Raw genomic sequence first — 201,765 nt, 5'->3', positions numbered from 1 at the left:
TCTTGATCCGCTGCCACTGGTTGGCGATGTGGTAATGCGGGAACGTGCGGGACGGGTCGCTCGGGTGGCGCAGCAGGTAGCCGTCGACGGTGCCGTGCTTGGCGGCGTACCACTCGATGGTCTGCCTCACCCGCGCGGGCAGGGGAACGTCCCGGTACTCGCCCACCTTGCGGTGCTTGAGACGCTCGTACTGGCAGGTGGTCCGGTTGACCTGCTCGGTGATGCGGTAGACGTCGTCGGCGACGATGTTGTTGAGGTTGACCGCGAACGCCTCACCGTTGCGCATGCCGCACCCGCTCATCAGATCGGCGACCAGCAGGAAACTGTCGTCACCGGCGGTGCGTATCTGACCCAGCTGCTCCGGTGACGGGATCACCACCCGCTTGGGGTCGTACTGCGGCGGCTTCACCCCGGCCACCGGGTTGTCGTCGAACAGCCCGAGCCGGTTCGCGTCCAGCAGGATCGCCTTCAGCTTGTCGAAGGCGTTCACCTGAGCGGCCAGGCCGATGCCATTACGCTCCATGGTCTGCAGGAAGCCCTCAACCACCTTGTGGTCGAAGGAGTTCATCCGCCGGCTGCCCAGCAGCGGCAGCAGATGGATGTTCAGCAGCGACTCCAGGTGCACCACCGACGCCGGCCCCAGATCCCGCTGGCCGGCCTTCCACTCGCCGGCGTACTCCTCGAACCGCATCGCCCCGTACCGGGCGATCCGCTCCGCCTTCGCCTGGCCCCGCGGCGCCGCCTTCTTCGCCTTGTAGATCTCCGTCAAACGCTCGATGGCCGCATCCTGGGTCGCGAACCCGGACTCCTCCAACTGCCGCCCCGCCGCCGACCGGTACCGGACCTTGTAAGGATGGGGGCACTTCGACCACCGCGACCGCGGATGCTCACACTCCTTGAAAAACGACCCCATCCCACGAACCAGGACAGCGGAACCCATGGTTGCTGACTCCTCCACGACCGATGCTGGCAGCTTGCTGACCCTCACCGGCTTGGAACAGCGCTGACCTGCGCTGATGCGCGCAGGATCCGCTATGTTCTGGAACTGGATCGGACGGACCCAGGAGGAGATCGTCCAGGCCGGTCAGGACTGGATGGAAGGGGTGCGGTTCGGGGAGGTGAAGGGGTACGACGGTGCTCCACTGCCTGCCCCCGAGCTGCCGGCGGTGGCGTTGAAGCCGCGGGGAAGGGTGCGTTGACCTGCGGCTGTGGCAGGACGTTCGCTGACCTGATGCTGACTTTGCTGACGCCTAGTCAGCTATGGCGAGGCTGCTCTTTTCGCAGCTCCGTAGCGTGTGGTGGTGTTTGCAGGCTCGGTCGAGGGCGGACCAACGCTGACTCGCGCCCCGGTCTGGCCTCGTCGGGACCGGGTGCGAGACTTTCGTCGTACGGCGCACGTCGTTGACCACGAGGCAGGTCGGGACGTGTGACCGAGGACCATCGTCGTAAAGAAGAGCAGTGGGCTCATAATCCGTCGGCCGTGGGTTCGAGTCCCACCCGCCCCACTGTGCAGATCTTTGATGGGTCACGTCGGTGAGGCCGGCCTCGCCGTAGCGTTCGACAAGTGAGAGCTCGGCGTTCAGCGGGTCGTGATTCCCCACCAGGATGCAGATGGGTAGATCCGCCGGGATGCCCCTGGGCTGGGCAAGTACAGCCGAGGCGATGGTGATGTCGGCCATGCCCTGGGCGTCGAGGCTGAAGCCGCACATGGGGCCATCCGCTTCGCGATCTGGGACCGGGTGACCGGCCGGCCCGCAGCAACCTGAGCAACAGACCGGAGTCGGACTGGACCATTCCTCGACACACCGTCAGGCCGTACACACCAACAACGTGACAACGCCCGATGGGTTGATCGGACGACCATTTTTGCGGGCAATGAAATGCTCTTGTGGTGCTACCTTGCGGCGGTGCAGACTCACGCAACACCAGTGTCGCTACTGTCCGCCCTGAGGCCCCGCAACCAGGACAGGCTTTACGACTTCTACCGGGACCTTCGAAACGCTGACGACCTCTACTGGGATCGTCACTTGGACGCCTGGGTCGCGACCAGTTATGCGGTGGTCAGCAGCACGGCAAGTGATCCGCGCTTCTCCTCGGTGCGCTATCCGGACATCGAGGCGGTCTCCGAGGAACTACGGCCACTGGCCCGGGTCCTGAGTCGGCAGATGCTCTACAGCGACGCTCCTGGCCACGCCCGGCTACGCTCCCTGCTCAGCAGAGCCTTCACCCCCCGGGCCGTGGCGACGCTACGCGACCGGATCTCCGACGCAGTCGACCAGATCATCACCCCCGCAGCGCCGACCGGCCGGTTGGACATCGTCGCTGACCTGGCTCGCCCACTGCCCCTGGCTGTCATCTGCGACCTCCTGGGGGTGCCGGAACAGGACCGACCCGCTCTGTCCTCCTGGTCCGATCCGATCGCCGCAGCCATCGGTAGTTCCCGGCTGGACGTCGACGACAGCCGAGCCGCCTCGCAGAGCATGCAACAGATGCTCGCCTACCTCCGGGAACTCCTCACCCGCAAGGACGGCCCGCCCGCGCCCCACACCCTGCGCGCGCTGCTGGCCACCGGAACCGAGAACGCCGACCAGGACTTCGACGAACTCCTCGCCAACTGCGCCCTGCTCCTGATCGCCGGCCATGAGACCACCACCCACTTCATCGGCAACTCCGCCCTCGCCCTCCTGCGTCACCCGCAGGCCGCCGACCAACTGCGCAGCCGGGCGGACCTGATCCCCGTCGCAGTCGAGGAACTCCTGCGCTACGACAGCCCGGTGCAGCTGATGCTGCGCCGTGCGCGGCGCGACCTCGACCTCGCAGGCCGCTCCATCACCGCCGGACAGGCGGTGCTTCTGGTGTGTGGTGCCGCCAACCGGGATCCGGTGGCCTTCCCCGACCCTGACCGGCTGGACTTCCAGCGTCCTGGTGGGCGACACGTCGCCTTCGGCTACGGGCCGCACTTCTGCCTCGGCGCAGCGCTGGCCCGGCTGGAGGGCGCCGTCGTTCTGGAGGCACTGCTGACCCGCCTGCCCGACTGGAGGCTCGACGGCGCCTCGCCGCGCTGGCAGCGCAGCCTCAACTTCCGGGGTCTGACCAGCCTGGACATCACCTTCACCCCGTCCTCGGACAATCACGACACCAGTACGCAAGCCCTGGCGACCTGAGCTCGAGAGAGAGGGTTCGAGGCTCCGAAACGGAACCTGGCGGGCAGTTCGGGGAAGGTCGCCTCCACGTGGCTGTGCCGGTCGGGGTACTTGGTGATCTTCGGGTACGGGCCCTCGCGGCCAAGGCCCCGGCAGTAGGCCGTCGTCGGCCGACCGGTGTGCGGCGGGTCTTCGGAGTAACCGTTCTCGTTGTGAGCCCAGTGCGGATCGCGCAACAGATTCACCACGGGCGCCTTCGCCTGAGGCTGTTGGTGCCGGAGCCGGTCGTCGGCCGACGACGCCGGTGGAAGGCGCGCATCTCCACCGACACGGCCGTGGCGACCTCGTCGCGCGGGATCACGGCACGGCCGCCGGCCGAGGACGGGCAGGAAAGCAGAACCCACGGGAGGGGCACCTCAACGAGCGGGCGAGGCATCGGCTGGTGAAGCGCTTCGACGCTCTCTGCCACCGCCCAAGATGTGATGTCAATGCCTGGCAGGAAAGACGTTCCATTGCCTGCATCCCCTTGTTTCGCCAGAAATTCCTCATTAACTTGCGTCATTGAGTGAAGCGCTTCGACGATCCTCCGAGGGAGCTGCTGCCATGAGTCACCAGATGAGCCGTTGTCGCCATCCGCGGGCTCCACGGTGAGCCGCACCCCCGGATGGTCCGCCGATCACTGCACCACGAAGGAGCGCCCCGGCTCTCTGACGCTGCGAGCATGCGGCGCCCCCTTGGACGAGCCCGACGTCGTCTTCGTCGGTCGGCGCCACCGGTATCGGGCGTGCCGGGCGCGCACGTTGATCGAACCGGCGCAGGGATGCGGCACCGAGGTGCGAATGGTCTCGCGCGTCGGTTCGGTGCGCGCCGTCTTGGCCACACAGCCGGCGCCCTCGGCGTCGAACTGCCGGACGGAACCTTCACCTCGCTCGCGACTCTCGACGGCCGCTGTCTGCCGACCGAGGTGGCCGGCGTTTTCCTCGGCCGTGTGATCGGACTGCATGCCGCCCAGGACGTCCACCACTGCGACTGGTACGGCTACGAGCCGCTGACCTCGTGAGGCATCAGCCGTTTCCTCACCTTCCGACAAAGCTGCACGGCGACGCCGCTTCCGGGCCCGTGGCACGGACAGGACCAAGCTTCTCCCGGGACCCGGACGGGGCGACACCCTCTCCCGGTGACGACGTTCGACACTCCGCGACAGGCGAACGCGACGGGAACCAGCAACTCATCAGTCCGTGACCGGCTCGACCTCCAACACCCACTACTTCCCCGTCCCGGATCCCGGATCCCGGTGGCCGGGACCCCTACGTCTCTCGAGGGATTCGCATGACTGATCTGCCTCCGCGCGTCCTGTTCGGCGCCGCCTACTACCACGAGTACCAGCCGTACGAGCGGCTCAAGACCGACCTCGATCTCATGGCGGAGGCGAAGTTCACCGTCATCCGCGTCGGCGAGTCGGTCTGGTCCACCTGGGAACCGGAGAACGGCCGGTTCGAACTCGACTGGCTGCAACCCGTCCTCGACGGCGCCCACGAGCGCGGCATCTCCGTCGTCCTCGGCACCCCCACCTACGCGGTGCCTCCGTGGCTGGCCCGGCAGTACCCGGAGATCGCCGCCGAGGACGCCACCGGGCGGCGCGCCGCGTGGGGTGGCCGGCAGGAGGTCGACATCACGCACCCGGCCTTCCGTTTCCACGCGGAGCGGGTGATCCGCGCGATCACGGCCCGTTACGCCGACCATCCCGCGGTCATCGGCTTCCAGGTCGACAACGAGCCGGGCCCGCGGCTGCCGCACAACCACGGTGTCTTCCAGCGGTTCGTGGACGACCTGCGGCAGCGGTACGGCGATGTGGAGACCCTCAACCGCGAGTGGGGGCTGGTGTACTGGTCGCACCGACTGTCCACCTGGGCCGACCTGTGGAAGCCGGAGGGCAACGCACAGCCGCAGTACGACCTGGCCTGGCGGGCGTTCCAGGCCCGGCAGACCACCGAGTTCATCGCCTGGCAGGCCGGCATCGTGCGTGAGTACGCGAGGCCGGGCCAGTTCGTCACCACGTGCCTGGCCTACTGGTCTCCCGGCCTGGAGGACGACGAACTCACCGACAGCCTGGACGTCACCGCGGGCAACCCGTACTACGACATGCAGGACAGCCTCACCATGCCGGAGCCGCCGCACGAGAAGCTGCCGGGGCAATGGATGGCGTACGGGGCATGGGCGCTGCACCAGAGCGCCGACCGGATCTACTCCTCGCGCCAGGAGCCGTTCCTGATCACGGAGACCAACGCCCAGGCCATCGGCGGCACTTCGGACAACCGGCCCGCCTTCGACGGGCAGTGGCGGCAGGCCGCGTGGGCGCTGGTCGCGCGCGGGGCCCGCATGATCGAGTACTGGCACTGGCACACGCTGCACTTCGGCACCGAGACGTACTGGGGCGGCATCCTCCCGCACAGTGGGCGGCCGGGCCGCGCCTACGGTGAACTCGCCCGCTTGGGAGCGGAGTTCGAGCGGGCAGGAGACCTGGTCGCCGGGATCACACCGGACGCCGACATCGCGATGGTGTACTCGGCGCCGAGCAAGTGGCTGATGAACAAGTACCCGCCGCTCGCGGGTCCCGACGGCGGTCCGGACGGGGGTGCGTACGAGGGCATCTTCGACCCGTTCTACCGGGGCGCGTTCGAGGCGGGGCGCCAGGTACGGATCCTGCACGCCCGTCAGTTGCACGACCCGCGCGGCGAACGCCCGGGGCTGGCAGCGGAGTCGGCGGCCGAGCTGCACCCCGTGCTCATCGCTCCCGCGCTGTACGTGGCGGACGACGGGACGCTCGACTGGCTCGGCGCATACGCGGAGGCGGGCGGCCACCTCGTCCTCGGTCCCCGCACCGGCTACGGTGACCATGAGGCGCGGGCACGCCACGAGGTGACACCGGCGCGACTGGTGCGGGCCGCGGGCGTCCGGTACGACGAGTTCAGCAACCTGCACGCCGACCTGCCGCTGCGCACCGCACCGGACAGCCCGCTCCAGCTGCCCGCCGACGCGGTGGCCACCCGTTGGGTGGAGGGCCTGGCCGTCGACGACGCCGACGTCCTGGCCGAGTACGACCACCCGCACTTCGGGCGCTGGCCCGCCGTCACCACCCGCCGCCACGGCGCGGGCCGCGTCACGTGCGTGGGCACCGTGCCCGGCCGCGATCTGGCCCGCGCGCTCGCCGCGTGGCTCGCGCCCACCCCGTCGAGCGGCTGGCAGGGCCTGCCGGACTCGGTCACCGTCGCCACCGGCACCGCCCCCGACGGCCGGCGCGTCCATGTCGTCCACAACTGGAGCTGGCAGCCGGCCACCACCCAGGCCCCGGTGGACCTGACCGACGCCTTGGACGGCAGCGTGGTCCGGGCCGGTACGCCCGTGCGGCTCGGTGCCTGGGACGTCCGCGTCCTCGCCGCCGCACCGGGGCCTGCCGCGCGGGACCGGTGACATCCGACACCGCGAGTGACAGCTGAAGCCGAGTCCGGCACCGAAGCCTTCCGGTGCCGGACTCCTGTGTGGCGAATCCCGTGCACTTGGGGTCGACGCGGACCTCAGACGGAGAAGGAGACGCGCGCGAGCCGCAGCGGGCCGCGCAGTCCGAGACGGACGTCGTGCACACCGGCCGCCACGACGGCGGGGGCGCTCACCGTGGCGTAGTCGTAGGGCCCGGCGGTACCCGGGGAAAGCGTGAGCACTGCCAGCACCGGACCGTCACCCACCGAGAGTTCGACCGTGCCCTCGCCCGCGGCTTCCATCGTGATCCCGGCAGCCCCCTTTCCGAAGTCACAGTCACGGAACACCAGCTCGCCCCTGCGGTCGGCCACAGGGGCGACGGAGTCCCCCGATGTCTTCGCGCGGTCCACGATCTCCGTGTCGCTCTGGTCGTCGAAGTCCACCGCATCCAGGCCGCCCATCATGACCGGCCGGGGGACGGACGGCTCGCCGTCGAGTTCGATGCTCTGGGCCAGGCGGATGTCCTCACTGGACGCTCCGACGAGAAGCTCGTAGAGGCCCGGTGCCACCCGCTGACGTCCCTGCGCCACGTCCCAGAACGCGAAGGCCGACATCGGCACCTGGAAGGCGATCTCCGTGACCTCGCCGGGTGCGAGCGTCACACGCTGGTGCGCGGCCAGTTCCCTGCGGGGCCGTGGCACCGACGGCTCCATGGCCCGGGTGTAGAGCTGGGCGACCTCGTCCGCGGTGACGTCACCGGTGTTGCCGACCGTGAAGGACACGTGCAGTGTCCCGTCCTCGACGCGAGCCGTGAGGCCTTCGTAGGAGAAGGACGCGTACGACAGGCCGTGGCCGAACGGGAACAGCGGGGTGCCCTCGAAGTAGAGGTATGTCTGGCGTCCGCCGATCACGTCGTAGTCGAGGAGGTCGGGCAGGTCGGCGTCGTCGGCGTACCAGGTCTGCGGGAGGCGGCCGGCGGGGGAGACGTCGCCGGCCAGGATCCGGGCGAGGGCGGTGCCGGCTGCCTGGCCGCCGTGGGACGTCCACAGCATCGCCGGCACCTCCGCGTGATCGACCGCGTACGGGTACGCCGAGACCAGTGCCAGCACGGTGTTCGGGTTGGCCGCGTGGGCGGCGCGTAGCAGGCGCTCCTGGTGGGCGGGGAGGGCGAGTGTCGTACGGTCCTCGGTCTCGCGGCCGTTGATGTGCGGGTCGTTGCCCGCGACCACCAGGACCACGTCCGCCTGCGAGGCAACCCTGTTCACTGCGTCCTCGGCGCTTTCGACGACGACGACCTCGAAGATCTCCCCGTTCCCGTCGGCAACCTTGAGGCCGTCGGTGGCGACTGAGACGTGGCGACCCGTGCCGAGATGCCGGAGGAGGTGCCCGTCCTTGTGCGGTTCCAGGCGGAACGTCTCCTGGACGACCCAGCCTCCGGGCTGGTCGGCGGAGGCGCGGACACAGCCGTCCTCGGCGACGGAGAGGTAACGGCCGTCGGGGGCGCGCAGGGTCAGCACGCCCTCACCCCAGTCGACGAGCGCGAACTCGGTGCCGGTCGGGTCGGTGGTCAGCGGGGGCAGATCCGTACGGCCGGCGAGCAGGGCCGGGTCGAGGGCACCTTCGGCGCCGCGGACCTCGTCGTCGGCGTCCGCTTCGGGGACGTGCAGGAAGGCTCCGGCCGAGGTCTTCAGCAGGATCCGGTCCACGCCCTCCGCGAACTGCACGTGCTCGGCGCCGAACCGCTCGTACAGGCCCTCCAGCGGGGTGGAGCGGTGGATGAGTGTGCCGCTGTACCAGTCGAGCTTGCACTCGTCGGCGAGCAGGCCGACCACGGCCAGCCGGGTGTCGGGCGCGAGCGGCAGCAGCCCGCCGCTGTTCTTGAGTAGCACGACCGACTGCTCGGCCGCCTCCTGGGCGAGGGCGCGGTGTTCGGGGGTGTCGAAGGCGCCGGGCTCTTCGTGGCCGTCGAACTCGCCGAGGCGGAAGCGGACCGACAGTTGGCGGCGGACCGCGGTGTCGATGTCGGCCTCGGTCAGCAGGCCCTGCTCGAGGGCGCCGCGGACCCGTGCGGTGATCTTCGAGCTGTCGGTGCCGTGGTCGGTGAAGCTGTCGACGCCGGCGAGGATCGCGGCGGCCGTGGCTTCCTCGTGGGTGTCGAAGTAGTGCTCGGAGTCGACCAGGTTGGAGGGCGCGCCCGCGTCGGAGCAGACCAGCAGGTCCTCGTCGGTCCAGGCGCGCAGGTGCTCGCGCAGATACGGGGAGACGTGGTTGGGGCGGCCGTTGACCAGGTTGTACGCCGGCATCACCCCGGCCGTCGCACCGGCCTCGACCGTCTCGCGGAAGGCGCGCAGGTCGTACTCGTGCAGGACGCGCGGGCGCACCGAGGAGGACGTGACGTCGCGGCCCGTCTCGTTGTTGTGGGCCAGCCAGTGCTTGAGGACGGGGGCGGTGCGCCAGTACGTCGGGTGCTCGCCGCGCAGACCTTGGGTGTAGGCGGTGGCGATGGTCGAGGTGAGCTTCGGGTCCTCGGAGTAGCCCTCCTCGCCCCGGCCCCACAGGGGGTGGCGCAGGAGGTTGACGGTGGGGGACCAGACGTTCAGGCCCACGCGGTCGTCGCGGGCGCGCATCGCCCGGACCTCCTTGGACACCGCCTCGCCGACCCGTCGTACGAGGTCCGTGTTCCAGGTGGCGCCGAGGCCGACCGCCTGGGGGAAGACGGTGGCCGGACCCATCCAGGCCACGCCGTGCAGCGCTTCCTGGCCGGTGCGGAACTCGGCGATGCCGAGCCGCTCGACGGCCGGGGCGAACTGGTGCAGGAATCCGATCTTTTCGTCGAGGGTGAGCCGCGACAGCAGGTCGTCGATGCGCTTCGCGAACGGCAGTCGCTGATCGCGGAAAGGCGGTGGTGTGTGCGGCGTGTGTGCAGACACGTGGGATCCCCTTGAGATGGAGCGGAGCGTGCTTTCGAAGCGCTTCGATGCTCGTGAAATGCAGGGGCGAGTGTCAAGGGATCGGCGCGGGCGCATCAAGCAGGGCATATGGAGAACGCCCTCAGGCGCCTCACGGGAATCTTGGAAGCGACCCTTGTGTGTCCATGGGCGCTCACTTAACCTCACTGCAACATCGAAGCGCTTCGACTGCGAATCGCGTCGCAGTGATTGGATGTTCGTTTCAGCTCAGCTCAGCTCAACCAGTTCCAGTCACGACACCGCAGCCGACGGCCCACCGCCGGGTGTCCAGGTGAGCCATGAAGGGTTGACGCAATGACGCCGAATGCCGCCTCCGCCGCCTCCGGACCGAGCCGGAGAAGCTTCCTCGCCTCCTCAGCGATTGCCACCGCAGCGGTGGCCGGGGGAATGCCGCTGCTCACCGCCTGCGGCGGTTCGGAGAGCGGGTCGCGAGAGGGAACCACGTCGGGCAAGGCCGCGGACAAGCTGCTCCCGACCTACGTCGCCAGCAAGATGGCCGATCCGGACATTCCCTCGAAGAACGGTGCGGCGGCCGGCTACACCAGCAAGGTCGACCTCGCGGCCCTCACCACCTCGGTACCGGACAAGCTCGGCACCGGAGCCCCCGTCAAGATCATGTCCCCGTTCTGGGGCACCCCGCCGAAGCCTGGCTGCGCCTACTACAAGGCGGTCGACGAGGCAGCGGGAACCAAGGTCACCTGGCAGAACCAGAACGGCATGACCTACGGCCAGAAGCTCGGCGCCGTCCTCGCCTCCACCTCCCTGCCCGACATGGTGGTCGTGCCCAGCTGGGAACTGAACAACAGCAAGATCGGGAGCGCGGTCGCCGCGAAGTGCATGGACCTCGGCCCCTACCTGGCGGGCGACAAGGTCAAGAAGTACCCGAACCTGGCCGCGATACCGTCCGACGCCTGGCGCATGGGCATCTTCGGCGGCGCGCTGCGCGGCATTCCGATGCCCACCGCCCCCGCGAGCTTCATCGTGCCCTACTACCGCAAGGACATCTTCGAGAAGAAGGGGTACTCCGTACCCAAGTCGGCCGACGAGTTCCTCAGCTGGGCCAAGGACGCCACCAGCGCCAGGGCCAAGGTGTACGCCTGCGGTGACATCTCCTGGATCGCGGGCAACATCTTCGGCGTCGCGCCCAACTGGAACATCGATGACGACGGCAAGCTGCGGTACAGCATCGAGCGTCCCGAGTACCTCGAATCCCTGGCGTGGGTCCGCAAGCTGTTCGACGCCGGCGTGGTCCACCCCGATGACAGGGCGCGCACCGGCGACGCGGGCCAGCGGTTCACCGCCGGACAGATCCTGGTCACCACCAGCGACATGTCCTTCTGGTACGTCAAGGCCGCCGAACAGGCCCAGGCCAACCCGGAGTTCCAGATCGACGGCATGGACTTCTTCGGCGCCGACGGCGGCAACCCGACGACGTACGCGTCCGCGCCCGCCAACATCTGGTCGATGATCCGCAAGGGCGCCTCCAAGGAAACGGTCGAGAACGCCCTGGCCGCCGCGAACTTCGCGGCAGCGCCTTACGGCACCAAGGAGCGGATGCTCGTCGACTACGGCGTCGAGGGCAGCCACTACACGGTCAAGGACGGCGCCCCGGTCAAGACCGACCAGGGCAACGGCGAGGTGATCAACGCCTGGTCGATGCTGGCGGCCCCGGCGCCCTACCTCGCGCACCCCGACCTCCCCGATGTCGCCCGCGCGCAGGTCGAGTGGCAGCAGCGGATGGGTGCCTTCATGAAGAAGACCTCCATCTACGGCATGACCATCATCGAGCCGGCCCGCTACGCCAACCTCTCCAGCCAGCTCGAGCAGCTGCAGATCGACTATGTGCGCGGCAACAAGAAGATGTCCGACGTCCAGGCCTTCATCGCCAACTGGAAGTCCTCCGGCGGTGACAAGCTGCGGGACTGGTACAAGGAGCTCATCGACAAGAACGGCAGTGGCAACTGATGTCGCTCACCACCGGGAGCAGGCCGGACGGGACCCGTCCCCCCGCGGCCGTCGAGGAGCCGGCGGCCGCTGTCGCCGCCGCGGAGGCGACGAAGGGGCGGGCGCCGCGCGGGACGGGCAAGGCCGGAAAGGTCCCGTTCCGGGTCCGGTGGCACCGCGACCGCGCGCTCATCCTGATGACGCTGCCCCTCATCGCGCTGCTGCTGGTCTTCCACTACGTCCCGCTGCTCGGCAACGTCATCGCCTTCCAGGAGTACGACCCGTACATCGCAGGCAACGGGATCACGGCGATCTTCCACAGCCCGTGGGTGGGCCTGGACCAAGTCGTGCGCATGGTCGAGGACCCGCTGTTCTGGGATGCCACGCAGAACACCCTCCTCCTGTTCGTGATCCAGCTCGCGCTGTTCTTCCCCGTGCCCATCGCCCTCGCGCTGCTCATCAACAGCGTGATCCGGCCCCGGGTGCGGGCCGTGGCGCAGGCGATCATGTACCTGCCGCACTTCTTCTCCTGGGTACTCGTGATCACCGTCTTCCAGCAGATCTTCGGCGGCGCGGGCATCATCGCCCAGACCCTGGAGAACCACGGCGTGAGCGGCTTCGACCTGATGACCGACGCGGACCTGTTCAAGTGGCTGGTCACCGCGGAGGCCGTCTGGAAGGACGCCGGCTGGGGGATCATCGTCTTCCTCGCGGCGCTGGCCGCGGTCAGCACCGATCTGTACGAGGCCGCCGCAATGGACGGCGCGGGGCGCTGGCGGCGCATGTGGCACGTGACGCTGCCCGCACTGCGCCCGGTGATCGCGCTCCTGCTGGTCCTGCGGGTGGGTGACGCGCTGAGCGTCGGCTTCGAGCAGTTCCTGCTCCAGCGGGACGCGGTCGGCGCGGGAGCCGCCGAGGTCCTCGACACCTACGTGTGGAACATGGGAATCCAGAACGGCGACTTCAGTTACGCGGCTGCGGTCGGCCTCGTCAAGGGGATCATCGGTGTCGCTCTCGTCCTGGGCGCGAACAAGTTCGCGCACCTGCTGGGCGAGCAGGGGGTGTACAAGAAGTGAGTCTCAACACCACGCTCATCCGCAGCCTCAAGGCGCCGCCCCGGCCGGTGTGGGAGGAGCCGCCCAGCAAGGCCGGACTCACCGCGAAGGGCGGCCTGCTGCTCCTGTGCTGCCTCGGCGTACTCGGTCCGCTGTGGATCGTCGTCGTCACCAGCCTCTCCCCGAAACCGGTGATCGACCAGGTCGGCGGCCTGGTCGTGATCCCCCGCGGCATCACCTTCATCAACTACACGGAACTGCTGAGCGGCGGACAGGTCAGCCGGGCGATCATGGTCTCGGTCGGGGTCACCTTCTTCGGCACCCTGTTCTCCATGGCGGTCTCGGTCCTCGGCGCCTACGGCCTGTCCCGGCCGGGGAGCCTCGGGCACCGGTACTTCCTGATGACCATCATGGCCACCATGTTCTTCGGGGCCGGCCTCATCCCGACGTACCTCCTGGTGCAGGCGCTCGGCCTCACCGACACCTATCTGTCGCTGATCCTTCCGAGCGCGGTCAGTGTCTTCAACGTCCTCGTCCTGCGGGCCTTCTTCATGGGGATCTCCCCCGAACTCACCGAGTCCGCCCGCATCGACGGGGCCAGTGAGCTGCGGATCCTGCTGACCATCATCATGCCGCTGTCGCGGGCGGTGATCGCGGTCATCTCCCTGTTCTACGCGGTCGGTTACTGGAGCGCCTGGTTCAACGCCTCCATCTATCTCTCCGACCAGGAGATGCTGCCGCTGCAGAACGTGCTCATCCAGCTGGTCCAGAAGGGCACCGAAGCGCCGACCGGTCTTCAGCAGGCGGTCCACACCGGCGAACTCTCCAGCCTGGGGCTGCAGATGGCCGTCATGGTCCTCGCGCTGATCCCCGTCGCGGTTGCGTCGCCCTTCGTCCAGCGGCACTTCAAGAAGGGCATGCTGACCGGAGCGATCAAGGGCTGAATGGCGCCCACTCAATGGGGTGCTTTCCCCGTCCGGCGGCTGCGGGTCGTTTGTGGCTAGTCGCGCAGTTCCCCGCGCCCCTTAGGTTCTCCACTCCCCACTCTTGCAAAGACGAGGTATGTCCATGCGTACGTCCCGCCTGAGCAGACGAGCCGTTCTCGCCGGGACCGCGGCCGCCGCCGCGCTCACCACCGCCCCCCTCCTCCCCGGGCGGGCAGAGGCCGCCGAGTCGGTCGCCACCGCCTACCGCTGGCGCAACGCCGTCATGGGCGGCACCGGGTTCATCACCGGGGTGCTGTTCCACCCGTCGGTGCGAGGGCTCGCCTACGCCCGGACCGACATCGGGGGCGCCTACCGCTGGGACGACCGGACCGACCGCTGGATCCCGCTGACCGACCACCTCGGCTGGGACGACTGGAACCTCCTCGGCGTCGAGGCCATGGCCGTCGACCCCGCCCACCCGAACCGGGTGTACCTGGCCCTCGGCACGTACACCCAGCCCTGGGCCGGCAACGGGGCCGTGCTGCGCTCCGAGGACCGGGGTGCCACCTGGAAGCGCACCGACCTCACCGTGAAGTTCGGCGGCAACGAGGACGGGCGTGGCTGCGGTGAACGGCTGCTGGTCGACCCCCGCGACTGCGACACCCTGTGGCTCGGCACCCGGCACGACGGGGTGCTCAAGTCGACCGACCGGGGCGCCACTTGGAAGCCCGTGAGCTTCCCGGCCACACCGAGCGCCACCGGCCAGGGCATCACCCTCCTCGTCGCGGCGGGCCGCAGCGTCTACGCCGGCTGGGGTGACTCCGACGGCACCGCCGACCACCCCAACCTGTACCGTACCTCCGACGGAAAGACCTGGGAGCCCGTCCCCGGGCAGCCCACCGGCACCGCCGCCAAGGTGCCCATCCGCGCCGCGTACGACCGCCTCACCCGCGAGCTGTACGTGACGTACGCCAACGCCCCCGGCCCCAACGGGCAGTCGGACGGCAGCGTGCACAAACTGCGTACGGCGAACGGGAAGTGGACCGAGGTCACCCCGGTGAAGCCCGGTGGGGCGTCGAGCGATGGCGGGACCGATTCCTTCGGCTACGGCGGTGTCGCCGTCGACGCCCGCAGGCCCGGGACGCTCGTCGTGTCCACCAACAACCGCTGGGCCGAGATCGACACCGTCTTCCGTTCCACCGACGGCGGCCGCACCTGGAAGTCCCTGAAGGACGAGGCAGTCCTCGATGTCGCCGAGACTCCCTACCTCAACTGGGGCAAGGACGAGCCCAAGTTCGGCTGGTGGATCCAGGCCGTCGGCCTCGACCCGTTCGACTCCGAGCACGTCGTCTACGGCACCGGTGCGACCCTGTACGGCACGCGCGACCTCAAGCATTGGGCTCCGCAGATCCGCGGGCTGGAGGAGGCGTCCGTCGTGGCGCTCGTGTCGCCTCCGACGGGAGAGGCCCACCTGATCAGCGGGTCGCGGGACATCGGCGTGCTGTACCACGAGCGGCTGACCGCCTCCCCGTCGCGCGGCATGGCCACGAACCCCGTGTTCGGGTCCGCCATCGCACTCGCCCAGGCCGCGGCCAAGCCCTCGTACGTCGTGCGCACCGGCTCCGGGGACAACGGCAACAGCGCCTGGTCGAAGGACGGCGGAAAGACCTGGACGCCCTTCGCGTCGCAGCCGGCCGTCGCCAAGGACGCGCCCGGACCGATCGTCACCAACGCCGACGGCAGTGTGCTGCTGTGGTCCCTCGCGCACTGGGACGGCACCGTATACCCGGCACACCGCTCGGCGGACAACGGCGCCACCTGGTCCGAGGTCACCTCCCTCCCGAAGGGCGCCGTCCTGGTTGCGGATCCCGTGGACCCGACCTGCTGCTACGCCTACGACACGACCGCCGGCACGCTCTACGCCAGCACCGACAGCGGCCTGACCTTCACCGCCCGGGCCACCGGCCTGAGCTCGGGCGACGCCGGGTTCCAGCTGGCCGCGGCCCCAGGGCGCTCCGGTGACCTGTGGCTCAGCGCCAAGGCGAACGGGCTCTACCGCTCCACCGACGGCGGCGCGACCTTCACCAAGGTCGGCAGCTGCCGGTCCTCGCACACCCTGGGCTTCGGCAAGGCCGCCAAGGGCGCCGCCTACCCGGCGATCTACATGGCCGGCGGGATCGAAGACTTCAACGCCATCTACCGCTCCGACGACGAGGCCAGGACCTGGACGCGGATCAACGACGACCGGCACCGGTGGGGCTGGACCGGAGCGGCCATAACCGGCGATCCGCGCGTCTACGGCCGCGTCTACCTCGCCACCAACGGGCGTGGCGTGCAGTACGGGGAGCCCGTCTGATGCCCGATCTGAGTGAAATCAGGACTTCTTCCGGTGACGCGGAGCCGATCGACCTCGTCGCCGGGGAGGACCACGTCCTCAGCATGGGGGCGTGGTAGCAACCCCCACATTTCCCCCCACCCGTGGAAGGGACACCATGGTCAAAAGCAAGATACGCAAGATCACCATGGCGGTGCTCGCGCCGGCGATGGCTCTCGGTGCCACCGTCGGTCTCGCCTCCGCCCCCGCTTCGGCAGCAGTCTGGAACTCCTGCGACCGATGGGGCAGCACCAGCCTGGACGGCTACAAGCTCTACAACAACGTCTGGGGCTCCGGCTTCGGCAGCCAGTGCCTCTGGGCCAACTCCGGCACCGGCTGGGGTGTCTGGGCCGACCACCCCAACACCGGCGGCATCAAGTCCTACCCCAACTCGACGAAGACGATCAACAAGACGATCGACTCCCTCGGCTGGCTCACCAGTAACTACAACGTCAGCGTCCCGTCGTCCGGCGCGTACAACACGTCGTACGACATCTGGGACACCGACCACCAGTACGAGATCATGCTCTGGGTCAACTACAACGGAGCCGTCGGCCCGATCGGCGGCTACGAGGGCAACGTCAACCTCGGCGGCCACAACTGGAACGTCTACAAGGGCACCAACGGGTCGAACCAGGTGTTCTCGTTCCTGCGGACGTCCGACTCCAACTCCGGCACCGTGGACGTCAAGCCGATCCTCCAGTGGATCGCCTACACCAAGGGCTGGATGCCCGGCAACGAGACCATCGGCGACGTGCAGTTCGGCTATGAGATCACTTCGTCGTCCGGCGGACTCAACTTCAACACCAACAACCTGACCATCAGCGGCGGCTGACCCGACATCAGGGCCGAGGTCGGTCCGCGTCCTTCCTCAGGCGCGGTCGACCTCGGCCCGCAGCGCGTTGCGTTTCGCGAATCGCGGGCGGCCCCGGATCAGTAGCCGTAGATCATCTTGTAGGCGACCTCCGGGAGGAACTGTCCGGCCGTGGAGCCTGTTCCCACGCCGCAGTTGCCGTCGGACTCGCCCGGGACCTTGATCCACAAGAGCATCTCGGCGCCTCCGCCCAGCTGGGTGGGGGTTCCGATACGGCGGCCCGAAGGGTTGCACCACTGGCCGTTGGAGCCGTTGCCGTTGCGACTGGTGTCCACGACGAACGGCTTGGTGTAGCCGTAACGGGTGCCGAGTTCCCTGTTGACGGCGTTGCCGTACGCGGTGTTCTCGGCCGTGGTCAGGTAGTTGGAGATGTTGAGCGAGAAACCGTGGGCCTGCCGGAGGCCCGCTTCGTGAAGGCGACGGGCCATAGTCGCCGCGCTCGCCCAGGCCGGGTTGCCGGCGTCGAGGTAGACCCAGGTGTTGGGAGCCTGACGGTTGAACTCGGCGAGCGCTCCGGTCAGCATGCTCTCTCGTTCGTCGATCTGGGCCTGGGTCATGCAGCCGTAGTCCCCGAGGGAGTCCGGTTCGAGGACGACGACGGCCGGGCGGCCCGCGATCCCGCCCGCGAACTGGGCGATCCAGTTCGCGTAGGCGGACGGCGAAGACGCTCCGCCCGCGGAGTGCCCGCCGCAGTAGTCGCGGTTGTAGATGTTGTAGGCGACGAGGAGGGGCAGCTTGTCCCGGGCGTCCGCGGCGCCCACGTACGCGCCGGTGGCCGTGCCGATGGTGCCGCTCCAGGAGCCGAACCAGCGGGCCGTCGGTGTGTTGGCGATGGAGGCGTTGATCGCGGGTGTCCGGCCGTCACCGGGGTTGGCGGCGACCCATCGCTTCGAGCTGGAGTCGGGGTCCACGTAGAACCCGTTGGTCATGGTCGTCGGATCGGCCGCATGGGCGGACGGAGCGGTGGCGAGCGCCAGCGGCAGTGAGGAGAGCGCTGCCACCAGGGCAAGGAGTCTGCGGCGCATGACGGGTACCTCGGCTTTCTGACATCTGACAGGGGGTGTCCGAAGGTCGGCGGTGAGCATGGGGAGCGCTCCCACCGGAGGCGCTCCCCACGGCGCGGTCGGTCAGCAGGTCGAGTTGGTCTGGGTCAGGAGGCCGAGCCGCCACGGGAGGAGGTTGTAGTCGCCGCCCGCGTTGGGGTTCATGCCCTGGTAGACGTACTGGAGCCGACAGGAGGGGATGGTGAGTGTCTGGTCGTAGCCGGCCCGGATCATCTCGCCGTGGCTGATGTCCCTGGTCCAGGACCCGGAGGGGAAGGTGACGTTGTTGGCCCGTGCGAACGGGTTGCTCTCGGACGCGGCCAGGGGTGTCCAGGAGCCGGCGAGGCTGCTCGTGGTCCAGGAGCGGAAGTAGCGCCGGCCGTCCGAGCCGATGGCCTCGACGAGGAGCAGGTACTGGTTGCTGCCCTGCACCTTGTACACGTTGCTCGCTTCGAACAGGGCGTACTTGGAGTCTTGCGCCGCGATGACCGTGTTGGTGAAGCCGTTCGGGAACTGGCCGACGGTCGTCTGGGAGCGGTACAGGTGCCCGTTGTCGTCGGAGGAGAACAGGTAGCAGTTGGCGCTGTCGCAGATCACCCACATGTCGACCCAGTGGCCGTTGCCGATGTTCTGCTTGATGATGTCCGGCATCGACGAGTAGAAGTGGCGGGGCGCGCTCCAGCCGTTCGGGTTGCTGATGTCGGGGTTGGTGGAGTACGACGCGTTGCCGGTCTGGTAGACCAGGTACCACAGGCGCTGCGGCGCGTAGTAGAAGACCTGCGGCGCGGCCCGGTACCCGCGTCCGATGGCGCTGCGGTCCAGATAGTGGTGCGTGGCCGAGCCGGCCTGGGACCAGTCGCTGAAGTTCAGGTACGCCAGGTTGTATCCGGAGGAGCTGGCGACGCTGGCGAACACGTGGTACTTGCCGTTGTAGTGGACGACCGTCGGGTCCTTGATCCCGGCGATGTTGTGGGTCGAGTCCGGCTTCGGAGAGATCAGCGGGCCGCTGGAGCTCCACGAGTAACGGCTGGGCAGAGCAGCGGCGTTGACTGCGTTGCGCGGGGCGGCAGGCTTGCCGCCGGGGGCGGCGGGCGTGCTACGGGCGGCGGCGGGCGTGCCGCCCAGCGTTGTCAGCACCGCGTTGTACGCAGACTTCTTGTTGCCGCCCCGGTCGAACAACAGCGGGTTCTCCGAGGCCCGCCAGGAGTCGCTGTCCCGGATGCCCCACACCGTGATGCCGGTGCAGCGCGCCACGTTCATGCAGGCCCGCACGGTGTTGGCGTACGCCGTCGGCGACGCCTGCGCGATGTCCAGTTCGGTGATCTGGACGTCCACGCCGAGGGCGGCGAAGCTCGACAGCGTGGTCTGGAAACTGGCGGGCGGGCCGCCAGTGCCGAAGTGGGCCTGCAGGCCGACGCAGTCGATGGGCACGCCGCGCGCCTTGAAGTCGCGGACCATGCGGTAGACGCCCTGGGTCTTGGCGTCGCTCCAGTTCTCGATGTTGTAGTCGTTGTAGCAGAGCTTGGCCGCAGGGTCGGCGGATCGCGCGGTGCGGAACGCCTGCTCGATGAAGCCATTGCCCAGCACGTCCCGGAAGACGGAGCTGCGCAGCTGACCGCTGCCGCCGTCCGCGAAGGCCTCGTTGACCACGTCCCAGGAGTGGATCCGGCCCTTGTAGCGGTTCATCACGGTGGTGATGTGGTTGTTCATCACGCTGCGCAGCGTGTTCGCGTCCCTGATGGAGCTGACCCAGCCGGGCAGTTGGGAGTGCCACACCAGCGTGTGGCCACGCAGGCGCTGACCGCGGGCCTGAGCGCGGTTCGCGATCTGGTCGGCGGGGCCGAAGGTGAACTGCCCGCGGGATCGCTCGGTCGCGTCCCACTTCATCTCGTTCTCGGGTGTGACCGAGTTGAACTCCCGGTCCAGGATCCCGGTGTACGTGCCGTCGCCGAGCCTTCCGGCGGCCACTGCGGTTCCGAAGTACCGTCCGGACTGGGCGGCTTGGGCGCCCAGCGTGGAGGCTTTGACGTCGTCGGGTGTGCCGGGTGCGCCGTTCGCGGTCCCGGGCGTCACCAGGGCGGCCGCGGCCAGGAGGGCTAACACCGAGGCTCGGCGGCGGCCCAGTCGTTTCAGCGGGTTCATGGTTCTCCTCGTACGGTTGGGTGGGGGGTTGGGTGTGCGATCCTCCGATCGTTCAGGGCGTGAACAGCTCGAACCGCGTGACGCGGACCGCGCCGCCGAGTGCCTGCGTGGCGTGGTTGAAGAGGGCGAATCGATAGCCCATGAAGAACCGCCAGTCGTTGCCCAAGGAGAAGGCGGGCCCGAGGCGGGTGAACCTGCTGCCGTCGGTGCTGTAGGAGAAGGTGCCGGGGCGTGCCGCACCGGGGCGGATGTCCGCGCCCGCGCGCAGCCAGATGCGGCCGCCCGAGACAGGCGCGCTCGCGACCTCGGTGCCGGTACCGGTGGTGTTCCAACTGCCGTCCATGGTCAGCGCGTTGACCATCACCACCCGCGTCGTGCCGCCGTCGCGTTTGAGGCCGACCCAGGCGGAGGAGTCACGCAGCAGCGCGAGTCCGGCCCGGTCGCCGTCCCGCATCGCGGAGTGGTCGAGCTGCACGGTGGCGGTGGAGGTGGGGCCCTGGATGCGGTGGGTGAGGGTGTTGCGGGCCCAGTAGAGGTCGTTGGTGACGGTCGCGGTCCGCAGGGTCAGGCCGTTGTCGACCGACCACTTGGTGTTGTCCGGGTTGTGGTTCCACTCCCACTTCGGTTTGAGGGTCGTTCCGTCGAAGGTGTCGACACCGGTCATGGGGGTGACCTGGCGGGGTGGGGTGGGCACGGCCGGGCTGGGATACGCGGTGCCCCAGGCGCCGTTGACGAGTTGCACGACGGGCCAGCCGTCCGAGGTCCAGGTGACGGGTGCCAGGGCGGGCATCCGGCCGCCGGGATACGCGTCGACGAAGGCCATGTAGTACCAGGCGCCGCTCTGCGTCCGCACCAGCCCGCCCTGGTGCGGGACGCCACCGCCGGGGATCGGCCCGCGCAGGTCGAGAAGGACCTGCCGCATCGTGTACGGACCGAAGGGGCCGCTCGACGACTTGAGGATGTACTGGCCGTTGGCCGGGCGGGTCAGGAAGATGTAGTACTGCCCGTTGATCTTGTAGAAGCGGGCGCCCTCGAGGGTGCCGACACTCGAGGGTGTCGTGAACACCTGCTGCGTGCGGACCTGGCTGCGGCCGTCGGGCGAGAGCTGGGCCACGCTGATGGTGGTGTTCCCGTACGCCACGTACAGGGTGTCGTCGCTGTCGACGAGCAGCCCCGCGTCGTAGTACGGCGTGCTGATCGTCGTCAGCCTGCTCCACGGCCCCTCGACGGCGGTGGCGGTGTAGACGTACGTCCGGGCGAAGTCGATCTGGCCCAGCCAGTAGAACGTCCTGTTGCTCGGACGGTAGGCCAGCGACGACGCCCAGATCCCTCTGACATAGCCACGGGCACCGTTCAGGTCGTACTTGGCGCCGAAGTCGAGCACGGGCACCGAGTGACCGGCGATCTCCCACTTCACCAGGTCGTACGAGCGCAGGACGGGCGCGCCGGGCGAGTAGTGCATCGTCGAGGCCGAGGCGTAGTAGGTGTCGCCGACGCGGATGACGTCGATGTCCGCGAAGTCCTGCCAGATCACCGGGTTCGTGTACGCCGCGGCGGCTGCGCGGGCCGGCCCCCGGGCTGCGGCCGGAGGGAGGACCGCGCCGGTGGCGAGGCCGGTGGCGGTCGTCAGCGCGCGGCGACGGGAAAGGTGTTGATGTGGCCATGACATATGCATGGGTGGCGTGCTCCTTGCGGCTCGGCCGTTGTGGTGGCGCAACCCGGAGGTGCTCTTCCGGGTTCGAGTGGAGCGGCTCTGGCGTGTTCGGAATCTCGAATAAAAGTCGAACTGTCGAGCAACCTGGATGATAGAGGGACGGTGGACGTCGTCAAGGGCTTCCGCATGATTCGTTGGATGTCTCGAAACATTCGAACCTACTGGGTGTCAATCATCGCAGGTCAGCCAATCGACCAAGCCCAGGTGTGCCGCGTCCCCGGTCCTTGGCGTGCAAAGCATGGCAGGTTTGCCGGATGTGTTGACATGACCGCTCGCCTCTCTAGTATCCGTGAGGCTCTCGGTTTCCGAATGACACCCGAAATTTCGGACCCCTGTGATCCCCCTGCAAAAGGAGCCCTAGGTGCCCAGACGATCAGCCGGACGATTGCTCCGTCTCCTCGCGACCGCTGTGCTGACGGTCACCGCGTCCGTGACGGCTTCCTCTCAACCCACCGCCTCGGCCGCGCCGGGCAGCCCGGCGCTGACCCCACCGCTCGGCTGGAACAGCTGGAACAGCTTCGGGTGCGGGATCACCGAGGCGCAGGTCCGCCAGGCCGCCGACGCGATGGTGTCCTCCGGAATGCGGGACGCCGGCTACCGGTACGTCGTGGTCGACGACTGCTGGTTCGACCCACAGCGTGACGGGGCGGGCAACCTGCGGGCCAATCCGGCCAAGTTCCCGAGCGGGATGAAGGCACTCGGGGACTACATCCACGGCAAGGGCCTGAAGTTCGGCATCTACCAGGCGCCGGGCGAGCGCACCTGCGCGCAGGCCACGGGTGGCTACCCGGGGTCCACGGGCAGCAGGGGGCACGAGGCCCAGGACGCCGCCACATTCGCCTCCTGGGGCGTCGACTACCTCAAGTACGACTGGTGTTCCCCCAGCGGCACTCGTGACGAGCAGGTCGCGCGGTTCACGCTCATGCGTGACGCGCTGCGCGCCACCGGGCGGCCCATCGTCTACAGCATCAACCCCAACAGCCTGCACGCCATCACCGGCGCCACGTACAACTGGGGCGAGGTCGCCGACCTGTGGCGGACGACCGAGGACCTGCTCGACATCTGGCAGAACGGCAACACCAACAGCTATCCGATGGGCGTCGGCAACGTCCTGGACGTCACCGCGCCGCTGGCGGCGCAGTCCGGCCCGGGCCACTGGAACGACCCCGACATGCTGGTCGTCGGCCGCCCCGGCCTGTCACTGACCGAGTCCCGCTCCCACTTCGCCCTGTGGGCGCTGCTGGGCGCCCCGCTCATGGCCGGCAACGACATCCGCACCATGTCCGCCGACGTGAGCGCGATCCTGCGCAACCCGCGTCTGCTGGCGGTGAACCAGGACTCGCTGGGAGCGGGCGGGCGCAGGGTGCGCGACGACGGCGGCACCGAGGTGTTCGCCAAGCCCCTGTCCGACGGCTCGGTCGCGGTGGGCCTGTTCAACCGGGGAGGCGGTACGGCGACGATCACCACCACGGCCGCGCAAGTCGGCCTGTCCGGCGGGCCGTTCACCCTCACCGACCTGTGGACCGCCGGCACGTCCAGCACGTCCGGGCAGATCTCGGCGAGCGTCCCCGCGCACGGCGTGGCCGTGTTCCGGGTGACCGGGGGCAGCCCGCAGACCGCCACCACCTCGCGGCTGCGCGGCACCGCATCCGGCCGCTGCCTGGACGTGGACAACACCTCCACCGCGGCCGGGGCAACGGTACTGCTCTGGGACTGCCACACGGCCGCCAACCAACTGTGGACCACATGGGCGGGCGGCGAGATCCGCGTCTTCGGTGACAAGTGCCTGGACGCCTTCGACCAGGGCACCACCAACGGCACCCGGGTCGTCACCTGGCCGTGCAACGGCCAGAACAACCAGAAATGGACCGTCGGCTCCGACGGATCGATCCGCAACGTCCATGCCGGGCTGTGCCTCGACGTCAACGGGGCCGGCACCGCGGGCGGGACCCCGCTGGTTCTGTGGACCTGCAACGGCCAGGCCAACCAGAAGTGGACCCGCACGTGAATAACCGCGGCTTGAGAAGAGGAGTTTCACGATGACGAGCCTCAGAACCCGCCCGAGCCGGCGCAGGGCAGTCTGACGCACCGGGTCACCACCTACTCGGGGTGCTCGGCCGGGCATCCGGTCGCCTGGGCCGCGTTCGACGAAGGACACATAGCCGCTCCGCAGGACGGGGCCGCCGGTGACAGCGGCTCCAGGACCTGGGTGCCACAAGAGGTCTGGAAGTTCTTCACGCAGTTCCAGACCTCCAACCCGTCAGCGCCTGGAACACCGGCCTGACGTCGGACATCACCATCACCAACACAGGCACCACAACGCCACCATCGCTCCAGGCGCTTCGGTCGACATCGGCTTCCAAGCAGCCCACACCGGCAATTCCGCCCCGCCGACGTCCCACACCCTCAACGGCACTGCCTGCGCTGTGACAGGGAGGTGTCGCCGTCGTTGGAGCCGTTGTCCCCCGATCGCACCTGCCAGGCGCGTCCACCGACGGTGGCACCGCGTGGCTTCCTCTGCCGGCTGCGAGAATGGTGGCGGCAGCAGGCGAGGGGATGGGGAAAGGCGACCGTGCCGGACAACCGAGCGGGAAGACCTTCGACGGAGGACCACGGTGAGCGCGGCGGGGGACCCGCATCGGTGACGATCGCGTACATCGCCGAGTCCGCGGGCGTCTCCGTGCCCACTGTGTCGAAGGTGCTCAACGGCCGGTCGGGGGTGTCGGACGAGACCCGGGCCCGGGTCGAGGAACTGATCCACCAGCACGGTTACCGCAAGCCCCCGAAGAGCCGCAGCAACCTCGTGGAGCTCGTGTTCCGCGAGCTGGAGAGCATGTGGGCCGTGGAGATCATCCGCGGTGTCGAGCGCGTGGCCCGCAGGAACCGGATCGGTGTGCTGGTGTCGACTGACTGCGAAGGGCATCCCGTTCGTCGTCTTCGACCCGATCGACGAGCTGCCCGACGACGTGCCGTTCGTGGGTGCCACGAACTGGAGGGGCGGTCAGGCGGCGACCCGGCATCTGGTCGGCCTGGGACACCGGCGCATCGCCATGATCAGCGGGCCTGACCACCCCTTCTGCCTCGCACGGCTGTCCGGCTACTCGTCCGCTCTCGCGGAAGCCGGACTGCCGATGGAACCCGACCTGGTGGTGAAGACCCAGCTCACGCGCGAGCATGGGTGCGCCGCGGCACGGGAGCTGCTCTCCCGTCCCGATCGCCCCACCGCGGTGTTCACCGCGAACGACATGCAGGCGCTCGGTGTCTACCAGGCCGCACGCGAGTTGGGCCTGCGCATCCCGCACGATCTCAGCGTGGTGGGCTTCGACGACGTACCGGTCGTGGCCTGGATGGATCCGCCCTTGACCATCGTCCATCAGCCGTTGGCCGAGATGGCGGCAGCCACCACCGAGCTGGCTCTGACGCTCGGCCGCGGCGAGGAAGTGCCGCAGGTGGGACTGGAGATCGCGACCACCCTCACCGTCCGGGAGAGCACGGCTCCGCCGAAGGAGGAGTGAGGGGCCTGTGGACACGCGTGCCCTGGTTGCCGGGGAGGGCAACCAGGGCGAGGGGCCGGTCAGTCGGTCAGGAGGATGTGCCGGTGACCGAGCTGCCGGACTTGGTGACGTGGTACGTGACGGTGGTGCCGCTGTAGAAGTGGAAGACCAACGTCGCCGATTCCCCGTCGCGGAGCGCGTTGAGGAACTCGGGGGTCAGGATGATCGTGCTGTTCGGGTAGTCCGGCGAGAAGGCCTTGTTGAACTCCTGGTACGGAGTCCAGCCGGTCTGGCCGGCATTGGTGCCGTCGGCGTACGTGGCGTGCATGGTCGCCAGGTCGTTGCCCCGGTACTGGGTGGGAATGGTGAACGAGTCGGTGGTGCCGGTGGCGTCCGACAGCACCGGAACGTCGTTGGTGACGATGTCGATGTTCCAGGGCAGGCCGCTGGTGAACCGGGCCTGGACGGTCGAGTTGACGCCGTACTCGCGGTTGCCGACCAGGCGGGTCAGTGCCCTGGCGGTGAAGGTCAGCTGGTTGCCGGAAACGGTGTAGTCCCGTCCCGGGACCAGCTTGGTGCTGCCCTGCCACACCCCGCAGAACTTGGTGCCGTTGAGGTTCAGGGTGAGCGACTTGGCGGTGATCGGGCTGGACTTCGGCACGAAGACCTTGTCGAAGGACGCCGTGCCCGAGCGGGTGGTCCAGCTCGACTTGATCCAGTTCATCAGGGCCGGGTCACGCCATTGCAGGGTCTCGCGGTTCAGGTACGAGAACGGGTCCCACAGGGCGGTGGTGAGGCCGTACTTGCGCGCCGTGTATCCCACATGCTCGAAGTACTTCAGCGCCTCGCCCCGCTCGACGCGGGAGGGGTGGAAGTGGTTGGGCCACTCGAGCAGGCCGTACTCGCCGATGTAGAGCGGGATGCCCTTGGCGACGAAGGTGTTGTGCATGTTGGCGAAGGTGTCGTCCAGGTGCTTCTGCGCGGTGGCGTCGTAGTGGGTGCCGCCCGCGACGTTCACGCTGAACGGGTACCAGCTGTAGAAGTGCACCTGCGCCACGAGCTGATCGTCGTTCAGCGCGGTGATCGTCTTGTACAGGTCGTCCATGAAGGGCTGGTCGGGGCTGCCGGCCGGCGTGGTCAAGCTCAGCAGGCGGTTCGCGTTCGCGCCGCCCGAGGCGCGGACCACGGAGTGGAACGAGGTCTGCAGCTCCCTCAGGTACTGGAACTTCTGCGCGTCCGTGGCACCGGCGAAGCTCGGCTCGTTGATGCCTTCGAAGACCAGGGTGCGCGGCGCGTCACGGAAGGTCGTGGAGATCTGGGACCAGGTGGAGTTGAACCGGGCCATCACGTTGTCGTGGTCGCTCGTGATCTTCTCGACCCACTGCCACGAGTCGTGGTGGACGTTGAGCACGACGTACAGTCCGCTGTCCAGCGCCCAGTCGACGAGCTGTTTGACGCGGGCCATGTAGGTGGCGTCGATGGTGTACGGCGCGGTGGCGGACTGGTGGGCGCTCCACGTCACCGGGATGCGGACGCTGCGGTAACCCTCCGCGGCGACTTTCTCGAACGTCGCCTTGGTGGTTTGCCCGTTGCCCCAGGAGTCCTCGTCGGGAATGGCGTCCAGGGTGTTGCCCAGGTTCCAGCTGGGCTGCATCGCGGCGACGGCGTCCATGGCGCGGGCCGGAACTCTGACGGTGGACCGTGTCGGCTCCGCCGCGTTGTCGGTCGCGGCGGTCGAGGTGCCGCCGGCCAGTCCCAGCATGACGGCGAGCACCAGGAGTAGGGAGGCCAGGCGGCCGGGGCCGCGGCTGCGGTGGTGTGCGGGGTGCCGTATGTCCCTCATATGTCGTCCCATTCGGTCGGTCGTGCCGTTCGGTTTCGGTCGTGCCGTTCGGTCGGTTCAGCCTTCGACGGGCTTGTAGTCGAACCAGTCGAAGTGGACGGTGCCTGCGGTGGCGTACATGCCGATGACCCGGCCGGTGAAGCCGCCGGCGACCTCGGTCGACAGATAGCGGCCGTCGAGGGTCGCGAACTCGGTGAACGTGCCGTCGGGTTGTTCGATGCCGAGGGAGACGACGTCGGGTCCGGTGCACGGCCCGTGCGGAGGCGGTGGGTCCGTGATGGTGATGGCGAGGACCAGCGGCCCGGCCGGTACGGAGCGTTCGGCCACGACCGTGCGCAGGGAGCCGACGCGCGCGATCACCCGTACGTCCGTCCCGGACGCCTCGATCGCGTAGTAGTGCCGCTCGTCCAGCCGGACGGCGAGGCCGCCGCGCCCCTCGGACGGGTCGACCAGGGTGCGTGCGCGGCAGGTGAGGTCCTGCTGGCGCCGGCCGGTGAACACCACATCGGGCTCGTCCAGGGAGCCGCCCCGCGCGCGGAGCGACAGCCATCCGGGGCGCTCCTTGGTGGTGCAGAGCTCGGCAGGACGGTCCCGCACGGAGAGCCAGGTCGGCCCGAGTTCGCTGAGCTCGAAGTCGTCGCGCCGTTCCTCGGCGGGAGCGGGGGAGAGCGGCCAGGGGAGCGCGGACAGGTCCAAGGTGACCTCGCCGACGACCGGCCAGCCGTCCTCCCAGGTCACCGGCGCCAGGAAGGTCTCCCGGCCGAGCACGTGCCAGCCGGGGGTGCCGCCGCGCGGTCGTACACCGAGGAAGACCATCCACCAGGAGCCGTCGGGCGCCTGGACCAGGTCCGCGTGGCCGGTGTTCTGCACGGGGTGGTCGGTGCCGCGCTGGGTGAGGATCGGGTTGGCGGGGCACGCCTCGAACGGGCCCTGGGGCGTGCGGCCGCGGGCGATCGACACGCCGTGGCCGCGCTCGGTGCCGCCCTCGGCGATGAGCAGGTACCAGTAGTCGCCGATCCGGTACAGGTGCGGCGCCTCCGGGGCCTTGGCGCCGGGCCCGCCCGACCAGAGCTTGCGTGGGGTCCCGTACGTCTCGCCGGTGGACGGGTCGAGGCGGACCTGCGACACCCCCGCGACCGTGCACCAGCAGGTGCCGTCCTCGTCCCAGGCCAGGTCGGGATCGATCCCGGGCACGCCCGGTGCCGGGATCGGATCCGACCATGGTCCGGCCGGGTCGGTGGCCGTGACGATCAGGTTGCCGCCGCCCTCACTGCAGTTGGTGACGATCAACCAGAAGCGGCCGTCGTGATGGCGCAGGGTGGGGGCGTAGATGCCGGCTGAGGACGGCATGGAGGCCGGCAGACGCAACTGCTCGGGCCGGTCCAGTACGTTGCCGATCTGCCGCCAGTGCACCAGGTCCCGGCTGTGGAAGAGGGGTACGCCGGGGAAGTACTCGAAGCTGGAGCAGGCGAGGTAGTAGTCGTCGCCGACACGGCAGATGCTCGGGTCGGGGTGGAGCCCGGGGAGCACGGGGTTGGTGGCGCGGGCGGGCTGGTTCTGAGCGGGCACCCTTGGTCGTCCTTTCGTCGAGTGAGCAGCAGGGCGGAGCTCAGCGAGCGTCCGGCTCCGTGCGGGTGATGCGCAGCAGCGCCGCGGACGGCGCGGTGGGCAGGGTCACGGTGAGGTCGGCCGTGTCCGGGTTCCAGACGGCAACGGCCTGACGTGCGGCGGGATACAGCACCTCGACGCGGGCTGCGCTGTCCGCCCGCTCAGGCAGCCGGAGGGTGGTGGTGGCCTCACCGCCCGGGCGGCGCCAGACGGTGAGGTAGGTGATGGCGGGAGTGCGCAGGGCGAGAGCGATCCAGGGGTCGTCCCAGCCGGGGAGGCCGAGTGGCCAGGACGGCACGGCTTGCGGCAGGTCGGCGCGGATGGCCTTGTACGCCGCTACCGCCTCGTGCACCAAGGCGCGGGCCTCCGGCTCGAGTTCGGGAATGCGGCCGGAGAGATGGATCCGGCCGAGGAGCGCGTTAACCATGGTGAAGGCCACCTCGTCGAGGGAGTCCTCCGGCTGGGGGTACGCCCAGACGGCGCCCTGCTCGGGGGTGGCGGCGGTCGGCGCGGAGGCCGCGATGGGCGCGTAGAGCTGGAGGTTCTGCTGGTCGCTCGTGGACTGCAGCTGCATTCGGGACAGCAGTGCGTGGTCCCAGCGCATGCCGCCCGAGGAGCAGTTCTCCACCACCAGGTGCGGGTAGCGGTCCAGGATGCCGTCGAGCCAGTCGAGGTGCGCCCGGTTGTGGCCGAGCAGGCCGGCCCCCGGGGTCTCGCCGGGGTGGGCGCTGGTGCCGGAGCCGGGGTCGATGTTGTGGTCGAGCTTGAGGTAGCCGACGCCCCACTCGCCGACCAGGCGGTCCACGACCTGGTCCAGGTGGGCGCGGGCGGCCGGGTGGCGCAGGTCCAGGTGGTGCCGGCCGGCCTCCGTGACGCGGACGCCGTCGCGGCGGAAGAACGCCTCGTCGGGCAGGGACTCGGCCATGGGGCTGCGTACGCCGATCACCTCCGGCTCCAGCCACAGGCCGGGAACCATGCCGCGCTCCCGGATGCGGTCCAGCACCTCGTGGATCCCCTTCTCCCCGGGGAAACGTGAGGCGGCCGGTTCCCAGGCGCCGACGGTGGTCCACCAGCCGCCGTTGTCGCCGTCGTACCAGCCGGCGTCGATCACGAAGTACTCGGCGCCCGCGTCGGCCGCCGCGTCGATGTGCGGCAGCAGCTTCTCGGTCGTGGGGTCGCCCATCAGGCAGTTCATGTAGTCGTTGAAGATGACGGGCAGGCGCTGGTGGTCGGTGTGCGGGCGGCGCTGGGCGCGGCGGTAGCGGGTCAGCGCGGCGAACGCGGCGTCGGGGCCGCCGTCGGCGCTGAAGGACAGGGCGGCGGGTACGGTGCGGAAGTCGGCGCCGGGTTCAAGGGAGTGCCGCCAGCCGTGGTGGGTGTCGGTGGGGCCGAACAGCGCCGCGTAGGCCGCCTTGTCGTGCTCTTCGCATTCCCAGCGCCAGCCCCCGCCGTTGTGCTCGATCTGCCACACCCAGGTGCGACCGGTGATCCGGTCCGTCAGGCCGCCCATGGGGAGGCGTCCGCAGCTGGACCAGGTGCCCTGTCCATTGAGGGCGAAGCCGGCTCTACCGTGCCCGTTGCTCACCCGTCCGCCGTGGGCCGGTGTGGTCCGGCGCATCGGCTGTCGCTGCCAGCGGCATTCGGCGAGCCAGTCGTTCTCCGCCCACAGCAGGTCCGCGGCGTCGACGGCCGCCGGATCCCGGGGGGTCAGGCAGCCCACCGCGAGCGAGCTCACCGACTCCAGGTGCAGCGTGGTCTGCCCTTCGTTGCGCAGGGTCACCTCGCTGCGGAGCACGGGGATGCCGTCCGGTGAACGGTAGGTCACCTCCGCGGCCAGCCCGGTGTCCGGATCGTGGAGGTGCACGGTCAGTGTGTGCCAGTCGCCGTCGCGGGTCGCGCTGTGGGTCCGATGGCGCAGACGCCCGCCGAGATCGGTGCCCACGAGGCGGTTGCCCGACCAGCCGCGGCCGTGACCCGTGGCCGTCACCTCCACCAGGGGAAGGGATTCACCGGGGAGTCTCTGCGCTTCGCCCGGCAGTCCGAGGTGGGTGAGGCGCGGCCTGCCGTCGTCATCGAGGGCGATCTCGAGGTGAAGGGCCTCGTGCCCCCAGTGGACGGTCCCTTGTTCCTTGGCCATGGCGGCCCTTTCGAGGTCAGTGCCCGCGCAGAACGGCGCAGCCGCCGGGCGGCAGTTCGTGCGTGAGGGCATCGGTGAGCAGATCATGGGCGGGGTCCGGCAGGGGCACGGCCTCGGGGTTGTGGTTGAGCAGGACCTGCCAGTGGCGGCCGTCGGGTGCGTGCCGGGTGACGGCTTCGACACCGGCCGGCAGGACCGGCACGTCCGGTTCGACGTCGGCCTCCTTCAGCAGGCGGCCGACCAGGGCGCCGTAGGCGGCGTCGTCCAGGCGGGTGGAGAGATACCAGCCCTGTCCGGTGCCGAAGCGGTGCCGGGTGAGGGCGGGGCTGCCCGTGAGCATGCCGTGGGTGTAGGTGGCGAGCGTCTCCGCGCCCTCGGTGCGCAGGGACTCGCTCCAGACCGTGCCGTGCGACCCGTCCGACAGGGTGATCCGCTCATCCTGTCGCAGCGGCCGGTACTCCTCGACGCGGATGCCCAGAGCCTCGCGCAGGGGAGCGGCCGGGTAGCCGCCGAGGCGGGCGTGGAGGCGTTCGTCGGTGTAGCCGCTCGCGTGCTGGAGGAGGAGCGTTCCGCCGGCGGCGGCGTAACGGCGCAGGTTCTCGGCCGCCCGGTCGGAGAGGAGGAACAGGGCCGGTGCGACGACGAGTGGGTAGCGGCCCAACTCGTGTTCGGGGTGGGCGAAGTCGACCGTGACGCCGGCGTCCCACAGCGTGCGGTGCGCCCGGGCGAGTGCCGTGTGGTAGTCGAGCTCCGGGGAGGGCAGGCCGTCGACGCCGAGGGCCCACCAGGCGTCCGGGTCGTGCAGTACGGCCACCGAGGCGGACACCGTCGATCCCGCCAGCTCGCCGAGGCGGGCGACCGCCTCCCCGGTCTGCGTGACCTCGCGGAAGATCCGGCTGTCGGGTCCTGCGTGCGGCACCATCGCCGAGTGCCATGTCTCGGCGCCGGCCCGGGACTGCCGCCACTGGAAGAAGAGGGCGCCTTCGGAGCCCCGCGCGATGTGGCCGAGGGTGTGGCGCAGGATGTCACCGGGGTCCTTGGCGAGAACCCGATCGCCGTCGTAGACGGTGTTGGTGCCCTGCTCCATCAGCAGCCAGGGACGGCCGCCGCCCAGGGAGCGGGCGCGGTCTGCGTGGAAGGCGACGTCGGCGGCGGCGGCCAGGCCGGGTGCGCTGGGGTACTGGTCGCAGGTGACCACGTCGAGTTCCCGGGCGAAGGCCCACAGGTCCACGTTCTGGTAGGCGGGAAGCATCAGGTTGGTCGTCACCGGCCGGTCGCTGTGCGCGCGGATCGCGTCGCGCTGCTCGCAGTAGGCGGCGATGATCTCGTCGGACCAGAAGCGGTGGAAGTCCAGTGCCTGGCCGGGGTTCTTGTGCCACTGCGTCGCGCGCGGCGGCAGCACCTGCTCCCAGGAGGTGTAGCGCTGGCTCCAGAAGGCCGTTCCCCAGGCCTCGTTGAGGGCGTCCAGTGAGCCGTGGCGGGCACGCAGCCACACCCGGAAGGCCGCGGCCGCGTGGTCGCACCAGCACAGCGTGGCGTACTCGTTGTGCACGTGCCACAGCGCGAGGGCGGGGTGGTCGCCGTATCGCTCAGCGAGCGCGGAGGCGATCCGGCGGGCCGCGCTGCGGTAGGCGGGGGCGGCGAGGCAGTACGTGTCGCGGCTGCCGTGGACGAGGCGGGTGCCGTCGGGCCGGACCGCCAGCGCGTCGGGGTGGGCCAGGGTGAACCAGGGCGGCGGGGAGGCGGTCGGCGTGGCGAGGTCGACGGCCACGCCGTTCGCGTGGAGGCGTTCGATGTGGGCATCGAGCCAGGAGAAGTCGTAGCGCCCCTGTTCGGGTTCGAGCAGGGCCCAGGAAAAGACGCCGAGAGTGGCCAGGTTGACCCTGGCCCGGCGCATGAGTTCGTCGTCCTCCTTCCAGACCGGCTCGTCCCACTGCTCGGGGTTGTAGTCGCCACCGAAGGCGAGGCCGCCCAGGCGGTCGGTGATGCTGCGTGCCGTCATGACGATTCCTCGGGTACGGAGAGTCGGGTGCACACGGTGCTCGTGCTCTGATGCATCGTCAGAATTGGTGTGAGCCGTGCCTGTTCGTCCCTCGGCCGCTCGTCGAACTGTGCGACCCGGCCAAACCTCTTCGGTTCAGCTCGTGCGTCATGGAGGCGGTCCTTCCCTGTGAGATTGAAATGAGATTGTCGAAGCGCTTCACCTGCGACGGGAAGTTAACGGACTTATTTCGCGCGAAACAAGAGTCCCGGCGCAAAGAAAGTTTGCTTCTCCTGGTCATTGACAGCCTGTCAGGGGCAGTGCCTGCGTCGATGCGCTTCGACGATTCACCTCTTCTCGGTGAGTTCGACCGCGAAACTGCCATGGCCGGCCGGTGGGCGAGGCTCAGGCCATGTGTCGGCGGTCTCTGCGCTCGCGGACCGACCCCAGGTCGTGCTTCGTCAGTGGGTTCGCACCACGTCGAGTGCCGTGAGGGCCACGTGAAGTTCGGTGCGTTGTTCGCCGGACTCGAGGTCACGGGCGAGGAGGCGCTCGATGGTGCGCAGGCGTTGGTACATGGTTTCGCGGGAGAGGCCGCCCCGGCGGGCCGCGGTGGTCTTGTTGCCGGCCGCGTCGAGGTAGTGCCGCAGGGTCGTCAGCAGATCGGTGCCGTGCTGGGTGTCGTGCTCGATGAGCCGACCGAGCTGCCGTTCGGTGTACTCCTGGATCCGGGTGTCCTCGCGGAGGGCGTGCAGCAGCCGACGGAGACCGATGTCGGACAGCTCGTGGAAGGAGCGGTCCGGGGGGAGGGGCTGGCCGAGCGGGGTGGCCTCGGTGATGTGGGCCGCCTCGCGGAAGGAGCGGGCGGTGTCGAAGAGGTCCGTGACCTCGGAGCCGACACTCACGACTGCCTGGGGGGCCATGCCCAGCGCGGTGCCGGCCAGGCGTTCGACGACGGGACGCCAGAGTTGGGGGGCGCGCAGAGCGAGCAGGATGCCGAGGCGGCCGGGGGCCAGTTCGCCGACGAGGGCCGGGATGCCTGCCGTGCGCAGCTCCTGCAGCAGGCGGGTCTCGGGCTCGGCTTCCCCCTGCCCGGTACGGAGATCCACGAGGACCCCGACGAAGGTGCCGCCCTGGGCGGGCAGGCCCAGCGCGGCGCAGCGGGTGCGGGCGTCCGCCGGGGAGTGGTGGCGCTGTTCGACCAGGTCGCGCAGGGCGTTGCGGTGTGCGGTGTGTTCCCACGGTGTGGGGTGGATGAGACGGGCGACGGTCAGGGTCATCGCCGTTCGCTCCAGGACGGTGATGTCCTCGGGCCCGAAGGCGGGCTCCTCCATGCGGGACGGGAGCATGGCCACACGGCCCCAGCGTTCGCCCTGGTACTCGACCGGTGTGGTGAGCCAGTTCTCCGGGCCGCGTGTCGCCGTGTTGTCGCCGGGCCCGGTCGCCCTGGACCGCTGTTCCCAGTCGGCGAGTGCCTTCTCCACCGTGGTGCCGGAGGGTTCGCAGATCAGTGCCTGGTGTACCAGGTTCTCCAACACGACCGTGCGCCCGCTCATCTCCGCCGCCGCTCGCACCACGTCCTCCGGCCCGGCGCCCCGCAGCGTCAAGGCGGTGAACGCCTCGTGGATGTGCTGCGTGCGGCGCATCGCCTCCGCCTGGTTGCCGAGCAGGAGTGCGTGCACGACCTGGGTGACCTCAAGGAAGTTGACGTCCTTGGCCAGGGTGACGAGGGGGAGGCCGCGCAGACGGCAGGCGTCGACGAGCGCGTCCGGCGGTCGGTGATAGCGCCGTACGAGTTCGATGACCAGCGCCGCCGCCCCGATGTCGGCGAGTTCGTCGACGTACCGGCGCACGCCCACCGTGTCCTCCGGCAGCGGCATACCGGTGGTGAGGACCAGTTCGCCGCCCTTGAGGAAGGACGCGGGGTCGGTCAGTTCGGTGATGTGGACCCACCTGACCGGCCGGTCCAGCTGGGGCACGCCGGTGACCACCTGGGGCTGTCCGGCGGCCAGGACGGGAAGGGCCAGGACGTCGGCCACGGTGAGCGGACGGGTGGGCCCTTGGCCGGCCGGGTGGTTGTCGTTCACGGTGTCTCCCTGGGGGTCCCCTGCTCGAGCTGAGCCGAGAGCTCGGGGGAGTGCCCGGCCACTCTGGCAAGCGTCGCTGACCTGCGCAAGAGCGATCCGTGAGTGATCCGTTGGGGGGTCGGCACCCGGCATGGCTCCCTCGGGGGCTGACACAACGTCCGGATATCGCGTCCCGGCCGGACAGATCGCGCGTTGGCGCGGCCCTGGTCCGCCGAGATGCTCGGGAGACCGCAGCAGACCGAACCGAGGCCGGGAGACGAACATGACCGCACTGTCGCCGCACCTTCGCCAGGCCACGCCCGTGGTGGCGGCCCGGGGCGAGGGTGTCCACCTCTATGACCAGGACGGTCGCCGCTATCTGGACTTCACCGCAGGCATCGGCGTCACCAGCACCGGGCACTGCCACCCCAAGGTCGTGGCGGCGGCGCAGGAACAGGTGGGCACGCTGATCCACGGCCAGTACACGACCGTCATGCACCAGCCGCTGCGTCGGCTGGTCGACAAGCTCGGCGAGGTGCTGCCGACCGGCCTGGACAGTCTGTTCTTCACCAACTCCGGCAGCGAGGCGGTGGAGGCCGCGCTGCGGCTGGCCCGCCAGGCCACCGGCCGCCCCAACATCGTCGTCTGCCACGGCGGCTTCCACGGCCGTACGGTGGCCGCCGCCGCCATGACGACCTCCGGCACGCGCTTCCGCTCCGGCTTCTCCCCGTTGATGAGCGGTGTCGTCGTCACCCCCTTCCCGTCGGCCTACCGGTACGGCTGGGACGAGGAGACCGCGACCCGCTTCGCCCTGCAGGAGCTGGACTACACGCTTCAGACGATCTCCTCGCCCGCCGACACGGCCGCGATCATCGTCGAGCCCGTGCTCGGCGAGGGCGGGTATGTGCCCGCGACCCGGGCCTTCCTGGAGGGGCTGCGAGAGCGGGCGGACCGCCACGGCTTCCTGCTCATCCTCGACGAGGTGCAGACGGGCGTCGGCCGCACCGGCCGCTTCTGGGGTCACGACCACTTCGGAGTCACGCCCGACATCCTCGTCACCGCCAAGGGGCTGGCCAGCGGCTTCCCGCTGTCCGGCATCGCCGCCTCCGAGGAGCTGATGACCAAGGCGTGGCCCGGCTCGCAGGGCGGCACGTACGGCGCCAACGCCGTCGCCTGCGCCGCGGCCTGCGCGACTCTGGACGTCGTACGCGACGAGAAGCTGGTCGAGAACGCCGAGGCGATGGGCGAGCGGCTGCGCCAGGGCCTGGAGGCGGTGGCCGATCGGACGCCGGGCATCGGCGACGTCCGCGGCCTCGGGCTCATGCTGGCCACCGAGTTCGTCACCGAGGACGGCAGCCCCGACCCCGAGACCGCCGCCCGCGTGCAGCGTGCGGCGGTGGACCAGGGGCTGCTCCTGCTGCTGTGCGGCGCCTGGAACCAGGTCGTACGCATGATCCCGGCGCTCGTCATCGACGAGACGGCGGTGGACGAGGGCCTCCAGGCGTGGGCGACCGCGGTCGAGGTCGGCACATCGGGAGCGGCAGGGCGATGACGGACACCACCACGGCCCTGGAGCCGCTGGTCGCGCGGCTCGCCGAGACCGCTCCCGGCCTGCGGGTGGAGACCGGCCCTGGCTCCACCGGCCTCTACGCCTACGACGCCTCCAACTACCGGGTCCCGCCGAGGGCCGTGGTCTTTCCCCGCAGCGCCGACGACGTGGTCGCGGTGCTGCGTGCCTGTCGCGAGACAGGTGTCCCGGTCACGGCACGCGGCGGCGGCACCAGCCTGTCCGGCAACGCGGTCGGGCCGGGTGTCGTCCTGGACTTCTCCCGGTACATGAACCGGATCCTGGACATCGATCCGATCACGCGCACCGCCCGCGTCGAGGCAGGAGTGATCCTCGACGCGCTGCGCAGCGCGACCGCCCCGCACGGGCTCACCTTCGGACCAGACCCCTCCTCGCACAGCCGCTGCACCCTCGGCGGCATGATCGGCAACGACGCGTGCGGCAACCGGTCGGTGCGGCACGGGCGTACCAGCAGCCACATCGAGGCGCTGGAGATCGTGACGGCCGACGGCGTGCGGGCCGTCGCCGACCGCACCGGCCTGCGCGCGGCCGACCCGAACGACACGGACGCCGGCCGGCGTGTCGCCCGCCTCGAAGCGGATGTACGCCGCCTGATCGACGCCAACCTGGCGCCGATCCGCACCGAGCAGGGCCGTATCGCGCGCCAGGTCTCCGGGTACCAACTGCACCACCTGCTGCCCGAGCACGGCTTCGACATGGCACGTGCCCTGGTCGGCACCGAGGGCTCCTGTGCGGTCGTCACCGCAGCGACGGTCCGGCTGGTGGCGACCGCACAGGCTTCCACCCTGCTGGCCCTCGGCTACGACGACGTGGTCGACGCGGCCGAGGACGTGCCGGAGATCCTGCGCTGGAATCCCACCGCCGTGGAGGGCATGGACGAGGCGATCGTCGCCACCATGCGTGCCCGGCGTGGTCCCGACTCCGTGACCGGACTGCCCGACGGGCGGGCCTGGCTGTACGTCGAGCTCGACGGTGACGACCAGGACGCGGTCGACGCCCGCGCCGCCGAACTGCTGGACGTGCTCAAGACCCGGGGCCGCATGACCGGCGGGCGCGTCGTGGAGAGCGTGGCCGAACGGCGTGCGCTGTGGCGGGTCCGTGAGGACGGTGCCGGGCTCGCCGCCCGCCTGGTGGACGGCGGGGAGTCATGGCCCGGCTGGGAGGACGCGGCGGTCGCGCCCGAGAACCTGGCCACCTACCTGCGCGACTTCCGCAAGCTGCTGGTCGACCACGGCCTGACCGGCGTGCTCTACGGGCACTTCGGCGCGGGCTGCGTCCATGTGCGCATCGACTTCGACCCGGCGACCGAGGCCGGGCGGGCGGTGATGCGCCGTTTCCTCACCGAGGCCGCCGCCCTGGTCGTCGGCCACGGCGGCACCCTGTCGGGTGAACACGGCGACGGGCGGGCCCGCAGCGAGCTGCTGGAGGTCATGTACAGCCGCGGGCTGATCCGCGCGTTCGCCGCCTTCAAGGAGATCTTCGACCCCGAGGGACTGCTCAACCCGGGCGTCATCGTGGCCCCGGCCCGGCTCGACGCCGATCTGGCGCTGCACACGCCCGCTGACGTGCTGCCCGTCGAGACCCTCTTCTCCTTCCCGCACGACGAGGACGGCTTCGCGGGCGCGGTACGCCGCTGCGTCGGTGTCGGCCGCTGCCGTAGCGACGCGGGCGGCGTGATGTGTCCCAGCTACCGGGCCACGGGCGAGGAGAACGACTCCACGCGGGGCCGGTCCCGCCTGCTCCAGGAGATGGTGCGGGGCGAGCTGGTGGAGGACGGCTGGCGCTCGACGGAGGTGCGTGACGCGCTCGACCTGTGCCTGTCCTGCAAGGCCTGTTCCAGCGACTGCCCGGTCGGCGTGGACATGGCCACGTACAAGGCGGAGTTCTTGCACCACCACTACAAGGGCAGGCTCCGGCCCCGCTCCCACTACTCCCTCGGCTGGCTGCCCCTGACCTCCGCACTCGCCGGATACGTCGCCCGCCCGGTCAACGCGCTGCTGCGCGGACCGGTCGGCAGGCTGCTCGCCCGCCTCGGAGGGGTGACCACGAAGCGCCGGATCCCGGCCTTCGCCTCCCGGCTCGCGCTGCGCCGGGCCCTGCGCTCGGCGAGGACCGGTGAACCGGCGAAAGCCCTGCTCTTCGTCGACAGCTTCACCCGCGCCTTCCGCCCCGAGGTGGCGGGAGCGGCGAGCCGCGTACTCGCCGACGCCGGCCTCCCGTGTACGGCACAGGACGGCCTGTGCTGCGGCCTGACCTGGGTCAGCACCGGCCAGCTGTCCATCGCCCGCCGCGTGATGGCCCGTACCGTCGCCCGGCTGGACGACGGCGACGACCGGCCCATCATCGTGGCCGAACCCAGCTGCGCCGCGGCCCTCAAGCGTGACGTGCCCGAACTGCTCGGCACCGACGCCGCCCAGCGCGTCGCGGCTCGCGTCCACACCTTCACCGGTGCCCTGAGCGACCTCGCCGCGCCCGGCTGGACGCCTCCCGCACTGCCGGACAACGTCGTCCTGCAGACCCACTGCCACGAGTACGCCACCTTCAAGGGCCGCCACCCACGCGACCTGCTCAGCCGCCTCGGCGTGACGAAGGTCGACGAGGCCGAGGGCTGCTGCGGACTCGCCGGCAACTTCGGCTTCGAGGCACAGCACTACGACACCTCGATGGCCGTAGCCGAACTGGCGCTGAAGCCACGCCTCGACGGCATCGACCAGGACACGCCGACGGTTGTCGTGGCCGACGGCTTCAGCTGCGCCACCCAGATCGACCACCTCGCCGGTGACCGAGGCATCCGCGCCCTGCACCTCGCGGAACTGCTCGACCCCGCGGCCGATCAACCAGGAGGAACCTCATGAGCGACACACCCACGCAGTTGTTCATCGGCGGTGCCTGGGTGGATGCCGCGGACGGCGCCACCATGCCCGTCGACGACCCTGCGACCGGCGAGATCCTCTGCCATGTCGCCGACGCCGGCGCCAAGGACGCGAAGCTCGCCGAGGAAGCGGCCGTGCAGGCGCAGGAGGGGTGGGCCCGTACGGCACCCCGAGTGCGCAGCGAGATCCTGCGCCGCGCCTACGAGATCATCGTCGAGCGCACCGACGAGCTCGCCCATCTGATGACGGCCGAGATGGGCAAGCCGCTGGTCGAGGCCAGGGGAGAGGGGGCGTACGCGGCCGAGTTCTTCCGCTGGTTCTCTGAGGAGGCCGTCCGCATCGACGGCGGCTTCGGCACCCTGCCCGACGGCCGCAACCGGATGCTGCTCTCCCGCCGCCCGGTCGGCCCGTGCCTGCTGATCACCCCGTGGAACTTCCCGCTGGCCATGGGCACCCGCAAGATCGGCCCGGCCGTCGCGGCCGGTTGCACGATGGTGCTCAAGCCGGCCCCGCAGACCCCTCTGTCCAGCCTGGCTCTCGCCGCGATCCTCAAGGAGGCCGGGCTGCCGGACGGCGTGCTCAACGTCGTCACCACCTCCCGTGCGGGGGAGGTGTGCGAACCGCTCCTGCGTGGCGGGCGGATTCGCAAGCTGTCCTTCACCGGCTCCACGGCCGTCGGACAACTGCTCCTCGCCCAGAGCGCGGAGGCGGTCGTACGAACCTCGATGGAGCTGGGCGGCAACGCGCCGTTCATCGTCTTCGAGGACGCCGACCTGGACAAGGCCGTGGACGGCGCGATGATCGCCAAGATGCGCAACATGGGCGAGGCGTGCACGGCCGCCAACCGCTTCTTCGTGCACCGGTCGGTGGCGGAGGAGTTCGGCCGGCGCCTGGCCGAGCGCATGGGCGCGCTCGTCGTGGGCCCCGGTACGCGTGACGGCGTCGACGTCGGCCCGCTGATCGACAGGACAGGGCGTGGCAAGGTGGAGGTGCTGGTCGCCGATGCGGTGGAGCGCGGTGCCCGAGTCCTCGTCGGTGGCCGGACGCCGGAGGGTCCGGGCTGCTTCTACCCGCCGACCGTGCTCACGGACGTGTCCCCCGAGAGCCGCCTCATGGACACCGAGATCTTCGGTCCCGTCGCCGCGATCCTCACCTTCGACGACGAGGACGAGGTGATCCGGCGAGCCAACGACACCCCCTGGGGCCTGGTCGGCTACGTCTTCACCCAGGGCCTGGACCGCGCCCTGCGCGTCAGCGAGCGCCTTGAGGTCGGCATGGTCGGCCTCAACACCGGCCTCGTCTCCAACCCGGCCGCGCCCTTCGGCGGCGTCAAGCAGTCCGGGCTCGGCCGCGAGGGCGGCAGGGTCGGAATCGACGAGTTCCTGGAGTACCAGTACCTCGCCGTGCCCGTGCGGTGAGCTCCGCCGCCGTGTCGGTCACCGACTTCCCCAGCTCGGGGAGCCGGCCTGGCTCGAAGAGGGGGTCGGGCAGGGAGACGGCCACGGAGGGCGGCGGCATGCCGTGACCTTCTGGCCCGGTCGGCCACGGCGCGCTGCGCACGGCCGGGGGCGCCCTCGTGACGGCGGTCAGCGCCGTCACCGGGCTGCTGCTGGGCATGGCTCCGAGGGCGAGCGCGGGCCCGACAGGGTCCTGTCCACCCTGCCCGCCGTCCTCGCGAGCCTGCTGATCCGAGGGCGTGACCGGACCGTCCGCGTGGGCGCCGTCTGCGTGGTCGCATCGAGGGCCTACGCCGCCCAGACCGCAGCTCTGCGCGAACAGGAACGCGCGAGCGGGCACATTGCCGCGTCCGTCGCGCTCGGCGCGGGACGGCTGCGCCTGCCGCGCCGCCACCTGCTGCCCACGGTGCTCCCAGCCCTCCTGCGCAGCGCCCTGCTCCGGCTGTCCACTACCGTCCTGGTCCCGGCCTCCCTGGGCCGGGGCGAACAGTCGCCCACCCCGGGGTGGGGCCGCCTCCTCTCAAAGAACCGGCCGTACGCCGAACCGGCCCCCGGGACCATCATCGGCCCGGCCGCCGCGCTGATGGTGCTGTCCGTGCTGGGGATGAAGGGCGGCGTACTCGCCCTTCAGGCGGGGTGCGTCTCGTCGATCACGTATCCGCGTCGCTTGTCCACCACGTTGCGCAGCGGCCGGCCCTCGATGTGCCGGGTGAGGTTGTCGAGGAACACCTCGACGAGCGCCTCCCGCTCGCTGGTGGTCTCGCCCGCCGTGTGCGGGGAGATCATCACGCCGGGCATGTCCCACAGGGGTGATTCGGCAGGCAGCGGTTCCTGGGCGAACACGTCCAGGGCTGCCCCGGCGAGCCGTCCGGCGGCGAGATGGTCGACCAGCGCCTCCTCGTCGACGAGTCCGCCCCGGCCGACGTTGATCAGCCGGGCCCCCGGCTTCATCGCGGCCAGCACGGGGGCGTCGACCATGCCCCGGGTGCCCTGGGTGAGGGGGGCGGCCAGGACGACGTAGTCCGCCTCCGCCAGGGCTGCATGCAGGGTGGCGGAGTCGTGGACCGTCCCGAAGTCCGGGTGGTCCGTGCGGGCCCTGCGCCCCGCGCCGCAGACCCGCATGCCGACGGCCCGAAGCAGCCGGGCGGTGGCCCGGCCGATCGGCCCCGTGCCCCAGACCAGCACGGTGCGTCCGGTGACGCTGTCACTGGGGCGCGGACGCCACTCGCGGCGCTGCTGGTGCTCCCAGGTGCCGGGGAAGTCCTTGGCGAGGGCGAGGATCAGGCCGAGGACGTACTCGGCGGTCGGCTGGTCGTAGACGCCGCGGGCGTTGGTGAGAACGACGCCCGGATCGTCCACCAGGGCCGGGAAGAGGAACGAGTCCACTCCCGCGGAGGACGCGTGGACCCACCGGGGTGCCTTCTCGGGGTTGTCGGGCCAGGCTTCGCGGATGGCCGGGGTGATGGTCACCCAGGCCAGGAGGGCGTCGGCACCGGGGAGGAGGTAAGGGAGTTCCTCCTCGGTGGCGTAGACGGTGTCCGCGAGCCGCTCGATGAGTCCTGTGGCGGGGGGCCGGTTGCCCCGGTAGAGGACGACGAGACGGTCGGCCATGTCAGGCTCCGGTAGGGACGGCGATGTACTTGTATTCGAGAAACTCGTCGATGCCGACGCGTCCGCCTTCGCGGCCCAGGCCGGACTGCTTGACGCCGCCGAAGGGGGCGGCGGGGTTGGAGACCAGTCCGGTGTTGAGGCCGATCATGCCGCTTTCGAGGCGTTCGGCGACGCGCAGGGCGCGGTCGAGGTTCTGGGTGAACAGGTAGGCGGCCAGGCCGAATTCGGTGTCGTTGGCGGCGGCGATGGCCTCGTCCTCGGTGTCGAAGGTACGGATCGCGGCGACCGGGCCGAAGATCTCCGTGTCGATGATCGCGGAGTCGGGGGCGATGCCGGTGAGGACGGTGGGCGGGTAGAAGCAGCCCGGCCCCTCGGGGAGTTCACCGCCGGTCAGGACGGTGGCGCCGCGCTTGACGGCGTCCCGCACCAGGTCGTGGGCCTTGCTGCGGCCGGCGGCGTCGATGAGGGGTCCGACGTCGGTGCCGGGTTCGGTGCCGTCGCCGACCTTCAGGGCGGCCATACGGGCGGCGAGGCGGGTGGCGAACTCCTCGGCGATGGAGGTGTGGACGTAGATGCGGTTGGCGGCGCAGCAGGATTCGCCCATGTTGCGCATCTTGGCGACCATGGTGCCTTCGATGGCCACGTCGAGGTCGGCGTCGTCGAAGACGATGAGGGGGGCGTTGCCGCCCAGTTCCATGGAGGTGCGGATGACGGTGTCGGCGCACTGGGCCAGCAGGATCCGGCCGACCTGGGTGGAGCCGGTGAAGGAGAGCTTGCGGATCTGCCCGCCGCGCAGCAGGGGTTCGACGACACCGGCGGCGTCGGTGGTGGTGACGATGTTCAGCACACCGGCCGGCAGACCCGCTTCGGTGAGGATCTCCGCCAGGGCGAGGCTGGCCAGGGGGGTCTGGGGTGCGGGTTTGAGAACGATGGTGCAGCCGGCGGCGATGGCGGGGCCGATCTTGCGGGTGCCCATGGCCAGAGGGAAGTTCCAGGGGGTGATGAGCAGACAGGGGCCGACGGGCTGACGGGTGACCAGCAGGCGGTTCCTGCCGTCGGGGGCGGTGGTCAGCCCGCCGTCGATACGGACGGCTTCCTCGGAGAACCAGCGGAAGAACTCCGCCGCGTAGGCGACTTCGGCACGCGCCTCGGCCAGGGGCTTGCCCATCTCCAGGGTCATCAGCAGCGCGAGGTCCTCGGTGCGCGCGATGATGATGTCGTAGGCGCGGCGCAGGATCTCGCTGCGCACCCGGGGCGCGGTGGCGGCCCAGGCGGCCTGCGCGGCGACCGCCGCCTCGACGGCACGCCGGCCGTCGGCGGGTGAGGCGTCGGCGACCTGGCACAGTTCCTCGCCGGTGGCCGGGTTGTCGACGGACAGGGTCCGGCCGGACTCGGCGTCCTGCCAACCACCGCCGATGAACAGCTGCTTGGGAACATCACGGACGACAGTCATCGTGGGTATCTCCTTGTAGGTGCAGAAGGGCTGCCGACCGGTCAGCGGATGCGGTCCAGCGTCTTGTAGAAGGCGCCCGCGAAGGGCAGGAACCAGGCAGTGCCGTTGTAGAGGGGGATGCGGGGCGGGGCGATGTCGCGGACGGGGCTGGCCTCGGGGTGGCCGTCCATCACCTCGGCCATGACCTGCCCCATGTGCGTGGCCATCTGCACGCCGTGGCCCGCGTATCCCATGGAGTAGTACACGCCGTCATCGGCCTGTCCGGCGTGCACGATGCGGTCCATGGCGAAGCCGACGGAGCCGCCCCACACGTACTCGACCTTCGTCCGGGCGAGTTGGGGGAAGATCTCGCACATCTCACGGAACAGAACGGCCCCGCTCTTCTTGTCCGAGGTGGGGTCCGACGGCGCGAAACGGGCACGGCCGCCGAACAGCAGCCGGTTGTCCGGGGTGAGCCGGAAGTAGTGGCAGACCTTGTTGGAGTCGACGAGGAGGCGGCCCTTCGGGATGATGTCCCGGGCGAGCTCCTCACCGAGCGGCTCGGTCACGATGATGAAGCTGCCCACGCAGACCTGCTGGCGGCGCAGCCACGGGAAGTTCTTGTCGGTGTAGGCGTCGGTGGCCATCATGACCTGCCCGGCGCGGATCACACCGCGCTCGGTGCTGACCTCGAATCGGCCGGCGGCGGTACGCCGCACGCCGATGGCCGCGTTGCGCTCGTGGATCTCGACACCGGTGCGCTCGCACGCCTCGGCCATGCCGCGCACGAAGCGGCCGACGTGCAGTGCGGCGCTGAACGGGTCGAGCAGGCCGCCGTGGTAGGCGTCGGATCCGATCTCGGAACGCAGCTCGGACTTGCCGATCAGTGTGGTCTCGTGTCCGAAGTACTTGGCCAAGTCGCGCTGTTGGGCCTTCTTGTTCTCGAAGTGCGCGGGGCGGGAGGCGACGCCCAGGCGTCCGACGCGACGGAACTGGCAGTCGATGGACTCCTCGTTCACGAGCCGCTCGACGGTGTCCACGGCCTCGCCGTAGGAGTTGTAGATCTCGCGGGCCCGTTCGAGTCCGTACCGGCGGATGGCCTGGCTCACGCCGATCGTGAAGCCCAGGTTCGCCATGCCTCCGTTGCGCGCTGAGGCACCGGAACCGATCTGGCCCTTCTCGACAAGGGTGACACGGGCGCCCTTGCGGGCGGCGTGGAGGGCGGTGGACAGACCCGTCAGGCCGGCGCCGATGACCACCAGGTCGGTGTCCTCGGTCAGCGGCTTGCCGGACCGGTCGGGAAACACCCCAGCGGTTTCTATCCAGTAGGGAATCGTCTTCATCTCGGGTCCTCTGCGGGGAGTTTCGAAGTGGGGCGCGGTCGGGCACCACCAGGGGCCCGGCCGACGGCGCTGTCAGCGGTAGCGCGTCCCGTGCCGGCGCAAGGCTCAGGTGAGGCGTTCGACGGGGAGGACGCCGCCTTGCTGGTTGCGGTGGCCGCCGAGTTTGCGGACGAGGGCGACCAGGGCGAGGGCGAGGATGGCCAGGGCGATGAGGACCGCGCTGACCGCGGTGACGGTCGGGTCGACGTCGAACTGCAGGGCGTTGAAGACCAGGACCGGCAGGGTGCGGGTGTCGGGTGTCGACATGAACTGGGCGATGAAGAACTCGTCGAAGCTGGTGATGAAGGAGAACACCGCTGCGGCGATGAGGCCGGGTGTGGCCAGGGGGAAGGTGATGCGCCGGGCGATGGTCATCCGGCTGGCGCCCATGCTGGCGGCGGCGTCTTCGAGCCGTTCGTCGATGCCCTTCAGGGTGGAGATCATGATGAGGATGGCGATGGGTGCGGCGAGCACCGTGTGGCCGAGGGCGATGGCCAGGGGACTGCCGAGCATGCCGACGGGTTCGAAGAACAGGAACAGGCCGAGTGCGACGACCACCTGGGGGATGAGCATGGGGGCCAGGACCAGTCCGTAGACCGCCGCGTGCAGCGGCAGCCGGCCGCGGGCCAGGGCGGTGGCGGCGGTCACGCCCAGAATCAGGGAGAACACGGTCGTCAGGGCGGCGATGAGGCTGGACAGGGCGATGGAGGTGGCCCAGTTGCCGTCGGGTGCGGCCATCTGCTCGTACCAGCGGGTGCTGTACTCCTTGGGCGGGAAGGTGCCGATGCCGTCCGCGCCGAAGGAGGTGACCAGGATGATCACGATGGGCATGGCCAGGAAGAGCAGGATGGCGGTGGCGCTCAGGGCACGGCCGATGCGTCCGGCGCGGGTGGGAGGCAGTTCCATCATGAGCTGCTCCTTCGTGCGGCTGTCTTCTTGCGGCGGAGCTTGGCCAGGCCGAGAACGCCCAGGCCGGCGAAGGTGAGCAGGAGCAGGATGACGCCGAAGGCGGCGGCACCGTTCCACTGGTCCTGCTGCATCACCTGCTGGTCGATCAGGGCCGCGACGACGGTCTGTTTGCCGCCGCCCATCAGGGCGGGGGTGATGTAGTAGCCCAGGCAGAGGATGAAGCTGAGCAGTCCCGCGGTGCCGATCCCGGGCGCCACCAGCGGCAGGTAGATCCTGCGGAAGATGGTGAACCGGCTCGCGCCGAAGCCTGCCGCTGCGGCCAGGAGCCGGCCGTCGACGCCCCGCATCACGCCCTGCAGGACGAGGACGGTGTAGGGCAGCATCACCGAGGTGGTCCCGATGACGACACCGGTCTCGTTGTAGAGCAGGGAATACGGTGCGCCGGGTGCGTGCAGCGAGGTGGCCAGCGTGTTGAGGATGCCGTGTTCACCGAGCATGATGATCCAGCCGTAGGTGCGCACCAGGGCACTGATGAAGTGCGGCACGACCACGATCAGCATGGCCAGCGCGGCGAAGACGGGCCGCATCCGGGCGATGGCGTGCGCCAGGACGAAACCCACCAGGAGACTCAGCAGCGCGGTCTCTGCGGAGATCCGCAGGGTGGACAGCAGCACGGACAGGTTCACGCCGCTGAGGGCGTCGGCGTACCAGTGCAGGGTGAAGCCGCCACTGTCGCCCTCCAGGCTGAGGGACAGCACCCCGATGATCGGGTAGACGAACAACACCAGTAGGAACACCGTGACGGGGACGGCGTTGACCAGGGCAATCCGGGAGCGGTGCCCGCGCTTCTCGGACGTTTTCACACGCACCTTGGCAGGTGCGAGAGCGGTGCCGGCCACGGCTCACCCCCCGTCCGTGGCGTCGAAGACGCTGACGTCGTCCTGGTCGGCGGTCACGCAGACGCGTTCGCCCGGACGTGGCGGGGCCAGGGCGGTCTCGATCCGCAGCGGCGGCGTCCCCGGAGCGGCACCGTCCAGGCGGACGGTGATCCGGGTGAGCGAGCCGACGTAGACGGCCGTCTCGACCGTGCCGGTACAGCAGCCCTCCTCGGCACTGACCAGGCGCAGCTTGCCCGGCCGTACCGCGGCGCGCACGCTCTGTCCGGGCACGCAGGCGTGGGCACGGGCCGTGAGGACGCCGCCGGTGTCCAGCCGCACGCGGGTGCAGTCGTCTCCCCGGCCGTCCTCGACCTTGCCGGTGAGGAAGTTGGCGGCGCCGAGGAAGTCGGCGACGAAGGGGGTGCGGGGGCGTTCGAACAGGCCGCGGGGGGTGTCGAACTGCTCGATACTGCCGTCCTTCATGATGGCGATCCGGTCCGACAGGACCAGCGCTTCCTCCTGGTCGTGCGTGACGTAGACGACGGTCAGGCCGAGTTCGCGCTGGATGGACTTGATCTCGGTCTGCATCTGGTCGCGCAGCTTCTTGTCCAGCGCGCCCAGCGGTTCGTCCATCAGCACGATCGGCGGGCGGTAGACCAGGACCCGGCACAGGGCGACGCGCTGCTGCTGGCCGCCGGAGAGCTCACGGGGCTTGCGCCCGGCGAACTTCGACAGGCCCGCCGCCTCCAGCGTCTCCCCGACCCGGCGGCGGATCTCCGCTTTGTCCACCCCCCGCAGTTGCAGCGGGAAGGCGACGTTCTCGGCGACCGTCATGTGGGGGAAGAGCAGGTACTGCTGGAAGACGAAACCGAAGTCACGCTTGCCCGGATTGAGCCGGGTGATGTCATGGCCGTCCACTGCGATGGAGCCGGAGTCGGGCTCGGTGAACCCGGCCAGCATCATCAGCGTGGTCGTCTTGCCGGAGCCCGACGAGCCGAGGAAGGTGACGAACTCACCGGCCGCGATCTCCATGTCCACGCCGTCGACCACCGTCGTCCCGCCGTAGGACTTGCGCAGCCCCGTCACCGACAGCGACTTGCCCGTCGGTGAGGAGGAGCGAGGGGCCAGGGCAGCGGCGAGGTCGTCGGCGGACAGCTTTCCGGCGGTCAGACTCTGGGTCCGCTCAGGCATCGGCCCACTCCTGCCAGCGCTTGATGACGGCGTCACGGTTCTCGTCCCACCAGGCGGCATCGGCATCGAACCCGGTCTTGAGGTTCTGCGGCGAGGTCGGCAGCGTGGCCAGGACATCGTCCGAGAGCTGCTTGGTTGCCGCCGGGACGACCGGGCCGCCGGTGGGGCTGAGCTTGGCGAAGGCCGCCTGCACCTCGGGCCGCAGCGAGAAGTCGATCAGCTTGTAGGCCGCGTCCGTGTTGTCCGCGCCCTTCGGGATGCCCCAGCCGTTGGTCATCCTGCGGGCACCGTTCCACTGGTAGGCGACCGGCTGCCCCTGCTTGATCAGCTCGTCCGCGCGGCCGCCCCACAGGCTGGTCGCGACGACCTCCTTGCGGCCGAGCAGGACGGCCGGCAGGGCGCCGGTGTTCCAGAACTTCTTCACATCACCGCGGATCCGCGACATCGACGCGAAGGCGCGGTCCACATCGAGCGGGTACAGCTTGTCCAGCGGCACCCCGTCGGCCAGCAGCGCGAACTCCAGCTCCGGCAGGTCCGCCTCCGCGCTCTGCAGCGAGCGCGGACCGGCGAAGGCGTCCGTGTTCCAGAAGTCGGCCCAGCTCTTCGGGACACGCTTGAGACTGTCCGTGCGGTAGGCCATCACGCTCGCCCACACGTTCTTGCCGACCGCGTGCTCCGGCAGGTTGTGCTCCGCGATCCCGGCGCCCTTGACACTCTTCAGCCGGTCGTGGTCCACCGGCTCCAGACACTCCAGCCGCGCCATCTTCTGGAAGTTCAGCAGTGTGTTGTCCATCAGGTCCACCTGCGGACGGCCCTGCTTGACCTGGGCGATGATTTGCGCCGACTGGTAGTTGACCGTCGTGACCGTGATGCCGGTCTCCTTGGCGAACGGCTCGTAGATCGCCTTCGTCAAGGCGTCGTTGTAGGCGCCACCGCTGTTGCTGACGACGAGCCTCTTCTTACCGCCGCCCGACGAGCCGCGGCTTTCGCCGGTGCCCATGAGGGTGCCGCAGCCGGTCACCGCGGTGGCGGCGGCCAGAGCGCCTGCGGTGCGGAGTACGGTTCTGCGTCCTATCCGGTTGGCTTCCATCGGGCGCCTCCTGGTGATGGGTGTGGATTCGGGGGAGCGGAAATCGCTGGGGTGGGGGGTGGGGGGTCCTTCGGGGCTGTCCGTGCGGGACGAGGGGCGTCGCGAGTCAGATGCCGAGCATGGTGTTGAGGTCGTCCAGGGACTTCACGGTCACGTAGTCGTAGCCGTGGGTGACCGGGTCGCAGCCACGGTCCAGGAGGATGAGGTTGCGGAAGCCCATGTCGTGCATCGGCATCAGGTCGTAGCGGGTGTGCGAGGAGACGTGTACGAAGTCCTCGGGGGACGCGTCGAGCTGGTCGAGCATGTACTCGAACGCGGCGTAGCGGGGCTTGTAGTAGCCGGCCTGCTCCGCGGTGAAGACCGCGTGGAAGTCCGCGCCGAGCCGGGGCACGCTCTCCTCCAGGAAGGCGTCCTCGGCGTTGGAGAAGATCACCAGCTTGTAGTGCTCGGCCATCTTCTTCAGCGGCTCCACCACGCCCGGGTGGGGGCCCCAGCTGCGCACGCCGTCGGCGAACCGCTTGCCCGCGTCCGGGGCCGCCTTCACACCCCACTTGCGGCAGACCCGCTCGAAGGAGTCCTGCAGCACCTGCTCGTAGGGGTAGTACTCGCCGCGGACCTGGTCGTAGCGGTAGCCGCGGAACTCCCGGACGAACTGGTCCCACTGCTCGGCAGGGATCTGGTCGCCGACGAGCTCACGCGTGATGGGGGTCATCGGCCACTCGATCAACGTGCCGTAGCAGTCGAACGAGACGTACTTCGGGCGGAACTGAAACGAGGGAATGGGCATGGGGATGCTCCTGTCTTTGCCTCGGGGAACTGGTTATTGCCGCTGCGTGGGCTTTCTGGGCATGCCCATGACAGAGCTGTCGGGGTTGGAGGTCGATGGGGGGCAATGCCATCGGCATCGCCGGGGATCAGGCGGCGCCGACTCCTGCCGGAGCGAGGAAGTCGATGGGGTGATCAGTGGTGCCGTCGAGCGCCAGGTCGGCGGCGATCTCTCCCATCGCGGGCGAGATCTTGAAGCCGCTGCCGGAGAATCCGGCCATGACGATGATGTCGTCCTCGCCGGGGAGATGACCGACGAGCGGGTTTCCGGACTCCGTGTAGCCCTCCATGTAGGCCGACATCCTGATGGGGTCGGGGTTCAGGTCGGGCATCAGCTCGGCGATGAGCTCGCGGAAGGTGCCGAGTTCCTCGGGGCGGACCGTACGGTCGAGCCGTTCGGGCTCGGGCACCGGCAGATGGCGTGCGAAGGAGAGACCGAGCTTGACGGAGATGCCGTCGGGCGACGGGAGCCCGAAGCAGTCGTGGGGTGTGGCGCGCACGAAGGGAGGAGCTCCGCCCGCGAACCAGTCGTGACGGGTGGGCAGGTGCCAGGAGCAGATCACCCGGCGGACGGCGACGGTCCGTGGGAGGTCCGGGAGCAGTGTGTTGATCCAGGGGCCCACGGTCACCACGGCGGCATCAACGTGGTCAGTGCCCTGGTCGGTGACGATCTGCACGCCGCCTCCCGCCGCGGGCACGACCTCCCGCACCGGGGTGTAGCGGTGCAGCAGGGCGCCCAACTGCTCGGCGCGGGTGGCTGCGGCCTGGACCGACGCCTCGGGCCTGATGACGGCGCCCTCGCGGTCGAGGACGGCGGTGTGCCCGTCCGGGAGACGATGCTGCGGGTAGCGGCGGGCGAATTCCTCCCGGTCCAGTACCTCGTGATCCAGACGATGGGTGGTGCTGGAGGAGAGCAGCTGGCGCATGGCCGGTGATACCGACTCTCCCATCACGAGGCAGCCACTGCGGCGTCGCAGCGACCGGCCCGTCTCCGCCTGGAGCTGCTCCCACAGCCCGTCCGCGAGCCGCAGCAGCGGAACGTACCCGGGTTCGCCGAGGTGGGCGGCTCGGAAGATGCGGCTCTCGCCCCCGGCCGCGCCGCGGTCGTGACCCGGCGCGTACCGGTCGTAGCCGATGACCTCGGCTCCGCGGGCGGCCAGCCGCCACATTGCCTGGCTGCCCATGCTGCCGGCACCGATCACGGCGACGCGCTTCGGGATGCGCATGAGGTCGCTCCTTTCGATGGTGTGGCCTGGGTGGCAGTCGGGCCCCAGCGCGGTGCGGACACTGTGCGGACCCTTCCAGTTCGGGTCCCGCTGGGGATGGCGTTCACTTTCGTCCCGGGGGAACCTGCAGGTCAACCCACACTGTGTTCCACCTCGGGGCCTTCTTGAGACGGTCTGTCACTGCGGACGCCCGGGCCGCACGAAATGCCGGGCACCCTCTTGTCACGGTGAGTGGCCGGTGCGAGGGTGAGCCCGATCCCCTCGGATGAAAGCACCCCCTATGCCGCCCAGACGTCCTGCAGCCGGGCAGTTCCCCACCATCACGGAGGTACTGAGCCTGCCCGTGCTCGCCGAAGGGATGCCGCGCGTGCTGGCCGGTGAGTCACAGCTGGACAGGGCGGTGCGCTGGGTGCATGTCACCGAGCTGCTCAACCCCGCCGATTTCCTGGAGGGCGGCGAGCTGGTGCTGACGACCGGCATGCCGCATCCCGAGGATGCCTCCGAGCTGCGTGGCTACGTCGACCAGCTCGCCGACGTCGGCGCGGCCGGTCTGATCGTGGAGCTCGGTTACCGGTACCGGAAGGTGCCCGACGAGCTGGTGGCGGCGTGCCGTGCCCGTGAAGTGCCGCTGGTCGAGCTGGCCCGTGGCGTCCGGTTCATCGACGTCACGCAGACGGTGCACGCGCTCATCCTTGACGCCCAGGGGGCCCTGCTGCGTCGCGGGAGGGACATCCAGGACATCTTCACCGCCCTGACGCTGCGGGGCGCGGACCCCGAGGAACTGGTGCACACCACCGCGGAGCTCACCGGAGCTCCCGTGGTGCTGGAGGACCTCACCCACCGGGTCCTGATGTGCGAACTGCTCGGCCGGCCGTACGAGCCGGTGGTGTCGGCCTGGTCGCGACGTTCGCGGGCCGCCCCGACGCCGGAGAGGATCACGCCGAGCGGCCCGGAGGGGTGGCTGATCGCGCCGGTGCAGGACCACCATGGGCTGTGGGGGCGGCTGGTCCTGCTGGAAGGCCGGCTGAACGCCGAGCCCGACCCGGAACACGTCCTGGTGCTGGAGCGTGCGGCGGTCGCGCTGACCATGGCGCGCCTGGCCGGGCCGGCCTGGTGGGAGCGCCGGGCCCACCGCTCCGTACTGCGGGACCTGTACGAACGGCGCTTCCGTTCTCCCGCGGACGCGCGCGCCCGCGCCGAGGCACTGGGGCTCCCGGCCTTCGGGCACCGGCTCTTCGCCGTGGTCATCCGCCACACGCACACCGGCACCGAAGGTGAGCACCTCGACGAACGGATCGCGAAGGCGCTGGCGCAGACCGGCGTCCGCGCCCTGGTCGGCGAGACAGCCCCGGGCCGGATCGGCGTACTTCTGGCACTGGCTCAGGCGAGCGCCTGGCAGCCGGTCGCCGAGCGGATCGGCCGTCTGACCCGGGAGGAGCTGGGACCGGAGGCCGTCGTCGCCGTCGGCCCCGGGGTGACCGACCTCTCCGGGATCGCCCGGTCGTGGCAGGAGGCCGAGCAGACGGCCGAGGCCATCACACCGGCCTCCCCGGAGCGGTGGTTCTACGTCCCCGCCGACGTCCGGCTGCCGGAGTTGCTGGGCGTCCTGCGGGAGGACACCCGTCTTCAGAGGTACGCGGAACGGCAACTGACCCGCCTCATCGAGCACGACGACCGCAACAGCGGCGATCTGCTCCCGGCACTGCGCGCCTATCTGGCGGCGGCCGGGAACAAGTCGGTCGCGGCCAAACGCGCCGGCATGTCCCGGCAGGCGTACTACCAGCGCCTCCACACCATCGAACGGCTCCTCGGCTGCGACCTGGAATCAGGCCTGCAGCGCACGTCCCTGCACGTCGCGGTGCTGGTCCTGGACGCGCGAGAAGCAACTGTTCCCGGCGCATGACCGGCACGCCGGTCGTCATGCGGACGCGATCACGCCGGGCCCGAGCGCGCGTACGCATCCGGCGTACGCTCCTCCCCTGGCATGGCGCGACGAGGACCCGGGACGTGGGTGGGTGCCGAGCGGTTCAGGCTTGCGTCGGCAGACTTTCCGGAAGGCTCGCGGCCTGCTCCGCTGGGGAGAGGGCTCAGAGGAGCTCGATCAGCTTGTCGGTGAACTCGGCGGTGGTCGCGGTTCCGCCCAGGTCACGGGTGCGGATATCGGTCTTGGCCAGGACCGAGGCGATCGCGTCCGTGATGTCCCTGGCCGCGGCGGGATGGCCGAGGTGGTCGAGCATCATGGCCGCGGACCAGATCGCGCCCAGCGGGTTGGCGATGCCCTGGCCCGCGATGTCGGGCGCCGAGCCGTGCACCGGCTCGAACAGCGAGGGGAAGTCCCGCTCGGGGTTGAGGTTGGCCGCCGGGGCGATGCCGATGGACCCGGCGACCGCGGCCGCGAGGTCGCTGAGGATGTCGCCGAAGAGGTTGGAGGCGACGACGACGTCGAAGCGGGCCGGTTCGAGGACGAACTTGGCCGCGAGCGCGTCGATGTGCTCCTGGTCCCAGGCGACCTGCGGGAACGAGGCGGCCCGCTCGGTGACGAGCTGGTCCCAGAACGGCATGGTGTGCACGATGCCGTTCGACTTGGTCGCGGAGGTCAGACGGCCGCCTCGCCGGGAGGCGAGCGTGAAGGCGTAGTCCAGCACGCGTGTGACGCCGGCCCGGGTGAACACGGCCTCCTGCACGGCGATCTCGTCCGGGAAGCCGCGGTTGAGTCGGCCGCCGACCTCGCTGTACTCGCCTTCCATGTTCTCGCGCACGACGACGAAATCGACCTCGCCCGGCCGTGCGCCGCGCACCGGACTCTCGATGCCTTCGAAGACACGGATGGGCCGGAGGTTGACGTACTGGCGGAAGCTGCGCCGGATCGGTATCAGCAGCCCCCACAGCGAGACATGGTCGGGCACCCCCGGGTATCCCACCGCGCCCAGCAGGATCGCGTCCTTGTCGCGCAGCTGGTCGATCCCGTCGGCGGGCATCATGGCGCCCTCCCGCAGGTACCGCTCGCACGACCAGTCGTCGTACGACGTGTAGGACAGGCTGAAGCCGTGGCGGCGGCCGAGAACATCGAGCACCTGCTGTGCTGGGGGCAGTACCTCGGCGCCGATGCCGTCGCCGGGGATCAGGGCAATGCGGTGGTTCGTCGTCATGCCGTCGATTGCAGCAAGGCGGTCCGTGGGGCGTCCAAGACGCAAAGCGGATCTCCCTTATAAGCGGTGCCTATCAGCTGTCGGCGGCCGAGGTTGCGCTCGTGACGAACGCGGCGGCTGCGGGCGACAGGCTGCCGCGGCGGCTGACGAGGGCGATGTCCAAGGTGGTCTCCGGCTCGATGTCCAGGACGCGGGCGCCCAGTCGCCGGGCGACGTCCCGCCAGGAATCCGTGACCACCGCGAGCCCGACCCCGGCCAGTACCAGGGGCATGAGCGACACACGGTGCTCGGTCTCGGCGGCGACGGTGAACTCGATGCCCTGTTCCCGCAGCGCGTCGACGTAGGCGCGCATCCCGGTACCCGGCTGCCCGACGATGAGTCGCTGTCCCGCAAGCTCCCGGCACTCCACCGCCGTCCGATCAGCGAACGGGCCGTCGGTCGGCACCACCAGCACAAAACGCTGCCGCCCCAGCGCATGTGAGGCGACCTCCTTGTCGGAGACCGGGCCGGCGGACGCCAGGAGCCCCAACTCCACGGCACCCGTGCGCACCATGTCGATCACCTCACGCGACGTGAACGCCGCTTTGATGGCCACACAGACGCCGGGATACCGATGGCTGAAGGCACTCACCAAGGTCGTCAGCGGCTCCACCGCCTGCGACGGCATGGATGCCACATCCAGGCGCCCCTCACGCAGCTCATGCACCGCCGCGACACTCGCCCGCGCCGTCTCCAGACTCCGCACGGCCTCCCGGGCAGGGTCGATCAGGGCCCTTCCGGCCTCCGTCAGGACTGCCCTACGCCCGATGCGATGGAACAGCTCGGAGCCGAGATCACGCTCCAGTGCCCGCACGGCCTGCGACAGCGACGGCTGCGACACGTACAGAGCCGAGGCCGCACGGTTGAACCCCCCACGATCGACAATCGCAAGGAAGTACTCCAGCTGCCGAATGTCCATACGCGCTCTCTGCCCCTCAAGAAATCAACCGACGACTCCATTGGTCCCGACCACGGTTGCTTGAAGGATCGCCTCGACGAGGTGCGGACCACCGATGCACTGGCCGCAATCGTCACCGAAGCGCGGTCCCAACTGACCGAGGCACTCCGGTGTGCGGAGTCGGCCCACCGGGGGCGGAACTTCTCGGCCACGTCGTCTCTGCGGTGCAGGCCGGGGATGCGGCCCTGCGTGCCGCTTACCTGCCTCCTGGATCCCGCAGCCCTCCGGCCGACGGACGAGGGAGGGCGGATGGCCGTCGCCGTGCCGGCACACGGTTGAAGCAGCGCGGCGCTGCGGTGGCGTACGAGGTGTACGCCGCCGCAGCCGCTCGCACGTCCCGAGGATCAGACGGCCGTGAACGTCCACAGCAGGTTGGAGCTGCTGCCGTATGTCCACTGCTTGGTGACGGAGCCCGAGTCGACGTTCCCGCCGCCGTCGAGGACCAGGCCGGTGGTGCGGTTGGCGATCGTGTAGCGGTCGCCGCCCCGGTGGGTGATCTTCCACTGCTGGTTGCTGCCGCCGTTCCAGGGTGCCTGTCGGGCCGGAGAGCCGTCGGCGGTGGCGCCCCAGCTGTCGGCGACCATGCCGTTCGTGCGGTTGACCAGCCGGTAGTAGCCGCCGGCGACCGCCTCCGCCTGCCACTGCAGGTTGGAACTGCCGTCCCAGGTCCACTGCTTGAGGTTGGCCCCGGAGGCCACGTTGCCGCCGCTGTCCAGGGCGAGTCCGTTGGTGGCGTTGGTGATCCGGAAGTGCGTAGCCGGGTTGAACTGGACCCTCAGCGAGGTGATCCGGTCGTTGTTGCCGGTGACCCGCAGGTCGGGGTTCTCGGCGGCGAACGTCCAGGAGGTGCCGGTGAAGTTGTCGCCGGAGTAGCCGATCACCTGGTAACCGGGGGCCGGCCGGACGGAGGAGAGCGTGCCCACGCCCAGCCCGGCCGCGGTCAGGTCGGCCGCGGTGTAGTCGCCGACGGTGAACACACCGGCGTTGCCGGTGTAGTTGACGTCCCCGAAGGCGACGGCGCCGGCGAGCGGCCGCAGGCCCGGGATCGTGCCGGAGAAAGCGAGCTTCAGGACGTAGGCGCCCGCACTGTACGGCGCCGAGGAGGGCAGGGAGACCGTGAGGCCGGAGGAGTTCTGGGTCGGCGTGGGCAGGTCGATGTAGGTGCCGGCGGTGGTGCCGAGGAGCTTCACCGAGGTCAGCGAGGAGAGATTGATCCGGTCCGAGCTGAGGGTCTTGATCGTCAGTGAGCTGCCGGGCCAGCCGAGGACGGTGGCGTACAGGACGTTGTCGGCCTTGTTGCGGGTGAAGCGGATGTCCTGCGCGGTGCCGGCGTGCGGGGTGGTGAACGAACCGCCGCCCATCTTCGTCGGGCCCTCGCCGTACGCCGTCCAGGCGCGGGTCGAGTACACCGACTCACCGAAGCGCTTCAGATGGTCTCCGATGCCGAGCAGGATGTCCTTCTGCGCCTGGGGGATGGTTCCGTCGGCCATCGGCGCGATGTTCAGCAGCACGTTGCCGTTCTTGCTGACCCGGTCGATGAACGAGTGCAGCATCTGCTGGATGGTGTAGTAGCCGATGCCCTGGGTGTAGCACCAGCTGCTGCTGGAGATGCTGTCGTCGGTCAGCCAGTAGGGGGAGGTGAGGTCACCCGGACCGCCGCGCTCGTAGTCGAAGACCTCGCCCTTGCCGTTCATGCCGTCCTTGTACGTGGCGACGACCTCACGGCCCCAGCTGCCCGCCTGGTTGTAGTAGTACGCCAGGAAGTTCAGGCGCTGTTGCTCGTCGACGGCGTCCAGCTTGAAGTCCTGCCACAGGATGTCGGGCCGGGAGCGGTCGATGACCTCCTTGAGCTTGTCGAACCAGAGCTGGTTCGCCGCGGTCGAGTCCAGCTGTCCGTAGAGCTTCTTGAGGCTGTTGTCCGTCTGGGCGGGGACGTGCTCGTAGAAGCCGTTGTAGTTGTACGCGTGGTGCATGGCCACCAGCAGCTTCAGGCCCTTCGCGCGGATGGCCGTGGAGAAGAGCCCCAGCAGGTCCAGGCCCGGGCCCTTCTTCACCGAGTTCCACTCGTTGACCTGGCTGTCCCACATGGAGAAACCGTCATGGTGCTCGGCGACCGGGCCCGCGAACCTGGCGCCGGCGTCGACGAACAGCTGCACCCACTCGTCGGGGTCGAACTTCCCGCCGGCCGACTTCAGCTTCGGCGCGAACTTCACGAAGTTGCCCGCCAGGTCCTGCGCCCCGTTGATGAAGTTGTGGTACGGCCATGCCGACGGCCGGCCGTAGGTCGCAATGTGGTGCTGGTTGGCGTTGCTGCCCGCCTGGTACATGCTCCGCGGGTACCACTCGTTGTCGTAGGCGGGGACGCTGAAGGCGCCCCAGTGGAAGTAGATCCCGAACTTCGCGTCCTGGAACCACTCCGGGGCCGGCGGGTGCTGGTCGACCGAGTTCCAGTCGGGCGTATACGTGCTGGGCGCCGCCTGGGCGCCGTCGGCGCCGAACACACCTCCCGCAACGGCCGCCGCGGCCACGCAGGTGGCACCGGCCAGGAAGTGGCGTCTGTGGATCGAACTCGACATGGAAACATCCCTGGTGCAGAGGGGGCAGGGGGAATGCAGGGCGCCGCTTGTTACGCATGAAGGTCCGTCATGCCTCCTTGGGATGTCAACTGGTGTGCAGGGATGAAAGGCCCCGTACGGCTGAGTAGTTGGCACCATTTGAAGCATTTTTGATGCGATGTGCGACTAGCCAAACATGGCATGTCTGCCAGGACCGCATGGCCGATTCGGATCGGTCAAGGGCGAACACGGCGGCCGTCCGGGCCCTCCGCTCCCTCCGCCGCCCCATATCCCGCCGCAAGGGCCGTATCGCCCCTGCTCTCACAGGAGTTGCGGCCATGCCATCCGCACTGTCCGCTTCCCCGTCCTCTGCCCGCATCACCGCCCTGGACGTCCTGGACGTGCGTTTCCCGATGTCCGAGCACCTGGACGGGTCGGACGCGATGAACCCCGAACCCGACTACTCCGCCGCCTACGTCGCCCTGCGCACCGACGCCGGCGACGGACTCGAGGGCCACGCTCTGGCCTTCACCACCGGGCCCCGGCAACGATGTCCAGGCCGCCGCCATCGCGGCCCTCGCCCCGCACGTGGTGGGGCTCTCGGTCGACGACGCCTGCGCCGTCCGCACCGTGGAGCGGCTCACGAACATCCGAGTGGACCACCACGTGGTCGTCGACTTCCACGGCTTCAAGGAGATGGTCGACGCCCTCACCCCCGAGGAAGCCCTTGAGATCCCGCGCCGCGCTGAGCCCGGCCGCGAACAGCGCATCGGCCACCTGCTCGACCAGGGCTACCCCGCCTGCACCACCACCCCCGGCTGGCTCGGCTACTCCGACGAGAAGCCGGCCCGCCTGGCCCGCGAGGCGTCGCCGAGGGCTTCACCCGGATCAAGCTGAAGGTCGGCGCCTCCCTGGAGGACGACGTACGGCGCATGCGTCCCGCCCGCGAGGCGGTCGGCGACGGCATCCGCATCCCGGTGGACATCGTGCAGATCGACTCCGCGCGGGTCGGCGGCGTCCACGAGAACATCGCGATCCTGCTGCTCGCCGCGAAGTAGGGCGCTTGGACCGGCTGGACATCGTCTACCTGCACGATCCGGACGATCACCGGCGGCAGGCGGCCGAGGAGGCCATGCCCACGCTCGCGGCGTTGCGGGACCAGGGCGTGATCGGCGCCGGCATGAACCAGTCGGCGATGCTCGCCCGCTTCCTGCGCGAGACCGCCGCCGACGTGGTGATGCTGGCCGGGCGTCACACGCTCCTGGACCAGTCGGCGCTGGACGATGTCCTGCCCGCCGCGCGGGACCTGGACAAGAGCGTGGTGGCGGTGAGTGTCTTCGACTCGGGACTGCTCTCCCGTGACCGACCCACCGAGGGAATGAAGTACGACCACCGGGACGCCCAGCCGGCTCTGGTCGGCCGGGCCCGGGCGATCGCCGAGGTCTGTGCGGCGCACGGGACCGCTCTGCCTGCCGCCGCGATCGCCTTCCCGTACACGCATCCCAGTATCATCAACGTCACCCTCGGCATGCGGACTCCGGAACAGGTCGGACGAAACGTGGAACTCCATGAGCAGCGAGTCCCGGACGGTCTCTGGGACGATCTCCGCGCTCAGGGGCTGATCAGGTCGGACGTGCTCGCGGGGCACGGTGGGGGGAGGGGTGAGCGGTGTCTCTGACGGACAAGGCCATCGAGCAGATGCGTGAGCTGATCCGGACCGGTGCCCTGCCGCCGGGGTCGAAGCTCCCACCGGAGCCGGACCTGGCCGCTCAGCTGGGACTGTCCCGCAACCTCGCCCGGGAAGCGGTCAAGGCGCTGGCCGTTGCGCGGGTCCTGGAGGTTCGGCGGGGCGACGGCACGTACGTGACCAGCCTCCAGCCGAGCCTGCTGCTGGAGGGGCTCGGCGGCGCGGTGGAACTGCTGCAGGGCGACTCGGTCGCCCTGCAGGACCTCATGGAGGTACGGCGGCTCCTGGAACCGGTCGCCACGGCGCTGGCCGCGACCCGGATCTCCGACGCCCAACTGGCCGAGGTGAAGCGTCACTTGGACGCCATGCGCGAGGCCCGCGACGACGTCGAACAGCTCAACGCCCACGACGCCGCCTTCCACCGCGCCGTCGTCTCGGCCACGGGCAACGAGAGCCTCCTCACCCTCCTGGAAGGGATCTCCGGCCGCACCCTGCGCGCCCGCATCTGGCGCGGTCTGGTCGACGACAAGGCCGCGGGCCGCACTCTCGCCGAGCACGAGGCGATCTTCAACGCGCTGTCCACCCGTGACGCCGCCCTCAGCCAGGCCGCCGCACTGCTGCACGTGAGCAACACCGAGCAGTGGCTGAGGGGACACCTCCGCTCCGGCGAACCCCTCTCCTTCGAGACGACAGCGCGGAAGTGACGGGCGGGCGCTGCCCGCCACAGTGCCCTGCAATTCGGCGGTACATGGGATGAATATGTAGCTTGGGTACCTTTACCTGCGGTAATGGAAACATCGACGTGAATCGATGGCGAGGATCAAGGACGTCACCTTCGGGAACGTGGTCGTCAATGGCCGAGTCATCCGCGACAGCGGGGCAAGCCGGGCTGGTACCTGGCCTCGGACGGTGTCCCCATGTATGCCAACGATCACGTCCACAGCCTCAGGGCGGGCGCCGCAGCCAGCGGCGTCTGCCACCGATGTTCTCCCGGTACCCGAGCCCGGAAAGGGGTCGGGTACCGGGGAGCGTGGGTCATCCGGCGGTCAGAGTGGTCCACTTCTGGTTGGAGCTGCCCTGGCAGTCCCACAGGTGGAGCTGCGTGCCGTCGGTCGTGGAGAAGCCCGGAATGTCGAGGCAGCGGCCGGAGGCGGGGTTGCGGTAGCCGCCGTTGTAGGGCTGCCAGACTTGGTTGGCGCCGCCGTTGCAGGCCCAGATCTGCACCTTGGTGCCGTTGGCGGTGCCCCCTCCCGCGGCGTCGAGGCACTTGCCCATGGAGCGCAGGGTGCCGTCGGTGTAGGCGGACCAGAGCTGGTTGGCGCTGTCGCCGCAGCTCCAGATCTGAACGGCGGTCCCGTCGGCGGTGCCGGCGCCATTGACGTCCAGGCACTTGCCGCCCAGGTCGGACCGCACGCGTGCGGCGGCGGGGGCGGGGTTCCTCAGCCACCCGGCGCTGTCCACGGACCGGACGCCGCGGTGGAAGGCGTCGGCCATCTTCTGGTAGCCCGCGTCGTTGGGATGCAGGGTGTCGGCCAGGTCGGCCGTGGTCAGGCTGCTCATGTCCACGTACGCGACGTGCTTGCCCGCGGCCTGTGCCTCGCTCACGATTTGGGGGATGGCCCGGTTGTACGCGGCCCGGTACTGCTCCTCCGAGCCGCTGGTGGACACGACCAGGGAGGCCACGAGGACGGTCGCGTCGGGGACGTCGACGGTGATCTGGTTGACCAGCGACTTCAGCCGGGCGGTGGCGGTGGAGACCTGGTAGCTCTCGTTGAGGTCGTTGGTGCCGACCATCAGGGTCACGACGTTGGGCCGGTAGCGGGTCAGCGGAGCGTCGGCGAGTGCGGCGATCTGGTGGATTTTGTATCCGGAGTGGCCTTCGTTGTCGGGGTCGGACATCGAACCGCCCCGCAACGTGCCGACGAAGTCCAGCGGATGACCGTCCGCCGCAAGCTGGTTCCACAACGGACCCCGGTAGCCGTTGCCCGTACTGCTTCCCACACCCCAGGTTATCGAGTCGCCCAACGGCATAACCCGCAAGGGCGTGTTGGAGGCGGCGGAGGCAGGGGTCACACCTGCCACCGTCACCCCGAGCACGGCAGTGGCAAGCGTGACCAGGGGGAGAATCCAGGACCTTCTCATGCAGGCGTCCTCTTCGGTGAGTGAGTGCTGAATGCGGAGCTGATCGCCGTTCGTGTCAGCAGCCGGCCGTCAACGTGGCAAGGGCCACGCCGGTCGCGAAGACGACCGGAGTGAGCGCGACCAGCGTCCAGTTGACGGCGGGTGCGGCACTGGTGAAGAGATCGAGGCGTGTGCAGACCAGCCCCGTGATCACCGCGAGGAGGAGCGCGGCGCCAGCTCGGCGGTGAGTAGTACAGACCCACACTCACAGGGGAAGGCACCCCGGAGGTGAACCGCATGTCGCCGCACGATCCAAGAACATGGGATGTATTAGTGGGTACGGAAGAGGATGCTGTCCATAGACGGAACGCGAATCCCATAAATTGGCGGGAGTTGAGGATTGCTCCCTGGTGGCCTGGCGCTCGTCATAGGATGTATTTACCTTGGGTAACTATTGACGAGGGCATGCCGCATGCCTACTGTCCTGCCGCGGAACCGAACAGATTCCAACAGTCGGAAGCCCTTCGCGCTTCTGGCCGCCGGGGTGCCAGTCCAGGCCGCCCCCGGTCACCGTGACCAACGGGACGCAGTTCACCGACACCAAGGGGGCCGTCGCGCATGTGGCGGTCGCCAACATCGAGCGGCCGAAGGGCAGCGACTACAACCAGGTCCGTTCCACGTTCGCCGTCTCCGACACCGTCGACGGCGACGCCGACCTGCACGGCTACGAGCTCACCGCCGACAACACCGGTTCCCACTTCAGCGCGGCTGGCCCTGCCTCGGGGGTACGCCCCGGCGGACGGGCGGCCGCACCCGGTAAAGGAGAGACAGATGAAGGGCATGCTCAGGGCATGCAGGGTCCCATGGTGGGGACGCGGGAGACGTACGGGAGTGCTCGCCGCGGTGACCGCCTTGATGGCGGCGCTCCTGACCGGACTTGGTGCCGCTGGGACGGCGCAGGCGGCCACCGTGGATACGAGCGCGTCGTACGTGCTGGTCAACCGTGGCAGCGGCAAGGCGCTCGACGTGTCGGGAGGGAGCGCTGCCGACGGGGCGGTCCTGTCGCAGTGGGCCCGTCATGACGGGGCCAACCAGCGTTTCCAGTTCGTCGACTCGGGCGGCGGCTACTACCGGCTGAAGGCGCAGCACTCCGGCAAGGTCCTGGACGTCCTCAATTACTCCACGGCCGACCACGCGGACATCGTGCAGTGGGGTGATGCCAACAGCGCCAACCAGCAGTTCCGGCTGGCGGACTCGTCGGGCGGTTATGTCCGGTTGATCAGCCGTAGCAGCGGCAAGGCCGTCGAGGTCCAGAACGCCTCGACCGCGGACGGTGCCAAGGTCGTGCAGTTCACCGACTGGGGCGGGGCCAACCAGCAGTGGCAACTGGTCCGCGCGTCGGGAGCGCTGGCGCAGGTGCACACCGCGGGGCGGGTCAAGGACGCCGGAAACACGGTGCAGTACAGCTGGCCCGGCGTGTACTTCGAGGGCACCGTCAGGGGCACCGGCGTGGGAATCGTGCTCAACGACTCAGCCGCCGACTACGACGTCCAGATCGACGGAGCCACCGTCGCCACGCTCGTGACGCCCGGCAACACCACCCACTGGATCAACGGCCTGCAGGACCGCACGCACACTGTCCGGCTCGTCAAGCGCAACGACACCCCGGGGGACACCAGCACATTCGGAGGCTTCGTCGCCGCGCCCGGCGGTGCCGTACTGAGCAAACCGGCCGCCCGCAGCCGTCAGATCGAGTTCATCGGTGACTCCCTCACGGTGGGCTACGGCAACCTCTCGACATCCCGCACCTGCACCTGGGACCAGGTCAAGCGGAACACCAACTCCGATGTGAGCTACGGCGCCCTCACCGCCCGGCAACTGAACGCCGACTACCAGATCAACGGCTACTCGGGCCTTGGCATGGTGCGCAACTACAACGGAGGCCGGCCGGACGTGACGTACCGGACCTTCTACGACCGTGCCCTGCTGAACGTGTCCGGCGACGTCTGGCAGAACCCGGGCACTTGGCGCCCCCAGCTCGTGGTGGTCAACCTCGGCACCAACGACTTCTCGACCGCCATCAACCCCGGTGAACCGTGGACGCCCGACAGCCTCGCGGCCGGCTACCGCAGTGCCTACGGCGACTTCCTCCAGAAGCTGCGCACGCGCTACGGGGCCGGGACGACCATCGTGGCAGTCGGCGCCGGCCAGTACGCCGGCCATGTCCAGCAGGTGGTCAAGGCCCGCAACGACGCCGGCGACAGCGGGGTCCGCTACTGGTTCCTCGACGACTCGGGCCTGGACTTCCTCGGCTGCGACTGGCACTACTCGGCCCATGACGACCGACTCATCGCCGACCGGCTCACCTCGTTCATCGGCGGTCTGCCGACAGGCTGGTGACGGCATCGACCAACCCACGCTGCGAAGGCCGGAGAACCGATCCGTACAACGGTGGCGGGCCACACGAACGATCTCGGGTGGCCCACCACCGTCTGCTCCCAGAACCTGGGGGAGCGCCTGCCAGGGCCCGCGACGCCGGCAGGACCGAACGGCCGGCCCTAGGGGAGCGCCTGCGCGCACCAGATCGTCTTGCCGCTGGTGGTGTGCCGGGTGCCCCACCCCTCGGTGAGCTGGGCGACGAGCAACAGGCCCCGGCCGCCCTCGTCGAAGGCGCGGGCCCGGCGTAGGTGCGGAGCGGTGTTGCTTGTGTCGGAGACCTCGCAGATCAGGGAGGTATCGCGAATCAGCCGCAGCCTGATCGGCGGCTCGCCGTACCTGATGGCGTTGGTGACCAGCTCGCTGACGACCAGTTCGGTGACGAATGACGCCTCCTCCAGGCCCCAGGCGTCCACCTGGTCGACGGCGAACTTCCTGGCGCGCGGCACCTGCGCGGGGTCGGGCTCGACGTCCCAGTCGGCGACGTGGTGGGGATCCAGCGTGTGAGTGCGAGCGAGCAGCAGGGCGGCGTCGTCGTCGGTGTGGCGTTCGGGGAGCATGGCGTCCACCACCGTGTCGCACAGGGCCTCCAGTGAGGTGGCCGAGTGGTTCAGGACCCGCTGCAGTTCGGCGATCCCCTGGTCGACGTCGCGTTCGCGGCTTTGCACCAGTCCGTCGGTGTAGAGGGCGAGCAGGCTGCCCTCGGGCAGCTCGAGCTCGGTGGCCTCGAAAGGCAGCCCACCGATGCCGAGCGGCGGTCCCGGCTGTGCGGATACCGGTGTCCTGACGCCGTCCGGGGAGATGATCAGCGGCAGTGGATGGCCGGCGCTCGCCAGTGTGAAGCGCCGCGAGACCGGATCGTAGACGGTGTAGAGGCAGGTGGCCCCGGACTCGCCGGTCGGCTGGAATTGGCCGGCGGGCTGGAGGTCGCTGGCGAGGTGGAGGACCAGGTCGTCCAGGTGGGTCAGCAGCTCGTCCGGTGGCAGGTCGACGTCGGCGAGGGTGCGGACCGCCGTGCGCAGCCGGCCCATGCTGGCCGAGGCGTGCAGGCCGTGGCCGACGACATCGCCTACGACCAGGGCGACCCGGGCGCCGGACAGCGGAACGACGTCGAACCAGTCACCGCCCACTTCCGCGCCGGTCCCGCCGGGCAGGTAGCGGGATGCCACCTCGACCGCCTCCTGGTTCGGCGGCCCCTGCGGCAGCAGGCTGCGTTGCAGGGTCAGCGCGGTCGTGCGCTCGCGCGAGTACCGGCGGGCGTTGTCGATGGCGACGGCTGCCTTGGCGGTCAGCTCTTCGGCGAGGATCAGGTCGTCGGCGGTGAAGGCCTCGGGCCGGTCGCGGCGGGAGAAGGCGACGACGCCGAGCAGCGCGCCGCGCGCCCGGAGCGGGACGGTGATCCGGCCGGTCAGCCCGTCCGCGGCGATGGACCCGTCGATCAACGGGTTGCCCGGTGGCCAGTGGGCCGGGTCGGCGGCGAGCCCGGGCCCGAAGGCCCATTCGCCGCCCTCGCCGGGATCAGCGGCGAGCTCGACCGTGGACCTGCCGGTGGCCATGCAGCGGGCGGCGACTGAATCGGGAGCGTGGCTGACCGGCATTGTGGGCCCGGGAGCCGGGTCGGTGTCCTCCCTCGCGCTGTGCTGGGCGGCACGGCTGAGCGTGATGGGCTCGCCGGAGGTGAAGGCTGGCGCGGAGGGCGGTTCCTCGCCGCGCAGGACCTCGTCGAAGAGATCCACGCTGACGACGTCGGCGAATCCCGGCACCGGGGTCCTGGCCAGTTCCTGGGCGGTGCCGATCACGTCGAGCGTCCGGCCGATGCCGCCGCTGGCCTGGTTGAGGATGAGCAGGCGTTGCCGGGCCCAGTACTCGGCGCTCATGTCGAATCCCCAGTTGGCGACCGCGCGGACCCTGCCCTCGGCATCTCGGACGGGCCAGATGCTGGTGGCCCAGGCGTTGGCGTAGTTGCTGCCGAGCGGGCGGAAGACGGTGATGAGACGCGCGGGCTTGCCCGTCCTCGCCACTTCGGAGAGCTGGTCGGTGTAGGGCTTGTCGTCCCTTTCGGGAAACATCTCGCGGTCGAATTCGGGAAACAGCTCGCGGTACTTTTTACCGAGCACTTGCTCCTCGGAGTGCGCTATCACCCGTCCCGAGGAAGCGTTGATCCACAGGAACCGCAGCTCAGGGTCGTAGACGCCCAGAGCGAAGGGGCATTGCTCGAAGGCCCGGTCGGCGATCACCGGGCGGCTTCCCCAGCGCTGGACGGTCACCGCGTGGCCCAGTGCCCGCCCGTCGGGGCCGAGCAGCGGGTGAGCCGCCACCACGGCGTCCACCGTGGAACCGTCCCGGTGGCGCAGGGGGATGAACCCCGTCGGGTCGGGGCCGACGCCGTAGCCCTCGGGGAAGCCGGGTGGCGGGGGATCGACCAGCAGGTCGGTCACGGGGCGGCCGACGGTGTCCTCCGCCGTCCAGCCCAGCAGCAACCGGCACCCCTCGCTCCAGCCGCTCACCATGCCGTCCGGGTCCACCACGGCAACGGCAGTGGGGGCGTCCTGCTTGCCGGCCATCTCCACGCGCCACGCCTCCGTCCGGACAGCCATGCCCGTCAGGGCTGGTTTCCAGCGGCTGCTTCCAGCCTAGATCGGCCCCCGCTCGACGGCGCTCCGGCCGGTGCGTTCGGAGTGCCAGGTGCCGGAGGGACTGCCCCATCCCGCGAACCAGGGAGGGGTGCGGTTCGGGGAGGTGAAGGGGTACGACGGTGATCCACTGCCTGCTCCGGAATTGCCGGCCGTGCCGTTGAAGGCGCGGGGGAGGGTGCGCTGACCTGCGGGGACGCCTGAGTGCTGGTGGCTGCTGAGCGGGAAGCGGTCGGGGGCCTCCTCGGAGCCTTCGTGCCGGGTAAAGTCGTCGGGATGCCAGCACCGGCCGCAGGAAACGCCGCACCCGTGGGTAGGGCCCGCACACTCGCTCAGGTGTACCGACGCTTCGGCGAGGTCGACGCAGCCGAAACATCGCCGCTGTACGAGCGCGTAGCTGTCGCCCTGAGCGAGTCCGACGAGGCACTGCGCGCCATCGAGACGGCGCCGGCACGCAAGCGCCATCCCACGGTGATCCTCGCCGCGCTGCACGACCTCGCCCTCGCCGGACGCGCCCCGGAGCTTGCCGCGGCCTATGCCGCTGCCGACGGCGATGCTGCCGCCGATGCGGCGATCGACACCCTGCTGCGCATGACCGACTCGGTCGTGGCCATCGCCGTGCGCCGACGTATGCGGACCAATGAGACCGGACGCTGCGCCGTGCTGTATCCGGCCATCGCCGAGGCGGCGCGCCGGGTGGGCGCGGATGCGGTCGGGCTGATCGACGTGGGCTGTTCGGCCGGCCTCAATCTCAATGTCGATCGCGTCGGCATCAAGTACAGCAACGGACAATCGCTGGGCGACCCGTCATCTCCCGTGCAGCTGTCGTCTTCGATCGTGGGAGACCGGCCCGTCCCGACGCGGGCGATGCCCGAGGTCGTCGCCCGGATCGGCGTCGACCTCGATCCGATCGACGTGACCGACGCCGATGACGCCCGATGGTTGCGCGCCTGCCTGTGGCCGGATCAGCCGGATCAGCCTGAGCGGACCGCGAGACTCGAAGCGGAGATGGCGTTGGCGGCGACGGCCCCCGCGCTGCTGATGCAAGGTGACGCCGTCGAGGTGCTGCCCGACGCATTCGCCCGTGTGCCCGCGGACGCCCTGCCTGTCGTCACCACGACATGGGCGCTGTCGGACCTCCCGCTCGAGAGCCGCCTGCGCTTCCTGCACCGCCTCGACGAAGCGGCGGCCGGCCGGGCGGTGGCGTGGGTGTCGGTGGAGGGTGTCGGAGTCGCGCCGACGATACCGACCCTCGGCGATCGCCGCGCCTCGGGCCACAGCATCATCGGTCTGGCGGTGTTCGACGGGCCGGCTCTGCGCGCCGAGGCCGTGGGCCGCTGCTGGTCGCGGGGTCGTTTGCTGGCGTGGCTGGCAAACTCCACAACGCCGTGATCAGGAGCGAGTGGACCCTCGGCGGCGACGGCACGACCTTCTCGTACGACCCGCTGGTGCCCGCGAACAGCGAGGCCACGAGGCCACCCTGCGACTTCCGGCCGTCTGGGCCGACTCCGTGCGCGAGGGGCGGACCCCGCCGGCCCGGGTGGACGGTGTGCGCTTCGTCGGTATGCGGACGGCAGCGGCGGCGTACCGGCTGCCGTCCGGTTCGTACCGACTGACGAGCAGGCTTCGCTGACCCACCCTCACTGACCGGTGCCGTACTTCTCCAGGGCGTTCGTCGTCAGCCGAGTGCTGGCGCCGGCCGTGGCAAGACCGTCACGATCTACGCGACCGACCTCCCGCGCTTCGCCACGGCGGCCAAAGGGGGCGGCCCACCCAGTGAAAGGACTCGATGAGGGTGTCGAGCATGACCGACCGCGCCGGCATCCCCGAGGGTGTCGTACCTGACTCTGCTCCCGCTGATCGCCATCGCCGTCCGGGTCACCTCTCACTCCTCTCGCATCGTGGCCCAGCGCACCGCTCCCGCCGATCCGCAACGGGCGCAATCCGCCCCGGCCTCGGCACACCGCTGAGCGAGGACCACCGCGCGCCGGTCGACGCGCTGCGACGTCACTGACGGCGTTCGGCCGGCCCGCTCCTGCCCCGGGCACCCGTCTGGAGCCCGTCACCGTGCGGCCCCTGAGCGCGTCGCTGATGCTGGTCCTCCACGCCGCAGAGGACGGGACGTGAGCGGAAGCGATGCGCGATGTCGATCAGTAGATGGTGCCGCGGCGTTCTGGTGGCCGTGCTCGCCGTGACCACCGGCTGCGGCGCCTCGGGCGGACGCAGCGAGGGCGCATCCGCTGCCGCCACCGGATTCACGGACGCGTTGCGACAGGGGGACGGCAGGCAGGCGTGCGCCCTACTGGCTCCCCGCACGCTCGAGGAGTTGGAGAAGTCCGAGCAGACGTCATGCGATGAGGCGGTGACTCAGGAACAGGTGCCCGCCGGGGACGTGGTACGGGAAGTGGATGTGTACGGCGATCAGGCCCGGGTGGTCCTCGGCGACGACACGCTGTTCCTGGCCCACTTCTCGTCCGGCTGGAAGGTGACCGCCGCCGGATGCGTGCCCCGTCCGGAGCAGCCGTACGACTGCCAGGTCAAAGGCGGGTGAGGGAACGGTGCGGACCATGTTCACCCTGTGCCTGCTCATCGTGATCGGCGGCTTGGCCTACTTCACGACGGTGGGGCTGACGCACCGATGAGGACGGGAGAGGACGACCGGAGGTGACAACACCATGCGTCGCTTCCTGCGCGAGAACAGCCTGAGCCTGGCTTTCGGCATCGGCTTCCTGCTGACCTTGTTCGGGCAGATGATCGCGGGCCACGCCGACTTCAACAACCGGCTCGTCAGCGACGGTATGGAGCCCATCGGCATCGGCTCCTACCTGACCTCGTCGGACTTCGCCGTCGATGTGACGGAGAACTGGCAGTCCGAGTACCTGCAGTTCTTCCTCTACGTCTTCGTCACCGTCTGGCTCCTCCAGCGCGGCTCACCGGAGTCCAAGGAATTGGACAAGGCGGGCCCCGAGTCCGACAAGGACCAGCTCGTGGGTGAGCACGCCCCTGCCGACGCTCCGGGCTGGGCACGTGCCGGTGGCTGGCGGCGGGCGGTGTACTCGCGATCCCTCGGTCTGGTGATGGGGGCGGTGTTCCTGCTGTCCTGGCTCGCCCAGTCCGTCACCGGTACGGCCGCCTACAACGAACAGCAACTGCGCGGCCTCCAGGCCCCCATCAGCTGGGCCCAGTACCTCACCTCAGCCGACTTCTGGAACCGCACCCTGCAGAACTGGCAGTCCGAACTGCTGGCGGTGGCCTCGATGGTCGTCCTGTCGATCTACCTGCGCCAGCGAGGCTCCCCGGAGTCCAAACCTGTCGGCGCCGCGCACACAGCGACCGGCGTGGAGGGATGACGAGCCGCAGCGCAGCCCGCTCCCGTGCGGCACAGTGGCAGTATGTGCGGCCGCTATGCCTCCACCCGCAGTCCCGAGGACCTCGCCCAGCTGTTCCAGGTGTCCGAGTGGCATCCGGAGGAAACCCTCGCGCCGAGCTGGAACGTGGCCCCGACCGACGAGGTGTGGGCCGTCCTGGAACGCACGCCGCGCGGCGCTGCCGAGGACGAGGCGGCCCGGCGTCGGCTGCGGCCCCTGCGCTGGGGCCTGGTCCCCTCGTGGGCGAAGGACGCGAAGATCGGCGCACGGTTGATCAACGCGCGGGTGGAGACCGTGCACGAGAAGCCCGCCTTCCGCCAGGCGTTCGTCAAGCGCCGCTGCCTGCTGCCGGCCGACGGCTTCTACGAATGGGACGAGGTCACGGACAGGAAGTCGGGCAAGGTCCGCAAGCAGCCCTACTTCATCCACCCGGAGGACGGGCAGGTGATGGCCCTGGCGGGCCTGTACGAGTACTGGCGCGATCCGGAGATCAAGGATGCCGACGACCCTGCCGCCTGGCTGCTGACCTGCACCATCATCACCACCGAGGCCACCGACGCCGCAGGCCGCATCCACCCCCGTATGCCGCTCGCGCTCACCCCCGACCACTACGACGCCTGGCTCGACCCCCATCATCAGGCCACCGACGACCTGCGCACCCTGCTCACCCCACCGGCAGGCGGCCATCTGGACGCCCGACCCGTCTCTCCCGCCGTGAACAGCGTCCGCAACAACGGCCCCCAACTCCTGGACGAGGTCCCCGCCCCCTGACCGGAGCCTGCGGCCGGAGTAGGTGAGTTCTCGGTAAGGGTTGCCCCAGCGGACGCCCGAGAGACGCTTTTGACATCCATTTTCATCTACCGTGAGGCCGAAGCCGGGACGGATCGAGCTCGGCGGATCAATTCGCCGCGCCTCGGAGGTATCCATGCCCGCGTCCACGTCCCGACTTCTCGCTGCCCCACTCATCACGGGCACTTGCCTGATCCTCCTTGCCGGCTGCGGCAGTTCGTCGGCCTCCGGAGACTCCGCCGACTCCGGAAGTGGCACCGCCGCGCAGAGCCCCGCCGCGGCCTCCGCCGTCCCGGTGGTGGCCTCGACGGACGTCTACGGCGACATGGTCAAGCAGATAGGCGGCCGGAAGGTGGAGGTCACCTCGATCATCAGCGACCCCGACCAGGACCCGCACTCCTACGAAGCCAACACGCAGAACCAGTTGGCGCTGTCCAAGGCGAAGGTCGTCGTCGAGAACGGCGGCGGTTACGACGACTTCATCGACCGCATGCTGAAGACGAGCGGCGACCCGTCGGCCGAGGTGATCAACGCGGTCAAGGTCTCCGGCAAGAGCGCCCCGGCGGGCGGGGAGCTCAACGAGCACGTCTGGTACGACTTCCCCACGGTCGCCGCACTCGCCGACCGCATCGCCGCCGCCCTGTCCAAGGCCGACCCTGACGACGCCGCCACCTTCACCAAGAGGGCCGAGGACTTCAAAGGGAAGCTGAAGCCCCTGGAGCAGAAGGAAGCCAAGATCAAGGCCGACCACGGCGGCGAGGCGGTGGCCATCACCGAGCCCGTGCCGCTGTACATGATCGAGGCGAGCGGGCTGACGAACGCGACGCCCGAGGCCTTCAGCGAAGCCATTGAGGAAGGCGACGACGTCTCCCCGAGGACCCTGCAGGACACGTTGGCGCTGTTCACCGACAAGAAGGTCGAGGCGCTCGTCTACAACGAGCAGACCTCCGGCCCGCAGACCGAGAAGGCCGAGCAGACGGCCAAGGCGGCCGGGATTCCCGTCGTCCCCGTGACCGAGACCCTGCCCAAGGGCGAGGACTACCTCGGCTGGATGACCGCCAACGTCGACGCGCTCGCGAGCGCGCTGGCCAAGTGAGGCGCCCCGGCGTGTCCGACCCCCGTACGGACGCAGCGGTGATCAGCCTGCGCGCAGCCGCCCTCTCCTACGGCGAGCGCGTGCTGTGGCGGGACCTCGATCTCGACGTACGGCCGGGCGAGTTCCTGGCCGTGCTCGGCCCCAACGGATCGGGCAAGACCAGCTTCGTGCGCGCACTGCTGGGCGGGCGGCAGCTGTCCGCCGGCACGCTGACGGTCCTGGGCCGTCCGCCCCGAAGCGGCAGCCGGCACATCGGTTACGTCCCGCAGCAGGGAACGCTCTCCGCGCATGCGCTGCTGCGCGCCCGGGACCTGGTCCGCTTCGGCATCGACGGGCACGGCTACGGACCCCGGCTGCGCACCGGCGCCGTACGCCGCCGCGTGGACGAGATCCTCGCCTCGGTCGGGGCCACCGCATACGCGGACGTCCCCATCGGCCTGCTCTCCGGCGGCGAGCGGCAGCGCGTGCGCATCGGACAGGCCCTGGCCACCGACCCGCGGATCCTGCTGTGCGACGAGCCGTTGCTCTCCCTCGACCTGCACCATCAGCGGGCCGTGACGGAGCTGGTGGACGCACGGCGCCGTTCCCACGGCACGGCGGTGGTCTTCGTGACCCACGAGATCAACCCCGTACTGGGGCTGGTGGACCGCGTGCTGTACCTCGCCCGCGGCGGCTTCAGGGTCGGCACACCCGACGAGGTGCTGACCTCCGAGGCGCTGTCGCAGCTGTACGGCACACCGGTCGACGTCATCCGCATCCGGGACCGGATCGCGGTCGTGGGCGCGCCCGACGAGGTGGCGCAGCCACCGCATCACCCCGAACCGCCGCACGGAGTACGGCCATGACCCTCGCCGACGGGATCTGGCAGCAGATCTTCGACTTCGACAACTACGGCGAACTGCTCGCCCTGGTCCGCAACTCCCTGATCGCCGGCGTCGCACTCGGCTTGGTCGGCGGCCTGGTGGGGGTCTTCGTGATCATGCGGGACCTGCCGTTCGCGGTGCACGGGATCAGCGAGTTGTCGTTCGCCGGTGCCTCGGCCGCGCTGCTGCTGGACGTGAACATCGTGGCCGGCTCGATCACCGGTTCCCTGATCGCCGCCGGAGCCATCGGCCTGCTCGGTTCGCGCGCCCGGGACCGCAACTCGGTGATCGGCATCATCATGCCGTTCGGCCTCGGCCTCGGCGTGCTCTTCCTCGCCCTCTACAAGGGTCGGGCGGCGAACAAGTTCGGCCTGCTCACTGGCCAGATCGTCGCCGTCGACACCCCGCAGATGTCCTGGCTGCTCGGCACCTCCGCCTTGGTGCTCGTGGCGCTGGCGGTCATGTGGCGGCCGCTCGCCTTCGCCAGCGCCGACCCGGAGGTGGCCGAGGCGCGGGGCGTACCGGTACGGGGGCTGTCGTTCGCCTTCATGATCGTGCTGGGCCTCGCGGTCGCCCTGTCCGTGCAGATCGTCGGAGCCCTGCTGGTCCTCACCCTCGTCGTCACGCCCGCGGCCGCCGCGGCCCGGATCACGGCCTCACCGGTGCTTCTGCCGACGCTCAGCGTGGTGTTCGCGGTGACCTCCATCGAGGGCGGGATCCTGCTGGCCCTCGGCAGCAGCGTCCCCATCAGCCCGTACGTCACCACGATTTCCTTCACGATCTACCTCGTGTGCCGACTGGTGGGGAGGTACCGGGCACGGCGGTGGGGAGCCGCGCGAGCCACTCCAGCCTGAAGACATGAATGGGTATTCATCTGTTCCTGTATTGTGCCGTGCATGACTTCCACGCTCACCTCGCCGTCGGCCGACCGCTCCGTGTCCGCGCGGTCCGGCGACGTGCCCCGGCGGCGTACGCGGCTCCTCGCACTGCCGGAGGTTCGCTGGGCCGCCGCGGCCACCGTGCTGTTCCTGCTCGCGCTGCCCCTGCAACTCGCCGGAGCACCCGCCTGGACCTGGGGCCCGTTGTACGCGCTGTCGTACGCCACCGGTGGCTGGGAGCCCGGCTGGGAGGGGCTCAAGGCGCTCAAGGACAAGACCCTCGACGTCGATCTGCTGATGGTCGTCGCCGCGCTCGGCGCCGCCTCGATCGGGCAGGTGATGGACGGCGCCCTGCTGATCGTCATCTTCGCGACCTCGGGTGCCCTGGAGGCGCTCGCCACCGCCCGCACCGCCGACTCGGTACGCGGACTGCTCGACCTCGCCCCCGCCACCGCCACCCGCATCGGCCCCGACGGCACCGAACAGACCCTCCCCGTCGAGGAGTTGGCGGTCGGCGACACCGTCCTCGTACGGCCCGGCGAGCGCGTCGGAGCCGACGGACGGGTGTTGGACGGCGCCAGTGAGGTGGACCAGGCGACCATCACCGGCGAACCGCTCCCCGCGGCGAAGGAACCGGGCGACGAAGTGTTCGCCGGCACCCTCAACGGCACCGGCGCCCTGCGCGTCCGGGTCGAACGCGACGCCTCCGACTCCGTGATCGCCCGGATCGTGCGGATGGTGCAGGAGGCGTCCGAGACCAAGGCACCCACTCAGCTGTTCATCGAGAAGGTCGAACAGCGCTATTCGCTGGGCATGGTGGCCGCGACCCTCGCCGTGTTCGCCGTCCCGCTCGCCTTCGGCGAGGCGTTCTCCGAAGCCCTGCTGCGCGCCATGACCTTCATGATCGTGGCCTCGCCCTGCGCGGTGGTCCTGGCCACCATGCCGCCCCTGCTGTCGGCCATCGCCAACGCCGGCCGACACGGTGTCCTGGTCAAGTCGGCGGTGGCGATGGAACGCCTCGGCCAGGTCGACGCCGTCGCGCTGGACAAGACCGGCACCCTCACCGAGGGCACGCCGCGCGTCACCGACGTACGGCCGCTGCCCGGAAGCGGCCTGGACGAGGACGAGTTGCTGACGCTCGCGGCGGGCGCCGAGCACCCCAGCGAACACCCGCTGGCCCGGGCCGTGGTGGCCGCGGCACACGAGCGTCGCCTCGCCCTGCCCGCCACACAGGACTTCGCCTCCGCGCCCGGGGTCGGGGTGAAGGCCCTCGTCAACGGCCGTACGGTCGAAGTCGGCTCCCCGGCCCGCCTGCTAGACCACGCCGACGGTGACGCGAGCCCGGTCGCCGCGCTCGCCGAGGAACTCGAGCAGCGCGGCCGTACCGCCGTCCTCGTGGTCGTCGGCGGCGCGCCCGCCGGAGTGCTCGGCATCGCGGACCGGCTGCGCCCGGACGCAGCCGCCACCGTCACCGCCCTCACCGCACTCACCGGAACCGCCCCGATCCTGCTCACCGGCGACAACCCCCGGGCCGCCGCACATCTGGCCGCCGAGGCCGGCATCGAGGACGTGCGTGCCGGACTGCTGCCGCAGGACAAGACGGGCGCGGTCAAGGAGTTGGAGGGCGCGGGCCGCAAGGTGATGGTGGTCGGGGACGGTGTCAACGACGCACCCGCCCTGGCCGCCGCCCACATCGGCGTCGCCATGGGCCGGGCGGGCTCCGACCTCGCCCTGGAGACCGCCGACGCGGTGATCGTCCGCGACGAACTCGCCGCCGTCCCCACCACCGTCGCCCTCTCCCGCCGGGCCCGGAAGCTGGTCGTGCAGAACCTCGTCATTGCCGGGGTGTTCATCGCCGGCCTCGTCACCTGGGACCTGGTCGGCACCCTTCCGCTGCCGCTCGGCGTCGCGGGCCATGAGGGCTCCACGGTCCTCGTCGGCCTGAACGGACTGCGCCTGCTGCGCGACGCGGCCTGGCAGCGGGCGGCGACCGACGCGACCGACTGAGGGAGCGGAGTCGGGAGGGGGCCGTCAGTGCTTTCCCGGCGCCGGGCCGCTGCTGCGGCGGACCACGAGGTCGACCGGGACCAGTGAATCGACCCGGGGCGGCTCGGCGGGGCCGTCGAGCCGGTCCAGCAGCAGGCGCAGTGAACGCGTGCCGATCTCGGCGAAGTCCGTGCGTACGGTGGTCAGCGGGGGCAGGAAGTGCGCGGCCTCGGGGATGTCGTCGTAGCCCACGACGCTGACGTCGCCCGGGACCGAGCGGCCGGATTCGTGCAGGGCGTGCAGCAGGCCGAGGGCCATCTGGTCGTTGGAGGCGAACACGGCCGTGACGTCCGGGCGCCGGGCCAGCTGCCGGCCCAGCTCATAGCCGGAGTCGGCGCTCCAGTCGCCGATCAGCGGGGCCGGGACCTCGGCGCCGGCCGCCTCCAGGCAGGCCTGCCAGCTGCCCGTCCGGTGGTCGGCGGAGGTCCAGCCGGTCGGGCCCGCGATGTGCCACACGGTGCGGTGGCCCAGCCCCAGCAGATGTTCGACGGCCTTGCGGGCCCCGGCCCGAGAGTCGCCGGTGACCTGCTGGGTGTCGACGTCGAGGCCGTTCTCCAGCACGACCAGCGGGGTGTCGAGGCGGGTGTCCGCCAGGGCCTTGCCCACCCACAGCTGCGGGGCGATGGCGATCACCCCGTCCGCGCCCTCCGCCGACAGCCGGTTCACCGCCTCGACCACGGTGTCCGGCTCGGCCGTGTCCAGTGCGATCGAACTCAGCAGGTAACCGGCCTCCTGGGCCGCGGTGTTGATCGCGGTGAGGATGGAGGCGGGACCGTAGCGGGCGGCGTCGAAGGAGATCACGCCGAGCATCCGGGTCTTGCCGCTGGCCAGCGATCTGGCACTGCGGCTCGGCCGGTAGCCCAGAGTCCGCATGGCCGCCAGAACCGTCTCGCGGGTCTCGGGCCGCACCGACGGATGGTCGTTGAGCACGCGCGAGACGGTCTGCTTGGAGACACCGGCCAGCCGGGCCACGTCGTCCATCACGGGACGCGAGCCCGCGAAGTTCCGTCTGCTGCGCCCTCTCGGAGCGGAGCCGTCGGCGGAGCTGCGGGTCATGATGGCTGTTTCCTCGACGTCGGCACGGCGGTGGTGTCCCGCCCCGGCAGACCCCAGCATAGGCAGGCCGGCGGGGCGGGATCCGGATGGGCGCCGCCTCAGCCCCGTGGTCGGACCGCCCAGGTACGGCTGCTGATCCACTCGGCACCTGTCACGGCAGCCGTCCGCGCCGCGTCCCCCGCGTCCTGCGGCACGTACACCCTGGCGTCGGCGTGCAGCGGCAGCACCCGCACCCGCAGCACCGCTCCCGCCGGGAGCCGTCCGATGTCCCAGACCCGCCCCGAGAAGAACTGGTCGGCGACCAACGCGTCCCCCACATACGCCCGCCCCACGTCCCCGCTCCACCGCAGCCGCAGGACGGTGCCGTCGGGGAGATCCTCCGGTACGTCGATGCGGTACTCGGCGGCCACCGTGTCGAAGTACTTGTCGGCAGGCGCGCTCGCCCGGTCCAGCACGCCGGTCGAGGGCTCGGGTGCCGGACCGGCAGCCCGGATCAGGGAAACCGGCGCCGGCACCGCAAGGGCCTCACCGCCGCCGACCCCGGTCCGGTAGCGGGTGAACACCCCGTCCGCCTCGCCGACCACCGTCTCACCGTCCACCACCAGCGGATGCTCCGGCGCGGGCAGCACGGCGAACGACGTCCGTGCGGCAGTGCCGTGCACCCGCACCTCGTCGTGGTCGAAGACGACCCCGTCCGCGCACAGCACCAGCCGCTCGGCGCCCCACGCCTCACCCCGGTAGACGGTACGAGCCGTCGCCGCGTCCAGCACCAGCAGACCGACCCGTCCGCCGTCCACCGCCTCCACCTCGACCAGCGCGTCCGTACCGGGCCGCAGACCGGTCACCAGGATCCGGCCGTCGACCTCGGCGATGTCCCCGGTGGGCGCGCTGACGGACGTCACCGTGCCCGAGTCCAGGGCGAGTTCGGGCGCGATGCCGTCGGTGGCGGCCAGCACCAGGACCGGACGGCCGTCCGGACCGACCGTGCACACCGGTTGCGCGGTCGCCCACTCCAGCCGCACACCGGCGACGTCGAGCCGCAGCGGCCAGCAGAAGTAGGCCCCCGCGGGCACGTTCACGGGCGAGCTGGGCAGTGTCAACGTCCCTGCATGGCCCGGGAATTCGACCGTGAAGGAGGTGTCCGGGCGGTCGGGCAGGGGTTCGTGCGGCTGGTGGTTGTTGACGAACAGCAAGCCCGAAGCGCCGTCCGTGCGGACCGCCCAGCGCAAGGTGTCCCGGTCGTGCTGGCCCTCAGGCCGATCCTCGGGCAGCACGGACTCCATGGGGGCGAGGAGATGGCCGAAGTCCGCCAACAGCAGGTGCTGGAGGCGCAGTTCGTCGTACGAGGGCCGGTACTGGCCGTACTCGCCGAGCGGTGCCTGGAAGTCGTACGTCAGGACGGGCAGGTCGTTGGGGTAGGCGGTGGCGTGGGACTCCTGGAGTGGGGACAGTTCCCCGGCCGGATTCGTGCCGCCGTGGAACATGTAGTAGCCCTGCCACACCGAGCCGCAGCCGATCTTGGTGAGCCCGAGCGCGCCGATGTCGGCGGCGTCGAGCCGCGGCCGCCGGTGGTACGCCACCGCCATGCCGCCGCCCAACTCGCAGGTGGCCCAGGGGAATCGGTCCGCGAGGGCGTCCGGGGTGCCGCCCCGGACGGTGGTCGGCCGCAGATCGGCGCCGATGCCCTCGTCGTCGCGCTGGTGGGTGAAGAAGAAGTGCTTGCGGCAGGTGTCGGGCCAGCCGCCGTCCGCCTCGGTCCAGAAAGCCTCGGGGTAGCCGCCGTACAGCGGGAGCAGTTCGTCGCCCGGGAGCTGGACACCGCCCCAGGCGGTCGACGTCCACATCGGCGCGCTCAGGCCGGCCTCCTGGGCGAGGCGCTTCAGCGTGCTCAGGTGGCCGGGCTGGTCGTAGAGCTCGTTCTCGATCTGGATCGCGATGATCGGGCCGCCGTTGCCGCGGTCGAGGCCGCGCAGCTGCTCGGCGATGGCCGTGAACCAGCCGCGCACCGGCTCCAGATACGCCGGGTCGTCGGTGCGGGGCGTGCAGTCGCGGGCCAGCAGCCAGTCGGGCAGGCCGCCGCCCCGGACCTCCGCGTGGGACCAGGGGCCGACGCGGGGGATGAAGTCCAGGCCATGGCGGGCGCACAGCTCGGCGAAGCGGCGCAGGTCGCGGTTGCCGTCGAAACGGACGCGGCCCTCGATCTCCTCGTGGTGGATCCAGATGAGGTAGGAAGCGACGGCGGTCACTCCGCCCGCCTTCATCTTCAGCAGTTCCTCCTCCCACTCCCCGGCCGGGTAGCGGGAGTAGTGGAACTCGCCGGAGACCGGGAACCAGGGGCGGCCCGAGCGGGTGAGCCAGCGGCTGGTCACCTCGATCGGGTCGGGCACGCCGGGCGCGTCGGCGAACGGGAGGTGACCCGTCAGCGGGGGAGCGGCGGGTGCGGGGATGCGCAGGTGGTGTGGGCGGGTCACCAGGTGTTCTCCGGTCCGAGGTCGGCGGCGTCGGTGAGCTGGGCGCGGGTGGCGGTGGTGGCGTGCAGTTCCAGGACGACGAGGTCGTTGGTGCCCGGGTGCAGGACCGGCGCGGGGACGTACAGGGTGTGCTGCGGGCCGCGGTTCCAGTAGCGGCCGAGGTGGAAACCGTTGATCCAGGCCTGGCCCTTGGTCCAGCCGTGCAGGGCGAGGAAGGTGTCCGCCGGGGTGTCGACGTCGAAGGTGCCGTGGTGGAAGGCGGGTTCGGCGGCCGTGGTCGCGTCCGACGGGGCGAACGGCACCGCGTCCAGGTTGTCCAGCGGCAGGGGGTGGCAGTCCCAGCCGCGCAGGGGGGTGCCGTCGAAGGCGACGGGGCCGAGGAGGCCCTTGGGGGCGCCGATGCGGGGGCCGTAGTTGACGCCGCCCATGTTCTCGACGAGGACCTCCAGCGTGGCGCCGGGGCGCGGCACGCGTACGGGGAGGGTCTCGTCGTGGCGTTCGCGTTCGAGGACCCCGACGGGGGCGCCGTCGACGAAGACCTGGGCGCGGTCGCCGACACCGCCCGCGAAGTGCAGCAGGCCGTCGCCCGCAGCCTCGAACGTGGTGCGGTACAGGGCGTAACCGGTCTGCAGGCCCAGGTCGTTCATCGTGGCCGGATCGTCGGCGCGGACCGGCTCGGCGAGGGCGGCTGCGTGCGCAAGGAGCGGGGCGCGGCGGTTCAACTCGACGGTGGTGGGCGGGAGTTTGGGAGCGGGCGTGGGAGCGGGCTCGTCGGGGACCGGTGCGTGGCGGGCGATGACCTCTCGGAAGGCGTGGTACTTGGGGCCGGGGTCGCCGCACTCGGTGAGGGCCGCGTCGTAGTCGTAGGACGTGATGGTGGGCTCGTAGGCGTACTTGTGGTTGGCGCCGTTGGTGAAGCCGAAGTTGGTGCCGCCGTGGAACATGTAGATGTTGACCGAGGCGCCCGCGGACAGCAGGCGGTCCAGGTCGGCGGCGGCGTCGGCGGCGTCCCGCACATGGTGGGGCCCGCCCCAGTGGTCGAACCAGCCGATCCAGAACTCCGCGCACATCAAGGGGCCCTCGGGCTGATGCCTGCGCAGCTCCGCCAGGTTCTGCTCGACCCGGCTGCCGAAGGTGGCCGTGGCCAGTACGCCGGGGAGGCTTCCGGCGGCCTGGTGCTCGGGGTTGGCCTGGTCGCAGGTGAAGAGCAGCTCCTCGACGCCCCGGGAGCGGAAGGCCTGTTCCAGGTGCTTGAGGTAGGCGGAGTCGTCGCCGTAGGCCCCGTACTCGTTCTCCACCTGTACGGCGATCACCGGGCCGCCCGCCGCGGCCATGTACGGCAGCAGCGGGGGCAGCAGGGCGTCGAGGTAGCGGTCGATCGCCCCGGTGAAGCGCGGGTCGCTGGTGCGCAGCCGGATGTCGTGGTCCGCGATCAGCCACGCGGGCAGACCGCCGTCGTCCCACTCCGCGCAGATGAACGGACCCGGGCGCAGCAGGACGTGCAGGCCCTCGTCGCGGGCGAGGCTGAGATAGCGGGGCAGGTCGAGGAAGCCGTCGAGGACGAGGGGTCCGTCCGGATCGGGCTGGTGGAGGTTCCACGGTATGTACGTCTCCACCGAGTTGAGCCCCATGAGGCGGGCCTTGCGCAGGCGGTCGGCCCACAGGTCGGGGTGGATCCGGAAGTAGTGCATCGCGCCGGAGATGATCCGGAACGGCTCGCCGTGCAGCAGGAAACCATTGGGGGACGTCGTCAGAGCGGACATACGGAAGCTTCCCTTCACCATGAAGTGCGTAGCTGGAGTGCGCAGCGGATTCAGCGAGTTCGGGTACTGCGGATCAGCCAGAGCGTGGCGGCCAGGCACAGTGCCGAGACGCCGGACAGCAGGAGCGGGACCGCGCGGATCCCGGACCACTCGATGGCCTTGCCCAGCGCCGGGCCCGCCACCACGCCGCCGACCATGGAGGCGGCGATGACCACCGCTCCCGCTCTGCGGGCCCGCGGGGCCGCCCGGTTGAGCCACGGCAGGCCGGTCGGGAAGATCGGCGCGATGAACAGGCCGACGCCGGCGTACGCGTAGGGGGCCAGCGCCGGGATCGTGGCGAGCAGCAGGCACACCGTCATGCCCGCGCACGAGACCGTGATGATGGCCTGGGCCGAGAAGCGCAGCGCGATCGGGGCGACCAGGAAGCGGCCGACCGTCATCATCAGCCAGTACACGGACGTGGCTGTCGCGGCGAATCCGGCGCCGTACCCGACGGTCTCCAGATGGGTCGGCTCCCAGCCGCCGACACCGGCCTCGATGCCGACGTGCAGCACGTACAGGGCGACGAACACGGCGAGCACGGAGCCGAGGCTGCGGGCCAGGACCTGGCCGCCGTACGACTCGCCGGACGCCTCGGGCGGCTGCGGCGCCCGGTTGCGTACGCCGCGCAGGCAGAGCAGCAGCGGCAGGTTGGCCAGCGCGAAGCCCAGGAAGACGGCCGGGTAGTGTGCGGCGCCGACCACGCCGATCAGGGCCGGGCTGAGGATCGCGCCGATGCCGAAGTGGGCGTGGAGGATGTTGAGCATGGCGGTCGAGCGGTGGCCGAAGCCGACGGCGAACAGCTGATTGAGGCCGTAGTCGATACCGCCGAAGCCGAGCCCGGCCAGCAGGGCCATGGCCAGGGCGGTCGGCCAGTTCGACGCCAGCGCCAAGCCGGCCGCGCCGACGGCCATCAGCAGATACGAGGCGCCCAGGATCCGCCGATTGCCGATCCGGCCGTAGAGCCGGTCGAAGAGCAGCACGCCGGCCACCCCACCGACGAAGTGCGCGCTCAGCCCGAGGCCGGCCGCCGACGGGGACAGGCCGAACTCCTCGCGGAAAGCGGGAATCGCGGGGCCGTACAGGGCCTGGAGAGCACCCATGAGCACGAAGCCCACGCAGGAGGCGACTACGGCGACGGGGCTGAAGACGCGGGGGTGCTGGGGTGCCGACGTCACTGTCATGGAGCTGGATGTTACCGGTAACATCTTGGCGCTCGTCAAGATCCGTGCCGCACTCTTCGGCAGTGGGTTTCCGGCGGGCGTATCTGGACTGCCAGTACAGGCTCTGGACGTGTAGTCTAGAAACGGCTCGGTGGACAGAAGGCCGAGCCGAGGGCGGACAGGGAGTGTGCGATGGCGGCCGAGCCGGCCCTGGAATCCGAGCGGGACGCGATCGTCGCCGCGCTGACGCCCGTCGTCGACGGGCTCGCGGCCACGTTCGGGCCGGTGTGCGAGGTGGTCCTGCATGACTACCGGCGGCCGGAGAAGTCCGTGGTCGCCGTGGCCGGTTCGGTGACGGGGCGGGCCGTGGGCGGGGCGATGAGCGAGATCGGCATGCGGATCGTCGCGCGCGGCGACGGGGCGGGCGACGAGCTCAACTACGTCACCAGGACCCGGGGCGGCAAGCTGGTCAAGGCGTCCACCATGGTGCTGCGAGACTCCACGGGCACCGTGTTCGGCGCCCTCTGCGTCAACCTGGACGTCACCGCCGTCAGTGACGCCCACGCCCTGCTCGGTGCCCTCGCCGGCATCGGCGGCGGTGGTGGCGGTGTCGGTGGCGCCTCGGCCGACGTGCCCGTCACCGCCTTCGGCAACGACATCGACTCCGTCGTCGACGCCATCCTCGACGCCCACCAGCTCCGGCAGAACGGCAGTTGGGCCGCTCTCGACCGCGCCCAGCGGCTGGAGCTGTTCCGTGGCCTGGACGAGCGAGGCGTCTTCGCCGTGCGGCGGGCGATCGAACAGGTCGCGGCCCGGCTCGGCATCTCCCGTGCCTCCGCCTACAGCTATCTGTCGCAGGCGCGCGCCGATGCCCAGGCGATGACGGAGCAGGCGGCGGGCCGAGCGACGAGCCGAGCGACAGGCCGCACCGCGACCGACATGACACCCCCTGGAGGAGACGCGTGACGACCACCACCCCGCCGGTCACCCTGGACGACGTCCGCGATGCCGCCGCGCGGCTCAAGGGCATCGCGCACCGCACGCCGGTGCTGCGCTCGCGGACGCTCGACGAACTCGTCGGTGCCGAGGTCTTCCTCAAGTGCGAGAACTTCCAGCGCGTCGGCGCCTTCAAGTTCCGCGGCGCGTACAACGCGGCCTCGCGGCTGACGCCGGAGCAGCTCACCCGCGGCATCGCCGCCTACTCGTCCGGGAACCACGCCCAGGCCGTCGCCCTGGCCGCCCGGGAACTCGGCACCACCGCGGTGATCGTCATGCCGGAGGACGCCCCGCCGTCGAAGCGGGCGGCGACCGTCGGCTACGGCGCCGAGATCGTCACGTACGACCGCTACACCGGCGACCGTGTCGCGATCAGCGAGGCGCTGGCAGCCGAGCGCGGCCTCGCCCTCATCCCGCCCTATGAGCACCCGCATGTCATCGCAGGTCAGGGCACCGCCGCCCTCGAACTGCTCGAAGAGGTGGGGGAGTTGGACGCACTGGTCACGCCGGTCGGCGGCGGCGGACTGATCGCCGGCAGCGCCACGGTGGCCAAGGCCCTGCACCCGGAGATCCGGATGATCGGAGTGGAGCCGGAGGCCGGCGACGACACCAAGCGATCCCTGGAAGCGGGGCGGCGCATCAGCATCCCGGTGCCGCACACCATCGCCGACGGACAGGCCCTGCACACACCCGGGGAGCTGACCTTCTCCGTGAACCGGCTGCTGGTCGACGAGATCGCGCTGGTCGGCGACGACGAGATCCGGGACGCGATGCGCTTCGCGTTCGAACGCTTGAAGATCGTCGTCGAGCCGAGCGGCGCCACCCCCCTGGCTGCCCTGCTCACCGGCCGGGCGGGTGCGCTGCCGCGCCGGGTCGGCGTGATCATCTCCGGCGGCAACATCGACGCCGAGCGCTTTGCCGAGCTCTGTGGGAAGCAGGCCTGAGCGGGCGTTCCCCGAATGGCGGCCCCGGATCGACGAGCGGACGATGGAGTGGTAGGGGGTCGGCCGCCGACGGCGGTGTCCAGGGTCGCCGGGGAGACCGGCCCAGGCCGCGGTGAACCGCGGCCGGAAGGGAGTGCGTCATGGTGTTGGAAGTGAAGCCCCTCGAAAAGCCGGACGAGCGGCGTGATTTCCCCCGCGGCCACCTCGAAGCCGTCCACATGACGGACCTCGATTTCGCCGTGGCGACCTTCGAGCCCGGCTGGCGCTGGACCGAGTCCGTGGCCCCGATCGCGGGCACCGAGACCTGTCAGATGCACCACAACTGCTACATGGTCCAAGGGCGTATGCACATCCGGATGGACGACGGCGGCGAACAAGAGGTCGGCCCCGGCGATGTCTTCGTCTGCTCGCCCGGACACGACGCCTGGGTCGTGGGCGACGAGCAGGTCGTGGTCTACGACTTCCAGGGACAGACGGCGAGGGAGTACGCGAAGTCGAAGTAGCGGCGGCACGCGTGGCACCGCGCGGCCCGCGCCGGCACCTCACACGGTGACGACGACCTTCGCGCGCGCGTGCTCCACCTCCACGTACCGGATCGCCTCGGCCGCCTCGCTCAGCGGATACGTCCGCTCGACGACCGGGGCGATCTTCCCGGACTCGGCGAGTTCGCACAGCGCGGCGAGGTTCGCCCTGCTCTGGTGGGCCGGGAGTTCGAGCAGCCGCTGGCGGGCGAAGGGCGCCGCCAACCGCCTCCTGAAGAAGAGCCCCATCGGTCCGACGGCGCTGCCGCCCTCGTACACGCCGCCGCCGGACAGTACGAGCGTGCCGGTGGGAGTGACCGCGCGCCGGAACTCGGCCAGCGAGTGGTTGCCCACCAGGTCCAGCACGACGTCGTACTGCCGGGCGCCCCGGGTGAAGTCCTCGCGTGTGTAGTCGATGACGTGATCCGCGCCGAGTGAGCGGACCAGGTCCACGTTCCTCGTGCTGCACACCGCGGTCACCTCCGCGCCGTAAGCCTTGGCGAGCTGCACGGCGAACGTGCCCACACCGCCCGAGGCGCCGTTGACCAGGACCGTCTGGCCCCGCTGTACCCGGCCCACATCCCGCAGTCCGATCAGGGCGGTGTTCCCCGCCAGGGGTATCGCGGCCGCCTGCTCGAAGGTCAGGTTGGCCGGCTTCGGGCCCACCATGCTGTCCTTGGCGCACACGAACTCCGCGAACGCGCCATCGGCCTCGCCGAACACCTCGTCGCCGGGCTTGAGCCCCATGACCCCGCTGTCCACCGCTTCCACCCGGCCGGCGAAGTCCCGGCCCCGGACCCTGGCCTTCGGCCTGGTGATCCCGAAGACCAGTCGGGCGATCTTCGGGTCGCCGTGCATCAGGTGCCAGTCGTAGGCGTTGACCGAGGCCGCGTGCACCCGCACCAGCACCTCGTCGGCCGTCGGCACCGGAGTGTCGAAGTCCTTGAACTCCAGCGTGTCCGCCGAGCCGTACCGGTCCTGAACCACTGCCTTCATGGGGTCCCCCTCTGTTTGTGGCGAGCGTACGGAACGCCCACGGAACCGGATATCGGGGATGAACCCTGATTTTCTCCGGAGCCGCCCCCGGCCTTGCCCGGAGAAAACCGATCGGTTTATCCTGGCTTCGGTGATGCGGAAACCGATCGGTTTCTCGTGTCTGTGTCGAAATACCTGTGCCTGTGTCGAAACACCCGGGAGAAACCCATGACCACCATCGAAGGCTCCGTCGCCCTGGTCACCGGCGGCAGCCGCGGCATCGGCCGTGCCCTGGTCGCCGCACTGTACGAGCGGGGCGCGAAGAAGGTGTACGCCACCGCCCGCGACCCGCGCACCGTCACGCACCCCGACGCCGTGCCGCTCGCGCTCGAGGTGACCGACCCCGCGTCCGTCGCCGCGGCCGCCGAGCGGGCGCAGGACGTCACCCTGCTGATCAACAACGCGGGAGCCTCGGTGAACGCGAACTTCCTGAACTCGCCCGTCGCGGACGTGCGGCGCGAATTCGAGACCAACTTCTACGGACCGCTCCTGGTCACCAGGGCCTTCGTCCCCGTGATCGAGCGCAACGGCGGCGGCCACATCCTCAATGTCCACTCCGTGCTGTCGTGGATCGGCCTCGCCGGCTCCTACAGCGCGTCCAAGGCCGCCTTCTGGTCACAGACCAACTCGCTGCGCCTCGACCTGAAGCCGCGCGGCATCGACGTCACCGGCCTGCACGTCGGGTACGTCGACACCGACCTGACCGCCGGCATCGACGCGCCCAAGTCCACGGCCGAGAGCGTGGCGGCACAAGCCCTCGACGGGATCGCCTCGGGCGCCTTCGAGGTGCTGGCCGATGACATCTCGCGGCAGGTCAAGGCGGGGCTGGCGGCCGATCCGGTCACCCTGTACCCGCAGCTCGCCGCCGTCTGATCAGCTCCTGATCGGCGCCTGATCACACCGGCAGCAGGCGCGCCACCAGCGCGCTGAGCTGCCGGGCGGTGCGGCACTCGTGCATCTCGACCAGCTCGGCGTAGGCGGGCGCGGCGGAGTCGCCCGTGCCCCAGCGGTCGCGCTGCTCGGGGTTCAACCAGTAGACGCGGCGCGCCTGTCCGGCGATCTGCCGTACGGCCGACAGGTTCGGGTCGCTCATGTTGGTGCGGGCGTCGCCGAGGACGAACACGGTCGTGCGCGGGCCGACCGCGTCGCCGTACCGCTCGGCGAACTCGCCCAGCGCCATGCCGTAGTCGCTGCTGCCGTGGTAGCCCGTGAGCGTGGCCTCCGTCTCGATGCGGGCACTGAGCCCCTCCGGGTCGGCGGTGCCGCGTTCGAGCAGCCCGGTCACCTCGTCGATCCGGTTGACGAAGGCGAACACGCGCACCTTGCTGAACTGGTCGTGCAGGGCCTGCACCAGCAGCATCGTGAAGTCCGAGAAGCCGGACACCGAGCCCGACACATCGCACAGCAGCACCAGTTCGGGGCGGACTGGACGCCGTCGGCGCAGCACCGGCTTCATGGGCACCCCGCCCGTCGACAGCGACCCGCGCAGGGTCCGCCGTAGATCGATCGAGCCCCGGGAGGCGCGGCGGCGACGTGCCGCGAGCCGGGTCGCGAGCTTGCGGGCGAGCGGTTGAACAGCCCTGCGCAGCTCGGCGAGTTGCGCCTTCCCCGCGAACAGGAAGTCGACCCGGTCGGCGGTCGGGGTCACCGCCCGCCGGGCGATCTCGTCGCGGCCGCGCCGCTCGGCGACCCGGCGTCGCGCCTCCGCCGACACCAGCGCCCGGAACGCCTCGATGCGCCGGCGGATCTCGTCCTCCAGCAGCCGGTCGGCGAACCCCGAACTGCCGCCCTGCGCCCGGACGTTGTCACGGACACGGGCGAGCAGCGTCTGTGGACGCAGTCGTTCGAGTGCCTGGTACGACGACCAGCCGTCCGACTCCGGCGAGGAACCGTAGCCACCGAAACCGTCGACCGCCTCGACGGCCAACCGGCCCATCATCACCTGGTCGTTGGCGGTGAGCGCGGCCGCCAGCCGTTCGCGCAGGTCGTCCCGTCCCGCGGCCTTCTGCTCCGGCCCGCCGACACCGCGCGGGAAGTACAGGTCGAAGACCGGGTCGAACACCTGCCGCTGGCCGGTGCCGTGCAACAGCGTCGCCGCCAGCCCCTCGCGCAGCAGCTCCCGGTCCGCGAGGCCGAGTGCCTCCACCGCCTGCGCCGCGTCCACCGTCTCGCCGGTACCGATCCGCACGCCGTGCGCGCGCAGCGCCCCGACGAGGGACGTCAGCCGCTCCGCGACACCGGCGGGCGTGGTCACAGGGCGTCCAGGGTGTCCAGGTCCAGCTTGGCGGACGCCTTGAGCACGTCGTCCTGGTGCTTGAGGAGGACGCCGAGGGTGGCCTGCACGACCGTCTCGTCCAGCGTGTCGGCGCCGAGCGCGAGCAGCGTGCGCGCCCAGTCGATGGTCTCGGCGACCGACGGCACCTTGCGCAGATCCATCGCCCGCAGCGCGCCCACGACCCGGACGACCGACCGGGCCAGCGCCTCGTCGAGCCCCGGCACCTTCAGCCGTACGATCCGGCGCTCCAACTCCTCTTCGGGGAAGCCGATGTGCAGGAAGAGACAGCGGCGGCGCAGCGCCTCGGACAGCTCACGGCTCGCGTTGGAGGTGAGGACGACGAACGGGCGGCGCGTCGCGGTGATGGTGCCCAGCTCGGGGACGGTCACCTGGAAGTCGCTGAGCACCTCCAGCAGCAGGCCCTCCACCTCGACGTCCGCCTTGTCGGTCTCGTCGATCAGCAGCACCTTGGGGTCGTCGCCCCGGATGGCCGTCAGCAGCGGGCGCGTGAGCAGGAACTCCTCGCTGAAGATGTCCGTGCGGGCCTCGTCCCACGTCTCGTCGCGGCCCGCGCTGATGCGCAGCAGCTGCTTGGCGTGGTTCCACTCGTACAGCGCCCGGGACTCGTCGACCCCCTCATAGCACTGCAGACGTACCAGCCGAGCCCCGGCGACCTCGGCGACGGCCTTGGCCAGCTCCGTCTTGCCGACCCCGGCGGGGCCCTCCACCAGGAGCGGCTTGCCGAGGCGGTCGGCGAGGAAGACGGTCGTGGCGACCGCGGGCGAGGCGAGATAACCGGTCTCGGCCAGACGTGCGGAGACGTCGTCGACGGATGTGAACAACGGGGCCTCCAGCTCGGCGGCGACAGTCGGGATACGTATCTAAGCGCTTGTTCACCCGATGATGCCACGGGGGTTCCGTGCATCGGAAGGTGGTATACCGATCGGTTTCCTCGCGTCCGGTGCCGAGGTAATCTCGCCCGTATGGCCACTGCAGACAAGGCGTCCACCAGGGATCGGCTCCTCGACGCGGCGGCCGAGCCGTTCTACCGCGACGGCGTCTCCGCCGAGCCCGCCTACCAGGGCTGCCCCTGTCTCGCCGCGCTGGTCGAGCTGAAGGACCCCGAGTATCCGGCGAGTGTGGTCGCGCGGGCGGCGAAGGAGCGGCTTGAGGGCTTCTTCCATGCGCAGGCCGAGCAGGGCGGGGCGCGGGATCCCGAACTGCTCGCCCGCCAGCTGATGCTGGTCTTCGACGGGGCAGCGCCCGGGCGGGCGCGAAGGTCGAGACGCTGGACGGGCTGGCCACCGCGACCGTGATCGCGCTGCTGGACGCGGCCGGCGTGCAGTGAGCGGCCGGCGTGAAGTGAAGGGAGGGCGGCCGCCGAAGCAGCCGCCCCTCGTCGCAGAGGTCCTTCTCGTGACGTCACCGTTCTCATGACGCCACGGCCACCGCCCCGACCGCCGGAGTGCGCAGCATCCGACGGGCCGTGACCAGGCTCGTCCCCAGCGTCACCGCCGCCGCGATCGCGGCCACCGCGGCCCCGATGCCGTAGGCCTCGCCCGGCAGCACCCCGTCGGTGCGGACCAAGGTGAACGGGACGATCCCGGCCAGCGCGGCCACCATGCCGAAGAGGACTCCGGTGACGGTCAGGATCAACGTCTCGGCGCCGACCGTCCCGAGCACCTGTCCCGGGGTCGCCCCCGCCAGGCGCTGCTGCCCGAACTCCCGGGCGCGGTAACTCGTCGCGGCGTACAGCGAGTTGACCAGCATCACACAGACGAACACCACGATGATGCCGACGACCGTGAAGTTGAGCGTCTCGAGGTTCTTGGCGTCGATCGACTTCGTCAGGCCCGAGGCCTCAACCGCGTCGCTCTCCACCGCCTGCATGGTGAGCGTGGCCGTGGCCACCGCAGTGAACAGGATCAGCGACATCAGGATCCCGGCCAGCTGACCGGCCCGCTCCCGCAGATTCCGTACGGCCAGCCAGCCGCTCGCCCCGCTCAGCGGCAGCCGGTCCAGCACGCCCTCCAGCAGCCGAGGTGCCATCAGCGCGAACCCCACCGACAGCAGGATCGCCCCATAGGCCGGCGGCGCCATCAGGGCCGCGTCCGTCGCCGAGAACACGAAGGTGGCGGAGACCGATGCCGCACCGCTGAGCAGCGCCGCGTACGCGAGGAACTTCCGTGCCCCGCCCCGCCGTTCGTGCCCGCGCGTCGCCCGCCGTACGGCGAGAAAGGCGGCGCCCGCCGACGCGAGCAGCGTGATGTCGATGCCCGTCATCAGGGCGATCGGGCCGAAGGAGTGGTCGACGGACTCGGCGACCTGACCGCTGTCCTGGAACACCTCCAGCAGCGCCTGCCCGCCCAGCATCGCCGGGCCTATCGCCAGCGCGGCGCCCACCAGGGCCACGACCACCGCCTCGCCGACCACCATTCGCTTGAGCTGCGCCGGAGTCGCCCCCGAGCAGCGCAACAGCTCCAACTCGGCGGCGCGCTGACGGACGTTGACCGTCAGGGTGGAGGCGACGGCGAAGAACACCAGCAGGGTGCCGTAGCCGCCGACGACGCCCGCCGCGGTGGACAGGGTCTCCGCGCTGGTCGGGTCGACGCCGTCCCGCGCCGCCGTGTCGTGCATCGAGTTGAACGTCATGATGATCGCCGCGCCCAGGAACGAGGACAGCAACGTCGCGAGGAACCGTCCGGGGCGGTGCCGTATCGACCGCATGGCCAGCAGGAACATCGCTCACACCCCCGTCGCCACGTGGTCGCCGAGGTGCGCGAGGCGTTCGGCCACCGCGTCCGCCGTCGGGGCGTCCAACCGGCCCGCCAGCTGGCCGTCCGCAAGGAACAGCACCGAGTCGGCGTAAGAGGCGGCGACTGGGTCATGGGTCACCATCACCACGGTCCGGCCGTGTAGCCGCACCGCCTGCTGCAGCAGCCGCAGCACGTCGCGCGCGCTGCGCGTGTCCAGGGCGCCGGTCGGCTCGTCCGCGAAGATCACCCGAGGCTCGGTCACCAGGGCACGGGCGATCGCCACGCGCTGCCGCTGACCGCCGGACAGCTGGCCGGGGCGGTGCCCGAGCCGGTCGCCGAGGCCGACGGACGTCAGCACCTCCTTGGCCCGCCTGCGGTCCACGCGCTGCCCGGCGAGCTTGAGCGGCAACACCGTGTTCTGCGCCACGGTCAGCGTCTGAAGCAGGTTGTACTGCTGGAAGACGAACCCGATCCGGCCGCGCCGGAACTTCGTCAGCTCCGCCTCGCCGCCCCCGGTCAGCTCGGTGCCGTCCACCCGCACGATCCCGCTGTCCGGCCGGTCGAGCCCCGCCGCGCAGTGCAGCAGCGTGGTCTTGCCGGACCCCGACGGCCCCATCACCGCGGTGAAGGTGCCCCGCCCCAGACCGAGGGTGACCCCGTCCAGAGCCGTCACGGCACTGTCGTGCGCACCGTAGGTCTTGGTGACCTTGACCAGCCGGAGCGCTTCGGCGGCGGGTCCCTTGTCGTGCGTGCGTCGCGAGCCTGCGCGAAACATCGTCATCACTCTCCGTCCGGCACTCCCTGTGCCCTGCCGAAGAAGCTACGGAGCGGGCGGCGCGACCACATTGGGCGCAGAACCCGTATTGCCGGGTGTACTCAGCGACACCCCGGACGTGGGGTCAGCCGCGTTCATGGCGTGCGCGTCGCGACAGAGGCCCGGTGGAGGTCGGGCGGAAGTCATGGCTCCGTGACGTCGGTGACCGGACTGGTGCCGTGCGGAGGCTTCCGGCCGGGATCCGGCACCGGTACAGCTTTCTCATGACGGACAACGGGGGACTGTCATGAGCGGGGGACTGTCATGACGGACAACGAGCGACGCCGCCACCCGTGGTGGCGGGGACTGCGGGAGTCGGTCCAGGGGGCCGACACCGAGTTGCGGCCCGAAGGGCTCAGGGAGGTCGTGCCGGCCGGATTCGACGGTACCTATGTGCAGTTCGGCGATCTGTATCCCGATCAGCAACTGCAACTGCAGCTTCTCTACGGCGCCTCGCAGCGCGCCTTCGAGCGCAGGACGCGCGTCTCGGCGCGGGTCACCGTGGTGCGGGTGCTCCACAACGCGCTGAGCGACCCGCGGCTCGCCGACGCCAAGCCCAACGAGCACCTGACCCAGTATCTCGACCAGGAGATCGCCGACTTGAGGGGCCGGCTGGCGCAGGACAGTGCGACCGCCGTCAGCCGGGGCCTCAACATCGGCCTGGCCGTCGGCTCGGTCGCGAGCCTCGCCCTGCTCGCCGGACCGCTGCTCTGGGGCGTCGACCTGCTCGGCGCCCTCGGCGTGACGCTGAACTGCACCAACCGCTGGAGCCTGCTCGGCGCGTTCGTGTGCGGCGGCGTCGGGGCGTTCGGGGCCGTGCTCAGTGTGCTGGTGCGGCTGCGGGGCAGCGTGGACCAGCTGGCGCGCCGACTGACCGACGGGAGTGCGGACATCGTCGTCCCCGGCCAGATGGCCCGCAGCATGCGCCACGAGGGCGTCTACCGCGTGTTTGTCGGCTGGATCCTCGCCCTCGCCGTCTACTTCCTGCTCAGCGGCGGCATCGTGCCGGTCTTCGAATCGCCCGCCACCGCGGCCGACATCTGCCCGGCCGCGGGGAGCCCGGGATCGGCCGCCAAGGGCACCGAGTTCTGGGGCTTCTGGTGCGCCATCGGCTTCGTGGCGGGCTTCAACGAGCGGTGGGCCTTCGGCATCCTGAGCCGCGACTCGACCAGGCGATCGGGGAAGAGCGGCTGATCCCGCTCAGGGCAAAGGGGTGCGGGGGAGATGCGGTGCTCACCACGGCAGCCGGCGCCGCACCCCTCGACGATGGTGCCGTGCGAGGTCGGCGCGGACGCCCCCCCCGAGGTTCGGCCGGCCCATGGCGCCCTCCGTGCACGGCCGCCGCCAGTCGGCGTACCGCATCCTGGCGGCGACCACACCCGGCCCCCGGACCACCCGGGGCCACCTAGTCCATGCGGGCCAGTTGGCCCATTCGGTCCGCCGGCCTACTCGGCCACCGGTCCGCCGGCCTACTCGGCCGCCGGCCCGCCGGCCCGCCGGCCCGCCGGCCCGCCGGCCCGCCGGCCTACCGGGCCTACCCGGCCCACCGGCCCACCGCGCCCACCGCGCCCACCCGGCCACCGGCCCACCGGGCCTACCTGGCCTCCGGGCCTACCTGGCCTCCGGGCCTATCCCGCCTTCGGGCCTACCCGGCCCGCCCGGGCCCACCGGGCTCCCAGCACATCGTCCTGCGGCCGCCCCCAGACCCACCGGGCGGAACACACGGATGGCCGCCTCGCACCTGTCGCCGTACGGCGACCCTGCGTCCCCCCCCACGACCGACCCGGACAGGGTCCGTGAGGAACGGATCCCCTTCGTCGACCGGCGGCCGTCGTGTGGCCCAGCCGGTGCGGGGAACTCGGCCGCCATGGACGATCACGGCCGCAGCCACACGTCGTACTGGATCGAGACGGCGCCGCCCGGCGACCTCGCACCCCCACCGGACGGTGACCTCACGGTCGAGGTCGCCGTGGTGGGTGCGGGCATCGCCGGGCTCAGCACGGCCTGGGAGCTGGCTCGGCGCGGCCACGGCGTCGCCCTGCTGGAGGCGGACCGGGTCGCGGCCGGCGTCACCGGGCACACGACGGCCAAGCTGAGCGCCCAGCACACCTTGATCTACGACCGGCTCCGCCGCACCCGCGGCAAGGAGGGGGCGCGTCTGTTCGCGGCCTCGCAGATGGACGCGATCCGGCACGCCGCCGAGACCGCGGACGCGCTCGGCGTCGACTGCGACTGGGAGGGCAGGGCGGCGTACACCTACGTCGAGGACGGCGACCGCACCGACGAACTGCGGGCCGAGGCCACCGCGGCCCGGGAGGCGGGTCTGCCCGCCGAGTACGTGACCGACACGGACCTGCCGTTCCCGGTCGCGGGCGCGGTCCGGGTCGAGGAGCAGGCGCAGTTCCACCCCCGTAAATACCTGCTGGCGCTGGCCGAGGACCTGCGCCGCCGGGGTGGCCGGGTGTACGAGCACACGCGTGTGGTCGGTCTCTCGGAGGGCGAGCGGTGTGTGCTCACGACCGAGGAGGGTGTGAAGGTGACCGCGCGCTCCGTCGTGGTCGCCACCCACTATCCGATCTTCGACCGGGCCCTGCTGTTCACCCGGCTCTCGCCCCGACGCGAGCTCGTGGTCACCGCTCCCCTCGAGACGGCCGCCGCTCCGATCGGCATGTACATCACCCCCGAGCAGAACACCCGCTCCGTGCGCACGGCACCTTACGGGGACGGCAAGCGCCTGCTCATCGTCACCGGAGAGCACTTCACCCCGGGCACCGGCGACGATGTCGAGGCGCGGTTCGACACCCTGTCCGCGTGGGCGGTGGAGCGCTTCGGAGACCTCGACTTCACGCACCGGTGGGCCACGCAGGACAACGACCCCACCGACTCCGTTCCCCTCGTCGGCCCGCTGCACCCCGGGAGCCGGCACACCTACGTGGCCACCGGCTTCGGCGGCTGGGGACTCGCGAGCGGCATCATGGCCGGCCGCCTGCTGTGCGATCTGATCACCGGCCGCGAGAACACGTGGAGCGACCTCTACGACCCGCGCCGCGTGACGTCCGTCCTGCGCGAGGGGAAGGACTTCCTCAAACACCAGGCCGACGTGGCACGCCACTTCGTCGGCGACCGGCTCCAGCACCTGCCGGGCCCCTCGGCCATGTCGGTGGACGAGATCGCCCCCGGCGACGGCGCCGTCGTCCACGTGTCCGGGAAACGCTGCGCCGTCCACCGCGACGAGGACGGGAAGGTGCACGCCGTCTCCGCGAAGTGCACGCACCTGGGCTGCCTCGTGGCGTTCAACCGCGCCGAACGGGCCTGGGAATGCCCGTGCCACGGCTCCCGCTTCGATCCGGACGGCCATGTGGTGCAGGGCCCGGCGGTGCGCCCCCTGGAGCAGCGGGACCTCTGAGACGACGGCCTCAGCCGACCAGGACGACCTCCAGCGTGCGCGGACCGTGCACCCCTTCGACCCGGTCCAGCTCGATGTCGCTGGTCGCCGACGGGCCGGAGATCCACGTCAACGGGCGGGCCGGATCGAGGCGTTCGAGGGCCTGCGGGACGGAGGAGACGACCTGTTCGGGGACCCGTACGACACAGATGTGGTGGTCGGGGACGAGGGTGATCCGGCGACGGCCCTGGTCGGCCGAGCCGTCCAGGACGATGGTGCCGGTCTCGGCGACGGCCACCGCGCAGGCCGTGACCACACTGTCGATCCGGTCCAGTTCGTGCGGGGTGCTCTCGGCCCGGTCCGGGATCCGCTCGGCGTCGGTCGCCGAGAGCCACTCGGGCTCCAGCCCCGGCGGCACGAGCACCGTCTTCGCACCTCGCGCGGCGAGCATCCCGGCGATCGTCGCCGCGAGATCGGCGGCCGTGCAGCGGTGCACGATCGCCCGGTAGTCCGCCAGGTTCTCGGCCAGCAGATCGACCGTCTCCGCGACACTGCGCTCCCCGTGCTCGCGCAGATAGTCACGCGGAACGGCCTGCTCGTACTGGGGGTCCCTCCCAGGCCCTTCAGGCACTGGGGGAGTGTCGTCCTGTCGTACGTCCGCCAGCGCGCGCCGCACCCGGCCCAGGATCCGTTCCCTGCTGCTCACTTGGCGCCGTCCTTTCCACCGTTCGTCCGCTGCCACCAGTCCCGGAAGGGCTCCGCGGGCACCGCCGGCAGATCCCGGCTGTCGCTCCACGCCTTGCCCGGGCCCGGCAGCGACCGCGGATGCAGGCGGCGGGTGCGCGAGGCGAGGCGCTGACCGGCGCGTAGGGCACCCGGGTGGCTGAACGCCCAGCGCGCCGCCCGCATCGCGGCCCGCTCGGCGGCATGCCCCTTCGCGGGCTTCAGCACCACCTTGTTGCCCTGTGCGGTGACCTGGCCGCCCTCCACGACCCGTTCCCGCAGATGCACCAGCACCTCGGGGATGTCGATGGCGACCGGGCACACGTCGTAGCAGGCGCCGCACAGCGTCGACGCATACGGCAGCGAGGCATCGATCTCGCTTGTCACGCCCCTCAGTTGAGGGCTGAGGATGGCGCCGATCGGGCCCGGGTAGACCGAGCCGTAAGCATGCCCGCCGGCCCGCTCGTACACCGGGCAGACGTTGAGGCACGCCGAGCAGCGGATGCACCGCAGGGCCTGGCGGCCGACCTCGTCGGCGAGGGTGTCGGTGCGGCCGTTGTCGAGCAGGACGAGGTGGAAGTTCCGCGGTCCGTCAGCCGTCTCGGAGTCCGTCGTACCCGTCCATGTCGACGTGTACGGGTTCATGCGCTCGGCGGTGGAGGAGCGGGGGAGTGTCTGCAGGAACACTTCCAGGTCCCGCCACGTGGGCACGATCTTCTCGATGCCGACGACCGAGATCAGCGTCTCGGGGAGGGTGAGACACATCCGGCCGTTGCCCTCGGACTCCACGACCACGAGCGTGCCGGTCTCGGCGACCATGAAGTTGGCGCCGGAGATGCCGACCTTGGCCCGCAGGAACTTCTCGCGCAGGTGCAGCCGGGCCGCCTCGGCGAGTTCGGCGGGTGTGTCGGTCAGGCCTTCCGGGGCCGGGCGGCCCCACTCGCTCATCTCCTTGCGGAAGATGTCGCGGATCTCGCCCCGGTTGCGGTGGATCGCCGGGACGAGGATGTGCGAGGGCCGGTCCTTGCCCAACTGCACGATCAGCTCGGCGAGATCGGTCTCGTAGGCGCGGATGCCCTCCGCCTCCAGGGCTTCGTTCAGCCCGATCTCCTGCGTGGCCATCGACTTGACCTTGACGACCTCCGACTCACCGGTCGCCTTGACGAGGTCGGCCACGATCCGGTTGGCCTCGTCGGCGTCGGCGGCCCAGTGGACCGTACCGCCCGCCGCCGTGACCGACTCCTCCAACTGCACGAGATAGCGGTCGAGATGACGCAGCGTATGGTCCTTGATCCGCTTCCCGGCCTCCCGCAGCGCCGCCCAGTCGGACACCTCCGCGACGGCGTTCGCCCGCTTGGCGCGGATGGTGTGCGTGGCGTGCCGCAGGTTGCCGCGCAGGGTCTGGTCGTGCACGGCCTCGTGCGCGGCCTTCGGAAAGGCCGGCATCCCCACGAATGTCCCGCTCATACGGCCGGTTCCTCCTCCGTGCTCGCCAGGATCTCCGCGATGTGCACCGGCCGCATGCCCGTGCGCAGCCGGGCCATGGTCCCGCCGATGTGCATCAGACAGGAGTTGTCGGCCGCGCACAGCACCTCGGCGCCCGTCGACTCGGCGTTGCGGACCTTGTCCGCGCCCATCGCCGCCGAGACATCGGAGTTCTTCAGCGCGAAGGTGCCCCCGAACCCACAACACTCCTCGGCGCCCGGCAGCTCCACCAACTCCAGTCCCTTGACGGCCTGGAGCAGCCGCCGGGGCCGGTCGCCGAGTCCCAGTCCGCGCAGCCCGTGGCAGGTCGGGTGATAGGTCACCTTGTGCGGGTAGTACGCCCCGACGTCCGTCACCCCCAGCACATCCACCAGGAACTCCGTCAGCTCGTACGTCTTCGGCACCACGGGCGCCAGCGTCGCGGAGAGGGTGTCTCCGCGCCCCTCGGCCCGGGCCCGCTCACCCATCCGCGGATACAGCTCCCGCACCATCGCCCCGCACGACCCGGACGGGGTGACGATCGCCTCGTACTCGCCGAAGACATCGGAGAAATGCCGGGCCAGCGGCTCGGCCTCGTGCCGGTATCCGGTGTTGTAGTGGGCCTGCCCGCAACAGGTCTGGGCCATCGGGAAGTCGACCTCGACGCCCAGTCTGGTCAGCAGTTTCACCACGGCGCGCCCGGTGTCCGGATAGAGCGTGTCGTTGACACAGGTCAGGAACAGGGCGACACGCATCGCGGCTCCTTGTGATCGATCATCGGATGAGTGCAGGGTAATGCGGCAGCGCGGCCCGGGGGAGACCCCGCTCACCGTCGGGTGAGGTTCACCCTCGGGTGAGCCGGGCCTCCGCCTCGCTCCAGCGCGCCGCGTCCCCCCGCGGCTCGTACCGGGTCAACGGCTGCGTACGGGTGAGCAGTCGCCGCCCGTCCGCCAGGTCGCCGACCAGCCCGTGGGCCCGGGCCTGGACGAGGACGTTCCCGAGGGCGGCCGCCTCGGTCGGGCCGGCCACGACCGGCAGCCCGCAGGCGTCGGCGGTCAGCTGGCACAGCAGCGCGTTGCGCGTGCCGCCCCCGACGACATGCACGACGTCCACCGGATGGTCGGCCAGCCGCTGCGCCTCGGCGATCGCCCTGCGGTGGGCGAGGGCGAGCGAGTCGAGGATGCAGCGCGTGATCTCGGCGGGCGAGGCGGGCACCGGCTGCCCCGAGGCACGGCACGCCTCGGCGATCCGCTCCGGCATCCGCCCCGGCGCCAGGAACGCCGCGTCCCCCGCGTCCACGACCGACCGCAGCGCCGGCACCTTGGACGCGTCGAGCAGCAGCTCGCCCAGCTCAGGGTCCCCCCATGCCCGTACGCACTCCTGGAGCAGCCACAGCCCCATGATGTTCCGCAGATACCGGACCGTGCCGTCCAGCCCCAGCTCATTGGTGAAGTTGGCGGCCCGGCTCTCCTCGGTGAGCACGGGGGCGCCCAGCTCGAGCCCCGCCAACGACCAGGTGCCGGTGCAGATGTACGCGAACCGCTCGCCCTCGGCCGGGACGGCGGCCACGGCGGACGCGGTGTCGTGCGACCCGACCGCCGTCACCGGCACCGGACCGGCGAGCCCGGTCTCCTCCAGTACCTCGCCACGCAGCACCCCCGCGGGATCGCCGGGCTGCCTGAGCGGCGCGAACAGGCTCAGGTCGATGCCGAGCCGGGAGGCGATGTCGTACGACCAGTCGCGTGTGCGGGGGTCGATCAGCTGGGTGGTGGAGGCGTTGGTGAGCTCGGTGCCCTGCCGGCCCGTGAGCCAGTAGGTCAGGAGGTCGGGGATGAGCAACAGCCGCTCGGCGTACGGCAGTTGAGCCGAGGTCCGAGCCGCCGCCAGCTGGTACAGGGTGTTGAAGGGCGCGTACTGCAACCCGGTCGCGGCGTACAACTCATCCGCCGGGACGGTCGCCCACACCTTCTCCGCGACCCCCTCCGTGCGGGAGTCGCGGTAGTGCACGGGATTGCCGAGCAGCGCCCCGTCGGCGTCCAGCAGCCCGTAGTCCACGGCCCAGCTGTCGATGCCGACGGAGTCGAGTCGTCCACCGCTGTGGGCACCGGCCGCCCGCAGCCCCTCCAGCACCCCCGCGTACAGAGCGAGGACATCCCAGCGCAGCCCCTCGGGGACCCGCACGGGCCGGTTCGGGAAGCGGTGCGCCTCGGTCAGCTCCAGGCTGTCGGGGCCGACGCGGCCGACCATGACACGCCCACTGGACGCGCCCAGGTCGACCGCGGCGTACGACTTCACGGCCGCGCTCACCGCAGGAAGGCGGCCGCGACGCCGGCGTCGACCGGGATGTGCAGCCCGGTGGTGTGGGTCAGGTCCCCGCCGGTGAGAGCGAAGACGGCGTTCGCGACATGGTCGGGGAGCACCTCGCGCTTGAGGATGGTCCGCTGGGCGTAGAACTCGCCCAGCTTCTCCTCCTCGACCCCGTAGACGGCGGCCCGCTTGGCCCCCCAGCCACCGGCGAAGATGCCCGACCCGCGCACGACACCGTCCGGGTTGATCCCGTTGACGCGGATGCCGTGCTCACCCAACTCGGCGGCGAGCAGCCGTACCTGATGGGCCTGGTCGGCCTTGGTGGCGGAGTAGGCGATGTTGTTGGGCCCGGCGAAGACGGCGTTCTTGGAGGCGATGTAGACGATGTCGCCGCCCAGCTCCTGAGCGATCATCACGCGCGCCGCCTCCCTCGACACGAGGAAGGAACCGCGCGCCATGATGTCGTGCTGGAGGTCCCAGTCCTTGGCCGAGGTCTCCAGCAGCGGCTTGGAGATGGAGATACCGGCGTTGTTGACCACCAGATCGACCCCGCCGAAGGCCAGCACGGCCGCCTTGAAGGCCTCGGCGATCTGCTCCTCGGACGTGACGTCGACCGTCACCGCGACGGCCTTGTCGGACCCGCCGAGCTCCTCGGCGACGGCCTGGGCGTTCTCGGCGTTCAGATCGGCGACGACCACACACGCACCCTCGGCGACGAGCCGCTGCGCGATGGCCTTCCCGATTCCACTGCCCGCGCCCGTCACCAGCGCGACCCGCGTCGCGAGCGGCTTGGGCTTCGGCATCCGCTGAAGCTTGGCCTCCTCGAGCGCCCAGTACTCGATACGGAACTTCTCGGACTCCTCGATGGGCGCGTACGTGGAGACAGCCTCCGCACCCCGCATCACATTGATGGCGTTGACATAGAACTCGCCGGCCACCCGGGCGGTCTGCTTGTCCTTGCCGAAGCTGAACATGCCGACCCCGGGGATCAGCACGATCGCCGGGTCGGCGCCGCGCATGGCGGGGGAGTCGGGCAGGGCGTGCCGCCGGTAGTAGGCGGCGTACTCCTCGCGGTACTCGGCGTGCAGCTCCTTGAGCCGGGCGACGGCCTCGTCGAGGTCGGCGGTGGGCGGCAGGTCCAGGACCAGCGGCCGGACCTTGGTCCGCAGGAAGTGGTCCGGGCACGAGGTGCCCAGGGCCGCGAGCCGCGGGTGCTCGGCGCTCGCGAGGAAGTCGAGGACGACCTCGGAGTCGGTGAAGTGACCGACCTGCGGCCGGTCCTGGGAGGCGATGCTGCGGATGACCGGCGCCAGCGCCGCGGCCCGCTCCCGCCGCTCGACCGCGCCGAGCGCCGCGTACCCCTCGATCACCGGCCCGAAGGGCTCCGGCTTCCCGCGCTCGGCGAGAAGCGCCTCGGCGGTGCGGATGATGTGCAGCGAGTTCCGCTCGCACTCCTCGGAGGTGTCACCCCAGGCGGTGATGCCGTGCCCGCCGAGGATGCACCCGATCGCCTGCGGGTTGGCCTCCTTGACCGCGGCGATGTCGAGCCCCAGCTGGAACCCGGGCCGCCGCCACGGCACCCACACCACGGTGTCACCGAAACACTCGGCGGTCAGCTTCTCGCCGTCGGCGGCACAGGCGAGCGCGATGCCGGAGTCGGGATGCAGATGATCGACGTGCGCGGCCTCGACGAGCCCGTGCATGGCGGTGTCGATGGACGGAGCCGCCCCACCCTTCCCATGCAGGCAGTAGTCGAAGGCGGCGACCATCTCGTCCTCACGCTCGACGCCGGGGTAGACGTCGACGAGCGCCCGCATCCGATCCAGCCGCAACACCGCCAGCCCCGCCTCGGTGAGCGTCCCGAGATCACCACCTGACCCCTTGACCCACATCAGCTCGACATCACCCCCGGTGACGGGGTCGGTGTCGGTGCCCTTGGCGGAAGCGTTTCCGCCGGCGTAGTTGGTGTTACGGGGATCGGCGCCGAGCCGACGGGAGCGAGCGAGGAGAGCAGCGGCTTCGGGGTGGGTGGCCATGACTTCCGGTTCCTTACTGAAGAGAGGGTGACTACGTTTCCCTAGGGGCGCGGGGAACTGCGCGACCAGCCACAGACGGCCCGCACCCCGCAACAAACAGATCCCGGCAGACGCTCACGCCCCCCAACCGGCCTGCTGTCCACCAACTCGCTCAGCCACGATCTTCTCGGCCCACCCGGACCGCCGATACGCAGCAATGGGGTCGCCATCGAGCCCCATCTCCCCCCGCACCTCGGCAAGCAACGGCCGCACATCCGTGTTGTACGCATCCATCACCACGGCATTGGCCTCCAGCACGTCACCCGAGGCCTGCGCCTCGGCCAACGCCGACCGGTCGACGAGCAGCGCCTTCGCCGTGGCCTCCTGCACATTCATCACCGACCGGATGATCGCCGGAATCTTCGCCTCGATGTTGTGGCACTGGTCGAGCATGAACGCGACCTCGGGAGAGAACCCACCCCCACGCACGACCTCGTACATGATCCGGAACAGCTGGAACGGATCCGCGGCGCCCACCATCAGGTCGTCATCCGCATAGAAGCGCGAGTTGAAGTCGAACCCCCCGAGCTTCCCCTCCCGCAGCAGCGTCGCGACGATGAACTCGATGTTGGTCCCGGGCGCGTGGTGCCCGGTGTCGACCACGACCTGGGCCTTCTCCCCGAGCTTCAGACAGTGCGCATACGCCGTCCCCCAGTCCGGCACGTCCGTCGTGTAGAACGCCGGCTCGAAGAACTTGTACTCCAGCAGCATCCGCTGCTCCTCGCCCAGCCGCTCGTACACCTCGGCCAGGCCCTCGGCGAGCCGGTCCTGCCGCGCCCGGATGTCGTCCTGCCCGGGGTAATTCGTGCCGTCGGCGAACCACAGCTTCAGATCCCGCGACCCGGTCGCGTCCATGATGTCGACGCACTCCAGCAGATGGTCGACGGCCTTGCGCCGCACCACCGCGTCCGGATGGCAGATGCTGCCCAGCTTGTAGTCGTCGTCCTGGAAGGTGTTGGAGTTGATCGCGCCCAGCTTCACACCACGCTCTTCGGCGTGCTTGGCCAGCGCCGCGTAGTCCTCGACCTTGTCCCACGGAATGTGCAGGGCAACGGTCGGCGCGACACCCGTGAACGCGTGCACCTGAGCCGCGTCGTCCAGCTTCTCCCACGGCGTACGCGGAACGCCCTGCTGGGCGAACACCTTGAACCGCGTCCCCGAGTTCCCGTACGCCCACGACGGCGTTTCGACTGCCTGGGTCTTGAGTGCGGCCTTCACCGCGGCGAGCTCGGTCACTGAGGGCTCCTGTGACGTCGGGACGGAGGGCGGACGTAAGACATCTGAAACGCTTCGCTGTGAAACGATTCAAGACGGGAACGTATGAGTCGGCCGGGAGGGTGTCAACCCCCACGACCAAGCCTTTTCCTCGTGGCCAGTCCGTGACCTTCGTTCATCGAAACTTTTTCGACACGAACCCATTGACGTGACATGCGCTGCGTGCCTAACGTCCCGGCAACCAAGTTGAAACCTTTCACGACGCCGAGAGGGCCGTCCCGCCGGCGTCGTCGAGGAGCCCCCATGACCCACCCGTCCACCACGGGTCCGGCCCCGGTTCTTGCGCTCAGGGACATCTCCAAGTCCTTCGGCGCGGTCCGCGCCCTGCGGGACGTCTCCCTGGAGCTGTTCCCCGGGGAGGTGCACGCCCTCGCCGGCGAGAACGGCGCGGGCAAGTCGACCCTCATCAAGACGCTCGCCGGCGTACACCGGCCCGACGCGGGCCAGGTGCTGCTCGACGGTGCGCCCGTCGTCTTCCACGGCCCCGGTGACGCCCGCGACGCCGGCATCGCCGTGATCTACCAGGAGCCGACCCTCTTCCCCGACCTGTCGATCGCCGAGAACATCTTCATGGGCCGCCAGCCGCGGCGCGCGCTCGGCCGGATCGACCACAAGGCCACCCACGAGGCGACCCTGGCCCTGATGCAGCGCCTCGGCGTCGAGCTCGACCCCGACCGGCCCGCGCGCGGACTGTCCATCGCCGACCAGCAGATCGTCGAGATCGCCAAGGCGCTCTCCTTCGACGCCCGCGTCCTGATCATGGACGAGCCGACCGCCGCACTCACCGGCAGCGAGGTCGCCCGCCTCTTCGGCGTCGTGCGCACCCTGCGCGAACAGGGCGCCGCCGTCCTGTTCATCTCCCACCGGCTGGAGGAGATCTTCCAGATCTGCCAGCAGGTGACGACTTTGCGCGACGGCGCCTGGATCGCCAGCGAGCCGCTGGACTCGATGACCGAGGACGACCTCGTACGCCGGATGGTCGGCCGTGACCTCGACGAGCTGTACCCCAAGCAGGAAGTGACGCCGGGCGAGGTCGCCCTGAGCGTGCGCCGGCTGACCCGCGAGGGCGTCTTCACCGACGTCTCCTTCGACGTACGACGCGGTGAGATCGTCGGCCTCGCGGGGCTCGTCGGCGCGGGGCGTACCGAAGTCGCGCGAGCCGTCTTCGGCATCGACCGCTGGGACGCCGGCGAGGTCTCCGTCGACGGCAAGGCCCTGATCAACGGCGCCCCGTCCACCGCCATGGCCTCCGGCCTCGCCCTCGTCCCCGAGGACCGGCGCGCCCAGGGCCTGGTGATGGACATGTCCATCGAGCGCAACATCGGCCTGACCGGACTGCGTACGACCGTCAAGGCCGGCCTCATGGACCGCGGCGCCGAACGCAGCCGGTCCCTCGACTGGGCCGTCAAGCTCCAGGTCAAGTACGCCCGGATCGCCGACACGGTCAACACCCTGTCCGGCGGCAACCAGCAGAAGGTCGTCCTCGCCAAGTGGCTGGCCACCGGCCCCAAGGTGCTGATCGTCGACGAGCCCACCCGTGGCATCGACGTCGGCACCAAGGCCGAGGTGCACCGGCTGCTCAGCGAGCTCGCCGCCGACGGCGTGGCCGTTCTGATGATCTCCTCCGACCTGCCCGAGATCCTCGGCATGGCCGACCGCGTGCTCGTGATGCACGAGGGCCGCCTCACCGCCGAGATCCCGCGCTCCGACGCCACCGAGGAAACCGTGATGGCCGCAGCAACCGGGAGGGCCGCCGCATGACGGTGATCACTCCCAAGGAGGCCCCTGTCACCGAGGTACCGAAGTCCAGCGGCACCCGCCTGGTCGACCGCGTCTTCAAGATGCGCGAACTCGCCATCCTGGTCGTCTTCGTGGTGATGATCGTCGTCACCCAGCTGGGCAACAGCCAGTTCCTCACCGAGCAGGGCATCAAGGACCTGCTGCTGAACGCGACGATCCTCGTCCTGGTCGCCACCGGCCAGTCACTGGTGGTGATCACGAGGAACGTCGACCTGTCGGTCGGCTCCACGCTCGGCATCAGCGCCTTCGCCGCCGGTACGTACCTCCAGGGCGGCGGGAACCCGGTCGTCGCCGTGTTCCTGGCGGTCCTGATGGGGATCGGCTTCGGCCTGCTGAACGGCCTGCTCGTCAGCCTCGGCCAGGTGCCCGCACTCGTCGTCACCCTGGGCACGCTCTACATCATCCGCGGCATCGACTCCATCTGGGTCGGCTCCCGCCAGATCACGGCGGCCGACCTCCCGGACGGTTTCGTCGACTTCGGCTCCGGCGGCATCTCCGCGGTGCCGTGGCTGGCGCTGATCGCCGTCGCCGTGCTGGTCGCGACGGCGTACTACCTCAAGCACTTCGGCAGCGGCCGCGAGCTGTACGCGCTGGGCTCCAACCCGGAGGCCGCCCGCCTCGCCGGCATCCCGGTGCGCAAGCGGATCCTCGCCGCGTACACCTTCTGCGGTGCCCTCGCCGGACTCGCGGGTGCGATGTACCTGGCCCGATTCGGCAACGTGGACTCCAGCACGGGCAACGGCTACGAACTCACCGTCGTCAGCGCGGTCGTGGTCGGCGGTGTCGTCTTCACCGGCGGCTCCGGCAGCGTCTACGGCGCGGCGCTCGGCGCGCTGCTGCTGACCTCCATCAACAGCGTGCTGCCCGCCCTCGGCGTCAGCTCCGTCTGGGTCCTCGCCATCAACGGCATCCTGCTCATCCTCGCCATCGCGGTCGACCGGATCGTCGCGCTGCGCGTGGCCACCGCCCTGAAGAAGAGGAACGCCCGCCATGGCTGACTTCTCCCTGAGCCGAGCGATCCGCTGGTCCGCCTTGAAAAGGTGGGATTCAGCCGTCGGCGCTCTTCTGATCGTCGTGCTCCTGCTGTCCTTCGGAACGGTCGACGGTTTCGGGAACGCTCTCAACCTGTCGTTCCTGATCGGAAACACGCTTCCGATCGCAATGATCGCCCTGCCGATGACGCTCCTGGTCGTCTCGGGCGAGATCGATCTCTCGGTCGCCTCCACCGCCGGTCTCTCCGGCGCCGTGATGGGCGCCCTGTGGAACCAGGGCATGACGATCGAGACGATCATCCCGATCTGCCTGGTGCTCGGTGTGGTCTGCGGACTGATCAACGGTCTGCTGGTGACCAAGCTGGGACTGCCGTCCCTCGCCGTCACCATCGGCACCCTCGCCGCCTACCGCGGCATCGCACAGATCGTGCTCGGCTCCGACGCGGTGACCGACTTCCCCACCCAGTACCTGGACTTCGCGGCCGGACGCATCGGCGACACCTTCATCCCGTACGCCTTCCTGCCCTTCCTGGTGCTCCTCGCGATCGCCGTGATCGTCCTGCACGCCACCCCGTTCGGACGGTCGGTGTTCGCGACCGGTGCGAGCGAGGAGGCCGCGAGGTTCGCCGGGATCCGGGTCAAGCGGCAGAAGCTGATCCTGTTCACGGTGACGGGCCTGATGGCCTCCCTCACCGGGATCTTCTGGGCGCTGCACTACGCCAGCGCCCGCTACGACAACGCCACGGGGTTGGAACTCTCCGTTGTTGCCGCCGTGTTGCTGGGCGGTATCGACTTCGACGGCGGCAAGGGCACGTTGGGCGGCGCGATCGCCGGGGTGTTCTTGCTGGGGGCCCTGCAGAACGTCATGAGCCTGCAGGACGTCTCCGCCCAGTCGCAGATCGTCGTCACCGGCGTGCTGCTTGTCCTCTCGGTTCTCGGCCCTCGGGTTGCGCGTCAGATCGCCGTCGCGAGGGCGGGCCGTAGAGCGCAAGCGCTGCGCTAGCAAGGCCGTCTTCAACCTGCCGGCCGTCTGTGGCTGGTCGCGCAGTTCCCCGCGCCCCTAAGGGCGTTCCTCTCACCCTTCGTTAAAAGGAAACCGCCATGCGCAAGTCATCCCTCCGCCGTACCTGCGCGGCCCTCGCCGCCGGAACCTCCCTCGCCCTGGCGCTCACCGCCTGCGGCGGCACCACCAAGGAGGACGTCAAGAGCGAGGGCGCCTCGGCCGCCACCGCCGGCAAGGCCGACCCGAACGCCGAGCTGAAGAAGGGGCTGACCGTCGGCTTCCTGCCCAAGCAGGTCAACAACCCCTACTTCACCTCCGCAGACAAGGGCGGCGAGGCGGCCCTGAAGGAGCTGGGCTCCAGCTACAAGGAGGTCGGCCCGTCCAGCGCCACGGACACCGCCGGGCAGGTGTCGTACGTCAACACGCTCACCCAGCAGCAGGTGGACGCGATGGCCGTGTCTGCGCAGGACCCGGGCGCCCTGTGCACCGCGCTGAAGCAGGCCATGAAGAACGGCATCAAGGTCGTCACCTACGACTCCGACACCACCGCCGACTGCCGCAACGCCTTCGTCTCGCAGGCCTCCGCCGAGGACCTCGGCCGCACCGAGGTGCAGCTGCTCGCCGAGCAGATCGGCTACAAGGGCGAGATCGCGATCCTGTCCGCCGCGCAGACCGCGACGAACCAGAACATCTGGATCGATTTCATGAAGCAGGAGCTCAAGGACCCCAAGTACAAGGACATCAAGCTCGTCAAGGTCGCCTACGGTGACGACGACGCCCAGAAGTCCTTCCAGCAGACCCAGGGCCTGCTCCAGGAGTACCCGAACCTGAAGGGGATCATCTCCCCGACCACCGTCGGCATCAAGGCCGCCGCCCAGTACCTGTCCGGCTCCAAGTACAAGGGCAAGGTCAAGCTGACCGGCCTCGGCACCCCGAACGACATGCGCAAGTACGTCAAGAACGGCACCGTCGACGCCTTCGAGCTGTGGGACCCGGCGAAGCTCGGCGACCTGGCCGCCCGCGCCGCCGTCGCCCTGGTCTCCGGACAGATCACCGGCAAGGAGGGCGAGACCTTCAAGGCCGGCGAGACCACGTACACCATCGGCAAGGACGGCGTGATCAGCCTCGGCAAGCCGACCGTGTTCGACGCGAAGAACATCGACCAGTTCAACTTCTGAGATCCGGAGGGTTGTTGATGCAGCGCGTGTGCTTCCTGCTGAAGGTCAGGGCGGACCGCCTCGACGAGTACCGCGAGCGGCATGCCGCCGTGTGGCCGGAGATGCTCGAAGCGCTCTCGGCCACCGGCTGGCACAACTACTCGCTCTTCCTGCGTGACGACGGACTGCTCGTCGGATACCTGGAGACCGAGGACTTCGCCGCCGCCGTGGCCGGTATGGAAGCCACCGATGTCAACGCCCGCTGGCAGGCGGAGATGGCGCCGTTCTTCGAGTCGTTGGACGGCGCCCGGCCCGACGAGGCCATGAAACCGCTCACGGAAGTGTTCCACCTCGCCTGACCCCTGAATGTCCCTCTTCCCCGCACCTCGCCGACAACGGAGTCCCCCGAGATGAAGAGACGTACGCTGCTGGGCGCCGCCCTCGCTGGAGCCGTCATGACCCCCGCCCTCGCGTCCGGAACCGCCCGTGCCGCCGACCCCGGCCCGTCCCTCACCCTGACCGGCACCACCACACTCGACACGCAGGCCATCTTCTTCGTGTCGTACGACGGCCTGGTCAACAACAACTCGTTCCAGAAGAACGGCCTGCTGACCTACAAGGGCTACCAGTACGCCGTCTGGTACACGGCCGACCGCAACGCCGTCGTCGGCCGCCGCGTGCTCGGCTCCAGCACCTGGTCCACGGTCAAGGTCGGGCACACGCTCCGCTACAACGACTCCCACAACGTCATCTCCATGGGCGTGTCCAAGGTCGACGGCCGCCTGCACCTCAACATGGACTCGCACAGCGACGGCTTCACCTACGTCAAGTCGGTCGCGGGGCTGATGGACAACCCCGCCGGCCTGAGCTGGACCGCGAGCCGCTTCGGCGCCCCGCAATCCACCCTCGACGGCCTCGCGCTCACCTCGCAGTTCACCTACCCGCAGTTCATCTCCACCCCCGACGGCAAGCTGCAGCTCAGCTACCGGGTCGCCATCTCCGGCAACGGCCGCAACGCCCTCGCCGAGTACGACGGTTCGACCTGGACCAACCTGGGCGAGTGGAGCAGCTCCACCGGGACGTACACCAGCGAGCACGGCTCGTCGACCGCTCGCAACATGTACCTGCACGGCATCGACTACGACAAGAACGGCCGGCTGCACTCCTTCTTCACCTGGCGCGAGCAGAACGGCGCCGTGATGTGCAACGGCGGCGGCATCGCCAACCACGACACCGGCTACGTCTACTCCGACGACCGCGGCCGCACCTGGCGCAACAACGCCGGCACCGTCGTCGGCACCACCGGCGGCTCCGACAAGGTCGCCGTCACCGACAGCGGCCTGGTGATCGACGCGCTCAACCCGGACCACTCCCTGATGAACCAGGAGAGCCAGTTCACCGACTCCGCGGGCCTGCCGCACGCGATCATCAGCTACGTGCCGGGCCGCTTCGGCCAGTGCACCACGAACTACGTCGCCGACCGCACCGCCAGCGGCCGCGCCTTCCACGTCCGCAAGAACTCCTCCGGCACCTGGCAGAAGACCGAGATACCGGTCCCGCTGAACTCCAGCCAGCGCACCAAGCTGATCCTGGACAAGTACGACAACGCCTACGCGATCTTCCCGTTCTGCCGGATCGCCGGGGCCTCCAAGGCCTCCGGTTACACGGACTGGTCGGTCCTGTACGACGGTGTCACGGCCGGGCTGAACGCCTTCGGCGAGGTCGTCATCGACGAGACGCGTATCGCCCAGGACAACTTCCTGTCGATCATGTACCAGGAGAAGTCCAGCGGTACGACGCCCTCGGCGCTGCGCAACCTGAACTTCCGCCTGCCCGCCTGACCACAGCTGTTGTGGGCGGCTTGACGGTAATGTGCCTTCCCGCCGCCCCACGTCTTGTCGAGTCCCTCTGGAGGTCCCTGCCCGATGTCCCAGTCGGTGGGTATCAAGGACGTCGCCCGCGCCGCCGGAGTCTCCGTCGGCACGGTCTCGAACGTCATCAACCGTCCGGACACGGTCGCGACCGAGACCCGGGCGCGGGTGCAGTCCGCCATAGACCGGCTGGGCTATGTCCGCAGCGAGTCCGCGCGCCAGCTGCGCGCGGGCCGCAGCCGGATCATGGGGCTGCTCGTCCTCGACATGGGCAACCCCTTCTTCGTCGACGTGGCGCGCGGCGCCGAGCGGGCCGCGCGCGACGCCGGGCTAGGCGTGATGGTCTGCAACAGCGCACAGAGCGCGAGCGAGGAGGCCGACTACCTGTCGCTCTTCGCCGAACAGCGGGTGCGCGGTGTCCTGCTGACCCCCGCCGACGCCACCGGCCGCAACATCGAGACGTTCCGGCGGCACAACATCCCCTTCGTCCTCGTCGACCGGGTCGCCGAGGGCACCACCGAGTGCTCGGTCTCCGTCGACGACGTCGCGGGCGGCGCCCTCGCCGTGCGCCATCTCGTCGACGCCGGGCACCGCTCCATCGCGTACGTCAGCGGCCCGCCCGGCCTCAACCAGGTCCGCGACCGCCGCACCGGCGCCCTGCACGCGCTTCAGGAGGCCGGCCTCGGCCCCGAGCACCTGCGCGAACTGCCCACCGAGCGGCTCGACGTCGCCGCGGGCCGGGACGCCGGGGCCCGCCTGCTCGGCCTCGCCGAGCGCCCGACCGCCGTCTTCTGCGCCAACGACCTGCTCGCCCTCGGCGTGCTCCAGGCCATGTACGCCGCGGGCGTCGGAGTCCCCGACGACCTCGCGATCGTCGGCTACGACGACATCGAGTTCGCGGCCGCCGCGGCCGTACCTCTGACCTCCGTACGGCAGCCCGCGGTCACCATGGGCACCCTCGCGGCGGAGATGCTGCTGGAGGAGACGGAGGAGGAGACCGCGACGAGGAAGCACGAGCACCGGCGGGTGGTCCTCCAGCCGGAGCTGGTGGTCCGGCGCTCCAGCCTCTCGGCCCGCTGATCTCCCGGTCCCGCTGATCCGCCGTTCAGTACGATTTCATGATCCCGGGGCTCGGTCGGCGGACGAACATGTGCTGAACTGGGACGCGGCCCGAAAACCCTCCGTCCCGGGAGCCCTGTTGACCGTCAGCTACCGCCAGCCCGGCGTCGTCCTCACCGACCGCCACTTCACCGTGCCCCTCGACCACGACGCACCGACGGGCGAGACGATCGAGCTCTACGCCCGTGAGGTCGTCGCCGGCGACAAGGCGCACCAGGACCTGCCCTGGCTGGTCTACCTCCAGGGCGGCCCCGGCTTCGGCGCGAACCGCTTCGTCGGCAAGGGCGCCTGGCTCGGCCGCGCGCTGAAGGAGTACCGCGTCCTGCTCCTCGACCAGCGCGGCACCGGCCACTCCACGCCCGCCAACCGCCAGACGCTCCCGCTGCGCGGCGGCCCCGCCGAACAGGCCGACTACCTCACGCACTTCCGCGCCGACTCGATCGTCCGCGACTGCGAGGTGATCCGCCGTGAGGTGACCGGCGGCGCCCCCTGGACCGTCCTCGGCCAGAGCTTCGGCGGCTTCTGCACGGTCAACTACCTCTCCACCGCCCCCGAGGGCCTGACCGCCGCCGTCATCACCGGCGGCCTGCCCTCCCTCGACGCGCACGCCGACGACGTCTACCGCGCCGCCTACCCCCGCATCGAGCGCAAGGTCGGCGCGCACTACGCCCGCTACCCCCAGGACATCGAGCGCGCCCGCCGTATCGCCGACCACCTGCTCGGAGACGACGTCGTCCTGCCGAACGGCTACCGCCTCACCGCCGAGGCCTTCCAGTCCCTCGGCATCGTCCTCGGCGGCAGCGAGGGCAGCCACCGACTGCACTACCTCCTGGAGAACGCCTTCGTCCGCACCCCGCAGGGCCCGGCCCTCTCGGACGCCTTCCAGGAGGAGGTCCAGGGCCTGCTGTCGTACGCGAGCCACCCGCTGTACGCCCTCGTCCACGAGGCGATCTACGGCCAGGACGCCCGCCCCACCGCCTGGTCCGCCGAGCGAGTCCGCGCCGAGTTCCCGCAGTTCGACGCCGCCAAGACCCTCGCGGGCGACGGACCGCTGCTGTTCACCGGCGAGACGATCCACCCCTGGATGTTCGACTGCGACCCGGCCCTGCGCCCACTGCGCGAGACCGCCGAACTCCTCGCCGCCCGCACCGACTGGAAGCCCCTGTACGACCCGGCGCTCCTCGCCGCCAACGAGGTGCCGGTCGCGGCGGCCGTCTACTACGACGACATGTACGTCGACACCGTCCACTCCCTCGCCACCGCCCGCGCCGTCCGAGGTCTGCGCACCTGGGTCACCGACGAGTTCGAGCACGACGGCGTACGGGCCGGCGGCCCCCGGGTCCTGGACCGGCTGCTCGCACTCACACGTGACGAAGCGTGATGTCGGTGTGACGGGTTAGTGTGCGGGCATGACCGAGCCGACGATCACTCAGCTCCAGCCCATGCCCGACGACTGGCAGCGCGCGCTCGCCGTCGTCGCACACCCGGACGACCTCGAGTACGGCTGCTCGGCGGCGATCGCCGCCTGGACGGACGGGGGCCGCGAGGTGGCATACGTCCTGGCCAGCCGCGGCGAGGCCGGTATCGACACCCTGGAGCCCGCGAAGTGCGGCCCGCTGCGCGAACGCGAGCAGCGGGCCGGCGCCGCGGTCGTGGGCGTGTCGACGGTGGAGTTCCTCGACCACAAGGACGGCGTGATCGAGTACGGCACCGCCCTGCGCCGCGACATCGCCGCCGCGATCCGTCGGCACCGGCCGGAGCTGGTGATCACGCTCAACCACCGGGACACCTGGGGCGGCGTCGCCTGGAACACCCCGGACCACGTGGCGGTCGGCCGCGCCACGCTGGACGCGGCCGGCGACGCGGGCAACCGCTGGATCTTCCCGGAGCTGGCCGAGCAGGGCCTGGAGCCCTGGGACGGTGTCCGCTGGGTCGCCGTCGCCGGTTCCAGTACGCCCACGCACGCGGCGGACGCGACGGCCGGCCTGGAGCGCGCGGTGCGCTCGCTGCTCGAACACCGCACCTACATCGAGGCGTTGACGAGCCAGGACCCGCAGACGTACGCCCGCGGCTTCCTCACCTCCAACGCCGAGGCGACGGGGAAGCGGTTCGGCGGGAAGCCGGCCGTGGCGTTCGAACTGTTCAGCCGATAGACCTGCTTGGGCAACTGACGGAGACGGGGGGGGGCTTGTGAACGACACGGAACTGCTCGCGGACCGCTTCGAGGAGCACCGGAGCCATCTGAAGGCGGTGGCCTACCGCATGCTCGGCTCGCTGAGCGAGGCGGAGGACGCCGTCCAGGAGGCGTGGCTGAAGCTGAGCCGCAGCGACGCCGGGGAGATCGCGAACCTCGGCGGCTGGCTGACCACGGTGGTCGGCCGGGTCTGCCTCGACATGCTGCGCTCTCGCACGAGGCGCCACGAGGAGCCGCTGGACGACACCTTCGTCCCGGACCCCGTGATCAGACCGCTGTCGACGATCGACCCGGAACAGGAGGTGCTCCAGGCCGACTCGGTGGGCCTTGCCCTGCTGGTGGTGCTGGAGACGCTGGAGCCCGCCGAGCGGATCGCGTTCGTGCTGCACGACATGTTCGCGGTGCCCTTCGACGACATCGCGTCGATCGTGGAGCGCAGTTCGGCCGCGACCCGCCAACTGGCCAGCCGGGCCCGGCGCCGGGTGCGGGGCGCCACGCCCGCGGCCGACCCCGATCTCGGCAGACAGCGGCAGGTCCTCGACGCCTTCATGGCCGCGTCCCGCGCGGGGGACTTCGAGGCGCTGCTCGCGGTCCTCGACCCCGATGTCGTGCTGCGGGCCGACTCCGGGCCGCTGGTCGGCGGCGTGGCGGCGTCCAAGGTGGTGCGCGGGGCGAAGCCGGTGGCCGAACAGGCCATGCTCTTCCGACAGTTGGCGCAGGCCGCGCAGTTCCTCCAGCTCGTGCTCGTCAACGGCACGGTCGGGGTCCTCAACGCCCCCGAAGGCCGGCCGATGTCGGTCATGGGCGTCACCGTCCTGGACGGCCGGATCACCGAGATGTACATCCTGGCGGACCCCGAGCGGCTGGCCGGCCTCGACCTGACCGGCCTCGCGGGCTGAGTCAGGCGGCGACGGCCAGCGGGCCGTGGACCCGGTGCGGATCCACGGCCCGCCCGTCCGGCAGCAGCTCACCGGTGTCGTCGAAGACGATGGTGCCGTTGCACAGCAGGCTCCAGCCCTGTTCGGGGTGGGCCGACACGATCACGGCGGCGTGATGGTCCGGACTCTCGGCGTTCGGGCACGGGGGCTGGTGGCTGCACATGACAACTCTCCCGGGATTCCTCGATGCGGGCGTGCTCCTGCTTTCGTCGGCTCGTATCTCAGTGGTAGCCGACTTTGTTTTCCGCTGGATGAGAGGACCCCCACAGCGCCGGAAACTCGTCGGTGAGTTTTCGTGCCGGGCGCACATTAGGCTTGACGTCATGCAAGATCACCCCGGCGACCTCATCGACCTGCGCGGAGACTGCGCGAACTGCTTCGGGCTGTGCTGCGTCGCCCTGCCCTTCGCCGCCTCCGCCGACTTCGCGGTCGACAAGGCGGCCGGAACCCCCTGCCGGAACCTCCAGGACGACCACCGCTGCGGCATCCACGCCCGGCTCCGGCACCAGGGCTTCACGGGCTGCACGGTCTACGACTGCTTCGGCGCCGGCCAGAAGGTCTCGCAGGTCACCTTCGCCGGGAAGGACTGGCGCACGGCATCCCGGGAGCACGCCCGGCGGATGTTCGACGTCTTCCCGGTCGTCCGCCAGCTCCACGAACTGCTCTGGTACCTGACCGAGGCCCTCGCCCTGCCCGCCGCCCGCCCCCTCCACGCCGAGCTGCGGGGCCTGCTGGAGACGACCGAGGAGCTCACGCGCCTGACCTCGCAGGAGCTCGGCGCGCTGGACGTGGCCGCTCATCGGCAGCAGGTCAACGTGCTCCTGCTGAAGACCAGCGAGCTGGCGCGGGCCGGAACCCGCGGCCGCAAGAAGGACCGCCGGGGCGCGGATCTGATGGGCGCCCGCCTCAAGGGCGCCGACCTGCGCGGCGCGAACCTGCGCGGTGCCTACCTCATAGCCGCCGACCTGACCGGCGCCGACCTGCGCGGCGCGGACCTCATCGGCGCCGACCTGCGCGACACCGACCTCACGGACGCGGATCTGACCGGCGCGTTCTTCCTGACCCAGCCCCAGCTGAACGCGGCCCGAGGAAGCGCGGGCACGCGACTGCCCGCCTCAGTCAGCCGCCCTGTGCACTGGACAGCGCAGCTCTGAGGGCACGTCATCCGCTGCCCCGGACAAGGCGGGTGCCGTAACCGGAGTGCCGGCCGCCCGCCGCTCCGGGCGCAGCCGCAACCCCTCCGGCATCAGCGTCAGCCGCTCCGCCACCCGCAGCCGATAGGCCGGGTCGGCCCGCAGGTCGTACCGGCGCAGCAGCAGCCCCAGCACCAGCGTGGCCTCGTGCAGCGCGAACTGGCGCCCGATGCAGGCCCGCGCGCCCGTCCCGAACGGCTTGAAGGTGTGCGCCGGACGCGTCCGTACGGCCTTCGGATCGAAGCGATCCGGATCGAACCGCTCGGCGTCCGCGCCCCAGACCTCGGGATCGCGGTGCAGCATTGCCGTGAGCACCAGCGCCCACGCACCGCGCCGCATCGGATGGACCCCGCCGAGCACCGTGTCCTCGCGGGCCTCCCGGGCGAAGGCGGGCGCCGTCGGCCACAGCCGCAGCGCCTCGTCGAGAACCCGGCGCACATATCGCAGCCTCGCCACCTGGTCGTAGCCGGGCACCGCCGTGTCGCCCCAGACGCGGTCCACCTCGGCACGGGCGCGCTCGGCGACGTCCGGGTGCCGGGAGAGGTAGTGCAGGGCGAAGGAGAGCGCGCCGGAGGTGGTCTCGTGGCCGGCCACCAGGAAGGTGATCACCTGACGGCGGACGTTCTCTGCGGAGAGCCGCTCACCTGTCTGCGGGTGGGCGGTCTCCAGCATCCGGTCCAGCAGATCCCCGTCCCCGGGTCCGCTCGCCGTACGGGCGCGGACCAGGTCGTCGACCGTGTGGTTGAGGTAGGCGATGTCGGCCTGGTTGCGGCGCGCGGCACGCCGTAGCAGGAACGGCGTCGGCACGGTGTTGAGCCGCTGCGCATAGGTGAGCGTGCCGATCATCGCCGTCACGAAGGGATGCGGACGGGCCCGCTCGAAGGAGCCGAAGTCATGCCCGAACCCGGTGCGCGCGATGGTCTCCAGGGTCAGCTTGGTCATGTCGCCGGGCACGTCCACCGTCCGGCCCGCAGCCGCCTCGCGGTCCCAGTGGTCCATGAGCCGGTCGGCGACGGCCAGCATCATCGGGTGGTAGGCCGCCATGGCCTCCCGGCTGAACCCCGGCGCCAGGACGTCGTGCGCCAGCTGCCAGTTCGGCTCGTGGTTGTACGCCGTGAACAGACCGTCCCCGACCACCGGCCGCAGATTGGCTATGCCGAGTCCCACATGTTTGGCGAAGCGCGACTCGTCCGCCATGTCGGCCGCGAGTCCGGCGCCCCAGACGAACACGAACTCCCTGTTGAACGCCCTGCGTCGGAAGATCGGCCCCAACTGCCGGGCGTAGCGCAGGGAGTCCTGCAGCGGCGTACGCCGACTGGCGCCGAGTATGTCGCCGAGCAGCGGAAGCCGGTGCGGGGGATGCGGTATGCGGGACAGCTCCGGCCAGCCGTGCTCGGCGCTTCGGAACCCCTTGGGAAGTCCGGTCCCGTGGGAAGGCCCGGTCACTGTCTCCGCCATGACGCGATCTCCCTTGATCCAGCGGCAGATTGAGCTCGTTGTACGTCGGTTCAATAACGCTCAGTCTGGTCCCGCTGTTGAATCCGCGTCAAGTAAAGTGCGGTCATGGCCGCGAACCAGGGCGAGCGCACCCGCCGCCGGCTCAGCACCGAGGAACGCCGTGAGCAGCTCCTCGCGGTCGGGGCGCGGCTGTTCTCGGAGAGCCCGTACGACGACGTGTGGATCGAGCAGGTCGCCGAGATCGCCGGTGTCTCACGCGGGCTGCTCTACCACTACTTCCCGAACAAGCGGGACTTCTTCGCGGCCGTCGTCGAGCGGGAGAGCGAGCGCATGCTGCGCATGACGGCCGCCGTGCCCGGGGTCCCGGTGCGCGAGCAGCTCGCCGAGGGCCTCGACACGTATCTGGAGTACGTCGAGGCCCACGCGCACGGATTCCGCGCCTTCCACCGCGCCGACGCGGCGGGCGACCAGGCTGTACGCAAGGTCTATCAACAGGCCCTGGCCGCACAGGAGAAGCAGATCCTCGCCGCCATGGCGGCGGACCCCGAGTTCGGCCCGGTCTTCGAGGGGCGACCCGATGTCGGGCTCGCCGTGCGGGGCTGGCTCGCGTTCACCACCGCCGTCTGCCTGGAGTGGCTGAGAGGCTCGGACCTCTCCCGGGAGCAGGTGCGCGACCTGTGCGCCCGCGCCCTGTTGGGCGTCATCACACCCTGAGTGCCGCGTCCACCGCAACGGATACACCTGCAAAGAGATCGCACAGGATCGGTGGGGCAGGTTGGCGTGCGGCCCGATCTTCGATAGGTTAGGCAAGGCTTACCTAAGGAGGTTTGGGATGGGTGACAGCCAAGCGTGGACGGCCGCGCCTGCCGCGGCGGAGCGGGCCCGGTCGGTGCTCGCCGCCGCGTGGTCCTGCGCGGTGACCGCGGAGGGCAGTCGCGAGGAGCTCGTCGGCGCGCACACCGTGGCCGAGGACGGCCGCGTCCTGCTGGACGTGCCCGAGGACAGCGCGCTCGTCGCGGCGGCGATCTGCGCGCCCCGCGGAGAGCCCGCCGCCGTCCTGGAGTTCGCCGACGTCGCCCCCGTGCCCGTACGCAAACGGATCCGCGCCCGGCTCTGGCTGTCCGGCTGGTTCACCGCCGAGGAGGGCAAACTGGCGTTCCAGCCGACGCGGGTGGTGCTGCGGCAGCCGTCCGGTGCGGTGGTCGTTGACCTCGACGAGTTCGCCGCCGCCACGCCCGACCCGCTGGCCATCGCCGAGGCCCGGCTGCTCACCCACCTCGCCGACTGTCACCCGGACGCCGTCGAGCGGCTCACCCGTCTCGTCGACTCCGACAGCCTGCACGGCGCCGTCCGCGTCCAGCCCCTCGCTGTCGACCGGCACGGACTGACGCTGCGCATCGAACGCGCCCGCGCCCAGGCCGACGTACGGCTGCCGTTCCACCGGCCCGCCAACGACGTCGCCCAGCTCACCGAACGTATGCACATCCTGCTCGCCCAGGCCGGCGCCGCCTCCTGCCCCCGCGCCCTACAGCGGCAGCGCACAGACGGCGACGGGTGACGCGAACGGCTCGCCGGCGAGGCGCAGTTCACCGTTCCCGCGGTCGACTTGGAAGACGGTGACCGAGCTGGAGCGCTGGTTCGCCACGAACAGCAGCCCTCCGTCGGGGGAGAAGGCGGTGTGCCGCGGCCAGTCGCCGTGCACCGGCACCGTGTCGAGGAGCCGGAGCAGGGCGCCCTTCGACTCGATGGCGTACCGCGTCAGGCTGTTGTGTCCACGGTTGGCGAAGTAGGCGAACCGACCGTCCGCGGTCACCAGGATCTGCGACGGATAGCTGGTGACATCACCCGTGCCGGTCGGCTGCGGGTCGCCGATCGTGACGCGCCCGGTGGCCGGGTCGTAGGCACAGACCGTGACGGTGTTGTCGAGTTCGTTGGCCAGATAGGCGTACCGCCCACCCGGGTGGAAGGTGAGGTGGCGCGGCCCGGCGCCCGGGCGGGAGCGTGCCCGGGACACCTCGGTGAGTGTGCCCTTGGCCTGGTCGAGGCGGTAGGTGTAGACGGTGTCCGTGCCCAGGTCGACGGCGAGTACGTGGCCGCCGTCGGGGCTTGTGACGATCTGGTGCGCGTGCGGACCGTCCTGGCGGTCGGGGTCGGGACCTGGGGGCGGGCTGGAATGCCTGATCACATCGGTGTGCTCGCGGAGGCCGCCGGAGGCGTCGATGGGGTGGACGGCCACGCTGCCGGAGTTGTAGTTGGCGCTCAGCAGCCAGCGCCCGCTCGGATGCACGGAGAGGTGGCACGGGCCCGCACCCCCCGAGCTCCTGGTGCCCAGAACATGCCGGTCGGCGAGCCGCACCGCGGTCACGCCACCGTCCTCCCGCTCATTGACGGTGTACAGCGTCCGGCCGTTCGGGTGCAGGGCGAGGAACGAGGGGTCGCCGGTCTCCGCCAGGACTCCGCGGTCGGTGATACGGCCCGTGGTGGCGTCGTACGTGGCGAAGCCGATGCCCTTGCCGCCGCCCTCGGCGGAGGTGTAGGTGCCGAGGTAGAGCGGGCGCGGGCCGGACGGCTTGCGGCTCTCGGTCTGAGCGCTCGGACGGGTGCCGGGGGTGGTCGACTCGGGGGCCGCCGTGTCGGCGGTGTCCGACGGAGCGGGTGCGTCGTCGCACGCCGTGGCCGCCGGGATCGTCACGCCGGCGGCCGATCCCGCGAGGGTTCCGACGAATCGGCGCCTGCTCAGCCCACCACTGCCCATGTCCACACCTCAGGTCGTCGGTCGTCCTGGTCGCGACAGCCACCTTGGCGTGGATCACCCGTCGAGCGCAAGAAGGGCAACGAGTGTTGCGCAGGGTGCAATGAGTGGTAGTGCTGGGCTCGGAGTGCCGAGCCCTGCGGGTGCCTCGCGCCGTCTACCAGTCGCCGTCCGCCACCGGCTTGCCCTGGGCGTCCTTGAGCGGCGTCACCTGGCCAGGCGAGGGTGCCTGCCAGGGTTCGTGGTCGTCGCCGAGCCAGTCGCCGACCGGCTTCACCGACTCCAGCGTGTCCGTGGGGGCGAGATCCTCGGCGTCCTGGTCGTAGTAGTCGAACCACGGCAGCCCCGCGCGCGTGTACGCCGCCCGGTCCACCGGCGACGGCGGGGGAGCCTCGCCGGTGATGCGGCGCCACTCCGGCGGCGTCACGAGATGGACGAAGACCCGGCCGCGGGGCGCTTCGACCAGTCCGAAAGCGGCCGGTCGTCCTCGTAGACCTCCTGGCGCATCGAACCGCCGACGCCCAGCCCCATCGCCGCGGCGGCCCGCGGAGGCCGACCCGCCGGAGCGGCGGCGGGGGCCGGGACCGCGCCCTGGGGGGCCGGTGCCGCCATGGGCATGGCGCCGCCGTAGCCGCCGTACTGGGGCATCGCCCGCGCCTGCTCCGCCCGGCGCCGCTCCTCCTCACGCCATCTGGCCAGCTGCGGCTCCTTCAGCGCGAACGACTGCAGCTGTACGCCGCCCCAGACCTCCTCGCCGGTCACCTGGCCCTCGACGGTCGCCCCCAGCCCCAGCGGTACGGCCACGAACTGGCGGACCGTGCCCTTCCCGGAGTTGATGCCGTCCAGCCAGGGCTGGCGGGGCAGCACGACATAGTTCTGCGGCTTGCGCGACAGCCGGTCGCTCCACGGCTTCCCCGAGACCGCGCACACCTTGCCCACCCCGACCTGCAGCGCGGCCGGCTCCGTCGTGCCCCCGAAGCTCAGCCACATCGCCTCGCGCAGATACACCGGCAGCATCACGCCGCCCCGTGACCGCCAGGCCTCGGGAACGCTGTCCGCGTAGTCCGCCACCCGCCGGACCGGGAACTCGCCGAGCCCCGGCGGCAGCGGGTGCGTGCCCGACTCGGGCAGCCGCAGCGTACGGATGAACCGCACCGCCACCCCGCCCGGCAGCCGCAGGGTGTTTCCGTCGATCCGCACGGTCGTGTCGGCCATCGGGCAGCTCCTTCGCCTCAGGCGCCGGCCCCGTCCCGGCGTCCCCTCACGAAGAACGCCCGCTGATCCCCGTACGGTTCCGCCACAGCTGCTCCTGAACGCCCATGCGCTCACGCAGCCGGGTCAGACGCGGCATCCGGGTGCGCTGCTCCTGCGAGACCCGGTCCAGTTCCTCCAGCAGCCGGCGTGAGCGGTGCTCGGTGTCGAGCTCGTCGAGGATGCGGTTCACCTCGGTGAGTACGGCGCCGAGCAGCTGCCAGTGCCGGTCCTCGCGCTCGGCCTCCTCGCGCAGCAGCAGGGCCAGCTTGTCGCGGGTGCCCGCAGCCGTGCGCAACTCGGCGGTCAGCCGGGACTCCGCGGCGTCGGCGTTGCTGCTGACATGGGTGGTGACCAGCACCGAGAAGCTGACCACCGCGTCGGCGATCTCGGACAGCAGCTGCTCCACGACGGCGCCCGTCTCCTTCGCGAACAGCGGCTCGGGCTCCCGCTCCTTCGCGAGGTCGGTGAGGGTGCGCGCGAGCACCCGCAGCACCACCGTGCAGATCTCCAGCGTGTCCAGCCCGGTGCGCAGCACCACGCGGTGCAGCAGGCTGTCGCGCACGCGCGGATTGAGCCGCAGGCTGTCCTCGGCCTGCTTCAGCGCCGCGTCGACCTCGACGATGTCGTGGTCGAGCCGGCGCGCCTCGTGCAGCCGGGCCGCGGCCTGCTCGAACGGGGTGTGGCCGGCGGCCTCCTCGCCGATGCGCAGCATCAACTGCCGCAGCCGACGGGCCAGTCCCTCCAGCGACTCCCCGGCCTCTTCCACCCACACCGGCGGCGCGAGGAGCAGATTGAAGCCGAGCCCGACCACCGCGCCGATCAGCGTCTCCAGAATCCGCGCCCAGGCCGTGTCCCCGACGGTGGTGACTCCGAGGACCAGCATCGCGCTGATCGCCACTTCGGGCACGTACTCGTCGACCCGCACCAGATGGCCCACCACCAGCGAGGCCACGATCAGCAGCGCCAGGCTCCACCAGGTCAGGCCGACCAGCAGGCTGAACGCGATGGCGACCAGCACGCCGGCCACCACGGAGTTCACCCGGCGGATGCCGTTGGTGAGCGTGGCGTACAGCGTGACCTGGACGACCAGCAGCGCCGTCAGGGGCGCGGTCAGCGGCGCGGCCTCCGGGCTCAGGCGCAGCGCGATGACGTAGGCGATCGTCGCCGCGGCCGCCGACCGCAGCGTCTGGACCACCACGGGGTCCCGGCGCAGCTTCCCGAGCCGCTCCAGGGACGGCGTCCCCTCACGTACGTCCCGCATCCTCGGCTGTTCCTTCCACAGATGCTTCCCACACCCTGCTTGCGGAACGTAACGGTCCGCAAGGAACCCCAGATTGATCGCAGCGGCGGCGGTACGGCAAGGGGCCGGGCTGGTGATCGTCGACACCCGCGTGTCGACACGAGCCTTGGATGAATCGGCATCGGACCGGATCAGTGCTGACCCTGTTCATCATCCTCGCCGCCGCGACGACCGGCATCCCGGCCACAGCGGCACCGCAGCTACGACCTCGCGGTCACAGGTACAGCTTGTCGAGGAAAGCGGACAGATTGCCCGTCGTGCGGGCGATCTGTTCATCAAGAGTGAGGGTTTCCTCCATCCGGAGCGTGCTCTGCGGGACCTTCTTGCCGCGCACATAGAGGGAACAGGCCAGGTCGGTACACATGTACACACCGACCGAGTTGCCCTCTCGGCCGGCGGTGCCGGCCTTTCGTGCCGTCATCAACGAAACGCCGCCGCCCGGATGGGTCGTCAGACAGAGCGAACACATGCTGCGGTGCAGGATTCCGCGCTGCGAGGACGGGAAGCGCAGCGTCACGCCCACGATCCGCCCCTCCCGCTCGGTGACCAGATAACTGCGGTCGGGTGCCCCCGGATCCCGCCAACCGAGGAAGTCGAGATCGTCCCAAGGGCGTTCGCCGAGATCGCGGGGTACGGACAGGCGCTTGGCCTCCCCTTTCGAGCAGTTGATGAAAGAGTTGCGGATGTCCTGCTCGGTGAGCGGCTTCATGGGGAGCCTCCGGGGGTGTACGGGCGTTGGGTCGATCAGTAAAACCTAGAGCCCCTAGGTTCATGGCTAGGGTAGGAAGCTTGATGAAGGGGAGCCAGTGAATTTCGGCCCTGTCGGGTCACCTCGGGCCCGGCGTGCCCTGCGACATGTCGCAGCCTTTTCCTCGGGGCCGTCCCTCGACCCCAACGTGCGCATCACCCTCAACTTCCACCCGGACCGGCTGGTGCGGGGCCTGCCGATCCTGCGCGCGCTGGCCGAGGACGGCTCGTACCACTCGCAGTTCGTCACCGGCACCAGCAACGGCGGGCTCACAGCGCACCCCGGCGGCGATCGCCGGCGCTGGGAGAGCCGGATCTTCGGCGGGGTTACGACGACGCGGCCGGGCACGAGCGGCCGGTGTACGGCGCGCTGAACTTCCGGCGGCAGGTGGTGGGCGCCGCCCCGCGGTTCGGTTCCTCGCACTTTCGGCTGACCGGCGCGGCACTCGCCCGCGCCACCTTCTGCTATCCCGACAGCGCGGCCGAGCCGACCGACTTCGGCGTCGCCTCCGGCATGCAGCTCCTCGCGCTCGCCGAGGCCGACGAACAGGACGCCCTCAACGACTACATCGAGGCACAGGTCCACGGCGGGGTCGTCCTCGCCCGCGACGTGGAGGCGATCGTCCTGGACGCGAGCTACCGGGGCACACCCGTCGAGACCGCGGCCCGGCTGCTCCCGTTCCCGGTCGAGTGGCACCCCGGCTACCGGCTCACCGTGGCCGACCTGCACCGCCACGCCGACTATCGCGGCCACGAGTACGCCGACCTGGGCGCCCGCATCGCCGAGGACGGGCATGTCGACCCGCGCGTGATCGGGGATGCGTCGCGGACCGGCCGTCATGAGCTCCAGGACCTGAAGATGGTGTGGCACACCCTGGCTCGTTTCGGTGCGCCCGAGGGTGCCGGGACCGCCTACTCGGGTTCCGCCGAGGCGGCCGGCCTCGGCGGCCACACCCCGGCGGCGAGCACGCCCAGCGCATAGGCGCGGGCGACCAGTTCCGTACGGTTCGCCGCGCTCCACCGTGCCGACAGGCGCCGCAGGTGGTAGTTGACGCCGTCCACGGTGAGGCCGGTCTCCCGGGCGGCCCGGGCGGTGCTGGCGCCCCCGGCGAGCAGCGCCAGGATGCCTGCCTCCACCGGCGTCACCGCCACAGGCCTGCGCTCATAAGCTTCGCGCTGTACTACCTCGCCAAGCACCCGGCCGCGCTCCAGCTCGTGCAGCGCGAGGTCGACGAGCTGTGGGGCGACCGGGCCGACGTCGAGCCGACGTACGACGAGGTCGGCAAGCTGACGTACACCCGCCAGGTCCTCAACGAGGCGCTGCGGCTGTGGCCCACGGCCGCCGCCTTCAGCCGTCACGCCCTCCAGGACACGATGCTCGGCGGCCGGATCCCGCTGCGTGCCGGGCAGTTCGTCACCGTCCTCGCGCCGATGCTGCACCGGCAGCCGGTCTGGGGTGACAACCCCGAGCTGTTCGACCCCACCCGTTTCACGCCCGAGGCCGAGGCGCCGCGCTCGGTGCACGCGTTCAAGCCGTTCGGCACCGGTGAACGCGCCTGCATCGGGCGGCAGTTCGCGCTGCACGAGGCGACCATGCTGCTCGCCATGCTGGTCCACCGCTACCGGCTGCACGACCACGCCGACTACCGCCTCACCATCAAGGAGACCCTCACCCTCAAGCCCGACGGCTTCACCCTCACCCTGACCCCGCGCACCCCCGCCGACCACGTGCACCCCCCGCTGCCCGGCGCCGCCCCCGCGGCCACGGAAGCCGTGTCCGACACGGCTGCCCTCCCCGCCCGCGTCCGCCCCGGCACCAGGGCCCTGTTCCTGCACGGCAGCAACTACGGCACTTGCCGCGACTACGCCGCCCAGCTGGCCGACGAGGCTGCCGCCGTCGGCTGCGAGACGCAGGTGGCGCCGCTCGACGAGTACGCCGGTCGCCTCCCCACCGACCACCCGGTCGTGATCACCGCCGCCTCCTACAACGGCCGCCCCACCGACGACGCCACCGCCTTCGCCGCCTGGCTGGAGGAGGCCTCCCATGCCGGTGACGTCACCTACGCCGTCCTCGGCGTCGGCGACCGCAACTGGGCCGCCACCTACCAGCACGTACCGACCCGCTTCGACGACCGCCTCGCCGAACTCGGTGCCACCCGCCTGATCGACCGCGCCGCCGCCGACGCCTCCGGCGATCTGACCGGCGCGGTACGCAACTTCACGGTCAGGCTCCGCACGGCGCTGCTGGAGCAGTACGGCGACCCGGACGCCACCGCCCCGGCCGACGACGAGCCCACGACCGCGTACGAAGTCCGCACCCTGACCGGCGGCCCCCTGGACGCCCTCGCCGAACGCCACGGCCTCGTCCCCATGACGGTCACCGAGGCCTACGACCTCACCGCCCCGGGCCACCCCCGCCGCAAGCGCTTCGTCCGCCTGGCCCTGCCGGAAGGCGTCACCTACCGCACCGCCGACCACCTCACCGTGCTGCCCGTCAACGCGCCGGCACTGGTCGAGCGAGCCGCCACCGCGCTCGGCGTCGACCTCGACACCGTCCTCGACATCCGGGCCACCCGTCCCCGCCGGGACGGCCTCGCGGTGGACCGGCCCCTGACGGCACGCCAACTCCTCACCCACCACGTCGAGTTGCAGGAGCGCCCGAGCGCCGCCCAGCTGTCCGCGCTCGCCGCCGCCAACCCCTGCCCGCCGGAGCGCATGGCGCCGGCGAACCTGACCGACGACCCGCGCACCCTGATCGAGGTGATCGAGGACCACCCGGCCCTGCGCGGCGCCCTGGACTGGCCGACGCTGCTCGACCTCCTCACCCCGCTGCGCCCCCGCCACTACTCCATCTCCTCCTCGCCCGCCGTCGACCCCGGCCACGCGGACCTGATGGTGTCCCTGCTTCAGGCCCCGGCCCGCTCGGGCAAGGGCGTCTACCGCGGCACCGGATCCGGACACCTCACGACCGTCCGGCCCGGGGACACCGTGTACGCCCGCGTCCAGCCGTGCCGGGAGGCCTTCCGGATCGACGGCTCCACACCGGTCGTCATGGTCGCCGCGGGCACGGGCCTCGCACCGTTCCGCGGGGCCGTCGCAGACCGTACGGCGGCACGAGCGGCGGGCGCCGAACTCGCCCCCGCCCTCTGTTACTTCGGCTGCGACGCCCCCGACGCCGACTTCCTGCACGCCGACGAACTGCGCACCGCCGAGGCCGCCGGCGCGGTCTCGCTCCGCCCGGCCTTCAGCGCCGCCCCGCAGGACGGCGTGACCTTCGTCCAGCACCGCATCGCCGCCGAGGCCGACGAGGTGTGGGGGCTGCTGAGCGCGGGCGCCCGGGTGTACGTCTGCGGCGATGGTTCGCGGATGGCGCCGGGCGTACGGGAGGCGTTTCGTACGCTGTACCGGGAGCGCACGCCGGGCGCCGACGACGGGGCGGCCGAGCGGTGGCTCGACGGGCTGATCGCGGACGGTCGTTACGTCGAGGACGTGTACGCGGCCGGCTGACCGAAGAAGACAAGAGGGGTGGGCGCACGGTGGTGGACTCCTGGGAACGGGCCCGGCAGGCCTTGGACGCGGCTGGTCTTGAGCCGGGCCACCTCGCCCACCTGCGCCCGCTGTCGGGCGGCACGTACAACACGGTCGAGGAGCTGGTCCTCGTCGACGGCCGTCGCTATGTGCTGAAGGTGCCGCCCGCCTCGACCCTCCCGGGCATGACGTACGAGAGTGAACTCCTCGTGTCCGAGGCCGAGTTCTACCGTGCGGCCGCGGAGGCGGACGTAGCGGCGCCGCGTGTGGTGACCCTCGGGAGCCATCTCCTGATGACCGCCTGCCCGGGCGACCCCTGGAACGGCTCACTCACGGACACGGAACAGACCGTCCTGCGCACGGAGTTGGGCCGTCAGGTCGCCCGGCTGCACGCCGTCACCGGGCGGGGCGGCTTCGGCTATCCGTCCGGTGCCCTCGGCCCGCTCGCCCCCGACTGGCGCACCGCGTTCACGGGAATGCTCGACGCCGTCCTCGACGACGCTCGCCGCTACTGCGCCCGGCTGCCGCGCCCCGCCGACGCCGTCGCCCGCAACCTGGAAGCCGCCTACGACGCCCTCGACGAGGTCACCGTCCCCTGTCTGGTCCACTTCGACCTGTGGCAGGGCAACATCCTGGTGGACCGTGCGTCGGGTCAGCCCCGGATCGGCGGGCTCATCGACGGGGAGCGCATGTTCTGGGGCGACCCGCTGGCCGACTTCGTCTCGCTGGCGCTGCTCGGGGACATCAGGAAGGATGAGGCGTTCCTGGCGGGCTACCGGGAGGCCGGAGGGCGGGCCGGCTTCGACGCGGCAGCCCGGCTCCGCCTGGCCCTCTACCGCTCCTACCTCTACCTGATCATGCTCACCGAGACCGTCCCCCGGGCGGTCGACGCCGCACAAGACCGCTGGGTCCAGGAGACGGTCGCTCCGGAACTGCTGGCCGCACTGGCCGAGATCGAGGACCTGACGTCGTAGTTCACAATGGGGGACGGTTCGAACAGGGTGAGGAACAGGGCAGGTCCGAAGGGAGCCGCATGGCGGGGCGGAACGGGCGCACGGTACGGGACCTCAGACGGGGCAACCGTACGGCCGTGCTGCAGCGCCTCTACTTCGACGGCCCCCTCAGCCGCTTCGAACTCGGCCCTGCGACCGGGCTCAGCTCCGGTTCCATCAGCAACGTCGTCGCCGAGCTGATCGCCGACGGCCTGGTCGAGGAGGCCGGCAGCGTCGACTCCGACGGCGGCCGCCCCCGCATCCTGTTGCGCGTGGCTCCCGGCAGCGGTCACATGATCGGCGTCGACGTCGGCGAGACCCGGGTGCGGATCGGGCTGTTCGACCTGACCCTCACCGAACTCGCCCGCGCCGAACGGCCTTTGGCGCGGCAGCGGTACGAGGTCGAAGGCATCGTCGGCCATGTGCGCGACGGCATCGCCGAGGTGCTCGCGGGCGCCGGCATCGGTCCCGAACGGCTCCTCGGCGTCGGCATCGGCGTCCCCGGGATCGTCGAGCACACGCCGCGGCTCGGTGCCCTGGTGCACGGGCAGACGATCGGCTGGGACGCGGTACCGCTGGAGCAGCTCCTGCGCGACGGCTCCGAACTCCCCGACACCGTCCCGTACTTCATCGACAACGGCGCGCGCACCCTCGGCCAGGCCGAGATGTGGTTCGGCGGCGGACGCGGCGCCCGCAGCGCGGTCGTCGTGCTGTTCGGCTCCGGCGTCGGCGCCTGTCTGGTCACCCCCGAGGCGGAGCACGGGCGGGCAGTGGAATGGGGGCATCTGACGGTGCGGGTCAGGGGGCGCCGCTGCCGCTGCGGAGCGCTCGGCTGCCTGGAGGCGTACGCGGGCGCCGAGTCGCTGCTGGAACGCTGGTGCGAGGAAGGCGGGAGCGCGCCGGAAGGCGCCGACGAGGAGACCGCGCTGGCGGCCATGCTGGCCGGCGCGTATCCGCCCGAGGGCGGTGCCGCCGACCGGGTGGCGCTCGCCGTACTGGAGGAGGCGGCCGAGTACGTGGGCGCGGGCCTGTCCGACCTGATCAACCTCTTCCAGCCCGAGCGCATCCTGATCGGCGGCTGGGCGGGCCTGCGGATCGGCGCCCACCTCCTGCCCGCCGTACGCCGGCACGCTGCCTCGTACGCCCTGCGGCATCCGGCCCGGAAAGTCACCGTCGACCTGGGCAGGCTCGGGCCGGACGCGGTCACCGTGGGCGCCGCGATCCTGCCGCTCGCCGACTTCTTCGCACGCGGCGGCCGCCGCGCCGAGCCCGCTCCCGAGGCCCCGTCGACCGCCTGGCGCACGGCCCTGGCGCAGCGGGTGGCGCCCTGAGGTTTCGCCGGTGGTGGGAACGGTACTCGCGGGGCTCACGAACGACCTTGGACGACGCGAGGGAGGTGCACCATGGCCGACAACCGTCACACCACGCCGGACAAGGCCGACGAGCCCGACAAGGCCGACGAGCCCGTGCCGCGGGATCTGCCGGACCAGCAGGCGAACCCGGCGGAGGACCCGTGGGAGGTGCCCGTCGAGCCCGCGGACGACAGCACCGAAGCGGACGACGTCCCCGACACGGACGAGGCGGGCACGGGCCGACAGGGTGCAGCCCGGGCGGGCACGGTCCACACGGAACATCCGGAACCTCAAGAGCCGTCCGGCTGAGACAGGTCGCGGGTGGGCAGGGCGCGGGTCAGCCCACCTTGCGGCCCCGCATCGGCTCCGTCGGCGCACCCTCGCCGCGCCGCAGGCCCTGCAGAAACTCCTCCAGCACCTCGGGCGCGGAGTGTTCCGGGCGCCAGCCCAGTTCCGTACGCGCGCGCGTGCAGTCCATCAGCGGCAGCCTGAGCACCGCGTCGAACAGGTGCGGGGAAGCGGGCAGCAGGTGCAGCCCCCACGCGGCGGCGATCGCCGAGCGGGCCGCCGGACGCGGGAGCCGGACCGGGCGGGCGCCGAACATCTCGCCCAGCAGAGCCGCGTCGAGAGGGGGATCGGCCGCGAGGTTGAACGCGCCGCGGACATCGGACTGCACGGCGAGCTGATAGGCCTTGGCCGCGTCGTCCGTGTGCAGGGCCTGCACCCGCAGCCCCGGGATGTCCGGCAGGAACGGCAGCAGCTGCGGGCGGGCCAGCGGCCCCGGCAGGAAGCGGCCGCCGAAGATACGGCGCTGCTCGCTCGCCGACTCCCGCTTGAACAGGAACGCCGGCCGCATCCGCACCACCCGCAACCTGGGATGGGACCGGTCGAAGGTGTCCAGCGCCCGCTCCAGGTAGGCCTTCTCCCGGCAGTACGCGGCGTCGGGCCAGCCGTGTGTCGGCCACGACTCGTCCACGGCGTCGTCCTTCGGCCCCGGCGAGTACGCGCCGACGGACGACGCGTGCACCAGCACGGGGACCTTTGCCGCGGCCACCGCATCGAAGACCTGAATGCTGCCCAGTACGTTCGTCCGCCAGGTCACGGCCGGATCGTGCGTGGGCTGGAACGCCCAGGCCAGATGGATGACGGCGTCGGCACCCCTGAACATGCTCGCCAGATCTGCCTGCTCGGACGCCAGGTCGACCACCGCCCAGTCCGTCTTCGGCGGCGACCAGTCGGGGATCCTGCGGGCCAGCCCCAGCACGGAGCCGACCTCCGGATCCTCCGAGAGAAGCCTTACCACGCTCGTGCCGACGTTGCCCGTGGCGCCGGTGACCACGATCCTGCGGGCCGGTTCGCTGCTCACCTGCGGCTCCTCACGAAGGTGGGGACGGGAGCGTCCGAGTACCCCCTTCCGAGGCGCCCGCACGCTCCGCACGCCCGCTCCGCCCACGCGCTACGCGGCGAACGCGTTCACACCCGTCAGCTCCGCCGACAACTGCCACAGCCGCGCGGCCTGCTCCGGATCGATCGCCCAGTCCTTGACGCCACTGCGCTCGTCCCCGTCGCCAGCGGGCTCGGCGATGTCGCAGTCCTCCAGATAGACACCGCCCATGCCGTCCAGCTGGGGGGAGGTCGCCGCCCACACCTGCGTGGCCGCGCCCTGCGCCGGGCTCTTGAAGCCCTCCGGGTTCAGCGGGTTGCCCTGTTCGTCGATCCAGCCGCGCTCCACCATCTCCTCCTTCGGGAGGTGGCGCTGCAACGGGGTGAGGATGCCGCCCGGGTGGAGCGAGAAGGCCCGTACACCGCGGTCGGCGCCGAGCTTGTCGAGGTGGACGGCGAACAGGACGTTGGCCGTCTTCGCCTGTCCGTACGCCTCCCACTTGTCGTAGCCCTGCCGCCAGTGGACGTCGTCCCAGCGCATCCCGGAGAAGTGGTGGGCCCGCGAGGACACCGAGACGACGCGGGCGCCGCCCGGCTCGATCGCCGGCCACAGGCGGTTGACCAGGGCGAAGTGACCGAGGTGGTTGGTCGCGAACTGCGCCTCCCAGCCGGGCCCCACCCGGGTCTCGGGGCAGGCCATGATCCCGGCGTTGTCGATCACGAAGTCGACCGTGCGGCCGGAGGCGAGGAACCGCTCGGCGAAGCCGCGCACGCTCTCCAGGTCTCCGAGATCCAGCTCGTCCACCTCGGCATCGCTGAGGCCGGAAAGCGCCTCCTCGGCGGTGGCCCTGCGACGGGCGGGGACGACGACATGGGCGCCGGCCTTGGTGAGCGCCCGGGTGGTCTCCAGGCCGAGGCCCGAGTACCCGCCCGTGACGATGGCGAGCTTCCCGGACAGGTCGATGCCGTGCAGGACGTCGTCGGCGGTGCTCGTGGCGCCGAAGCCGGAGCCGATCTTGTGCTGTGCAGTGCTCATGCCGGGAACGCTACGAATTGGAGTGCTCTCGAAGTCAAGCCGACCCGTGGGCACCCGCCCGAACAGCAGAAAGCCCCGACCGGACGGGGGAGTTCCGGTCGGGGCGGTCAAGGGTGTGGGTGCGGATGGCGGTCGCCTCTCGGCGAAAGGCTCCACAGGGCTTCAGCCGAACGATCGTCCCTGTGGGCAAAAGGTGAGGCCCGGGGACACTGTCCCATCCGCACCCACGCGTTGTTCAACGGGCAACGACCGTTTGGTGTTCCAGCGCAGGGGATGATTTGGGGTGATCTGTGTCACCCCCGCTGACCTGCCGGAACGGTCTCGCTCCACACGTTCTCGGCCTGCAACAGCAGGGTCCCGAGAACCGTCGTCCGGGCCGCCCCCTGCCCGGCGTGCTCCCGCAGCCAGTCCTGCAACTCCTGGTGCAGCCGAACCATCGCGGCCTCGGCCTCGCCCCGGCCGTCCGGACCGGCCTCACCGTCGGCACCCAGCAGTCGGCGGCTCTCCGTGTGGCAGGCGTCGCCGATCAGCTCCAGCAGCCGGGCGTACACCCGCAGCGCCCGCCCGCCGGGCGGAAGAGGCGTGCGGCCTTCGTCGGCCGCGACGGCCAGGGTCCGGGTGAGCGCCCTGATGTGCCCGGTGACCCGGCTCCAGCGTTCGTCCTCCTCCTCCGGCGGCGCCGGCGCAGCAGGACGCCGGACCGCACGCAGCGGTCCGGCGGTCAGTCGCAGGCTCTCCCGACTCCAGCCACGCGCCGATCGCAGCGCCTCCAGCCGGTGCTCCAGACGCGCCGAGGCACTCGACCAGCCCGCCGCGCTCTGCGCGTTCCATTCGGTGTCCCGCAGATCGTCGGCCACGGTGTGCAGGAGGTCCCCCGCCTCCCGGGCCAGCGCCGCGAGGTTCTCCCGTACGTCCCGCAGATGGATCGGCGGGAGCACGAGCGCGTTGACGGCGACCCCGATCACCGCGCCCAGAGCGGCCTGTCCCACCCGGTGCCCGACGGCGGACGCCCCGGCCGCGCCCGTGGCCAGGGTGAACAGCGCGGTGGTCGCGCCGAAGACGCCCTGGTCGCCGAAGCGCGGCCAGTTGGCCAGCAGCATCAGCAGGGGGACCGTCAGGGCCAGCGCACCCAGGGTGCTGCCGGTGGCCGCCAGTGCGGCCGACGCCAGCACGGTCCCTGCGCAGATCGCCGCGAATTGCTGGGCGGCCTGCAGCAGCGAGCTGTACACGGTCGCCTGCACCAGGATCAGCGCCACCCAGGACGCCATCAGGGCCATCGGATCGCCCAGCCACACGCTCCCCACGAGCCAGGCGAGCAGTGCCGCGGCCGCCGCCTTGAGCGACTGCACGACAAGGTCCCGCTCCCGGCCCGGCCCGCACCACGCGGCCCGGGTGGCCCTGCCGACGGCATACGCTTCCCGCCGTAGCGCGTCGGTCGTGCGGGCGCCCTCGAGTGCCCGCTGTCGTACCGATTCCACCGCCCGGGTGCCCCGGCGCGCAGGCCGTCGCACCCCATCGGTCACACGGGTCATCCGGTGTGCGGGTCCGTGCCGCCCGGCACATCGGCCAAGGGGCTGTCCGCCAGGGCCGCCAGCAGGTGGGCCGGATCTTCGTAGACCGCCTGGGCGCCCGCGTCGAGCAGGTCGGCGCGGGGGATGCCGCCGCACAGGACGCCCACACAGCGCACGCCGGCCCGGCTGCCGGCCCGCATGTCCCAGACGGTGTCGCCGACGAAGACCGCGCGCTCGGCGGGCACCCCGGCCAGTTCCAGGGCGTGCTCGACGGGCTCCGGTGCCGGCTTGCCCTCCTCGACGTCGTCGGCGCTCGCGGTGGCGGTGATCGCGTCGTCCGCGGAGATCGCCCGACGCAGCGCGGACAGCTCCGCGCCCCCGGCCGAGGTCGCGAGGACGACTCGCCAGCCGTTGCGGTCCAGGCGCCGCAGCAGCCGGCCCGCGTCCCGCAGCGGGGGCAGCCGGTCGAAGTACTGCCCGTACAGGGCCTTGTGGGCGGCGCTCAGCTCGGCGTCCTGGTCCTTGTCCCGGTCGTCGCCGAGGAGGTGGGCGATCAGGTCGGTGGAGCTGAGTCCGACGGCGCGGTGGACGGCGTGCATCGGCACCTGGTGCCCGGCCTGCCGGAAGGCTTCCCACCAGGTCGTGACGTGGAGGTGGTTGGTGTCGACGAGGGTTCCGTCGACATCGAACACAGCCGACCGTTCCATGTGCCGCCCCTTCCTGGTCCGGGCCGTTTCCTCTCCTGCCGCACGAGTACCACGTCAGGCGTCCGCCACGCGGGACGGTGTCCTGCCCTCGTGGGTCCAGGCCAGCAGCTCGTCCACGCTCCAGGTGGTGACCACCCGCTCGGCGGGCACCGCGCACTCCTGCGCCCGTGCACAGCCGTACCGCTGCCAGTCCAGCTGACCGGGCGCATGCGCGTCGGTGTCGATGGAGAACAGCACGCCCGCGGCCACGGCCCGGCGCAGCAGCCGCCGGGGCGGGTCGAGCCGCTCGGGCCGGCTGTTGATCTCCACCGCCGTACCGGACTCGGCGCACGCGGCGAACACCTCGTCCGCGTCGAACTCCGACTCGGGCCGCCCCCGCCCGGTCACCAGCCTGCCCGTGCAGTGCCCCAGAACGTCCGCGTGCGGATCGCGTACGGCGGCGACCATGCGGCGGGTCATCGCGCCGGCTTCCATGCGCAGCTTGGAGTGCACGGACACCACCACGACGTCGAGCCGCTCCAGCAGCTCCGGTTCCTGGTCGAGCGAACCGTCCTCGAGGATGTCGCACTCGATGCCGGTGAGCAGCCGGAACGGCGCCCACGTCGTGTTCAGCTCCGCCACCACCTCGAGCTGCTCGCGCAGCCGGTCGGCCGACAGCCCGCGGGCGACGGTCAGCCGCGGGGAGTGGTCGGTGAGCGCCGCCCACTCATGGCCGAGCTCGGCCGCCGTCCGGCCCATCTCCTCGATCGGGCTGCCGCCGTCGGACCAGTCGGAGTGCAGGTGGCAGTCCCCGCGCAGCAGCTCCCACAACTCGCGGCCGCTCTCGGGCGGTGCGGCAGCCGCGGGCCTGCCCTCCAGATCCGTCAGATAGGCCGGCACCTGACCGGCCAGCGCCTCGCGCACCACCTGGGCCGTCTTCGGACCGACGCCCCGGAGCGACTCCAGCGTTCCGGCTTCGCCCCGGGCCCGTACCTCGTCCTCGGGCAGCTCGGCCAGCACCCGGGCGGCCGTACGGAAGGCACGTACGCGATATGTCGGCGCCAGCGACCGCTCCAGCAGAAAGGCGATCCGGTTCAGCGCCTCGACGGGATCCATCGCCACCTCCCCCTCCAGGGTTCCCCGGCGCTGCCGCCCCCGCACGACGGCGGACGGATTCGTGGGTGACCTGGAGGATTCGTCGACGCGGATTGCGCTCTACGCTCTATGCATGACCGAAAGCGCCAGCCCGTACATTTCAAACCCGCGGATCATGGTGCTCGGGGTTCAGCCGGGCACGCCTCCGTTCCGCATCCTGGAGATCGACGGCGAGGTCGTCGGTCAGGCGAAAACCGTCACCGATGTCCTGGAGGCCGCCGCCGCCTTCGGCATCACCGTCCATGACCTGGATGACCCGGACGTGGTCCGCTGGGTCGGCGGAGACAAGTTCACCTGGCACCACCACTAGCCGGCCGGGTCAGCCGACCGTCCACTTCTGGTTGGCGCCGCCCGTGCAGGTCCAGATCTGCAGCCGGGTGCCGTTGGCCGAGTTGTTGCCGGTCGCGTCGAGGCACTTGCCGGCCTGCGGGTTGACGATGTCGCGCGCCGCGGAGACGGTCCATCTCTGGTTGGGGCCGCCGGTGCAGTCCCACAGCTGGACGGTCGAGCCGTCCGCGGTGCCGTTGCCCGTCACGTCCAGGCACTTGCCGAGTGCCCGGAGCGTGCCGTCGGCGCCGGCGGTCCACTGCTGGGCGGCGGAGCCGTTGCAGTCGTAGAGCTGTACGGGTGTGCCGTTGGCGGGGTTAGCCCCGGCCACGTCCACACACTTCCCGGCCAGGCCCCTGATCGCTGTGCCGCCGGCCGAGTCGCCGGTCGTCACCGAGACGTGGTCCACGACCAGCTGCTGCGGAAACACCGTGGATCCGTCCGGGTCGCCGGGCCAGTAGCCGCCGACCGCGAGGTTCAGGATCAGGAAGTACGGCTTGTTGAACACCCAGGTCCGCCCGCCCAGGTCGGCGGGGGTGCGGCGCTGGTAGACGTTGCCGTCCACGGACCAGGTGATCGAGTCGGGCGCCCAGTCGATGGCGAAGGTGTGGAAGGCGTCGGCGAAGGCCTGCCCGTTCGGGAGCGAGTAGGCGGCCCCTATGCCGCCCGACCCGGAGTAGCCGGGGCCGTGGAGGGTGCCGTGCACGGTCGAGGGCTCGAAGCCGACGTTCTCCATGATGTCGATCTCGCCCGAGTCCGGCCAGTTCACCGGGGTGCCGAGCATCCAGAACGCGGGCCACATGCCCTGCCCGCGCGGGACCTTCAGCCGCGCCTCGACATGCCCGTACTGGGCGGTGAACTTCCCGGCGGTGTTCAGCCGGGCCGAGGTGTACTGGCAAGTTCCGTACCAGCACTGGTAGTTGGCGGGGTTCTCGCGCCGGGCAGTGATCACCAGGTGGCCCTGGCCGTCCAGCGCAGCGTTCTTGTTGCCCGAGGTGTAGTACTGCCGTTCGTGGTTGTTGACGTTGTCGCCGGTCTCGATCTGCCACTTCGAGGAGTCGACCGCGGCGCCCGCGGGTCCGTCGAAGCTGTCGGAGAACGTGACGGCGGCGGCCGAGACGTCCGTCGGCTCCGGTGGTTCCGCCTGAGCGGGGCCGATCGCGGCGGACGCGACCAGGACGGCCGACAGAGCGGCCAGGAGACACGTGCGGAGCAGGCGTGGGGCGGCCATCATGCTCCCTTCCGTACGACGCCCCGGTGGACGGGTGCGCCGAGCGAGGTGGGGGGTGAAGGTGTCGCCACTTGATTTAAGGAGTGAGATAAGGGGCCGTCAATACCTTGGTACAGACCAGAAGTTGAGCGTGTGTGATCGTCCCCGCATCGGCATGATTCGTCCGCTGCCGAAGTGTTCGGTTTCTAGGCTTCTCGCCATGAACGCCGCACACATCGGTGAGCTGCTCGCCGTCCTGGGCGCGGGCGTAGCGGCCGGTGCCGTCAACGCCGTCGTCGGCTCGGGGACGCTGATCACCTTTCCGGTCCTCCTCGCGACCGGCCTGCCGCCCGTCACCGCCACGGTCTCCAACGCGCTCGGCCTGATCCCCGGCTCGATCAGCGGAGCCATCGGATATCGCGGGGAACTGCGCGGTCAGCGCCGGCGCATCCTGAAGTGGGGCGCCGGCGCCCTGCTCGGCGGACTCACCGGAGCCACGCTGCTGCTGGCGCTGCCCGCCTCGGCGTTCGAACGGATCGTGCCGGCCCTGGTCGGGCTCGCCCTCGTACTGGTCGTTCTCCAACCGCTGATCAGCAGGAAGCTACGCAGTCGCCGGGCACGCAAGGGGCGATCCGCACGCTCCGACGGTGGCCCCCTGCTGCTCGTCGGACTGACCCTGGCCAGCGTCTACGCAGGCTACTTCGCCGCTGCCCAGGGCATCATCTACGTTGCCCTGATGGGCATGCTCCTCGACGACAGCCTGCAACGCCTCACCGCCGTCAAGAACGTGCTCGTCGCCCTGGTCAACTCCGTCGCCGCGCTGTTCTTCCTCGTCGTCGCGGACTTCGACTGGACATCCGTCGCTCTCCTCGCGGCCGGATCCGCAGTCGGCGGCCACCTCGGAGCCACGACCGGCCGCCGGCTGCGCCCTTCCGCCCTGCGCACGCTCATCGTGGTGGTCGGCACGGCGGCCATCGTCCAGCTGGTGCTGCGCTAGGCGGTGGCAGCAAGGGCGGCAGGCCCACGGACCGCTGACGACACGCGTGACACCCCCTAGGGTGCTGCCATGCGTGACGACACACCCGAGGAAAGGCGCCGTGTCCACCTGAGCCGGACCTTCGACGAGGACGCGGAGTTGTACGACCGCGCCAGACCCGGATATCCGCCAGAACTGTTCGACGACCTCACCGACGTGGCCGGCATCGGCCCCGGCTGTCGCGTCCTCGAGGTCGGGGCGGGCACCGGCAAGGCAACCGTGCCGCTCGCCGAGCGCGGTTGCCGGATCACGGCCGTCGAGCTGGGCGCGGCCATGGCCGCCGTCGCCCGGCGCAACCTCGCCGGGTTCGAAACGGTGGAGATCGTGACGGCCGACTTCGAGACGTGGCCGTTGCCGAAGGAGCCGTTCGACGCGGTCGTCTCGGCGACGGCGTTCCACTGGATCGATCCGGCGGTGCGGATGGCAAGAGCCGCCGACGCGCTGCGGCCCGGTGGCGCCCTCGCCGTGGTCGCCACGCAGCATGTGGCGGGCGGCAGCGAAGAGTTCTTCATCGAGGTTCAGAACTGCTACGAGCGTTTCGATCCGGCCACCCCTGCGGGGCTACGGCCTCCTGCCGCAGAGGACATCGACACCTCGGATCACGCGGACGAGGTCGCACGCAGCGGCCGATTCGGCCCTGTCGTCTTCCGGCGTTACGAGTGGGACCTGACCTACACCACGGCGGAGTACCTCCAGGTGCTGCGGACCTACTCCGGCCACCGGGCGCTGCCGCCCGAGGCCAGGGAGGGACTGCTGGAGTGCATCGCCAGGCTGGTCGACCGGCGATACGGAGGCCAGGTCACCAAGCGGTATCTCACGGAACTGCGGGTGTCACGAACGGCCCCTTCCCTTCAGTAGGAGCGGCTGAGTCACCCGTCGGCTCACCGGCGACCCGTCCGACAGTCCCTAGGCCGAGTCGGAACGCGACCCCCGGGCGTGCACCGCGCGGCTCAGCCGTCGGCCCAGCAGGAGGTAGCCGATCAGGGCCCCGGTGGTGTTGAGGATGACGTCGTCGATGTCGAAGGCGCGCCCCGTCACCATCGCGCCCTGAGCGAACTCGACGAGAAGCATGACGGTCGCCGTCAGCAGAAGAACGCGCAGCACGCCGCGCGTCCGTGGGGCGACCACGGGGACCAGGATGCCGAACGGAACGCCCAGCAGCAGATTCCCGCCGATCTGCCGGACGGCGTCGCGCAGTTCGGGCTGGTCCAGATAGGCCCGCAGGGAGCGGCCCGGACGCAGGTTGGTGTGGGTGAGCGCCTCCGAGGCGGGGGAGGGCTCCAGGGTGAGCTTCGCCAGGACGACGGCGAAGGCGACCATGAACGCGAACGCGCACAGCATCGCCAGGAGACGGGCGAGAAAGCGCAGGGGGTTCTGCCTGGATCGCGGGGCGCGCCGGGACTTGGCGGCGCGCTCGGACTTGGTGGCGGCTGTGGTCTTGGAAGTGCCGGGGCGTATCGCGGCACGCGAACGTGGGGTTCCACGGGCCATGCGGTCCTCCAGTCTTCAACTTCCGTTTGTAGTAAGGGGATTACCCCGCTACCCCGATGAGATGCCGCCTGTGCCGCTCTCGGTCATGGCCGCCCGCGGTTTCCCTTCATGCTGTCGGGGCACTCCGGCCGAAGACCCGCGCGTGCCGCCGCCCCTGTCACCCAGGGTGGTGTTTGGATGACGCGGAACCGAAGTAACGGAAATAACGGACTCTGGCCCGCGGAGGTGGCGTATGGACCGGCGTACGACGCTTCTCGCCACGGCCGAGTTCCTGGCCTGGTGGGCCGCGCTCGCCGTGCTGTGGCTGGTCCTCATCACTGCCGTGGACACCCTGGAGCTCGCCGTCGGCGCGGCCGTCGCCGGCGTGGCGGCGCTCGCGGCCGTCGCCGCACGCCGGGCGGTGACCGGACGATGAACAGCTGGCTCCTCGCGGGGACCGTCGTACTCGGCGGGGGAGTGGGCGCCACCCTCTGGGGCGTCGCCACCGGACCGCTGCGTCGCCGGGTCGTGGCCCAGAACCTGTCCACCGCCCTGGCCTGCCCCGGACTGCTCCTGCTCGCCCAGGGGTACGAGCGGCCGTCGTACGTCGATGTCGCCCTGGTGCTCGCGCTTCTCGGCCCGGTCGGCACCCTCGTCTTCGCCCGCCTGCTGACTGACGAACTGGCCGCCGACCCGCCGCGCGCCTGGGGCCTGACCTGGGCGGCCGCGGGTCTGGTCGCAGCGGTGGTCCTGGCGCTGTGCGTGGCGGTCGGACCGAGCCGTGAGCTGGTGAAGATCCTGCTCACGGGCGCAATCCTGATCGGCGGGAACGTCGTCGCCTCGCACGCGCTGTCCGGCGGTTTCGCGGAGGTGCGCGGTGGCTGACGCGGTGATCGTCGTCGCGCTGGTGCTCGTCGCCGGCTGTGCGACCGTGGCGGTAGCCGTCCGCGACCCCGCGCGCCAGGCCCTCGTGCTGGCCGTCCTGGGTGTCGTACTCGCCGTGCTGTTCACCGCGGTGCAGGCCCCCGATGTCGCCCTGTCGCAGCTGGCGGTCGGCGGTGCCCTCACCCCGCTGCTGCTGCTCCTGTCCGTCCGCAAGGTCAAGCGGCGCAAGGGGCGTGAGCGATGACCCCGCGCACCCGGCTCCTGCTCGTCCTCGTCGGCGGCGCCGGCATCGCCGCGCTCCTCGTCGCCGCCTGTCTGCGGCTGCCGGACTTCGGCGGCGACAGCCACCCGTACGGTGACCGCGCGGTGGCCGCTTCCCTCGCCCGGCAGACCGCCAACACCATCGCCTCCGTCAACTTCGACCAGCGCGCCTTCGACACCCTCGGCGAGATGACCATCCTGTTCGCGGCCGTCGTCGGCTGCGTCGTCCTGCTGCGCCAGACCCGCGACGAGCACCGCGCCCGGCCCGAACCCGCCGACGTGGCCCGGCCCGTACGCCGATACGCCCTGATCGTCCTGCCGGTCGCCCTGGTCACCGGCCTGTACGTCATCGCGCACGGCCAGCTCAGCCCCGGCGGCGGCTTCCAGGGCGGCGTCGTCGCCGCGACCTCCCTGCACCTGCTGTACCTGGGGGCCGACTACCGCGCCCTGGAACGCATCCGCCCGGTCGGCATGTACGAGGTCGGCGACGCCCTCTCCGCCTCCGCCTACCTCATCACCGGCCTCGCGGGCCTCATCGGTTCCGCCGCGTTCCTCGCCAACACCCTGCTGCCGTACGGCACGTTCAACACGCTGTCCTCCGGTGGCACCGTGCCGCTGCTGAACGCGGCCGTCGGCATGGAGGTCGCCTGCGCGGTCGTCGTGCTGCTCGCCCGCTTCCTGGACCAGGCCGTCGAGATCGAGGAGGAGAGCGGGAAGTGAGAGCGCCGTGATGGATGTCCTGCCCTACCTCGTCGCCGTATGGATCTTCCTGGTCGGCTGCTACGGCCTCGCCACCAGCCGCAATCTGATCCACGCCGTCGGCTGTCTGTCCGTCTGCCAGTCCGCCACCTACGTCCTGCTGTTGGCCGTCGGCTACCGCGACGACGCCACCGCCCCCGTCTACTCCGACATCGAGCCCGGCTCGCGCCCGGTCGTCGACCCGGTGGTCCAGGCCCTCGCCCTGACCGACGTCGTCGTAGGCGCCACCGTCACCGCCCTCCTCCTCGCGCTCGTCATCCAGGTCTCCAAGCGGCACGGCACGGTCGACCCCGACGAACTGACCGAGCTGCGCGGCTGATGGACGACCTGCTGCCGCTGCTCGTCGCCGTACCGCTCCTCGGCGCCGCCCTCCTGGTCGCCGGCGGACGCCGCCTGCCCCGCGTCGTCGCCGAGTCCGTGGGCTGTGCCGTCTCGGCGGGCACGGCCGGGCTCGCGATCGTGCTGCTGCTGAACTCCTCGCCGCCGATGGCCGAATGGGTCGGCGGCTGGACACCCGTCGAGGGCCGCAGCGTCGGCATCGTCCTGGTCGGGGACGGCGCGGGGCTCGGCATGGCGGCGCTGGCCTCCCTGCTGACCCTCGCGGCCCTGGCGTACTCCTGGCACTACTTCGAGGAGCCCCCGCGCCGGCACGCCGGTTCGTTTCCCGCGCTGATGCTGCTGTTCCAGGCGGGTATGTGCGGATTCGCGATCGCGGGCGATCTGTTCAACGCGTTCGTGTGGTTCGAGCTGATGAGCGTCGTCGCCTACGCGTTGACCGGCCACCGCGTCGAGGAGGCCAAGGCCGTGCAGGGCGCGCTGAGCTTCGGGGTGGTCACCTCGCTCGGCGCGTACGCCATGCTGATGGGCATCGCCCTGCTCTACGCCCGCACCGGCGAGCTCGCCATGACGCAGATCGGCCGCGGCCTCGACGCGCACGGGCCGCCGGACGCGCTGGTCCTCGCCGCCTTCGTCCTCGTCCTGACCGGCCTGCTGGTCAAGGCGGCGGCCGTGCCCTTCCACTTCTGGCTCCCGGACGCACACGCCGTCGCCCCCACCCCCGTGTGCATGCTGCTGTCGGGCGCCATGGTCGAACTCGGCGTGTACGGCGTCTGGCGCGTGTACGGCACCGTCTTCGCCGGACCCGGCGGGATCCCGGCGGCCGACCTGGAGCGGGTGCTCGTCGTGCTCGGCTGCGTGACGGCGCTGATCGGCGCGGTCATGTGCTGGTACCAGCGGCACATCAAACGGCTGCTGGCGTGCTCGACGGTCGCGCACACCGGGCTGTTCCTGATCGGCATCGGCGTACTGACACCGGAGGCCGACGACGGGGTCGCCCTGTACGTCCTCGGACACGCCGGAGTGAAGGCCGCGCTGTTCGCCTGCACGGGCATCCTGCTCGACCGGTACGGCAGCGTCGACGAACATGCGCTGCACGGCCGGGCCCGGGAGCTGCGCGGTGTCGCCGTCCTGTTCACGGTGGCCGGACTCGCGCTCGCCGGACTCCCGCCGTTCGGGACGTCGTTCGGGAAGGCCGTCGCGGAGGAGGCCGTGGGCGGTCCGCTCGCCGTGCTGTACGTCGCCGTGACGGCGGTCACCGCCGGGGCGGTCCTGCGGGTCGCCGCCCGGGTGTTCCTCGGGTTCGGCCCCACTCCCGAGGAGGACACCGAGTACGAGACGACCGGCGGCGAGCGGCCCGAGACCCGGCATCGGCTCAGCCGGATCCCCGACACCATGACCGCGGTCCCCGCCCTGCTGCTCGCCGGCTCGCTCGCCGTCGGCGTGGCCCCCGGCTTCGCCGAGGCCGTGGCGCACGCCGTCAACGAGACCGGGTCCGGCGGTGCCGTGGTGCCCGCACCGCACTGGAGCCCGGCCGGTGTGCTGCTGGACCTCACCTCGACCGTGCTGGCCCTGGGCCTCGCGGCCCTGGCCGTCACCCGGCCGGGGCTGCTCACCGCCCCGGACCGGGCACGGCCGCTGCGGCGCCTGCAGTCCGGGCACGTCGGGGACTACGTGGCCTGGGTGCTGGTGGGCGCCGCCGTGCTCGGCGCGCTGGCCCTGCCGGGCCTGCTGTCGTAGGGGAGTCGCGGCCGATCACAGCGGATCAGACCCCGTACGTCACCTTCACCTCCTTGAAGCCGAGGGAGCGGAGCAGGCCTTCGAGCATGTCGGTGGTGTTGGTCTCGGCACGTGCGGTCAGCCTGCTCTCCTTGGCCGCCTCGCCGATGTGCTTCACCGCCAGCTTCTGCACGGCCTGTTCGCTGTTCGGGTTGTCCGAGAAGAGATCGCCGAGGCGGTCGAGGAGACCGCGCTCCTTGGACACGGCGTAGGAGCGGTCGGGGTCCAGGGACGGTTTGCCGAGGGCGGCGTGCGGCAGGCGGAGCGTGGCGGACGTACGGTCGTCGTTGACCGTGACGTCGTCCTCACCGACCTTTCCGAGGTCGACATAGGCGTCCACGGTGCCCGCGCCGACGTACAGCGTGCGGGTGCCGCGGATCGCGTCGGGCAGGAACTTGGCGTCCTTCTCCAGATCCACGACGATCTGGAAGTTGCCGGAGGCGGCGTCGTAGCGGCTCATGTCCTGGATGGACTGCAGCAGCGCGGGACCCGAACGGTCGTTGGTCTCGGTGCCGAACAGGTCCTTGAGGCCGGGGATCACGCTCAGTCGAATCCCGGCGAAGAAGACGACGAGCACCAGGATCAGGGCGCTCACCACCTTCGCCCAGCCGGGCATGCGTTTGTTGATGCGCTTGATGGGAGTCGTCATGTCGACGTTCCTCCTTCCCTGTTCAACCAAGTACCCCCAAATCCCTTGCAAGACCTGTCCGTTGGCCAATTGCCGCCCCTGACTGGGGCACGGGCGGCGCACTAGCGTGGGGAACCGTCCGTACCGGCGCGTCTGGAGACCCGGATGAGCGCAGACAGCACCTCCCGGCCGCTTCGCCCCATGCACCGCATCAGCCTCCCCGAGCCCGGACCGCCCCGGCTCGGCACCCTCGCCACGGGCACCCCGGTGTGGCTCGTGACCCGGTACGCCGAGGTACGGCAGGTGCTCATGGACCCGCGGTTCAACAGGAGTTCGCTGCATACGGCGGACGCCCCGCCCCTGCTCGTCGTACCGAACCTGCTCGACTCGCCCGACGGGCTCCTCAACCAGGACGGTGCCGCCCACCAGGTGCTGCGCGGCACCGTGCAGCGGGCCTTCACGCCCCGGGCGATCGCACGCTGGCGGCCTTGGGTGGCCTCGGTGGTCGAGGCTCTCCTGGACGACCTCGCCGAACGGAACCGGCCCGCCGACATCATCGAGGGGTTCACGCGGCCGCTGCCCGTCGCGGTGATCTGCCGACTGATGGGGCTGGAGCACGTGGACCGCGAGCGCATCCGGCACTGGGCCGACCACGCCCTGTCCGGCGGCGCCCACACCGCCGAGGAAGTCGGCCTGGCGATGCGGGAGTTCGGTGAGTTCGCCGGCCGACTGGTGGCCGAACGGCGGACGTCACCCGGCGACGACCTGGTCAGCGGGCTGGTCGCGGCGGGCGACGAGCTCGGCATCGACGAGCGCCGGCTGGTCACCCTGGTCTGCGGGCTGGTCGTCGCCGGGCACGAGACCACCATGACGGCCCTCGGCAACGCCGTCGTCTACCTCCTCACCGACGGACAGGCCGCCTGGCCGGGGCTCGCCAAGGACGCGGAGGCGGCGGCCACCGCGGCCGAACAGCTGCTGCGCACCATCCCGCTCAGCGAGGGCCGCGTCCTGCCCGGGCTGATCCGCCGCGCCGTCGAGGACACCGAGGTTGGTGGGGTGATGATCCCGGCGGGCAGCGTGGTCGCCGTCCAGACCAACTCCGCCGGCCGCGACCCCGAGGTCTTCCCGCCCGGCGAACCCGACCTCTTCGCACCCCTGACCTCGCCCAGCATCGCCTTCGGCGCCGGACCTCACCACTGCCTGGGCGCCTGGCTCGCCCGCCTGGAACTCGAACTCGCCCTGCACCGCCTCGCCACCCGCTTCCCACGCCTGCGTGCCGAGTTCACGCCCGAGACCATCGAGTGGCGGGAGGGGCAGATGACGCGGAGCCCGCTCCGGTTGCCCGTGTCCTGGTGAGGCAATCACCACACGCTCGCGCTCTCGCCTGAGCTGCAACGTTTCTGCCGAGGTCAGTAGCATGATTCCGCCACCCGGAATGATCATGCTAGGAGCGGATCGTGCGAGAGATCGCCGTGTTCAGCGGTAGTGCCCACCCCGAGCTGGCGGCGGAGGTCTGCGCTCACCTGGGGGTTCCGCTCAGCCCCACCCGGGTCAGCCGGTTCGCCAACGACTGCCTGGAGGTGCAGCTGCAGGCCAACTGCCGGGAACGGGACGTCTTCCTCATCCAGCCGCTGGTCCGACCGGTCCAGGAGAACCTCGTCGAGCTGCTGCTCATGTGCGACGCCGCGCGCGGGGCGTCCGCCAGCCGGATCACCGTCGTCATGCCGCACTACTCCTACGCCCGCTCCGACAAGAAGGACGCCCCTCGTATCTCACTCGGTGGGCGACTCGTGGCGGACCTGATGGTGGCGGCGGGTGCGAGCCGAGTCCTCGCCATGACACTGCACTCGCCCCAGGTGCACGGCTTCTTCACGGTGCCGGTCGACCACCTGCACGCGCTGCGCGAACTCGCCGCGCACTTCCGCCGGTACGACCTCTCCCGTACGACCGTCGTCTCCCCGGACCTCGGCAACGCCAAGGAAGCCGCCGCGTTCGCCCGGATGATCGGCGCCCAGGTGGCCGCGGGCGCCAAGCAGCGGTTCGCGGACGACCGCGTCAGCATCAACTCCGTCATCGGCGAGGTGACCGGGCGGGACGTGATCATCCTGGACGACGAGATCGCCAAGGGCAGCACCGTCCTCGAACTCCTCGACCGGCTGCGGGAGTTGGGGCCGCGATCGATCCGCGTCGCCTGTACGCACGGCCTGTTCGCGTCCGGCGCGCTGAAGCGGATCGGTGAGCAGCCCGACGTACTGGAGATCGTGTGCACCAACACCGTGCCGGTCCTGGAGGAGGAGCGCACCGAGAAGCTGCGGATCCTCTCCATCGCCCCCGCGCTCGCGGAGGCCGTGCGCCGCATTCACAACGGGGAGTCCGTCAGCGCCCTGTTCGATGCGCCGGGAACCGAATAGACAGGAAGGAGCGGAGCAAGGCTCGGCATCACCGGATGCTCAGGAGGGCTCGCCATGGCGAAGGCGAAGTTCGAACGGACCAAGCCGCATGTGAACATCGGGACCATCGGTCACATCGACCACGGGAAGACCACGCTCACTGCGGCCATCACAAAGGTGCTGCACGACAGGTATCCCGATCTGAACCCGTTCACGCCGTTCGACATGATCGACAAGGCTCCTGAGGAGCGGCAGCGCGGCATCACCATCTCCATCGCGCACGTCGAGTACCAGACGGAGCGCCGGCACTACGCCCACGTCGACTGCCCCGGTCACGCGGACTACATCAAGAACATGATCACCGGCGCGGCCCAGATGGACGGCGCGATCCTGGTGGTCGCCGCCACCGACGGGCCGATGCCACAGACCAAGGAGCATGTGCTGCTCGCCCGGCAGGTGGGCGTGCCGTACATCGTCGTCGCGCTCAACAAGACCGACATGGTGGACGACGAGGAGATCCTGGAGCTCGTCGAGCTGGAGGTGCGCGAGCTGCTCACGGAGTACGAGTTCCCGGGCGACGACGTCCCGGTGGTCAAGGTCTCCGCGCTCAAGGCCCTGGAAGGGGACCCGGAATGGTCCCAGACCGTCCTCGACCTGCTGGAGGCCGTCGACACGGCCGTTCCGGAGCCGGAGCGCGATGTCGACAGGCCGTTCCTGATGCCGATCGAGGACGTGTTCACCATCACCGGCCGGGGCACGGTCGTCACCGGCCGGATCGAGCGCGGCAGGCTGCTGGTGAACAGCGAGGTCGAGATCATCGGCATCCACGACCAGAAGACGAAGACCACCGTCACCGGCATCGAGATGTTCCGCAAGCTCCTCGACGAGGGCCGGGCCGGGGAGAACGTCGGACTGCTGCTGAGGGGCGTGAAGCGGGAGGACGTCGAGCGCGGGCAGGTCGTCATCAAGCCCGGGACGGTCACCCCGCACACGGAATTCGAGGCGCAGGCGTACATCCTGTCGAAGGACGAGGGCGGCCGGCACACACCGTTCTTCCAGAACTACCGTCCCCAGTTCTACTTCCGTACGACGGACGTGACCGGTGTGGTCACCCTGCCGAAGGGCACCGAGATGGTCATGCCGGGCGACAACACCGGCATGCACGTCCAGCTGATCCAGCCCATCGCCATGGAGGAAGGCCTGAAGTTCGCCATCCGTGAGGGCGGGCGGACGGTGGGGGCCGGTCAGGTCACCAAGATCCTCAAGTAGCGGGCTGGCCCAGGGCTGCGTCCAGCGTCGGATGCGGGGGCAGTAGCCGGGACAGGCCGGTGATCCTGAGGACGCGCAGGGTGAGCGGGTGGGTGCAGACCAGGTGTAACTGCCCGCCGTGGTCGAGCACCCGGCTGCGGGCCCGGTACAGCAGACGCAGCCCGGAGCAGTCGAAGAACTCGACCTGCCTGAGATCGATCACGATCCGGGCGTCGGGAACAGTCGTCACCCGGTCCAGGTGCGGGGCGATCTCCACCGCCGCCGCGATGTCGATCTCGCCGCGGAACTCCAGCACCGTGTGGTCCCGGTGCCGGTGGACGCGCAGATGCCGATTGAACGGCGCAGGTTCTTGCTGCACGACGACATCGCCTCCAACCTGCTCACTTGCGGCGGCTGCTCAAATCCAGTCCCCGCACTGCAAGTTACCCTCCATCGAGCGAATCTGAGCATGTTCGATTGACATATGTCTTTGAATTGCGACAGAGGTTTCGCGAGATGTCCGGGACGTGCCTACGACAGCGCGTGCCAGGCCTTCGTGAGTGCCTGGCGGAACTGCTCGGTCTGATGGGCCGTGAGGTCCCGCACCATCCGCTCCTCCAGCTCCCGCACGGACTCCTCGTGCCGCGTGAGCAGCTCGCGCCCCGCGTCGGTCAGCAGGATCAGCAGCTCCCGGCGATTGCGCGGGTTGCGCTCCCGGCGGACGAGCCCGCGGCTCTCCAGGCTGCGCACCAGATCCGCGATCGACTGCGCCGTGACGAACGAGTCGCGCGCCAGCTGTGCGGCCGACAGTCCGTCGTGCCGCTGCAGCACGGTGAGCGCGGTGTACTGCAGCGCGGTGATCCCGGACGGCTTGACCAGTTCGTCCAGGTGGGAGCGCACGACGAGCTCCACCTGCTTCACCATGTAGAGAAGCGACGGAGGTGCCTTGGTTGCCTGGGAGTCGAGCATGAGTTCACCCTAGAGCATTGACAGGAAACCTGTCTGTAATGAGACTGCGAACACGCAGGAATCCTGTTGGTTGAAATCTTGGCGATGAGGCTGAGGAGTGGCGATGACCACCTTCGAGATCGAACCCGGTCGGTTGTTCATCGGGGGCCAGTGGCGTGAGGCTGCCGACGGAGCGCGCACCGAGGTGGTCGACCCGTCCCGGGGCGCGGTCGTCACGACCGTCGCGGACGCCGGTGCCGCCGACGTGGACGCGGCCGTGCGCGCGGCGCGGGACGCCTTCGACGGCGGCGCCTGGTCCGGGCTGAGCGGCCGCGAGCGGGGCAGGGTGCTGCACCGGGTCGCCGAGCTGATCCGGGAGAACGCCGACACCATCGCGGAGCTGGAGAGCCGCGACGTCGGCAAGCCGATCACGCTCGCGCACGCCGTCGACGTCACCAACGCGGCCAACGACTACGAGCACTTCGCCGCCCTCGCCCACTCCCTTGACGGCGCCCTCCGTGACACCCCCATGAACGCCCTCGCCTACGTCCGGCGCCGGCCGATCGGTGTGGTCGCGGCGATCACCCCGTACAACTTCCCGCTGATCCTGGCCGGTTCGAAGATCGCCCCGGCGCTGGCGGCGGGCAACACGGTGGTGCACAAGCCGGCCGAGGAGACTCCGCTCAGCGCGCTGTACATGGCCGAGCTCTTCAAGCGGGCCGGCGTCCCCGACGGCGTGGTCAACGTCGTCACCGGCGGCCCCGCGGCCGGCGAGGCGCTCCTTCGGCACGCCGGGGTGGACAAGGTCGCCTTCACCGGCTCGACCGGCGTCGGCCGGAAGGTCGCGGGTATCGCCGGTGAGGCGCTCAAGCCCGTGACCATGGAGCTCGGCGGCAACGCGGCCCACCTCGTCTTCGAGGACGCGGACCTGGAGAAGGCCGTGGGCGCGGTCATCAAGGGGTTCGTCTTCAACACCGGGCAGTTCTGCATGGGCGGCCCGCGGCTGCTGGTGGCGCGCCCGGTCTACAGCACGCTGCTCGGCATCCTCGCCGACGCCGTGCCCGGGGTACCGCTCGGCGACCCGCGCAAGCCCGAGACCGTGGTCGGCCCGATGGCGGGGGAGCGGCACCTGCGCAAGGTCGAGGAGTACGTCGACCTGGCCCGCAAGGAGGGCGGCCGTATCGTCTGCGGCGGTGAGCGGCTCGACCTCGACGGCGGCTACTACTACAAGCCCACCGTGATCGCCGACCTGCCGAACGACTCCCGCGTGATCCAGGAGGAGATCTTCGGCCCGGTCCTCACCGTCCAGCCCTTCGACTCCGAGGACGAGGCCGTCGAGCTCGCCAACTCCACGCCGTACGGTCTGGCCTCCGGTGTCCAGACCGGCAACCTGGCCCGCGCCCACCGCGTCGCCGACCGGCTTCAGGCCGGCATCGTCTGGGTCAACGACTGGGCGATGCTCGACCCCGCGGTCCCCTTCGGCGGCGTCAAGGACTCCGGCTTCGGCCGCGAGTACGGTCCCGAGGCGCTCGACGCCTACACCACCACCAAGTCCGTCGTCGTCTCGCTCGACTGAGCGCACTGCCAAGGAGATTCGTCAGATGTCCATCCCCACCCGTGCCGCCGTCGTCGAGTCCGGCGGAGCGCCCTTCACCCTCTCCGACGTGGAGCTCGCCGAGCCCGGACCGCACGAAGCAGTCGTACGCATGGTGGCGACCGGCCTGTGTCACACGGACCTCGGCGTGGCGAGCGGCGCACTGCCCTTCCCGCTCCCCGGCGTCCTCGGTCACGAGGGCGCGGGCGTCGTCGAGGCCGTCGGTACGGCCGTCACCGGCGTCGCGCCGGGCGACCACGTCGTACTGTCCTTCACCTCCTGCGGCGACTGCCGCAACTGCCGTGGCGGGCACCCGGCGTACTGCGCGACCTGGCTGCCGCTGAACCTCATCGGCGGCCGCCGGGCCGACGGCACCGGCACCATCAGCCGGGGCGACGAGGAGCTCGGCGGGCACTTCTTCGGGCAGTCGTCCTTCGCCGAGCGGGCGTTGGTGGACGAGCGCAGCCTGGTGAAGGTCGACCCCGACGTGCCGTTGGAGTCCATCGCCCCGCTGGGTTGCGGCGTCCAGACCGGAGTCGGCGCCGTCTGGAACGTACTGAAGCCGGTCACCGGAAGCACGGTCGTCGTCCTCGGCGCCGGAGCCGTCGGCCTGTCCGCGGTCATGGCCGCCGCCCTCACCCCCGCCACCAACATCGTCGCCGTCGACCGGGTCGGTGAACGCCTGTCGCTGGCCAAGGAGTTGGGTGCCACCCACACCGTCAACGCCGCCGAGGCGGACCTCGCCGAGGCGCTCGCCGGGATCACCGGCGGCCAGGGCGTCGACGGCGTCGTGGAGACCACGGGCAACGTCGGAGTCCTGCGCCAGGGCGTCGACGCGCTCGCCGCCCGCGGCACCCTGGTCGTCGTCGGCGCCCCGCCGTTCGGCACCGAAGTCGCCCTGGACGTCAACGGGTTGCTCGGCGGCAAGCAGGTCGTCGGACTCACCCTCGGCGACGCCGAGACGCGGACCTTCATTCCTGCCCTGGTCCGGCTGGTGAAGGAGGGGCGGCTCCCGCTGCACCGCCTGATCAGCACCTATCCGTTCGCGGAGATCGGCCAGGCGGTGCGGGACATGGGCGCGGGCAAGGCGATCAAGCCCGTGCTCACGTTCTGACGCCGGTCAGCACCGGTCAGCACCGGTCAGCACCGGTCATCCGTCAGTCCATCACCAGGACCAGCTTCCCCGTGGTCCGGCCGGTGTCGCCGAGCGCGTGTGCTTCGGCGGCATCGGCCAGCGGGAAGGTACCGGCGATCTCGGCGTGCAACTGCCCCTGGTCGACCAGGTCGGCGATCGCCCGCAGATCGGCCCGGTCGGCGTCCACGAGCATCCGCACGGCCCGTACCCCGAGCCGCTCGGCCTCCTCGTAAAACTCGTCCGACCCGACCGGCAGGATCGAGACGACGAGCCCGCCCGGGCGCAGCACCTTCAGCGAACGCACGGACGTCTCACCGCCCAGCGTGTCCAGTACGACGTCCACGTCCTTCACGGCCTCGGTGAAGTCCGTCTCCCGGTAGTCGATCACCTCGTCCGCGCCGAGGCTCCGCAGGAACTCGTGCTTGCCCGCGCTCGCCGTGCCGATCACATGGGCGCCGCGCGCCTTGGCGATCTGCACGGCCACGTGCCCGACCCCGCCGGCGGCCGCGTGGATCAGCACCCGCTGCCCCGGCTGCACGTCGGCGTACTCGACCAGGGCCTGCCAGGCGGTGAGGGAGACCAGCGGCAGCGCGCCCGCCTGCGTGTGGTCGATCGAGGCCGGCTTGTGCGCGAAGGTGCGCGCCGGCGCGGTGACGTACTCGGCGTGCGAGCCGTGGCCGAACGGGTACGACAGCATCCCGAAGACCTCGTCGCCGGGCTTGAACCGGGCGACGCCGATACCGACCGCCTCGACCACGCCGGAGACGTCCCAGCCGAGGACGAAGGGCGGCTCGCCCAGGAAACCGCCGGTCGCGCGGTGCTTCCAGTCGGTCGGGTTGACGCCGGCGGCGCGGACGCGGACCAGCACCTCGTTCGGGCGCGGCGTCGGACGCTCGATTTCTACTTCCTTCAGGACCTCGGGACCGCCGAGGACGTCCTGGCTGATGGCTCGCATCGTGTTCACAGTGCTCATGGGGAAAAGGCTGCCGGGGACCGCCGCACAGGAAAATGGCACGATTGCCAACCTTCGATAGGATCGTGCCATGAGCGGTGAGAGGCATGTGGAACGGGTCGTGGTGCTGGCCCTGGAGGGCGTCTACCCATTCGAGCTGGGCATCCCCAGCCGGATCTTCGGCGCCGCCGACGGCCGGTACGAGGTGCTGACCTGCAGTGTCGACGGCAGGCCGGTGCGCACCAACGCGGACTTCACGATCGGCGTCCAGCACGGACCGGAGATCCTCGCCACGGCCGACACCGTGGTCGTCGCCTCCATGGCGGCCCCGTACATCCCCGTGGAGCTGCCCGCCGAGGTCGCCGACGCGCTTGCGCTCATCCGCCCGGACGCCCGCATCGTGTCGATCTGCACCGCCGCCTTCGTCCTCGCCGCGGCGGGCCTCCTGGACGGCCGCAGGGCCACCACGCACTGGCAGGTGACCGAACCGTTCCGGCGTCGCTTCCCGCACGTCGACCTGGACCCGGACGTCCTCTTCGTGCACGACGGCCGCATCCTCACCTCGGCCGGCGCCGCCTCCGGCGTCGACGTCTGCCTGCACATCGTCCGTACCGACCATGGCCATGAGCTCGCCAACGCCGTGGCCCGGCGCTGCGTCGTGCCCCCCTTCCGGGACGGTGGCCAGGCCCAGTACATCGAGCAGCCGGTCCCGGAGAGCGGCGCCGCGAGTACCGCCGCCACCCGCGCCTGGGCCCTGGAGCACCTCGACGAACCCCTGACCCTGACCGACCTTGCCGTCCACGCCCGGATGAGCCTGCGCACCTTCGCCCGCCGCTTCAACGACGAGGTCGGCCTCAGCCCCGGCCGCTGGCTGATCCAGCAGCGCGTCGCCCGCGCCCGGCATCTGCTGGAGTCCAGCGATCTGCCGGTGGACCACATCGCAGGCCAGGTCGGCTTCGCCACGGGAGCCTCCCTGCGCCAGCACCTTCATGCCGCGATCGGGGTCTCGCCGCAGGCATATCGCCGTACGTTCCAGGCGGCTGACGCGCCGTAGAAGCGAACGTTCCCGGCCTCCGCCGCGTCGAAGGATCAAGGAAAGCGGCCAGGACGGGGGCAGGAATGCGCAGAGGGCTCGTGGTGGTGGCGGTGCTGGCGGCGACGGCGGTCGCGGGGTGCGGTACCGAGGAGGACCTGGTCGTGGCGGGCACAGCGCCTGCCGCGCCGTACGACGGACCGCTGTACGTGCCCGTCCGCAGCCTCGACGAGGACGGCCCGCGGGCGACACGCATCGAGTCGGGCGCCGCCGGCCGGGCGCTGGAGTGCGACGGGGAGATCTACTCCGGTGGCCGCAGCGAACCTTGGAGCGAGGGCGACGGCGGATCCACGCCCGAGGACGGCCTCGGCGCCTACTTCGAGATCGAGCAGCCCGACGTGCCGCGGTCCGGCTACCGCGTGGAGCGGGAGGAGAACGGCCGGGTCCTGTTCTCCTACGACGTCGACGGGCGGACGAAGGTAGCGGTCGTCGTGGCCGAGGACCGTAAGGACCGCCCCGGTTGGGGCCCGGAGACCAGCGCCTCCTGCGACCCCGCAGAACTCCCCGAGAGCTTCACGGCCACCATGGAGTACGAGATCTGGACCGACGAGGCCGGCCACCGGGTGCCGATCACCGAGATCAGCAGCTCCGCCGGATCGGCCCACTGCGACTGGCAGCAGGCGCACTTCCTCGGACTCGGCGTGTACCGGGACCGCAAGCTGTACGCCCGTGATCCCGACGGGGTACTCGACCCCGGCATGCTGAACGCCGCCTACGACGGCGACGTACCCATGCCCGACGACGCGCACGACACCGGATACCGGCACGGCGAGCGGCGGCTGTGGTTGACCGACGACAAGTCCACGGCGTACGTCCGCACCCCGGACGGTGTCGAGGCCTGGCCCCAGGTGAAGGACGGCATGGGCTGCAAGTGAACCCCGCGTGAACCGCGGCGTCGATTTCTCCAACTGTGCAGGTCAGTAAAGGTATTTGTCGATGTTTGTGCTCTTGGCTGACAGTGATGGAACCCTCACTTCCGCCAAGCTGTCAGGTTGATCCTTTTGCGTTCAAACCCGATAAGCTCCCGTTCGGCGCTGCGAGTTGACTCGGTCGCGATCGGTCGTCTCGCGGTGCGCATGGAACAGTGCGCTTCCCCCTTGCACACCCCCCCTGTTCGATCGTGTTGCTTGTAAGGATGCAGATGGAACTCGCCACTCCGCCGCCGGCGGCGCGGGCCCCTGTCGCCTGGTACAGCTGGTGGCTGATGCCGCTGGCTTTAGGAGGCGGGACGGTTGCCGCCACGTTCATGAGCTCCGAGCGAATAACCGCCGGTGTCGCGGGTGTCGCGGCGACGGCCGCGAGCGCCGTCTGCGTACGGCTGCTGATCCGCACCCGCACCCAGCTGAGCCGCTCGGAGGGTTCCTTCCGCGCGACGCAGGCCGAGCACTCGCAGCAGTGGCAGCAGCATGTGGCGGGCCTGGAGCGGAAGTTCACCGCGGACCGCGCCTCCCTGGAGGGGCAGCTCACGGAGCAGTCCGGCGCGTACGAGGCGCAGCTCGCGGAGCAGCGCTCGGCCTACGAGGCCCAACTGGCCGAGCAGGCACGCGCCTTCGAGGAGCGCCTCACCGCCCAGGTGTCGTCGTACGAGTCCCAGCTCACCGACCGGGCCGAGGTCTGGCAGGAGCAGCTCGCGCACCAGCAGGACGCGGTCGCCCGGCTGGCGAACGAGCAGCTGCCCGAGGCCCTGAAGCAGCTGCGCGCCGGCGAGGCCATCGACGACCTGCTGCCCGCGGCCAACCAGTGCGCCAAGGTCAGCGCCGACCTGCAGGCCGAACTGCGCAAGGTGCTGCGCACCGCCCTGATCGGCGTGGAGGAGGAGTTCAACCGCTCGACCTCCGCCGAACAGGCCGTCATCAGCATCGGCAACCGTATCCACGTGCTGACCAGCAAGCTCCGTGGCCGCCTGCACGAGATGCAGGGCGAGCACGGGCGGCTGCCCGCCGTGGCCCGCGGTCTGATGGAGCTGGACCAGGAGCTCGGCCCCGCCGACTCGCTCGCCGCGAGCATCGGCGTGCTCGGCGGCTCGGACCGGCCGGGACGGCAGTGGCAGGAGCCGCAGCGCCTGCTCAGCGTGGTGCGCGGCGGTATCGGCCGGATCAAGGACTTCCACCGCGTCGAGGTCCGCCACCTGCCCGAACTCGGCGTGGACGGCGGCCTGGTGGACCACCTCACGCTGATCTTCGCGCACTTGCTGGACAACGCGGCCCGCTACTCGCCGCCCAGCGAGCCCGTGCTGGTCTCCGGCAAGGAGGTGCCCAACGGCGTCGGCATCGAGATCCAGGACTCCGGCAAGGGCCTGAGCGACGAGAAGAAGCGCGAGGCCGAGGACGCCCTGACCGGCACCGCGGCCGGACCGGGCATCGGCGGCATCTCCGAGGACGCCAGCCTCGGCCTGCGCGTCGTCGGTGCACTCGCCCGGCGCTACGGCATCCGCGTCACCTTCGCGGACTCGCCCTGGCTCGGCACTTCGGTGGTGGTGGTGGTTCCGCACAAGTACTTCAGCCCGCTGCCCGCCGCCGCCCCGGCCACCGCCGCGACCCCGGCGGCCCAGCCGGCCGAGGCCGCCCCGGTGCGCACGGCGGCCGCCGCCGAATGGACGGCCGAACCCGGCGAGGCCGTGGACACCACGCCCGGCGGACTGCCCCGGCGCCGCAGCAAACGCAACGAGGCGGCCGCACCTCAGCCGGCCGAGCGCCGGGAACGGACCGAGGAGACCGTCGTCTCCGCGGTCCCGCCGGACGCCTCGTTCGCCGGCCTGGCCGCCTTCGCCACGGCCGGCCGGGAGGTCGGCGAGGAGTCCACCGAGGAGGAAACCGCACCTGCCGGGCGCGGATCCACCGAGCACCGCACTGAAGAGAGCGACTAGTCCAGATGACGCAACAGGGAACCGACGTGAGCTGGGCGCTCCGCGATCTGGTGGAGTCAATCCCGGAGATCCGCTTCGCCCTCGTGGCCTCCAGCGACGGCAAGGCCATCACCTCCTTTGGTGCCGAAGACCCCGACGACGTGGACCGGTTCGCGGCCGTGGTGGCCGGACTGCAGGCCCTGGCCCAGCCGGTCGCCGAGCAGTTCCCCAAGTACGCGGGGCAGCTCAGGCTGGCGATGATCGAGGTGGACGGCGGCCACCTCTTCGTCGTGCGGGCCGGGGTGGAGACCTATCTCGGCGTCCTCGCCCGGGAAGGCCTCGACCAAGGGCTGCTCGGCCATCAGATGAGGGACCTGGCGCGCAGGATGGGCGAACTGCTCGGCACCACTCCGCGCCTGGAGGAGCACTCTGGATGAGTGCTCCCCGCCGGCCCACGAACCCGTCCGGTCTCGAGCGCTACTACGTCCTCACCCGGGGACGTAGCGGACCGGGCGGTTCGGCGTCGAGCCTCGACGTGGCAACCCTCATCGTCTCCCGCACCGCCCCCGTACCGGGCACGCAGCACGAGCACGAGGAGATCCTCCGGCGCTGCCGCGATCCGCTGTCGGTCGCCGAACTCGGCGCCCATCTCGGATTGCCTTTCAACATTCTCGCGGTGCTGCTGACGGATCTGCTGGAGGCAGGCCATGTCGAAGCCCGTGACCCCATCCCGGCCCACCACGCCGGTCGCGGGCCCGACCTCGCGCTCCTTGAGGAGGTACTCAGTGGACTTGAAAGGCTTTGACCATCCGGGGCGGCCCGGTGGGTCCGGCCCCCGCTCGGTGAAGGTGATGATCGCCGGCGGCTTCGGCACCGGAAAGACCACCATGGTCCGCTCGGTCAGCGACATCAAGCCGCTGACCACCGAGGAGACGCTCACCCAGGCCAGCGCCGACGTCGACCACCTCATCGGGGTCGCCGACAAGACGGAGACCACCGTCAGCCTGGACTTCGGCAAGATCGGCCTCAACGACAGCCTGATGCTGTACCTGTTCGGCACCCCCGGCCAGGAGCGGTTCTGGTTCCTGTGGAACGGTCTGTTCAAGGGCGCGCTCGGCGCGGTCGTCCTGGTGGACACCCGTCGGCTCGCCTCCAGCTTCCGCGCCATAGAGGAGATGGAAAGGCTGGACGTGCCGTTCGTCATCGCGCTGAACGTCTTCCCCGACTCCCGGGAGCACCCGATCGAAGAGATCCGGGACGCCCTGGACATCTCCCCGCACACCCCGATCGTGGCCTGCGACGCCCGCGACCGGGCCTCCAGCCGTGACGTCCTCGTCACCCTGATACGTCACTTGAAGGAACGCTCTGCCGTCGCACTGGAGTCCCGATGAACGCCCAGCCCTTAAACGATCCCGACGCGCCGCGCGGTTGCCCCGTCGCCCACGGTTCCGCCGAGCTCACCCGGCTGTTCGGGCCGGAGGCGTCGACCGACCCGTACGGCATCTACGAGCGGCTGCGCAAGGAGCACGGGTCCGTGGCGCCGGTGCTGCTCGAGGGCGACGTCCCCGCCTGGCTGGTCCTCGGCTACCGCGACAACCGGCGGGTGCTCGACAACCCCCGCCAGTTCAGCCGTGACGCGCGGATCTGGCGGGACTGGCGGGAGGGGCGTGTTTCCGAGACGTCACCGTTGATCCCGATGGTCGGCTGGCGGCCCGACTGCGTCTCCCAGGACGGCGAACCGCACCGCCGGTTGCGCGGCGCGGTCACCGACGGGCTGCTCGCGGCGTCCAGCCGCGGCGTGCGGCGACACGCCACGTACTTCGCGAACAAGCAGATCGACGCGTTCGCCGACGCCGGGCGCGCCGACCTGGTGGCCGACTACACCGAGCACCTGCCGATGCTCGTGCTCACCCGGATCCTGGGCCTTCCCACGGCGGACGGGCTGCGCCTGGTCGAGTCGTGCGCCCAGGTCTTCAAGGGCGGCGAGGGCGCCCTCGAGCACAACGAACGGATCATGCAGATCCTCGCGGAACTCGCCGAGCGCAAGCGAGCCGAGCCGGGCTCCGACTTCGCCACGGCCCTGCTGGAGCACCCGGCCGGCCTCGACCACGACGAGGTCGTCAGCCATCTGCGCCTGGTGCTGATCGCCGCGCACACCACCACCAGCAACCTGCTGGCCCGGGTCCTGCAACTGGTCCTCACCGACGCCGCCCGGCTGTCCGGTCTGGTCAGCGGGCAGCTGAACGTCTCCTCGGTGGTGGAGGAGGTCATGTGGGACACCCCGCCGCTGGCCGTGCTGCCGGGCCGGTTCGCGGCCGCCGACCTGGAACTCGGAGGCCATCACATCCAGGAGGGAGAACTGCTCGTCCTGGGCCTGGCCGCGGGCAACCTCGACCCGGAGGTACGGCCCGACTCGGCCGTCGCCGTGCAGGGCAACCAGTCGCACCTGGCGTTCAGCTCCGGCCCGCACGAGTGCCCGGGGCAGAACATCGGCCAGTCCATCATCGAGATCGGCGTGGACGTCCTGCTGCACCGGCTGCCGGGCCTGCGCCTGGCCGTGCCGTCGGAGGAGCTCTCCTCGACGGCCTCCACCTGGGAGTCCCGGCTCGACAGCCTGCCGGTCGAGTTCTCCGTCTGACACCACCGCTGCCCGGCCGGACCTCCGGCCGGGCAGCGCCGTCTCCTACTGCGTTCTGGAACGGGATCGAGGCGTCAGCCGTCGAGCCAGTCGCCTGCGACGTCCGTGGGTCGGTATCCCGTGGCGTTCCAGAGGAAATGCGGGTGGGCGCCGCCGAACATGTAGGCGAGCAGTGCGGTGTCCTCCCTCCCGGTTTGAGGGTCATGCAAGGAGTGAAACCTTTCGGCTCCGACTACGCCGGAGTCTTCTTGGACCTGACGAGCGCGGGCCGGGGACGCCGCGGCGCGGGATGCCTCCACAGCGGCGATGTAGGTGCGGCGCAAGATCTCCCATGCGCTGTCGATGTTGCCGTACCAGGGGCCGTGCAGTGCTTCGAAGGCATGGAGCTCGGCGTCGAACAGGGGCCATGTCTCGGGGTATTGGGCTCGGCAGCGGGCGGACAGCTCGGCGGCCCGGTCGCTCAGTGCCGGCACGGTGGGCCGCGGGGCGATGGTGAGGGTGGTGCCGTCGGTGAGGATGCCGGTGCACGGGTTGGGCTGCAGGTCGCAGAGCGGGCACGCCTCGGTCGGGGGGAGGCCCTGGGTGATGCCGTCGAACCACAGGGCGTGGCGGCCCGTGAGCCCCATCCAGACGATGGTGGTGGTCATCAGCCAGGTGTTCCACATCGCGTCATGCGCCTCGGGCATGCAGCCGTACTTGACGAGGGCTATGGCGCAGGCGGCGTAGAGGGCCTTGGTGTGGGTGGGCATGTCGGCGAGCCAGAAGTTGCTGATCTCGCCGGTGAGGGCGTCGGCTCGTACATCGGCCATGTCGTCGATGACGCGGCACAGCAGCAGCGAGGCGAGGTTTTCTTCCTGCCAGAGTTCGCTGTCGGGTGCGACGTGCCAGAACAGGCAGTCCAGCATCTGCAGGATCGAGTAGGTGCTCTGGCTGAGCGGGTTGCTCTGGGGGAGCGTGACGTTGCCCGCGTCGTGCTGTTGGAGCCAGTACTCGTCGACGGATCGCTTATGGGCTGCGAAGAGTCCGGAGACCAGGGCCCGTGCGCTGTTGGTGCTGAAATTCTCGGCCAGGCGGGCTTCGACATGTTGGGTGAGGCGTGTCGTATCTATGGTGTCGATCACGCGTTTGTATTCGTGGAAGACGAGGATGTCGTCTTCGAAGCGGTGGCGGTGGCCAAGGTCTCGTTCGAGGTCGTTCATCTGCCGGGTCCAGGACCATCCACCGGTCAGGACGCTGTCGAGTTCCCGGCGGTTCGGCCAGGTCTTGACGGTGAGGGGACGACCGGCGCTCTGCCGCCAACGGTAGTCATCCAGCGTGCGTGCGGGGGGCGTGGGTATTCGACGGCACAGAGGGCAGGTGCAGACGGTCGTCTGCTCCTTCTCGCGCGGCGGGGTGAGTGCCCGGCTCCTCCACGCCCCTTCCAGCATCGTGCAGGTCAGTCGGCAGACCTCGATGTCGGTGCTGACTTGGGGGAAGGCTGCTTCGATCACGCGCAGGCCGGCGTCGAGGTGCCTCAACCTGGCGTAGCCCTCCTCGTCGGGCGGGAGGAACGCGGGCCGCGCCAGATGGATGGCTCCCTCCACAGGCAGCGTGGTGCTGAAATGGGGGGAGCCGAGTGCGTTCAGCCGCTGCTGAGCGGCGTTCTGGGACCTTCGGTACTGCTCCGTGGTCCCATTGATGCGTTTCACCAAGAGGCGGGCCAGGGTGTCCCCCGCCTCCGTGGGCTGGAGCTGGGCGCTTGGCTGCGCCGGGAGCAAGCTGTCGGCGGACGCCTTCGGGACAGCATTTACGACTCGAGATTGCACACCGGTCTCCCATTGAGCTGTGGTCCTGGCAACGGAATCGATCGACCGTGGTCGTCGGCCGGTCGTGTCCGAGAAACTTCTGTACTTTTCGCGCCGGCCTCGCCGAACAGCCGGACTCACGCGGCCGGCTCGGGCTCCTGCCGCGAACGACCGCGAGGGGCGCGACTGCTGCGTTGACAGCCGAGGAAGCGGAGCGGATCGAAGCACTCCTGTTGCAGGACGAGCGCCGGCATCGGCGCCTCAGCCGTGTTGATCAGGGAGCATCCGCGGCCTGCTGCCCGCGGGGCGCGGCGGGGCGACGATGAGCTCACGCGCCACCTCGGCTGCGCGATCCGGCTGGTTTGCGTCGAACTGGTCGGCGCGGAGGAAGGCCAGGGAGAACCCGTCTGCTGACGGGGGTGTCGAAGGGGAGGTCGAACGTGACGTCCTGAGGCATGCGCTTCCTTCCGGGAGACGGCGATACAGAGCCCCCCCGGCCCTGCGAACGGGGGGCCGAAATGGCCACCCGTGCACTCGAACTCAGCTTCTATGGCCGAAAGTTGAACCGAGAAGCGGTACGAGACTGCCCAGAACCTAAACGATCAACACGAGACCTGTCCGTGATCTGTGTTACTGCTCATGCCTCCTGAGCTGCGTATACTCGCGCGCCCCCCACGTATGTCCGCGCGACCCGCGCCTCCGCGATCGCCTCCGTCGGCCCGTCGAACGGATCGCGGTCCAGCACCACGAGATCCGCGAGCGCTCCCACCCGCACCTGTCCGGTGTCGTCGAGGTGGTTCACATGGGCCGAGCCCGCCGTGTACGCCGTCAACGCCTCGGCGAGTCCGATGCGTTCGGCGGGCAGGAACACCGGCGTGTCGCCGCTGTCGGGAGCGACACGGTTGACGGCGACATGGATTCCCTGGAGCGGATCGGGGCTGCTCACCGGCCAGTCGCTGCCCGCGGCGAGCCGGGCGCCGGAGCGCAACAGCGCCCCGAACGGGTACTGCCACGCGGCCCGTTCGGGCCCGAGGAAGGGGATGGTCAGCTCGTCCATCTGCGGTTCGTGGGCCGCCCAGAGCGGCTGGATGTTCGCGATGGCGCCGAGCCCGGCGAAACGCGGCACGTCGGCGGGGTGGACGACCTGAAGATGTGCCAGGTGGGGCCGCGTGTCGCTCGGTCCGTTGGCGGCCCGCGCCGCCTCGATCGCGTCCAGCGCGTCGCGTACGGCACGGTCGCCGAGGGCATGGAAGTGGCACTGGAAGCCGAGGGCGTCCAACTCGGTGACATACTTGGGAAGTTGATCGGCGTCGAGAAAGCTGGTGCCCCGGTTGGCGGTGGCGCAGCCGCACTTGTCCAGGTAAGGGTCGAGCAGTGCGGCGGTCCCGGTCTCGGCGACCCCGTCCAGCATCAGCTTGACGCTGCTCGCGCGGAACCGGCCGTGGCTCGACGCGGCGCGCCGCTCCACGAGTTCCGGGATCTGCTCGGCACCGCGCTCGCGGTCCCACCACAGCGCCCCGACGACACGCGCGGTGAGCAGGCCGTCCCGGGCCGCCGCGAGATACGCCTCGGACGGGTCGTCCATGCCCAGGAAGTCCCCGACCAGCGCGTCCTGCCAGGCGGTGATGCCGAGCGCGTGCAGATGACGCTGGGCGTGCAGCAGGGCCGCCAGCCGGTCGGCCGGTGTCGTCGCCGGGGTGAGCCGCCCGACGAGCTGCATCGCCCCCTCCTGGAGGGTCCCGCTCGGCTCGCCCTTCGCGTCCCGGTCGATCCGTCCGTCGGCGGGATCCGGCGTGTCGCGGGTGATTCCGGCGAGCGCCAGGGCCCGGCTGTTCACCCAGGCGCCGTGATGATCCCGGTTGGGGAGATAGACCGGGCGGTCGGGCACCACGGCGTCCAGCAGCTCCTTCGTCGGCGTACCGCCCGCGAACGCCTCCATGGACCAGCCGCCGCCGGTGATCCACTCCCGCTCAGGGTGCGCGTCGGCGTACGCCCGTACGGCGGCGACGGTCGCCTCGCCCGTCCTGGTGCCCGTCAGATCGCACTGGGTGAGCTCCAGGCCCGCCGGCAGCGGATGGACGTGCGCGTCCTGGAACCCGGGCAGCACAAGCCGCCCGGCAAGGTCCACCACCTCCGTCCGCGGTCCGGCGAGGTACTTCACCTCGTCCCCTCCTACGGCCGTGATGCGGTCGCCGGTGACGGCCACGGTGGTCGCGGTGCGGCCCTCGGGGGTGAGGACGGGGCCGCCGGTGAAGAGAAGGTCTGCGTGCATGGTCCGTTTCCTGGTAGGCCCGGCGAGGCGGGGGCGATGAGAGGGACAGGCGTGACTACGGGGAGGGGACGAGGAGGCTGGGCGCGTCCGCGTCGGTGCCCTTGCCGGTGCGGAAGTACGGCGACCTGCGCACCCACCTGGCCCACGCTGCGGCCACGAAGCCCGACGCGATCATCGCCACCGGAGTGAACAGCAGGAACCACCCGTTGTCCGCGCTGACTTCGAAGTGATCGGCGGAGGTGTAGAACGACCAGCCGAGGTATCCGCCGAGGCCGAGCAGGGTCGCCGCGCTCAGCGCGGGCAGGACGACCGCCCGTATGCCCTCCCGCCAGTCCTCGCGCAGCAGCGAGCGGAAGCGCACGGCGGCCGCGACGGCCGTGAGGGCGTACGACAGGGCGACCACGATGCCCACGGCACTCACCGTCGCCATGATCATGTCGGCGAGCCGCGGGATGACCAGCGCGAGCGCCGCGACCACCGCCGCGAGCGCGCCGATGAGCAGCGTTCCGGCGGCCGGAGTGCCGTACCGGGGGCTGACCTTGGACCACACCGGCCCGAGCGTACGGTCCCGGCTCATCGCGAACATCGCCCGGGCCGTGGGGATCACGCCGGCCTGCAGCGAGGCGACCGCCGAGAACATCAGGGCGACCAGGGGGAGCGCTGCCCATGGCTGGGAGGCCAGCCGCTCGCCGAAGAAGGCCAGACCCTCGGCGCCATGGCCGACCAACTCCTGCTCGGACAGGGCTCGTTGGAAGGCGAGCGAGCCCAGCAGGAACAGCGCCAGCATGGTGAACAGGGTGGTGATCCCGGCCCGCGACGCGTCGCGCGGGTCGCGCACCTCCTCGTTGACGCTGAACGCCGACTCGAAGCCCCAGTAGCAGAACACCGACAGCAGCATTCCCTGCGCGAGTGCCGTCGCCGACGGGATGGCGAACGGGTCGAACCAGCTCAGGCTGAAGTCGTGCGGGCCGGTGACGATGCCGTAGCCGCAAAAGCCCAGCAGGACGACGTACTCGAAGACCAGCAGCCCGGCCTGCAGTCGCGCGGCGGTGCGGATGCCGGTCACGGCGGTCAGCGTGACGGCCACCAGGACCAGGATGCCGACCGCCGTCGTCTGCGCGGTCGAACCCGGGTCCAGCGCGAGGCCGCCCACCCGGTGCAGCCCGGCGTCCCCCGCGAGCTGGAGCAGGGCCGAGCCGGTGACCGCGGTGGTGTACGCGAGGAACGCCACCACGGCCACGATGTTCACCCAGCCGACCATGAAGCCGAGCCACGGAGTGAGGGAACGGCCCACCCACACATAGCCGTTGCCCGCGTTCGGCTCGACGCGGTTGAGCCGGGAGTAGGCGCCCGCGATGCCGAGGATCGGCAGAAACGCCAGCAGCATGATCGCCGGAAGGTGGAGACCGACCACCCCGGCGGTGACGCCCAGGCCGATGCCGATGCTGGTGGTCGCGGCCGTGCTGGACGCGGCGATGGCGACGCCGTCGAGGACACCGAGGGACTTGCGCAGCGCGGGCTGCGCGGCTGGGGCGACGCTGTGGGGCTGGTCGGGCATGGCCGGTCTCCGCTCGCACCGGGGGCCTGGTCGGCCCCGATGAGCGGACATGAAACTGTCCGGGGGGTTAACAGGTCAACGGTGTTGTCATAAGGTCTCGCCCATCGACCCCGGCTTCCCGGCCCACGGAGGCGCCCATGAGCGACCGCGTCGTCCCGCCCACCGCCCGGCAGCGCCGCCGCCCCACCAAGCAGGGCGTTGTCCTGTCCGAGGAACTGATCGTCGAGACGGCCCTGAGGCTCATCGAGGAGCACGGCGCCGACGCCCTCTCCGTACGCCGGCTCGGCCGTGCCCTCGGCGCCGACCCCAGCTCGCTGTACCGGTACTTCCGGCACACCGACGACCTGATGCTCGCCATCGCCGACGAGCTCATCGGCCGGACGCTGCGCACCTGGCGACCCACCGGCGACTGGCGCGCCGACCTGCGCGACCTCGGCCTGCGCATGCACGCCGGGGCCCTCGCGCATCCACGGGCGGCGGTGCTGAGCTCGTTCCGGGTGACCGGGCGGGTGTACGAGATCCAGGCCGTCGAGACCCTCCTCGGCGTCCTGCGAGGCGCCGGTTTCCCCGACGCGGAGGCGGTGCGGATCTACCACGCCTTCGTCGACCAGGCCCTGTCGTTCGGGGCCCTCGACGCGGCCGGCGCGGCGCTGCCGAGGGCCGCCCGGGAGGCGGAGACGGGCGTGTGGCGGGCGACGTACGCCAGGCTGCCCGCCGACACCCACCCGAACATCGCCGCGACCGCCCACCACCTCGTGGCGGACATGCGGCGCAGTTCCTATCCGGCGGCCCTGGACCTGCTGTTGAGCGCGGCTGAGCTGCGACTGACGGAAATCCGGGGCCGGCCGGAAGCCTGACAGTCACACTGGAAACGTACGTCGACAGTTGCCCCATCACGTCCCGTCATGCCCCGTCAGGAGGCCGTCCACCGATGACCCGCCCGCCCGCACGCCCCGCCAAGCAGCGCAAGCAGGACACCCTGAACCGACTGGAGCACGACGAGGACGTGTGGGTCGCCACGGCCGAGGTCGACGGGGGCGTGCCGTATCTCGTCCCGCTCTCCTACCTCTGGGACGGCTCGACCCTGCTGCTGGCCACACCGGCCGGCAGTCCGACGGGCCGGAACCTGCGGACGACCGGCAGGGCGCGCCTCGGGGTCGGGCCGACCCGTGACGTCGTCATGATCGAGGGCACGGTCGACACGATCGCCCCTGCTCAACTGCCCGAGGAAGTGGCCGACCGGTTCGCGGCCAGGACCGGCTTCGATCCGCGTCGGCTCAGCACGCCGTACCTGTATTTTCGAGTGCGGCCGCAGCGGGTGCAGGCCTGGCGCGAGGCCAACGAGCTGGACGGGCGGGAGCTCATGCGGGACGGAGAGTGGCTGGTCGCGGACTGAAACGACCCGGTCGGGACACCCGGGAGCCACAGGGCGGCGGGACACGGACGTCCCGCGCCCCGGACCTTTCGGAGGACTCATGCCACTGGTGAATGCGGGCTTCGTGGTGCTCGACTGTGCCGAGCCGGAGAAACTCGCCGTGTTCTACACGGAACTGCTGGACGGTGAGCAGACGGAGGCGACCGCCAACCGCGTGGAGATCAGGGGCGCCGACGGCACCCGGCTCGCGTTCCGCCGCGACATGAACGCGACCCCGCCGAGCTGGCCGCGCCCCGAGAACTCCCTCCAGGCCCACCTGGACTTCGTGGTGGAGGACCTGGACGAGGCGGAGCGCAGGATCATCGGACTCGGCGGCCGTGCCCTGGAGACCAAGGACGCGGCGGGCCCGTACGAGGAACGCGGCTACGCCGACCCGGCCGGCCACTCCTTCACCCTGCGCCGCATCGCCTCTACGGCGCCGAAGCAGGGCTGAGCGTCCTCGGTTCCAGCCGGCCTTCCGGAAGTTCGGTTCCGGCCGGCTCCCGGAAGTATCGGGTCCGGCCGGTGTCCCGTAAGTGCGCTCAGTCCCGCCCGCCCTTCTCGCTGACCGGCCACACACCCGTCGAGCGTTCGATCGCCTTCGCGCCCGTGCGGTCCGCCAAGCTGCGCGCCATCGCGAAGAGGGCGCCCTGGACCGCGGCCGCCAGCAGGATCTCGCCCCAGCCGCGCTCCCGGTCCAGCGCGTCGGGGGCGTCCTCCTCATGCCGTATCGCCATCCATGTCTTGCGGAAGGCGAGCCCCGCCAGCGCACCGCTCGCCCAGCCCAGCGCGAATCCCAAGGGCTTGTAGGCGAGGGGGAGCTTCATCTTCTTCTGCTTGTTCTTCTTGGCCATCTGCGCCTGCGCCTCCTTCATGGTCAGGGCCGCCCCCGTGCCGGAACCCGCTCGGCCTCGGGAACCGGCCCGGGCGGTGTCCCGTCGCCGAACGGACTGCCACCCAGCTGCTGACGGTGGTGCGGCGTCAGCCACCCCGCCAGATCCGGTCCGAGGGGCACGATGCCGGTCGGGTTGATGCCGCTGTGCACCTGGTAGTAGTGCCGCTTGATGTGGTCGAAGTCGACGGTGTCACCGAATCCGGGCGTCTGGTAGAGGTCGCGGGCGTACGCCCACAGAACCTGATTCTCCGTCAACTTCCAGCGGTTGCACTTGAAGTGACCGTGATAGACGGTGTCGAAGCGGACCAGCGTGGTGAACAGCCGGATGTCCGCCTCGGTGATCGTGTCGCCGACCAGATAGCGCTGCCCGGCCAGTCGTTCGGCCAGCAGCTCAAGCCGCCGGAAGAGACGCGCGCACGCCCCCTCGTACTCGTCCTGGCCGGTGGCGAAGCCCGCACGGTACACACCGTTGTTGACGTCCTCGTAGACATCCGCCATCACGGAGTCGATCTCGTCCCGCCGAGCCTGGGGGTACAGATCGGGCGCTCCCTCGCGGTGCAGGTCCCTCCACTCGGTGGCGAGGTCGAGCGTGATCCGCTGATAGTCGTTGGTGACGAGCTCGCCGCTGGGTACGTCCACGATCGCGGGCACGCTGACACCGCCCGGGTAGTCGGTCTCCCGCTTGTCGAAGGCCTCGCTGAGGAAGCGGATGCCGAGCACCGGGTCGCGGTCGTCGGGGTCCAGCGTGAAGCGCCAGCTGCGGTCGTCCTGGATCGGGTCGGCGATCGCCAGCGACAGGGCGTCCTCCAGGCCGAGCAGCCGCCGGGAGATCACCGCCCGGCTCGCCCACGGACAGGCACGGCTGACCACCAGACGGTAGCGGCCCGCCTCCACCGGCCAGCCGTCCCGGCCGTCGGCCGTGATCCGGTCCGTGAAGTGGGCCTTCGACCGCTGGAACGACTTCCTCCCATAGGCGGTGTTGCCCCCGCCGCTCATGACCGGGCTCCTCTCTGCCGTATGTTTGTGTCTCTGCCGCACGTCCGCGTCTCTGCCGCACGTCCGCGTCTCTGCCGCACGTCCGCGTCTCTGCCGTACGTCTGCGTCATGGGCCGGGTTCCCCGATCTCACCGGATCCCTCTCTTTCCGCCGACGGACTGCGGGTGTGGCCCGTACCGGCCGGGGCAGTCGGCGTGAGTGAGCAACGCGCCCAAGGCACCCAAGTCGGACCGAAGGACCCGTGTCACCGTCCTGGTGGCCCTCGCAGCCAACCTCGTCATCGCGGTCGCCAAGACCGTCGGCGGACTCGTCGCCCACTCACCCGCCCTGCTGTCGGAGGCGGCGCACTCCGTAGCGGACAGCATGAACGAGGTCTTCCTGCTGGCCGCGCTGCGCCGCAGCCGCCGCCCCGCCGACCGCCGCCACCCCTTCGGCTACGGCAAGGAGCGCTTCTTCTGGTCGCTGCTCGCGGCCGTCGGCATCTTCGTGATGGGCGGCTGTTTCTCCTTCTTTCAGGGCATCGAGGCACTGCACGGCGGCGCCGAGGAGAAGTTCGGCGGCTATGCGGCGGGCATGATCGTGCTCGGTGTCGCCTTCGTGGCCGAGGGCCTGTCGCTGGTGCGGGCGCTGCACCAGGTGCGCCGGCAGGGCGGCGTCGTGGACGGCCTGCGCGACCCGGCTCTGCGCACAGTCGTCGCCGAGGACGCCACGGCGGTGCTCGGCGTGACCCTCGCCCTCACCGGCATGGCGATGCACATGATCACCGGGCAGGTCGGGTGGGAGGCGTCCGCCTCGCTCGCGATCGGCGCGCTGCTCGTCTACGTCGCCTACCGGCTGGGGCGCGACGCCCGCGACCAGCTGATCGGGCAGGCCGCCGACCCCGAGGCCGACGCCAGGATCCGCGCGCTGCTGGAGGCCCAGCCCGAGATCGACAGCGTGGAAGCGCTCTTCACGATGCAGACGGGCCTGGAAACGGCCCTGGTGGCGGCGCGGGTCGACCTGGTGCCCGGCCTCGACAGCGAGCAGGTCGAGGAGGTCGCCGTCCGCATCAAGCGATCCATCGGCCGCACCGTCGCCGAGGCGGACCAGATCTTCCTCGACGTGACCGAACGCTCCGCACGCGAGGCACAAGGAAGCCCCGCCGCGACGGGGGAGCGCGGCGGGGCCTGACGCACGTGTGCCCGGCGAACACGGGTTCATGCGTCCTGGCCGAGAAAAAATTTCCGAAGCCCCGATCAGCCCTTTCCGAAGCCCCGGCCGGACCCGGCCGGATCCCGGTCAGTCCTCGTCGAACGGCTCCAGCACGAAGACCGGGATCACCCGGTCCGTCTTCTCCTGGTAGTCGGCGTACGGCGGATACGCGGCGACGGCACGCTCCCACCACTCGGCCTTCTCCGCGCCGGTGATCTCGCGGGCCTTCATGTCCCGCTTCACCGGCCCGTCCTGGAGCTCCACATGGGGATCGGCCTTGACGTTGTGGTACCAGACCGGGTGCTCGGGCGCCCCGCCCTGCGAGGCCACCGCGGCATAACGCCCCTCGTGCTCGACGCGCATCAGCGGCGTCTTGCGGATCTTCCCGCTCCTGGCACCCCGGGTCGTGAGCAGGATCACCGGCATCCCCGTGTCCATGAGGGTCGTGCCCTGGGTGCCGCCGGAGCTCTCGTACAACTCCACCTGCTCGCGCACCCACTTGGTCGGGCTCGGCTCGTACTCACCGTCAAGAGGCATGGCCTCGGTCCCATCGTCGTGTCCGGGTACTGACTTACGTCGCTCTTCAACAACGGCACACGCGTGATTCATCCTGCCGCGACTACACCGGCATCCGCACGGCGAGCACCAGGATCACGCCGCTCGACACCAACGCGGTCACGAGCCGCCCCCGCTGCCCCGTCAGCACCCGCCCCAGCAGCGCCCCGCCCCCGGCGAGCAGCACCTGCCAGCTCGCCGACGCGGCGAACGCGGCCAGCACGAACACGCCCTGTTCCAGGGGCGGTACGGCATCCGTCGCGCGGGTGCCGAGGACGAGAGCCGCGAAGTAGATGACCGTGGTCGGGTTGAGCACGGTGATGCCGAGCAGCGCCAGGTAGGCGCGCGCCGGGCTCGGGGGAGAGGGCGTGGAGCGGGCGGTGGTGGCGAGCCGGTGGTCGCGGTGGTGGCGTACGGCGATGACGGCGCCGCGTACCGCGAGGATCGCGAGGACCAGGGCGGAGGCCCAGCGCAGCGGCCCCAGCACCGGACGCAGCGCGGCGGCCAGTGCGGAGCCGCCGAGGGTGGCCACGAGGGCGTAGAGCCCGTCGGCGGTCGCGACGCCGAGCGCGGCGCAGACCCCGGTCCGCAGGGACGTACGGGCGGTGAGGGAGACGAGATAGGTCGCGACCGCGCCGACCGGGACGGCGATGCCGTACCCCGCGATCAGCCCCGCGACGAGCGCCGCGGTCACGACGTGGGAAGCGTGGGCCTCCATGGACGGCCGGGCTGCTGCTGGAACCGCACCGGACGAACGGCGACGGTCAGCGGCAGAAAGGCGGTGGTCGTAGACATGGCCGGATTCTGCGGGGGACGGATGCCCGCCCACAAGCGAATTTCACCGAGGGACCGGCTCGAAGTCTCCACGACCGACGCTCTGTACGACGATCTCCGGCCAGATTGCCCGCACGCCTGATCTGGCCGAACTTGACGTCGCCCCATTAGATGCCCCGGGCATCTAATGAAGATCGGCACGACGCACTCTTCGTCTGCGAGGTCTTCCATGACGGACATGACGGAATCGCACACCGTCGCCTTCCCTCAGAACCGCACCTGTCCGTACCACCCACCCACGGCCTACGACCCCCTGCGCGACGCGCGCCCGCTGGCCCGCATCACCCTCTACGACGGCCGCCCGGTGTGGCTGGTCACCGGACATGCCCTCGCCCGCACCCTGCTGGCCGACCCGCGGCTGTCCTCCGACCGCACCCGGCCCGGCTTCCCCGCGCCCAACGCCCGGTTCGCGGCGGTCCGCAACCGCAAGACCGCGCTGCTGGGCGTCGACGACCCCGAACACCGGGTCCAGCGGCGGATGATGGTTCCCAGCTTCACGCTCAGGCGTGCCGCCGAGCTGCGCCCGGAGATCCAGCGGATCGTGGACGAACGGCTCGACACGATGATCGCCCGGGGAGCGCCCGCCGAGCTGGTGAGCGCCTTCGCGCTACCCGTCCCGTCGATGGTCATCTGCGCCCTGCTGGGCGTCCCCTACGCCGACCACGACTTCTTCGAGGAACAGTCCCGGCGCCTGCTGCGCGGGCCCACGGCCGCCGACACCATGGACGCCCGCGACCGACTGGAGGAGTACTTCGCCGAGTTGATCGACCGGAAACAGAAACAGCCGGAGCCCGGCGACGGCGTCCTCGACGAACTCGTCCACCAACAGCTGCGTGACGGCGAGCTGGACCACGAGGAGCTCATCGCCCTGGCGGTGATCCTGCTGGTCGCCGGCCACGAGACCACCGCCAACATGATCTCCCTCGGCACTTACACCCTCCTCCAGCACCCCGACCGCCTGGCCGAGTTGCGCGCCGACCCGGCGTTGCTGCCCGACGCGGTCGAGGAGCTCATGCGGATGCTGTCGATCGCCGACGGCATGTTGCGGGTCGCCGTCGAGGACATCGAGACGGACGGCGGGACAATCCTGGCGGGCGACGGCGTGGTCTTCTCGACCTCCGTCATCAATCGCGACGAGGCCGTCTACCCCGACCCCGACGCCCTGGACTGGCACCGCCCCACCCGCCACCACGTCGCCTTCGGCTTCGGCATCCACCAGTGCCTCGGCCAGAACCTGGCCCGCGCCGAGATGGAGATCGCCCTGCGCACCCTCTTCGACCGGCTGCCGAACCTCCGCCTGGCCGTCCCTGCGGAGGAAATCCCCTTCAAACCCGGCGACACGATCCAGGGGATGCTGGAACTCCCCGTGACCTGGTAAGAGGCTCCGGTCATGCAGAACGAAACGCGCGAAACGCGCCACATGCACATCGACATCGACCACGACCTCTGCGTCGGCGCCGGCCAGTGCGCCCTCGCCGCCCCGTCCGTCTTCACCCAGGACGACGACGGCTACAGCGCCCTGCTGCCCGGCCGGGAGGACGGCGGCGGCGACCCGATGGTCCGGGAGGCCGCCCGGGCCTGTCCGGTCAGCGCCATCACCGTGTCGGAAACGGGGAGTTGACGCCGGGCGGGTCAAGCACGGCCAGGTCGAGCGCGCGCAGCCGGGCAGGGTCGGCGATCACCTCGTAGGAGCTGATCCGCCCGCCCCGCACGGTGGCCGTGACGACGTACAGCAGCCGTCCGAGCGGGGCGACGACCAGTCCCACATCGCCGCCCACGAGCACCGGCACCGCGAATCGCGCCCGGTCGCGCATGAGCACCGTGCCCTCCGCGACCGCCCGGGCACCCCGCAGCTCCGTCGCCACGCCCGGCGGCAGGGCCGCGGGGTCGGCCCGGCGGACCACGTCGGGGGCCAGCAGGCCGAGCAGTGCACCCAGGTCACCGCCCCGCGCTGCGGCGAGGAACGCCTCGACGACCTGCCGGTGCCGGTCGAGTGCCGCGCCCGGAACCGCGGGCGTGCCCCGCACCCTGTGCCGGGCCCGGCTGGCGAGCTTCTTCGCCGCGGGCACGGACCTGTCCACGACGCGGGCCACCTGGTCGAAGGGCACCCCGAACAGGTCGTGCAGCACGAAGGCGACCCGCTCCGCCGGACCCAGCCGGTCGAGGACCACGAGCAGGGCGAGACCCACCGAGTCGATCAGCACGGCCTCGTCCTCGGGCACGGCCCCGCCGCCGGACTCCGGCACCTGGTCCCCGTACGGGTCCTCGCGCCGCGCGGCACGGGAGCGCAGCATGTCCAGGCAGATGCGGGAGACCACCGTGGTCAGCCAGCCCGCCAGATGGCCGATGCCGTCGCCACCCGTACGGCTGAGCCGCAACCAGGCTTCCTGGACGGCGTCCTCGGCCTCGTCGAGCGACCCCACCATGCGGTACGCGACCGCCCGCAGCTGTCTCCGGTGGGCCTCGAACCGCCGTGCCAGCTCGTCCGTGCCGTCCATCGGTCACCTTTCTCCGTCGTGCTCCGTCACCCCTACGACGAACCCGACCCGATCGAGGTGACCGGCATGACACTGCTGCACATCGACTCCAGCGCCGACCTGGCCGCCGACTCCGTGACCAGGACGCTGACCGACCTCTACGCGACCACATGGCGCGCCGCACACACCAACGGCACCCACCACCACCGCGACCTGTCCGCCGACCCGGTGCCCCCGCTGACCCCGGCGTACACCACCCTCGGCCGCCGGGTGGAACGCGAGGGCTTCGTCCCGCCGGACAAGGTGCCGGCGCTGATCGAGAACGCCGCCGAGGAAAGGGAATGGCAACTCACCCTGCCCCTGCTCACCGAACTGCGGTCCGCGGACACGGTGTTGCTCGGCGTCCCGATGTACAACCTCTCCGTACCCGCGTCCCTGAAAGCCTGGATCGACCGGGTGACCTTCCCCGGCGCGTTCACCGACCCGGACAGCGGCGAGAGCCTGCTGCGCGGCACCCGTGTGGTCGTGCTCATGGCCCGCGGTGGCGGATACGGCCACGGCGCCCCGCTGGAGCACTGCGACTTCCAAACGCCGTATCTCCGGGCCTACTTCGGCCGCCTCGGCGTGGCGCCGGACAACCTCCACCTCGTCGCCGCCGAGCTGACCCGCATCGACGTCCTGCCCCAACTGGCCGGTCTGGAGCACCTCGCGGCCGACTCCCTCAGCCGGGCCCGCGCGACCGTCACGGAACTCGCCGCCGCCTGACCTCAGCGCGCCGCCAACAACGACCGCACCGCCTCCCGCGCCTGTGCCGCCGGCCGCGTACTGCCCGTGATGCCCGCCGTGACCATCGCGCCCTCGGCCAGCAGAAACAGCTGCCCGGTCAGCGTCTCGGGCAGCCCCGCGCCGGCCACCAGCGAGGCGAGGTAGTCGTGGAACGCCCGCTTGTGCGCCCGGACCTGGTCCGCCACCCGCTCGGAGCGGGCGCCCAGCTCGCCGTACGAGTTGATCCACGCGCACCCGCGGAAGTCCGTCTCGCCGAACCACTCCTCCAGCCAGTCGAAGACGGTCAGGATCCGCCGCTCGGGGTCCGCCTGCCGCTCCACGTGAGCGGCGAGCTGCCCGCGCCAGCGCACGTCGCGCCGTTCCAGATACGCCTCCACCAGCTGCTCCTTCGCCGGGAAGAGCTGATAGAGCCGCTTCAGCGAGACCCCGGACGCGCCCCGGATGTCGTCCATGCCGACGGACTGGATGCCGCGCCCGTAGAACAGCTTCTCCGCGGCGTCCAGTGCCTGCTCCCGGGCGGTTGCGCTGTCCATGAACGACCACTCCTTGACTTGAGAACGAGCGTTCTCCTACCGTAGCAGTCATGCGGAGAACGGTCGTTCTCCGTTGTCCGCACTGCTCTTTCCGCCCGGAGGACGCCATGACCGACCGCCCGCCCCTACCGCCGTTCACCCGCGAGAGCGCCGCGAGGAAGGTGCAGGCCGCCGAGGACGCCTGGAACACCCGCGACCCGCACAAGGTCGCGCTCGCCTACTCGGCGGACTCGGTGTGGCGCAACCGCGACACCTTCGTCACCGGCCGCGCCGAGATCGTCGAGTTCCTCACCGCGAAGTGGGCCCGCGAGCACGAGTACGCGCTGCGCAAGGACCTGTGGGCCTTCGACGGCAACCGCATCGCGGTCCGCTTCCAGTACGAGTGCCGGGACGCCGAAGGGCAGTGCTGGCGGTCGTACGGCAACGAGCTGTGGGAGTTCGACGAGCACGGGCTGATGACCCGGCGCGAGGCGAGCATCAACGACGTACCCATCGAGGAGAAGGAGCGCCGGATCCACGGTCCGCGCCCCGAGGCCGAACGAGGGTTGTCCTTCCCGCTTGAGTAGGGTGCGCGGGTGACCGAACAGGACGAGCGAGCGCCCTTTCTCTACGTCGTCGTATGCGCCGCCGGCATCGCCACGGACGTCGGCAAGCTGATCACCGCCGCGCAGGAGCGCCAGTGGCACGTCGGCGTCATCGCGACGCCGCTCGCCATGAACGGTTTCTTCGACACCGCCGCCGTCGAGACGCAGACCGGCCGCCCGATCCGCTCCGCCTGGCGTCGCCCCGGTGACTCACGGCCCTTCCCGGAGCCCGACGCGGTCGTCGTCGCCCCGGCCACCTTCAACACGATCAACAAGTGGGCCGCCGGCATCGCCGACACCCTCGCCCTGGGCACCCTGTGCGAGGCGTACGGCCTCGGCGTCCCCATCGCCGCCCTGCCCTGCGTGGCCGACGCGCTGGCCGCCCATCCCGCGTACCAGGACAGCCTGATCCGGCTGCGGGGGATGGGCGTGCGTTTCGGGGAGCCGTACTCCGGCGAGGTGAGGGAGGACGGCCGGCGGCCGGAGTTCGGGTGGGAGCGGGCGCTGGACCTGCTGGACCGGTGACGGAACAGGCCCCGCCCGCACCCGGCCACGTACGCTCCCCCTGATATCCCATCCCGACCGCAGGAGCAGCAACGATGCAGTACGTGAAGCTCGGTTCGACGGGCCTGGACGTGTCGCGGATCTGTCTGGGCTGCATGACCTACGGGCTCCCCGACCGCGGCGTACACGAGTGGACCCTCGACGAGGAGGCGTCGCGGCCGCTGATCCGGCAGGCGCTGGACGCCGGGATCAACTTCTTCGACACCGCCAACGTCTACTCCGACGGCACCAGCGAGGAGATCGTCGGCAAGGCGCTGCGCGACTTCGCCCGCCGGGACGAGATCGTGCTCGCGACGAAGGTGAACGGCCGGATGCGGCCCGGCCCCAACGGCGCCGGCCTCTCCCGCAAGGCGATCATGACGGAGATCGACCACGGTCTCGCCCGTCTCGGCACCGACTACGTCGACCTGTACCAGATCCACCGCTTCGACCCGCACACCCCGGTCGAGGAGACGATGGAGGCCCTGCACGACCTGGTGAAGGCGGGCAAGGTGCGCTACATCGGGGCGAGTTCGATGTACGCCTGGCAGTTCTCCAAGATGCAGTACACGGCCGAGCGGCACGGCTGGACCAGGTTCGTGTCGATGCAGAACTACTACAACCTCCTCTACCGCGAGGAGGAGCGCGAGATGCTGCCGCTCTGCGCGGACCAGGGCGTCGGCGTGCTGCCCTGGAGCCCGCTGGCCCGCGGCCGGTTGACCCGGGACTGGGGCACGGTCACCGAGCGCAGCGCGAACGACAACTTCGGCAGCCGGCTGTACGTCGACAGTGACCGGGTCGTCGTCGAGGCCGTCACCCGTGTCGCGAACGAACGCGGCGTCCCGCGCGCCCGGGTCGCCCTCGCCTGGCTGCTGCACCAGGACGCGGTGGCGGCCCCGATCATCGGCGCCGCCAAGCCGCACCACATCGAGGACGCGGCGGCCGCGGTCGAACTGGAGCTCAGCGAGAAGGAGTTGGAGGAGCTCCAGCAGCCGTACGCTCCGCATCCGATCATCGGTCACTGACCGGCGCCGCCGACGGATCAGTGCGGCCCGTGCGGTGCGAACTCCGTGCCGCACGGTCCCGCGCCCTCGCTGTGCGGCAGCGGGACGCGGTCGCCGCTCATCGTCAGCGTGCGGTAGTACTCGCCGATCCGCTCGGCCGAACGCCCCACGTAGTGCCCGATGAACGACCGGCGAAAACGATCCTCCGTACGGTTGGGCTGCGAGCCGTGCACCAGGCTGCCGTTGAAGAACAGGACGTCCCCCGGCTCCATGTCGACGGGTACGGCCGTAAGGCCCGGCGGCGGCGGCACGTACTCCCGTGCGAAGGACACGTCGGCGTCCGCCGTCTCCGGGCAGAACAGGTCCATGGCGTGGGTGCCGGGGACGACTTCGAGGCCGCCGTTGTCCCGGTCGATCACATCGCACGCGATCCACGCCGCCACACACGTGCCCGGCTCGACCCGCAGATAGAAGTTGTCCTGGTGCAGCGCCTGCCCCCGAGCCCCCGGCGGCTTGAAGTAGAACATGCTCTGCGCGGCCAGCACCTCCGCCCCGAGCAGCGCCTCCAGCACGCTGCGCAGCCGAGCATCGAGGAGCACCCGCAGCGACAGCTCGTCGATCTCGTGCGGCTGCATCACCCGGGGAAACACGCGCAGCGGGTCGCCGTCCGACGGGCGCGGCTCGAAGTGCCCGGGCACCGGCCCGGCCGAGTGCAGCGCCGCGAACCGCTCGCACAGCCGGTCGATCTCGTCGTACCCGAACAGTCCGCGTACGACCGTGAAGCCGTCCTCGCGGAACTGGCGGAGCCCGGTCTCGGGCAGGATGGGGGTGCCGGTGGCACCGATGTCCGTGGCTGTCATGCGTCCACTCCCAGGTCGGATGTCCTCACCCCGGCCACGCTAGGCCTATGCCCACCCCAGGAGGATGACCGTGAGCGCTGACGGGTTGCCCGAGACTGCTGCACCCGGTGATCCCGCCCCGCCGCCGGGCCTGGTGGTGGTCGGGCACTTCGACCAGCCGCCGGGGTACGGCATCAACCGGCCGCGCGGCGCGGACAGCTGGCTGTTCACCTGGACGACAGGCGGACGGGGGCGACTGCGGCACGGGAGCACCGAGGCCCGGGCCGGGGCGGGGGACCTGGTCGTGCTCGCGCCGGGTGTCCCGCACGGCTACGGCGTCGAACCGGGCGCACGGCACTGGGAGTTCTGGTGGGTGCACTGCCAGGCCCGCTCCTCCTGGCGGTCCTGGCTGCGCCCGTACGACACCGGCGAGGGGATGTACGTCGTCACGCCGACGCCGGACACGGTGCACGGCCGTGTCGAGGCGGCCTTCCGTCGGATGCTCGCCGACGCCCGCTGGACGGGGACGGACGCGCCGCCCGTCCTGGCGCCGGGAGAGGAGCAGGTCGCGGTGGCGCACGGCACCGCGGCCCGCGAACTCGCCCTGTGCTCACTGGAAGAGGTCGTGCTGCTCACCGCCGGCACCGCGCGGACGCCCCCGCCCCACCCCGGCGTCGACGACCGGGTACGCCGGGCCGAGGCACTGATCGCCGCCGATCCGGGCGCCCCGCACACGGTGCGCTCGCTCGCCGAGCACGTCGCGCTCTCGCCCTCCCGGTTCGCCCACCTCTTCACCGGGCAAGTCGGACAGTCACCGATGCGCGCCCTGCGCGAGGCCCGTCTGCGGCACGCCGCCCGGCTGCTGGAGACCACCGACCTGTCTGTGGAACGCGTGGCAGCCGCCTCCGGGTTCGCCAGCCCGTTTCACTTCAACCGCGTGTTCCGCGAACGGTACGGGCTGCCGCCCGGCGTGTACCGGGCGAGCGGCCCAATGGTTGGCGCGTGACTTGTGAAGGCAAGGTGAAGGCGCGTGCGCCCGTATGACCAGGCGAAAAGGTCGGGGCGGGTTCGTTCAATGGTTTTCGCAGGCCGCCGAAGAGTGTTGAGTGAATACCATTTCCAATTGCCCTGCCGATGTGCCGTAATGGCCGCGATCAGATGTTGACCAATCGTCAAATCCTGATCGGTGCGCACGCAATGCACAAAAAACTGGAATCACTTGTTCCCTGTCGCTGACCTGTGCAAAGGTGTGCCTCGCTCCCACACGCCCCATGCTTCACAAGAGCCGCGCCCGGAGCATACCCATTGGTATGAACCTTCAAAGCCGCATGCCCTCCGGAGGAATGCCCCCGTGCATGACGCAGGCCTGTCGAATTCCCCTCGCGACGCCCGCCTCTTCGAAGTGACCGATGCTCAACTGAGCGCCGAACTGAAGAAGTGGACGGGGGCGACACCGGCACTCCATCCCGTCGGTGAACTCCTCGACCGGCACTGGGAAGCAGGATTCGCCTACGCACGGCTGTGCACCGCGGACGCCCGTTCCGCCGGCATGCTCACCACCGCGGCATTCACCCGGCTGTTCGGCGAAACACTGCGGCAGACCGGACCGACGGCCGCGTGGCGTCCCCAACTGCTCGTCACCGTGCGCCATATCGCGGCGGAGTGGGGCACCGACCGCCGACAGGAGCTGCTCCACCCCGAGCTGCGGACCGAGCCGGGCAGCGGGGAGCGCGTCTCCGCCCGGCTGCTGCCGCCCGCCGACCGCCGGCTGCTGTCCGGGGCGTTCCAGCGGCTGCCCCAGTCCGCCCGCTGCCTGCTGTGGCACAGCGAGGTCGAGGCAGAACCGCTGGCGATACCCGCCGGACTGCTCGGCCTCGACGAGGAGGACGCCCGTGTCGAACTCGGCCGGGCCCACGAGCGTTTGCGCGAGGAGTGCCTCCAGCTCCACCGCGAACTCGCCCCGGAGCAGGAGTGCCGGCGCTACCTGCGGATGCTGGACGTGACCTACCGGCGCGGCGGCGTCGACGTCGACCCCGACCTGCGCGAGCACCTGGACCGCTGCGCGCACTGCAGCGACACCGCGGGCCAGCTGCACTTCTTCAACGCGGGGCTCGGCGTCGCACTGGCCGAGGCGGTGCTCGGCTGGGGCGCGAGAGCCTATCTGGAATCGAGAGCGATCCAAGCCGAGAATCCGGCCGAGGCGGAGGCCGCGCCGGCGCCGACAGCGGCGATCGCGGGTGAGTCCTTCTTCGCCGAGAGCGGCGCCTTCCCACCTGCCGGAGATGCGGCTACCCGCGCGGACGAGGGTCGCGCGCCCGCGGCGGAGAACTTCGCCTCCGAGGGCGAGGCTCCCACGCCCGCTCCACGGGTGTCCGCCCCCGCAGGCCGGCCCTTCTCCACTGCGGACGTGGTCGCGTCGCCCGCGCAGACGGGCCCTCGACGGACCCGCCGCACCGCACGTCGGACCGCCCGGCGAACCGACGCTGCCACCACAGCTCCCGGTCCGGGCACCCCCCGCGGCTGCTCCGGCCGCGCGGCCCTCAAGGCCGCCCGCCGTGCCGCCCGGCGCCGCAACCTCACCGCGGCCGTCGCGGCCGTCAGCGCGCTCGTCGTCCTCCCGCTTGTCATCTGGTCCGTCGTGGGCTCCGACGAGGGCTCCACCCCGACCGCGCGCGACCGTCCCTCCGAAGCGCCCGACTCGAATACGGGCTCCGCCACCAGCAACCCGTCCTGGGCGGGCGCCGCCGAGGCCGCGAAGGGCGATCTGCGGGGCCGGCTCTACAACATCGGATCCGGGCTGTGCGTCGGCATCGTCGGCGGGAAGGCCGCCAAGAACGCGGAGACCGAGCTCGCCACCTGCTCCTCGGCGGCAGGCCAGCAGTGGTCGTACGAGACCGACGGCCTGCTGCGCAGCGGCGCGGACCCCGGTCTCTGCCTCGACTCCCACCTCGGCTACTCGGTCCGGCTGGCCCCGTGCACGGGTGGCTCCGATTCCGAGACCAAGAACGTCCGCTACGACTTCACCCTCCAGGGCACCCTGGTACCGCGCTTCAACCAGGAACTGGCCCTCAGCCCCGCCGCCACGGACGGCTCGGGAGCCCTGGTCCTCAAGACCCGTGACGACGAGGGCGAAGCCCAGCACTGGGTGATCGACACCTCGAAGACCGAACTCCAGATGGAGGCGGTCAACTGGGACCAGGAGGTCGGTACTCCGCAGCCGACGACCCCCAAGCCCACGCCGACCCCCACGCCCACGCCCAAGAAGTCGAAGGCACCGACGTCCACCCCGACGCCGTCCGCGACCCCGTCGACCTCGCAGCCGCCCCCCACGAGCCCGTACCCGACCGACCCGTACTGCTACTACCACCCGTACTACTGCTCGTCGGACGGCCAGTACGGCGGGTCCGGTGGGGGCGGATACGGCGGATACGGGTACGGCGGCGGCTATGGAGGCTACGGCCAGGGCGGTGGCGGTCGCGGGTGACCGCTGCCCGGCTCGGTCGGTCGGCCTGCTGCGACTCAGCCTCCGGCAACCTGGAGCGACGCCCACAGCGCCACCACGGCCGGGACAAGGGCGGCCGGCACCGCGAGCAGTCCGAGCCGGGTGAACTCCCCGACGGCGACGTCGTGCCCGTGCCGGTGCGCGATGCGCCGCCACAGCAGGGTGGCCAGCGAGCCGGCGTACGTCAGGTTCGGGCCGATGTTCACCCCGAGCAGCACCGCGAGCACCGCGCCGGGCCCGGCCGGGGCGGTCAGCGGCAGCAGGACCAGCACGGCGGGCAGGTTGTTGATCAGGTTCGCCAATGCGGCGGCCAGCGCGGCGATGCCGAGCAGCGCGGCCAGGCCCGAGCCGTCCGGCAGCACCTGCCCGAGCGCGTCGGCGAGCCCATGGTCGACCACGGCGCGCACGACGACGCCGAGCGCGAGCACGAACCCCAGGAATGCCGGGGTGGCGGCCCGCACCACCGTGAGCGGGGAGGCCCGGCCCCGGACGATCGCCCGCCCGGCCAGCACCAGTGCCCCCGCGAGCGCCACCCACGCCGGCTCGACGCCCACCGCCGAGGCGACGACGAACCCGGCCAGCGTGCACCCCACGGTGACCAGCGCGAACAGGGGCAGCTCGGGCGCCTTGCCGGGGTCGGGCTCGTGCACCGGGGCCATCAGTTCGTCGGCGAACCAGCGCCGGAAGACCAGGTACTCCGCGCCGATCGCGGCCAGCCACGGCAATGTCATCAGCGCCGCGAACCGGGTGAAGCTCAGCCCGCTCGCCTCGAACGCCAGCAGGTTGGTGAGGTTGGACACCGGCAGCAGCAGCGAGGCCGTGTTCGACAGGTGCGCGCAGGCGTAGACGTGGGGTTCGGCGCGGACGCCCGCCCGGGCGGCGGTGGCCAGCACCACCGGCGTCAGCAGCACCACCGTGGCGTCCAGGCTGAGCACGGCCGTGATCGCCGAGCCCAGCGCGAACACCGCGGTCAGCAGCCGTCCGGGAGACCCCGCCGCCCAGCGGGCCATCCAGGCCCCGCACGCCCGGAAGAGGCCCTCGACCTCGCAGAAATGGGCGAGGACCAGCACCGCGGCGAGGAAACCGACCACCGGCCCGAGCCGCTCCACCTCCGCCCACGCATGCGCCGGCGAGATCACCCCGGTCGCGATCGCCACCCCCGCCGCCGGTACCGCGACCGCGGCCTCCGGAAGGCCGAACGGGCGCAGAACGGCCCCGAGCAGTACGGCGACGAGCAGGACCACGGACAGTACTTCGGCGAGCGGGGTGTTCAGAGCGGGTCCTTCATGACGTGATCGAAGAGGTGCCCGCACATGAAAACAGGCTGCGGTAAGAGCCCTGTGAGCACCCCTGGCCGGGAGGGATCAACCACCCGTGCCGGGCTGGACCACGGTCAGGAAGACCGAGGACTCGTTTCCGGCCACGGGCACCTCACCGGCCGTCCACGCCACCTTGAGCGCATCCCGCTCGTCCGGCGCCGTCACGAGCAGCGCCTCGGGCGTGGCCGTACGGGCCCCGCTGATCTCGGGGCTCGCGAAGGTCAGCCCGGCCCAGGCGCTGCGGCCGGGGGCCAGCGTGACGGTCTCGGGCGTGTCGGGGGAGCGCTTCGGGTCCGGGCCGAGCTGCTTGCCGGACGCGTCGACGAAGGCGGCACCCGGATAGCCGCGCACGGTGCAGGTCCGGTCGGCCGTGTTGGTCAGCACGATCGGGAAGTTCCGCTGTCCGGCCCCCGGGCTGGGGCGGCCGATGGACGCGCGCAGCTCGGAGGTGTGGCACCGCGTGCTGGAGGCGGTCGGCTCGGGTGCCGGGCTGCCGGTGCCGGTCGTGGCCGGCTCGGTCGCGGGGGTACCGGTACCAGGTGTGCCTGGTTCGGTCGTACGGCTGCTCGTACCGGCCGATGTCTGTACGGCGCCCGATGAGTCGGCGCCGTTGTCGCAGGCGGCCAGCAGGCCCAGTAGCGCGACGGCGGTCACCAGGGGAGTCGCTCGGTGTAAAGAGTGGAATGCGCGTGCACGTCCCATGTCTGTGACGAATCCCCGTTTTGCCGCCGAGTACTCGATGATTTGCAGCCGAGTACTCACTCCTCGCCCAGGAGCCCGATCTCCGCCCAGATCGTCTTGCCGTCGGTCGTGTGCCGGCTGCCCCAGCGCTGGGTCAGTTGAGCGACCAGCAGTAGCCCGCGGCCGCCTTCGTCGAAGATCTTGGCGCGGCGCAGATGCGGTGCCGTGTGGCTGGTGTCGGAAACCTCGCAGATGAGCGTGGCCGCGTCGTGGATCAGCCGGAGGCGGATGCCGGGTGTGCCATAGCGGATGGCGTTCGTCACCAGCTCACTCACCACCAACTCGGCCGTGAACGACGCCTCGCTCAGATTCCAGTGGTCGAGCTGCTCCATGACCTGCTTGCGGATGGGCGCGACGAGCGCCGGGTCGGCCGGGATGTGCCAGGTCGCGACCTGCGAGGAGGGCAGTCCCTGGGTGCGGGCCAGCAGCAGGGCCACGTCGTCGGCGGCGCCGGCCGGCGGCAGGAGGGCGTGCAGGATGTGGTCGCAGGTCTCGTCCAGCGACTCGGAGGACGCCGACAGCGCCTCGCGGAGCAGCGCATGACCGGCGTCGACGTCGCGGTCGCGGCTCTCGATCAGGCCGTCGGTGTAGAGGGAGAGCACGGTGCCCTCGCGCAGTTCGAGCTCGGCGGACTCGAACGGCAGCCCGCCCAGGCCCAGCGGTGGCCCGGCGGGCAGCTCGATCTCCTCCGGCTCGCCGCCCGGCGGGACCATGACGGGCGAGGGGTGTCCGGCCCGGGCCAGCGTGCAGCGCCGGGAGACCGGGTCGTACACCGCGTACAGGCAGGTGGCGCCGACCTCGCCGGGGCTGCCGTCGGTGCCCGCCTCCTCGGAGAGGCGTACGACCAGGTCGTCGAGGTGGGTGAGCAGTTCGTCGGGAGCGAGGTCGATGTCGGCCAGAGTGCGCACCGCCGTGCGCAGCCGGCCCATGGTGGCCGACGCCTGGACGCCGTGGCCGACGACGTCCCCGACGACCATCGCCACCCGCATCCCGGACAGCGGGATCACATCGAACCAGTCGCCGCCCACCCCCGACCGGGCCGCCGGGAGATACCGGGACGCCGCATCGAGCGCCGCGGTGCGCGGCAGGGACCGGGGCAGCAGGCTGCGTTGCAGGGCGAGGGCGGTCTCGCGTTCGCGGGAGTAGCGGCGGGCGTTGTCGATGCACACGGCCGCGCGCGCCGTGATCTCCTCGGCCAGCAGCACGTCGTCCGGGGTGAAGTGGTCGGGGTTCTCGAACCGGGTGAGCACGGCGACGCCGAGGGTGGTGCCGCGGGCCCGGATCGGTACGGACATCGTCGCGTGGATGCCGTACTCCTTGATCCGCTCGGCGCGTACCGGGTCCCAGGCGAGCCACTGGGCGAGGTCGCCGGTCGACGTCGAGGCCACGATGGTGTGCCCCGCCAGCAGTGCGTCGGCCTGGGGCGACGGGGTGGGATACACGTCCGCATGTCCCGGCTCGGCCACGGCTTCGGGGTTGCCCGGGTGGACGGATCGGTGGGCGGCCCGGCGCAGGCTGATCGGGGCGGTCAGTCGGCCGGTGGGCGACTCGCCCCCGTGCTCCGCAGGGTCCAGCAGGTCGACGCTCACGAAGTCGGCGAGGGCGGGGACACAGATCTCCGCCAGCTCCTCGGCCGTCCGGATGACCTCCAGGGTGGTGCCGATGCGGACGCTGGCCTCGTTCACCAGCTGCAGCCGCTCCCGGGCCAGGTACTGCTCCGTGAAGTCGTGCGCGGCGACGGACACGCCGCGCACCCGCCCCTTGCTGTCGGTGATCGGGGCCATGCGGGCCAGCCAGGCGTACGTTCTGTCCCCACCGACCGGAAGGTATGTGCGTACGTCGGTGCCCCGGCCCGTGGTGAGCACGCGCAGGAGGTACTGCTCGATGTCCGTGCTCTGGGCTCTGCCGCTCAGTTCGGGCGCCCGCAGCCCGCGCACATGCTCCTCGGAGAGCCTGAGGACCTCCGCCATGACGGTGTTGATCCGGCGCAGACGGAGCCGCTCGTCGTAGATCGCGATGGCACAGGGGGAGTCGAGGAGACCGACGTGGTCGAGCGGGTCGTCGGGCGCACGCGGGCCGTCCCCTTCGAGGGGCGTGACCACGAGCCAGCGGTCGGGGCCGTCGACGCCCGGCCGGACACGGTGGGCGAGCAGCCACACGGGCACCGCGCCGCCGTCGCGATGGCGCAGGGTGACGACGCCGTCCCAGCGGTCGCCTTCAGGCGCGACGGATCCGCTTTCCCCCGCACCGGCCAGCAGATCCACGGCCGGGCGCCCCAGGACCTCGGCGGCCCGGTGGCCCAGCAGCCGTTCGGCCCCGGCGTTCCACTCGACGAGATTGCCGTCGTCGTCGATGACGGCGCGGGCTGTCGCGGCGTCGTCGAACGGATACTCCGGGTTCATCGTTCCAGGCTAGTGCGTCGGCTGCGCACAAACCCCGGAACTCCCAGGCGCACCCTTGACGGTATGGCATGCCACCCCGTCAGAATCTGTTTGTTCGCGATCAGTTGTGAGTACTTCTGCGCCCTGATGAGGGAGAGCCGCACATGACAGTCACTCGAAGATCGTTACTGCTCGCCTCCACGGCCGCCCCCGCGGCCGGAGCGCTGCTGACCACCTCGACGGCACGGGCCGCTGAGACCACCGAATCCACCGGTGCCTCATCCGGCCGCCGCACGGTCGCGCTGCGCGACGGCTGGCGCTTCGCCCTGGTGAACCCGGGCGGCCTCACCGACCCGACCGGCGCGTACGCGGGCGCCGCCGAGCCCGGCTACGACGACTCGGGCTGGCGTGAGGTCGCGGTGCCGCACGACTGGAGCATCGAGTTCGCCCCGACCACCGAGCACGGCACCACCAGCGGCACCGGCTTCTTCCCCGGCGGCCTCGGCTGGTACCGCCTCGCCTTCACCCTGCCGCCCGGCCTGGCGGGCAAGCGGATATCGGTGGAGTTCGACGGCGTCTACATGGACTCGTACGTCTACTGCAACGGCAAGGAGGTCGGCCGCCACCCCTACGGCTACACCGGCTTCGCCTTCGACCTCACCGACCTCGTGCACACCGACGGCAGCACCGAGAACGTGCTCGCGGTCAAGGTGCAGAACCGCCTGCCCAGCAGCCGCTGGTACTCGGGCAGCGGCATCTACCGCGAGGCCCGCCTCGTCGTCACCGAGCCGGTGCACGTGGAGCGCTGGGGCACGTACGTCACGACGCCGGAGATCACCGGGGAACGGGGCGTCGTACGGGTGCGGACCTCGGTGGTGAACGCCTCCGGCGGTGGCACGGACGTCGAGGTCGTCTCGCGGATCGTCGATCCCGGCGGCCGTACCGTCGCCCGTACGTCCTCCACGGTCCCCGTCACCGACAGGGCGACCGAGACCCACGAACTCACCGTCGGCGACCCGAAGTCGTGGGACTTCGACACCCCGCACCACCGCTACACCCTGAAGACCGAACTGCGCGTCGGCGGCAGAACCACCGACACCTACCGCACCACTTTCGGCTTCCGCACCTTCCGCTTCGACCCGGACGAGGGCTTCCACCTCAACGGCGTCCACAGCAAGATCAAGGGCGTCGACCTCCACCACGACCTGGGCGCCCTCGGCGCCGCCGTCAGCATCGACGCGATCCGTCGGCAGATGACCATCATGAAGTCGATGGGCGTCAACGCCTTCCGCACCTCCCACAACCCGCCCTCGCCGGAGATGATCCAGGTCTGCGAGGAGATGGGCATCGTGATGCTCGTGGAGGCCTTCGACTGCTGGCGCTCGCCCAAGACGCGCTACGACTACGGCCGCTTCTTCGATGAGTGGGCCGACAAGGACGTCACCGAGATGGTGCTGGCGGCCCGTAACTCGCCCGCCGTCCTCGTGTGGTCGATCGGCAACGAGGTCTCCGAGTTCACCTCGACCTCCGGCCTCGCCATGGCCGACCGGCTCATCGCCGCCATCAAGGCCTGCGACGACACCCGCCCGATCGTCATCGGCTCCCACCGCCACCGCAGCGTGCCCGCCCCGGGCTCACCGGGCGATCTGATCCTGGCCAAGTTGGACGGCCTCGGCCTCAACTACAACACCGCCAAGTCGGTGGACGCCCTGCATGCCCGCTATCCCCACCTCTTCCTCTTCGAATCCGAGTCGTCCTCCGAGACGTCCACACGCGGCGCCTACCAGGAGCCCGAGCGCCTCAACACCGGCGAGAACCACACACCGGGCAAGCGCGCCACCTCCTCGTACGACAACAACCTCGCCTCCTGGACCATGAGCGGCGAGTACGGGCACAAGAAGGACCGGGACCGGAAGTGGTTCGCCGGGCAGTTCCTGTGGTCGGGCATCGACTACATCGGCGAGCCGACGCCGTACGACGTGTTCCCGGTGAAGGCGTCCTTCTTCGGCGCCGTCGACACGGCCGGCTTCCCGAAGGACATGTACCACCTGTTCCGCAGCCAGTGGGTCGGCGAGCCGATGGTCCACCTGTTGCCGATGACCTGGAACCACCAGGAGGGCGACACGGTCGAGGTATGGGCGTACTCCAACGTCGACACCGTCGAGCTGTTCCTCAACGGAAAGTCCCTCGGCACCCGGACGTTCGACACCAAGAAGACCGTCGACGGCCGGACCTATCTGGAGACGACCGAGGCGACCGGCGACGACAAGACCTTCACGGACGGCCCCTACCCCGGCAGCTACACCAGCCCGAACGGCAGCGCGGGCAAACTCCACCTCACCTGGAAAGTTCCGTACAGGCCCGGGGAGTTGAAGGCGGTGGCCCGCAGGGGCGGCAAGGTGGTCGCCACCGATGTACTGCGCACAGCCGGTGCGCCGAAGGCCGTACGGCTCACGGCCGACCGTAAGTCCCTTGCCGCCGACGGCCGTTCGCTTCTCTTCGTGACCGCCGAGGTCGTCGACGCCCGGGGAGTGGTGGTGCCCGACGCCGAGGACCTGATCTCCTTCGAGGTGACGGGCGGCTCGCTCGCCGGGCTCGACAACGGGCGGGAGGAGAGCGCCGAGCGCTACCAGGCCAGTACGCGTACGGCCTTCTGCGGCAAGGCGCTGGCGATCGTACGGTCCGGTACGAAGGCGGGCTCCCTGAAAGTGACCGCACGGGCCGAGGGCCTGCGGGCGGGCAGCGTGACCGTGCGGACGTCTCCCGCCCGGTCGGCCGCGCTCACCCCGGCCGCCGCGTTCGAGCCCGACTATCCGGCGCCCGTGAGCTACCCCTACGCCGACGCCAGTTACTCCGGCCGCCCGGACAGCCTCCCGGCCGCCATGCTCGACGGCAACCCTGCCACCGGCTGGTCCAACGGCTTCCTCAAGGCGGCCACGGCCCTGCTGCCCGCCTTCGACGGAGCCCGGGCGGAGGACTGGGTCTGCGTGGACTTCGGGCGGACACGGACCATCGACCGGGTGGAGGTCTCCTTCACGCTGGATGCCACGCACACGCTGCCCGCGTCGGTCGTGGCCGAGGTGTGGGACGGCCGACGGTACGTGCCGGTAGAGGGCCCGTCCGTGGGCTGGGCCACCGCCTCCGACGCGCCGACCATCATCACCTTCGACGCGGTACGAGGCTCCCGGCTGCGACTGACCCTGACCAGTGCCCACCCGGGCGAGTCCCGAGGGGCGATACGCATCAGCAAGCTGGAGGCACCGGCCACCTGAGCCACGTACGGTCCGGACGCCGGGTTCAGCCGCGCCCCTTCGGGGCGCGGGGCTGTCTCGATATGCGGCTACCGCCGCGTGGGCGCGACCAGCCACGACGGCGCCGCAGCCGAACAAGACCGTCCGGACCGTTGACGTAGTGTCATGTCGCCAACAAGCATGGCCTGCGTCCGCTTCTGGGAGCGCTCCCACCCGAGCGTAGCCCGCCCCTCACCCGAGGAGCCCAGACGTGAAACGACGCAGAACCACCCTGCTGACTCTGACGGCCCTGCTGGCCGCAGGCCTCACCGCGCTCCCGGCCACACCGGCTGGCGCCGAGGAGGTCGAGCAGCTGAAGAACGGCACCTTCGACACCACCACCGCCCCGTGGTGGACGACCAGCAACGTCACCGCCGGCCTGTCCGACGGACAGCTCTGCGCGAACGTCCCCGGCGGCACCACCAACCCCTGGGACGCGGGCGTCGGCCAGAACGACATCGCCCTGGTGAAGGGTGAGTCGTACCGGTTCTCCTTCACCGCCAACGGCTCGCCCGAGGGGCACACCGTGCGGGCGATCGTCGGGCTGTCGGCGGCGCCGTACGACACCTACTTCGAGGTGAAGCCTCAGCTGAGCGTCTCCGGGAACTCGTACGCGTACACCTTCACCTCACCCGTCGACACCCCGCAGGGTCAGGTCGCCTTCCAGCTCGGCGGCAGCGCGGACGCGTGGCGCTTCTGCATGGACGACGCCTCGCTGCTGGGCGGCGTCCCGCCCGAGGTCTACGAGCCCGACACCGGGCCGCGGGTACGCGTGAACCAGGTCGCCTATCTGCCCGCCGGGCCGAAGAACGCCACGCTGGTCACCGGCGCCGGTGAGAAGCTTCCCTGGCAGCTGAAGAACGGGTCCGGGGCCGTGGTCGCCCACGGCTGGACCGTGCCGCGCGGAACCGACGCCTCCTCCGCGCAGAACGTCCACTCGATCGACTTCGGTGCCTACCGCAAGCAGGGCAAGGACTTCACGCTGGTCGCCGACGGGCAGGCGAGCCGCCCGTTCGACATCGGGACGGCCGCCTACGAGCGGCTGCGCCTGGACGCCCTGAAGTACTACTACACGCAGCGCAGCGGCATCGCGATCCGCGACGACCTGCGCCCGGGCTACGCCCGTCCCGCCGGACACGTCGACGTCGCACCCAACCGGGGTGATGGCAACGTGCCCTGCCAGCCGGGCGTGTGCGACTACACCCTCGACGTCACCGGCGGCTGGTACGACGCCGGCGATCACGGCAAGTACGTCGTCAACGGCGGCATCTCCGTGTGGGAGCTGCTGAGCACCTACGAACGCGAACGGCTCGCCCGCACCGGGGAGTCGGAGAAGCTGGGCGACGGCACGCTCGCCATCCCGGAGAGCGGCAACAAGGTGCCGGACATCCTCGACGAGGTCCGCTGGGAGCTGGAGTTCCTGCTGAAGATGCAGGTGCCCGCAGGGCAGCCGCTGGCCGGCATGGCGCACCACAAGATCCACGACGAGCAGTGGACGGGCCTGCCGCTGCTGCCGAGCGACGACCCGCAGAAGCGCGAACTGCACCCGCCGTCCACCGCGGCGACCCTGAACCTGGCCGCGACGGCCGCGCAGGCGGCGCGCCTGTACGAGCCGTACGACAAGGAGTTCGCGGCGAAGACGCTGGCCGCCGCCCGCAAGGCGTGGACTGCCGCGCTCGCGCACCCCGACCGGTACGCCTCCGAGAGCGACGGCATCGGCGGTGGCACCTACGCCGACAACAACGTCACCGACGAGTTCTACTGGGCGGCGGCCGAGCTGTATCTCACCACGGGGGAGCGGGAATTCGCGGACCACGTGCTGAACTCGCCCGTCCACACCGCCGACATCTTCGGTGCCCTCGGCTACGACTGGGCCAGGACGGCGGCAGCGGCCCGGCTGGACCTGGCGACCGTGCCGAGCCGGCTGCCGGGCCGGGACAAGGTGCGCCAGTCCGTGATCAAGGGCGCGGACGGCTATCTGGCCACCCTGAAGTCACAGGCGTACGGCATGCCTTACGCACCGACCGGCAACCTCTACGACTGGGGCTCCAACCACCAGATCCTGCACAACGCCGTCGTGATCGCCACCGCGTACGACATCACGGGCGCCTCGAAGTACCGTGACGGTGCGCTGCAGAGCATGGACTACCTGCTCGGCCGCAACGCGCTGAACATCTCGTACGTGACCGGCTATGGGGAGGTCAACTCCCGCAACCAGCACGCCCGTTGGTACGCCCACCAACTCGACCCGAAGCAGCCGAACCCGCCGGTCGGCACGCTCGCCGGCGGGCCGAACTCGAGCATCCAGGACCCCTACGCACAGAGCAAACTCCAGGGCTGCGTCGGCCAGTTCTGCTACATCGACGACATCCAGTCCTGGTCGACGAACGAGCACACGATCAACTGGAACTCCGCCCTGGCCCGGATGGCCTCCTTCGTGGCCGGCCAGGGTTAGACCGCGACCGCGCGAGCCCGCCGCCGCGGAGGTGCGGCGGCGGGCTTACGGGGGCTCACGGGGCGATGTTCATGACGGGGAGGTCCTTGCTCACGCCTGTCAGGTAGTAGTCCTTGGGCGCCGAGAAGACGACGAACTCGCGGTCGTCCTCGCGGATCTTGGTCCGGATGGTGAAGTTCCCGGCGGCATCCGTGGTGGTCTGCGCGTTGTACTCGCTCTCGAAGTACTGGCGCAGGAACACCCGGGTCCCGGCGACCGGCCCGTGCCCCGCGGGCCAGGTGACCTTGCCCTTCACGGTGAGGGCGTCACCGGGGCGCACGATGAGCTTGCTGACCTGGTAGGTGAGGGAGCTCGCGACGGGCTCGACGCGCACGGCGGTGTCCGCGAACGCCATCTGGCCGTCGGTGGGATCGGTGTCGTACATGGCACGGAAGTGCACCTCGTGGCGGGGGGAGAGATAGGGGCTCGGCCGGCTGTCCCAGCGGTCCGCCGGGACGTCCTCGAGGGTGAACCGTCCGTTGGCGTCCGTGCGGACGGTGCCCAGGCTGCGGGTCTCCCATTCGGTCGGGTCGATGGGGTCGCCCCACGGGTTCCAGGTCTTGAAGAGGACGGACTGTTCGAGCTGGACCGGGGTGTCCGCGGCGGGTGTCCCGTCCGGCCGGGTCAGGGTCCCGGTCAGGTCGACCGTGCGGTGGTCGAAGTCGGTGGTCGCGGTGCTGCTGGTGAGGGTCACCGTGTAGTCGTGGTCCGCCGAGTGGGCGGACGGTGCGACCACCGCGCTGGTGAGCAGGGTGAGGACGGCGACCGCGGTCGGTCGAGCGCCCGGTAAGCGCATACGCACGTGAACTCCGTTGGTGGTGAGGCCCGTTGTCGTGCCGGGATCGAGTGGTGGTGTGCCGGCATGGGTGTGACACGTGGGGCCTCACCGGGGGTTGTAGGGCACGTCAGGAATGCACGGCCCGTGCACCTGGGGTTCGGCGGCAGGTCATCTACTGGTTCCTCTGGTTCCTCTGCGGCTCGTGCTCCACGAGTTGGCCCGGCCGTTGGTGGGCGGTCAGCGTGTGCAGCGCTGCCTGGTCCAGCGGCTGGTGCACCTCGACGTACTCGCCGTGCGGAAGCCGCTTGATCACGCCCGTCTCCCGGCCGTGCAACACCAGCTCCCTGTCGCGGAGTTGCAGGCCCAGGCAGATGCGGCGGGTGACGACGAACACGGCCACCGGGACGAGCAGCGCCGCGATGCGGATGGCCCAGGTCACCGCGTTGATCGACAGATGGAGCCGGGTCGCCACGATGTCGTTGCCGCCGCCCGCGAGGAGGATGAGGTAGAGGCTGATCCAGGCCGCGCCGATCCCGGTGCGCACGGGGCGGTTGCGGGGGCGGTCGAGGAGGTGGTGCTCGCGCTTGTCGCCCGTGAGCCAGGACTCCAGGAAGGGATACACACCGATGAACACCAGCAGGAGCGGAAACACCACGACCGGGATCAGCACGCCGAGCACGAGGGTGTGACCCCACAGCGTGATCTCCCAGCCCGGCATGATGCGGACCAGTCCCTCGGCGAAACCCAGGTACCAGTCGGGCTGGGCGCCCGTGGAGACCTGGTCCGCGCGGTAAGGGCCGTACGTCCAGACCGGGTTGATCGTCGCCACCGCCGCCATGACCGTGAGCGCGCCGAAGACCAGGAAGAAGGAGCCGCCCGCCTTCGCCAGGTACACCGGCATGAACGGGGCGCCGACGACATTGCGCTCGGTGCGTCCGGGGCCCGCGAACTGGGTGTGCTTGTGGTACACGACCAGCAGGACGTGCGCCACGACCAGCGCCGCCATGATGCCGGGGATCACCAGGATGTGCAGGGAGTAGAAGCGGGCCACGACGTCATGACCCGGGAACTCCCCGCCGAACAGGAACATCGACAGATACGTCCCGACGATCGGGACGGACAGCAGCGCGCCGTTCACGAACCGCAGGCCCGTCCCCGACAGCAGATCGTCGGGCAGCGAGTAGCCGAACAGGCCCTCGAAGAGGCCGAGGAGCAGCAGGGACCAGCCGAACAGCCAGTTGATCTCCCGCGGCTTGCGGAACGACCCCGTGAAGAAGTGCCGCATCATGTGCGTCAGCATCCCGGCGACGAAGACCAGTGCCGCCCAGTGGTGCAGCTGCCGCATCAGCAGCCCGCCCCGCACGTCGAAGCTGATGTCGAGCGTGGAGGCGTACGCCTCGGACATGCGGACGCCGTTGAGGGGGAGGTAACTGCCGTGGTACGTCACCTCGTTCATCGAAGGATGGAAGAAGAGGGTGAGGTACACGCCCGTCAGGATCAGCACGACGAAGCTGTACAGGCAGATCTCCCCGAGCAGGAAGGACCAGTGGTCCGGGAAGACCTTGCGCAGGTACTTCCGGCCCAGGGAGTGGATGCCGAGCCGTCCGTCGAACCAGTCCGCGACCCGCTCACCCCTGCCGGGCTCGGGCAGCTCCCGGGCGCTCACGCCTCCTCCCGGCGTACGTGCGTGAGCTTGTCCGGGTTGCTCACGACGTAGACACCGGACACCTGCTCGCCGTCCGGCGTCAGATCGAGGACCAGGACGGCGTACGGCTCCTCGCCCTCGAACAGCACCGCCGCGTCGTCGCCGTTGACGCGCCGGTGACGCAGGTCCAGGTGGCCTCCGCCCGCGCCGCCCCTGCGCGCGAACGAGCCGAGGAGCCGGACGGCCTTGTCCCGGCCGTGCACGGGACGCAGCCCCGCCCGCTTGCGCTTGCCGCCGGCGTCGGTCCACACCGTCACGTCCGGCGCGAGGATCTCCATCAGCGCGGCGATGTCCCCGCCCACCGCGGCTCGCACGAACCGCTCGGTCGCCTCCCGCCGCACCCGCGGATGCGCCTCGTACAGCGGCCGCCGCGCCTGCACATGCTCCCGGGCCCGATGCGCCAGCTGCCGTACGGCCGCCGGGCTGCGGTCGATGATCTCCGCGATCTCCGTGTGGGCGTACCCGAACACCTCGTGCAGCACGAACACCGCTCGCTCCAGCGGCGACAGCGACTCCAGGACGACCAGCATCGCCAGCGACACGGACTCACTGCGCAGGGCGGGGTCGTCGGCGCCGCCGTACTCGCTGTCCGCGACCAGCGGCTCGGGCAGCCACGGGCCGACGTACGTCTCGCGGCGGCGGCTGATCGCGGCCCGCCGCGCCAGCGCGTGGTTCACGGCGATCCGCACGAGATACGCCCGCGGATTGGCGATCCCGTCGAGCGGCGAGCCTCCGCCGCGCGCCGTCCACGACAGCCATGTCTCCTGCAGTACGTCCTCGGTGTCGGCGACACTGCCGAGCATGTTGTAGACGACGCCGAACATCAGCTCACGGTGCTCGATGAAGACGCCGGTCGCGTCGTCGGTGACGGTCATGGGGATGTCGGACATGCAGTGGGCCTCCCGGTGCGCGCTCACTACTGCGAGGCCCGGCGGGGGCCGGAATGTGACATCCCACGGTTGAATGTGACCCACGTCTCGATGGCGTCGGGCGCCGCCTCGCGTCCGAGCTGCCGTTCCGCATTCCCTGGTACCGGCATACATCACACTTGACCTGCAGATATTTACGGGTAAGTACCCGAGCGGTACCGTGAAGGGCATGCCAGCTCTCAACGTGGAGTTCAGCGACCGCGAGCTAGAGGACCTGCGGCAGATCGCCAAGGAACGCGGTACGTCGATGAAGGCGCTCGTGCGGGAGGCGGCCGCGGCCGACATAGCGCGGCACCGGGCGCTGCAGGAGGGCGCCGAGGCGTTCCGCCGGTTCTTCGCGTCGCACGCCGACGAGTTCGCGGCCGCCTTCCCCGACGACGAACCGTCCGCCAAGGGCGCGGGACAGGCCGCCTGACCGATGGCCCCCGTCATCCATATCGACGTGCCCTGGCTGCTCCAGCGACACGAAGAGGTCCTGCCGGACCAGCCCACGATCAACGACTTCTCCGCGTTGGTCGCCGCCGTCGCACGCCATCGCGTGGATCCGCCCCGCCTGGGTGTCGACTCCGACCCGGCCTGGCGGGCCGCCGCGCTGCTGCATACCCTCGCCCTGCTCAAGCCGCTGCCCTCGGCCAACGCCCGCTTCGCCTGCGCGTCCGCGGTGGCCTACATGTTCGTCAGCGGCGTCGGCATCGACCCGCCCTACGGCGCCCTCGTCGACCTCGCCCGTGATCTGATCTCCGGCAAGGTCGATGTGTACGGCGCGGCCGACCGGCTGCGCTCCTGGCAGATCTGAGGCCGGCCGCCCGGTGGTCCGGGCTCTGCCGTGGCGGTCCCCGTTCCTCCCGCCCCGGGGGCCGCCGACCGAGGGCGGGAGGAACGGGGTCGGCGGCCCGTGGCGCGCAGGAGAGCCGCCGTCCCACGCGCGGGCCTTCCGAGAGGGCCGGCTCCAGTGGACTACGCGGGCGCGTGCGCCGGGGAGCGTGCGGGGCGCTCCGGCGCGTGCGCGGGGTTCACACGGGGCGCACGGAATGTTGAAAGCTCGCGCAGCTGTGGAGAGTTGCCGCGGTATCTGACTTTCTTTCAAAGGTGCGGATGTTGCCCAAGTGCCTTGTTGGCCATTGGTGTGCTGTGCAAGGGTGAACTACCCGTGGGGGGTGGGAAAAGGCCGGGGCTCATTCGTTCCGTGGGGAACCGGAGCGGATGGGCGTTGGTGAATTCGCGCTCCCCGCGCTCACGTCGAAGAGGTACACACCAAGCCGCTCTCCTTTTCGGCGACCGGAACTTCTGAGCCATGCGCGTGGGAAGGAATCCGTTCAGTGCCCACCCCCCACCCCCCTCGCCCTCCTTACCCCCCGCCCGGCGGGGTTCCCGAGGAATCCGACGAAGGTCTTGCCGCCCGGCTGCGGGGCCGTCCGGACGGCGAGGCCGCTCCCTCCGTCGCGCTGCTCATGGCGCGGCACTGGCAACCGGTCCACGAATACGCCGCGATCTGTCTCGCCTCCCCGCAGAGCATCGCCGACATGGTCACCGCCGCCGCCTTCCACCAGGTCCTCGACCGCCTGGCGCTGGGCGAACCGGCCGCCGCGCTGCGTCCCCGGCTGCTCGTGGCCGTCCGGGACACGGTCCGGCAGTGGTCGACACAGGACCGAATATCAGGTGTTCTGCCGGAACTGGGGAAACCCGCGGGTGGTCGCGGTATGCGTACCGCGAAGTCCATGACGCCCGAAAATCGGAAGCTCGCCGATCGGTCATTCCAGGCGCTTCCGGGACTTGCCCGATGCCTGCTCTGGCACACCGAGGTCGAGGCCGAGCCGTTAAGCGTCCCCGCCGGTCTGCTGGGCATGGACACCGTTACCGCCACGGCCGCGCTCGAACAGGCGCGTGATAAATTCCGCGAAGGTTGTGTACATGCCCATCGGGAACTCGCGCCGACGAAGGATTGCCGGTTCTACAACCGCCTCCTCGACGTCCCGATTCGCCGGGGCGGAGCCCTGCTGCCCGATGTCCAGCAGCATCTGACTCAGTGCCGCTACTGCCGCAACGCCGCCGAACAACTGAGCCATTTCGAGGGCGGGTTGGGGGTGCTCATCGCCGAGGCGGTGCTCGGCTGGGGCGCACGCCGCTATCTGGACACCAGACCCGGCCGTACCCAGGGCGACGGGCCCCGCACCCGCGGCTCCGCCCGGCACGGCGCCGGACGACGTCGCCTCCTGCCGCGGATCCCCGCACAGGTCCGCAGGGCTCCTGGCGGACCGCGCTCCTCGCGGACGCTGCTCACCGGAGTGGGAGTGGCCTCGGCCGGGCTGATCGCGATCATGCTCGCGGCCGGCCTGCTGTCGGACGACGACGGGGTCGACCCGGCCGCCTCCGCCACCGGCGGCGGCACCGGATCCCCGATGCCTCCCGCGGTCTCCTCCGCACCGCCCGGCACGGCCCAGCTCCCCAACGCACCGCGCCAGACCAGGCTGCGCAACGCAGACGCCGACCTGTGCCTCGACATCCGCGGCGAGCCGAAGGCCAAGGCCGGCACCGAGCTGGCCGAGTGCTCCTCGGACGACACCCAGCAGTGGTCGTACGAGAAGGACGGCCTGCTGCGCAGCGTGGCGGGCCCCGACCTGTGTCTGGACTCGCACGTGGACGCCGGCGTGGTGATCCTCGGCAAGTGCGCCGACGACGACTCGAAGCGGGCCGACGACGTGCGTTACGACCTCACCGTGCAGGGCGAGTTGCTGCCCCGCTGGGACGAGCAGCTCGCCCTCACGTTCACCACGGCGGACGCGGGCGCCGACATCGTCGTCAAGGTCCGCGACGGCTCCGACGAACAGCGCTGGCTGACCGACCCCGTGGCGTCGGCGAACCCGGGCTCGCTGTCGAGCGCGGAGACCGAGACGCCGGGGGCTCGGGCGGTGCGGTTGGCGGAGGAGGAGGCGTAGGCGTGCCGGCGACCGGATAGGCGGGGTGGCGACCCGGCAGGCGGCGCCCACCGGATTCCGCCGGGGTGACGGGCGGGACGAGCTCGAACTGCGGGCCTCGCCTCGGTCCGGCCGTCGGGCCGTCGAGCGGTCAAGCCGCGCAGGTTGTGGCGTCGGGCCGATCCGAAGGGGCCCGGCGCCGCCGAGCTGGGCCGATCCGGGCCGCGGCGCCCGAGAGACCCGCCGTCCCGCCCACCGGCCGGGGGCCCCGCCCTAGTTCACGACATCCTGCGGTGCCCCGCCCGACAGGAACGCGGTCACGTTCTGGACGGCGGCCAGGGCGATGCGGACGAGGGTCTCGCGGGTGACGCCACCCGCGTGCGGGGAGAGCACCACGTTCGGGGCGCGGAGCAGGCGCAGTGCCGGGGTGGGCGGTTCGGGGTCGAAGACGTCGATGCCCGCGCCGGCCAGGGCGCCCTTCTCCAGTGCGTCCGCGAGGGCGTCCTGGTCGATCAGGGCGCCCCGCGCTGTGTTGATCACGAATGCCGACGGTTTGAGGAGTGCCAGCCGCTCGGCGTTCAGCAGGTTCCGGGTCTCGTCGGTGAGCGGGGCGTGCAGGGAGACGTAGTCGGAGGTGCGCAGCAGTTCGTCGAGCGGGACGTGGCGGGCACCACCGAACTCGGTCTCCGTCTCGGGCGGCAGTCGGCGTCGTCCGGCGTAGACGACGTTCATGTCGAAGGCGGCCGCGCGGCGGGCGACCTGCCGTCCGATCTGGCCGAGGCCGACGATGCCGAGCGTCTTGCCGGACAGTTCGGTCAGCGAGTGCTGCAGCCGGGGGAGTGCCCAGTCGGCCTCGACGAGGGCGGTGTGGGCGGGGACGATCTGCTTGGCCAGCGCGAGCATGAGGGCGAAGGTCTGCTCGGCCACGTTCTGCGCCTCGGCACCGCTGGAGCCGATGTTGCACACGCGCACTCCGCGCTCGCGAGCCGCGTCCACATCGACGTAGTCGAAGCCGTGGCTCGCGCACTGCACCAGCTCCAACTCCGGTGCGGCCGCGAGGTGTTCGGCGGTCACCGGGGCGAGCCCGGTGATGACGACGTGCGCGGCGCGCAGGGCGGCCGGGTCCTCGTCGGCCGCCTCGACGACGGTGACGTTAGCCCCCTCGGGGAAGAGCGTGGCGAGGCCGGCGCCGATGTCACGACCGCCCACATGGGGTGAGATGACTGCGAGGACGTTCTTGGAGGCCTCGGTGGCCTTGTTGGCGCTGGTGGCGGTCATGCGGATTCCTCGATGAGGTCGGCCGGGCCGATCGTGGCGGGGGTGGCGTGCCCGGACAGGGCGAGGGTGAGGTCGAGTTCGGCGAGCAGGCAGCGGATGACGTGCTCGACGCCCGCCTGTCCGTCGAGGCCGAGCCCGTACGCGTACGGCCGTCCGACGAGCACCGCCCGTGCGCCGAGCGCGAGGGCCTTGAAGATGTCGTCGCCGGTGCGGATGCCGCTGTCGAACAACACGGTCAGCCGGTCGCCGACCGCCTCCACGACCCGGGGCAGGGCGTCCGCCGCGCCGATGGAGCCGGCCACTTGGCGGCCGCCGTGGTTGGAGACGACGACCCCGTCCATCCCGGCGTCGGCGGCCGCACGGGCGTCGTCCGGGTGGAGGATGCCCTTCAGGACGATCGGGCCGTCCCAGTTCTCCCGCAGGAACGCCAGGTCGGGCCAGGTTTTCGCGGGGTCCGAGAACATGCCGACGAAGTGCATCACCGCCGCGTTCGGGTCCTCCAGCACCGGTTTGGCCAAGCCCGCCTGGAAGGCCGGGTCGGAGAAGTAGTTGGCGGTGCCCACGCCGTGCAGGAACGGCAGATACGCCTGGTCGAGATCGCGGGGCCGCCAGGCCAGCATCGGCGTGTCCAGGGTGACGACGAGCGCGGTGAATCCGGCCGCCTTCGCCCGGCTCAGGAAACTCCGGGCCACCTCCGGGTCCTTCGGCCAGTACAGCTGGAACCAGCGCTCGGCATCCCCCATCGCCTGCGCGACCTGCTCCATCGGCGTGCTGGACGCCGACGACAGGATGAACGGCACGCCCTGCGCGGCTGCGGCCCGGGCGGCCGCGCACTCGGCGTCCGGGTGCATGATCGACAGCACCCCGACCGGCGCCAGCGCCAGCGGAGCGGGCAGGGCGCGGCCCAACACCTCGACGGACAGCTCCCGTTCGTGCACGTCCCGCAGCATGCGCGGCACGATCCGACGTCGATCGAGGGCCGTCCGGTTGGCGCGTGCCGTGCTGCCGTTGCCCGCGCTGCCCGCCACATAGCCGACCGGGCCGGGACCGAGGCGCTGCTCGGTCAGCTCCTCCAGCCGGGTCAGATCGGTGGGCAGCCGGGGCACGGCACCCGTCATCCCGTTCAGATAGATCTCGTACTGGAAGTCCGCCCAGTGCTTGCCCATGCGTACGCCCCGCCTCTCGTCACTGAGAACGCGCTGTAGGCAGACCATACCGACCGGTAGGCGGGGGAGTGGATCAGGGGGCGGTCACCGACTCGTGCAGGATGCGGGCCAGTTCGTGCGGCTGGGAGAACATCGGCCAGTGGCCGGTGTCCATGTTCACCAACTCCCAGCGGTCGCTCTTGAGGAGCTCGGCTGCGGCACCCCACGGTTCGTCGCCGTCGAGGAGGCACTTGATGTAGGTGCCGGGGAACTCGCTCAATGGGCGGGCCATGACCGCCGGCTCGGTCAGGGTGGCTCCCGGGTGCGGCGTCTGGCCGTCGACGAGGCGGGCGATCTGCTCGTCCGTCAGTCCTTGGTCCGCGTAGTGGGCCGCCGGGGCAGACGGCCAGAGACCGCCGTTCGCCTCGATCTCCGCCCGCACGGGGTCACTCGGCCAGCCCGACAGGAACGACTCCCCGTCGACGGCGACACTGGCGTCCACCAGCACCACATGCCGCAGCCGGTCACCGATCCGGACGGCGGCCTGCCCGACCGGTATGCCCGAGTAGCTGTGCCCGACCAGGACGACGTCCCGCAGATCGAGGCGCTCCACCTCGGCGACGATGTCATCGACGTGACTCTGCTGCCCGGGCGCCGGCACGCCCTGCTTCTCGGCGAGGCCGGACAAGGTCAGAGGATGAACGGCCCGCCCGGAGGCACGCAGCGATGCCGCCACCTCGTCCCACGCCCACGCTCCGAGCCTTGCACCTGCCACCAGTACGAAGTTGGTCATGCCCGCAACCTAGCCGACGGGTCTGACAACGCCTCGTCGTCGCCCGAAGCACCCGGACCCGTGATCGGCGGCACGGGAACGTCGACCGTACGGACCAGCCGCGCACCCTCCGGCCCGTACACCGCCCGAGGCTCGGGGAACAGCCGCAGCAGCGCCAGGAACAGGACCGCCGCCACGACCAGCGACAACGGCAGGCTGATGTCGACGCCGTCCGCGAGATCGCCCAGCGGCCCGACGAACTGGCCCGGGATGTTGGTGAACAGCACGCCGATCAGCGCCGCCACCCACCATGCGGTCATGCCGCGCCAGTTCCAGCCGTGCGCGAACCAGTAACGGCCGCCGCGCTGACGGCGGTTGAACACCTGCAGGGCGTCGGGGTCGTACCAGCCGCGCCGGGTCCAGTAGCCGAGCATCATCACGACCATCCACGGCGTCGTACAGGTGATGATCATGGTGGCGAAGGTCGAGATCGACTGCACCAGGTCGAGCCCGAACCGCCCGACGAAGATGAACGCGATCGACAACGCGCCGACCAGCAGCGTCGCTTGCACCCGAGACAGCCGTGGGAACACCGAGGAGAAGTCGAGCCCGGTCCCGTACAACGCGGTCGTGCCCGTCGCCATGCCGCCGATCAGCGCCAGCAGGCACACCGGCAGGAAGTACCAGCCGGGCGAGATCGCCAGCAGCCCGCCCACGAAGTCGGGCGCCGCCGGATCGACGTACTCGGGAACCTCCGTGGCGATGATGCTCGCGGTCGCCAGGCCGAAGACGAACGGCAGCAGCGTGGCGATCTGCGAGACGAACGCGGCGCCGATCACCCTGCGGCGCGGGGTGCTCGCCGGGATGTAGCGCGACCAGTCGCCGAGGAACGCCCCGAAGGAGACGGGGTTGGACAGCACGATCAGGGCCGCGCCGATGAACGACGGCCAGAACAGCGACTGGGTGGCCGCGTCGGCGGAGTCCGTGAAGACGCCCGCGTACGACGGGTCGAAGTCGCCGGCGAACGCGATCGCACCGAGCAGGAACAGCACGCTCGCCGAGGGCACGGCCACCTTGTTGACGAACAGCATGAAGCGGAAGCCGTATACACAGACCGCGAGGACCAACGCCGCGAACAGGGCGTACGCCACGACGTAGGACGGCGTGCCGCGCGTCAGGCCGAAGAGCCGGTGCGCGCCGCCGACCAGGGCGTCGCCGGAGCTCCACACCGAGATCGAGAAGAACGCGACCGCCGTCAGCAGGGACAGGAAGGAGCCGACGACGCGGCCGTGTACGCCGAGGTGCGCCGAGGACGAGACGGCGTTGTTGGTGCCGTTGACCGGTCCGAACACCGCCATGGGGCAGAGGATCAGCGCACCCGCGACGACCCCGAGCAGCGTGGCCGCGAGGCCCTGCCAGAAGGAGAGGCCGAACAGGATCGGGAAGGCGCCGAGCACGCAGGTGGAGAAGGTGTTGGCACCGCCGAAGGCGAGGCGGAACAGATCGAGCGGGGTCGCGGTGCGCTCGGCGTCGGGGATGCGGTCGACGCCGTGGGCCTCTACCTCGGTCAAGGAGGGGGCAGGGGAGGGGGGTTCGGAGTGCGAGGGCTGAGAGGACAAGGAGGCTCCAGCGTGGGCGGGGCGGTGGAGCGCGTTGTGGCGCGGCGGGGGCGACGGCCGGTGCCTGCCGCTGGGGTGTGCGGGCAGCGCGGATGCCGTCCTCTCGGGGGTCTGCAGACGCTATGGCGCGGCGCAGGATCCGCACCAGAGGACGGTTCATCCATCTTCGATGTCGTGAGTGGACGAATCCTCCATCAGTCGTCGTCCTTGGGTGCCTCCTCGGGCTCCGTGTCCGGCCCCTGCGCCCGCACCCGCTGGACGTTCTCCAGGGACTCGCGCAGTTCGGTGAGCCAGTCGTCCGTGTGCCGCTGGACCAGCCGTACGCACCAGGCGAGGGCGTCGCTGCGGCTGCGGGCGACCCCGCCGGCGATCAGGGTGTCGAGGACCTGGCGTTCGGGCTGACGCAGCCGGGTCATGACGGGGGCGGCGATGTGCGTGAACAGGGCGCGTTCGCCACCGCACTCCACTCCCCAGGAGACCTTCCGGCGGAACCGGTGCTCCGCCTCACGGGCCACCTCGATCCGGGCCTCCCGGGTGCGCTCCCGGAACTCCTGGATCCGGCCCTCCACCGCCGCCTCCCGCTCGGCGGCCGAGACGCCTTCGGCCAGGTGGGGGGCGGGAATGCGGCCGATCACGGTGATCTCCTCGCGGTCGACCGTCACCTCGGTCAGCTCCTCGAAGAGGTCGTCGGGCAGCCGGCCGGCGAACCAGCCGCGCAGCTTCTCTCGTTGTTCGCAGGTAATCA

The 201,765-nt window shown here is 70.6% G+C and carries 162 protein-coding genes and 10 pseudogenes (1 of these 172 only partly in view); 93 read left to right on the top strand and 79 right to left on the bottom strand.

Features of this window, described 5'->3' with window-relative positions:
• A partial coding sequence (locus EHO50_RS38035; protein ID WP_246101789.1) for a site-specific integrase occupies positions 1 to 814 on the bottom strand: 814 nt, incomplete at its 3' end.
• A 220-nt stretch (positions 815 to 1,034) separates the two neighbouring features.
• On the opposite strand from EHO50_RS38035, the pseudogene EHO50_RS38030 reads away from it, so the two are divergent.
• From EHO50_RS38030 to EHO50_RS38010, 4 genes and pseudogenes are all read left to right on the top strand, one after another.
• Positions 1,035 to 1,199 (top strand): annotated as a pseudogene (locus tag EHO50_RS38030) (pirin family protein); the annotation flags it as partial.
• A gap of 828 nt (positions 1,200 to 2,027) precedes the next feature.
• On the top strand, positions 2,028 to 3,164 hold the full coding sequence (locus EHO50_RS38025; RefSeq protein WP_246101787.1) for a cytochrome P450: 1,137 nt from the start codon (positions 2,028 to 2,030) through the stop codon (positions 3,162 to 3,164).
• Positions 3,165 to 3,963: 799 nt separating this feature from the next.
• Positions 3,964 to 4,203 (top strand): hypothetical protein, encoded by a 240-nt coding sequence (locus EHO50_RS45925; protein WP_128436112.1) that lies wholly within the window; start codon positions 3,964 to 3,966, stop codon positions 4,201 to 4,203.
• Between the two features lie 269 nt (positions 4,204 to 4,472).
• Positions 4,473 to 6,614, top strand: a complete 2,142-nt coding sequence (locus EHO50_RS38010) for a beta-galactosidase (RefSeq protein ID WP_128436110.1) — start codon at positions 4,473 to 4,475, stop codon at positions 6,612 to 6,614.
• Between the two features lie 104 nt (positions 6,615 to 6,718).
• Here the strand turns inward: EHO50_RS38010 and EHO50_RS38005 are convergent, their stop codons facing one another.
• Positions 6,719 to 9,550, bottom strand: coding sequence for a glycoside hydrolase family 3 C-terminal domain-containing protein (locus EHO50_RS38005; RefSeq protein ID WP_128436107.1), 2,832 nt, complete (start codon positions 9,548 to 9,550; stop codon positions 6,719 to 6,721).
• A gap of 333 nt (positions 9,551 to 9,883) precedes the next feature.
• Here EHO50_RS38005 and EHO50_RS38000 point away from each other — a divergent pair, with 333 nt between their 5' ends.
• The 5 genes from EHO50_RS38000 to EHO50_RS37980 all read left to right on the top strand — a co-directional run bounded on the left by EHO50_RS38000 (position 9,884) and on the right by EHO50_RS37980 (position 16,723).
• The gene (locus EHO50_RS38000) at positions 9,884 to 11,554 is read left to right on the top strand and encodes an extracellular solute-binding protein (RefSeq protein ID WP_128436104.1); all 1,671 of its coding nucleotides are present in this window, start codon (positions 9,884 to 9,886) and stop codon (positions 11,552 to 11,554) included.
• Positions 11,554 to 12,609 carry an ABC transporter permease gene (locus EHO50_RS37995; protein ID WP_128436101.1) on the top strand — a complete coding sequence of 352 codons (1,056 nt, stop codon included), beginning with the start codon at positions 11,554 to 11,556 and terminating at the stop codon, positions 12,607 to 12,609. Before EHO50_RS38000 ends, EHO50_RS37995 begins: the two co-directional genes overlap by 1 nt.
• Positions 12,606 to 13,532, top strand: coding sequence for a carbohydrate ABC transporter permease (locus EHO50_RS37990; RefSeq protein WP_128436098.1), 927 nt, complete (start codon positions 12,606 to 12,608; stop codon positions 13,530 to 13,532). Before EHO50_RS37995 ends, EHO50_RS37990 begins: the two co-directional genes overlap by 4 nt.
• Before the next feature lie 124 nt (positions 13,533 to 13,656).
• Positions 13,657 to 15,870 (top strand): sialidase family protein, encoded by a 2,214-nt coding sequence (locus tag EHO50_RS37985; RefSeq protein WP_128436095.1) that lies wholly within the window; start codon positions 13,657 to 13,659, stop codon positions 15,868 to 15,870.
• A gap of 136 nt (positions 15,871 to 16,006) precedes the next feature.
• On the top strand, positions 16,007 to 16,723 hold the full coding sequence (locus tag EHO50_RS37980) for a glycoside hydrolase family 12 protein (protein ID WP_128436092.1): 717 nt from the start codon (positions 16,007 to 16,009) through the stop codon (positions 16,721 to 16,723).
• A 98-nt stretch (positions 16,724 to 16,821) separates the two neighbouring features.
• Here the strand turns inward: EHO50_RS37980 and EHO50_RS37975 are convergent, their stop codons facing one another.
• From EHO50_RS37975 to EHO50_RS37965, 3 genes are all read right to left on the bottom strand, one after another.
• A complete protein-coding gene (locus tag EHO50_RS37975) occupies positions 16,822 to 17,787 on the bottom strand; it encodes a glycoside hydrolase family 6 protein (protein ID WP_128436089.1) in 966 nt (321 codons plus the stop codon).
• 102 nt (positions 17,788 to 17,889) lie between these two features.
• Positions 17,890 to 19,947: a glycoside hydrolase gene (locus EHO50_RS37970; protein ID WP_128436087.1), complete on the bottom strand. Its 2,058-nt coding sequence runs from the start codon at positions 19,945 to 19,947 to the stop codon at positions 17,890 to 17,892.
• A 52-nt stretch (positions 19,948 to 19,999) separates the two neighbouring features.
• Positions 20,000 to 21,622, bottom strand: a complete 1,623-nt coding sequence (locus EHO50_RS37965) for a glycoside hydrolase family 43 protein (protein WP_128436084.1) — start codon at positions 21,620 to 21,622, stop codon at positions 20,000 to 20,002.
• A gap of 400 nt (positions 21,623 to 22,022) precedes the next feature.
• Here EHO50_RS37965 and EHO50_RS37960 point away from each other — a divergent pair, with 400 nt between their 5' ends.
• From EHO50_RS37960 to EHO50_RS37945, 3 genes and pseudogenes are all read left to right on the top strand, one after another.
• Complete coding sequence (locus tag EHO50_RS37960; protein ID WP_128436081.1) at positions 22,023 to 23,669, top strand: glycoside hydrolase family 27 protein; 1,647 nt, start codon at positions 22,023 to 22,025, stop codon at positions 23,667 to 23,669.
• A 39-nt stretch (positions 23,670 to 23,708) separates the two neighbouring features.
• A pseudogene (locus tag EHO50_RS46195) lies at positions 23,709 to 24,096 on the top strand (cellulose binding domain-containing protein); the annotation flags it as partial.
• Positions 24,097 to 24,302: 206 nt separating this feature from the next.
• Positions 24,303 to 25,176: pseudogene (locus EHO50_RS37945) on the top strand (LacI family DNA-binding transcriptional regulator).
• A 67-nt stretch (positions 25,177 to 25,243) separates the two neighbouring features.
• On the opposite strand, the gene EHO50_RS37940 reads toward EHO50_RS37945, so the two are convergent.
• The 5 genes from EHO50_RS37940 to EHO50_RS37920 form a co-directional block, all read right to left on the bottom strand.
• The gene (locus EHO50_RS37940; RefSeq protein ID WP_128436079.1) at positions 25,244 to 26,998 is read right to left on the bottom strand and encodes a cellulase family glycosylhydrolase; all 1,755 of its coding nucleotides are present in this window, start codon (positions 26,996 to 26,998) and stop codon (positions 25,244 to 25,246) included.
• Between the two features lie 57 nt (positions 26,999 to 27,055).
• Positions 27,056 to 28,567, bottom strand: a complete 1,512-nt coding sequence (locus tag EHO50_RS37935) for a glycoside hydrolase family 43 protein (RefSeq protein WP_128436076.1) — start codon at positions 28,565 to 28,567, stop codon at positions 27,056 to 27,058.
• A 40-nt stretch (positions 28,568 to 28,607) separates the two neighbouring features.
• Positions 28,608 to 30,743 carry an alpha-galactosidase gene (locus tag EHO50_RS37930; RefSeq protein ID WP_128436073.1) on the bottom strand — a complete coding sequence of 712 codons (2,136 nt, stop codon included), beginning with the start codon at positions 30,741 to 30,743 and terminating at the stop codon, positions 28,608 to 28,610.
• A 16-nt stretch (positions 30,744 to 30,759) separates the two neighbouring features.
• Complete coding sequence (locus EHO50_RS37925; protein WP_128436070.1) at positions 30,760 to 32,745, bottom strand: beta-galactosidase; 1,986 nt, start codon at positions 32,743 to 32,745, stop codon at positions 30,760 to 30,762.
• Between the two features lie 440 nt (positions 32,746 to 33,185).
• Positions 33,186 to 34,811 (bottom strand): PucR family transcriptional regulator, encoded by a 1,626-nt coding sequence (locus EHO50_RS37920; RefSeq protein WP_246101785.1) that lies wholly within the window; start codon positions 34,809 to 34,811, stop codon positions 33,186 to 33,188.
• Positions 34,812 to 35,073: 262 nt separating this feature from the next.
• On the opposite strand from EHO50_RS37920, the gene EHO50_RS37915 reads away from it, so the two are divergent.
• From EHO50_RS37915 to EHO50_RS37905, 3 genes are read left to right on the top strand one after another with little or no spacing between them, the layout of a single operon-like run.
• Positions 35,074 to 36,342 carry an aspartate aminotransferase family protein gene (locus EHO50_RS37915; protein ID WP_128436064.1) on the top strand — a complete coding sequence of 423 codons (1,269 nt, stop codon included), beginning with the start codon at positions 35,074 to 35,076 and terminating at the stop codon, positions 36,340 to 36,342.
• Positions 36,339 to 39,233 (top strand): FAD-binding and (Fe-S)-binding domain-containing protein, encoded by a 2,895-nt coding sequence (locus EHO50_RS37910; protein WP_128436061.1) that lies wholly within the window; start codon positions 36,339 to 36,341, stop codon positions 39,231 to 39,233. Before EHO50_RS37915 ends, EHO50_RS37910 begins: the two co-directional genes overlap by 4 nt.
• Positions 39,230 to 40,669: an NAD-dependent succinate-semialdehyde dehydrogenase gene (locus EHO50_RS37905; RefSeq protein WP_128436058.1), complete on the top strand. Its 1,440-nt coding sequence runs from the start codon at positions 39,230 to 39,232 to the stop codon at positions 40,667 to 40,669. Before EHO50_RS37910 ends, EHO50_RS37905 begins: the two co-directional genes overlap by 4 nt.
• 666 nt (positions 40,670 to 41,335) lie before the next feature.
• Here EHO50_RS37905 and EHO50_RS37900 read toward each other — a convergent pair.
• From EHO50_RS37900 to solA, 9 genes are all read right to left on the bottom strand, one after another.
• Complete coding sequence (locus tag EHO50_RS37900; protein WP_128436055.1) at positions 41,336 to 42,319, bottom strand: D-2-hydroxyacid dehydrogenase; 984 nt, start codon at positions 42,317 to 42,319, stop codon at positions 41,336 to 41,338.
• Position 42,320: 1 nt separating this feature from the next.
• Positions 42,321 to 43,772, bottom strand: a complete 1,452-nt coding sequence (locus tag EHO50_RS37895) for an NAD-dependent succinate-semialdehyde dehydrogenase (protein WP_128436052.1) — start codon at positions 43,770 to 43,772, stop codon at positions 42,321 to 42,323.
• A gap of 41 nt (positions 43,773 to 43,813) precedes the next feature.
• Positions 43,814 to 45,094: an NAD(P)/FAD-dependent oxidoreductase gene (locus tag EHO50_RS37890; RefSeq protein WP_128436049.1), complete on the bottom strand. Its 1,281-nt coding sequence runs from the start codon at positions 45,092 to 45,094 to the stop codon at positions 43,814 to 43,816.
• A 105-nt stretch (positions 45,095 to 45,199) separates the two neighbouring features.
• Positions 45,200 to 46,039 carry an ABC transporter permease gene (locus EHO50_RS37885; protein WP_128436192.1) on the bottom strand — a complete coding sequence of 280 codons (840 nt, stop codon included), beginning with the start codon at positions 46,037 to 46,039 and terminating at the stop codon, positions 45,200 to 45,202.
• Entirely contained in the window at positions 46,039 to 46,905 is an 867-nt protein-coding gene (locus EHO50_RS37880; RefSeq protein ID WP_246101781.1) for an ABC transporter permease, read from the bottom strand. The genes EHO50_RS37885 and EHO50_RS37880 overlap by 1 nt, the downstream gene beginning before the upstream one ends.
• 39 nt (positions 46,906 to 46,944) lie before the next feature.
• The gene (locus EHO50_RS37875) at positions 46,945 to 48,111 is read right to left on the bottom strand and encodes an ABC transporter ATP-binding protein (protein WP_246101780.1); all 1,167 of its coding nucleotides are present in this window, start codon (positions 48,109 to 48,111) and stop codon (positions 46,945 to 46,947) included.
• Positions 48,104 to 49,201: an ABC transporter substrate-binding protein gene (locus EHO50_RS37870; protein WP_164905064.1), complete on the bottom strand. Its 1,098-nt coding sequence runs from the start codon at positions 49,199 to 49,201 to the stop codon at positions 48,104 to 48,106. Before EHO50_RS37870 ends, EHO50_RS37875 begins: the two co-directional genes overlap by 8 nt.
• Positions 49,202 to 49,307: 106 nt before the next feature.
• Positions 49,308 to 49,988, bottom strand: coding sequence for a haloacid dehalogenase type II (locus EHO50_RS37865; RefSeq protein ID WP_128436043.1), 681 nt, complete (start codon positions 49,986 to 49,988; stop codon positions 49,308 to 49,310).
• Between the two features lie 127 nt (positions 49,989 to 50,115).
• A complete protein-coding gene (solA, locus tag EHO50_RS37860; protein ID WP_128436040.1) occupies positions 50,116 to 51,252 on the bottom strand; it encodes an N-methyl-L-tryptophan oxidase in 1,137 nt (378 codons plus the stop codon).
• A gap of 280 nt (positions 51,253 to 51,532) precedes the next feature.
• Here solA and EHO50_RS37855 point away from each other — a divergent pair, with 280 nt between their 5' ends.
• Positions 51,533 to 53,155, top strand: coding sequence for a PucR family transcriptional regulator (locus tag EHO50_RS37855; protein ID WP_128436037.1), 1,623 nt, complete (start codon positions 51,533 to 51,535; stop codon positions 53,153 to 53,155).
• Between the two features lie 184 nt (positions 53,156 to 53,339).
• Here the strand turns inward: EHO50_RS37855 and EHO50_RS37850 are convergent, their stop codons facing one another.
• From EHO50_RS37850 to EHO50_RS37835, 3 genes are all read right to left on the bottom strand, one after another.
• Complete coding sequence (locus tag EHO50_RS37850; RefSeq protein ID WP_128436034.1) at positions 53,340 to 54,401, bottom strand: tartrate dehydrogenase; 1,062 nt, start codon at positions 54,399 to 54,401, stop codon at positions 53,340 to 53,342.
• Between the two features lie 73 nt (positions 54,402 to 54,474).
• On the bottom strand, positions 54,475 to 55,359 hold the full coding sequence (locus EHO50_RS37845) for a LysR family transcriptional regulator (RefSeq protein ID WP_128436031.1): 885 nt from the start codon (positions 55,357 to 55,359) through the stop codon (positions 54,475 to 54,477).
• Positions 55,360 to 55,742: 383 nt separating this feature from the next.
• Complete coding sequence (locus tag EHO50_RS37835) at positions 55,743 to 57,974, bottom strand: alpha-L-fucosidase (RefSeq protein ID WP_128436027.1); 2,232 nt, start codon at positions 57,972 to 57,974, stop codon at positions 55,743 to 55,745.
• Between the two features lie 317 nt (positions 57,975 to 58,291).
• On the opposite strand from EHO50_RS37835, the pseudogene EHO50_RS37830 reads away from it, so the two are divergent.
• From EHO50_RS37830 to EHO50_RS37820, 3 genes and pseudogenes are all read left to right on the top strand, one after another.
• Positions 58,292 to 59,008 (top strand): annotated as a pseudogene (locus tag EHO50_RS37830) (enolase C-terminal domain-like protein); the annotation flags it as partial.
• Between the two features lie 8 nt (positions 59,009 to 59,016).
• A pseudogene (locus tag EHO50_RS37825) lies at positions 59,017 to 59,631 on the top strand (aldo/keto reductase); the annotation flags it as partial.
• On the top strand, positions 59,622 to 60,344 hold the full coding sequence (locus tag EHO50_RS37820) for a FadR/GntR family transcriptional regulator (RefSeq protein ID WP_128436024.1): 723 nt from the start codon (positions 59,622 to 59,624) through the stop codon (positions 60,342 to 60,344). The pseudogene EHO50_RS37825 and the gene EHO50_RS37820, both read left to right, overlap by 10 nt.
• A gap of 331 nt (positions 60,345 to 60,675) precedes the next feature.
• Here EHO50_RS37820 and EHO50_RS37815 read toward each other — a convergent pair whose 3' ends face one another.
• Entirely contained in the window at positions 60,676 to 61,782 is a 1,107-nt protein-coding gene (locus EHO50_RS37815; protein ID WP_128436021.1) for a ricin-type beta-trefoil lectin domain protein, read from the bottom strand.
• A gap of 55 nt (positions 61,783 to 61,837) precedes the next feature.
• Positions 61,838 to 61,975: a hypothetical protein gene (locus EHO50_RS44320; RefSeq protein WP_164905063.1), complete on the bottom strand. Its 138-nt coding sequence runs from the start codon at positions 61,973 to 61,975 to the stop codon at positions 61,838 to 61,840.
• 701 nt (positions 61,976 to 62,676) lie between these two features.
• Here EHO50_RS44320 and EHO50_RS37810 point away from each other — a divergent pair.
• Positions 62,677 to 64,161 carry an RICIN domain-containing protein gene (locus tag EHO50_RS37810; protein WP_128436170.1) on the top strand — a complete coding sequence of 495 codons (1,485 nt, stop codon included), beginning with the start codon at positions 62,677 to 62,679 and terminating at the stop codon, positions 64,159 to 64,161.
• A gap of 158 nt (positions 64,162 to 64,319) precedes the next feature.
• On the opposite strand, the gene EHO50_RS37805 is transcribed toward EHO50_RS37810, so the two are convergent.
• Positions 64,320 to 66,794, bottom strand: a complete 2,475-nt coding sequence (locus EHO50_RS37805; RefSeq protein WP_246101776.1) for a SpoIIE family protein phosphatase — start codon at positions 66,792 to 66,794, stop codon at positions 64,320 to 64,322.
• A 124-nt stretch (positions 66,795 to 66,918) separates the two neighbouring features.
• Between EHO50_RS37805 and EHO50_RS45445 the strand changes: the two are divergent.
• From EHO50_RS45445 to EHO50_RS37755, 10 genes and pseudogenes are all read left to right on the top strand, one after another.
• Positions 66,919 to 67,017: pseudogene (locus EHO50_RS45445) on the top strand (pirin family protein); the annotation flags it as partial.
• A 149-nt stretch (positions 67,018 to 67,166) separates the two neighbouring features.
• On the top strand, positions 67,167 to 68,222 hold the full coding sequence (locus EHO50_RS37795) for a DUF2332 domain-containing protein (protein WP_220096490.1): 1,056 nt from the start codon (positions 67,167 to 67,169) through the stop codon (positions 68,220 to 68,222).
• A gap of 10 nt (positions 68,223 to 68,232) precedes the next feature.
• Positions 68,233 to 68,463, top strand: a complete 231-nt coding sequence (locus tag EHO50_RS37790; RefSeq protein ID WP_128436018.1) for a hypothetical protein — start codon at positions 68,233 to 68,235, stop codon at positions 68,461 to 68,463.
• A gap of 510 nt (positions 68,464 to 68,973) precedes the next feature.
• A complete protein-coding gene (locus EHO50_RS37785) occupies positions 68,974 to 69,381 on the top strand; it encodes a DUF4878 domain-containing protein (RefSeq protein ID WP_128436015.1) in 408 nt (135 codons plus the stop codon).
• 124 nt (positions 69,382 to 69,505) lie between these two features.
• A complete protein-coding gene (locus EHO50_RS37780; RefSeq protein ID WP_128436012.1) occupies positions 69,506 to 70,180 on the top strand; it encodes a DUF6766 family protein in 675 nt (224 codons plus the stop codon).
• 42 nt (positions 70,181 to 70,222) lie between these two features.
• Positions 70,223 to 70,969, top strand: coding sequence for an SOS response-associated peptidase (locus EHO50_RS37775; protein WP_128436010.1), 747 nt, complete (start codon positions 70,223 to 70,225; stop codon positions 70,967 to 70,969).
• A 154-nt stretch (positions 70,970 to 71,123) separates the two neighbouring features.
• Positions 71,124 to 72,083, top strand: a complete 960-nt coding sequence (locus EHO50_RS37770; protein ID WP_128436007.1) for a metal ABC transporter solute-binding protein, Zn/Mn family — start codon at positions 71,124 to 71,126, stop codon at positions 72,081 to 72,083.
• A gap of 11 nt (positions 72,084 to 72,094) precedes the next feature.
• Entirely contained in the window at positions 72,095 to 72,928 is an 834-nt protein-coding gene (locus EHO50_RS37765) for a metal ABC transporter ATP-binding protein (RefSeq protein WP_246101774.1), read from the top strand.
• Positions 72,925 to 73,800: a metal ABC transporter permease gene (locus tag EHO50_RS37760; RefSeq protein ID WP_128436004.1), complete on the top strand. Its 876-nt coding sequence runs from the start codon at positions 72,925 to 72,927 to the stop codon at positions 73,798 to 73,800. Before EHO50_RS37765 ends, EHO50_RS37760 begins: the two co-directional genes overlap by 4 nt.
• A 42-nt stretch (positions 73,801 to 73,842) precedes the next feature.
• Positions 73,843 to 75,831, top strand: a complete 1,989-nt coding sequence (locus EHO50_RS37755) for a heavy metal translocating P-type ATPase (RefSeq protein WP_128436001.1) — start codon at positions 73,843 to 73,845, stop codon at positions 75,829 to 75,831.
• Between the two features lie 24 nt (positions 75,832 to 75,855).
• On the opposite strand, the gene EHO50_RS37750 is transcribed toward EHO50_RS37755, so the two are convergent.
• The 4 genes from EHO50_RS37750 to EHO50_RS37735 all read right to left on the bottom strand — a co-directional run bounded on the left by EHO50_RS37750 (position 75,856) and on the right by EHO50_RS37735 (position 82,383).
• Positions 75,856 to 76,926: a LacI family DNA-binding transcriptional regulator gene (locus tag EHO50_RS37750; RefSeq protein ID WP_128435998.1), complete on the bottom strand. Its 1,071-nt coding sequence runs from the start codon at positions 76,924 to 76,926 to the stop codon at positions 75,856 to 75,858.
• Positions 76,927 to 77,024: 98 nt separating this feature from the next.
• Positions 77,025 to 79,397: a beta-galactosidase gene (locus EHO50_RS37745; protein ID WP_128435995.1), complete on the bottom strand. Its 2,373-nt coding sequence runs from the start codon at positions 79,395 to 79,397 to the stop codon at positions 77,025 to 77,027.
• Positions 79,394 to 81,160 carry a beta-galactosidase gene (locus EHO50_RS37740; protein WP_128435992.1) on the bottom strand — a complete coding sequence of 589 codons (1,767 nt, stop codon included), beginning with the start codon at positions 81,158 to 81,160 and terminating at the stop codon, positions 79,394 to 79,396. Before EHO50_RS37740 ends, EHO50_RS37745 begins: the two co-directional genes overlap by 4 nt.
• A 50-nt stretch (positions 81,161 to 81,210) precedes the next feature.
• Positions 81,211 to 82,383: an MFS transporter gene (locus tag EHO50_RS37735; RefSeq protein ID WP_128435989.1), complete on the bottom strand. Its 1,173-nt coding sequence runs from the start codon at positions 82,381 to 82,383 to the stop codon at positions 81,211 to 81,213.
• A gap of 171 nt (positions 82,384 to 82,554) precedes the next feature.
• On the opposite strand from EHO50_RS37735, the gene EHO50_RS37730 reads away from it, so the two are divergent.
• From EHO50_RS37730 to EHO50_RS37720, 3 genes are all read left to right on the top strand, one after another.
• Positions 82,555 to 83,328, top strand: coding sequence for a helix-turn-helix transcriptional regulator (locus EHO50_RS37730; protein WP_246101772.1), 774 nt, complete (start codon positions 82,555 to 82,557; stop codon positions 83,326 to 83,328).
• Complete coding sequence (locus EHO50_RS37725) at positions 83,325 to 84,302, top strand: threo-3-hydroxy-L-aspartate ammonia-lyase (protein ID WP_128435986.1); 978 nt, start codon at positions 83,325 to 83,327, stop codon at positions 84,300 to 84,302. The genes EHO50_RS37730 and EHO50_RS37725 overlap by 4 nt, the downstream gene beginning before the upstream one ends.
• Positions 84,303 to 84,445: 143 nt before the next feature.
• Positions 84,446 to 84,805: a cupin domain-containing protein gene (locus EHO50_RS37720; RefSeq protein WP_128436159.1), complete on the top strand. Its 360-nt coding sequence runs from the start codon at positions 84,446 to 84,448 to the stop codon at positions 84,803 to 84,805.
• A 39-nt stretch (positions 84,806 to 84,844) separates the two neighbouring features.
• Here EHO50_RS37720 and EHO50_RS37715 read toward each other — a convergent pair whose 3' ends face one another.
• Positions 84,845 to 85,819, bottom strand: coding sequence for an NAD(P)-dependent alcohol dehydrogenase (locus EHO50_RS37715; protein ID WP_128435984.1), 975 nt, complete (start codon positions 85,817 to 85,819; stop codon positions 84,845 to 84,847).
• A gap of 207 nt (positions 85,820 to 86,026) precedes the next feature.
• Here EHO50_RS37715 and EHO50_RS37710 point away from each other — a divergent pair, with 207 nt between their 5' ends.
• Positions 86,027 to 86,731 carry an SDR family oxidoreductase gene (locus EHO50_RS37710; RefSeq protein ID WP_128435981.1) on the top strand — a complete coding sequence of 235 codons (705 nt, stop codon included), beginning with the start codon at positions 86,027 to 86,029 and terminating at the stop codon, positions 86,729 to 86,731.
• Positions 86,732 to 86,753: 22 nt separating this feature from the next.
• Here EHO50_RS37710 and EHO50_RS37705 read toward each other — a convergent pair whose 3' ends face one another.
• Positions 86,754 to 88,112 (bottom strand): vWA domain-containing protein, encoded by a 1,359-nt coding sequence (locus EHO50_RS37705; protein ID WP_128435978.1) that lies wholly within the window; start codon positions 88,110 to 88,112, stop codon positions 86,754 to 86,756.
• Positions 88,109 to 88,975 (bottom strand): AAA family ATPase, encoded by an 867-nt coding sequence (locus EHO50_RS37700; RefSeq protein ID WP_128435975.1) that lies wholly within the window; start codon positions 88,973 to 88,975, stop codon positions 88,109 to 88,111. Before EHO50_RS37700 ends, EHO50_RS37705 begins: the two co-directional genes overlap by 4 nt.
• 141 nt (positions 88,976 to 89,116) lie before the next feature.
• On the opposite strand from EHO50_RS37700, the gene EHO50_RS37695 reads away from it, so the two are divergent.
• Positions 89,117 to 89,449: a hypothetical protein gene (locus EHO50_RS37695; RefSeq protein WP_425472351.1), complete on the top strand. Its 333-nt coding sequence runs from the start codon at positions 89,117 to 89,119 to the stop codon at positions 89,447 to 89,449.
• 115 nt (positions 89,450 to 89,564) lie between these two features.
• On the opposite strand, the gene EHO50_RS37690 is transcribed toward EHO50_RS37695, so the two are convergent.
• Complete coding sequence (locus EHO50_RS37690; protein ID WP_128435972.1) at positions 89,565 to 90,875, bottom strand: FtsX-like permease family protein; 1,311 nt, start codon at positions 90,873 to 90,875, stop codon at positions 89,565 to 89,567.
• A 3-nt stretch (positions 90,876 to 90,878) separates the two neighbouring features.
• The gene (locus tag EHO50_RS37685) at positions 90,879 to 91,670 is read right to left on the bottom strand and encodes an ABC transporter ATP-binding protein (protein WP_164905062.1); all 792 of its coding nucleotides are present in this window, start codon (positions 91,668 to 91,670) and stop codon (positions 90,879 to 90,881) included.
• A gap of 297 nt (positions 91,671 to 91,967) precedes the next feature.
• On the opposite strand from EHO50_RS37685, the gene EHO50_RS37680 reads away from it, so the two are divergent.
• Together EHO50_RS37680 and EHO50_RS37675 are read left to right on the top strand one after the other, a co-directional pair.
• Positions 91,968 to 92,897 carry a hypothetical protein gene (locus EHO50_RS37680; RefSeq protein WP_128435966.1) on the top strand — a complete coding sequence of 310 codons (930 nt, stop codon included), beginning with the start codon at positions 91,968 to 91,970 and terminating at the stop codon, positions 92,895 to 92,897.
• A gap of 673 nt (positions 92,898 to 93,570) precedes the next feature.
• Positions 93,571 to 95,109, top strand: coding sequence for an FAD-dependent oxidoreductase (locus tag EHO50_RS37675; protein WP_128435963.1), 1,539 nt, complete (start codon positions 93,571 to 93,573; stop codon positions 95,107 to 95,109).
• 10 nt (positions 95,110 to 95,119) lie between these two features.
• Here EHO50_RS37675 and EHO50_RS37670 read toward each other — a convergent pair whose 3' ends face one another.
• From EHO50_RS37670 to rhaI, 6 genes are all read right to left on the bottom strand, one after another.
• The gene (locus tag EHO50_RS37670) at positions 95,120 to 95,794 is read right to left on the bottom strand and encodes a LutC/YkgG family protein (protein WP_128435960.1); all 675 of its coding nucleotides are present in this window, start codon (positions 95,792 to 95,794) and stop codon (positions 95,120 to 95,122) included.
• Entirely contained in the window at positions 95,791 to 97,278 is a 1,488-nt protein-coding gene (locus EHO50_RS37665) for a LutB/LldF family L-lactate oxidation iron-sulfur protein (protein ID WP_128435957.1), read from the bottom strand. Before EHO50_RS37665 ends, EHO50_RS37670 begins: the two co-directional genes overlap by 4 nt.
• On the bottom strand, positions 97,275 to 98,030 hold the full coding sequence (locus EHO50_RS37660; protein WP_128435955.1) for a (Fe-S)-binding protein: 756 nt from the start codon (positions 98,028 to 98,030) through the stop codon (positions 97,275 to 97,277). Before EHO50_RS37660 ends, EHO50_RS37665 begins: the two co-directional genes overlap by 4 nt.
• 88 nt (positions 98,031 to 98,118) lie before the next feature.
• On the bottom strand, positions 98,119 to 99,570 hold the full coding sequence (locus tag EHO50_RS37655; RefSeq protein ID WP_128436157.1) for a rhamnulokinase: 1,452 nt from the start codon (positions 99,568 to 99,570) through the stop codon (positions 98,119 to 98,121).
• An 8-nt stretch (positions 99,571 to 99,578) separates the two neighbouring features.
• Positions 99,579 to 101,618: a bifunctional aldolase/short-chain dehydrogenase gene (locus EHO50_RS37650; protein WP_128435951.1), complete on the bottom strand. Its 2,040-nt coding sequence runs from the start codon at positions 101,616 to 101,618 to the stop codon at positions 99,579 to 99,581.
• Positions 101,619 to 101,732: 114 nt separating this feature from the next.
• A complete protein-coding gene (gene rhaI / locus EHO50_RS37645) occupies positions 101,733 to 102,893 on the bottom strand; it encodes an L-rhamnose isomerase (RefSeq protein WP_128435949.1) in 1,161 nt (386 codons plus the stop codon).
• A gap of 282 nt (positions 102,894 to 103,175) precedes the next feature.
• Here rhaI and EHO50_RS37640 point away from each other — a divergent pair, with 282 nt between their 5' ends.
• The 10 genes from EHO50_RS37640 (at position 103,176) to sigJ (EHO50_RS37595) (ending at position 113,967) form a co-directional block, all read left to right on the top strand.
• On the top strand, positions 103,176 to 104,693 hold the full coding sequence (locus EHO50_RS37640; protein WP_128435946.1) for a sugar ABC transporter ATP-binding protein: 1,518 nt from the start codon (positions 103,176 to 103,178) through the stop codon (positions 104,691 to 104,693).
• Positions 104,690 to 105,730: an ABC transporter permease gene (locus tag EHO50_RS37635; RefSeq protein WP_128435943.1), complete on the top strand. Its 1,041-nt coding sequence runs from the start codon at positions 104,690 to 104,692 to the stop codon at positions 105,728 to 105,730. Before EHO50_RS37640 ends, EHO50_RS37635 begins: the two co-directional genes overlap by 4 nt.
• Entirely contained in the window at positions 105,723 to 106,727 is a 1,005-nt protein-coding gene (locus EHO50_RS37630; RefSeq protein WP_128435940.1) for an ABC transporter permease, read from the top strand. Before EHO50_RS37635 ends, EHO50_RS37630 begins: the two co-directional genes overlap by 8 nt.
• Positions 106,728 to 106,825: 98 nt before the next feature.
• Positions 106,826 to 107,905, top strand: coding sequence for a rhamnose ABC transporter substrate-binding protein (gene rhaS / locus EHO50_RS37625; protein ID WP_128435937.1), 1,080 nt, complete (start codon positions 106,826 to 106,828; stop codon positions 107,903 to 107,905).
• Between the two features lie 17 nt (positions 107,906 to 107,922).
• Positions 107,923 to 108,243 carry an L-rhamnose mutarotase gene (locus EHO50_RS37620; RefSeq protein WP_128435934.1) on the top strand — a complete coding sequence of 107 codons (321 nt, stop codon included), beginning with the start codon at positions 107,923 to 107,925 and terminating at the stop codon, positions 108,241 to 108,243.
• A gap of 51 nt (positions 108,244 to 108,294) precedes the next feature.
• Positions 108,295 to 109,725, top strand: coding sequence for a BNR repeat-containing protein (locus EHO50_RS37615; protein WP_128435931.1), 1,431 nt, complete (start codon positions 108,295 to 108,297; stop codon positions 109,723 to 109,725).
• Positions 109,726 to 109,809: 84 nt separating this feature from the next.
• Entirely contained in the window at positions 109,810 to 110,835 is a 1,026-nt protein-coding gene (locus EHO50_RS37610; RefSeq protein ID WP_128435928.1) for a LacI family DNA-binding transcriptional regulator, read from the top strand.
• Between the two features lie 118 nt (positions 110,836 to 110,953).
• A complete protein-coding gene (locus EHO50_RS37605; protein ID WP_128435925.1) occupies positions 110,954 to 112,255 on the top strand; it encodes an alpha/beta fold hydrolase in 1,302 nt (433 codons plus the stop codon).
• 28 nt (positions 112,256 to 112,283) lie between these two features.
• Positions 112,284 to 113,027, top strand: a complete 744-nt coding sequence (locus tag EHO50_RS37600; protein ID WP_128435923.1) for a PIG-L deacetylase family protein — start codon at positions 112,284 to 112,286, stop codon at positions 113,025 to 113,027.
• Between the two features lie 37 nt (positions 113,028 to 113,064).
• Positions 113,065 to 113,967, top strand: a complete 903-nt coding sequence (gene sigJ / locus EHO50_RS37595) for an RNA polymerase sigma factor SigJ (protein WP_128435920.1) — start codon at positions 113,065 to 113,067, stop codon at positions 113,965 to 113,967.
• Between the two features lies 1 nt (position 113,968).
• Here sigJ (EHO50_RS37595) and EHO50_RS37590 read toward each other — a convergent pair whose 3' ends face one another.
• Positions 113,969 to 114,169, bottom strand: coding sequence for a DUF5999 family protein (locus tag EHO50_RS37590; protein ID WP_031485528.1), 201 nt, complete (start codon positions 114,167 to 114,169; stop codon positions 113,969 to 113,971).
• A 160-nt stretch (positions 114,170 to 114,329) separates the two neighbouring features.
• Here EHO50_RS37590 and EHO50_RS37585 point away from each other — a divergent pair, with 160 nt between their 5' ends.
• A complete protein-coding gene (locus EHO50_RS37585) occupies positions 114,330 to 115,160 on the top strand; it encodes a pentapeptide repeat-containing protein (protein ID WP_128435917.1) in 831 nt (276 codons plus the stop codon).
• On the opposite strand, the gene EHO50_RS37580 is transcribed toward EHO50_RS37585, so the two are convergent.
• A complete protein-coding gene (locus EHO50_RS37580) occupies positions 115,122 to 116,657 on the bottom strand; it encodes a cytochrome P450 (protein ID WP_128435913.1) in 1,536 nt (511 codons plus the stop codon). The genes EHO50_RS37585 and EHO50_RS37580 overlap by 39 nt on opposite strands.
• A gap of 105 nt (positions 116,658 to 116,762) precedes the next feature.
• Between EHO50_RS37580 and EHO50_RS37575 the strand changes: the two genes are divergently transcribed.
• Both EHO50_RS37575 and EHO50_RS37570 read left to right on the top strand, forming a co-directional pair.
• On the top strand, positions 116,763 to 117,371 hold the full coding sequence (locus EHO50_RS37575; RefSeq protein ID WP_128435910.1) for a TetR/AcrR family transcriptional regulator: 609 nt from the start codon (positions 116,763 to 116,765) through the stop codon (positions 117,369 to 117,371).
• Positions 117,372 to 117,489: 118 nt separating this feature from the next.
• Complete coding sequence (locus tag EHO50_RS37570) at positions 117,490 to 118,215, top strand: DUF2470 domain-containing protein (protein ID WP_128435907.1); 726 nt, start codon at positions 117,490 to 117,492, stop codon at positions 118,213 to 118,215.
• Here the strand turns inward: EHO50_RS37570 and EHO50_RS37565 are convergent.
• The 4 genes and pseudogenes from EHO50_RS37565 to EHO50_RS37550 all read right to left on the bottom strand — a co-directional run bounded on the left by EHO50_RS37565 (position 118,183) and on the right by EHO50_RS37550 (position 122,672).
• Positions 118,183 to 119,412 carry a lactonase family protein gene (locus tag EHO50_RS37565; protein ID WP_128435905.1) on the bottom strand — a complete coding sequence of 410 codons (1,230 nt, stop codon included), beginning with the start codon at positions 119,410 to 119,412 and terminating at the stop codon, positions 118,183 to 118,185. The two genes, EHO50_RS37570 and EHO50_RS37565, sit on opposite strands and share 33 nt — an antisense overlap.
• A gap of 154 nt (positions 119,413 to 119,566) precedes the next feature.
• A pseudogene (locus EHO50_RS37560) lies at positions 119,567 to 120,624 on the bottom strand (hypothetical protein).
• 46 nt (positions 120,625 to 120,670) lie between these two features.
• Positions 120,671 to 121,924: an FUSC family protein gene (locus tag EHO50_RS37555; protein WP_128435902.1), complete on the bottom strand. Its 1,254-nt coding sequence runs from the start codon at positions 121,922 to 121,924 to the stop codon at positions 120,671 to 120,673.
• 253 nt (positions 121,925 to 122,177) lie between these two features.
• Entirely contained in the window at positions 122,178 to 122,672 is a 495-nt protein-coding gene (locus tag EHO50_RS37550; protein ID WP_128435899.1) for an FBP domain-containing protein, read from the bottom strand.
• 97 nt (positions 122,673 to 122,769) lie between these two features.
• On the opposite strand from EHO50_RS37550, the pseudogene EHO50_RS37545 reads away from it, so the two are divergent.
• Positions 122,770 to 123,692 (top strand): annotated as a pseudogene (locus EHO50_RS37545) (DUF3626 domain-containing protein).
• Here EHO50_RS37545 and EHO50_RS37540 read toward each other — a convergent pair.
• Positions 123,623 to 123,865: pseudogene (locus EHO50_RS37540) on the bottom strand (LuxR C-terminal-related transcriptional regulator); the annotation flags it as partial. The pseudogenes EHO50_RS37545 and EHO50_RS37540 overlap by 70 nt on opposite strands.
• Before the next feature lie 9 nt (positions 123,866 to 123,874).
• Between EHO50_RS37540 and EHO50_RS37535 the strand changes: the two are divergent.
• The 4 genes and pseudogenes from EHO50_RS37535 to EHO50_RS37520 all read left to right on the top strand — a co-directional run.
• A pseudogene (locus EHO50_RS37535) lies at positions 123,875 to 126,217 on the top strand (cytochrome P450); the annotation flags it as partial.
• A gap of 29 nt (positions 126,218 to 126,246) precedes the next feature.
• Positions 126,247 to 127,212 (top strand): phosphotransferase family protein, encoded by a 966-nt coding sequence (locus tag EHO50_RS37530; RefSeq protein ID WP_128435896.1) that lies wholly within the window; start codon positions 126,247 to 126,249, stop codon positions 127,210 to 127,212.
• 59 nt (positions 127,213 to 127,271) lie between these two features.
• Entirely contained in the window at positions 127,272 to 128,561 is a 1,290-nt protein-coding gene (locus EHO50_RS37525) for an ROK family transcriptional regulator (RefSeq protein WP_128435893.1), read from the top strand.
• Between the two features lie 72 nt (positions 128,562 to 128,633).
• Positions 128,634 to 128,891 (top strand): hypothetical protein, encoded by a 258-nt coding sequence (locus EHO50_RS37520; protein ID WP_128435890.1) that lies wholly within the window; start codon positions 128,634 to 128,636, stop codon positions 128,889 to 128,891.
• A gap of 28 nt (positions 128,892 to 128,919) precedes the next feature.
• On the opposite strand, the gene EHO50_RS37515 is transcribed toward EHO50_RS37520, so the two are convergent.
• The 5 genes from EHO50_RS37515 to EHO50_RS37495 form a co-directional block, all read right to left on the bottom strand.
• Positions 128,920 to 129,948 (bottom strand): SDR family oxidoreductase, encoded by a 1,029-nt coding sequence (locus tag EHO50_RS37515; protein ID WP_128435888.1) that lies wholly within the window; start codon positions 129,946 to 129,948, stop codon positions 128,920 to 128,922.
• Between the two features lie 90 nt (positions 129,949 to 130,038).
• Positions 130,039 to 131,001 carry an SDR family NAD(P)-dependent oxidoreductase gene (locus EHO50_RS37510; RefSeq protein ID WP_128435885.1) on the bottom strand — a complete coding sequence of 321 codons (963 nt, stop codon included), beginning with the start codon at positions 130,999 to 131,001 and terminating at the stop codon, positions 130,039 to 130,041.
• A gap of 293 nt (positions 131,002 to 131,294) precedes the next feature.
• Positions 131,295 to 132,533: an FUSC family protein gene (locus tag EHO50_RS37505; RefSeq protein WP_128435883.1), complete on the bottom strand. Its 1,239-nt coding sequence runs from the start codon at positions 132,531 to 132,533 to the stop codon at positions 131,295 to 131,297.
• Positions 132,530 to 133,219 (bottom strand): HAD family hydrolase, encoded by a 690-nt coding sequence (locus EHO50_RS37500; RefSeq protein ID WP_128435880.1) that lies wholly within the window; start codon positions 133,217 to 133,219, stop codon positions 132,530 to 132,532. Before EHO50_RS37500 ends, EHO50_RS37505 begins: the two co-directional genes overlap by 4 nt.
• Positions 133,220 to 133,273: 54 nt before the next feature.
• Positions 133,274 to 134,314 (bottom strand): PHP domain-containing protein, encoded by a 1,041-nt coding sequence (locus tag EHO50_RS37495; RefSeq protein WP_128435877.1) that lies wholly within the window; start codon positions 134,312 to 134,314, stop codon positions 133,274 to 133,276.
• A gap of 112 nt (positions 134,315 to 134,426) precedes the next feature.
• Between EHO50_RS37495 and EHO50_RS37490 the strand changes: the two genes are divergently transcribed.
• On the top strand, positions 134,427 to 134,663 hold the full coding sequence (locus EHO50_RS37490) for a hypothetical protein (protein WP_128435875.1): 237 nt from the start codon (positions 134,427 to 134,429) through the stop codon (positions 134,661 to 134,663).
• A 9-nt stretch (positions 134,664 to 134,672) separates the two neighbouring features.
• On the opposite strand, the gene EHO50_RS37485 is transcribed toward EHO50_RS37490, so the two are convergent.
• A complete protein-coding gene (locus EHO50_RS37485) occupies positions 134,673 to 135,911 on the bottom strand; it encodes a ricin-type beta-trefoil lectin domain protein (RefSeq protein WP_128436155.1) in 1,239 nt (412 codons plus the stop codon).
• A 199-nt stretch (positions 135,912 to 136,110) separates the two neighbouring features.
• On the opposite strand from EHO50_RS37485, the gene EHO50_RS37480 reads away from it, so the two are divergent.
• Together EHO50_RS37480 and EHO50_RS37475 are read left to right on the top strand one after the other, a co-directional pair.
• The gene (locus EHO50_RS37480) at positions 136,111 to 136,887 is read left to right on the top strand and encodes a sulfite exporter TauE/SafE family protein (RefSeq protein ID WP_128435872.1); all 777 of its coding nucleotides are present in this window, start codon (positions 136,111 to 136,113) and stop codon (positions 136,885 to 136,887) included.
• Between the two features lie 69 nt (positions 136,888 to 136,956).
• Positions 136,957 to 137,784, top strand: a complete 828-nt coding sequence (locus tag EHO50_RS37475) for a class I SAM-dependent methyltransferase (protein ID WP_128435869.1) — start codon at positions 136,957 to 136,959, stop codon at positions 137,782 to 137,784.
• Between the two features lie 48 nt (positions 137,785 to 137,832).
• Here EHO50_RS37475 and EHO50_RS37470 read toward each other — a convergent pair whose 3' ends face one another.
• On the bottom strand, positions 137,833 to 138,417 hold the full coding sequence (locus EHO50_RS37470) for a VanZ family protein (protein WP_164905061.1): 585 nt from the start codon (positions 138,415 to 138,417) through the stop codon (positions 137,833 to 137,835).
• A 232-nt stretch (positions 138,418 to 138,649) separates the two neighbouring features.
• Between EHO50_RS37470 and EHO50_RS37465 the strand changes: the two genes are divergently transcribed.
• From EHO50_RS37465 to EHO50_RS37440, 6 genes are read left to right on the top strand one after another with little or no spacing between them, the layout of a single operon-like run.
• On the top strand, positions 138,650 to 138,832 hold the full coding sequence (locus EHO50_RS37465) for a hypothetical protein (protein WP_128435866.1): 183 nt from the start codon (positions 138,650 to 138,652) through the stop codon (positions 138,830 to 138,832).
• Complete coding sequence (locus tag EHO50_RS37460) at positions 138,829 to 139,281, top strand: MrpF/PhaF family protein (RefSeq protein WP_128435864.1); 453 nt, start codon at positions 138,829 to 138,831, stop codon at positions 139,279 to 139,281. The genes EHO50_RS37465 and EHO50_RS37460 overlap by 4 nt, the downstream gene beginning before the upstream one ends.
• Positions 139,274 to 139,525, top strand: coding sequence for a hydrogenase subunit MbhD domain-containing protein (locus EHO50_RS37455; RefSeq protein ID WP_128435861.1), 252 nt, complete (start codon positions 139,274 to 139,276; stop codon positions 139,523 to 139,525). The genes EHO50_RS37460 and EHO50_RS37455 overlap by 8 nt, the downstream gene beginning before the upstream one ends.
• Positions 139,522 to 140,262, top strand: a complete 741-nt coding sequence (locus EHO50_RS37450) for an MnhB domain-containing protein (protein WP_128435859.1) — start codon at positions 139,522 to 139,524, stop codon at positions 140,260 to 140,262. Before EHO50_RS37455 ends, EHO50_RS37450 begins: the two co-directional genes overlap by 4 nt.
• A 10-nt stretch (positions 140,263 to 140,272) precedes the next feature.
• A complete protein-coding gene (locus EHO50_RS37445) occupies positions 140,273 to 140,620 on the top strand; it encodes a sodium:proton antiporter (RefSeq protein WP_128436150.1) in 348 nt (115 codons plus the stop codon).
• Positions 140,620 to 142,377 (top strand): complex I subunit 5 family protein, encoded by a 1,758-nt coding sequence (locus EHO50_RS37440; RefSeq protein ID WP_128435857.1) that lies wholly within the window; start codon positions 140,620 to 140,622, stop codon positions 142,375 to 142,377. The genes EHO50_RS37445 and EHO50_RS37440 overlap by 1 nt, the downstream gene beginning before the upstream one ends.
• A gap of 25 nt (positions 142,378 to 142,402) precedes the next feature.
• Here EHO50_RS37440 and EHO50_RS37435 read toward each other — a convergent pair whose 3' ends face one another.
• Positions 142,403 to 143,065: a DUF4230 domain-containing protein gene (locus EHO50_RS37435; protein WP_128435855.1), complete on the bottom strand. Its 663-nt coding sequence runs from the start codon at positions 143,063 to 143,065 to the stop codon at positions 142,403 to 142,405.
• 144 nt (positions 143,066 to 143,209) lie between these two features.
• Between EHO50_RS37435 and EHO50_RS37430 the strand changes: the two genes are divergently transcribed.
• The 3 genes from EHO50_RS37430 (at position 143,210) to tuf (ending at position 146,703) form a co-directional block, all read left to right on the top strand.
• A complete protein-coding gene (locus EHO50_RS37430) occupies positions 143,210 to 144,400 on the top strand; it encodes a cytochrome P450 (protein ID WP_128435853.1) in 1,191 nt (396 codons plus the stop codon).
• A 101-nt stretch (positions 144,401 to 144,501) separates the two neighbouring features.
• On the top strand, positions 144,502 to 145,455 hold the full coding sequence (locus EHO50_RS37425; protein WP_128435851.1) for a ribose-phosphate diphosphokinase: 954 nt from the start codon (positions 144,502 to 144,504) through the stop codon (positions 145,453 to 145,455).
• Between the two features lie 54 nt (positions 145,456 to 145,509).
• Positions 145,510 to 146,703 (top strand): elongation factor Tu, encoded by a 1,194-nt coding sequence (tuf, locus tag EHO50_RS37420; protein ID WP_128435849.1) that lies wholly within the window; start codon positions 145,510 to 145,512, stop codon positions 146,701 to 146,703.
• Here tuf and EHO50_RS37415 read toward each other — a convergent pair.
• Positions 146,696 to 147,061, bottom strand: coding sequence for an anti-sigma factor antagonist (locus EHO50_RS37415; protein ID WP_128435846.1), 366 nt, complete (start codon positions 147,059 to 147,061; stop codon positions 146,696 to 146,698). The two genes, tuf and EHO50_RS37415, sit on opposite strands and share 8 nt — an antisense overlap.
• A gap of 152 nt (positions 147,062 to 147,213) precedes the next feature.
• On the bottom strand, positions 147,214 to 147,651 hold the full coding sequence (locus EHO50_RS37410) for a MarR family winged helix-turn-helix transcriptional regulator (protein ID WP_128435844.1): 438 nt from the start codon (positions 147,649 to 147,651) through the stop codon (positions 147,214 to 147,216).
• A 103-nt stretch (positions 147,652 to 147,754) separates the two neighbouring features.
• Between EHO50_RS37410 and EHO50_RS37405 the strand changes: the two genes are divergently transcribed.
• Positions 147,755 to 149,206: an aldehyde dehydrogenase family protein gene (locus tag EHO50_RS37405; protein WP_128435841.1), complete on the top strand. Its 1,452-nt coding sequence runs from the start codon at positions 147,755 to 147,757 to the stop codon at positions 149,204 to 149,206.
• Positions 149,207 to 149,231: 25 nt separating this feature from the next.
• On the top strand, positions 149,232 to 150,338 hold the full coding sequence (locus EHO50_RS37400) for an NAD(P)-dependent alcohol dehydrogenase (RefSeq protein ID WP_128435839.1): 1,107 nt from the start codon (positions 149,232 to 149,234) through the stop codon (positions 150,336 to 150,338).
• Positions 150,339 to 150,381: 43 nt separating this feature from the next.
• Here the strand turns inward: EHO50_RS37400 and EHO50_RS37395 are convergent, their stop codons facing one another.
• Complete coding sequence (locus tag EHO50_RS37395; protein ID WP_181449762.1) at positions 150,382 to 151,332, bottom strand: NADP-dependent oxidoreductase; 951 nt, start codon at positions 151,330 to 151,332, stop codon at positions 150,382 to 150,384.
• 70 nt (positions 151,333 to 151,402) lie between these two features.
• Between EHO50_RS37395 and EHO50_RS37390 the strand changes: the two genes are divergently transcribed.
• From EHO50_RS37390 to EHO50_RS37360, 7 genes are all read left to right on the top strand, one after another.
• Entirely contained in the window at positions 151,403 to 152,365 is a 963-nt protein-coding gene (locus EHO50_RS37390; protein WP_128435837.1) for a GlxA family transcriptional regulator, read from the top strand.
• Positions 152,366 to 152,430: 65 nt separating this feature from the next.
• Positions 152,431 to 153,279 carry a hypothetical protein gene (locus EHO50_RS37385; protein WP_128435834.1) on the top strand — a complete coding sequence of 283 codons (849 nt, stop codon included), beginning with the start codon at positions 152,431 to 152,433 and terminating at the stop codon, positions 153,277 to 153,279.
• 266 nt (positions 153,280 to 153,545) lie between these two features.
• Positions 153,546 to 155,270, top strand: coding sequence for an ATP-binding protein (locus EHO50_RS37380; RefSeq protein ID WP_128435832.1), 1,725 nt, complete (start codon positions 153,546 to 153,548; stop codon positions 155,268 to 155,270).
• Between the two features lie 5 nt (positions 155,271 to 155,275).
• Positions 155,276 to 155,686, top strand: a complete 411-nt coding sequence (locus EHO50_RS37375) for a roadblock/LC7 domain-containing protein (protein ID WP_030043913.1) — start codon at positions 155,276 to 155,278, stop codon at positions 155,684 to 155,686.
• Complete coding sequence (locus EHO50_RS37370; protein WP_128435830.1) at positions 155,683 to 156,054, top strand: DUF742 domain-containing protein; 372 nt, start codon at positions 155,683 to 155,685, stop codon at positions 156,052 to 156,054. Before EHO50_RS37375 ends, EHO50_RS37370 begins: the two co-directional genes overlap by 4 nt.
• Positions 156,035 to 156,640, top strand: coding sequence for a GTP-binding protein (locus EHO50_RS37365; protein WP_128435827.1), 606 nt, complete (start codon positions 156,035 to 156,037; stop codon positions 156,638 to 156,640). The genes EHO50_RS37370 and EHO50_RS37365 overlap by 20 nt, the downstream gene beginning before the upstream one ends.
• Positions 156,637 to 157,887, top strand: coding sequence for a cytochrome P450 (locus EHO50_RS37360; protein ID WP_128435824.1), 1,251 nt, complete (start codon positions 156,637 to 156,639; stop codon positions 157,885 to 157,887). Before EHO50_RS37365 ends, EHO50_RS37360 begins: the two co-directional genes overlap by 4 nt.
• Before the next feature lie 74 nt (positions 157,888 to 157,961).
• Here the strand turns inward: EHO50_RS37360 and EHO50_RS37355 are convergent, their stop codons facing one another.
• The 3 genes from EHO50_RS37355 to EHO50_RS37340 form a co-directional block, all read right to left on the bottom strand.
• Positions 157,962 to 159,575, bottom strand: a complete 1,614-nt coding sequence (locus EHO50_RS37355; RefSeq protein ID WP_246101769.1) for a hypothetical protein — start codon at positions 159,573 to 159,575, stop codon at positions 157,962 to 157,964.
• 733 nt (positions 159,576 to 160,308) lie between these two features.
• Positions 160,309 to 161,943, bottom strand: a complete 1,635-nt coding sequence (locus EHO50_RS37345; RefSeq protein WP_128435821.1) for an amidohydrolase — start codon at positions 161,941 to 161,943, stop codon at positions 160,309 to 160,311.
• Positions 161,944 to 161,998: 55 nt separating this feature from the next.
• A complete protein-coding gene (locus EHO50_RS37340) occupies positions 161,999 to 163,501 on the bottom strand; it encodes an APC family permease (protein WP_128435819.1) in 1,503 nt (500 codons plus the stop codon).
• Between the two features lie 137 nt (positions 163,502 to 163,638).
• On the opposite strand from EHO50_RS37340, the gene EHO50_RS37335 reads away from it, so the two are divergent.
• From EHO50_RS37335 to EHO50_RS37325, 3 genes are all read left to right on the top strand, one after another.
• Complete coding sequence (locus tag EHO50_RS37335) at positions 163,639 to 164,358, top strand: TetR/AcrR family transcriptional regulator (protein WP_128435816.1); 720 nt, start codon at positions 163,639 to 163,641, stop codon at positions 164,356 to 164,358.
• A 74-nt stretch (positions 164,359 to 164,432) separates the two neighbouring features.
• Positions 164,433 to 164,897, top strand: a complete 465-nt coding sequence (locus EHO50_RS37330; RefSeq protein WP_128435814.1) for a pyridoxamine 5'-phosphate oxidase family protein — start codon at positions 164,433 to 164,435, stop codon at positions 164,895 to 164,897.
• Positions 164,898 to 164,976: 79 nt separating this feature from the next.
• Positions 164,977 to 165,369, top strand: a complete 393-nt coding sequence (locus tag EHO50_RS37325) for a VOC family protein (protein WP_128435812.1) — start codon at positions 164,977 to 164,979, stop codon at positions 165,367 to 165,369.
• 88 nt (positions 165,370 to 165,457) lie between these two features.
• On the opposite strand, the gene EHO50_RS37320 is transcribed toward EHO50_RS37325, so the two are convergent.
• Positions 165,458 to 165,769 carry a DUF4235 domain-containing protein gene (locus EHO50_RS37320; protein ID WP_128436142.1) on the bottom strand — a complete coding sequence of 104 codons (312 nt, stop codon included), beginning with the start codon at positions 165,767 to 165,769 and terminating at the stop codon, positions 165,458 to 165,460.
• Between the two features lie 23 nt (positions 165,770 to 165,792).
• The gene (locus EHO50_RS37315) at positions 165,793 to 166,806 is read right to left on the bottom strand and encodes a glutathione S-transferase family protein (protein ID WP_128435809.1); all 1,014 of its coding nucleotides are present in this window, start codon (positions 166,804 to 166,806) and stop codon (positions 165,793 to 165,795) included.
• A 198-nt stretch (positions 166,807 to 167,004) separates the two neighbouring features.
• On the opposite strand from EHO50_RS37315, the gene EHO50_RS37310 reads away from it, so the two are divergent.
• Complete coding sequence (locus tag EHO50_RS37310) at positions 167,005 to 167,976, top strand: cation diffusion facilitator family transporter (RefSeq protein WP_128435806.1); 972 nt, start codon at positions 167,005 to 167,007, stop codon at positions 167,974 to 167,976.
• 108 nt (positions 167,977 to 168,084) lie between these two features.
• Here the strand turns inward: EHO50_RS37310 and EHO50_RS37305 are convergent, their stop codons facing one another.
• A complete protein-coding gene (locus EHO50_RS37305; RefSeq protein WP_128435803.1) occupies positions 168,085 to 168,534 on the bottom strand; it encodes a nitroreductase family deazaflavin-dependent oxidoreductase in 450 nt (149 codons plus the stop codon).
• An 82-nt stretch (positions 168,535 to 168,616) separates the two neighbouring features.
• A complete protein-coding gene (locus tag EHO50_RS37300; RefSeq protein ID WP_246101768.1) occupies positions 168,617 to 169,246 on the bottom strand; it encodes a LysE/ArgO family amino acid transporter in 630 nt (209 codons plus the stop codon).
• Positions 169,247 to 169,555: 309 nt separating this feature from the next.
• Here EHO50_RS37300 and EHO50_RS37295 point away from each other — a divergent pair, with 309 nt between their 5' ends.
• Positions 169,556 to 170,764: a cytochrome P450 gene (locus EHO50_RS37295; protein WP_128435797.1), complete on the top strand. Its 1,209-nt coding sequence runs from the start codon at positions 169,556 to 169,558 to the stop codon at positions 170,762 to 170,764.
• 42 nt (positions 170,765 to 170,806) lie between these two features.
• Positions 170,807 to 171,007 carry a ferredoxin gene (locus EHO50_RS37290; protein WP_128436139.1) on the top strand — a complete coding sequence of 67 codons (201 nt, stop codon included), beginning with the start codon at positions 170,807 to 170,809 and terminating at the stop codon, positions 171,005 to 171,007.
• Here the strand turns inward: EHO50_RS37290 and EHO50_RS37285 are convergent.
• A complete protein-coding gene (locus tag EHO50_RS37285) occupies positions 170,982 to 171,884 on the bottom strand; it encodes a sigma-70 family RNA polymerase sigma factor (RefSeq protein ID WP_128435794.1) in 903 nt (300 codons plus the stop codon). The genes EHO50_RS37290 and EHO50_RS37285 overlap by 26 nt on opposite strands.
• A gap of 66 nt (positions 171,885 to 171,950) precedes the next feature.
• Between EHO50_RS37285 and EHO50_RS37280 the strand changes: the two genes are divergently transcribed.
• Complete coding sequence (locus EHO50_RS37280; protein ID WP_128436136.1) at positions 171,951 to 172,628, top strand: FMN-dependent NADH-azoreductase; 678 nt, start codon at positions 171,951 to 171,953, stop codon at positions 172,626 to 172,628.
• Positions 172,629 to 172,630: 2 nt separating this feature from the next.
• Here the strand turns inward: EHO50_RS37280 and EHO50_RS37275 are convergent, their stop codons facing one another.
• Complete coding sequence (locus EHO50_RS37275) at positions 172,631 to 173,182, bottom strand: TetR/AcrR family transcriptional regulator (RefSeq protein ID WP_128435791.1); 552 nt, start codon at positions 173,180 to 173,182, stop codon at positions 172,631 to 172,633.
• A 107-nt stretch (positions 173,183 to 173,289) separates the two neighbouring features.
• Between EHO50_RS37275 and EHO50_RS37270 the strand changes: the two genes are divergently transcribed.
• The 3 genes from EHO50_RS37270 to EHO50_RS37260 all read left to right on the top strand — a co-directional run bounded on the left by EHO50_RS37270 (position 173,290) and on the right by EHO50_RS37260 (position 175,334).
• Positions 173,290 to 173,748, top strand: a complete 459-nt coding sequence (locus tag EHO50_RS37270; protein ID WP_128435789.1) for a nuclear transport factor 2 family protein — start codon at positions 173,290 to 173,292, stop codon at positions 173,746 to 173,748.
• A gap of 9 nt (positions 173,749 to 173,757) precedes the next feature.
• A complete protein-coding gene (locus EHO50_RS37265) occupies positions 173,758 to 174,291 on the top strand; it encodes a flavoprotein (RefSeq protein WP_128435785.1) in 534 nt (177 codons plus the stop codon).
• Positions 174,292 to 174,365: 74 nt separating this feature from the next.
• Positions 174,366 to 175,334, top strand: a complete 969-nt coding sequence (locus EHO50_RS37260) for an aldo/keto reductase (RefSeq protein ID WP_128435782.1) — start codon at positions 174,366 to 174,368, stop codon at positions 175,332 to 175,334.
• A 17-nt stretch (positions 175,335 to 175,351) separates the two neighbouring features.
• On the opposite strand, the gene EHO50_RS37255 is transcribed toward EHO50_RS37260, so the two are convergent.
• Positions 175,352 to 176,173, bottom strand: coding sequence for a phytanoyl-CoA dioxygenase family protein (locus tag EHO50_RS37255; RefSeq protein WP_128435779.1), 822 nt, complete (start codon positions 176,171 to 176,173; stop codon positions 175,352 to 175,354).
• 64 nt (positions 176,174 to 176,237) lie between these two features.
• On the opposite strand from EHO50_RS37255, the gene EHO50_RS37250 reads away from it, so the two are divergent.
• Positions 176,238 to 177,158 (top strand): helix-turn-helix domain-containing protein, encoded by a 921-nt coding sequence (locus EHO50_RS37250; protein ID WP_128435777.1) that lies wholly within the window; start codon positions 176,238 to 176,240, stop codon positions 177,156 to 177,158.
• A gap of 345 nt (positions 177,159 to 177,503) precedes the next feature.
• Positions 177,504 to 179,636 (top strand): RICIN domain-containing protein, encoded by a 2,133-nt coding sequence (locus EHO50_RS37245; protein ID WP_181449761.1) that lies wholly within the window; start codon positions 177,504 to 177,506, stop codon positions 179,634 to 179,636.
• 35 nt (positions 179,637 to 179,671) lie between these two features.
• On the opposite strand, the gene EHO50_RS37240 is transcribed toward EHO50_RS37245, so the two are convergent.
• From EHO50_RS37240 to EHO50_RS37230, 3 genes are all read right to left on the bottom strand, one after another.
• Positions 179,672 to 180,928 carry an SLC13 family permease gene (locus EHO50_RS37240; protein WP_181449764.1) on the bottom strand — a complete coding sequence of 419 codons (1,257 nt, stop codon included), beginning with the start codon at positions 180,926 to 180,928 and terminating at the stop codon, positions 179,672 to 179,674.
• 90 nt (positions 180,929 to 181,018) lie between these two features.
• Positions 181,019 to 181,675 (bottom strand): DUF4232 domain-containing protein, encoded by a 657-nt coding sequence (locus tag EHO50_RS37235; RefSeq protein ID WP_128435772.1) that lies wholly within the window; start codon positions 181,673 to 181,675, stop codon positions 181,019 to 181,021.
• 56 nt (positions 181,676 to 181,731) lie between these two features.
• Complete coding sequence (locus tag EHO50_RS37230) at positions 181,732 to 184,116, bottom strand: SpoIIE family protein phosphatase (protein WP_128435769.1); 2,385 nt, start codon at positions 184,114 to 184,116, stop codon at positions 181,732 to 181,734.
• A gap of 143 nt (positions 184,117 to 184,259) precedes the next feature.
• Between EHO50_RS37230 and EHO50_RS37225 the strand changes: the two genes are divergently transcribed.
• Positions 184,260 to 187,367 (top strand): glycoside hydrolase family 2 TIM barrel-domain containing protein, encoded by a 3,108-nt coding sequence (locus tag EHO50_RS37225; RefSeq protein ID WP_128435766.1) that lies wholly within the window; start codon positions 184,260 to 184,262, stop codon positions 187,365 to 187,367.
• A gap of 229 nt (positions 187,368 to 187,596) precedes the next feature.
• Positions 187,597 to 189,840: a glycoside hydrolase family 9 protein gene (locus tag EHO50_RS37220; RefSeq protein WP_128435763.1), complete on the top strand. Its 2,244-nt coding sequence runs from the start codon at positions 187,597 to 187,599 to the stop codon at positions 189,838 to 189,840.
• 55 nt (positions 189,841 to 189,895) lie between these two features.
• On the opposite strand, the gene EHO50_RS37215 is transcribed toward EHO50_RS37220, so the two are convergent.
• The 3 genes from EHO50_RS37215 to sigJ (EHO50_RS37205) form a co-directional block, all read right to left on the bottom strand.
• Positions 189,896 to 190,681 (bottom strand): acyl carrier protein, encoded by a 786-nt coding sequence (locus EHO50_RS37215; RefSeq protein ID WP_128435761.1) that lies wholly within the window; start codon positions 190,679 to 190,681, stop codon positions 189,896 to 189,898.
• Positions 190,682 to 190,829: 148 nt separating this feature from the next.
• The gene (qcrB, locus tag EHO50_RS37210) at positions 190,830 to 192,323 is read right to left on the bottom strand and encodes a cytochrome bc1 complex cytochrome b subunit (RefSeq protein ID WP_128435758.1); all 1,494 of its coding nucleotides are present in this window, start codon (positions 192,321 to 192,323) and stop codon (positions 190,830 to 190,832) included.
• A complete protein-coding gene (gene sigJ, locus EHO50_RS37205) occupies positions 192,320 to 193,252 on the bottom strand; it encodes an RNA polymerase sigma factor SigJ (protein ID WP_128435754.1) in 933 nt (310 codons plus the stop codon). The genes qcrB and sigJ (EHO50_RS37205) overlap by 4 nt, the downstream gene beginning before the upstream one ends.
• Positions 193,253 to 193,460: 208 nt before the next feature.
• Between sigJ (EHO50_RS37205) and EHO50_RS37200 the strand changes: the two genes are divergently transcribed.
• From EHO50_RS37200 to EHO50_RS37190, 3 genes are all read left to right on the top strand, one after another.
• Complete coding sequence (locus EHO50_RS37200) at positions 193,461 to 193,706, top strand: hypothetical protein (RefSeq protein WP_128435751.1); 246 nt, start codon at positions 193,461 to 193,463, stop codon at positions 193,704 to 193,706.
• 3 nt (positions 193,707 to 193,709) lie between these two features.
• Positions 193,710 to 194,087: a toxin Doc gene (locus EHO50_RS37195; protein WP_128435748.1), complete on the top strand. Its 378-nt coding sequence runs from the start codon at positions 193,710 to 193,712 to the stop codon at positions 194,085 to 194,087.
• A 523-nt stretch (positions 194,088 to 194,610) separates the two neighbouring features.
• Positions 194,611 to 196,227: an RICIN domain-containing protein gene (locus EHO50_RS37190; RefSeq protein ID WP_128435746.1), complete on the top strand. Its 1,617-nt coding sequence runs from the start codon at positions 194,611 to 194,613 to the stop codon at positions 196,225 to 196,227.
• A 252-nt stretch (positions 196,228 to 196,479) separates the two neighbouring features.
• Here EHO50_RS37190 and EHO50_RS37185 read toward each other — a convergent pair whose 3' ends face one another.
• The 5 genes from EHO50_RS37185 to EHO50_RS37165 form a co-directional block, all read right to left on the bottom strand.
• Complete coding sequence (locus EHO50_RS37185) at positions 196,480 to 197,484, bottom strand: 2-hydroxyacid dehydrogenase (protein ID WP_128435743.1); 1,005 nt, start codon at positions 197,482 to 197,484, stop codon at positions 196,480 to 196,482.
• Positions 197,481 to 198,650 carry a lactate 2-monooxygenase gene (locus EHO50_RS37180; RefSeq protein WP_128435741.1) on the bottom strand — a complete coding sequence of 390 codons (1,170 nt, stop codon included), beginning with the start codon at positions 198,648 to 198,650 and terminating at the stop codon, positions 197,481 to 197,483. The genes EHO50_RS37185 and EHO50_RS37180 overlap by 4 nt, the downstream gene beginning before the upstream one ends.
• Before the next feature lie 73 nt (positions 198,651 to 198,723).
• Complete coding sequence (locus tag EHO50_RS37175; RefSeq protein WP_128435739.1) at positions 198,724 to 199,422, bottom strand: alpha/beta fold hydrolase; 699 nt, start codon at positions 199,420 to 199,422, stop codon at positions 198,724 to 198,726.
• Positions 199,419 to 201,020, bottom strand: a complete 1,602-nt coding sequence (locus EHO50_RS37170; RefSeq protein ID WP_128435738.1) for a purine-cytosine permease family protein — start codon at positions 201,018 to 201,020, stop codon at positions 199,419 to 199,421. Before EHO50_RS37170 ends, EHO50_RS37175 begins: the two co-directional genes overlap by 4 nt.
• Before the next feature lie 194 nt (positions 201,021 to 201,214).
• Positions 201,215 to 201,765, bottom strand: partial view of a hypothetical protein gene (locus EHO50_RS37165; RefSeq protein ID WP_128435735.1) — the 3' portion only. It continues 1 nt past the right edge of the window; only the last 551 of its 552 coding nucleotides appear in the window; the start codon is cut by the window's right edge — 2 of its three bases fall inside, at positions 201,764 to 201,765; its stop codon occupies positions 201,215 to 201,217.

The sequence above is a fragment of the Streptomyces cyaneus genome (assembly GCF_004028635.1).
Taxonomy (GTDB): Bacteria; Actinomycetota; Actinomycetes; order Streptomycetales; family Streptomycetaceae; genus Streptomyces; species Streptomyces cyaneus.
The sequence above is the reverse complement of the archived record's forward strand: the minus strand, read 5'-3'. Positions and strand labels throughout refer to the sequence as shown.

Coding starts and splice junctions, on each gene's coding strand:
- EHO50_RS37965 (WP_128436084.1), bottom strand. CDS start 21,622: ATGCATATGTCATGGCCACATCAACACCTTTCCCGTCGCCGCGCGCTG.
- EHO50_RS37615 (WP_128435931.1), top strand. CDS start 108,295: ATGAAGAGACGTACGCTGCTGGGCGCCGCCCTCGCTGGAGCCGTCATG.
- EHO50_RS37450 (WP_128435859.1), top strand. CDS start 139,522: ATGACCCCGCGCACCCGGCTCCTGCTCGTCCTCGTCGGCGGCGCCGGC.
- rhaS (WP_128435937.1), top strand. CDS start 106,826: ATGCGCAAGTCATCCCTCCGCCGTACCTGCGCGGCCCTCGCCGCCGGA.
- EHO50_RS37380 (WP_128435832.1), top strand. CDS start 153,546: ATGGAACTCGCCACTCCGCCGCCGGCGGCGCGGGCCCCTGTCGCCTGG.
- EHO50_RS37360 (WP_128435824.1), top strand. CDS start 156,637: ATGAACGCCCAGCCCTTAAACGATCCCGACGCGCCGCGCGGTTGCCCC.
- EHO50_RS37500 (WP_128435880.1), bottom strand. CDS start 133,219: ATGGAACGGTCGGCTGTGTTCGATGTCGACGGAACCCTCGTCGACACC.
- EHO50_RS37835 (WP_128436027.1), bottom strand. CDS start 57,974: ATGTCGAGTTCGATCCACAGACGCCACTTCCTGGCCGGTGCCACCTGC.
- EHO50_RS37195 (WP_128435748.1), top strand. CDS start 193,710: ATGGCCCCCGTCATCCATATCGACGTGCCCTGGCTGCTCCAGCGACAC.
- EHO50_RS37565 (WP_128435905.1), bottom strand. CDS start 119,412: ATGGGCAGTGGTGGGCTGAGCAGGCGCCGATTCGTCGGAACCCTCGCG.
- EHO50_RS37585 (WP_128435917.1), top strand. CDS start 114,330: ATGCAAGATCACCCCGGCGACCTCATCGACCTGCGCGGAGACTGCGCG.
- EHO50_RS37715 (WP_128435984.1), bottom strand. CDS start 85,819: ATGAAGGCAGTGGTTCAGGACCGGTACGGCTCGGCGGACACGCTGGAG.
- EHO50_RS45925 (WP_128436112.1), top strand. CDS start 3,964: ATGCGGCACCGAGGTGCGAATGGTCTCGCGCGTCGGTTCGGTGCGCGC.
- EHO50_RS37710 (WP_128435981.1), top strand. CDS start 86,027: ATGACCACCATCGAAGGCTCCGTCGCCCTGGTCACCGGCGGCAGCCGC.
- EHO50_RS37580 (WP_128435913.1), bottom strand. CDS start 116,657: ATGGCGGAGACAGTGACCGGGCCTTCCCACGGGACCGGACTTCCCAAG.
- EHO50_RS37405 (WP_128435841.1), top strand. CDS start 147,755: ATGACCACCTTCGAGATCGAACCCGGTCGGTTGTTCATCGGGGGCCAG.
- EHO50_RS37760 (WP_128436004.1), top strand. CDS start 72,925: ATGACCCTCGCCGACGGGATCTGGCAGCAGATCTTCGACTTCGACAAC.
- EHO50_RS37940 (WP_128436079.1), bottom strand. CDS start 26,998: ATGAGGGACATACGGCACCCCGCACACCACCGCAGCCGCGGCCCCGGC.
- EHO50_RS37600 (WP_128435923.1), top strand. CDS start 112,284: ATGACCGAGCCGACGATCACTCAGCTCCAGCCCATGCCCGACGACTGG.
- EHO50_RS37200 (WP_128435751.1), top strand. CDS start 193,461: ATGCCAGCTCTCAACGTGGAGTTCAGCGACCGCGAGCTAGAGGACCTG.
- EHO50_RS37680 (WP_128435966.1), top strand. CDS start 91,968: ATGACGGACAACGAGCGACGCCGCCACCCGTGGTGGCGGGGACTGCGG.
- EHO50_RS37650 (WP_128435951.1), bottom strand. CDS start 101,618: ATGGCCACCCACCCCGAAGCCGCTGCTCTCCTCGCTCGCTCCCGTCGG.
- EHO50_RS37510 (WP_128435885.1), bottom strand. CDS start 131,001: ATGAGCACTGCACAGCACAAGATCGGCTCCGGCTTCGGCGCCACGAGC.
- EHO50_RS37870 (WP_164905064.1), bottom strand. CDS start 49,201: ATGGAAGCCAACCGGATAGGACGCAGAACCGTACTCCGCACCGCAGGC.
- EHO50_RS37770 (WP_128436007.1), top strand. CDS start 71,124: ATGCCCGCGTCCACGTCCCGACTTCTCGCTGCCCCACTCATCACGGGC.
- EHO50_RS37590 (WP_031485528.1), bottom strand. CDS start 114,169: ATGTGCAGCCACCAGCCCCCGTGCCCGAACGCCGAGAGTCCGGACCAT.
- EHO50_RS37295 (WP_128435797.1), top strand. CDS start 169,556: ATGACGGACATGACGGAATCGCACACCGTCGCCTTCCCTCAGAACCGC.
- EHO50_RS37975 (WP_128436089.1), bottom strand. CDS start 17,787: ATGCGCCGCAGACTCCTTGCCCTGGTGGCAGCGCTCTCCTCACTGCCG.
- EHO50_RS37735 (WP_128435989.1), bottom strand. CDS start 82,383: ATGACAGTGACGTCGGCACCCCAGCACCCCCGCGTCTTCAGCCCCGTC.
- EHO50_RS37475 (WP_128435869.1), top strand. CDS start 136,957: ATGCGTGACGACACACCCGAGGAAAGGCGCCGTGTCCACCTGAGCCGG.
- EHO50_RS37340 (WP_128435819.1), bottom strand. CDS start 163,501: ATGCCCGACCAGCCCCACAGCGTCGCCCCAGCCGCGCAGCCCGCGCTG.
- EHO50_RS37285 (WP_128435794.1), bottom strand. CDS start 171,884: ATGGACGGCACGGACGAGCTGGCACGGCGGTTCGAGGCCCACCGGAGA.
- EHO50_RS37180 (WP_128435741.1), bottom strand. CDS start 198,650: ATGGGCAAGCACTGGGCGGACTTCCAGTACGAGATCTATCTGAACGGG.
- EHO50_RS37865 (WP_128436043.1), bottom strand. CDS start 49,988: ATGCCCATTCCCTCGTTTCAGTTCCGCCCGAAGTACGTCTCGTTCGAC.
- EHO50_RS37885 (WP_128436192.1), bottom strand. CDS start 46,039: ATGGAACTGCCTCCCACCCGCGCCGGACGCATCGGCCGTGCCCTGAGC.
- EHO50_RS37905 (WP_128436058.1), top strand. CDS start 39,230: ATGAGCGACACACCCACGCAGTTGTTCATCGGCGGTGCCTGGGTGGAT.
- EHO50_RS37440 (WP_128435857.1), top strand. CDS start 140,620: ATGGACGACCTGCTGCCGCTGCTCGTCGCCGTACCGCTCCTCGGCGCC.
- EHO50_RS37675 (WP_128435963.1), top strand. CDS start 93,571: ATGGACGATCACGGCCGCAGCCACACGTCGTACTGGATCGAGACGGCG.
- EHO50_RS37640 (WP_128435946.1), top strand. CDS start 103,176: ATGACCCACCCGTCCACCACGGGTCCGGCCCCGGTTCTTGCGCTCAGG.
- EHO50_RS37400 (WP_128435839.1), top strand. CDS start 149,232: ATGTCCATCCCCACCCGTGCCGCCGTCGTCGAGTCCGGCGGAGCGCCC.
- EHO50_RS37635 (WP_128435943.1), top strand. CDS start 104,690: ATGACGGTGATCACTCCCAAGGAGGCCCCTGTCACCGAGGTACCGAAG.
- EHO50_RS37575 (WP_128435910.1), top strand. CDS start 116,763: ATGGCCGCGAACCAGGGCGAGCGCACCCGCCGCCGGCTCAGCACCGAG.
- EHO50_RS37325 (WP_128435812.1), top strand. CDS start 164,977: ATGCCACTGGTGAATGCGGGCTTCGTGGTGCTCGACTGTGCCGAGCCG.
- EHO50_RS37775 (WP_128436010.1), top strand. CDS start 70,223: ATGTGCGGCCGCTATGCCTCCACCCGCAGTCCCGAGGACCTCGCCCAG.
- EHO50_RS37250 (WP_128435777.1), top strand. CDS start 176,238: ATGACCGTGAGCGCTGACGGGTTGCCCGAGACTGCTGCACCCGGTGAT.
- EHO50_RS37815 (WP_128436021.1), bottom strand. CDS start 61,782: ATGAGAAGGTCCTGGATTCTCCCCCTGGTCACGCTTGCCACTGCCGTG.
- EHO50_RS37520 (WP_128435890.1), top strand. CDS start 128,634: ATGGCCGACAACCGTCACACCACGCCGGACAAGGCCGACGAGCCCGAC.
- EHO50_RS37270 (WP_128435789.1), top strand. CDS start 173,290: ATGACCGACCGCCCGCCCCTACCGCCGTTCACCCGCGAGAGCGCCGCG.
- EHO50_RS37465 (WP_128435866.1), top strand. CDS start 138,650: ATGGACCGGCGTACGACGCTTCTCGCCACGGCCGAGTTCCTGGCCTGG.
- EHO50_RS37855 (WP_128436037.1), top strand. CDS start 51,533: ATGCCGCCCAGACGTCCTGCAGCCGGGCAGTTCCCCACCATCACGGAG.
- EHO50_RS37330 (WP_128435814.1), top strand. CDS start 164,433: ATGACCCGCCCGCCCGCACGCCCCGCCAAGCAGCGCAAGCAGGACACC.
- EHO50_RS37660 (WP_128435955.1), bottom strand. CDS start 98,030: ATGCGTGTCGCCCTGTTCCTGACCTGTGTCAACGACACGCTCTATCCG.
- EHO50_RS37980 (WP_128436092.1), top strand. CDS start 16,007: ATGGTCAAAAGCAAGATACGCAAGATCACCATGGCGGTGCTCGCGCCG.
- EHO50_RS37890 (WP_128436049.1), bottom strand. CDS start 45,094: ATGAAGACGATTCCCTACTGGATAGAAACCGCTGGGGTGTTTCCCGAC.
- EHO50_RS37335 (WP_128435816.1), top strand. CDS start 163,639: ATGAGCGACCGCGTCGTCCCGCCCACCGCCCGGCAGCGCCGCCGCCCC.
- EHO50_RS37630 (WP_128435940.1), top strand. CDS start 105,723: ATGGCTGACTTCTCCCTGAGCCGAGCGATCCGCTGGTCCGCCTTGAAA.
- EHO50_RS37315 (WP_128435809.1), bottom strand. CDS start 166,806: ATGAGCGGCGGGGGCAACACCGCCTATGGGAGGAAGTCGTTCCAGCGG.
- EHO50_RS37320 (WP_128436142.1), bottom strand. CDS start 165,769: ATGGCCAAGAAGAACAAGCAGAAGAAGATGAAGCTCCCCCTCGCCTAC.
- EHO50_RS37525 (WP_128435893.1), top strand. CDS start 127,272: ATGGCGGGGCGGAACGGGCGCACGGTACGGGACCTCAGACGGGGCAAC.
- EHO50_RS37875 (WP_246101780.1), bottom strand. CDS start 48,111: ATGCCTGAGCGGACCCAGAGTCTGACCGCCGGAAAGCTGTCCGCCGAC.
- EHO50_RS37345 (WP_128435821.1), bottom strand. CDS start 161,943: ATGCACGCAGACCTTCTCTTCACCGGCGGCCCCGTCCTCACCCCCGAG.
- EHO50_RS37785 (WP_128436015.1), top strand. CDS start 68,974: ATGTCGATCAGTAGATGGTGCCGCGGCGTTCTGGTGGCCGTGCTCGCC.
- EHO50_RS38000 (WP_128436104.1), top strand. CDS start 9,884: ATGACGCCGAATGCCGCCTCCGCCGCCTCCGGACCGAGCCGGAGAAGC.
- sigJ (WP_128435754.1), bottom strand. CDS start 193,252: ATGTCCGACATCCCCATGACCGTCACCGACGACGCGACCGGCGTCTTC.
- EHO50_RS37385 (WP_128435834.1), top strand. CDS start 152,431: ATGCGCAGAGGGCTCGTGGTGGTGGCGGTGCTGGCGGCGACGGCGGTC.
- EHO50_RS37480 (WP_128435872.1), top strand. CDS start 136,111: ATGAACGCCGCACACATCGGTGAGCTGCTCGCCGTCCTGGGCGCGGGC.
- EHO50_RS37435 (WP_128435855.1), bottom strand. CDS start 143,065: ATGACGACTCCCATCAAGCGCATCAACAAACGCATGCCCGGCTGGGCG.
- EHO50_RS37570 (WP_128435907.1), top strand. CDS start 117,490: ATGGGTGACAGCCAAGCGTGGACGGCCGCGCCTGCCGCGGCGGAGCGG.
- EHO50_RS37460 (WP_128435864.1), top strand. CDS start 138,829: ATGAACAGCTGGCTCCTCGCGGGGACCGTCGTACTCGGCGGGGGAGTG.
- EHO50_RS37895 (WP_128436052.1), bottom strand. CDS start 43,772: ATGACTGTCGTCCGTGATGTTCCCAAGCAGCTGTTCATCGGCGGTGGT.
- solA (WP_128436040.1), bottom strand. CDS start 51,252: ATGCGCATCCCGAAGCGCGTCGCCGTGATCGGTGCCGGCAGCATGGGC.
- EHO50_RS38010 (WP_128436110.1), top strand. CDS start 4,473: ATGACTGATCTGCCTCCGCGCGTCCTGTTCGGCGCCGCCTACTACCAC.
- EHO50_RS37485 (WP_128436155.1), bottom strand. CDS start 135,911: ATGGCCGCCCCACGCCTGCTCCGCACGTGTCTCCTGGCCGCTCTGTCG.
- EHO50_RS37695 (WP_425472351.1), top strand. CDS start 89,117: ATGGCCACTGCAGACAAGGCGTCCACCAGGGATCGGCTCCTCGACGCG.
- EHO50_RS37175 (WP_128435739.1), bottom strand. CDS start 199,422: ATGACCAACTTCGTACTGGTGGCAGGTGCAAGGCTCGGAGCGTGGGCG.
- EHO50_RS37900 (WP_128436055.1), bottom strand. CDS start 42,319: ATGGCCGACCGTCTCGTCGTCCTCTACCGGGGCAACCGGCCCCCCGCC.
- EHO50_RS37910 (WP_128436061.1), top strand. CDS start 36,339: ATGACGGACACCACCACGGCCCTGGAGCCGCTGGTCGCGCGGCTCGCC.
- EHO50_RS37185 (WP_128435743.1), bottom strand. CDS start 197,484: ATGACCGCCACCAGCGCCAACAAGGCCACCGAGGCCTCCAAGAACGTC.
- EHO50_RS37805 (WP_246101776.1), bottom strand. CDS start 66,794: ATGGCTGTCCGGACGGAGGCGTGGCGCGTGGAGATGGCCGGCAAGCAG.
- EHO50_RS37395 (WP_181449762.1), bottom strand. CDS start 151,332: ATGAGCACTGTGAACACGATGCGAGCCATCAGCCAGGACGTCCTCGGC.
- EHO50_RS37390 (WP_128435837.1), top strand. CDS start 151,403: ATGAGCGGTGAGAGGCATGTGGAACGGGTCGTGGTGCTGGCCCTGGAG.
- EHO50_RS37985 (WP_128436095.1), top strand. CDS start 13,657: ATGCGTACGTCCCGCCTGAGCAGACGAGCCGTTCTCGCCGGGACCGCG.
- EHO50_RS37290 (WP_128436139.1), top strand. CDS start 170,807: ATGCACATCGACATCGACCACGACCTCTGCGTCGGCGCCGGCCAGTGC.
- EHO50_RS37235 (WP_128435772.1), bottom strand. CDS start 181,675: ATGGGACGTGCACGCGCATTCCACTCTTTACACCGAGCGACTCCCCTG.
- EHO50_RS37260 (WP_128435782.1), top strand. CDS start 174,366: ATGCAGTACGTGAAGCTCGGTTCGACGGGCCTGGACGTGTCGCGGATC.
- EHO50_RS37810 (WP_128436170.1), top strand. CDS start 62,677: ATGGCGGCGCTCCTGACCGGACTTGGTGCCGCTGGGACGGCGCAGGCG.
- tuf (WP_128435849.1), top strand. CDS start 145,510: ATGGCGAAGGCGAAGTTCGAACGGACCAAGCCGCATGTGAACATCGGG.
- EHO50_RS37555 (WP_128435902.1), bottom strand. CDS start 121,924: ATGCGGGACGTACGTGAGGGGACGCCGTCCCTGGAGCGGCTCGGGAAG.
- EHO50_RS37550 (WP_128435899.1), bottom strand. CDS start 122,672: ATGAAGCCGCTCACCGAGCAGGACATCCGCAACTCTTTCATCAACTGC.
- EHO50_RS37275 (WP_128435791.1), bottom strand. CDS start 173,182: ATGGACAGCGCAACCGCCCGGGAGCAGGCACTGGACGCCGCGGAGAAG.
- EHO50_RS37780 (WP_128436012.1), top strand. CDS start 69,506: ATGCGTCGCTTCCTGCGCGAGAACAGCCTGAGCCTGGCTTTCGGCATC.
- EHO50_RS37995 (WP_128436101.1), top strand. CDS start 11,554: ATGTCGCTCACCACCGGGAGCAGGCCGGACGGGACCCGTCCCCCCGCG.
- EHO50_RS37410 (WP_128435844.1), bottom strand. CDS start 147,651: ATGCTCGACTCCCAGGCAACCAAGGCACCTCCGTCGCTTCTCTACATG.
- EHO50_RS37225 (WP_128435766.1), top strand. CDS start 184,260: ATGACAGTCACTCGAAGATCGTTACTGCTCGCCTCCACGGCCGCCCCC.
- EHO50_RS37610 (WP_128435928.1), top strand. CDS start 109,810: ATGTCCCAGTCGGTGGGTATCAAGGACGTCGCCCGCGCCGCCGGAGTC.
- EHO50_RS37850 (WP_128436034.1), bottom strand. CDS start 54,401: ATGACGACGAACCACCGCATTGCCCTGATCCCCGGCGACGGCATCGGC.
- EHO50_RS37665 (WP_128435957.1), bottom strand. CDS start 97,278: ATGAGCGGGACATTCGTGGGGATGCCGGCCTTTCCGAAGGCCGCGCAC.
- EHO50_RS37255 (WP_128435779.1), bottom strand. CDS start 176,173: ATGACAGCCACGGACATCGGTGCCACCGGCACCCCCATCCTGCCCGAG.
- EHO50_RS37740 (WP_128435992.1), bottom strand. CDS start 81,160: ATGTCCGCTCTGACGACGTCCCCCAATGGTTTCCTGCTGCACGGCGAG.
- EHO50_RS37930 (WP_128436073.1), bottom strand. CDS start 30,743: ATGGCCAAGGAACAAGGGACCGTCCACTGGGGGCACGAGGCCCTTCAC.
- EHO50_RS37730 (WP_246101772.1), top strand. CDS start 82,555: ATGGCGGCCGAGCCGGCCCTGGAATCCGAGCGGGACGCGATCGTCGCC.
- EHO50_RS37280 (WP_128436136.1), top strand. CDS start 171,951: ATGACACTGCTGCACATCGACTCCAGCGCCGACCTGGCCGCCGACTCC.
- EHO50_RS37685 (WP_164905062.1), bottom strand. CDS start 91,670: ATGACGATGTTTCGCGCAGGCTCGCGACGCACGCACGACAAGGGACCC.
- EHO50_RS37505 (WP_128435883.1), bottom strand. CDS start 132,533: ATGACCCGTGTGACCGATGGGGTGCGACGGCCTGCGCGCCGGGGCACC.
- EHO50_RS37230 (WP_128435769.1), bottom strand. CDS start 184,116: ATGAACCCGGAGTATCCGTTCGACGACGCCGCGACAGCCCGCGCCGTC.
- EHO50_RS37690 (WP_128435972.1), bottom strand. CDS start 90,875: ATGTTCCTGCTGGCCATGCGGTCGATACGGCACCGCCCCGGACGGTTC.
- EHO50_RS37445 (WP_128436150.1), top strand. CDS start 140,273: ATGGATGTCCTGCCCTACCTCGTCGCCGTATGGATCTTCCTGGTCGGC.
- EHO50_RS37845 (WP_128436031.1), bottom strand. CDS start 55,359: ATGGACATTCGGCAGCTGGAGTACTTCCTTGCGATTGTCGATCGTGGG.
- EHO50_RS37430 (WP_128435853.1), top strand. CDS start 143,210: ATGAGCGCAGACAGCACCTCCCGGCCGCTTCGCCCCATGCACCGCATC.
- EHO50_RS37620 (WP_128435934.1), top strand. CDS start 107,923: ATGCAGCGCGTGTGCTTCCTGCTGAAGGTCAGGGCGGACCGCCTCGAC.
- EHO50_RS37490 (WP_128435875.1), top strand. CDS start 134,427: ATGACCGAAAGCGCCAGCCCGTACATTTCAAACCCGCGGATCATGGTG.
- EHO50_RS37925 (WP_128436070.1), bottom strand. CDS start 32,745: ATGACGGCACGCAGCATCACCGACCGCCTGGGCGGCCTCGCCTTCGGT.
- EHO50_RS37375 (WP_030043913.1), top strand. CDS start 155,276: ATGACGCAACAGGGAACCGACGTGAGCTGGGCGCTCCGCGATCTGGTG.
- EHO50_RS37470 (WP_164905061.1), bottom strand. CDS start 138,417: ATGGCCCGTGGAACCCCACGTTCGCGTGCCGCGATACGCCCCGGCACT.
- EHO50_RS37305 (WP_128435803.1), bottom strand. CDS start 168,534: ATGCCTCTTGACGGTGAGTACGAGCCGAGCCCGACCAAGTGGGTGCGC.
- EHO50_RS37750 (WP_128435998.1), bottom strand. CDS start 76,926: ATGACCCGCAGCTCCGCCGACGGCTCCGCTCCGAGAGGGCGCAGCAGA.
- EHO50_RS37370 (WP_128435830.1), top strand. CDS start 155,683: ATGAGTGCTCCCCGCCGGCCCACGAACCCGTCCGGTCTCGAGCGCTAC.
- EHO50_RS37915 (WP_128436064.1), top strand. CDS start 35,074: ATGACCGCACTGTCGCCGCACCTTCGCCAGGCCACGCCCGTGGTGGCG.
- EHO50_RS37970 (WP_128436087.1), bottom strand. CDS start 19,947: ATGAACCCGCTGAAACGACTGGGCCGCCGCCGAGCCTCGGTGTTAGCC.
- EHO50_RS37755 (WP_128436001.1), top strand. CDS start 73,843: ATGACTTCCACGCTCACCTCGCCGTCGGCCGACCGCTCCGTGTCCGCG.
- EHO50_RS37495 (WP_128435877.1), bottom strand. CDS start 134,314: ATGGATCCCGTCGAGGCGCTGAACCGGATCGCCTTTCTGCTGGAGCGG.